The 225,915-nt window shown below is 63.6% G+C and carries 208 protein-coding genes and 3 pseudogenes (2 of these 211 cut by a window edge); 119 read left to right on the top strand and 92 right to left on the bottom strand.

What is annotated here, in order from left to right; genetic code table 11:
- The 5 genes from BMI91_RS05430 to BMI91_RS05410 all read left to right on the top strand — a co-directional run.
- A protein-coding gene (locus BMI91_RS05430) for a TRAP transporter large permease (RefSeq protein ID WP_078545521.1) crosses the window boundary here: on the top strand, positions 1-373 show its end. Its footprint begins 905 nt before the window's first position; the window shows 373 of its 1,278 coding nt (coding positions 906-1,278); the start codon falls outside the window, past its left edge; it ends in the stop codon at positions 371-373.
- Between the two features lie 50 nt (positions 374-423).
- Complete coding sequence (locus tag BMI91_RS05425) at positions 424-1,452, top strand: TRAP transporter substrate-binding protein (protein ID WP_078545523.1); 1,029 nt, start codon at positions 424-426, stop codon at positions 1,450-1,452.
- A gap of 119 nt (positions 1,453-1,571) precedes the next feature.
- Positions 1,572-2,333 (top strand): SDR family oxidoreductase, encoded by a 762-nt coding sequence (locus BMI91_RS05420; RefSeq protein ID WP_078604208.1) that lies wholly within the window; start codon positions 1,572-1,574, stop codon positions 2,331-2,333.
- A 77-nt stretch (positions 2,334-2,410) separates the two neighbouring features.
- Positions 2,411-3,925 (top strand): aldehyde dehydrogenase (NADP(+)), encoded by a 1,515-nt coding sequence (locus tag BMI91_RS05415; RefSeq protein WP_078604207.1) that lies wholly within the window; start codon positions 2,411-2,413, stop codon positions 3,923-3,925.
- Positions 3,926-4,277: 352 nt separating this feature from the next.
- Positions 4,278-5,525, top strand: a complete 1,248-nt coding sequence (locus BMI91_RS05410) for a plasmid recombination protein (protein WP_078604206.1) — start codon at positions 4,278-4,280, stop codon at positions 5,523-5,525.
- Between the two features lie 73 nt (positions 5,526-5,598).
- On the opposite strand, the gene BMI91_RS05405 is transcribed toward BMI91_RS05410, so the two are convergent.
- Positions 5,599-6,261, bottom strand: a complete 663-nt coding sequence (locus BMI91_RS05405) for a GntR family transcriptional regulator (protein ID WP_244176552.1) — start codon at positions 6,259-6,261, stop codon at positions 5,599-5,601.
- 143 nt (positions 6,262-6,404) lie between these two features.
- Between BMI91_RS05405 and uxaC the strand changes: the two genes are divergently transcribed.
- The 11 genes from uxaC to BMI91_RS05350 all read left to right on the top strand — a co-directional run bounded on the left by uxaC (position 6,405) and on the right by BMI91_RS05350 (position 17,609).
- On the top strand, positions 6,405-7,811 hold the full coding sequence (uxaC, locus tag BMI91_RS05400) for a glucuronate isomerase (protein WP_078604204.1): 1,407 nt from the start codon (positions 6,405-6,407) through the stop codon (positions 7,809-7,811).
- Positions 7,812-7,839: 28 nt separating this feature from the next.
- On the top strand, positions 7,840-8,820 hold the full coding sequence (locus BMI91_RS05395) for a TRAP transporter substrate-binding protein (protein WP_078572450.1): 981 nt from the start codon (positions 7,840-7,842) through the stop codon (positions 8,818-8,820).
- Positions 8,821-8,882: 62 nt separating this feature from the next.
- Positions 8,883-9,440 carry a TRAP transporter small permease gene (locus BMI91_RS05390; protein ID WP_078540066.1) on the top strand — a complete coding sequence of 186 codons (558 nt, stop codon included), beginning with the start codon at positions 8,883-8,885 and terminating at the stop codon, positions 9,438-9,440.
- A 4-nt stretch (positions 9,441-9,444) separates the two neighbouring features.
- Positions 9,445-10,725 (top strand): TRAP transporter large permease, encoded by a 1,281-nt coding sequence (locus tag BMI91_RS05385; RefSeq protein WP_078540065.1) that lies wholly within the window; start codon positions 9,445-9,447, stop codon positions 10,723-10,725.
- A gap of 13 nt (positions 10,726-10,738) precedes the next feature.
- Positions 10,739-11,044 carry a cupin domain-containing protein gene (locus tag BMI91_RS05380; RefSeq protein ID WP_078545539.1) on the top strand — a complete coding sequence of 102 codons (306 nt, stop codon included), beginning with the start codon at positions 10,739-10,741 and terminating at the stop codon, positions 11,042-11,044.
- A gap of 11 nt (positions 11,045-11,055) precedes the next feature.
- Positions 11,056-11,880, top strand: a complete 825-nt coding sequence (gene kduI, locus BMI91_RS05375) for a 5-dehydro-4-deoxy-D-glucuronate isomerase (protein WP_078604203.1) — start codon at positions 11,056-11,058, stop codon at positions 11,878-11,880.
- A complete protein-coding gene (gene kduD, locus BMI91_RS05370) occupies positions 11,877-12,620 on the top strand; it encodes a 2-dehydro-3-deoxy-D-gluconate 5-dehydrogenase KduD (RefSeq protein WP_078604202.1) in 744 nt (247 codons plus the stop codon). The genes kduI and kduD overlap by 4 nt, the downstream gene beginning before the upstream one ends.
- A complete protein-coding gene (locus BMI91_RS05365) occupies positions 12,598-14,037 on the top strand; it encodes a mannitol dehydrogenase family protein (RefSeq protein WP_078604474.1) in 1,440 nt (479 codons plus the stop codon). The genes kduD and BMI91_RS05365 overlap by 23 nt, the downstream gene beginning before the upstream one ends.
- Positions 14,034-15,218 carry a mannonate dehydratase gene (gene uxuA / locus BMI91_RS05360; protein WP_078604201.1) on the top strand — a complete coding sequence of 395 codons (1,185 nt, stop codon included), beginning with the start codon at positions 14,034-14,036 and terminating at the stop codon, positions 15,216-15,218. Before BMI91_RS05365 ends, uxuA begins: the two co-directional genes overlap by 4 nt.
- A complete protein-coding gene (locus tag BMI91_RS05355; protein WP_078604200.1) occupies positions 15,211-16,731 on the top strand; it encodes a UxaA family hydrolase in 1,521 nt (506 codons plus the stop codon). Before uxuA ends, BMI91_RS05355 begins: the two co-directional genes overlap by 8 nt.
- Positions 16,728-17,609, top strand: a complete 882-nt coding sequence (locus BMI91_RS05350; RefSeq protein WP_244176551.1) for a sugar kinase — start codon at positions 16,728-16,730, stop codon at positions 17,607-17,609. The genes BMI91_RS05355 and BMI91_RS05350 overlap by 4 nt, the downstream gene beginning before the upstream one ends.
- A 234-nt stretch (positions 17,610-17,843) precedes the next feature.
- On the opposite strand, the gene BMI91_RS05345 is transcribed toward BMI91_RS05350, so the two are convergent.
- Complete coding sequence (locus BMI91_RS05345) at positions 17,844-18,269, bottom strand: RrF2 family transcriptional regulator (protein WP_078540059.1); 426 nt, start codon at positions 18,267-18,269, stop codon at positions 17,844-17,846.
- A gap of 156 nt (positions 18,270-18,425) precedes the next feature.
- On the opposite strand from BMI91_RS05345, the gene hmpA reads away from it, so the two are divergent.
- A complete protein-coding gene (gene hmpA, locus BMI91_RS05340) occupies positions 18,426-19,607 on the top strand; it encodes an NO-inducible flavohemoprotein (RefSeq protein WP_078604199.1) in 1,182 nt (393 codons plus the stop codon).
- A 1,244-nt stretch (positions 19,608-20,851) separates the two neighbouring features.
- Here hmpA and BMI91_RS20165 read toward each other — a convergent pair.
- Positions 20,852-21,124, bottom strand: a pseudogene (locus tag BMI91_RS20165) (transposase); the annotation flags it as partial.
- Between the two features lie 337 nt (positions 21,125-21,461).
- Entirely contained in the window at positions 21,462-22,382 is a 921-nt protein-coding gene (locus BMI91_RS05330; RefSeq protein ID WP_078604197.1) for a LysR family transcriptional regulator, read from the bottom strand.
- Positions 22,383-22,665: 283 nt separating this feature from the next.
- Here BMI91_RS05330 and BMI91_RS05325 point away from each other — a divergent pair, with 283 nt between their 5' ends.
- From BMI91_RS05325 to benD, 4 genes are read left to right on the top strand one after another with little or no spacing between them, the layout of a single operon-like run.
- Positions 22,666-24,018, top strand: coding sequence for a Rieske 2Fe-2S domain-containing protein (locus BMI91_RS05325; RefSeq protein ID WP_078604196.1), 1,353 nt, complete (start codon positions 22,666-22,668; stop codon positions 24,016-24,018).
- The gene (gene benB, locus BMI91_RS05320) at positions 24,015-24,515 is read left to right on the top strand and encodes a benzoate 1,2-dioxygenase small subunit (protein WP_078604195.1); all 501 of its coding nucleotides are present in this window, start codon (positions 24,015-24,017) and stop codon (positions 24,513-24,515) included. Before BMI91_RS05325 ends, benB begins: the two co-directional genes overlap by 4 nt.
- A 12-nt stretch (positions 24,516-24,527) precedes the next feature.
- A complete protein-coding gene (gene benC, locus BMI91_RS05315; protein WP_078604194.1) occupies positions 24,528-25,559 on the top strand; it encodes a benzoate 1,2-dioxygenase electron transfer component BenC in 1,032 nt (343 codons plus the stop codon).
- On the top strand, positions 25,556-26,356 hold the full coding sequence (gene benD / locus BMI91_RS05310; RefSeq protein ID WP_078545559.1) for a benzoate diol dehydrogenase BenD: 801 nt from the start codon (positions 25,556-25,558) through the stop codon (positions 26,354-26,356). Before benC ends, benD begins: the two co-directional genes overlap by 4 nt.
- A 433-nt stretch (positions 26,357-26,789) precedes the next feature.
- Here benD and BMI91_RS05305 read toward each other — a convergent pair whose 3' ends face one another.
- The 6 genes from BMI91_RS05305 to BMI91_RS05285 form a co-directional block, all read right to left on the bottom strand.
- The gene (locus BMI91_RS05305; RefSeq protein WP_078545561.1) at positions 26,790-26,999 is read right to left on the bottom strand and encodes a hypothetical protein; all 210 of its coding nucleotides are present in this window, start codon (positions 26,997-26,999) and stop codon (positions 26,790-26,792) included.
- A gap of 152 nt (positions 27,000-27,151) precedes the next feature.
- Complete coding sequence (locus BMI91_RS05300) at positions 27,152-32,266, bottom strand: RecQ family ATP-dependent DNA helicase (RefSeq protein ID WP_078604192.1); 5,115 nt, start codon at positions 32,264-32,266, stop codon at positions 27,152-27,154.
- A 392-nt stretch (positions 32,267-32,658) separates the two neighbouring features.
- Positions 32,659-33,426 (bottom strand): GIY-YIG nuclease family protein, encoded by a 768-nt coding sequence (locus tag BMI91_RS19795; protein WP_146684013.1) that lies wholly within the window; start codon positions 33,424-33,426, stop codon positions 32,659-32,661.
- Entirely contained in the window at positions 33,423-34,160 is a 738-nt protein-coding gene (locus tag BMI91_RS05295) for a metallophosphoesterase (RefSeq protein ID WP_078604191.1), read from the bottom strand. The genes BMI91_RS19795 and BMI91_RS05295 overlap by 4 nt, the downstream gene beginning before the upstream one ends.
- Before the next feature lie 2 nt (positions 34,161-34,162).
- A complete protein-coding gene (locus BMI91_RS05290; RefSeq protein ID WP_078604190.1) occupies positions 34,163-34,720 on the bottom strand; it encodes a DUF6634 family protein in 558 nt (185 codons plus the stop codon).
- A 1,576-nt stretch (positions 34,721-36,296) separates the two neighbouring features.
- Complete coding sequence (locus BMI91_RS05285; protein ID WP_078599779.1) at positions 36,297-36,593, bottom strand: hypothetical protein; 297 nt, start codon at positions 36,591-36,593, stop codon at positions 36,297-36,299.
- A gap of 233 nt (positions 36,594-36,826) precedes the next feature.
- Here BMI91_RS05285 and BMI91_RS05280 point away from each other — a divergent pair, with 233 nt between their 5' ends.
- The gene (locus BMI91_RS05280) at positions 36,827-37,732 is read left to right on the top strand and encodes a helix-turn-helix domain-containing protein (RefSeq protein ID WP_078604189.1); all 906 of its coding nucleotides are present in this window, start codon (positions 36,827-36,829) and stop codon (positions 37,730-37,732) included.
- A 44-nt stretch (positions 37,733-37,776) separates the two neighbouring features.
- On the opposite strand, the gene BMI91_RS05275 is transcribed toward BMI91_RS05280, so the two are convergent.
- Positions 37,777-38,130 carry a hypothetical protein gene (locus BMI91_RS05275; RefSeq protein ID WP_078545575.1) on the bottom strand — a complete coding sequence of 118 codons (354 nt, stop codon included), beginning with the start codon at positions 38,128-38,130 and terminating at the stop codon, positions 37,777-37,779.
- Positions 38,131-38,137: 7 nt separating this feature from the next.
- Positions 38,138-38,332, bottom strand: a complete 195-nt coding sequence (locus tag BMI91_RS05270) for a hypothetical protein (protein WP_078604188.1) — start codon at positions 38,330-38,332, stop codon at positions 38,138-38,140.
- 301 nt (positions 38,333-38,633) lie between these two features.
- On the opposite strand from BMI91_RS05270, the gene BMI91_RS05265 reads away from it, so the two are divergent.
- The gene (locus tag BMI91_RS05265; protein ID WP_078604187.1) at positions 38,634-38,858 is read left to right on the top strand and encodes a hypothetical protein; all 225 of its coding nucleotides are present in this window, start codon (positions 38,634-38,636) and stop codon (positions 38,856-38,858) included.
- Positions 38,859-40,722: 1,864 nt separating this feature from the next.
- Here the strand turns inward: BMI91_RS05265 and BMI91_RS05255 are convergent.
- The 10 genes from BMI91_RS05255 to BMI91_RS05210 all read right to left on the bottom strand — a co-directional run bounded on the left by BMI91_RS05255 (position 40,723) and on the right by BMI91_RS05210 (position 52,857).
- Positions 40,723-42,138: a tyrosine-type recombinase/integrase gene (locus tag BMI91_RS05255; protein ID WP_078604185.1), complete on the bottom strand. Its 1,416-nt coding sequence runs from the start codon at positions 42,136-42,138 to the stop codon at positions 40,723-40,725.
- Between the two features lie 334 nt (positions 42,139-42,472).
- Positions 42,473-44,341 (bottom strand): SLC13 family permease, encoded by a 1,869-nt coding sequence (locus BMI91_RS05250; protein WP_078604184.1) that lies wholly within the window; start codon positions 44,339-44,341, stop codon positions 42,473-42,475.
- A gap of 67 nt (positions 44,342-44,408) precedes the next feature.
- Positions 44,409-45,563, bottom strand: coding sequence for a Gfo/Idh/MocA family protein (locus tag BMI91_RS05245; RefSeq protein ID WP_078604183.1), 1,155 nt, complete (start codon positions 45,561-45,563; stop codon positions 44,409-44,411).
- Complete coding sequence (locus tag BMI91_RS05240) at positions 45,560-46,624, bottom strand: sugar phosphate isomerase/epimerase family protein (protein ID WP_078604182.1); 1,065 nt, start codon at positions 46,622-46,624, stop codon at positions 45,560-45,562. Before BMI91_RS05240 ends, BMI91_RS05245 begins: the two co-directional genes overlap by 4 nt.
- A gap of 67 nt (positions 46,625-46,691) precedes the next feature.
- Complete coding sequence (locus BMI91_RS05235) at positions 46,692-47,834, bottom strand: Gfo/Idh/MocA family protein (protein ID WP_078604181.1); 1,143 nt, start codon at positions 47,832-47,834, stop codon at positions 46,692-46,694.
- 12 nt (positions 47,835-47,846) lie between these two features.
- Positions 47,847-48,608 carry a sugar phosphate isomerase/epimerase family protein gene (locus BMI91_RS05230; RefSeq protein ID WP_078540040.1) on the bottom strand — a complete coding sequence of 254 codons (762 nt, stop codon included), beginning with the start codon at positions 48,606-48,608 and terminating at the stop codon, positions 47,847-47,849.
- Between the two features lie 34 nt (positions 48,609-48,642).
- A complete protein-coding gene (locus tag BMI91_RS05225; protein WP_078604180.1) occupies positions 48,643-49,734 on the bottom strand; it encodes an ABC transporter ATP-binding protein in 1,092 nt (363 codons plus the stop codon).
- Between the two features lie 4 nt (positions 49,735-49,738).
- Entirely contained in the window at positions 49,739-50,626 is an 888-nt protein-coding gene (locus BMI91_RS05220; RefSeq protein ID WP_078604179.1) for a carbohydrate ABC transporter permease, read from the bottom strand.
- Entirely contained in the window at positions 50,623-51,507 is an 885-nt protein-coding gene (locus BMI91_RS05215; protein ID WP_078540037.1) for a carbohydrate ABC transporter permease, read from the bottom strand. The genes BMI91_RS05220 and BMI91_RS05215 overlap by 4 nt, the downstream gene beginning before the upstream one ends.
- Positions 51,508-51,612: 105 nt before the next feature.
- Complete coding sequence (locus tag BMI91_RS05210) at positions 51,613-52,857, bottom strand: ABC transporter substrate-binding protein (protein ID WP_078569742.1); 1,245 nt, start codon at positions 52,855-52,857, stop codon at positions 51,613-51,615.
- Between the two features lie 276 nt (positions 52,858-53,133).
- On the opposite strand from BMI91_RS05210, the gene BMI91_RS05205 reads away from it, so the two are divergent.
- Both BMI91_RS05205 and BMI91_RS05200 read left to right on the top strand, forming a co-directional pair.
- Positions 53,134-54,132: a LacI family DNA-binding transcriptional regulator gene (locus BMI91_RS05205; protein ID WP_158522103.1), complete on the top strand. Its 999-nt coding sequence runs from the start codon at positions 53,134-53,136 to the stop codon at positions 54,130-54,132.
- A 264-nt stretch (positions 54,133-54,396) separates the two neighbouring features.
- Positions 54,397-54,648 carry a UTRA domain-containing protein gene (locus BMI91_RS05200; RefSeq protein ID WP_158522102.1) on the top strand — a complete coding sequence of 84 codons (252 nt, stop codon included), beginning with the start codon at positions 54,397-54,399 and terminating at the stop codon, positions 54,646-54,648.
- A gap of 332 nt (positions 54,649-54,980) precedes the next feature.
- Here BMI91_RS05200 and BMI91_RS05195 read toward each other — a convergent pair whose 3' ends face one another.
- Together BMI91_RS05195 and BMI91_RS05190 are read right to left on the bottom strand one after the other, a co-directional pair.
- Positions 54,981-56,114: a Gfo/Idh/MocA family protein gene (locus BMI91_RS05195; RefSeq protein WP_078604176.1), complete on the bottom strand. Its 1,134-nt coding sequence runs from the start codon at positions 56,112-56,114 to the stop codon at positions 54,981-54,983.
- Positions 56,115-56,124: 10 nt separating this feature from the next.
- Positions 56,125-56,841, bottom strand: coding sequence for a GntR family transcriptional regulator (locus BMI91_RS05190; RefSeq protein WP_208607947.1), 717 nt, complete (start codon positions 56,839-56,841; stop codon positions 56,125-56,127).
- A gap of 92 nt (positions 56,842-56,933) precedes the next feature.
- On the opposite strand from BMI91_RS05190, the gene BMI91_RS05185 reads away from it, so the two are divergent.
- The 6 genes from BMI91_RS05185 (at position 56,934) to BMI91_RS05160 (ending at position 62,556) form a co-directional block, all read left to right on the top strand.
- Complete coding sequence (locus tag BMI91_RS05185) at positions 56,934-58,088, top strand: LLM class flavin-dependent oxidoreductase (protein ID WP_078540032.1); 1,155 nt, start codon at positions 56,934-56,936, stop codon at positions 58,086-58,088.
- The gene (locus BMI91_RS05180) at positions 58,088-58,978 is read left to right on the top strand and encodes an aldo/keto reductase (RefSeq protein WP_078604175.1); all 891 of its coding nucleotides are present in this window, start codon (positions 58,088-58,090) and stop codon (positions 58,976-58,978) included. The genes BMI91_RS05185 and BMI91_RS05180 overlap by 1 nt, the downstream gene beginning before the upstream one ends.
- On the top strand, positions 58,975-59,496 hold the full coding sequence (locus tag BMI91_RS05175) for a flavin reductase family protein (RefSeq protein WP_425274925.1): 522 nt from the start codon (positions 58,975-58,977) through the stop codon (positions 59,494-59,496). Before BMI91_RS05180 ends, BMI91_RS05175 begins: the two co-directional genes overlap by 4 nt.
- Before the next feature lie 82 nt (positions 59,497-59,578).
- Positions 59,579-60,166 carry a TRAP transporter small permease gene (locus tag BMI91_RS05170; RefSeq protein WP_078604174.1) on the top strand — a complete coding sequence of 196 codons (588 nt, stop codon included), beginning with the start codon at positions 59,579-59,581 and terminating at the stop codon, positions 60,164-60,166.
- Positions 60,166-61,455 carry a TRAP transporter large permease gene (locus BMI91_RS05165; RefSeq protein ID WP_078540029.1) on the top strand — a complete coding sequence of 430 codons (1,290 nt, stop codon included), beginning with the start codon at positions 60,166-60,168 and terminating at the stop codon, positions 61,453-61,455. Before BMI91_RS05170 ends, BMI91_RS05165 begins: the two co-directional genes overlap by 1 nt.
- Before the next feature lie 30 nt (positions 61,456-61,485).
- A complete protein-coding gene (locus tag BMI91_RS05160; protein ID WP_078604173.1) occupies positions 61,486-62,556 on the top strand; it encodes a TRAP transporter substrate-binding protein in 1,071 nt (356 codons plus the stop codon).
- 69 nt (positions 62,557-62,625) lie between these two features.
- Here BMI91_RS05160 and BMI91_RS05155 read toward each other — a convergent pair.
- The 9 genes and pseudogenes from BMI91_RS05155 to BMI91_RS05115 form a co-directional block, all read right to left on the bottom strand.
- Positions 62,626-63,152: pseudogene (locus BMI91_RS05155) on the bottom strand (IS5 family transposase); the annotation flags it as partial.
- Positions 63,153-63,337: 185 nt separating this feature from the next.
- Entirely contained in the window at positions 63,338-64,345 is a 1,008-nt protein-coding gene (locus tag BMI91_RS05150; protein WP_232621712.1) for an ABC transporter permease, read from the bottom strand.
- Positions 64,342-65,868 carry a sugar ABC transporter ATP-binding protein gene (locus BMI91_RS05145; protein ID WP_078604172.1) on the bottom strand — a complete coding sequence of 509 codons (1,527 nt, stop codon included), beginning with the start codon at positions 65,866-65,868 and terminating at the stop codon, positions 64,342-64,344. The genes BMI91_RS05150 and BMI91_RS05145 overlap by 4 nt, the downstream gene beginning before the upstream one ends.
- Positions 65,869-65,933: 65 nt before the next feature.
- Positions 65,934-67,004: a TMAO reductase system periplasmic protein TorT gene (torT, locus tag BMI91_RS05140; protein WP_078545607.1), complete on the bottom strand. Its 1,071-nt coding sequence runs from the start codon at positions 67,002-67,004 to the stop codon at positions 65,934-65,936.
- Positions 67,005-67,086: 82 nt separating this feature from the next.
- A complete protein-coding gene (locus tag BMI91_RS05135) occupies positions 67,087-68,055 on the bottom strand; it encodes a 5-oxoprolinase subunit C family protein (protein ID WP_078604171.1) in 969 nt (322 codons plus the stop codon).
- Positions 68,045-68,920: a 5-oxoprolinase subunit B family protein gene (locus BMI91_RS05130; protein ID WP_078604170.1), complete on the bottom strand. Its 876-nt coding sequence runs from the start codon at positions 68,918-68,920 to the stop codon at positions 68,045-68,047. Before BMI91_RS05130 ends, BMI91_RS05135 begins: the two co-directional genes overlap by 11 nt.
- Positions 68,921-68,929: 9 nt before the next feature.
- On the bottom strand, positions 68,930-70,303 hold the full coding sequence (locus tag BMI91_RS05125; protein WP_078604169.1) for an acetyl-CoA carboxylase biotin carboxylase subunit: 1,374 nt from the start codon (positions 70,301-70,303) through the stop codon (positions 68,930-68,932).
- 4 nt (positions 70,304-70,307) lie between these two features.
- Positions 70,308-70,541 carry an acetyl-CoA carboxylase gene (locus tag BMI91_RS05120; RefSeq protein ID WP_078540022.1) on the bottom strand — a complete coding sequence of 78 codons (234 nt, stop codon included), beginning with the start codon at positions 70,539-70,541 and terminating at the stop codon, positions 70,308-70,310.
- Positions 70,542-70,553: 12 nt separating this feature from the next.
- Positions 70,554-71,342, bottom strand: coding sequence for a 5-oxoprolinase subunit PxpA (locus BMI91_RS05115; RefSeq protein WP_078569730.1), 789 nt, complete (start codon positions 71,340-71,342; stop codon positions 70,554-70,556).
- Between the two features lie 225 nt (positions 71,343-71,567).
- Here BMI91_RS05115 and BMI91_RS05110 point away from each other — a divergent pair, with 225 nt between their 5' ends.
- Together BMI91_RS05110 and BMI91_RS05105 are read left to right on the top strand one after the other, a co-directional pair.
- A complete protein-coding gene (locus tag BMI91_RS05110; RefSeq protein ID WP_078545613.1) occupies positions 71,568-72,473 on the top strand; it encodes a LysR family transcriptional regulator in 906 nt (301 codons plus the stop codon).
- Positions 72,474-72,703: 230 nt separating this feature from the next.
- Complete coding sequence (locus BMI91_RS05105; RefSeq protein WP_208607946.1) at positions 72,704-74,011, top strand: Glu/Leu/Phe/Val family dehydrogenase; 1,308 nt, start codon at positions 72,704-72,706, stop codon at positions 74,009-74,011.
- A gap of 248 nt (positions 74,012-74,259) precedes the next feature.
- On the opposite strand, the gene BMI91_RS05100 is transcribed toward BMI91_RS05105, so the two are convergent.
- The 3 genes from BMI91_RS05100 to BMI91_RS05090 form a co-directional block, all read right to left on the bottom strand.
- On the bottom strand, positions 74,260-75,312 hold the full coding sequence (locus BMI91_RS05100) for a 2,3-butanediol dehydrogenase (protein ID WP_078604167.1): 1,053 nt from the start codon (positions 75,310-75,312) through the stop codon (positions 74,260-74,262).
- Positions 75,313-75,375: 63 nt separating this feature from the next.
- The gene (locus tag BMI91_RS05095) at positions 75,376-77,175 is read right to left on the bottom strand and encodes an NAD(P)/FAD-dependent oxidoreductase (protein ID WP_078604166.1); all 1,800 of its coding nucleotides are present in this window, start codon (positions 77,173-77,175) and stop codon (positions 75,376-75,378) included.
- A gap of 141 nt (positions 77,176-77,316) precedes the next feature.
- Entirely contained in the window at positions 77,317-79,068 is a 1,752-nt protein-coding gene (locus BMI91_RS05090) for a sigma-54-dependent Fis family transcriptional regulator (RefSeq protein WP_078604165.1), read from the bottom strand.
- Between the two features lie 438 nt (positions 79,069-79,506).
- Between BMI91_RS05090 and BMI91_RS05085 the strand changes: the two genes are divergently transcribed.
- The 3 genes from BMI91_RS05085 to BMI91_RS05075 all read left to right on the top strand — a co-directional run bounded on the left by BMI91_RS05085 (position 79,507) and on the right by BMI91_RS05075 (position 83,824).
- Entirely contained in the window at positions 79,507-81,483 is a 1,977-nt protein-coding gene (locus BMI91_RS05085) for an AsmA family protein (RefSeq protein WP_078604164.1), read from the top strand.
- A gap of 389 nt (positions 81,484-81,872) precedes the next feature.
- Positions 81,873-82,979, top strand: coding sequence for an AAA family ATPase (locus BMI91_RS05080; protein ID WP_158522101.1), 1,107 nt, complete (start codon positions 81,873-81,875; stop codon positions 82,977-82,979).
- 38 nt (positions 82,980-83,017) lie between these two features.
- On the top strand, positions 83,018-83,824 hold the full coding sequence (locus BMI91_RS05075) for a metallophosphoesterase (RefSeq protein WP_078604162.1): 807 nt from the start codon (positions 83,018-83,020) through the stop codon (positions 83,822-83,824).
- Between the two features lie 209 nt (positions 83,825-84,033).
- Here the strand turns inward: BMI91_RS05075 and BMI91_RS05070 are convergent, their stop codons facing one another.
- On the bottom strand, positions 84,034-84,498 hold the full coding sequence (locus BMI91_RS05070; RefSeq protein WP_078604471.1) for an MAPEG family protein: 465 nt from the start codon (positions 84,496-84,498) through the stop codon (positions 84,034-84,036).
- Between the two features lie 57 nt (positions 84,499-84,555).
- On the bottom strand, positions 84,556-84,891 hold the full coding sequence (locus BMI91_RS05065; RefSeq protein ID WP_078545629.1) for a YegP family protein: 336 nt from the start codon (positions 84,889-84,891) through the stop codon (positions 84,556-84,558).
- A 193-nt stretch (positions 84,892-85,084) separates the two neighbouring features.
- Here BMI91_RS05065 and BMI91_RS05060 point away from each other — a divergent pair, with 193 nt between their 5' ends.
- Entirely contained in the window at positions 85,085-85,615 is a 531-nt protein-coding gene (locus BMI91_RS05060) for a universal stress protein (RefSeq protein ID WP_078604161.1), read from the top strand.
- A 203-nt stretch (positions 85,616-85,818) separates the two neighbouring features.
- On the opposite strand, the gene BMI91_RS05055 is transcribed toward BMI91_RS05060, so the two are convergent.
- The 9 genes from BMI91_RS05055 to BMI91_RS05015 form a co-directional block, all read right to left on the bottom strand.
- Positions 85,819-89,028 (bottom strand): autotransporter domain-containing protein, encoded by a 3,210-nt coding sequence (locus BMI91_RS05055; RefSeq protein WP_158522100.1) that lies wholly within the window; start codon positions 89,026-89,028, stop codon positions 85,819-85,821.
- A 374-nt stretch (positions 89,029-89,402) separates the two neighbouring features.
- A complete protein-coding gene (locus BMI91_RS05050) occupies positions 89,403-90,287 on the bottom strand; it encodes a DMT family transporter (protein WP_078604159.1) in 885 nt (294 codons plus the stop codon).
- Between the two features lie 128 nt (positions 90,288-90,415).
- Entirely contained in the window at positions 90,416-90,880 is a 465-nt protein-coding gene (locus BMI91_RS05045) for a GNAT family N-acetyltransferase (RefSeq protein WP_078604158.1), read from the bottom strand.
- A 59-nt stretch (positions 90,881-90,939) separates the two neighbouring features.
- Positions 90,940-91,437, bottom strand: coding sequence for an anthrone oxygenase family protein (locus tag BMI91_RS05040; RefSeq protein WP_078604157.1), 498 nt, complete (start codon positions 91,435-91,437; stop codon positions 90,940-90,942).
- A 154-nt stretch (positions 91,438-91,591) separates the two neighbouring features.
- Positions 91,592-92,020, bottom strand: a complete 429-nt coding sequence (locus BMI91_RS05035) for a DUF4345 domain-containing protein (protein ID WP_078604156.1) — start codon at positions 92,018-92,020, stop codon at positions 91,592-91,594.
- A gap of 25 nt (positions 92,021-92,045) precedes the next feature.
- A complete protein-coding gene (locus tag BMI91_RS05030) occupies positions 92,046-92,873 on the bottom strand; it encodes an NAD(P)H-binding protein (protein WP_078604155.1) in 828 nt (275 codons plus the stop codon).
- 108 nt (positions 92,874-92,981) lie between these two features.
- On the bottom strand, positions 92,982-93,986 hold the full coding sequence (locus tag BMI91_RS05025; RefSeq protein WP_078604154.1) for an AraC family transcriptional regulator: 1,005 nt from the start codon (positions 93,984-93,986) through the stop codon (positions 92,982-92,984).
- A gap of 258 nt (positions 93,987-94,244) precedes the next feature.
- Positions 94,245-95,159: an AraC family transcriptional regulator gene (locus BMI91_RS05020; protein WP_093476934.1), complete on the bottom strand. Its 915-nt coding sequence runs from the start codon at positions 95,157-95,159 to the stop codon at positions 94,245-94,247.
- A 57-nt stretch (positions 95,160-95,216) separates the two neighbouring features.
- Positions 95,217-96,170 carry an alpha/beta hydrolase gene (locus BMI91_RS05015; protein WP_208607945.1) on the bottom strand — a complete coding sequence of 318 codons (954 nt, stop codon included), beginning with the start codon at positions 96,168-96,170 and terminating at the stop codon, positions 95,217-95,219.
- Between the two features lie 381 nt (positions 96,171-96,551).
- Between BMI91_RS05015 and BMI91_RS05010 the strand changes: the two genes are divergently transcribed.
- The 4 genes from BMI91_RS05010 to BMI91_RS04995 all read left to right on the top strand — a co-directional run bounded on the left by BMI91_RS05010 (position 96,552) and on the right by BMI91_RS04995 (position 100,199).
- A complete protein-coding gene (locus BMI91_RS05010) occupies positions 96,552-97,025 on the top strand; it encodes an autoinducer binding domain-containing protein (RefSeq protein ID WP_158522098.1) in 474 nt (157 codons plus the stop codon).
- A gap of 486 nt (positions 97,026-97,511) precedes the next feature.
- A complete protein-coding gene (locus BMI91_RS05005; protein ID WP_158522096.1) occupies positions 97,512-97,922 on the top strand; it encodes an FMN-binding protein in 411 nt (136 codons plus the stop codon).
- Positions 97,923-97,929: 7 nt separating this feature from the next.
- A complete protein-coding gene (locus BMI91_RS05000; RefSeq protein ID WP_078604152.1) occupies positions 97,930-98,676 on the top strand; it encodes an FAD:protein FMN transferase in 747 nt (248 codons plus the stop codon).
- Entirely contained in the window at positions 98,673-100,199 is a 1,527-nt protein-coding gene (locus tag BMI91_RS04995) for a ferredoxin--NADP reductase (protein WP_078604151.1), read from the top strand. Before BMI91_RS05000 ends, BMI91_RS04995 begins: the two co-directional genes overlap by 4 nt.
- A gap of 132 nt (positions 100,200-100,331) precedes the next feature.
- Here BMI91_RS04995 and BMI91_RS04990 read toward each other — a convergent pair whose 3' ends face one another.
- The gene (locus BMI91_RS04990) at positions 100,332-101,141 is read right to left on the bottom strand and encodes a M90 family metallopeptidase (RefSeq protein WP_078604150.1); all 810 of its coding nucleotides are present in this window, start codon (positions 101,139-101,141) and stop codon (positions 100,332-100,334) included.
- A gap of 381 nt (positions 101,142-101,522) precedes the next feature.
- Between BMI91_RS04990 and BMI91_RS04985 the strand changes: the two genes are divergently transcribed.
- From BMI91_RS04985 to BMI91_RS04975, 3 genes are all read left to right on the top strand, one after another.
- A complete protein-coding gene (locus tag BMI91_RS04985) occupies positions 101,523-101,780 on the top strand; it encodes a YjhX family toxin (protein WP_078519961.1) in 258 nt (85 codons plus the stop codon).
- A gap of 207 nt (positions 101,781-101,987) precedes the next feature.
- Complete coding sequence (locus BMI91_RS04980) at positions 101,988-102,176, top strand: hypothetical protein (RefSeq protein ID WP_078599710.1); 189 nt, start codon at positions 101,988-101,990, stop codon at positions 102,174-102,176.
- Entirely contained in the window at positions 102,173-103,129 is a 957-nt protein-coding gene (locus BMI91_RS04975) for an NAD(P)-dependent alcohol dehydrogenase (RefSeq protein ID WP_078604149.1), read from the top strand. The genes BMI91_RS04980 and BMI91_RS04975 overlap by 4 nt, the downstream gene beginning before the upstream one ends.
- A 16-nt stretch (positions 103,130-103,145) precedes the next feature.
- Here the strand turns inward: BMI91_RS04975 and BMI91_RS04970 are convergent, their stop codons facing one another.
- The 3 genes from BMI91_RS04970 to BMI91_RS04960 all read right to left on the bottom strand — a co-directional run bounded on the left by BMI91_RS04970 (position 103,146) and on the right by BMI91_RS04960 (position 106,190).
- On the bottom strand, positions 103,146-104,117 hold the full coding sequence (locus BMI91_RS04970) for an NAD(P)-dependent alcohol dehydrogenase (RefSeq protein ID WP_244176550.1): 972 nt from the start codon (positions 104,115-104,117) through the stop codon (positions 103,146-103,148).
- Positions 104,118-104,193: 76 nt separating this feature from the next.
- Positions 104,194-105,534, bottom strand: coding sequence for an ATP-binding protein (locus BMI91_RS04965; protein WP_078604148.1), 1,341 nt, complete (start codon positions 105,532-105,534; stop codon positions 104,194-104,196).
- Complete coding sequence (locus tag BMI91_RS04960) at positions 105,531-106,190, bottom strand: response regulator transcription factor (RefSeq protein WP_078604147.1); 660 nt, start codon at positions 106,188-106,190, stop codon at positions 105,531-105,533. Before BMI91_RS04960 ends, BMI91_RS04965 begins: the two co-directional genes overlap by 4 nt.
- A 144-nt stretch (positions 106,191-106,334) precedes the next feature.
- Between BMI91_RS04960 and BMI91_RS04955 the strand changes: the two genes are divergently transcribed.
- The 6 genes from BMI91_RS04955 (at position 106,335) to BMI91_RS04930 (ending at position 111,575) form a co-directional block, all read left to right on the top strand.
- Positions 106,335-106,652, top strand: coding sequence for a PepSY domain-containing protein (locus BMI91_RS04955; protein WP_078604146.1), 318 nt, complete (start codon positions 106,335-106,337; stop codon positions 106,650-106,652).
- Complete coding sequence (locus BMI91_RS04950) at positions 106,645-107,322, top strand: cytochrome b/b6 domain-containing protein (RefSeq protein WP_078604145.1); 678 nt, start codon at positions 106,645-106,647, stop codon at positions 107,320-107,322. The genes BMI91_RS04955 and BMI91_RS04950 overlap by 8 nt, the downstream gene beginning before the upstream one ends.
- A gap of 173 nt (positions 107,323-107,495) precedes the next feature.
- The gene (locus BMI91_RS04945; protein ID WP_078604144.1) at positions 107,496-107,900 is read left to right on the top strand and encodes a PepSY domain-containing protein; all 405 of its coding nucleotides are present in this window, start codon (positions 107,496-107,498) and stop codon (positions 107,898-107,900) included.
- 39 nt (positions 107,901-107,939) lie between these two features.
- The gene (locus BMI91_RS04940) at positions 107,940-108,410 is read left to right on the top strand and encodes a DUF2271 domain-containing protein (RefSeq protein WP_078604143.1); all 471 of its coding nucleotides are present in this window, start codon (positions 107,940-107,942) and stop codon (positions 108,408-108,410) included.
- Between the two features lie 11 nt (positions 108,411-108,421).
- A complete protein-coding gene (locus BMI91_RS04935) occupies positions 108,422-110,629 on the top strand; it encodes a PepSY domain-containing protein (protein ID WP_078604142.1) in 2,208 nt (735 codons plus the stop codon).
- Complete coding sequence (locus BMI91_RS04930; RefSeq protein ID WP_078604141.1) at positions 110,610-111,575, top strand: FAD:protein FMN transferase; 966 nt, start codon at positions 110,610-110,612, stop codon at positions 111,573-111,575. The genes BMI91_RS04935 and BMI91_RS04930 overlap by 20 nt, the downstream gene beginning before the upstream one ends.
- A 26-nt stretch (positions 111,576-111,601) precedes the next feature.
- Here BMI91_RS04930 and BMI91_RS04925 read toward each other — a convergent pair whose 3' ends face one another.
- Positions 111,602-112,531, bottom strand: coding sequence for a LysR family transcriptional regulator (locus BMI91_RS04925; RefSeq protein ID WP_078604467.1), 930 nt, complete (start codon positions 112,529-112,531; stop codon positions 111,602-111,604).
- A 146-nt stretch (positions 112,532-112,677) separates the two neighbouring features.
- On the opposite strand from BMI91_RS04925, the gene BMI91_RS04920 reads away from it, so the two are divergent.
- From BMI91_RS04920 to BMI91_RS04900, 6 genes are all read left to right on the top strand, one after another.
- The gene (locus BMI91_RS04920) at positions 112,678-113,439 is read left to right on the top strand and encodes an HAD-IIA family hydrolase (RefSeq protein WP_078545676.1); all 762 of its coding nucleotides are present in this window, start codon (positions 112,678-112,680) and stop codon (positions 113,437-113,439) included.
- The gene (locus tag BMI91_RS04915) at positions 113,433-114,362 is read left to right on the top strand and encodes an ABC transporter permease (protein ID WP_078604140.1); all 930 of its coding nucleotides are present in this window, start codon (positions 113,433-113,435) and stop codon (positions 114,360-114,362) included. The genes BMI91_RS04920 and BMI91_RS04915 overlap by 7 nt, the downstream gene beginning before the upstream one ends.
- Before the next feature lie 4 nt (positions 114,363-114,366).
- On the top strand, positions 114,367-115,248 hold the full coding sequence (locus BMI91_RS04910) for an ABC transporter permease (protein ID WP_078604139.1): 882 nt from the start codon (positions 114,367-114,369) through the stop codon (positions 115,246-115,248).
- 63 nt (positions 115,249-115,311) lie between these two features.
- Positions 115,312-116,877: an ABC transporter substrate-binding protein gene (locus BMI91_RS04905; protein WP_078604138.1), complete on the top strand. Its 1,566-nt coding sequence runs from the start codon at positions 115,312-115,314 to the stop codon at positions 116,875-116,877.
- Between the two features lie 69 nt (positions 116,878-116,946).
- Positions 116,947-117,822, top strand: coding sequence for a metallophosphoesterase family protein (locus tag BMI91_RS19670; protein WP_093476876.1), 876 nt, complete (start codon positions 116,947-116,949; stop codon positions 117,820-117,822).
- Positions 117,823-117,825: 3 nt separating this feature from the next.
- Positions 117,826-119,664, top strand: a complete 1,839-nt coding sequence (locus BMI91_RS04900) for an ABC transporter ATP-binding protein (RefSeq protein ID WP_093476873.1) — start codon at positions 117,826-117,828, stop codon at positions 119,662-119,664.
- Positions 119,665-119,696: 32 nt separating this feature from the next.
- On the opposite strand, the gene BMI91_RS04895 is transcribed toward BMI91_RS04900, so the two are convergent.
- Complete coding sequence (locus tag BMI91_RS04895; protein WP_158522094.1) at positions 119,697-120,512, bottom strand: helix-turn-helix transcriptional regulator; 816 nt, start codon at positions 120,510-120,512, stop codon at positions 119,697-119,699.
- Between the two features lie 127 nt (positions 120,513-120,639).
- Here BMI91_RS04895 and BMI91_RS04890 point away from each other — a divergent pair, with 127 nt between their 5' ends.
- The 13 genes and pseudogenes from BMI91_RS04890 (at position 120,640) to BMI91_RS04835 (ending at position 134,008) form a co-directional block, all read left to right on the top strand.
- On the top strand, positions 120,640-121,986 hold the full coding sequence (locus BMI91_RS04890; protein ID WP_078604136.1) for a glutamine synthetase family protein: 1,347 nt from the start codon (positions 120,640-120,642) through the stop codon (positions 121,984-121,986).
- A 50-nt stretch (positions 121,987-122,036) separates the two neighbouring features.
- A pseudogene (locus tag BMI91_RS20330) lies at positions 122,037-122,138 on the top strand (twin-arginine translocation signal domain-containing protein); the annotation flags it as partial.
- Positions 122,139-122,159: 21 nt separating this feature from the next.
- Positions 122,160-123,170 carry an ABC transporter substrate-binding protein gene (locus BMI91_RS04885; RefSeq protein ID WP_244176549.1) on the top strand — a complete coding sequence of 337 codons (1,011 nt, stop codon included), beginning with the start codon at positions 122,160-122,162 and terminating at the stop codon, positions 123,168-123,170.
- A gap of 62 nt (positions 123,171-123,232) precedes the next feature.
- Complete coding sequence (locus BMI91_RS04880) at positions 123,233-124,321, top strand: ABC transporter ATP-binding protein (RefSeq protein WP_078604135.1); 1,089 nt, start codon at positions 123,233-123,235, stop codon at positions 124,319-124,321.
- A gap of 3 nt (positions 124,322-124,324) precedes the next feature.
- Positions 124,325-125,197, top strand: coding sequence for an ABC transporter permease (locus tag BMI91_RS04875; protein ID WP_078545692.1), 873 nt, complete (start codon positions 124,325-124,327; stop codon positions 125,195-125,197).
- Positions 125,190-126,023 (top strand): ABC transporter permease, encoded by an 834-nt coding sequence (locus BMI91_RS04870; protein ID WP_078519941.1) that lies wholly within the window; start codon positions 125,190-125,192, stop codon positions 126,021-126,023. The genes BMI91_RS04875 and BMI91_RS04870 overlap by 8 nt, the downstream gene beginning before the upstream one ends.
- Positions 126,024-126,044: 21 nt before the next feature.
- Entirely contained in the window at positions 126,045-127,220 is a 1,176-nt protein-coding gene (locus BMI91_RS04865; RefSeq protein WP_078604134.1) for an iron-containing alcohol dehydrogenase, read from the top strand.
- Between the two features lie 365 nt (positions 127,221-127,585).
- Positions 127,586-128,656 carry a LacI family DNA-binding transcriptional regulator gene (locus BMI91_RS04860; protein ID WP_078545697.1) on the top strand — a complete coding sequence of 357 codons (1,071 nt, stop codon included), beginning with the start codon at positions 127,586-127,588 and terminating at the stop codon, positions 128,654-128,656.
- Between the two features lies 1 nt (position 128,657).
- Positions 128,658-129,920: an ABC transporter substrate-binding protein gene (locus BMI91_RS04855; RefSeq protein WP_078604133.1), complete on the top strand. Its 1,263-nt coding sequence runs from the start codon at positions 128,658-128,660 to the stop codon at positions 129,918-129,920.
- 69 nt (positions 129,921-129,989) lie between these two features.
- A complete protein-coding gene (locus BMI91_RS04850; RefSeq protein WP_078604132.1) occupies positions 129,990-131,057 on the top strand; it encodes a carbohydrate ABC transporter permease in 1,068 nt (355 codons plus the stop codon).
- Position 131,058: 1 nt separating this feature from the next.
- Positions 131,059-131,937, top strand: a complete 879-nt coding sequence (locus tag BMI91_RS04845) for a carbohydrate ABC transporter permease (protein ID WP_078519936.1) — start codon at positions 131,059-131,061, stop codon at positions 131,935-131,937.
- A 6-nt stretch (positions 131,938-131,943) separates the two neighbouring features.
- The gene (locus tag BMI91_RS04840; RefSeq protein WP_078604131.1) at positions 131,944-132,936 is read left to right on the top strand and encodes a glycoside hydrolase family protein; all 993 of its coding nucleotides are present in this window, start codon (positions 131,944-131,946) and stop codon (positions 132,934-132,936) included.
- A gap of 1 nt (position 132,937) precedes the next feature.
- Complete coding sequence (locus tag BMI91_RS04835; RefSeq protein WP_078604130.1) at positions 132,938-134,008, top strand: ABC transporter ATP-binding protein; 1,071 nt, start codon at positions 132,938-132,940, stop codon at positions 134,006-134,008.
- A gap of 156 nt (positions 134,009-134,164) precedes the next feature.
- Here the strand turns inward: BMI91_RS04835 and BMI91_RS04830 are convergent, their stop codons facing one another.
- The 3 genes from BMI91_RS04830 to otnK are packed head-to-tail and all read right to left on the bottom strand — an operon-like array spanning position 134,165 to position 137,006.
- On the bottom strand, positions 134,165-135,058 hold the full coding sequence (locus BMI91_RS04830; RefSeq protein ID WP_078604129.1) for an NAD(P)-dependent oxidoreductase: 894 nt from the start codon (positions 135,056-135,058) through the stop codon (positions 134,165-134,167).
- A gap of 39 nt (positions 135,059-135,097) precedes the next feature.
- Positions 135,098-135,736 carry a 3-oxo-tetronate 4-phosphate decarboxylase gene (otnC, locus tag BMI91_RS04825; RefSeq protein ID WP_078519932.1) on the bottom strand — a complete coding sequence of 213 codons (639 nt, stop codon included), beginning with the start codon at positions 135,734-135,736 and terminating at the stop codon, positions 135,098-135,100.
- The gene (otnK, locus tag BMI91_RS04820; RefSeq protein WP_078604128.1) at positions 135,729-137,006 is read right to left on the bottom strand and encodes a 3-oxo-tetronate kinase; all 1,278 of its coding nucleotides are present in this window, start codon (positions 137,004-137,006) and stop codon (positions 135,729-135,731) included. Before otnK ends, otnC begins: the two co-directional genes overlap by 8 nt.
- A 198-nt stretch (positions 137,007-137,204) precedes the next feature.
- On the opposite strand from otnK, the gene ltnD reads away from it, so the two are divergent.
- Positions 137,205-138,131: an L-threonate dehydrogenase gene (gene ltnD, locus BMI91_RS04815; protein ID WP_078604127.1), complete on the top strand. Its 927-nt coding sequence runs from the start codon at positions 137,205-137,207 to the stop codon at positions 138,129-138,131.
- Between the two features lie 3 nt (positions 138,132-138,134).
- Positions 138,135-138,905 carry a 2-oxo-tetronate isomerase gene (gene otnI, locus BMI91_RS04810; protein ID WP_078604126.1) on the top strand — a complete coding sequence of 257 codons (771 nt, stop codon included), beginning with the start codon at positions 138,135-138,137 and terminating at the stop codon, positions 138,903-138,905.
- A 19-nt stretch (positions 138,906-138,924) separates the two neighbouring features.
- On the opposite strand, the gene BMI91_RS04805 is transcribed toward otnI, so the two are convergent.
- Positions 138,925-139,980, bottom strand: a complete 1,056-nt coding sequence (locus BMI91_RS04805; RefSeq protein ID WP_078519928.1) for an aldo/keto reductase — start codon at positions 139,978-139,980, stop codon at positions 138,925-138,927.
- Positions 139,981-140,020: 40 nt separating this feature from the next.
- Positions 140,021-140,704: an aspartate/glutamate racemase family protein gene (locus BMI91_RS04800; protein ID WP_078604125.1), complete on the bottom strand. Its 684-nt coding sequence runs from the start codon at positions 140,702-140,704 to the stop codon at positions 140,021-140,023.
- Positions 140,705-141,171: 467 nt separating this feature from the next.
- Between BMI91_RS04800 and BMI91_RS04795 the strand changes: the two genes are divergently transcribed.
- The 7 genes from BMI91_RS04795 (at position 141,172) to BMI91_RS04765 (ending at position 148,836) form a co-directional block, all read left to right on the top strand.
- A complete protein-coding gene (locus BMI91_RS04795) occupies positions 141,172-142,098 on the top strand; it encodes an ABC transporter permease (protein WP_208607944.1) in 927 nt (308 codons plus the stop codon).
- A gap of 167 nt (positions 142,099-142,265) precedes the next feature.
- Entirely contained in the window at positions 142,266-143,198 is a 933-nt protein-coding gene (locus tag BMI91_RS04790; RefSeq protein ID WP_078519926.1) for a sugar-binding protein, read from the top strand.
- A 65-nt stretch (positions 143,199-143,263) separates the two neighbouring features.
- Positions 143,264-144,766, top strand: coding sequence for a sugar ABC transporter ATP-binding protein (locus BMI91_RS04785; RefSeq protein ID WP_078604124.1), 1,503 nt, complete (start codon positions 143,264-143,266; stop codon positions 144,764-144,766).
- Between the two features lie 46 nt (positions 144,767-144,812).
- Positions 144,813-145,706 carry an NAD-dependent epimerase/dehydratase family protein gene (locus BMI91_RS04780; RefSeq protein ID WP_078545721.1) on the top strand — a complete coding sequence of 298 codons (894 nt, stop codon included), beginning with the start codon at positions 144,813-144,815 and terminating at the stop codon, positions 145,704-145,706.
- Between the two features lie 122 nt (positions 145,707-145,828).
- Positions 145,829-146,854, top strand: a complete 1,026-nt coding sequence (locus BMI91_RS04775; RefSeq protein ID WP_078604123.1) for a LacI family DNA-binding transcriptional regulator — start codon at positions 145,829-145,831, stop codon at positions 146,852-146,854.
- 43 nt (positions 146,855-146,897) lie between these two features.
- Positions 146,898-147,740 carry an SDR family NAD(P)-dependent oxidoreductase gene (locus BMI91_RS04770; protein WP_078519922.1) on the top strand — a complete coding sequence of 281 codons (843 nt, stop codon included), beginning with the start codon at positions 146,898-146,900 and terminating at the stop codon, positions 147,738-147,740.
- A 7-nt stretch (positions 147,741-147,747) separates the two neighbouring features.
- Positions 147,748-148,836 carry a tartrate dehydrogenase gene (locus BMI91_RS04765; RefSeq protein WP_078604122.1) on the top strand — a complete coding sequence of 363 codons (1,089 nt, stop codon included), beginning with the start codon at positions 147,748-147,750 and terminating at the stop codon, positions 148,834-148,836.
- 137 nt (positions 148,837-148,973) lie between these two features.
- Here the strand turns inward: BMI91_RS04765 and BMI91_RS04760 are convergent, their stop codons facing one another.
- Positions 148,974-149,555: a nucleotidyltransferase family protein gene (locus BMI91_RS04760; RefSeq protein WP_158522090.1), complete on the bottom strand. Its 582-nt coding sequence runs from the start codon at positions 149,553-149,555 to the stop codon at positions 148,974-148,976.
- 17 nt (positions 149,556-149,572) lie between these two features.
- Entirely contained in the window at positions 149,573-149,884 is a 312-nt protein-coding gene (locus BMI91_RS04755) for an NIPSNAP family protein (protein WP_078519919.1), read from the bottom strand.
- A gap of 142 nt (positions 149,885-150,026) precedes the next feature.
- Here BMI91_RS04755 and BMI91_RS04750 point away from each other — a divergent pair, with 142 nt between their 5' ends.
- From BMI91_RS04750 to sigJ, 14 genes are all read left to right on the top strand, one after another.
- On the top strand, positions 150,027-150,788 hold the full coding sequence (locus BMI91_RS04750; protein ID WP_208607943.1) for a TetR/AcrR family transcriptional regulator: 762 nt from the start codon (positions 150,027-150,029) through the stop codon (positions 150,786-150,788).
- Between the two features lie 239 nt (positions 150,789-151,027).
- A complete protein-coding gene (locus BMI91_RS04745) occupies positions 151,028-152,359 on the top strand; it encodes an extracellular solute-binding protein (protein WP_078604120.1) in 1,332 nt (443 codons plus the stop codon).
- 131 nt (positions 152,360-152,490) lie between these two features.
- Positions 152,491-153,336: a carbohydrate ABC transporter permease gene (locus BMI91_RS04740; protein WP_208607942.1), complete on the top strand. Its 846-nt coding sequence runs from the start codon at positions 152,491-152,493 to the stop codon at positions 153,334-153,336.
- Between the two features lies 1 nt (position 153,337).
- The gene (locus BMI91_RS04735) at positions 153,338-154,303 is read left to right on the top strand and encodes a carbohydrate ABC transporter permease (RefSeq protein ID WP_208607941.1); all 966 of its coding nucleotides are present in this window, start codon (positions 153,338-153,340) and stop codon (positions 154,301-154,303) included.
- Between the two features lie 13 nt (positions 154,304-154,316).
- Positions 154,317-155,426 (top strand): ABC transporter ATP-binding protein, encoded by a 1,110-nt coding sequence (locus tag BMI91_RS04730; RefSeq protein ID WP_078604119.1) that lies wholly within the window; start codon positions 154,317-154,319, stop codon positions 155,424-155,426.
- A 4-nt stretch (positions 155,427-155,430) separates the two neighbouring features.
- On the top strand, positions 155,431-156,300 hold the full coding sequence (locus BMI91_RS04725) for an FAD binding domain-containing protein (protein ID WP_078545733.1): 870 nt from the start codon (positions 155,431-155,433) through the stop codon (positions 156,298-156,300).
- Positions 156,297-156,794: a (2Fe-2S)-binding protein gene (locus BMI91_RS04720; RefSeq protein WP_078604118.1), complete on the top strand. Its 498-nt coding sequence runs from the start codon at positions 156,297-156,299 to the stop codon at positions 156,792-156,794. Before BMI91_RS04725 ends, BMI91_RS04720 begins: the two co-directional genes overlap by 4 nt.
- Positions 156,791-159,169 carry a xanthine dehydrogenase family protein molybdopterin-binding subunit gene (locus tag BMI91_RS04715; RefSeq protein ID WP_078604117.1) on the top strand — a complete coding sequence of 793 codons (2,379 nt, stop codon included), beginning with the start codon at positions 156,791-156,793 and terminating at the stop codon, positions 159,167-159,169. The genes BMI91_RS04720 and BMI91_RS04715 overlap by 4 nt, the downstream gene beginning before the upstream one ends.
- A complete protein-coding gene (locus tag BMI91_RS04710; protein WP_078604116.1) occupies positions 159,166-160,059 on the top strand; it encodes an NAD(P)-dependent oxidoreductase in 894 nt (297 codons plus the stop codon). The genes BMI91_RS04715 and BMI91_RS04710 overlap by 4 nt, the downstream gene beginning before the upstream one ends.
- Positions 160,059-160,649 (top strand): SRPBCC family protein, encoded by a 591-nt coding sequence (locus tag BMI91_RS04705; RefSeq protein ID WP_078569669.1) that lies wholly within the window; start codon positions 160,059-160,061, stop codon positions 160,647-160,649. Before BMI91_RS04710 ends, BMI91_RS04705 begins: the two co-directional genes overlap by 1 nt.
- 11 nt (positions 160,650-160,660) lie before the next feature.
- The gene (locus tag BMI91_RS04700; RefSeq protein ID WP_078604115.1) at positions 160,661-161,833 is read left to right on the top strand and encodes a M20 aminoacylase family protein; all 1,173 of its coding nucleotides are present in this window, start codon (positions 160,661-160,663) and stop codon (positions 161,831-161,833) included.
- A 10-nt stretch (positions 161,834-161,843) separates the two neighbouring features.
- On the top strand, positions 161,844-162,764 hold the full coding sequence (locus BMI91_RS04695; protein ID WP_158522088.1) for an XdhC family protein: 921 nt from the start codon (positions 161,844-161,846) through the stop codon (positions 162,762-162,764).
- A 242-nt stretch (positions 162,765-163,006) separates the two neighbouring features.
- On the top strand, positions 163,007-163,459 hold the full coding sequence (locus BMI91_RS04690) for a carboxymuconolactone decarboxylase family protein (protein ID WP_198453254.1): 453 nt from the start codon (positions 163,007-163,009) through the stop codon (positions 163,457-163,459).
- Entirely contained in the window at positions 163,446-164,375 is a 930-nt protein-coding gene (gene sigJ, locus BMI91_RS04685) for an RNA polymerase sigma factor SigJ (RefSeq protein ID WP_078604112.1), read from the top strand. Before BMI91_RS04690 ends, sigJ begins: the two co-directional genes overlap by 14 nt.
- Before the next feature lie 350 nt (positions 164,376-164,725).
- Here the strand turns inward: sigJ and BMI91_RS04680 are convergent, their stop codons facing one another.
- Positions 164,726-165,124: a c-type cytochrome gene (locus tag BMI91_RS04680; RefSeq protein ID WP_244176548.1), complete on the bottom strand. Its 399-nt coding sequence runs from the start codon at positions 165,122-165,124 to the stop codon at positions 164,726-164,728.
- Positions 165,125-165,364: 240 nt separating this feature from the next.
- Here BMI91_RS04680 and BMI91_RS04675 point away from each other — a divergent pair, with 240 nt between their 5' ends.
- Positions 165,365-165,808, top strand: a complete 444-nt coding sequence (locus BMI91_RS04675) for a YtoQ family protein (RefSeq protein WP_078604465.1) — start codon at positions 165,365-165,367, stop codon at positions 165,806-165,808.
- A 318-nt stretch (positions 165,809-166,126) separates the two neighbouring features.
- Here BMI91_RS04675 and katG read toward each other — a convergent pair whose 3' ends face one another.
- The 6 genes from katG to BMI91_RS04645 form a co-directional block, all read right to left on the bottom strand.
- Entirely contained in the window at positions 166,127-168,301 is a 2,175-nt protein-coding gene (gene katG, locus BMI91_RS04670) for a catalase/peroxidase HPI (RefSeq protein WP_078604110.1), read from the bottom strand.
- 328 nt (positions 168,302-168,629) lie between these two features.
- On the bottom strand, positions 168,630-170,828 hold the full coding sequence (locus BMI91_RS04665) for a glycoside hydrolase family 2 protein (RefSeq protein WP_078604109.1): 2,199 nt from the start codon (positions 170,826-170,828) through the stop codon (positions 168,630-168,632).
- Positions 170,829-170,830: 2 nt separating this feature from the next.
- Positions 170,831-171,979 carry a galactonate dehydratase gene (gene dgoD, locus BMI91_RS04660; protein ID WP_078604108.1) on the bottom strand — a complete coding sequence of 383 codons (1,149 nt, stop codon included), beginning with the start codon at positions 171,977-171,979 and terminating at the stop codon, positions 170,831-170,833.
- A gap of 27 nt (positions 171,980-172,006) precedes the next feature.
- Entirely contained in the window at positions 172,007-172,927 is a 921-nt protein-coding gene (locus BMI91_RS04655; protein WP_078604107.1) for a Gfo/Idh/MocA family protein, read from the bottom strand.
- A complete protein-coding gene (locus tag BMI91_RS04650) occupies positions 172,924-173,985 on the bottom strand; it encodes an ABC transporter ATP-binding protein (RefSeq protein ID WP_078569658.1) in 1,062 nt (353 codons plus the stop codon). The genes BMI91_RS04655 and BMI91_RS04650 overlap by 4 nt, the downstream gene beginning before the upstream one ends.
- A gap of 32 nt (positions 173,986-174,017) precedes the next feature.
- Positions 174,018-174,821 carry an IclR family transcriptional regulator gene (locus tag BMI91_RS04645; protein WP_078604106.1) on the bottom strand — a complete coding sequence of 268 codons (804 nt, stop codon included), beginning with the start codon at positions 174,819-174,821 and terminating at the stop codon, positions 174,018-174,020.
- A gap of 127 nt (positions 174,822-174,948) precedes the next feature.
- Here BMI91_RS04645 and BMI91_RS04640 point away from each other — a divergent pair, with 127 nt between their 5' ends.
- The 7 genes from BMI91_RS04640 (at position 174,949) to BMI91_RS04610 (ending at position 182,451) form a co-directional block, all read left to right on the top strand.
- Positions 174,949-176,184: an ABC transporter substrate-binding protein gene (locus BMI91_RS04640; RefSeq protein ID WP_078604105.1), complete on the top strand. Its 1,236-nt coding sequence runs from the start codon at positions 174,949-174,951 to the stop codon at positions 176,182-176,184.
- Between the two features lie 117 nt (positions 176,185-176,301).
- The gene (locus BMI91_RS04635; RefSeq protein WP_208607958.1) at positions 176,302-177,192 is read left to right on the top strand and encodes a carbohydrate ABC transporter permease; all 891 of its coding nucleotides are present in this window, start codon (positions 176,302-176,304) and stop codon (positions 177,190-177,192) included.
- Between the two features lies 1 nt (position 177,193).
- A complete protein-coding gene (locus tag BMI91_RS04630) occupies positions 177,194-178,039 on the top strand; it encodes a carbohydrate ABC transporter permease (protein ID WP_078519897.1) in 846 nt (281 codons plus the stop codon).
- Positions 178,036-180,108, top strand: a complete 2,073-nt coding sequence (locus tag BMI91_RS04625) for an alpha-galactosidase (RefSeq protein WP_078604104.1) — start codon at positions 178,036-178,038, stop codon at positions 180,106-180,108. Before BMI91_RS04630 ends, BMI91_RS04625 begins: the two co-directional genes overlap by 4 nt.
- Entirely contained in the window at positions 180,105-180,995 is an 891-nt protein-coding gene (locus tag BMI91_RS04620; protein ID WP_078604103.1) for a 2-dehydro-3-deoxygalactonokinase, read from the top strand. The genes BMI91_RS04625 and BMI91_RS04620 overlap by 4 nt, the downstream gene beginning before the upstream one ends.
- Positions 180,992-181,600 carry a 2-dehydro-3-deoxy-6-phosphogalactonate aldolase gene (locus BMI91_RS04615; RefSeq protein ID WP_078604102.1) on the top strand — a complete coding sequence of 203 codons (609 nt, stop codon included), beginning with the start codon at positions 180,992-180,994 and terminating at the stop codon, positions 181,598-181,600. Before BMI91_RS04620 ends, BMI91_RS04615 begins: the two co-directional genes overlap by 4 nt.
- Complete coding sequence (locus tag BMI91_RS04610) at positions 181,597-182,451, top strand: SMP-30/gluconolactonase/LRE family protein (RefSeq protein WP_078604101.1); 855 nt, start codon at positions 181,597-181,599, stop codon at positions 182,449-182,451. The genes BMI91_RS04615 and BMI91_RS04610 overlap by 4 nt, the downstream gene beginning before the upstream one ends.
- An 84-nt stretch (positions 182,452-182,535) precedes the next feature.
- On the opposite strand, the gene BMI91_RS04605 is transcribed toward BMI91_RS04610, so the two are convergent.
- On the bottom strand, positions 182,536-183,006 hold the full coding sequence (locus BMI91_RS04605) for an autoinducer binding domain-containing protein (protein WP_078519892.1): 471 nt from the start codon (positions 183,004-183,006) through the stop codon (positions 182,536-182,538).
- A 108-nt stretch (positions 183,007-183,114) separates the two neighbouring features.
- Between BMI91_RS04605 and BMI91_RS04600 the strand changes: the two genes are divergently transcribed.
- Complete coding sequence (locus BMI91_RS04600) at positions 183,115-183,735, top strand: autoinducer binding domain-containing protein (protein WP_078539936.1); 621 nt, start codon at positions 183,115-183,117, stop codon at positions 183,733-183,735.
- A gap of 83 nt (positions 183,736-183,818) precedes the next feature.
- Here the strand turns inward: BMI91_RS04600 and BMI91_RS04595 are convergent, their stop codons facing one another.
- From BMI91_RS04595 to BMI91_RS04580, 4 genes are read right to left on the bottom strand one after another with little or no spacing between them, the layout of a single operon-like run.
- Complete coding sequence (locus tag BMI91_RS04595; RefSeq protein WP_078604100.1) at positions 183,819-184,940, bottom strand: ABC transporter ATP-binding protein; 1,122 nt, start codon at positions 184,938-184,940, stop codon at positions 183,819-183,821.
- Between the two features lie 2 nt (positions 184,941-184,942).
- On the bottom strand, positions 184,943-185,836 hold the full coding sequence (locus BMI91_RS04590; RefSeq protein ID WP_078569650.1) for a carbohydrate ABC transporter permease: 894 nt from the start codon (positions 185,834-185,836) through the stop codon (positions 184,943-184,945).
- Positions 185,833-186,714, bottom strand: coding sequence for a carbohydrate ABC transporter permease (locus BMI91_RS04585; protein WP_078519888.1), 882 nt, complete (start codon positions 186,712-186,714; stop codon positions 185,833-185,835). The genes BMI91_RS04590 and BMI91_RS04585 overlap by 4 nt, the downstream gene beginning before the upstream one ends.
- Positions 186,715-186,743: 29 nt before the next feature.
- Positions 186,744-188,003 carry an ABC transporter substrate-binding protein gene (locus BMI91_RS04580; protein WP_078604099.1) on the bottom strand — a complete coding sequence of 420 codons (1,260 nt, stop codon included), beginning with the start codon at positions 188,001-188,003 and terminating at the stop codon, positions 186,744-186,746.
- Positions 188,004-188,219: 216 nt separating this feature from the next.
- On the opposite strand from BMI91_RS04580, the gene BMI91_RS04575 reads away from it, so the two are divergent.
- The 16 genes from BMI91_RS04575 to BMI91_RS04500 all read left to right on the top strand — a co-directional run bounded on the left by BMI91_RS04575 (position 188,220) and on the right by BMI91_RS04500 (position 206,843).
- Positions 188,220-190,874 (top strand): cation-translocating P-type ATPase, encoded by a 2,655-nt coding sequence (locus tag BMI91_RS04575; protein ID WP_078604098.1) that lies wholly within the window; start codon positions 188,220-188,222, stop codon positions 190,872-190,874.
- Between the two features lie 120 nt (positions 190,875-190,994).
- Positions 190,995-192,734, top strand: a complete 1,740-nt coding sequence (gene acsA / locus BMI91_RS04570) for an acetate--CoA ligase (RefSeq protein ID WP_078604097.1) — start codon at positions 190,995-190,997, stop codon at positions 192,732-192,734.
- The gene (gene pdhA, locus BMI91_RS04565) at positions 192,731-194,728 is read left to right on the top strand and encodes a pyruvate dehydrogenase (acetyl-transferring) E1 component subunit alpha (protein ID WP_078604096.1); all 1,998 of its coding nucleotides are present in this window, start codon (positions 192,731-192,733) and stop codon (positions 194,726-194,728) included. The genes acsA and pdhA overlap by 4 nt, the downstream gene beginning before the upstream one ends.
- A 4-nt stretch (positions 194,729-194,732) precedes the next feature.
- Positions 194,733-195,914: a dihydrolipoamide acetyltransferase family protein gene (locus BMI91_RS04560; RefSeq protein WP_078604095.1), complete on the top strand. Its 1,182-nt coding sequence runs from the start codon at positions 194,733-194,735 to the stop codon at positions 195,912-195,914.
- The gene (locus BMI91_RS04555) at positions 195,911-196,165 is read left to right on the top strand and encodes an acyl carrier protein (protein WP_078519882.1); all 255 of its coding nucleotides are present in this window, start codon (positions 195,911-195,913) and stop codon (positions 196,163-196,165) included. Before BMI91_RS04560 ends, BMI91_RS04555 begins: the two co-directional genes overlap by 4 nt.
- A gap of 234 nt (positions 196,166-196,399) precedes the next feature.
- Positions 196,400-196,603 (top strand): hypothetical protein, encoded by a 204-nt coding sequence (locus tag BMI91_RS04550; protein ID WP_143593791.1) that lies wholly within the window; start codon positions 196,400-196,402, stop codon positions 196,601-196,603.
- Between the two features lie 145 nt (positions 196,604-196,748).
- Positions 196,749-197,522, top strand: a complete 774-nt coding sequence (locus tag BMI91_RS04545; RefSeq protein WP_078604094.1) for a carbon-nitrogen hydrolase family protein — start codon at positions 196,749-196,751, stop codon at positions 197,520-197,522.
- 124 nt (positions 197,523-197,646) lie between these two features.
- The gene (locus BMI91_RS04540) at positions 197,647-198,315 is read left to right on the top strand and encodes a cupin domain-containing protein (protein ID WP_078604093.1); all 669 of its coding nucleotides are present in this window, start codon (positions 197,647-197,649) and stop codon (positions 198,313-198,315) included.
- 33 nt (positions 198,316-198,348) lie between these two features.
- The gene (locus BMI91_RS04535) at positions 198,349-199,413 is read left to right on the top strand and encodes a flavin monoamine oxidase family protein (protein ID WP_078604092.1); all 1,065 of its coding nucleotides are present in this window, start codon (positions 198,349-198,351) and stop codon (positions 199,411-199,413) included.
- A 120-nt stretch (positions 199,414-199,533) separates the two neighbouring features.
- Positions 199,534-199,827 carry a ribbon-helix-helix domain-containing protein gene (locus BMI91_RS04530; protein ID WP_038079934.1) on the top strand — a complete coding sequence of 98 codons (294 nt, stop codon included), beginning with the start codon at positions 199,534-199,536 and terminating at the stop codon, positions 199,825-199,827.
- 114 nt (positions 199,828-199,941) lie between these two features.
- Positions 199,942-200,337: a VOC family protein gene (locus tag BMI91_RS04525; RefSeq protein WP_078545828.1), complete on the top strand. Its 396-nt coding sequence runs from the start codon at positions 199,942-199,944 to the stop codon at positions 200,335-200,337.
- A gap of 36 nt (positions 200,338-200,373) precedes the next feature.
- Complete coding sequence (locus BMI91_RS04520) at positions 200,374-200,898, top strand: Twin-arginine translocation pathway signal (protein ID WP_078599620.1); 525 nt, start codon at positions 200,374-200,376, stop codon at positions 200,896-200,898.
- Positions 200,899-200,909: 11 nt separating this feature from the next.
- The gene (locus BMI91_RS04515) at positions 200,910-202,481 is read left to right on the top strand and encodes a GMC family oxidoreductase (RefSeq protein ID WP_078604091.1); all 1,572 of its coding nucleotides are present in this window, start codon (positions 200,910-200,912) and stop codon (positions 202,479-202,481) included.
- A 173-nt stretch (positions 202,482-202,654) separates the two neighbouring features.
- Positions 202,655-203,563 (top strand): pirin family protein, encoded by a 909-nt coding sequence (locus BMI91_RS04510; protein WP_078539920.1) that lies wholly within the window; start codon positions 202,655-202,657, stop codon positions 203,561-203,563.
- A gap of 44 nt (positions 203,564-203,607) precedes the next feature.
- Complete coding sequence (gene wrbA / locus BMI91_RS04505) at positions 203,608-204,201, top strand: NAD(P)H:quinone oxidoreductase type IV (RefSeq protein ID WP_078604090.1); 594 nt, start codon at positions 203,608-203,610, stop codon at positions 204,199-204,201.
- 125 nt (positions 204,202-204,326) lie between these two features.
- Positions 204,327-206,843, top strand: coding sequence for a cation:proton antiporter (locus BMI91_RS04500; protein ID WP_078604089.1), 2,517 nt, complete (start codon positions 204,327-204,329; stop codon positions 206,841-206,843).
- A 37-nt stretch (positions 206,844-206,880) separates the two neighbouring features.
- Here the strand turns inward: BMI91_RS04500 and BMI91_RS20010 are convergent, their stop codons facing one another.
- Positions 206,881-207,027 (bottom strand): hypothetical protein, encoded by a 147-nt coding sequence (locus BMI91_RS20010; RefSeq protein ID WP_158522086.1) that lies wholly within the window; start codon positions 207,025-207,027, stop codon positions 206,881-206,883.
- A gap of 373 nt (positions 207,028-207,400) precedes the next feature.
- Between BMI91_RS20010 and BMI91_RS04495 the strand changes: the two genes are divergently transcribed.
- Entirely contained in the window at positions 207,401-207,817 is a 417-nt protein-coding gene (locus BMI91_RS04495; protein WP_078604088.1) for a hypothetical protein, read from the top strand.
- A 28-nt stretch (positions 207,818-207,845) separates the two neighbouring features.
- On the opposite strand, the gene BMI91_RS04490 is transcribed toward BMI91_RS04495, so the two are convergent.
- The 19 genes from BMI91_RS04490 to gndA all read right to left on the bottom strand — a co-directional run bounded on the left by BMI91_RS04490 (position 207,846) and on the right by gndA (position 224,937).
- Positions 207,846-208,760 carry an N-carbamoyl-D-amino-acid hydrolase gene (locus BMI91_RS04490; RefSeq protein ID WP_078604087.1) on the bottom strand — a complete coding sequence of 305 codons (915 nt, stop codon included), beginning with the start codon at positions 208,758-208,760 and terminating at the stop codon, positions 207,846-207,848.
- Positions 208,757-210,028: a Zn-dependent hydrolase gene (locus tag BMI91_RS04485; RefSeq protein ID WP_078604086.1), complete on the bottom strand. Its 1,272-nt coding sequence runs from the start codon at positions 210,026-210,028 to the stop codon at positions 208,757-208,759. Before BMI91_RS04485 ends, BMI91_RS04490 begins: the two co-directional genes overlap by 4 nt.
- A complete protein-coding gene (locus BMI91_RS04480) occupies positions 210,025-211,260 on the bottom strand; it encodes a diaminopropionate ammonia-lyase (RefSeq protein ID WP_078604463.1) in 1,236 nt (411 codons plus the stop codon). Before BMI91_RS04480 ends, BMI91_RS04485 begins: the two co-directional genes overlap by 4 nt.
- A gap of 29 nt (positions 211,261-211,289) precedes the next feature.
- The gene (locus BMI91_RS04475) at positions 211,290-212,066 is read right to left on the bottom strand and encodes an ABC transporter permease (RefSeq protein WP_078599613.1); all 777 of its coding nucleotides are present in this window, start codon (positions 212,064-212,066) and stop codon (positions 211,290-211,292) included.
- A 1-nt stretch (position 212,067) separates the two neighbouring features.
- Complete coding sequence (locus tag BMI91_RS04470) at positions 212,068-212,919, bottom strand: ABC transporter permease (protein ID WP_078569632.1); 852 nt, start codon at positions 212,917-212,919, stop codon at positions 212,068-212,070.
- On the bottom strand, positions 212,916-214,001 hold the full coding sequence (locus BMI91_RS04465) for an ABC transporter ATP-binding protein (RefSeq protein ID WP_078604462.1): 1,086 nt from the start codon (positions 213,999-214,001) through the stop codon (positions 212,916-212,918). Before BMI91_RS04465 ends, BMI91_RS04470 begins: the two co-directional genes overlap by 4 nt.
- A gap of 47 nt (positions 214,002-214,048) precedes the next feature.
- On the bottom strand, positions 214,049-215,116 hold the full coding sequence (locus BMI91_RS04460; RefSeq protein WP_078604085.1) for a substrate-binding domain-containing protein: 1,068 nt from the start codon (positions 215,114-215,116) through the stop codon (positions 214,049-214,051).
- 115 nt (positions 215,117-215,231) lie between these two features.
- Positions 215,232-216,194 carry a MurR/RpiR family transcriptional regulator gene (locus BMI91_RS04455; RefSeq protein ID WP_078604084.1) on the bottom strand — a complete coding sequence of 321 codons (963 nt, stop codon included), beginning with the start codon at positions 216,192-216,194 and terminating at the stop codon, positions 215,232-215,234.
- 55 nt (positions 216,195-216,249) lie between these two features.
- Positions 216,250-217,053 carry a F0F1 ATP synthase subunit gamma gene (locus BMI91_RS04450; protein ID WP_078604083.1) on the bottom strand — a complete coding sequence of 268 codons (804 nt, stop codon included), beginning with the start codon at positions 217,051-217,053 and terminating at the stop codon, positions 216,250-216,252.
- On the bottom strand, positions 217,050-218,552 hold the full coding sequence (locus tag BMI91_RS04445; RefSeq protein WP_078604082.1) for a F0F1 ATP synthase subunit alpha: 1,503 nt from the start codon (positions 218,550-218,552) through the stop codon (positions 217,050-217,052). Before BMI91_RS04445 ends, BMI91_RS04450 begins: the two co-directional genes overlap by 4 nt.
- Positions 218,539-219,273 (bottom strand): F0F1 ATP synthase subunit B family protein, encoded by a 735-nt coding sequence (locus BMI91_RS04440; protein WP_078604081.1) that lies wholly within the window; start codon positions 219,271-219,273, stop codon positions 218,539-218,541. Before BMI91_RS04440 ends, BMI91_RS04445 begins: the two co-directional genes overlap by 14 nt.
- A 2-nt stretch (positions 219,274-219,275) precedes the next feature.
- Positions 219,276-219,521, bottom strand: coding sequence for a F0F1 ATP synthase subunit C (locus BMI91_RS04435; RefSeq protein WP_078519861.1), 246 nt, complete (start codon positions 219,519-219,521; stop codon positions 219,276-219,278).
- Positions 219,522-219,523: 2 nt separating this feature from the next.
- Positions 219,524-220,210 carry a F0F1 ATP synthase subunit A gene (locus BMI91_RS04430; RefSeq protein ID WP_078604080.1) on the bottom strand — a complete coding sequence of 229 codons (687 nt, stop codon included), beginning with the start codon at positions 220,208-220,210 and terminating at the stop codon, positions 219,524-219,526.
- Complete coding sequence (locus BMI91_RS04425) at positions 220,207-220,467, bottom strand: hypothetical protein (RefSeq protein ID WP_078569627.1); 261 nt, start codon at positions 220,465-220,467, stop codon at positions 220,207-220,209. Before BMI91_RS04425 ends, BMI91_RS04430 begins: the two co-directional genes overlap by 4 nt.
- Positions 220,468-220,475: 8 nt before the next feature.
- Positions 220,476-220,772 (bottom strand): AtpZ/AtpI family protein, encoded by a 297-nt coding sequence (locus BMI91_RS04420; RefSeq protein ID WP_078604079.1) that lies wholly within the window; start codon positions 220,770-220,772, stop codon positions 220,476-220,478.
- Positions 220,769-221,179, bottom strand: coding sequence for a F0F1 ATP synthase subunit epsilon (locus BMI91_RS04415; RefSeq protein ID WP_078545861.1), 411 nt, complete (start codon positions 221,177-221,179; stop codon positions 220,769-220,771). The genes BMI91_RS04420 and BMI91_RS04415 overlap by 4 nt, the downstream gene beginning before the upstream one ends.
- On the bottom strand, positions 221,176-222,567 hold the full coding sequence (gene atpD / locus BMI91_RS04410; protein ID WP_078604078.1) for a F0F1 ATP synthase subunit beta: 1,392 nt from the start codon (positions 222,565-222,567) through the stop codon (positions 221,176-221,178). Before atpD ends, BMI91_RS04415 begins: the two co-directional genes overlap by 4 nt.
- Positions 222,564-223,316 carry an SDR family NAD(P)-dependent oxidoreductase gene (locus tag BMI91_RS04405; RefSeq protein WP_078604077.1) on the bottom strand — a complete coding sequence of 251 codons (753 nt, stop codon included), beginning with the start codon at positions 223,314-223,316 and terminating at the stop codon, positions 222,564-222,566. The genes atpD and BMI91_RS04405 overlap by 4 nt, the downstream gene beginning before the upstream one ends.
- 211 nt (positions 223,317-223,527) lie before the next feature.
- Positions 223,528-224,937 carry an NADP-dependent phosphogluconate dehydrogenase gene (gene gndA / locus BMI91_RS04400; protein ID WP_078604076.1) on the bottom strand — a complete coding sequence of 470 codons (1,410 nt, stop codon included), beginning with the start codon at positions 224,935-224,937 and terminating at the stop codon, positions 223,528-223,530.
- Positions 224,938-225,215: 278 nt separating this feature from the next.
- On the opposite strand from gndA, the gene efeU reads away from it, so the two are divergent.
- Positions 225,216-225,915, top strand: partial view of an iron uptake transporter permease EfeU gene (gene efeU / locus BMI91_RS04395; RefSeq protein ID WP_078604075.1) — the 5' portion only. The gene runs 845 nt beyond the window's last position; the window shows 700 of its 1,545 coding nt (coding positions 1-700); the start codon lies at positions 225,216-225,218; the stop codon falls past the right edge of the window.

Raw genomic sequence — 225,915 nt, 5'->3', positions numbered from 1 at the left:
CAGCATCATCGAACCGCTGATCGAGCATCCGAAGCTGCTCATGGCCTTCATCATGGTGCTGATTATTATGGTCGGCACCGCCCTCGATCTCACGCCGACGATCCTGATCCTGACCCCGGTGCTCTTGCCGCTGGTGCAGAAGGCGGGGATCGATCCGATCTACTTCGGTGTGATGTTCATCATGAACTGCTGCATCGGACTTCTGACGCCGCCTGTCGGTGTCGTCCTCAACGTGGTCAGCGGGGTCGGGAGGATCCCCCTTGGCCGTGTGATCATCGGTGTCTGGCCCTTCCTCGTGGCCGAGATCCTGGTGCTCTTCGTTCTCGTGGCCTTTCCGCAGATCGTGCTCGTTCCGGCACATTGGTTCTACTGACCGGTCACGGGTCAACATTTGCCAACGTTAATTTCCAAAGGGAGGAAACAATGAAAACCAAGGCAATTAAAGCAGCGCTTCTGCTTGGCACGATGGTAGCGGTCGCAAGCCCTGCCGCAGCCGAATTCCACGACCGCACGATCCGGATTTCCAACGGTGTCGCCGAAAACCACCCGGTGCATAATGGCGTCGATGCGATGCAGCAGTGTCTTGACGACAAGACCGGCGGCAAGATGAAGCTTCAGGCTTACTGGAGCGGTTCGCTTGGCGGCGACCTTCAGGCGACCCAGGCGCTTCGCTCGGGCACGCTCGACGCGGTGGTGACCTCGTCCTCGCCGCTTGTCGGGATCGAACCGGCGCTCGGTGTGTTCGATCTGCCGTTCCTGTTCCAGACCAATGAGGAAGCCTACGCCGTCATGGATGGCGATTTCGGCAAGTTCCTGAATGACAAGCTGGCCGACAAAGGGCTGGTCAACCTCGCCTATTGGGAGAACGGGTTCCGTAACGTGTCGAACTCGAAGCGTCCGATCACCAAGTGGGAAGACCTCAAGGGCATCAAGATCCGCGTGATGCAGAACAATATCTTCCTCGACACCTTCGACAATCTCGGTGCCAACGCGACGCCGATGGCCTTCGGTGAAGTGTTCTCTGCACTGGAGACCGGCGCGATCGATGCACAGGAAAACCCCTATGTCACGATCGACACTTCGAAGTTCTACGAAGTGCAGAAATATATCAGCGAGACGAAGCACGCTTATACGCCCTTCCTCTTCCTGTTCTCGAAGCCGATCTTTGATACGTTCGATCCCGACGAACAGGATGCGCTGCGCACCTGTGCAGTCAAGGGCGGCTCGGTCGAGCGCAACGTGATCCAGGATCTCAACAAGAAATCGCTCGAGAAGATGGAAAAGGCCGGGATCAAGTTCAACAAAGTCTCGCCTGAAGAGCTGGCTCGCATGCGTGAGAAGTCGCAGGTCGTCTACGACAAGCACCGCGACGAAATCGGTGGCGACGTCATCGATCGGGTGCAGAAGACGATCGACGGGCTTCGCTCCGAGAAGAAAGCGAGCAGCAACTGAGGCTGCGTAATGTAGTCTCAAGCTGATCCGCCCATTCCCTCGGGCGGATCAAGAGGCGGGCCATGTCCTCCGGCCCGCCTCTCCCTTTTTGGTCACGACACGGACACGAGGATAGGGCGATGAACACATTCGATCTCTCAGGCAAAACCGCACTGGTCACCGGCTCGTCTCGCGGTCTGGGCAGAACCTTCGCGGAGGCGCTGGCGGCCGCGGGCGCGCACGTGGTGCTCAACGGGTTTGATGCCGCACGGCTCGAGCAGACTCGAAAGGAAATGATCGAACAAGGCTACGACGTGAGCGCCGCGGCCTTCGACGTCTCCGACGAGGCCGCCGTGCGCGCGGCGTTCGAGAGGCTCGACGCGGAGGGGCGCACCCCGGACATTCTGGTGAACAATGCCGGTATCCAGTTGCGCCGTCCGATGTTGGAACTGAGCGCGGCGGACTGGCAGCGCGTGCTCGATACCAACCTGACCTCTGCATTCCTTTGTGGCCGCGAAGCAGCTTCGCGGATGATCGCGAAAGGGGGCGGCAAGATCATCAATATCGGCTCGCTGATGAGCGACCTCGCCCGCGTCACGGTCGCGCCCTACACGGTCGCCAAAGGGGGCGTCAAAATGCTGACGCGGTCGATGGCGGCGGAGTGGGCCGGCTCGAACATTCAAGCGAACGCCATCGGACCCGGCTACATGATGACCGACATGACGCGCCCGCTTCAGGAAGATCAGGATTTCGACAGCTGGGTCCGCGGGCGCACACCCGCCGGGCGCTGGGGAAAGCCCGAGGAATTGCAGGGCGCGGTGGTATTTCTCGCCTCGTCGGCCTCGGATTTCGTGAACGGACAAATCCTCTACATCGACGGCGGCATGACGGCGGTTCTTTGAAACCGCGCGCATTGAACGAAGGGTCTCTGCGACGCCGTTCTGCGTCGGGCCCGGTGACGAATTAACAAGGAGACATCATGACCTTCACCCCGCACGGACAACACCTGATCGCCGGCGACTGGATCGGCACCGACAAGACCTTCGCCTCCGATCCCGCGCATGGCCCGAGCCATGAGTTCTGCGTCGGCACGGTCGAGATGGTGGATGCGGCCTGCGAGGCAGCCGAAGAGGCGTTCTGGGACTACGGCTATTCGAGCCGTGAGACCCGCGCAAAGTTCCTCGAGACTATCGCCGACGAGATAGATGCACGCGGCGAGGCGATCACCGAGATCGGCACGCAGGAAACCGGCCTCCCCGAGGCGCGTCTGAATGGCGAGCGCGGGCGCACCGTGGGCCAGCTGCGTCTCTTTGCCAGCCACATCCGCAACGGCGACTATCTCGACCGCCGCCATGACGAGGCACTCCCCGATCGCCAGCCGCTGCCGCGCCCGGATCTGCGGATGATGCAGCGTCCGATCGGCCCCGTGGCCGTCTTCGGCGCGTCGAACTTCCCGTTGGCGTTTTCGACGGCCGGCGGTGACACCGCCGCCGCGCTGGCCGCGGGGTGCCCGGTCGTGGTGAAGGGCCACTCCGCCCATCCCGGCACCGGCGAAATCGTGGCCGAGGCGATCAAGGCCGCAGTCGAGAAATGCAACATGCCCAAAGGCGTCTTCAGTCTGATCCAGGGCGGACGCCGTGACGTGGGTCAAGGGCTCGTGCAGCATCCGCTGATCAAGGCCGTGGGCTTCACCGGTAGCTTGGGCGGGGGGCGTGCGCTGTTCGATCTGTGTGCGCAGCGCCCCGAGCCGATCCCGTTCTTTGGCGAGTTGGGCTCGGTCAACCCGATGTTCCTGCTGCCCGAGGCGGCGAAGGCGCGCGGCGCCGAGATCGGCACCGGCTGGGCAGGCTCGCTGACGATGGGCGCGGGCCAGTTCTGCACCAATCCGGGCATCGCCGTGGTCGAGGAAGGCCCGGCAGGCGACGCTTTTGTCGCCGCCGCAAAAGAGGCGCTGTCGGCCTCCGGCCCGCAGGTCATGCTGACGGACGGCATCGCGCAGGCCTATCGCGACGGCAAGGACCGGTTCGATACCCGCAACTCCGTGACTCCGGTGCTGACGACCGAGCAGGAAGGCCGCAACGCCTCCCCGAACCTCTACGAGACGAGCGCCGAGAACTACCTGCAGGACCATGCGCTTGGCGAGGAAGTCTTCGGGCCGCTGGGTCTGGTCGTGCGGGTCTCGGACCCGGCGCAGATGGTCGATCTTGCGAAGGGCTTCGAGGGTCAGCTGACCGCCACGATGCATCTCGATGACGGCGATGCGGAGCTTGCCCGCAAGCTGCTGCCGGTGCTCGAGCGCAAGGCGGGCCGCGTGATGGCCAACGGCTTCCCGACCGGCGTAGAAGTCGGCGATGCGATGGTCCATGGCGGGCCCTATCCGGCGTCCACGAACTTCGGCGCGACCTCGGTCGGCACCCTTTCGATCCGGCGCTTCCTGCGCCCGGTCTGCTACCAGAACATCCCCGAGGGCGTGCTGCCCGCGGACCTTGCGTGAGTTTCGTCGGCTTTCGTTTCAGGCAGAACGATGAACAGCCTGAAGTGGTCGCTTAAGCTACACGCTCTTGAGGATGTTGCTGCGTTTGGGAGGCCTTCGATTTTTGGTCGGGCGAAGTCCTTCCCGGGGGGGCGAACTATGGTGCCCCCCGCGTGCCGCCTTTTTTGAGCATAAGCCGAAGCTGCCGCGCCGGCCCGAAATCCAGCCGTTCAGGAAAGCTAGCTATAGTCTGTCATATAGCTAGCTTTTCCCGACAGACCCCCGGCGCCGTTTTTCGCACCGGTCTCCTGCCCGTTTTTTCAGGTCACCAACTTATCCTCGGAGGAGAGTCAAGGAAGAGAAGAGGTGATCCATGAGCTATCAGTTTGTCCATATCGAATGTTATTCGGCGGCCCCACGCAAGGTTAAGGGAGCGCCTGAGCAGGTGAACACGGCCGAGCAGGTCTTCGGCGAGGCGATGCGGGTGCCGCGCTATTCGCGTCATGTCGACGAACCGAAAGCGCCGATCAAGCTTGACGGCACGACGACGCTCAACAAGCTCGAGGCGCTCTGGACCGAGAAGGTGGGGGCGATCCGTGAGACCGTGAAAAGTGCGAAAGGCACGAGCTATCAGCGTCGGCTGCGCCGCGATGCGGCGACGCTTTACACAGAAATTCACTCGCACCCCCTTTCGGTGGAGACCTTCAAGAGTGATCGAAAGCGCTATCAGCCAGAGATTCTCAGCTGGGCGGAACGGGTGCTCACGCATTTCGAAGCACGCATGCCCAAGGGAATTCAATGGGTGGCCGTGCTGCATTTCGACGAGGCGCAGGTCCACCTCCATATCCTGGCGATCAACGTCGACGACCCGAAGCTCGATGCAAATAAGCTGCATGCGGGCAAGCGCGCAGCCGCGGAGGTGCGCGCCTCCTGCGAGACCCCTTCGGCCATTTGCTCGCTCCCGCGGCCTATCCCCAAGCCGCTTCCGCCGAGGCCGCGCAAGCGGGCTCTTGGCAAGCGACCGGAAACGATCACGCGCAACAAGGCGCATAATGCTGCGCGTCTCGAGGCGTGGCGCTCGGCCTGTCGCGCGGCGCGCGTTGAGAATGCCAAGGCGCTCGCGGCGTGGAAAGAAGAGAACCGTGCCCATCTGAAAGTGGCTCGAAAACTGCGGGGTGAGGTTCCGGAAATGGTCGCCTACCGTGCGGCCATGCGTCAGTTCCAGGACGATTACCACCGGGCGGTCGGAGAGCACTGCGGGCTCTTGCGCGACGGGCCGCGAAAAGCGCGGCTAACGACGAAGCAACATGCCGCGCGCAAAGCGATTGCGGCACAGATGCAGGGGGCGTCCGCGGAGCTCGACCGAAGAGTTCTGGATATTGCGCAAAAGCAGGCGGGTCTGCGCGATGTCATCGCGGCGCTTGCCGAGGGTCGTGCCGAAATCTCGGGAGGCGCCATCGTGATGGAAGATATGCCTGCCTCTCTCAAGGAACTCGGTGAGAATAAGGAGGACTGGATGATCCAAGCTGTTCTCGATCTTATCGTGCGGGCTGGAGAGGTCGGGGTTGGCGCGATGCAGCCGGCGCGCGCGGAAGAGATCGAAGGGCCGGGGATGGGGTAGATGCCCGATGCCGTCTCGTATGTCGACCTTGAGTTCCCAGGTCGAAGTATTCGGCGATCACACCATCCCGACCTCAGCTCTGGTGACGCGCGACCTCGAAAAGCTCGGTGTGATCGTCCTGGATGCGGTCGATCTGGTCGAGGATGCGCGACAGGTGATCGCGCATCGCCTGAGTCGCCCGATCAAGGTCGCGGCTTTCGAGCGCGCTCAGGATCTTCACGTGATCGTCGAACGCATCGCGCGAGGCGAAAGACAGCGACAGCATCCGCACGCGGTCCATGTGCCCCTTGTTCTCGGCGATCAGTTCCCATGTGAAGCCGAGCCCGGCACGGGTGCAGATCTCGCGATGAAACTGATCGTCCAGTTCGTGGAATTTGGTCTTCTCACCCTTTTCCATCGCGGCACGCTGTTGCTCAATCAGATCGCGCAACGCCGCGAGATCCTCATCGGTCAATGCAGCGACCGCGACGCGCACAGTTTCAACCTCGAGCGCGTTGCGAATGAAGCGCGCCTGCAGCACCGCTTCGCGGGAAATCAGCGAGACCGTCGTCGCACGCTGAGGTCGAATCACAAGAAACCCGAGCTTCGACAAACGGTAGAAGGCATCGCGCACCGGCTGGCGCGAAACCCCCATCTGCTTGGCGACCTCCACTTCTGAGAGCTTGGTGCCCGGCGGCAGGGATAGCCCCAGAACTTGTTGGCGTAAATGTTCGAAAACGACATCGGAAACCGACATGCGTGCGTTCTGATCAAGCTGGGTCAAAGGCAGGGGCGCGGGCATCGGAACTCCTCGTTGACGGTCCGGGTATTCTAGCATATTAGTTTATTAGTTCGGTGGTAGTCCACCTAAGAAAATAGCTATAGGGGGAGCGATAGACCATGGCGCTGTTGAATAAAGATCGCCTGCTACCAGCGGATCCGGGGGTTCGTGCCCTCGCGCGCGATCTCTATGACACGATCAAGGACGCCCCGATCATCTCGCCCCACGGCCATACAGATCCGCGCTGGTATGCGCAGAACGAAGCCTTTCCCGATCCCGCCCAGCTTTTCGTGACGCCCGATCACTACGTGTTTCGGATGTTGCATAGCCAGGGCGTGCCGCTGGAGGCGCTTGGGGTGCCGCGCGTCGATGGCGGTGAGACGGAAGCCGATGGCCGCAAGATCTGGCGGCTGTTCGCGGAGCATTACCACCTGTTCCGCGCCACGCCCTCGCGGATCTGGCTGGACCATGCGTTCGAGACGATCTTCGGCTTCACCGAGCGGCTCAGCGCCGACACCGCGGACATGTATTACGATCGCATCTCGGAGGCGCTTCAGCGCCCGGAGATGCGCCCGCGCGCTTTGTTCGAGAAGTTCAATATCGAGGTGATCGCGACGACGGAAAGCCCGCTCGACGATCTGAAATGGCATCGGATGATCCGCGAAAGCGGATGGGGCGGGCGCGTGATCACCGCCTATCGCCCCGATCCGGTGGTGGATCCAGATTTCGAAGGCTTCGCGCAGAATGTCGAGACGTTCTGTCAGCTTGGCGGGCAGTCGGGCACATCCTTCGCGGCCTATCTGGACGCCCATCGCGACCGGCGCGCCTATTTCGCCTCTTTCGGGGCGACCTCGACCGACCACGGTCACCCGAGTGCCGCGACGCTCAATCTGGATCGCGCCGCGGTAGAGGCGCTCTATGACAAGGTGCTCGCGGGGAAAGCGGACGCGGCGGAGCGCGAGGCATTCCGCGCCCAGATGCTGACCGAGATGGCGAAGCTGTCCTGCGAGGACGGTCTGGTGATGCAGATCCATCCCGGCTCGTCGCGCAACCATTCCGACCCTATCCTAGCCCGCTTCGGGCGCGACAAGGGCTGCGATATCCCGACGCGCACCGATTATGTCGCAGCCCTCAAACCGCTTCTCGATGCGGTGGGGCAGGACCCCGAGCTGCGCGTCATTCTGTTCACGCTCGACGAGACGACTTATGCGCGCGAACTGGCGCCGCTGGCGGGTGTCTATCCCTGTCTGCGCCTTGGTCCCGCGTGGTGGTTCCATGACAGTTTCGAGGGCATGTGGCGCTACCGCGAGATGACCACCGAAACCGCGGGTTTCTACAACACGGTCGGCTTCAACGACGACACCCGTGCCTATTTGTCGATCCCCGCGCGCCATGACGTCGCGCGCCGGGTCGATGCCGGATTCCTTGCCAACTTGGTCGCCACCGGGCGGCTGACGGAGGAGGAAGCTTCTGAGGTCATCCACGACCTCACACACAGGCTTGCACGCCAAGCCTACAAGCTCTGATTGAGCACTTTCTGGGAGGAGAGAAGTAATGAAGAAGACACTGACACCTATCGCTGCGCTGCTGATTTCGGCCGCCAGCGTCACGACCGCGTCGGCCTGCGACATGACCCTGCGCTCGTCGGACACCCACCCCGACGGCTACCCGACCGTCGAGGCGGTGAAATCGATGGCCAAGGAGGTCGAGGCGAAGACCGATGGCCGGATCTGCATCGAGGTCTACCCGTCCGCGCAGCTGGGCGAGGAGAAGGATACGATCGAGCAGACCCAGCTGGGCGTGATCGACATGGTGCGCGCCTCGTTCGGCACGTTCAACGACATCGTTCCGGAAACGCAGCTGTTCTCGCTGCCCTACCTGTTCCGTTCGGTCGAACATCAGCACCACGTTCTCGACGGCCCGATCGGCGCCGAAGTCGGCAAGGCGTTCGAGGCACATGATCTGGTGCAGCTGGCCAATTACGACGCCGGTTCGCGTAGCTTCTACAACTCCGAGCATCCGATCAAATCGATCGACGATCTTCAGGGCATGAAGTTCCGGGTCATGCAGAACGACGTGTTCGTCGACATGATGAAGGCGATCGGGGCCAATGCTACGCCGATGCCCTATGGCGAGGTCTACTCCTCGATCCAGACCGGCGTCATCGACGGTGCGGAGAACAACTGGCCCTCCTATGACAGCTCGGGCCATTACGAGGTCGCGCCCTATTACACGCAGGACCAGCACCTCATGGTTCCGGAACTGGTGGCGATGTCGCTCACGACCTGGAACAAGCTGAGCCCCGAAGACCAGAAGGTCATCAAGGCTGCTGCGAAGAACTCGGAAACGCTCGAGCGCAAGCTCTGGGCCGAGCAGGAAAAGAAATCCGAGGACAAGGTCGAAGCGGCTGGCGTCAAAGTCGTGAAGGACATCGACAAGCAGCCCTTCATCGACGCGATGAAGCCGGTCTACGACAAATACGTGACCACGCCCGAGGCGAAGGATCTGGTGGCACGCATTCAAGCGACGAAGTGATCTGAGCCCTCGACCCCCGCCCGCAGGGGCGGGGGCACATTCTTTCCGTGGAGTTCCCACCGATGCGCAACGTTGTGGAAAAACTGGCCGTCTGGACCGGCTGGTTGGGCCGCGCTGCCCTATGGCTATCAGGGATCGGGCTGGTGCTGATGACGGCTTTCGTCTTCGCCCAGGTCTTTTACCGCTACGTCCTCGGCTCAAGCCTGTTCTGGGCCGAACCGGCCAGTGTGATCCTGATGGGTTGGTTCATCTTTCTCGGCGCGGCTGTCGGCATCCGGGAGGGCTACCACCTCAGCTTCGACGTGCTGCTTTTCGTGCTGCCCGAAAAGGTGCGCCTGACCTTCTTCTCGATCTCGGACCTCGTTGTCGCGGCTTTCGGTTTCGGGATGCTCAAATACGGTTGGGAGCTGGCTGACAAGATGGCCGCCACGACGATTTCGGGGCTCGGCGTTTCCGGGGCCTTCCGCTTCGTGCCGGTCGCGGCGGGCGGAGCGCTGCTGATGATCTTCTGCGCCGAGCGCATCCTGCGCCGGCTCGCGGGCCTCTCGACGTCGCGGTTCGGCGACGATCACGACGCGGCGGAGCTCGAGGGCGAAGCTGTAACTGGCGAAGGGAACTGAGCTCATGGAACTCTGGATCTTGTTCGGGACCTTTACCGTCCTTCTGCTGATCGGAACGCCGGTCGCATTCTGTCTCGGCGTGGCCTCCTTTGCGACAGTCACCTATCTCGGGCTTCCCCCGGTGGTGGTGTTCCAGCGTCTGAATTCCGGCGTCTCGGTCTTTGCGCTGATGGCGATCCCGTTCTTCATCTATGCCGGTGACCTGATGGTGCGCGGCGATATCGCGCGGCGGTTGGTCGCGCTGGCGGGCGCCTTGGTGGGGCATATGCGCGGCGGGCTGGGGCAGGTGAACATCCTCGCCTCGGTGATGTTCGGCGGCGTGTCGGGCTCGGCTGCGGCGGATGCCTCGGCAGTGGGCGGCCTGATGGTGCCGCAGATGCGCGAACGAGGTTACGGCGCGGATTACGGCGTGAACATCACCGTCACGGCGGCGATCATCGCGCTGATGCTGCCGCCCAGCCATAACATGATCATCTATTCGATCTCGGCAGGCGGGAAGATCTCGATCGCCGACCTGTTCACCGCCGGGATCATTCCGGGTCTGGTGCTTGCGCTGTCGCTGATGACCGCCGCCTATTTCGTCGCCAAACGCCGCGGCTACCCGACCGAACCGTTTCCCGGTCGCAGGGCCCTCGGGCGGTTGTTCTGGAATGCGATGCCCGGTCTGATCATGATCCTGATCATCTTCGGCGGCGTGCGCTCGGGCATTTTCACCGCCTCTGAAAGCTCCAATATCGCGGTGGTCTACGCGCTTCTGGTGACCGTCTTCCTGTATCGCACGATGAAGCTGTCGGATTTCATCGAAGCGACCAAGGGCGCGGTGCGCACGACGGCTATGGTGCTGATGGTGATCGGCTGCGCGGCCTCCTTCGGCTGGCTGCTGGCCTATCTGCAAGTGCCGGCCAAGCTGATCAATCTGCTCGAGAATTTCTCGCATAATCCGATCGTCATCCTGCTGCTGATCAACCTGTTGCTGCTGGTGCTGGGCACGTTCATGGACATGTCGCCGCTGATCGTGATCACCACGCCGATCTTCCTGCCCGTGGCTCAGGCCTTCGGCGTCGATCCGGTGCAGTTCGGGGTGATCCTCGTGCTCAACCTCGGGATCGGGCTCTGCACGCCGCCGGTTGGTGCGGTGCTGTTCGTCGGCTGCGCAGTCGGCCGGGTGCCGATCACGACGGTGATGAAATCAATCTGGCCGTTCTATTTCGCCACCTTCGCGACGCTGATGCTGGTGACCTATATCCCCGCGCTTTCGCTCTGGCTGCCGTCGGTCTTCCACTGAAAGGAGTCTCCCTATGAGCTATCCGATCGCCTATCCCGATGAAGGCATCGCCCGTCAGGTGCTGACCGAAAACGAGCAGATGATGCTGGTCTCGGTTCGCTTCGAGGCCGGGGCAGAGGGCGCGCTCCACTCGCATCCCCATGTGCAGGCCACCTACTGCAATTCCGGGGAATTTCGATTTGTCCTGGACGGCGCGGAGCACGTGCTGCGCGCCGGGGACAGCCTGATGATACCGTCTGGCGCCGAACACGGCTGTGTCTGTGTCGAAGCGGGGGAATTGCTCGACTGCTTCACCCCGCGCCGCGACGACTTTTTGTGAAAGGACATTCAATGCTCAGCGTAGAAACCCGCCACGCCATCCATCCCGACCACGCCCGCACGATGGGCACACAGGAACTGCGGGAGCATTTTCTGGGCACCGGGCTGTTCGCGCCTGGCGAGATCCGCTTGATCTACACGCATTACGACCGCTTCACCCTCGGGGGCGCGGTGCCGAACGGTGCGCCGCTTACGCTCGACGTGGTGGACGAGACGCGGACCGCCACTTTCCTCGAGCGGCGCGAACTGGGCATCGTCAATATCGGCGGCACGGGACGCGTCTCTGCCGCTGGCGAGACTTGGGAGATGGGCCGCGGCGACGTGCTGTATCTCGGCATGGGCGCAGGCCCGGTGACGTTTGAGGGCGACGGTCGGTTCTATTTGGTCTCCGCTCCCGCGCATCGCGCATGTTCGCATCGCCTGATCAAACTGGCTGAGGCGAACCGCGTCGAGCTGGGCGAAGCGGCGACCTCCAACAAGCGCGTCATCAACCAGTTCATCCATCCCACCGTGATGGAAAGCTGCCAACTGGTGCTGGGCTACACGCAACTGGTCGAAGGGTCGGTCTGGAACACGATGCCCGCGCATGTCCATGACCGCCGAATGGAGGCCTACCTCTACTGGGGCATGACGCCCGAGGCGCGCGTGCTGCACCTGATGGGCGAGCCGACCGAGACCCGCCACATGGTGATCGCCGACGAAGAGGCTGTGATCTCGCCGCCGTGGTCGATCCACTCCGGGGCCGGGATCGGGGAATACACCTTCATCTGGGCGATGGCGGGCGACAATGTCGATTACACCGACATGGACTTCGTGCAGCCGGCGGATCTGAAATGAGCCCGTTTTCGCTAGAGAACCGCCGCGCCCTCGTCACCGGCGCGAATACCGGCATCGGTCAAGCGATCGCCGTGTCGCTGGCCGCGCAAGGGGCACATGTCACCTGCGCGGGGCGGCGCGAATGCACCGAGACGCTGGCGATGATCGCGGAGGCGGGCGGGCAGGGCGAGGCGCTGCTTCTCGATTTCGCCGACCCTATGGCCGCGCAGAACACCTTCGCGGATGCGGGCTATTCGATCCTTGTGAACAACGCGGGCATCATCCGCCGCGAGGACAGTCTGGACTTCACCGAGGCCGATTGGGACGCGGTGATGGACGTGAACCTCAAGGCGCTGTTCTTCACCACGCAAGCCTTCGCCCGCGCCGCGCTGGAGAAGGGGAATACCCCGGCGGCGGTCGTCAATATCGCGTCGCTGCTGTCCTTTCAGGGCGGCATCCGCGTGCCGTCCTACACCGCGTCCAAGCATGGTGTGGCGGGGCTGACCAAGATCCTCGCCAACGAATGGGCGGCCAAAGGGATCAATGTGAACGCCATCGCGCCCGGCTATATCGCAACCAACAACACCGAGGCCCTGCGTGCCGATCCGGACCGCAGCGAGGCGATCCTCGCGCGCATCCCAGCCGGACGCTGGGGCGACCCTTCCGATATCGGCGGCACGGCCGCCTTCCTGTGTTCCCCCGCCGCGCGCTACATCCACGGCGCGGTGCTGAATGTCGATGGAGGCTGGCTTGCCCGCTGAACGTCTCACCCGCGAGAGCGCGAAGCTCAAAACCGGTATCGTCCATCTCGGCCTCGGCGCGTTCTTCCGTGCCCATGGGGCGATCTACACGGCTGAGGCTGCTGCGAAAAGCGGCGGCGACTGGGGGATCACCGGCGTGTCGCTGCAATCCTCGCGGATGCGCGACGCGCTGGCGCCGCAGGATTTCGCCTATAGCGGGCTGGAGTTTGGCCCCGAGGGCGAAACGCCCGAACGCATCGAGATCGTCAGCAACATTCTGGTGGCCCGCGAAGACCCGCAAGCAGTGCTCGACGTGATGGCCGATCCGGATGTGCGCATTGTCTCGCTCACGATCACCGAGAAGGGCTATTGCCATTCGCCCGCGACCGGCGCGCTTGACCCCGATCATCCCGATATCGTGCATGACATGGCCAACGACCTGCCCGTCTCTGCGCCCGGCTATCTTGTGCGTGCGCTGCAGCTGCGCCACGCGCGCGGCCTGCGTCCCTTCACCGCGATGAGCTGTGACAACCTGCCCGAAAACGGCCGGCTGCTGCGCGGCGTGGTGCTGGATCTGGCGCGTCGCATCGACCCGGAGCTGGCGGACTGGATCGCGGCTGAGGGACGGTTCCCGTCGACCATGGTGGACCGCATCGTGCCCGCGACGAAGCCCGAGGACATCGCGCGGCTCGAAGAGCTCGCCGGCTGGCACGACGCCTTGCCGGTGATGCACGAGCCGTTCCGCCAATGGGTGATTGAGGATGATTTCGTCGATGACGAACGTCCCGATTGGGGCGCGGTCGGTGTCGAGATGGTCAGCGACGTCACTCCGTTCGAACATATGAAACTGCGGATGCTGAACGGCACCCACAGCTCTCTGGCCTATCTTGGCTATCTGGCGGGGCATGAGACGATTTCCGACACGATGAACGACAAGGCGATGGCCGGTTTCGTGCGCTATCTGTGGCGCTCCGAAATCATTCCTTCGCTGACCCCGCCGCCGGGCGTTTCACTTGAGGATTACGCCGACGCACTTGCCGAGCGTTACGCCAATCCCGCGATCCGTCACCGGACATGGCAGATCGCGATGGATGGCAGCCAGAAGCTACCCCAGCGCATTCTGGCCACTGTTATGGACTCGTTGAAGGCCGGGCGGAGCTGTCCGGGCCTGATGCTCGCGATCGCGGCTTGGATGCGCTACGTCGGCGGCATCGACGAGAGAGGGCAGCCGATTGAAGTGAAAGACCCGCTGGCCGCCGAGCTGCGCGCGCTCTCCGACAGCGCAGCCGATGCCGAGGGCAAGGTCGCGGCGCTTTTGTCGCAGCGCTCGGTCTTTCCGCCCGAGCTCGCGCAATCCCTGCAGGCCCCGGTCTCTGCGGCCTATCGCGCGCTCGTCGAAAAAGGCGCGCGCGCTGCGGTGCAGGAGGTTCTCCGATGATCGAGAGCTGGCGTTGGTATGGCCCCGAGCTGGACACGATTTCCTTGCCGCAGATCACGCAAACGGGCGCATCCGGCGTTGTCACGGCACTGCACGAGATTGCCTATGGCGAGGTCTGGTCGCGTGAGGCGATCTCGGAACGACGGGCACTGATCGAGGCGGCGGGGCTGCATTGGCATGTGGTCGAAAGCCTGCCGATCCATGAGCGGATCAAGCGCGGCGAAGGCGATCTGAGCGCGCTTTTCGCCAACTATCGCCAATCCATGGCCAATCTCGCGGCCGAGGGCATCACGACGATCTGCTACAATTTCATGCCGGTGCTGGACTGGACCCGCACCGATCTGACTGCGCCACTTACGACAGGCGGTAGCTGCCTGCGCTTCGAGGCCTATCGCATGGCGGCTTTTGAGATTCACATGCTGAAGCGCGAAGGGGCCGAGGACGATTACACGCCCGACGTTTGCGCCCGCGCCAAGACCTGGTTCGAGGGCTCGACGCAGTCGGAGCGCGATGCACTGTTGCACGCGATCATGTCGGGGCTGCCGGGCGCCTATGACCGCTACGACATCGCCGGTCTGCGGGACCAGCTTGGCCTCTATGAGGGTATCGACCGCGACGAGATCCGGCGCAACTTCAAACGCTTCCTCGATGAGGTGATCCCCACGGCAGAAGAGCTGGGCCTACGGTTCTGCGTCCATCCCGACGATCCGCCGCGCGACATTCTCGGTCTGCCGCGGATCGTCTCCAATGCCGAGGATATCGACTGGATCCTGCAGGCGCATGATAGTCCCGCGAACGGGCTGACGCTTTGCACCGGCTCGCTCGGGGCGAACCCGGCCAATGATCCACCTGCGATCGCCGAGCACTTTGCGTCGCGTATCCATTTTGCCCACCTGCGCAACGTGCGCAAAGACCCCGATGGCAGTTTCGAGGAAGCCGCGCATCTGGGCGGCGATACCGATATGGTCGCGGTTGCCGAGACGCTGCTCGCGGAGGAAACGCTCCGGACCTCCGAGGGGCGCGCGGACGCACAGATCCCGTTCCGGCCTGATCACGGTCATGTTCTGCTCGATGACGCCGCCCGCGGCTCTTTCCCTGGCTATCCGCTGATCGGGCGGATGCGCGGGCTGGCCGAAATGCGCGGCGTGATTGCCGGGTTGAAAGGGCGTCGCGATGGCTGAAGCGATTACACTTCATCCGCGCGATACCGTAGCCGTGCTGGCCGCGCGCGCCGATGCGGGCAGCATCCCGCTTGGCTCCGGCGAGCCGCTCGCACATCCGGTTTCCGCCGGGCACAAGCTGGCGCGCGTGGCGATGGCCGAGGGTGATCCGGTGATCAAGTTCGGCCAGATCATCGGCCGGGCCAGCGCTCCGATTTCGGTGGGCGAACATGTTCATAGCCACAATGTCAGCTATTCCGAGCATGACGAGACCCACCAGATCGGCGCGGATCTCGCAAACGCCGAGGCCGCGATCCCGAAGGTCGCGCCCCGCAGCTTCATGGGCTACGCGCGGGACGATGGTCGGGTTGGCACGCGTAATTACATCGCACTCTGCGCCACGGTGAACTGCTCGGCCACGGTGATCAAATGCGCAGCCTCCGAGATTACGGCTGAGGGCGCGCTCGATCCTTATGACAATGTCGACGGCGTCGTCGCCTTCGCCCATGGCACCGGCTGCGGTATGGCGGCGAGCGGGCGCGGGGCGGACAGCCTCGAGCGTGTCCTCTGGGGCCATGCGACCCACCCGAATGTCGGCGCGGCGATCTTCGTGGGCTTGGGCTGCGAGGTGATGCAGATCGCGCGCATGGAGGCGCATTTCGGGTCGGCCGGGACCGAACGGTTCCACGCGCTGACCATTCAGGAGACCGGCGGCACCCGCGCCACGATCGAGGCGATCAAGACGAAGCTCCGTGAAATACTGCCGGAGGTGAACAAGGCCAGCCGCAGCTCCTGCCCGGTTTCCGCGCTGCGGATCGGATTGCAATGCGGCGGCTCGGACGGGTTCTCCGCGATCACCGCGAACCCGGCGCTGGGTGTGGCCTCGGACCTGATCGTGGGGCAGGGCGGGGGCGTGATCCTCTCCGAGACCCCCGAAATCCATGGCGCCGAAGATCTGCTGCTGCGCCGCACTATGCCCGAGGTGGCCGAAAAGCTCCTTGGCTGTCTCGACTGGTGGGAGGGCTATGCCGCGCAGAGCGGCGGCTCGATGGACAACAACCCGAGCCCCGGCAACAAGCAGGGCGGGATCACCACAATCCTCGAGAAATCCCTCGGCGCGGTCGCGAAGGCCGGGGCGACGCCGCTGCGGGCCTTCTATGACTATGCCGAACAGGTTCGCACGCCAGGGCTGAGCTTCATGGACAGCCCGGGTTACGATCCGGTCTCGGCCACGGGCCAGATCGCGGCAGGCGCGCAGATCGTGGTGTTTACCACCGGGCGTGGCTCTGCTTTCGGCTCGAAACCCGCGCCGACGATCAAGCTGGCGACCTCGGACCGGCTGATGGCGGCCATGCCCGACGATATGGATATCGGCTGTGGTGACATCCTGAGCCAAGGCGTGTCGATCGCTGACAAGGGCGCGGAAATCTTCGAGGCGATCCTGCGTGTCGCATCGGGAGAGAAAACCAAATCGGAAGACCTCGGGCTGGGCGATAACGAATTCCAGCCGTGGCAAATCGGAGCGGTGATGTGACGAAGAAACCCGTGATCGCCTGCGTCGGGGAAGCGATGGTCGAGCTGTCTTTCGACCGCCCTGAGCAACAGATCGGCTTTGCCGGAGATACGCTCAACACTGCGGTTTATCTTGTGCGCGCGACTGGGGCGGCAGCGCAGGTCGAATTCGTGACCGTGCTGGGGCGCGATGCCGTCTCCGATCGCATGAGCGCCTTCATCGCCGACCAAGGTGTGGGCTGCGCGCGCATCCGCCGCCACCCCGGGCGCCTGCCCGGCATCTACGCGATCGCGCTCGATTCAAAGGGCGAGCGCAGCTTTTCCTACTGGCGCGACCAATCCGCGGCGCGCTGCCTGTTCGAGGATGGATTCGCGCAGCTTGAAGGGGTCGATCTGATCTATCTCAGCGCGATCACGCTGGCGATCCTGCCCCATTCGGTGCGCCTGTCGCTCTTGGCACATCTGGAGGCACATCCCGCCCGGGTGGCTTTCGATTCCAACTACCGCCCGCGGCTCTGGGAAGATATCGAGACCGCCCGCGCCGTGACCGAGGCGGCGTGGCGCATCGCCGATATCGCGCTGCCTTCGCTGGATGACGAGATGGCTCTCTTCGGTGATCGCGATGCGCAAGCGGTGCGCGCGCGGCTCAACGGCTGGGGCGCGCGCAAAGGCGCGTTGAAGATGGGCGCGGGAGGGGCGATATCGCTCGATCCCACCGCCAAGCCGCTCGACCTGCCTGCCGCGCAAAAGGTGGTCGATACCACCGCGGCCGGCGACAGTTTCAACGGTGCATGGCTCGCCGCGCATTTTCGGGGCGCTTCAGACGAGGACTGCCTTGTTCAGGCTCATGCCTGCGCGCTCGAGGTGATCGCGCAGCCGGGGGCGATCATAGCTGCGTAGCTACCAAAGAGGGGGCTCGTCTTGCAACTTGCGATGCCGCGATCCCCCGAGTGGCCAAGATTGCCGGTTCCAGCGGCACGCGGCGCGACCCGAGAGGGGATCGGGCTTCAATCTCCATTCTTCACCCCAGTCGTCGGCTCAGCTCTTCGGTCTTATGGATTGATTATTGTTAGTTGCTCAGAGTGATACGGCCTCGGTCAAGATTTTTGATCTTAAGTCCTCAGGATCGCCGCCTCATGATGCTGCCAGCCCGAAATCGCGCGGCGAGATCGCGATATCGGCAATCGTGTAGTTGTCGAGCGTCGCCAAGAAAGCCGCCCGGGCTTCCGCCAAGGGAGAAATCAAACGGCAGGATGCTGTGATCGTGCAATCTCCGTCGCTGCGCATACATTCGACGAGATCGAAATCCGTCTCCATGTGGCGCACAATTGTTCCCACGCCGATCTCTTGGGCGGCACGTGCAAGCCCCAGGCCGCCGGACCGGCCGCGTTGGGCAGTCAGAAATTCGCCTCGGGTCAGCGCGTTGACGACCTTCATGACCGTGCTTCGAGGCGCGTGATAGGCCGCGACGAGATGATCGATCGTGAAGCGGCGGTCTTTCATCGACGCCGCATAGATCATGACGCGCAAGGCAAGGTCCGTAGTGTCGTTCAAGCGCATTCGCAGATCTCTCCTGATCGGGCTCCCAAGCGACGCGTCTCGTATCACGAGGCCGGACAGAATGTCGCACAAGAAAAACATACCTGTGATTGGCATCTTAATTCCCGAGAGAATAGATGCGGTTCATTGGTATGTTTTATAACCCAGGAGACAATGATGGCCAAGCCGCTCTCGGAAAACACACTCGCGATCATCGAAGCCACTGCACCCGTCGTCGCCGAGCACGTCGATCAGATCGTGCCGGTCATGTATCGCAGGCTGCTCGCCGCTCCCGAAATCCGGGCGCTGTTCAACATGTCGCATCAACATGGCAACTCGCCGCAGCACAAAGCGCTCGCGGGGGCGCTGGTGGCCTATGCGACCCATATCCGGAATCCCGGGGTCTTGGCCGATGCGCTGGAACGGATCGCACAGAAACATGTCGGTTTGCAGATCCTCCCCGAGCATTACCCCCATGTCGGCGAAGCGCTGCTGGGCGCTGTCGCCGAGGTGTTGGGCGAGGCCGCGACCCCCGAGATCCTGAATGCCTGGGGCGAGGCCTACTGGTTCCTTGCCAATACGCTCATCGAGCGAGAAGAAGAGATCTACGCCGGTGCGGAAGAACAGGACGGCGGCTGGCGCGGGTGGCGGCGCTTCAAGGTTGGCGCGAAGGACAGCGAAACCTCCGAGATCGCGTCCTTCACGCTCTATCCCGTGGATGGGTTGCCTGTTCTCAAGCATCGCCCCGGTCAGTATCTGAGCTTCCGCTTTGCACCTGCGGAAGGCGAGGAGTATCGGCGCAACTACTCGATCTCCTCGGCGCCGGATGGTCAGTCCTACCGCATCACCGTCAAGCGCGAGCCCGGCGGGCGGATCTCCAACTGGCTGCATGATGCGGTCGAGGTCGGCGCCGAGTTCGACGTGGCCGCGCCCGCTGGCGAGTTCTTCCTCGATCCCGCAGACAAGCGAGAGGTGGTTCTGCTGTCAGGCGGCGTTGGCCTCACCCCGATGATCTCGATGCTGGAGAGCTATGGCGGCGGCGATCTGCGGATGGTCTATGTCCACGCGACGCGGAACGGCCAGTCCCATGCGCTTGCCGCGACCTCCCGTGCGAAGGCGCATGAGAGCCACGTCTTCTATGAGGTGCCGGAAGAGAATGATGTCGCGAATGGTGTCCATACCGGCCGCGTCGATCCGAACTGGCTCGTGCAGATCAGCGATCCGGCCAGGGCGGACTATTTCATCTGCGGCCCGACGGGCTTCATGCAGGAGATGGTTTCCGGTCTGAAGGTAGCAAACGTTCCGGACGCTCGCATTCACTATGAGTTCTTCGGCCCCGCATCCGCGCAGATCGGTTGATACCTCGTCCCAGCGCTCTATCCGTCGAGCGCCGGGCCGCCGCTCTATGTGACCAGAGCTGCTTTGAAGAGATGCCGGTGACTTGAAAAGGGGAGGGGACGATACACGACGGGCCGCACCTAGAACCGCACCCTCTTGCTGTTGAACGAGCTCCTGCGAGCCCGGAGCTTCACCCGCATGTCGATATACGTTCTGAGCATGATGTGTCGTCGATCGAACGTCCTAGCTGCCTAAGCTTCATGGCAATCTCTTCCGGCTTGTGCCGCTTATTCGATGTCTCTCGTCCTCCGTTTTCTGAATAGAACGGTGGGGTCGTGCGACCGGGAGGCTCAAAGCGACGTAATCGCTCTTTGCTTTGGCATGCCACCGAAAAGATTAGACAATTTGAGCTTCAGAAGCTGACATAGAAGAAGGCCGGGGAAGGCTCAGATGAACGCGAAGCAGCCGGGCGATCGCCCGGCTGCTCCCGCCACCAACCTGACAGCTTGAGGGGCTAACTGCGTCAGGTCACTCGACGATGTGCTTGAAAGGGTGTGGGTGGTTCACGCCGTCGATAGCGGTAGGGTGGAAAAGCCTGGATGGCCTTGAGGGTCTCAAGGCGGGCTGAGAAAACGGGATCACATCTCGGGCAAAGCAGAGATATAAGGTAAGAAAAAGACCAAAAAATATGCATTTTAGGCTCCAAGATAACTATTTGGAGAAAGTGTCGTTCCTTAAATTGAAATGACGACCACTCAACCTTTGAGCGAGAAGGTGGCGAGAGGACGGTGGGAAAGTGACGGATTTGTGTCTGACGTTTTTCTTTCTTGTGCCGACCATGATTTCGGTCCGATTGCGGCGTTTATAATTGCGTTCGCCGAATTCTACGAGGATCTGCGCGTCTTTGCAGCGAGAGATGTATGCCCTCAGAGCCCCGCAATCAGATAGGGCGGACTATGAGAGATAGTGGCGCCCCCCATGGCAACTCACGCCTTCAAAGTCCGGTCGAGGTTGCCTCATACGCACCCCGGCTCCCCGCGTCACTCGCCCGTTTGGTCGCCTCTCCGAAGATCGCCGATCCGCCACTTGATCGCGTCGAGCCGCAGGAGAACTTCATCCCGGTAGGCACCGGTGCGCGTGGTCTCCTCTTCTGAATGAGCGTCCTGCATAGAATCCACGATCAGGCCCACCAGGAGGTTCACCACTGCGAAGGTCGTGACCATTATGAAGGGCAAGAAGAAGGTCCAGGCCAGAGGGTGGGTTTCCATCACTGGGCGCACGAAGCCCATCTCGCTCCAACGCTTCCAGCGGTTGTAGAGTGTTTTGGGTGGACCGTATTCCTGCGGTGCATCGCGCCAGTGCAACCCATTGCGGTTTATGAAGATTATCCCGCTCAGAATATGACGATCATCAACCCGTGGGCGGCCATGGCTCTTCGGAAGTGAGGAAGATCAGAAAACAGTCCATTGGACTGTTTTTCTGACGAACGGCTCGAGCAGTGCCATCTTCTCGTCGCTCAGCCAGAGAAGACTGCTCACCACACGCGCCTATATCTAGTCAAGCGGACGATCGAGAGCGGTCTTCCCTGCTTTTGAGCTGAATTGGTCGTCTCGGCAAAGAAGCTTTCCTCCAGGGGTATGGCTTGCGTCCTTTTGCCGACCCACTCGGTTCGATTTTTGGTAAATCCGGCCCCCCCATCTTTCCCACAGCGCGTATCCTTCGGCGGGGATGTTTTCGATCCGGCAGATCGCTCAGGCACGAAGAGCGTATCGCGAGAAAGGTCATGCCCCGACGGTCGTGTTCCTTCCTCTGACACGTGCTTCATAGGGCCACGCAGTGCGTGGCTCGCTTAGAATGAAACTGCTCCGCAAGGGGTCAGGGCTCGCGCAGGCCCTCCGGCACGGCGTAACCCCAGTCGGGATACATTTCGCAGATGACTTCCTTCATCAGGCAGATGGGCGGCGAGGTGTCTCCTTGCCGGTAATTCATGAAGATTGGCGAAGTGGGGTGTTCCTCGATGGGACGATAGCAGATGCCTTCCATCCGGAGCCTGTCCAGAGAAGCAGGCACGACCGCGATACCCTCCTCGGCCGCGACGAGGCCGAGGGCGATGTGCAATTCGCGGGCCTCATGGGCGATCATCGGCGTCAATCCGTGGTCGTGGAAGACGGTCAGAACCTGATCGGCGTAGCTCGGGCGCGGCTTGCTCGGGTAAAGGATCTGCGGCTCTTCGGCGACCCGCGACAGGGGCAGCGGCGCGTCGGTTCCGGCCAGGTTATGCGTGATCGGAAGGGCGACGATCATTTGTTCTTCACGCAGCAGAACGCGCCGGATGTCAGTGTCCTCGAACCGCTGGGTGCCAAAACCCGCGTCGATCCTTCCTTCCTTCAAGGCGTTGATTTGTTCAAGGCTGCTCATCTCGACGAGATGCACTTCGATATCGCTGGCTTTCTTGCGAAAACCTCGGATCAGTGCTGGAAATCGACCATACATCGTCGAGGCGACGAAGCCGAAGACCACGCTGCGCTTGGCGCTCTTGATCGTTCGCGTCATCATCACCTTCGTCGCTTCGGCATGGCCGAGTATCTGTTCGGCCTGCTTCAGGAACAGACGCCCAGCCGGGCTCAGGCGCAACGGACGCACCGAGCGGTCGATCAGCTCCGCGCCCATCTCCGCCTCGAGCATCTGAATCTGCCGGCTCAGAGGAGGCTGTGCCATGTTGAGTGTGTTCGCCGCACGCGAGAAGCTCCTCTCCCGCGCCACCGCCACGAAATAGCGGAGCTGCCGCATTTCCATACTATACCCTCCCGGCATAAAGGCAGACTTACTTGGTCTTGGCCAAACGCCTCTCACTTTGTCAGTTTAGCCGAAGCTTGATTGAGCCGGGTAGAGGAGGACGCTACCCGTCGGGAGGTATCGCTCGATACCTATTAGGTCTGAAGAGCCGCGAGATGGCTCCGAAACCCGGTTTTTCGGGAACTACCTTTTGCACCCTGACGGTCGGTCTCCCAGCCGCTCGGCCCGACGATCCAGCCAAGACCCTGCCGTTGCAGGAACGCGCCAGATTGGAGGAGGACCTATGGCAAACGACCTGAAATCCCGTATCGAGAACGCGGTGATCGAGAACCCAGAGACCGGTATTCACCGCTGTCGCCGCGACATCTTCACCGATGAAGAGATGTTCGAACTCGAGATGAAGCATATCTTCGAGGGTAACTGGGTTTATCTCGCTCATGAGAGCCAGATTCCGCAGAACAACGACTACTTTACCACCTGGATCGGGCGGGTGCCGATCATCATCACCCGCGACAAGGAAGGTGAGTTGCACGCCGTGGTCAACGCCTGCGCGCATCGCGGCGCCACGCTCTGCCGTCGCAAGCATGGCAACAAGTCGAGTTTCACCTGCCAGTTTCATGGCTGGACCTTCAACAACGCGGGCAAGCTGCTGAAGGTGAAAGACGGGAAGACCGGCGCCTATCCCGAAGCCTTCAACCGGGATGGCTCGCATAACCTCAAGAAGGTTGCGAAATTCGCCAGCTACAAGGGCTTCCTCTTCGGGTCGCTGAACCCCGACGTGGCGGACTTGGAAAAGCATCTTGGCGAAACCCGCGTCATCATCGATCAGATCGTCGATCAGGCACCTGAGGGGCTCGAGGTTCTGCGCGGAAATTCCAGCTACACGTTCGACGGGAACTGGAAGCTGCAGATGGAGAACGGCGCAGACGGCTATCACGTCAGCTCGGTTCACTGGAACTATTCCGCCACGATGGGGCACCGCAAGGAAGAGGGCACCAAGGCCGTCGATGCCAATGGTTGGTCGAAATCCACGGGTGGTGTCTACGGCTTCGAGCAGGGGCATATCCTTTTGTGGACCCGGACACTGAATCCGGAAGTGCGCCCGATCTGGAATCACAAGGACGCGCTGGCCGCACGCCTGGGCGAGGAGAAGACGAGCTTCATCGTCAACCAGACGCGAAATCTCGGCCTCTATCCCAATGTCTACCTTATGGATCAGTTCTCGACCCAGATCCGGGTGGTGCGTCCGATCTCCGTCGATAAGACCGAGATCACGATCTACTGCTTCGCCCCCGTCGGCGAGCCGCCGGAAGAGCGCGCGCTGCGCCTGCGGCAATACGAGGACTTCTTCAACGTTTCAGGAATGGGCACGCCCGACGATCTGGAAGAATTCCGCGCGTGCCAAGAGGCCTACGCCGCCGCGGATGGCGTTTGGAACGACCTGAGCCGCGGAGCCACCCGCTGGGAGAATGGCCCAGATGAAAACGCCAAGGCGATGGGAATGAACCCGATCCTCAGCGCAGAGCGTGCCGAAGATGAAGGGCTTTTCGTTCGTCAGCACGAATTCTGGGCCGAGACTCTTCTGAAGGCGCTTGAGGCAGAAAAGGCACAGAGCCGCGTGGAGGAACTGGCATGAACGCGCCTTTGGCAAATGATCTGACCGCACTTACGCAGTTTCTCTATCGCGAAGCGCGCTTGCTCGATGATCGGGAATGGGATCGCTGGCTCGAATGTTACGCGCCCGAGGCGAGCTTCTGGATGCCGTCCTGGGACGATGACGATCAGCTGATCGAGGACCCGCAAAGCCAAGTCTCCCTGATCTATTACCCCGATCGGGCCGGGCTCGAGGACCGGGTTTTTCGGATCAAGACCGAACGCTCCGGCGCGACGATGCCTGAGCCGCGCACCAATCATATGATCAGCAATGTCGAAATTCTCGAGCGGCGCGAAACGGAGATCGATCTGCGGTTCAACTGGCACACGCTGAGCCACCGCTACAAGACGACGACGAGCTTTTTCGGAACGTCTTTCTATACGGTGGATCTGTCGGGCGACACGCCGCTGATTGCCGCCAAGAAAGTGATCCTGAAGGACGATTACATCCATCAGGTCATCGACGTCTATCATGTGTGATCGGAGGCAATCATGAGCTATCGCGTAGCGCTCAATTTCGAAGATGGCGTGACCCGTGTCATCGAGGTCAAGCCGATGGAAACGGTGATGGACGCAGCCTATCGCCAGAAGGTGAATCTGCCGGTCGACTGTTCGGACGGGGTTTGCGGCACCTGCAAGTGCCGTTGCGAGCAGGGAGTTTTCGATCTCGGGGATGATTTCCTCGAGGAAGCCTTGTCGGAAGACGAGGCGCAGGAGGGGTATGTTCTCTCCTGCCAGATGGTGCCCTCGGGGGATTGCATCGTCTCGGTCCCGGTGCCCTCGTCGAGCTGCAAGCTGACCCCTGCGGAGTTCGCGGTCGAGGTGAGCACGCTCGACCGTGTATCGCCGACGACGATCCGGCTGGGGTTGACGCTGCCTGACCCAGGGACACTCGACTTCCTGCCGGGGCAATACGTGAATATCGCTCTCCCGGATGGGCAAACCCGCTCCTATTCCTTCAGCTCGGCACCCGGTGCGTCCGAGGCGTCGTTCCTCATTCGCAACGTGCCCGGCGGGGCGATGAGCACGCATCTGACAGAGACAGTGACACTCGGAGAGAAGATGTCGTTCACAGGCCCTTATGGGAGCTTCTTCCTGCGGCAGGTTCAGCGCCCGGTGCTGATGCTGGCCGGTGGGACCGGCCTTGCGCCACTTTTGTCGATGCTCGAAGTTATGGCCGAGACCGGGGAAGTCTCGCAACCGGTTCACCTCGTCTACGGTGTGACGACGGATGACGATCTGGTGGAAGTTGCGCGGCTCGAGGCGCTGTCTCAGCGTTTGCCGAACCTGACATTCGCCTGCTGTGTGGCCGATGAGTCCAGTGTCCATCCGCAGAAAGGTTATGTCACCCATCACCTAAGCGATGCGGATCTGCGTGACGGCGATTTGGACGTCTATCTTTGCGGGCCACCTGCGATGGTGGAGGCGGTGCGCAACTTCCTCGCGGAGAAGGACATCGTGCCGGCGAGCTTCCATTACGAGAAGTTTACGCCCGCGGATATCAGCACCTCGGAGGCCGCATGAGCGCAACGGATCATTTCCCGGGGCGCTTTGCGGGGCAGGTCATGGTCGTGACCGGAGCGGCGCAAGGCATCGGTCTTGGCGTGGCCGCCCGAGCCTGTGCGGAAGGGGCGGATGTGCTTCTTGCGGACCGGGCGGAGTTTGTCTCCGAGGTTGCGGCTGAAATCAACGCTGCGGGTCCAGGCCGGGCAAAAGCGGTGGTGGCCGATCTTGAAACCTATGCGGGCGCCGAGGCGGTCATGGAGGGAGCGATAGATGCGTTCGGCGGGATCGACATCCTCGTGACGGGTGTCGGGGGCGCAATCCGGATGCGGCCTTACGCAGAGTTCGAGCCTGCGCAGATCAAGGCCGAGATTCAGCGGTCCTTGATGCCAACGCTTTGGTCCTGCCATGCGGTCCTGCCGTATCTGCGCGCGCGGGGTGGGGGCGTCATCGTGAATGTCTCCAGCAACGCCACGCGCGGCATCCATCGCGTGCCTTATTCGGCGGCCAAGGGAGGGGTGAATGCGCTGACGGCCAGCCTCGCGATGGAAGTCGCGGGCGAAAATATCCGGGTCGTGGCCTCCGCTCCGGGGGGCACGGAAGCGCCGCCTCGCCGTATCCCGCGTAATGCCAAAGGCGATACCGAGGCTGAGCAAGGCTGGATGGCGGAGGCGGTCGAGCAGGTTAAAAGCTCGACCATGATGGGGCGCTACGGTTCACTCGATGAGCAGGTTGCGCCGATTCTCTTCCTTGCGTCACGAGAGGCGTCCTACATCACCGGCAGCACTCTGGTGGTTGCAGGTGGTGATACCGGGTGATTCATCGTTTCTCTCGAGGCTGCGGGCTCCTGCTCGCGGCCTTCCTGCGGCGATACGACGACAATGCCGTTCGGCCACATTGTTCTTTGAGTAACCAACCAGCTGATCACCTTGCCGGTGACTAGACTGCGCCAAACCCGGGCTGCTCGTTTTGCTGTATTTCATAAACCCCGCTTTCAAAACATATCAATGACTTACGGCGGAGTGGGGGTGCTCGATAAATGGTATCCACAGCGCGAACCGCGCACCTCTATGCGGTTTATCGAGCACCTGCACGCGCTGTGCTTTGCCTGCTCGATAATATGCATTTCGGGTGTCATGTGTCGTTTATCGAGCACCGAAGCCGACTGACAGCAGCTATTGCGACGGCTCGCGACTTCGGGCAACTGAGGTGTCAGATGCCCGTCCATCTCTGACCTTGCCGCGCGAAACTTTACTCGCCGGCGTCGTCATCACCGACTTCGAAGTAGGCATCGTCGGAGATCGGTTGGCTCTTGAGCCATTGCACTTCTTCCTCGGTGAGGCCACCAAAATCAGCCGCGAGACGCTTGTAGTCGCGAGCGCGTTCAATCAAAACAGGAATGATCGCCGCCGCGCCAAAAGCGAGGAACCCGAGCATTCCGACGATTTCATGTGCGCCCATGGCGACCTCCATTGAAGGCGTCAATCTCATAGAGAAAGTCCGGAAAAGTCAAATTTTCCGGACTTTGGCTCTGGCGAGAGAGCGTCCGGAAATAGCCTCTCGGCAGCATGGCCTCCCTGTCTGCTGAGGGGCAGTATAGCCGTTGCGGTGAATTAATTCGCCTCAAACACCAGTTCCGGTATCACCACCTCCCAAGCATCGCGCTTCAGCATATGGTGAAAGGCCTCGTCACCGTGTTCCTTCCGCCAGCGTAGAATTGCGGCGATTTCGCCTCGGGCAAAACGGGTATTCGGCGGCGGAACAAAACTCTTCGACATTCGACCGAGGCTGCGGCCCTGAGCATCCTTTAGATACCAGCGATCATTCTCCAGCGTCAGGGAGATCGCGTTTCCAACATTCGCTTCAAGGATTGCACGCAGGGCGGGGTGACCTGCGCGTTGTCGGCCCGCGAAGGATAGATCGACCATCCGCATCTCTGCCGACTGATAGTAGCGCCGCGGGCCCGGGAAAGCTGTTAAATCCGGATTTGCTGTCCGGCTGACGATAGAGATCGACTGGGCGGGTAGATATTCATGATTGTCGTTGCTCATGACGATCAGGTTGCGGCGGGCTCGCGTCATGGCGACGTAGAACAGGCGGCGCGGCGCATCCTGATCTTCGTTGCGCGAGGGGCGTTCCCACCCACCATCGAGAATGACAACATCGTCGAATTCGAGCCCCTTGGCCCGATGCGCTGTCAGGAGCTTGAGACCGCGTTGTTCGCCCCAGGCCTCGCGTGACCATTCGGCGAACCACTCGATCACATCCGGTGCCGGTAGGTTTCGGCCATCCACTTCTCGCGCGAGCAGGCCAAGACCCTCGCCGATGCGATCGGTCCAGCGCGAGGACGGGATCGCATTGAGAATTTCGGTGAGATCGCCCAGCGAGACGACGCGCCCATGGTCCGCGCGAAGCGCCTCTATGAAGCTCTGCATCTCGCGCATGCGCCACAGTCCGGGCAGCTTTTCGTTCGCGAACTCGACCGGAATGCCGAGCGCTTCCGCAAAGTCGCGCACTGGCGCGAGTTTGCGCCAGTCTCGCGAGATGATTGCGGCCCGCGACCATGTCCAGTCCGGGATCAATTGCGACAGGCGCACCATTTCCTCGAGCGCCGCCATCGCCTGTGCGTCATTTCCTGCCGGGCAACTCAGGATCTGCACACGTCCCTGTGCCACGGGATCCAGGCTCTCCATAACACCGCCGGGTGGGGCTTTGATCCGGTCTTTGTCGACCGTGATGTCGTGGCCGAGCTTCATTCGCTCGGAGGCCGCTTCGATCACGGCATTCGCGGCCGTGATGATATGTTGGCTCGAGCGATAGTTCTCGGTCAGGAAGAATGGCTTGGCGCTGTAGTCTTGCTCGAATTGTCGGATATGACGGATGGACGCACCGGCGAAGGAATAGATGTTCTGGTCGTCATCGCCGACGGCAAAAAGGCTGATCCGCAGATCCGGGTCCTCTAAGCTCCGCCCGGCCACGGCTGAGATCAGTGCATATTCTTCCGGGCCGACATCCTGATACTCATCGACGAGTATCCAGCGGTAGCCTTGAATGAGCGTGTCGCGCAGCGCCTCTGCTTCGACCTTGTCCAGTCCGTCACCGCGAAGCAAGCGCACCGCATCCATCAGGAGCGTGTCGAAGTCTTGGCCCTCCGCACTGGCGCGGCCGGCAAAGCTTGCGCCGACGAGCCGCATTGCGAGCGCATGAATGGTGGAGACGGTCACGAAACGCGCATCGTCGCCTATGAGGCGACGAAGCCGTTCACGGATTTCCGCAGCGGCGTGTCGGTTATAGGCGAGAACGAGAATTCCACTTGGATCCTCGCGTTTGATTTTCACTAGATACGCGATGCGATGAACGAGCACGCGGGTCTTGCCCGAACCTGGTCCGGCAAGAACCAGCACATTCGTCTGTTCGCGTTCGTCCTGAACGATTTTTTCCTGCGTGCTGTTGCCCAGGTCTTCAACGATCTGCTTCCAGACCTCGCCGGTGGCTTGCCGCCGAAATTCGGTCCCGCGCCCGGGCATCCAGCGGCGCATGAACGCGTCGCGATCGAGCACGAAGTAATCGGCCGCCAACCGTTCTGCATCATTGATGCCATTGAGACCTTTCTCGCCATAGGCAGCCATCACATGCGTCTGGATAGTCTGTTCGGTGTAATGATCCTCCAGTGGGGCGAAGTGCTGCGTCGTGAATTGACCGCCCTTCGGATTGAGATGCAGGGATATGGCGGGACGGAAGACGGATAGCCCTTTGCCCAAAGCCACGACCTGCTGCTCGTGCAACCAGAGCAAGGCGCGATCCATCAGCTTGTTCGGATCGTTGACGGAGCTGCGCAGCATCGCATCTCCGGTGATGGCGCTGAGCAACGCGCCCAAGGTGGTTTCGACGGCGATGTCTTTCCCGCGCAACCCCTTCTGAACGCGACCGACGAGATGCTCGAGAAGGCGTTCCGCACCGAGTCTGCGTAATTCTGCAGTCTTCTCGATCACGGACCATGAGCGCTGCAGCCGCACGAACAGACTCGAACGCGAGGCTTTGCGCAAATGAAGGTTGCCCCGCCCGCCTTCCATGTCGCGCCCGTCTTGCGCCATCCCGCGCAACAGGCTTTCGACAACGTCCGGCCGCACCGTGCCGTGGCCCTTCTCCCGCAGTGCCTGACTCGTCGCGGCAAGATTGAATGCCGATGGTTCGCCATTATCGGCATCGGGTGCGTCTTCGCGCATCTGCGCGATCAGGTCGCGCTCCAACCGCGCTGCAGCTTCGAAGCGTGCGCGTGAAGACGATGCGCCGCCAATATGTATATGGATCGTGATGTTCGTATCGTTGTTGGCGATCCCGAGCGCTTCGAGATCTGTCATCGCCTTTCGCAGTGCCGGCCCTGTGAGGCCGCTTGCACCGCTTAGCTGATCGGTCGAGATACCCTCATCCGCTGGCGCGTTGATGATATGCTGAACGATGCTCAGAAGTTGCTTCTTGCGATTTCCGGTTATCTCCGCAGCATCGAGGATCCTGCGCACCTGATCGACGCTTCGCACGAGAAGCGAAGCAGGGAAGACCTGAACGCGGTTTTCTTCCCGCCGGAGAAGTGTCGCCTCTTCTAGCCAGGCCACGGCCGTTTTTACGCGGGTATCTTCGGTTGCGCTGTCCCGCTGGAATTCCCGGTCCTTTTCCTCGTGGACGATCTCGCCTGGGGTGGCGATGACTTCGCCCTTTTTACCCGATCGGACATCGAGCCTTCGGACAGCTTTCAGGATCGCTCCGATTTCGTGACGGGCGAGGCGAGAGCGAGCGCTCAGATTGAACTGCCGGTCGACATCTTCCGAATTGAATAGGAGGACACATTTCGCAGGATCCCGATCTCGTCCCGCACGCCCGGCTTCTTGCAGGTAATTCTCCAGAGAACCCGGCACATCGCCATGCACGACGAGTCGGATGTCGGGTTTGTCGATGCCCATTCCGAAGGCGTTGGTGGCGGCGATCACACGCAACTCACCCACTCGGAACGCTTCCTGGATTTCACGCTTCTCATCGGCGGTAAGCCCCGCATGATAGCGTTCCGCCGCAAGCCCCTGCTGTCGCAGAAATTCCGCCACACGTTCGGTGGAGTTTCGAGTGGCACAATAAACAACAGCCCCTGAAACCCCGCTTGCCGGTAAATCTTCTTCGAGCGCAGTAAGGATATCGGCCAGCTTCGTCTGCCTCTGAGTTGGCAACACGCTGAAGCTCAGGTTCGTCCGTGATGCGCCACCGTCCAGCAGAGTGAGCTTGCACCCGAGGCGCGTGCTGAAATGCTCGCGAATGTCATGGACGACGTCGGGTTTCGCCGTGGCGGTCAGGCAGAGAACGGGGGCTATGTCTTCGCCCGAACTTTCCTTGATGAAGCGACTGACATAGCGGTAGTCCGGCCGGAAATCATGCCCCCATTTGGATACGCAATGTGCCTCGTCGAGAACCCAGAGGCCGACCTCGCGCTGGGCGAGCACGGAGCGGACCGAGGTGCTGCGCAACTGCTCGGGCGAAATCAGCAAGATCGCAGCCTCGCCGAGACGCACCTTGTCCAAGGCGTCTTGCCGTTCGGGAAGCGAAAGCAGGCCGTTTATAGTGACCGCCGTGGAAATTCCGGCGCGTGCAAGGCCCTGGACCTGATCCGCCATGAGCGCGACCAGAGGGGAGATGACGACGGTCAGCGCCCCGGTCTTGTCGAAGCGCGAAAGGGCAGGGATCTGATAGCAGATGGATTTTCCCGTGCCGGTCGGAAGTATCCCAAGAAGGCTTTCGCGTCGCATTGCAGTTTCGACGATGCGTTCCTGAAGGGGGCGCCCGAATTCGTCGACAGGCTCCGGACGAAAACTCTCAAAGCCGAACCAGCGGCTCAGTGCTTGCTTGGGGTCGTTGTGAGCCGCGCAATATTGGCAGGCAGTGTCGCCGCATCTCGTGTCGCGCAAGGTGCGAACGATCCGCGCGGCGTCGCGGAACTGCGCGCGGACCCAAGGGGGCATCACGGAGTCACCGCCGGCAACCGAGATCCAGGACAGTGCATAAGCCAGGGGCCAGCTGAGCGCGCTATCGTCGAGATCGTTCAGGACTTCCTTCCGCTGCGCTGCGCAGGATGACGCCTCAAGCAGGCGTTCGATCGCGTTGCGGGCCGTTGCTATATCGGGCATCGGCGCGCCTCGAATTGCTGTGAAGAGCCGATCGAACCCATCGCTCCGGGGCATCCGGCTACAGAGATAGTGGTAGGCGACCAAGGCGTCTGGAGATCGCCGCCCGATCTCCGCGAAGGCGCCGATTTGATTGCTCAAGACTTCTAAGACGAGCCTCGCGTCGAACTCGGGATCATTCACATGACCGCTCTGCAATCGTCCGTCCTGATAATGCTTCACTAGGTGGTGGTAGGGATTACGTGGAAAAGCGAGCGGGTTAAGCCAAAGCGTGTCTATTGGAGCTTGGGCGAGACGCGCGAGGCGAGGCGATGCCGCCATCAAATGGGGCAGGTCGTGGCGCAGGATATTATGTCCGATCACGTGGTCGAAGTCGGCGCAGAATTCCTCGAGTCTGGGTAAACCGGACTCAAGTCGGGACCCCAAGATGAGAGCCTCGCTACCGATGACGGCGCTGGCCGCTGCAAGCGAAAATATGCGAGCCGTCGATGGGTCGACCTCTAGGTCGATTGCCACACATCGTTCCAGAAATACTGAACCTGTCTTGTCGGTGCCCCAATGCATGCCCGGATGGGATCCGTCTTTTACACATTAATGTGACGACCCTATCCTCTTTAGGAGGAAAGGAAAGATGTTCGCACTTTTTTCGTGGTGTCTCACAATTGAAGGTTCACTCATCTGCGTGGGAGCCCGGTTGGCGGCAAGACACCGACGCTAGTGTCTGGGCAGAGAAGCGACCTCAACCAACCCGATCAGAAGGTGCAACGAGTAGGCTATATTGTGCCAGATTCTGTTCAACCGATCGGAGAGCAGCTCAGCACGAAGCCGATCGAACGACGGAGGAAGCTTGTCCAGCGGCCCGGAGAGCCGCCGCACTGATGGCTAAAAGACAGCTGTGCGCCGACAATCAAACTGAAAAGACTCAGCAGGTTTTTCGAGTGCCAGTTCCATCTGATTTATCGTGCGCTCGATCGTTGTCGGGCAAGTTGATCTAGGAAGTATTGGCGATATGCGGAAGGTTCATCGAATGGTTCCAGATAATTTTCTGTTAAGGCGCTAACGATGCTTGGTGCCCAAATGCTTCTTTTATCTTTGGTGATGTCCGGAATTTCACCCCTATTGATTGTCCATAGACGGTAGGTGTATTCAAACCGGCTTATTTTGTGAGGTTCTGGTTGCAGAGTCATGAATTTGGAAAGAACATGTTGGGCAAAGGAAATCGGAAGTTTGTAGGATGAGTTTTTCGGGTCTTTCCATGCAAAATAAGGTAAAGGGTCTCGGTGTTTCTGATTTGAGAGCTTGATTGGTAGGTTGTTGTAGGCGCATATTGTACTTAATGCGCGTATGCACAGCTTTTCTGCCAATATGCAAAGTTGGTAATATTGTCCTTCTTCTCGAATTGAAACGTTATCCTCATTTAAAAAAATCACCTCCGTTCCAAATCCTTGTTCTCTAATGCTTTGCGGTACTCTTTGCTTTAGATTTCTTGCTCTGCCACAGTAAATTGACCCCCTTCCAAATGGTTCTACTTCACGTATGGCATAAACTCCGGGTTTGGGGGGGATAAGATGCTTATTTTTTGCGTCAACTGCGTAGACCCTTCCCGTGGAATTGAAATGGATGCCTCCCGGAAAAAGTAAGGGGTAGTCGCTCTCTGGTAGAAAGCCGCTGAACGGTTCTGAGTCGGAGAAAGTGCCCCAATCGAATACGTGTGTTCCTGTCATTTTGGATATCCTTTCGAAACATTCTTCAGCTGCGTGCGCCCAACCTGAAATTCCGCAGCATGGTGGGTATGGCCGAAAAGCCATTTCTCGGGCTGGTATTCCTCGATGAGCGCAGTCAGGTCTGAAGCGTAGCACCAAGGCAGCGGCGCGCCCGGAGGGAGTGCAGCCGGGTGCGGGGCATGATGCGTGACGACGACGGTTTCGCCATCGAAGGGGGTCGCCAATTGCCCTCGCAGCCAATCGAGATGTTCATGGTGCTTCGCGATGGTGTCGGCTGGCCGCGCCTTGCGGTAGCCGCTTCCTGCGACGCGAATATAGCGATAGTCATTCATCACCCAGTCGCTGCGGGACGACTTTTCCGCAACGCTTCCCGGTCCGAGCGCGAAGTCAGTCCAGAGCGTGGCGCAGAGAAATCGTGTGCGCTCATGGATAAGCACACGTTTTTGCGCGAGATGCGCGCCGGCTTCATGCGCGAGATCCGCGAGGCGGTCGTCGCCATCGAGCCGAAAATCGTAGTAGTCATGATTGCCCGGGATGATATGAACCCGATCGAGGTCGACGTGTTGGCTGATCAGCGCCAGGGCTCGTTTCCAACGGATCTTAGGCTTGTTGGCGAGGTCGCCAGCTATGATGAGAAGCTCAGCGTGCTCGAGCTCAAGGTCGTCGAATGGGTTGCGGTTTTTCTGCATCCAGAGATCGAGATGCAAGTCTCCTAGAATTAGCACGTCGGGCATGATCAGGAGCTCCGATCAGCGCGCAGGAGCTTTGCGCTCGCAGAAAGGCGTCCATCTTTTTGCAGGGTTTTCAGGAAACTTGGATCGTATAAGCCCAAGCGATAGAAGCGGTTACAACTTCGAGCCCAGCCCGCCTTCGGCTGGAGATTCATGAGAGGCGAAGTTCGAACCCGCGCACCCTCACGCAGGTGCGGGTGGCCGGAGACCCGCCCGACAAGCAGGGGCACGTCGTCTTCGACTATCGGGCACCACGACTCTAAGAGAGGCGCGGCTGATTGCTCCCCGTTCGCTAGGTTATCCCCGATTGCGGGTGCCAGGTTACTGAGCGCGATCACCCATTTTATAAAGAGTGTGGCGTCGAAGGTTTCGTCTGCGCTCGATCCGCCTTGTCCGCCAAGGGCGCGATCGGCGAGATAGGTCTGCAGGAGCGGAGCAAGCGCGGGATGTTCTCGAATGCGTTGTTGCGCGCTGCCGAGATCGATCATTGCAATCGGCGTGACCGGGAGAATACCTTCAATGATCTCAAGATAAGGTTGGAGCGGGCTTGTTTCGTGAACCATTTGCTTCTTTCCTTTGCTTCGAGCCAAGCGCCCAACTGGACCATGGGCATGCGTCAGCCGTGCCCGGACAGGCGTTTGTCCGAGTGAGTTTCAATAACGAAGGGCGCAGGCCGACAGCGTGTCGACCCGGGTGCCGGGTGTGAATATTCAATATCTAGTTCGGAGCGCGTCCTTCGAGGAGGACGCGGGCCGCTAAAGCGGCGTGGTTAGGCCTGTTTGCATCGGGCTGCCTCTAACGACTAGGGAGTGAATCTTTCCCGTTCAAGCATATCCCATGACGTGGAGGAAGGCTAGGAGGATTTCGATTAAGCGCCTGTTTTCGCACGGATTTTTTAGGCTTTTTTTCGCACCGCACGTCGTTGGCCGTGGGGTGGGCATTGTTCCTTGAAAAATAGGAATATCTTCGCGCTGGGCCGGGATTTGGCCGATGATTTTCGCATCGCCTGCACTCGAGCCGCATGCTGGGGCGCGGGGTCTGATACCACGAGCCAAACTCTAAATCCGGACATTGCGTGTCATCAAACGTGGGAAATGCACGATCGCTTCTCTCCGATCGATCCTTGATTCGCGCTGGCAAATAGCAGGCGATTTCCGAACGAGTTCTAGGCCCTCGCGAGCGGAAATGGGCGCACTAAGGCCGAGATGCATAGGCGCTCAGAGGTCTGCCCTGGACTGCTATCAGATCCCGGTGGTTCGGCTCAAAAAAATATACATGACATGCGCCGGTGCCGAAACAGGAGGCCTATGCCCAAGATGGCTTGCCCAAGTAGACCGCCCGCCTCCGGCGGCCACCGATCTCCGCGCTGTTGTCGCGATCGTTTTTCGCACCGGGCCTCAAGCCAGCCAATCATCTCGCAGCGCAAGACCTTAAGTAGATTCCGTCCGCTTGGCCGGCAGCTGAAAAGCCGGGTTGAGCCTGGGATGTTATCAATTGATCTCCATCGATTGCCGGGCTCTCGCCTGCCATTACGCCTTGCAACTTCCAAAGACGCTCGGCGCGGAGCCTGAACCGTGACAAGGGGGGGATAGCAAACTGTGGCGCCGGCGAGGGCGAGAAAGATAGCCCGCGCAAGGGGGCAAGCCGCGCCCGTTCGCCGCCCGTTTTTCGCATGAGTATAGTGGGCAGGCTTTTTCGCACGGTGCGAGCGTGAATTTTCGGGCGGGTCACGGAGCCGACCGCCTCGATACGCACCGCCCGCCTTCGATATTTGCGTCCGGAGCGCGGTTGCTGAGTGTCATTGCACCTCTCGTCGCTTTGGGGCGATCGCTTGCGCCTGTCGAAGGCTCGCATTGTTTCTGGGGACGCCGGTCCCATTCTGTCGAGAGCATCGCCATGTTGCCTTCGCAAATCTTTTTCGCACGCGTTCGCGGATGTTCTCGATTTTCTGCATGCTTGGCGCTGCCGCCGGGGAATCAGACGATGCTTGTTTTGAATTTTTGGATTTTTGTGCATTTTCGCTTCATGTTTCTTAGCTAGAAGGCTTTTGGGGATTTTTGCCTTTCGCTTTTCGCATGACGGCTGAGCTGTTCGCTGCGTTCGGGATTCTTGCTGCATCGACAGGTGAGATAGTTAAACCTACCAAGGCTCTGGCGTATCGTCTTGATCGTCTGACGGGGAGGTCGCGTCACTTGGCTGTCCACGCAGGATCGCCCTTGCGCGGGCCAGAGGATCTTCGATCCGGCGCGCCTCGACGGCCGCGATCTCGTGTTCCAGTCTCTCGAAGATCGGTGCGTAGACTAGTTTTTCGAGCATCAGCTCGGCGACGCGCTGTCGGGCTTTCACGAGCCGCTCGAGAAGCTCTTCATCGGATTTGGTGAACCCAGTTGCGCGATGAGATTTTCGCCTATTTGGCGCAAAAGGACGCTGGGCCATGGCATGCATCTCCTGAGACCGCGCGAGCGAGGCTCGGCGGGAACGGGTAGGGTGATCCGGCGCGGATCTGGCGATGCGTTCAGTCTAAGTGCCGAGGCTGAAAAAAACGGGTTTTCGATTTTTTGTGAGGCAGAGAAAATTACGCGGACCCGTTTCTCGCTGCGTTTCGGGCGGGTTGCGCTTGGTCAGCTTTTCTTTCTATCTGTGTGCTTTGGATAGAAAGATTTTCGCACATGTCATTTTCCGAGCTCCTGAGAGCCGAACGCGCGGAGCGCAGGCTCACACAGGCCGAACTCGCCTCCCGCGCCAATATCAGCATCCCGACGGTGCGCGCTCTCGAGAGCGGGGCGGGCACGATCCTTTCGCTCGAGGCCATCTTGCCGATCCTTGGCTTGCGCTGGCGTGTTGCCAAGGCGGGTGAGCATATGGGACGCGCGCTCGCGGAGCGGCGGCGTGCGCGCGGTTTTTCGCAGCAGGCTCTCGCCCGCAAGATCGGCTGCAGCCGCGTAACGGTCATTGCCTTGGAAACGGAGTTTTCCGGACGGGTTGCGACGCTTGCCGCGGCCTTGCGGCTACTCCGCCTCCGCAACCCACTGGAACGGAGCGATCTCGCGAAAGGACGAGGGTTGGTGCCGCCTAAGAATGAGGCGGAACAGGACCGTGTCATGACCCCGCCTGATCTGGCCAAGGCAATCATCGATCATTTTTCGCATGCGATGGCCGGGCGAGTCCTCGATCCGTCGCGCGGGGAAGGGGCGTTCTTTGATCAGTTCCCGGATCACGTGGAGCGCCACTGGTGCGAGATCAGTGAGGGGCGCGACTTTCTGTCTTGGTCCGATCGCGTTGAGTGGGTGGTCACAAACCCACCCTGGTCCGAGCTTCGGACATTCACGCGACACGCGATGCGAGTCTCGGAAAATATCGTCTGGCTTGCGCCGCTTACGAACCTGACGACAAAGGCGCGGTTGCGGGATCTCGAAGAGGCCGGATTCGGAATTGCGGAATTGCTCTTCGTCGACACACCGAAGAGCTGGCCACAGAGCGGCTTTCAGATCGTCGCGGCCCATTTGAAGAAAGGGTATACCGGGCATTGGAAGGTAGCCCAGCTTCGAGAGGGAGGGGGCGCACAAGTTTCCTAGTGTCACCCGCAGTTTCTCTTCTGCCGACCTAGGTTCGAGCGCTTTCAGATCTCGTCCAGCTCGTCCAGCTCGTCCAGAGATCCCATATCTTGAGATCTGCCCCCCTGGGCCTCGCGCCATGGACGAATGTCGTAGACGTCGTGTCCTTCCTGAAGCTCGATCGATATGCCGCGTTCCAGAAGCCACGCTGTCGCAAATTTCATCAGCCGGGATTTACGTTCGCGGTCGCCCTCGACCCCATAGAGATGGAGATGGGCCAAGCCAGCCTCGCCATAATGGGCGCGGGCCGAGACGAAGAGGTTGAGGTCTGGATTGCCTGCTCGCAGCAGTGCCTCCAGCTCGCCGAGGATCCTTGAGCGTTGATCTCTCGCTCCCGCCAGTTCCTGATCGATAGACATAGTAGGCTCAAAGGCTGAGGAACTTGATGGATTTTGGCTCGCGGCTCTTCACGAAGCCGACCCGGTCGGCTCGGACTTTCTTGAATACTAAATTCTGATGCTGCAACTCGCTGGGGCTGACCTCGCCTCTCGCCAGGCGCTCTTCATCCTTCGCGCGGCTTCGCGCCTTCTCTTCTTGTCGTTTCCTGAAAAGATCTTCCATGCGGTGCCCTCCTTAACGCTTTATTATAGCCTGAAAGCCCGTGCTTTGTCTCGTTTGATTGGAGGCGCTGGCTGCGCGTATTTGAGATGCGCACCGGCGCGCTCCTCGTGAGCGGCTATCGCGGTTGTCGCAGACGTGCCGACACGGGGAGGTGATCTGCCCTCAGCGCTGCGGCGACAACTGCGACAAGCATCGGCCTCCCTACGCTTCTTCTCAGAGGCGGTTCTGGTGAAGGAATGATTTCGGGCCAGTTTGACTTATTTAGCCCTATCCGGTCTAATTTCGACGGAAGGAGCGCGGTATGGACTGGAATGTGACAGCCGGTATGATCCTGATGGGCGTGTTCGCTGTGGCGGCCTTCTGGATTGTGATGCGTGAGCGCCGGTATATTACCGATGTGGCGAGCCTGAGTGCTGAAGATATTCGGTGGTTCAACGAGCAGCCTCTGTCCGGCGACGCCTATTTTGGCGAAAAGGCAGATGAAGATGGCGACGAGTGGGATGATCCTTCGAGTGGCGCGACCTGAAAGCGATGCTGATCACATTAAAAGCGGGGCATTTCGACCTCTAAGGAGGGCCCCTCTCGCAGGTATCCAGCGGGCCGCAGTCGTTTCGATGCTCTCCCGAACTGCTTCGATCACCCGACGAGTATTCGCGATACGCGCGAGCCGCGTGTTCCTTGTCGATCTAGAGCTCGGCGCCATGTGGAAGCCGCAGGCGCCTCCGCCGGGCGCGATGAGCTTGAGCGTGCCGGCAGGCTCCCCAGTCATGTAGCCGGTGAACCCGACGCCTGCTCGGATTTTCTGCAAGATACGGGAGGCTTCCGGCCTTGGAGAGAACGGGGATCCTCGCAGTCGGTCCTGTGAGCGATTAGAGCAACGATGCCTACAGGTGGAAGGCCGGGGCTCTACGACGCGCGCTGCTTCGCAATGTCTCTTTGAGGCGGCCAAGCTCTTCCGCAAACATGTCACAGACGAATCGATTTATGTGACGTAATTGCAATTTGCGATAATCAGACACCGAGCACCCAAGTTCCGAAAATTTTATGCACGCAATAATTGCGCGGCGATGTGTGGCTTATTGAAATGCAACTCAAGGTGGTGAGGTCGCGTTGCTGGGTGTGAAAATTTAAATTACTTTTGCTATTTCTTAGAAAGCCTGCATTAACCTCTCGGGAAGTGACCTTCGACTGCTTCGGCGCCTCTCGCACAGCGAAAGTTTCTGCGTTTCGAGGCGTTCAACGTTCATAAAATCTACTAACAACACCTCGTTCGTACATTTCAGATATATCAATGCGTGAATTTCAAAAAGCCAAAGGCCGGTCGCTGCGAATTTTTACATGCGAGTCTTGTTCGCATCGGATGCGTTTCGGAGCAAGCCGATGTGGGGCTTGCGGTCGGAGCGCGCCTCTCCTGAACCGGTCCGGCGTGTGGGGCTTCCTGCTGATCTTTGCGATTTTCGTAGGGGTTGTGCTGATCACGCGGTGAGTTGGTCTCAAGAACGGCGCTGCGTTAGCGAAGCTTAGAGGGTGAAAACTTGAATGGTTTAGGTCTTACAAGCCCGCCCATGGTCGGTTTAGAAGCTGTTCTTCTCGTCGTAACTCTTTCCCTCTTGGCGCTCGCGTTGCGGCGAAAGTTGACCATAGCCGCTGCGTGTTTAGTTATTTTTTGTTTTTCGATGTTGGGCGCTCTACTCACCTGGGGGCTCATTCATGCCCCCGATGGATCTTCTTTTCGGGAATTTGTCTGCTATCTGATCGGTGTCTGTGGTGGTTTTCTCGGGCTCTCGCTGTTCATGCTTGTCGTGTCGCCTCACGGATATTTTGTGATGTCTGGCGTCCTCGTCGTTGCGGCAACACTTATGTATTTTGAGGATCTTTCCTACGTTTGGGAGAGCGCGGTGCAACGCGAGACAGCGTTGATCGCCTCGTTGCTTGTCTTTGGGCTGGCAGTTTATCTGGAGGCTACCGAGGGCGTGCTTCGACCGAGGGTGCGACGATTTCGACGAGGTGTTATCTCTCGTTTCGCGTCGAGAGAGCCTCAGCGATAGCGCGGGGGGGCGAAATTTACGCAAGGGGTAACGGTGGTCGCGTGCCTCAGCGTCTCTAGCGCAATCGCGACACAGCGTTTGCCGCGCATTCGGTCCTCGGCGCAGCGACCATGCGGGATTGATGCCCAATTGCTGAAATAGAACGCAGGTCTGCTCACTCTCGCGAACAGAACTTTCGAGTAGGTATAACTTCTGGTCGCGGCGGGTTTCGGATGTCGTTTCCCATTCTAAATTCGGTCCGAGCTGTGATCTAAGTGAGGCTTTAATGCATGTGTCACGTTTTCCAGAAAATGGCGGCTGAGTATTTTAGCAAGCGTTCTCCGCACTAAGACCGCGAATGCTTCAGGCTCCTCTGCGGCTGACAAACTGAAGTTCGTCACCTCGGCACAGTGCGAAATTGCTCCGCGGCCACGAAGAGGCGGGGATCACGGGGGGCAGGGCTTGCAAAGATTTCCTCAAAGAGCGCATTCGCACGTCATATTCGCGAGGCTGATCTTCTAACGCGGCAAATCGTAGAGCGAGTTCACGCTCGATGCTTTCGCAGGAAAGATGGCCGTAAGTCCGGCTCACCGTGTCCGTGTTCGCGTGGCCGAGTTGGCGCGCAACTATGGCAAGCGGCGCGCCGGCTTGCACAAGCTGGCTGGCATAAGTGTGCCGCAACCCGTGGAACACGAATTCATGTGGTAGCCCGGCCTTCTCGACAGCTGCTTTGAAGAGATGCTTGTGACGGGTTTTCCAGATCTGGCCTGCGCCGGTGCGAAAGACGATGTCATCGTCTGCTTTCCCGGCGCATTTGGCCAAGAAAAATCGCATCCCTTCCTCGGGCAGATACACATAGCGTGGTCGCCAGCCCTTGGGGGAGGAGACGTAAATACCAAAGATGTCTTTGCCGACATCGCACACACGAAGCGCTGAAAGCTCGGACACGCGACAGCCCGTGTAAAGGGCTGCGCGCACCAAGTCCGCGAGATCCGGGCGGCATGCGGCGATCAGCTCGCGACACTGTGCGCGGGTAAGGAAAATCTGGCGAGGCACTTCCAAATTCGGGACGCGGTGGATGCAGCGCCAAGAGCGTTCTGAGGCGGTGTGGCCGTTCTCCCATGCCATCTGCATGGCAATTCGCAAGATCCCCAGCAGTGTGTTCAGTGTTCCTTTCCGGCGGCGCAATGCATCCGGGTCGAGGCTTTCAATCTTTACCCTTGCCTTGAGCGCCTGGTTCCCCCGCTTGGGTGGCGTCTCAAGGATGGCACGACAGAAATTGGTGATTGTGTTGCCGGTCAGTTCATCGAGCTGAACTGATCCGAGGCGCGGTAGGATATGAAAGTTGATCAATGCGACCAGTGTCTCAAAGGTGGTTTGGGTCGCAGCGATCCGTTTCCACTCCACGTAGTCGATCAGGGCGTCGCCAACTGTGAAGCCAGTTTCGCTCTTCGAATATCGCAGATGCTGTGTGGTTCCCACCGGATAGCTCGCAGAGGCGATGCCCTGCAATTCCTGCTCGGCGAACCAGGCGCGCGCGAGCGCAATCGCCGCTTCGTAGGAAAGGCCCTGTGAGTTTTCCGAAACTGCGGGTCCGAGCCGCCGCTGCCTATAGCGGCCATCCTTCTTGCGGATCCGAGCGACCCAATGAAGGGGCTTGGCTGGTTTTTTCTCGAGGCCAATGTGACGGCAATATTCGAGAATGTTCCAATAGGGCTCCCGTCTTTCAGGAAGAGCTTTGATCGTCTCGAGGGTGTCGAGCTTCGGGGCGTGATCCATGGGTTACTTCCTCTTGGTCAAGGTTGAGGAAGTATCTTCGTGCCCTGTCCGTTAAGCCATATCGCTCGACATAGTCGAGCAGAACGGCTTCTGCCGTGTCTGCTTGGGTCGGGTCTTTCATTGCATTCTCCTAGCAACTGCACGAGTGGGCACGCTAACAAGTTGAGAGTAAATAGCCCGTTAACACAACGAAGACACTGTTGCGGCCACCCGTGTAAAAGCCAGAAGTGTGCCCGCCGGGCGCAATGAGCCTGAGTGTGTCGGCTGGCCGACAGTGTCGGGCCGATGGCGATGTTCTGGAGGCCTGCCGGTCAGGGCGTGCCTTCGCTGGAGCCTAAAGCGGCCAAACGATCAGCAGCAGCGGCAAGCTTACGGCAACGACGATCACCTCGAGCGGCAGCCCAAGCTTCCAGTAGTCGCCGAAGCGAAAACCGCCCGACCCGAGGATGAGTGTGTTGTTCTGATGCCCGATTGGCGTGAGGAAAGCACAAGACGCGCCGATCGCCACGGCCATCAGGAAACTGTCAGGGTTCACTTGTAGCGACGCTGCAATGCCAAGGGCAATTGGACTGAGAACTGCTGCCGTGGCCGCATTATTCATCAAATCGGAGAGGAACATCGTAGTGATCAGGATTGCCGCCAGAGCCGCGATGGCGTTCCCGCGCGCAACAGTTTCGACCAAGAAACGCGCCAGAACATCTGCCGCACCGGTGGTCTGCATCGCGCCAGCCACCGGGATCAGCGATCCCAGCAGGACGATGACAGGCCAGTCGATGGCTGTGTAGACCTGCCTGGGCGGCACGGTTCGCAGCAGCATCGAGCCCAGAACTCCCAAGGTAAAGGCCACGGATGCCGGCAGCAGGCCGAAGGTGGCAATTCCGATAGAGCCAAGCAAGAGCGCGCTGGCGATGATCGCCATCCGCGCGTTGGGAAGATGCAATTCGCGCTCTCCCAGGGGCACGCATCCGGTCTCATTCATGAAATCTGCCATGATCTCAGCGGGGCCCTGCATCATCAGCAGATCGCCGGATTTCAGTTTCAATGTGCGCAGCCGCACGCGCGGCGAACGTCCTTCGCGTGACACAGCCAGAAGGTTGAGCCCGTAGCGAGTCCGCAGCCGCAGGTCTGTCGCGGACTGCCCGACGATCGTTGAGCCCGGCAGCACCGCGAATTCGCGTAACACGATATCCTCGTCGCGGTCCGAAGGCTTCGTCGCTGCATCGGTGTCCTCGGCGGACTTGTTGCTCTCGGCTTCGTCGTTTTCAGTCTGCGGTGTTGTCTCTCCGGCTTTCCTTTCCGCTCGCGCCGATCCGCTCTCCTCCTCTTCAAGCGTGATGCCGAAGGCCGACAACACTTCGGCCAGCTCTTGAGCCTCGGCCTCCAGGATCAGAATGTCATCCGCCTGTATGCGCCGCCCGCCATGTGGCGCGGTCATCCGCACCTCGTTGCGGATTAGTCCGATGATCTGCGCGCCGCTTTTTTCAATCCCGCGTTCGAACTTGCGCAGGGTCAGTCCCACGGCCTTACTTTTATCCGGCACGCGAACCTCGGTCAGATAGCTGCCAGTGTCGAAACCCGCCGTGCTCATCGGTTTGCGCGCAGGCACGATGCGCCATCCCAGAAGCGCGATGAAAGCCACGCCGACGAAGGCGACCGCCACACCTACGGGGGCATAATCGAACATACCGAACTGCCCCAATCCGGCTTCGGCGCGAAAACCCGAGACGATCAGGTTAGGCGGTGTGCCGACCAGCGTGGTCATGCCGCCGAGGATCGTGCCAAAGGCCAGGGGCATCAGCATCTGCCCAGGTGTCAGGTCCAGCCGCCCGGCGAGCCGGATCGCGATCGGCATGAGAAGCGCCAGCGCTCCGACGTTGTTCATGAAGCCAGAAAGAACAGCCGAAAGAGCCACAAGCGCCGTCATGCTGGTCAGACGGTTCGCCTCGGATGGTAGGACTGCCCGCGCCAGCCAGTCCACCGCCCCGGTATTTTGTAAACCCTGACTTAGTATGAGCACGCAGACCACGGTAATCACGGCGGGATGACCAAACCCCGCAAACGCCGCATCCGCCGGAACCAATCCGGTCAAGACGCAGGCCATCAGCGAGGCCAAGGCAACCAGGTCGTGGCGAAACCTCCCCCACAAGAACAACGAAAGGGTTCCGCCGAGAATCGCGAACAAGGTGATTTGTGGCGCTGTCATCACGGCCTCCTTGCCTCAAAATTAGCGAAGAAGGCGTCCATGATACACGGGGCTATTCATTCATACCTCAAAGCGCTGTCCAGACCCCGCCTGCCTGCGAAGATCGCAACGCCGCCGAGATGAAGCGCATCCCGGCTAGGCCATCCGCCACACCCGGCAGCAATCCAAGCGGCCTGGGCTCGCCGCGCTCATGGGCCAGGATCGCGTCAGCCGCCGCGCTATAGAGGTTGCCGAAGGCCTCGAGGAACCCCTCCGGGTGGCCGGCCGGAACACGGCCCATCTCGGCAACCTCGGGCGTGAGGCCCGGTCCGCCCCGAGACAGGAGATATGGGGGCTCTCCGAAGGGGGACACGCGCAAACTGTCAGGCGCGGTTTGCAGCCATTCGAGCCCCGCCGTCTCGCCATAGATTCGCAGCTTCAGACCATTCTCGTTGCCCGGGGAGACCTGGCTGGCCCAGAGCATACCCTTCGCCCCGCTCGCATAACGGATCAACATCTGCACGTCGTCATCGACCGCGCGCCCTGCCACGAAACTGGTGAGTTCGGCGCAGATCTCGCGCGGCTCGAGCCCCGAGACAAAGCTCGCGAGGTTCATTGCGTGGGTGCCGATATCGCCAAGCGAACCCGCTGCACCGGCCCGCGCGGGATCGGTCCGCCAGACGGCCTGTTTCACGCCATCCGTTCCCACCGGCTCGGTGAGCCAGTCCTGCGGATACTCGACCTGAACGACCCGGATGCGCCCGAGCTGGCCGGCTTCCACCATCGCGCGGGCCTGCCGCACCATCGCGTAGCCGGTGTAGTTGTGGGTGAGCACGAAGAGCGCGTTTGAGGCGCGCACCTCTTCGGCCAGCGCCTCCGCCTCTTCGAGCGTGCGCGTCATCGGCTTGTCACAGATCACGTGAATGCCCGCGCGCAGGAAGGCGGTCGCGACAGGCGCATGCATATGATTGGGGGTCACGATCGACACCACCTCGATCCCGTCGGGCCGCGCCGCTTCTTCTCGCGCCATCACCTCGAAATCCGCGTAGCTGCGCGTGGGGTCCAACTCCAGTGCCGCCGCAGAGCGATGCGCGCGCGCAGGCTCGGAAGCAAGCGCCCCCGCGACCAGCTCGAACCGGTCGTCGAGCCGCGCCGCAATGCGGTGAACGCCACCGATGAAGGCGCCTTCGCCGCCGCCGACCATGCCGAGGCGCAGTTTGCGATGTCCGTCCGTCTCGTTCATGTCTCGCCCTCCAGCCCGAGAATACGGCGATTGGCACCTTCGTCGGTGCCCGCGCCTGCGAAATCGTCGAACGCGTGATCGGTCACGCGGATGATGTGGCGGGCGATGAACTCCGCCCCCTCGCGCGCGCCGTCCTCGGGATGCTTGAGCGCGCATTCCCATTCAAGCACGGCCCAGCCGTCGAAGTCATGCGCCGCCATCTGCGAGAAGATCCGCCGGAAATCCACCTGCCCGTCGCCAAGCGACCGGAACCGCCCCGCGCGGTCCACCCAGGACTGGTAGCCACCATAGACGCCCTGGCGCCCCGACGGCACGAATTCCGCGTCCTTGACGTGGAAGGCCCGGATACGGTCGCGGTAGATCTCGAGATGCTCGAGATAATCGAGCTGCTGCAGAACGAAATGCGAGGGATCGTAGAGCAGGTTGGCGCGGGTGTGATTGTCCACTCGGTCGAGGAACATCTCGTAGCTGACCCCGTCATGCAGATCCTCACCGGGATGCAGCTCGAAACAGGCATCGACGCCGTTTTCTTCGCAGGCATCGAGCAGGGGGCGCCAGCGCGCGGCCAACTCGTCGAAGGCGCTCTCGATCAGCCCTGGCGGACGTTGCGGGAACGGATAGAGGAACGGCCAGGCCAGCGCCCCCGAGAAGGTGGGCATCGCCGAGAGCCCCATCCGGCGAGACGCGCGCGCGGCAAGCCGGACCTGCTCGCAGGCCCATGCCTGCCGGGCCGCGGGCTTGCCGTGCAGCTCGGGTGGGGCGAAGCCGTCGAGCAGCTCGTCATAGACCGAGTGTGCAGCTACGAGCTGGCCGTGCAGATGCGTCGAAAGCTCCGTCACCTCCATTCCGTGGGCGGCGACCGTGCCGATGATCTCATCGCAGTAATCCTGCGAGCTGGCGGCGCGCTCGAGATCGATCAGGCGGCGGTCCCATGTCGGGATCTGCACGCCCTTGTAGCCGAGCCCGGCCGCCCAGCCGCAGATCGCGTCGAGACTGTTGAAGGGCGCATCATCGCCCACGAATTGCGCGAGAAAGAGGGCAGGCCCCTTGATCGTCTTCATCTGGGAATACTCCTGTCGGGTCCTTGCAGGCCAAGCGCGAGGGGACGTCCCCCGCGCTTGGCCGGGTTCAGTCTGGTTTGCGCAAGAGCGCCCGCGCGCCCTCTGGGTCGAGCGCCGGGGCGCGAGTGCAGGTCGTGGTCATCTCCACGAAGCCACCTTCCTCGCCCGAGCGCAGGATCGCCTTCATGATCTCGATCCCGTGCAGCGCGCGGTCGATGGAACACCGCGCCTCGCGGCCCTCGATCACAGAGAGCGCCATATCGGCAAGGCCCGCCGCGCGGTAGTTGGCGACCATGCCATGCGGGTGCTCCTGGTTGGGCTTGCCGAACGGGTGGGCCCAGGGCTCCACGGGCGCGATCTTCCCGTCGCGCCCCGCGATCTCCACCGGGCCGCCGAAGAAGTTCGGATCCGGCAGAAAGAGCGAGCCCTCGGTCCCGTAGAGCTCCATCGGGCCGTGACGGTGCGCCCAGACATCCCAGCTCGTGGACAGGGTGACGGTGGCCCCTTGCGCAAATTCGAGCAACGCATGGATGTTGGTGGGCGTCTCGACATCGATCGTCTCGCCATTGCGCGGCTCAGACGTAATCCTGCGCGTGGGCGTCGCAGTGGAGGTCAGTGCCGCCACCCGTTTCACCGGGCCGATCAGGTTGATAAGGTTCGCAAGGTAATAGGGCCCGAGATCGAGCATCGGACCGCCGCCCGGCTTGAAGAAGAAATCCGGGTTCGGGTGCCAATGCTCCATGCCGTGGCTCATCACATGGGCCGTGCCCGCCGTGATCGTGCCGAGGCGACCCTCGTCGATCAGCGCGCGTGCCTGCTGATGCGCGCCGCCAAGGAAGGTGTCGGGCGAACTGCCCACCGAGAGCCCCTTGGCCTGCGCAAGCTCGCGCAGCGCCTTTCCGTCTTCGGCCGAGAGAACGAAGGGCTTTTCGCTGTAGACATGCTTGCCTGCCTCAAGCGCCGCTTTCGCGACCTCGAAATGCGCCGCAGGGACGGTGAGGTTGATGATGACATCAATCGCAGGGTTCGCGAGGAGGGCCTCCACGCTTTGCGTCTCGACGCCGTATTCCTCCGCGCGAGCCTTGGCAGCTGCCGGGTTCAGGTCAGCGCAGGCGATGAGTTTGATGCCGCGAAAGAGCGGCGCGAAGCCGAGATAGGTGGTCGAGATATTGCCGCAGCCGATGATGCCGATGCCGAGTTCAGTGCTCATGCTACCCTCCCTTCAGAGCTTGCGCGCGTTGTCGATCGAGCCGCGAGCGAAGCGCGCATCGTCGGACGGGTTGTCATGCTCCATCACGAAATGGGCGGCCTTGCTGTCGCGGCGCAGGGCCTCGAGCAGCCGGGCCCAGTCCATGACGCCGGTGCCCACGTCGGCCCAGCCGTCCTCCTCGGCTTTCTCGCCTTCGGGGGCGATATCCTTCACATGGGCGGCGGTGATCCGGTTGCCATGCCGCGCGATCCAGTCGAGCGGGTCGGCCCCTCCGCGCGTGATCCAGGCGATATCGGCCTCCCAGTCGAGGTCGCCCGCAGCGAGGATATGCTCCATCGGCAGCGTGCCGTCGGCGAGCGGCTTGAACTCGAAGTCGTGGTTGTGCCAGCCGAACCCGAACCCGGCGGCGCGGATCGGGGCGCCAGCGCGGGCGAGCCGAATGCCGAACGCCTCCCAGCCTTTCGCATCGGTGGGCCGGTCCTCGGGCATTAGGAAGGGCACGTAGAGCGCCTCCATTCCCAGTGCGCGGGCGATGGCGACGGCGCGGTCCGGGTCGGTCTCCACGACATCGAGGCTGAAATGCCCCGTCGGCATCTTCAGCCCCGCCGCGTCGAGCTGTGCGCGGAACGCCGCGAGCCCATCCGCATCAAGCCCCTCATAGAGCCCGCCGAACCCCTCGACGCTTGCATAGCCTGCCTGTGCCAGCATCCCGAGCGTCTGGTCGAGTGGACCCGCATTGCGCGAACTGTAAAGCTGGTAACTGAAATCGGTCATGTTTCTCTCCTCCTAGGAAAAATCAGGTGCGCACCTAGAGGCGCTTTTCGCTTTGCGTGTCGAAGATCGACGCGCGCGTAATGTCGAAGGCGATGGGGACACGGTCACCGGGGCGGTAGCGTTTGCCGGAGGCGCAGCGCACCGAGAGCTTGGCCTCGCCATAGGTCAGCCAGACGAGGCTGTCCGCGCCCATCGGCTCTTCCAGTTCCACGACGGCCTCGACCTCTGCCGGTTGGCCTGCCGCATCCCGGTCGAACAGCACGTGTTCCGGGCGCACGCCAAGGATCACGTCGCGATTAACCGGCAGGGGGCCGTTGCCGTCATAGCCCGCGAGACCCGTGGCAAAGCCTTGCCCTTCGAAGATCGGGCCGTCTTGTCCGGCGACCAGACGCCCATCGAAAAAGTTCATGGCTGGTGACCCGATGAAGCCCGCAACGAACATGTTGCATGGTCGGTTGTAGATCGTGAGAGGCTCGTCGAGCTGCTGGATCTCGCCGCCATGCATCACCGCGATCCGGTCAGCCAGCGTGAGCGCCTCGATCTGATCGTGGGTGACGTAGATCATCGTCGAGCGTAGTCGTTGGTGGAGCCGCTTGATTTCCACCCGCAGGTCGACGCGCAGCTTGGCGTCGAGGTTGGACAGCGGCTCGTCGAACAGGAAGACATCTGCGTCGCGCACCAGCGCCCGCCCGATCGCGACCCGCTGGCGCTGCCCGCCCGACAGGTTCGAGGGGCGACGCTTCAAAAGTGGCTCGATCTGCAGGATCTCGGCTGCGCGCGAGACGCGCTCCGCGATGTCCTTCTTGGAATGCCGCGCGACGCGCAGCCCGAAGCTTAGATTCTTCTCCACCGACATCTGCGGATAGAGCGCGTAGGATTGGAACACCATGCCGATCCCGCGATCCTTGGGTTCGTCCCATGTGACGTTCTTGCCCGAAATCCAGACCTCGCCGTCGGAGATGTCGATCAGGCCTGCGATCGCGTTGAGAAGGGTGGACTTGCCACAGCCTGAGGGCCCCAGCAGCACGAGGAATTCCCCCGGCGTGATGTCCAGTTGCAGATTGTCGATGACGTCCAGCGCGCCGTAGCTGATGCGCAGGTCGCGGACACTTACGGAAGGTTCCATTGCATTATCCTTTCACGGCGCCGGCGGCGATGCCGCGGACGAACCAGCGGCCCGAGACGAAGTAGACGATCAGCGGCACCAGCGCCGTCAGGATCGTCGCGGCCATGTTGACGTTGTAGGCCTTGGTGCCGGTGGTTGTGTTGACGATGTTGTTGAGCTCGACGGTCATCGGCAGGTGATCGCGCCCGGCGAAGATCAGGCCGAAGAGGAAGTCGTTCCAGATGCCTGTGACCTGCAGGATCGCGGCGACGACGAGGATCGGACCGGACATCGGGATCATCAGTTGGAAGAAGATCGTCCAGAAGCCGCCCCCGTCGATCCGCGCAGCCTTAAACAGGTCCACGGGCACGGCGACGTAGTAATTGCGAAACAGCAGCGTCATTACCGGCAGGCCGAAGATCACATGCACGGTGATGATGCCCGGCAGCGTGTTGTAGAGCGACACTTTCGAGAGCATCCGCACCAACGGGTAAAGGTAGACCTGGTAAGGAATGAACGCACCCAGCAGCAGCACCGCAAAGATCAGGTTGCCCCCGCGCGGGCGCCAGAATGACAGCGCGTAGCCGTTGATCGCGCCCAGCAGGATCGAGAGCGTCGCAGCCGGGATCATGATCTCGAAGGAGTTCAGCACACCCACCCGGATGCCCTCGCAGTTCACGCCCGTGCAGGCATGGGCCCAGGCCGTGGACCAGGGCTTGAGGGTGAAGTCCGTGGGCAGGCCGAAGATATTGCCCTGCTGGATCTCGGGCATCGTTTTGAACGATGTCACGATCATCACGTAGAAGGGCAGCAGGAAGAACGCGGCTGCGAACACGAGAAAGGCATAGATGCCGATCCGGCTGGCGGTGAGCCGCCGGGGCTTGCGCCCGCGCGGTTGGGTCTCAGCGGTCATGACGCCCTCCGGTCCTGGCGGAAATACTGGTTGTAGAGCCACGGCCCCAGCACCACGAGCACGGCCACGAACATCACTGAGGCGGCCGCGGTCGCGAGCGCGATGTTCTGTCGGTTGAAGAGGTAATCGATGACGAATTTGGCGGGCACCTCCGTCGAGATGCCGGGACCGCCTCCGGTCATCGCGACCACGATGTCGTAGACTTTGACCACCGCGATCGCGAGCAGCACCACCGCGGTGACGAACATGCTCGAGAGCATCGGGATCACAATCGAGAGGTAGACGCGCCACGGCGGGATGCCGTCGACACGGGCGGCCTTCCAGATGTCTTCATCCACGCCACGCAAACCGGCCAGCAGGATCGCCATCACAAGACCCGCCGATTGCCACATGCCGGCAAATCCCACGAGATAGATCGCCCGGTCACCGCGTGACAGCCAGTCGAAGGTGAAGCCGTGCCAACCCCAGTTCTGAACCGCCTGCTGGATGCCCAGCGTCGGGTTCAGAATCCAGGCCCAGACGAGGCCTGTGACGATGAAGGACATCGCGTAGGGGTAGAGGAAGATCGTGCGGAAAATCCCTTCCCCCTTGATCCTCTGATCGAGGAACACCGCCATCAGGAAGCCGAGCACGAGACAGCCGATGACGAAGATCAGGCCGAAGATGGCGAGGTTCTCGACTGAGATCGTCCAGCGGGAAGATTGGAATAGCCGGTCATATTGCTTGAATCCGACGAAGTCGTATTTGGGCAGGATGCCGGAACTGGTGAAGGAGATGCGGATCGTCCAGAGGATCGTGCCGATATAGGCGAAGATGACGATGATCCATGTCGGGACGAGCGCAACTTGTGCGCTCAGGCGGCGCAGTCGAAGCGGCTTCATGTCGTGATGTCCTGTCTCGTGACGGTCTCGGGAGGGGGCGCGCGCCCGGGGAGGCTGGGCGCGCCGGGGCCGCGACCCCAAGGGACGGATCGCGGCCCCGTCCGCTTAGCCGCCGATGATCTGGGCGAAGCGGTTCACGAAGTTCTCGGGCGTCTGGCTCTTGTCGGTGAAGAACGAAGCCACGAGATCGGTTATGGAGCCGCTCATGTCGGGCGAGATCAGGATGTCCGAACTGGGCACGTAGTCGCCCTTCTTGAGCAGCGCGAGCCCTTGCTGCGCGCATTGGTCCATATCCTGACTCGGCACGTCCTTGAGCACGGGCACCGCGCCTTTCTTCTCATTGAAGGCCAGCTGCACCTTGGGTTCGAGCAGCACCTTGGCAAGCAGGTCCTGTGCCTTGATCTCGGCCTTGTCGTTCAGCTTGGGGAAGACGAAGACATCGCCGCCGACCCAGTAGGTATTGTGCCCCAGTGCCGGAATGCAGCCTACGTCCTTGCCGGGCACTTTGTTCTGGAGTTCCATCTCGCCCTTGGCCCAGTCGCCCATGAAGTTGAAGCCGGCCTTGTCGTTGATCACCAGCGCGGTCGCCTGGTTCCACTGCCGACCCTGCATCCCGCTATCCACGTAGTCACGCAGTTTGCCGAACGTCTGAGCGACCTTGAGGAACTCCGGGGATTTCACCGCCGCGACGTCGCGATCCTTGAGCACCTTCATGTAAAGGTCCTTGCCTCCCTCGCCGATCATGACGTTGAAGAACGTCAGGGCTTGCGTCCAGGCGCTGCCCGCCTGCGCGAGCGGGATCACGCCCTGCTTCTTGAGCGCGTCGAGATCGGTGAACAGGTCGTCCCAGGTCTTGGGTGGCTCGACGCCCGCTTTCTTCAGCAGTTCGGGCGAATACCAGAGCCAGATGTTGGAGTGGATATCGACCGGCACGGCATACATGTGCCCATCTTGGCTCACCGCGTTCAGCAGCACCGGGTTGATCTTGTCCTTCCAGCCATATTCCTTCGCCAGCGGATCTAGGTTGCGTAACAGCCCGTTCGAGACCAGCTCGTCGAACTGCTTGCCGGTGTTGAACTGCATGGCGGCAGGCGGATTGCCCCCGATGATGCGGTTGATCCCGTCGGCGCGCGCGGAATCGCCGCCGCCCCCGGCAACCGCGGCATCGACCCATTTGCCGCCCTGCGCGTCGAACGCCTTCTCGAATTCCTTGACCGCGGCATGTTCGCCGCCCGAGGTCCACCAGTGGATCACCTCTGCCTTTTCGGCCGCCTGCGCCTGTGCTGCGGCGAGACCGAGTGCCAGAGATGCGGCGATGCCGAGGGCGTGCCGTCCTTTATGAGCTTGCATGAATTCCTCCCAGAATTGATCGCGACTCCTCAATCGCGCGTCTCGACGTCATCGGGGATCTATCCCGTATGCAATCGATTACATTTTACGCTAATCGCGCATGTAATCGATTGCAATCATGAAATTTCCGAGTAAATACAGGAGGTGTAGCGCTCTGCCACTGGTGAACGCGGACCGGCAGGGCCTATAGAGAATGAAGCGAAAGGGACGAATGTGAGCGGTGAGTCGGGTGAGGGCGGAATGGCGGGGGCAGGGGCGAGTGGCCCGCGCCACACGATGGCCGACGTGGCGCGCCGCGCCGGCGTCTCGACCGCTACGGTGTCGCGAGCGCTCACCCGTCCCGACCAAGTCAGCCCCAAGACTCGCGAACTGGTGCATGAGATCGCCGAGGAGCTCGGTTTCCGCCCCAACCTGATCGGGCGTCAATTGCGCGCCCAGGCGGCCAATTCGCTACTGATCCTCGTTCAGGACCTTGAAAACCCGTTCTACGCCGAGCTGATCAAGGGCGCGGAGTATGTCGCGCGGGAGCGTCAGTTTTCGGTGGTGGTGGGCGGAACGGATGGGCTCGAAGACGTCGAACGTCTCTACGCCGAACAGTATCTGGGGCGGCGCGTGGACGGCCTGATCCTGCTGACCGGCCATCTGCCCGCGGGCCTCTCGCGCAAGATGGCCGAGCAGGGCCCGGTCGTGCTGGTGTCAGAGGATAATCCCGAACTCGCGCTCTGCGCGGTGCTGGTGGACAATGTCGGTTGGGCCGCGCAGGCGGTGGCCCATCTTCATGCGCTGGGACATCGCCGGATCGCGCATCTGTGCGGCCCGATGGCGCGGATCATCAGCCGCGAACGACGCGAGGGGTATCGGCGCGCCCTCTCGCAGGCAGGACTGCCAGCGGATCCCGCCCTCGAAGCGCCGGGGGATTTCAGCTTCGAGACCGGACGGCGCGCAACCCGCGCCCTGCTTGCCTTGCCGGATCCGCCAACCGCAATCTTCTGCGCCAATGACGAATCCGCCCTGGGTGCGATCCGTGCTGCACAGCAAGTCGGTCTGGACGTGCCGCGCGACCTCTCCGTCATCGGCTTCGATGACACGATGCTGGCCGAGATCTCCGACCCGCCGCTCACTACAATTCGCCAGCCGCGGCAGCAAATGGGAGCAGTCGCGGCCGAGATGGTGATCGACATGCTCGAAAACGGGCCGGGGCAGTGCGCCCGTCGGATCCTCGACTGCGAACTTGTCGAGCGCAGCACTGTTGCCGCCCCGGCCGCGAAAAGCTGAGGCGCGATCCGAGTGTCCTCAAAGCACAGCGATGTCGCTGTCGAATATCTTCAGGCCCAGGCACCAGCTCGCTTGAATGGCCCCGTGTATCGTAGACGTCTTCTTCGCTAATTTTGAGGCAAGGAGGCCGTGCGTTAATCGGTTGGCGCGGGGTCCGCGGATCTAAGCCATTGAAGTCAAATGTTTTATTGCCTCTGCGACCGGTGGCTTTGCTGTGGGCGCAACAAATGTATTAAATTCAAACGCTCGCAAAAATTCGGGCCCTTGAGCCCCAAGATCGAAGAAGTGGACCTATCGAAGAAGCACCCGAATGGCTGGCTCGTCCGGCAGACACCCTATACTCCCGGCAGGATGGAATTCCTGGCGGAATCTGCCGGGGCGGCTGCAAAACCTCTTGTCTGCGCGCCCGACGATCCGGTGCTCACGATGCTCCGGGTGACCTGGCTCGATGCGCAACCGATTACCTATGCGCGGCAAGCCTTCTCGCCGTCTCATCGGATGCGCCTGGAGCCGTGAAGGGGGGCGGATCAAACGTTAACTTGTCTTCAATCGCGACTGGGTGAACCGCCAGTGGCTGGTCAGATTCACGAGATGAATCCCTCACAGGATTTGTTCAGCAGAGCCCCACCAATCGGCCCCCCGCTTCGAACGGGCAAGTTTCCGGTGATCAGATCGGGTCTATTCCGCGCTTGCCGATGTTGTGGCGCGGCCTGAGCTCGCAGTGCGGCTAACCAAATGACCGCGAGCTCGAGGGGTGGCCTCGGTCCGATGTAGCAAGACTTCTCCGCTGTGCCTTCTCGAGGGAGGGCACAGCGGTTTTCGTCTTCGGGGAGCGTCGCTTGTGGCGTTCAGGCGTCTTGGCTCACGCGCTGCCAAGGCTGGTCGGCGAGGCGCACCACCTCGCTGGTCTCGATCGAGCGCTGCACCGCTTGGCCGATAGCGACGGCAGCCCAGCCATCTTCCAGCGTGACCTCAGGCGCGCTGCGCTCCCCGCGCACGAGGGCGATGAAGCCTACATGCTGGTGATAGGTGGACCCGTTGTGATCGCCCGCGGCGAGCAGTTCCTCGGGCACCGGCAGCTCGCGCTCCACCGGGCCTTTCGGATCGCGCGGCGAGATCACCAGTTTCGGCACCGGCGGCGCGCCCAGATGCGCGGGCCAGAACCGGGTCGGGCCGGGCACCAGCGCCTCGATCTTGCCCTTGGGTCCGACGGCGGTGACCTCCTCCTGATAGCGCGCGCCCTCGGCATACATGCACAGCTCCAACATCGCCCGTGCGCCGCTTGCGAATTCGATGATGGCATATCCCGCATCGAGGATATCGGGCGCGTCGGCCTCGGTGACGTGGTTCACCGGGGGCGGGGCGGAGGCCATGACGCGCACCGGCTCGGATTTCAGGGCAAGCCGCATCAGGTCGAAGAAATGGCAGCATTTCTCGACGAAGGTGCCGCCCGTGTAGCGGTTGAAGCGATTCCAGTTGCCGACCTTGAACAGGAAGGGGAAACGGTGTTCGCGCACGGTGAGCATGGTGATCCCGCCCGTCGCAGCCTCGGCCTCGTCGAGGAAGGCCGCGATCGGCGGCATGTAGCGATATTCCATCGCCACCCAGACCGGGGCGGGGTAGTTGTCGCGGAAGGCTTGCAGCCGCTCGGCATGGGTCGGATCGGTAAAAAGCGGCTTTTCCACGAGCACCGGCAGCGGGCGGGTCGCGGCGATTTCTTCAAGCTGTTCGAGATGTCGGAAATTTGGACTGGTGATCACGAGGCAGTCGAGCGCCTCCACCGCCAGTAAATCGGCCATCGATCCCACCATCTGCGCCCCTGGGGCGAGCGTCTGCGCCGCCTGCGCCATCTTCGCGTCAGGCTCGAAGATCGCCGCGACCTCCGCCCCGTCCAGCAGCGCAATATTGCGCAGGTGTTCCTGTCCCATCATGCCGCAGCCGATCATGCCGTAGCGAACGGGTCCCGTCTTGGTGACGCTCATCCGAGCCTCCTCATCTCATGCGTTGAACGTAATGTGCGCGGCTGGTGTCGAACCATGTGCGCGAAAATTCGACCGGGGCAGGGCCGTCGGCCCAGCTGAAGCGCTCGATATAGCCAGCGGTCTCACCGGGGCGGCAGGCCAGTTCCGACGGCCCCCAGTCCGGCATCGGTGCGAAGCTCACACGATCCTCGGCGCTCGCGATCCAGAAGCCGAGCGCGCGTTGGTAATAGGCGTAAAGCGAGTCTTCGAGATCCTCGGCCTTCACCTCGCCTTTCGAGGCGTCGAGCCAGATTTCCTCCGCCGCGACCGGCGTCTCGTCGAGGAAGCGGAGGCGGCGCACCCGGCTCGCGCGCTTGGACGTGCCAAACTCCGGCAGGTCGGGGGGCTTGTCCATCACATCGACCGAGAGGATGCGCGCATTCGGAAAGCCGCCGCCCGACAGGAGCTCGATCCGCAGCATGGAGTAGAAATGGTCGCGCAGGTTGCGGGTGCGGATGTAATTGCCGGAGCCCTGCACGCGCTCCAGCAGGCCTTTTTCTTCCAGATCCTCCAGCGCGCGGCGCAGCGTGCCCACTGCGATCTTCAGCTGCGCGGCCATCGTCCGTTCGGGGGGCAGGCGCTCCCCGTCGGTCAGCCGGCCCGCCGCGATATCTCGAATCAGCACTTCGGAAACCTGCTTGTAGATCGGCAGTCCGGTGCGCTCTGATCCTTGATTTGCCTGTGTCACTTGGTCGCCTCAAAAATTGATACAGTATTGATCTATATCAAGGCGGCTGCTAAGTGAAGGGAAATCGAACGGGAATCGCGAGGGAGGAACGCATGACTGTTGTGCCGGTGAGATCGGGTGATCTCGATGCCGCGGAGGTGTCCTGGTTTTCTGCCCTGTGTTCGGATGATTACCGCTATCTCGGCCAGCCCGAGGGCGATCTCCGCTCCAGCTGGGCGCATTGTTCCGACATCGTGCGAGAGGCCGAGCGGCAGGGCTTCCGCAACATTCTGTGCCCGTCGAGCTATCAGGTGGGCCAAGACACGCTGAGCTTTGTGGCCGGCGCCAGCCAGATCACCAACCGGATGAATTTCCTCGCCGCCGTGCGCTGCGGCGAGATGCAGCCGATCATGCTGGCGCGCACCATCGCGACGCTCGACCATATGCTCGAAGGGCGTCTGACGGTGAATATCATCTCGTCGGATTTCCCGGGCGAGAAGGAAGAGAGCGAATTCCGCTACCAGCGCTCGCGTGAAGTGGTCGAGATCCTCAAGCAGGCCTGGACCCAAGACGAGATCAATTACGAAGGTCAGGTCTACAATTTCAAAGGCCTCACGACCGACCCGGCGAAGCCCTATCAGCAGGGCGGCCCGCTTCTCTATTTCGGCGGCTATTCCCCGGCGGCGGTCGAGCTGTGCGCAGAGCATTGCGACGTCTACCTGATGTGGCCCGAGACGAAGGAAGAGCTGGAAGGCCGGATGAAGGTGGTCAACGAGGCCGCCGAGCGGCACGGGCGCGTTCTCGACTACGGGCTGCGAGTCCATGTGATCGTGCGCGACACCGAGGCCGAGGCGAAGGAATACGCGCAGGAACTTGTCTCGAAGCTCGATGACGAGGAAGGCCGGAAAATCCGCGAGCGGGCGCATGATGCGGGCTCGCTCGGCGTGTCGAAGCAGGCGCGCAACCGCGAGATCGCGGATGAGAGCGGCTATGTCGAGCCGAACCTCTGGACCGGGGTGGGGCGCGCGCGTTCGGGCTGCGGCGCGGCGCTGGTGGGCTCGGCCGATCAGGTGCTCACGAAGCTCGAGGAATATCGCAAGATGGGCATTCGCGCCTTCATCCTGTCGGGCTATCCGCATATCGACGAGGCTCGCCAGTTCGGCCGTCTTGTGATGCCGCATCTCGACACGGTCTCGCTGCCCGAAATCTATGGTCGCGTCCCGATGGGGCCGCCGGCAACACCGCTCGCAGAAGGGGAACGCCGCTAATGGAAAAGATCGACCTTACCTCGGATGTCGCGCTCAGCCGGATCGTCTATGGCATGTGGCGGCTCGCCGACGATGCCGATACCTCGCCCGCCCATGTGCGCGCCAAGATCGACGCCTGTCTGGCGCAGGGGATCACCACGTTCGACCATGCCGATATCTATGGCGGCTACACGGCGGAGGGGGTCTTCGGCGCGGCGATGCGCGAGGATCCGTCGCTGCGCGATCAGATGGAGATCGTCACGAAATGCGACATCATCGTCGCGGCGGGCCGTCATTCGCATCGCAAGGTGAAGCATTACGACACCTCGCGCGCGCATATCGAAGCCTCGGTCGAGGCCTCGCTGCGGGAGCTGGCCACCGACCGGATCGACCTGCTGCTGATCCACCGCCCCGATCCGCTGATTGATCACCACGAGACTGGGGCTGTGCTGGATGATCTGGTCGCCTCGGGCAAGGTGCGCGCGGTCGGCGTGTCGAACTTCCGCCCGTGGGACTGGGAGTTGCTGCAATCGGGGATGAAGACGCCGCTGGTGACCAACCAGATCGAGATTAGCCTCGGTTGCCTGCAGCCCTTCACCAATGGCGATCTGGCCTTCCACCAGCGTCAGTCCCAACCCCCGATGGCGTGGTCGCCACTGGGCGGCGGCGCGCTGATGACGGGAGAGGGTCGCGTGCAAAGCGTTCTTGATGAGATCGCGCAGGCGCAAGGCGTAGATCGTGCAGCTGTCGCGACCGCTTTCCTGCTGGCGCATCCGGCGCGGATCATCCCGGTGATGGGGACGAACAATCTCGAGCGGATCGCGAAGCTTTCCGATGCGATGAAGGTGCAGATCGACAGGGAGACGTGGTTCCGCCTCTACGAGGCCGGGCTCGGTCAGGAGGTCCCATGATGAACGCAACCCGCCAGTTCACCCCGCGCACTTTCGTGCCGGGCCCAGAGAATACCCGCTTGCTGCGCGACGCCTTCGGGCGGTTTGCCACGGGCATCACCATCGTGACCGCCGCCAGCGAGAACGGCCCTGTCGCGATCACGGCGAACAGTTTCTCTTCGGTCTCGCTCGATCCGCCGCTGGTGATCTGGGCCCCGGATCGCAACTCGCGCCGCTTCGTGCATTTCGAGAACGCGGAGCATTACGCGATCCACGTGCTCGCCGCCGATCAGGACGATCTGTGCTTTGCCACGACAAAGAATGCCCATGCGCTGCTCGATCACGCCTATCACCTCAACGATCATGGCGTGCCGCTGATCGACGGCTGTCTCGCGCGCTTCGAATGTCATCGCGTAGCCTGCCACGAGGGCGGCGATCACCTGCTGGTGCTGGGTCAAGTCGAGCGCGCGGTGATGCGCGACGATGGTGACGCGCTGGCCTTCTACCGTGGGCAGGTGCGGCGGATCGAGATGAACTGAGGCGCTGACATATCCGGCCCGGACCGCGCAGGAGGAGCGTGGCGCCGGGCCTCCAAGGGATCGCGAGGGAGGAAACGCGCGCATGACCCTGCTGACAATTCTGGTGAGACCGCTCGTCCGGCTGAACGACATCCTGCTCGCCATCGGACGGTGGGCGGGTGTCTTTGCCGTGGCGGCGATGGTCATCGCGATCCTGATCCAGATTTGGTTCCGCTATGTGCTCAATAGCGCGCTACCCTGGCCCGATGAGGCGGCGCGGTTCTGCATGTTGTGGATGGCGGGGCTGATGGCGCCCTCGGCGTTTCGCTCTGGCGGCTTCGTGGCGATCGACATGCTGGCGGTGATGCTGCCCAAGCTGGTGGGGCGCACGCTGACACTGGTGCTGCTGATGTTCTCGCTGCTGGTCTCGGTCGCGGCTTTGAAACTCGGCTGGGCCGGGATCACCGGCTTTGGCGGGAAATTCGCAACCGCCTCGCTCTGGGTGCCGGAAAATCTGGCCTTCGACGCTTGGATTCGCGTGCCGCGGAGCTGGATGATGGCCTCGCTAGTGGTGGGCTTCGCGCTTCTCGTGCTGGTCAATATCGAGCTGATCCTGCGCAATCTGCTCGCCTTCCGCACCGGAGACGATCCGCTGCCGCCGGTCTGGTCCGTCGCCGGAGGGGCCGAGTGATGCTGGTCTGGTTCCTGCCCCTTTTCCTCGTCCTGATCCTGATCGGCTTCCCGATCTTCTTCGCGCTTCTGGCAGCGCCCGGCGCGATGCTGCTCCTGAACGGGCAAGAGCGCGATTTCGCGCTGCTTTACCGCAACCTTTACAACGGGATGGACAGCTTCCCGCTGCTCGCGATCCCGTTCTTCATGCTGGCGGGCGAGATGATGAATTCGGGCGGCATCACGCGCCGTCTGGTGGAGTTCTCGGAAGCGATGATGGGCCATCTGCGCGGCGGGCTCGCGCATGTGAATGTCCTGTCCTCGATGCTGTTCGCGGGGCTTTCGGGCTCGGCGGTGGCCGACACTTCGGCACTGGGTTCGATGCTGATCCCGGCGATGGAACAGCAGGGCTACACCCGCAAATTCGCCGCCGCCATCACCGCGGCCAGCTCGGTGATTGGCCCGATCATCCCGCCTTCGGGCATCATGATCATCTACGCCTATGTCATGGGCCAGTCGGTCGCGGCGCTGTTCCTCGCGGGGATCGTGCCAGGGGCGCTCGTCGGTATCGGGCTGATGCTGATGGTCAAGTTCATGGCCAACAAACACGGGTTTCCCCCCGCCTCGAAGAAACACACCTGGCCCGAGCGCGGGCAGGCATCCTTGCGCGCGTTTTTCCCGCTGATGACGCCGGTGATCATTCTAGGCGGTATCTTGGGCGGTGTCTTCACGCCGACCGAGGCGGCGGCAATCGCCGTGGCCTATGCGCTGATCGTCGGTCTCTTCATCCTGCGCACGCTGCGCTGGGGCGACCTGCCGCATATCCTGATGCGGGCGGGGCTGACCTCTTCGGTGGTGCTTTTGCTGGTGGGCGCGGCGATGGCGTTCAAGACCGTCGTCAGCCTTGCGCACGCCCCCGAGGCGCTGGCGGAATTCATCCTCGGCCTGTCGCAGAACCCGCTGATCCTGCTGTTCTTGATCAATATCCTGCTGTTCATCGTGGGCATGTTCCTCGACGCGGGCCCGGCGATCATCGTGCTGGGACCGATCCTCGCGCCGATCTTCACCGGGCTCGGCGTCGATCCGATCCATTTCGCGATCATCATGAGCGTGAACCTGACCGTGGGCCTCGCGACGCCGCCGATGGGGCTGGTGCTGTTCGTCGCCGCCGCCGTCTCGAAAGAGCGGGTCGAGACCATCGCCCGCGCGATCCTGCCGTTCCTCGCGGTCGAAGTGGCCGTGATCTTCCTGATTACCTATTTTCCCGCGATTTCGATGACCATCCCCCGCCTGACGGGGTTCGCCAACTAAGACAAGACTGAAGCATATAGGGAGGAAACGATGCTCAGAACTTTTGTGAAATCGCTTGCGCTGGGGGCCGTGCTGGCCTCGGGGCTCGGCATGGCCGCGCAGGCTCAGGACGATACGATCACGCTGCGCGCGGTCGCCAACTCCAACACCAATGACGAGGATTACGACGGTCTCGTCGTGTTCAAGAACTATGTCGAGAATGCCTCGAACGGGAAGATCAAGGTCGACCTCTTCATCGGCACGCAGCTCTGCTCGAACGGGGCGGAGTGCCTGCAGGGCATCGCGGATGGCTCGCTCGATATCTACATCTCGACCTCGGGCGGCGCCGCGGGGATCTTTCCTTACGTGCAGGTCCTCGACCTGCCGTATCTGATGCCGAACGACCGGGTGGCCGAGGAAGCGCTGACCCATACCGACTTCACCTCGGAGCTGCGCAAGATGGCGCTGGCGGATAGCGACGACATGATCCGCCTGATGACGATCGGGAATACCGGCGGCTGGCGCAACTTCGCCAACACCAAGAAGACGGTGAAGACGCCCGCAGATCTGAAGGGGATGAAGATCCGCACCATCGTCGCCGACCTGCCGCAAGAGTTGGTGAAGGCGATGGGTGCTTCGCCGACCCCGATCCCGTGGCCGGAGCTGTTCACCGCGATGCAGACCGGCGTTGTGGACGGCACCAAGAACGGCATCACCGACATCATGAACATGAAATTCCCCGAGGCCGGGCTGAAGCATCTGACGCTCGACGGGCATGCCTACATGGCGGCGCTGTGGTGGATGAACAACCAAAAGTTCAAGGAGATGTCGCCCGACATGCAGCGTGTGATCGTGGACGGGTTCGCGGCGCTCCAGCAGGCGACGTTCGCCTCGCCGAAGCGCAAGTCGATCGCGGCTTACGAGGAGTTCAAGAAGGACGGCGGCGAGATATACGTGCCGACGCCCGAGGAAAAGCAGCAGTTCCAGGACGCGGCGAAGCCGGTCTATGGCTGGTTCAAGGACAACGTCCAGAACGGTGGCGAAGTATTCGATGATCTGCAATCAGCCGTCGATCAGGCATCGAAGACCGTCGATGCAGAGCGTGCGACCGAGCTGAACTGAGCCTTTGCTCCCGATGAAGAGCGAACCCGCGCCTCGTGGCGCGGGTCTGTCATTTTCTAGGCTTAGAATTCATAACCAGTAGATGACGAGAGCCGCCAGGGCGATGGCGGAGAGGAAGACCTTCGGAGATCGGTCATAGCGAGTCGCCACACGCCTCCGGTCTTTGAGACTGCCGAACATTATCTCAATCCGGTTACGGCGTTTGTCATATTTGATGGGCGTCTTGCGTTGCTTCCGGCCCGGGATGCAGGCGCGTATCCCTTTGTCCTGAAACGCGTCTCGGAACCAGTCGGCATAAGCCGCGGTCCCCGAGGAACCAGTCGACCTTGGGTAGGCTGCTCAGCAGCGCCCGCGCACCGATGTAGTCGCCGACCTGCCCAGCGGTGACGAACAGGCTGAGCGGTCGCCCTTGGCTGTCGCAGATGGCATCCAGTTTGGTATTCCGTTTTCGGGCGAAACTGTCCCCCGGACAGTTTCTTTTTCCCTCAAACTCCTTGGTTCGCCCGATCAGGCGACCGCGCCCCCTTTTTCGCGGCCAGGCTGGTCGCGGTGCGGTATGCCTTCAGGTAGGTTGCGTCGATCATCACGGTCTTTTTTCTCTCCGTTTTCGGAGCCGTGAATCACGCGACGCAACACAAATCAATGAATCCTGACCCTAGGCCTCGGTCGTGTTCGACCGGCAGCGCGCAACGAATGTCGGCTTCGTTCCATATCGCTTCGACCGAACGAAAAGACAAAAGCCGGGTGGCGCAAGACGCGCGCACCCGGCCAGGTTGGTCTCTTAGCCCTTCACGATCATCCGGTAGCGCAGCTGGTCGAAGATCACGGCGCAGATGAGCAACAGACCGATGAGCACCATCTGCATGTAGGAGCTGACCTGCGCGAGGTTCATCCCGTTTTGCATCAGGATGATGAAGAACGCGCCGAGCACGACATTCTCCACCCGGCCGATCCCGCCGCGCAGCGAGACCCCGGCGATGACGCAGGCTGCGATGCTCTCCATTGCGATCGTGCCGCCAAGGTTCGCATCGCCGCTCTCGACGCGCGCGGTCAGCAACAGACCGGTCAGGGCCGCGATCACGGCGCAAAGCCCATAGACGAGGATCAGCGTGCCGCGGGTGTTGATCGCCGACAAATGGGCCGCCTTGATGTTGCCGCCGACGGCATAGATGCGGGCGCCGACGCGGGTGCGGGCCATCAGCACCCACATCACGATGATGGCGATCACGGCGATCACCACGGGCACGGGAACTCCGAACACCCGGCCGAAGCCGAAGGTGTCGCCAAAGGCGAAGGGCAGGCCCGAAACCGGCACGCCCCCGGTCAGGAACAGCGCAAGCCCGGTCCCGACAGACGAGACACCCAGCGTCATGATGAAGGGCGAGACGTCGAACAGCGCGACGCCGATCCCGTTCACCGCGCCCACGATCAGCGCGACCGCGAAGCCTGCAAAGGCGCCGATCAGGATCACGAGCCAGATCGCATCGGGGAAAATCTGTGCGGCCCATGTCATCGCCAGCGCCGAGACGACGGAGCTGAGCGCGATCACCGTGCCCACCGAGAGGTCGAAGCCCCCCGAGATCAGCACCAGCATCTGGCCCAGCGAAACCAGCACCAGATAGACCGATTGTCGCGCCACGTTGATCAGGTTCTGCGGCGACAGGAAGTTCGGCGCGGCGAGGGTGAAGATCACGACGGCCGCGATGAGGAAGAACGGCAGCACGCCGAGCTTGATGAAGATACGCAGCGGCAGCGCCGCCAGCGAAGGCTTGGAATTGGCCTGCATCATGCGGGGCTTCCTTCTGTGTCTTTTTGTGTCTGTTGGGAGGCGCCGGGCTGGTCGAAGAAATAGCGCAGGACGATGTCCTCGCGCAGATCCTCGCGCGGCAGCTCGGCGGTGATCTTGCCATTGGCGAGCACGATGGCGCGGTGGGCGAGGTTCATCACCTCTGGCAGATCCGACGAGATCACCACCACGGCCTTTCCGGCCTCGGCCAGTTCCGCGATCAGCCGGTAGAGCGCCGCGCGGGTGCCCATGTCGACGCCCACGGTCGGCTCGTCGAAGATGTAGAGATCGGCCTTATGCCCGAAGGCCTTGCCGAACAGCACCTTCTGCTGATTGCCGCCCGAGAGCTTGCCGACGACGCGGCTGCGGTAGCTCTCATGCAGTTCGACATGGCCGAAGATTTCCGCCGCGCGGGTGCTCAGCTGACGCGAGCGCAGCAGCGGGCCGCCCTCGGCCATCAGATCCATCACCAGATTGCCGCGCGGCGTCTCGGCGAGGATCAGGCCCTCATGCTTGCGGTCGGGCGAGAGATACCACGCGCCCGCCTTCACCAGCTTGCGGGTCTGCGCGCCGGTGACGTCCCGGCCCTTGAAGCGGACCTGCCCGGCATGGGTCGGGTTGAGCCCCATCACCGAGCGGAACAGCCGCGACTTGCCCGAGCCCACGAGGCCCGCGACGCCCAGCACCTCGCCCCGGCGCACCTCGAAGGAGGCATGATCGATACCGGGAGCGCTGAGGTTTTGCACGTCGAGGACGACTTCGCCGGGCGTATGGGCGATGCTCGGGTAGATGTCGCGGATCTCGCGCCCGGCCATCATGTCCACGAGCGACTGCTCGGTCATCTCGGCCATCGGCGCGGTGCCGATATGCGCGCCGTCGCGCAGCACGGTCACGCGCTCTCCGATGCGCTCGAATTCATGCACGCGGTGCGAGATATAGATGATCCCCACACCCTCGGATTTGAGCCGCCCGATCACCTCGAAGAGCTGATCGACCTCGCGATCGGTCAGCGAGGCGGTGGGCTCGTCGAGGATCAGGACCGACAGATCGCCCTGCATCGCCTTCGCGATCTCGACCATCTGCTGTTGCGCCCGCGACAGGCGCGCCACGGTCAGGTCCGGGTCGATGTCGAAGTTCAGATCGGTCAGGATCTGCTTTGCCCGTTGGCGCATCGCGCGCGGCGACAGGAAGGGGCCGACACCCGGCTCGTGGCCCAGAAACATGTTCTGCGCCACGCTCATCGTCGGGATCAGCGAGAATTCTTGAAAAACGGTATGGATGCCTTTGGCCTGCGCATCGGCCACCGAGGCGAACTGGACTGGCTCGCCGCGCATCTCGATCGTGCCGGAAGTCGGAGTATTCGCGCCCGCCAGCAGCGAGATCATCGTCGATTTCCCCGCGCCGTTCTCACCGAACAGCACATGCAGCTCACCCGCATAGAGGTCGAAATCGACGGCATCGAGGGCGAGGACACCCGGATAGGCCTTGCTCAGCCCATGCGCCTGTAGAAGCGGTTTGCTCGTCATTTGCTGTCTCCCAGGGCAGGAATTGGCGGCGCCGGCGGAAGGGGGAGGGCCGGCGCCGCGGGTCGTCAGTTCACCGAGAAGACCGGCTGGAAGCCGTCCGGGGGCAGCACCGCGGAACGCGGCGTGTCTTCGATATTGTCCTTGGTGATGACGAAAATCTTCGGACCGACATGTTTGACATAGTCCTTGCCTTCGAGGATCCGCACCGCCTGATCGACCGCGATCCGGCCCTGGATGACCATCGAGTCCGCCGGGGCTGCCTCGATGAAGCCGCGCTGGATGCCGCTATAGACACCGGGCGTCAGGTAGAAGGCGAGGTTGCCGACCTTGTCGGTCAGGCCGCGCTCGCGCAGCAGGCCCTGTGCTACTTCCGCAGTCACCGCGGTGCCCGCGATGTAGCTCACTTCCGGGTTCGCCTGCAGCACGTCTTCGACGAGCTTGAGCTGGGCTTCCTTGCCGGTATCGCCGTAGCGCGGCTCGAGCACTTTCACGGCCGAGCCTTTCACGGCTTCCATGAAGCCCTTGTTCGCGGCTTCGACCCAACCGGCGCCTGCCGGGCCCGGGAACCAGCCGACGGTCACTTCGTCGCTGCCCTCGGGGTGCTTCTGCGCGAGGTAGGAGCCGATTTCTTTGCCCATCGTCTCGAAGGAGACGAGCGACTTGGCCGCGAGGTCGGGCGAGGACATGCCGTTGACGAGGTCGATGACCGGGATGTCCTTGTCGGCCAGTTCCTTCACGACCGAGTTCAGACCGTCATAGGAGATCGCCCCGATGATGACCGCCTGCGCGCCACCGGCGGCACAGTCCTCGATCTGGCTGATCTGCTTGGCGAGGTTGGTGTAGCCACCGGCCTCGACCACGTTCAGGCTGACGCCTTCGCGCTTGGCCTCTTCGGTCACACCGTAATCGACGCCGAGCCAATAGGCGTCTTTCATATGCGGGAAGGAGACGCAGATCTTGTAATCCTTGTCGGCCTTGGCCAGCGCCTCATATTCGATGGGCTGGGCGGTGCCATCGGCGGAGAAGGCCGGGACGACCTCTTCGGCGGGGTAGGGGAACCACGCATCCTCGGCCATGGCCGGGAGCGCGGCACACGTAGCGCCCAGAAGCGCGACGGATGTCAGGACATGTTTCATTGTTCAGAGACCTCTCTGTTGCTTGGTTTGATCGCGGGTTGTCCCCGCTTGTGGAATAGCGTCGGCGCGGGGCGCCCGGGATTTACCCGAGCGCGGCGCGGATCTTGTCGAGCCGTTCGCGGCGTGCGGTGCGCGCGGCCAGTGCCTGTTCCATGGTCACTTCGACGAAGCGCACCTTGGTGTTGGGTTGCAGCTGCCCGATCAGGTCCATATCGGCCGAGATCACCGCGCCGAGGGTGAAGTAGCCCCCGCCCGAGACCGCATCGCGATGGAGCACGATGGGCTCCTGTCCGCCCGGCACCTGGATCGAGCCGTAGGAATAGCAGCCATCGACGATGTTGGACGGGTCGGAGCCCGCGCCGAAGGGCTGTTCACGCTCGACGAATTCCATCGGCGCGCCACCGCGGAAGCGATAGCCCATCCGGTCCGCCTCGGGGGCGACGGTCCATTCATCGGCGAAGAACTGCGCCTGCGAGGCCGGGGTCAGCCGGTGCCAGTAGAGGCCCGGGAGGACCCGCAGGCTGACCGGGGTATCGACCGGGGCGAGCAGCGCCTTGTCGAGCGTGCGCTCGGTCATGCCCTTGGACTTGCCGACCGGGATCACGTCATCCGCCGCAATGGCGCGGCCCTCGACCCCGCCAAGCGCGCCGATCGGATAGGTCGAGCGCGAGCCGAGCGCGCTCGGCGTGTCGATCCCGCCGCCGAAGGCGATGTAGATGCGTGCGCCGGATTTCAGGAACCCGAAGCTCAGCGTCTGACCGGCCTTCACGACGAAGGAGGACCAGCTCTCGCGCGGCTCGCCATCTACCATGATCGGCATCTCGCCCCCGGTGACGGCCACGAGCGTGTCATCCTCGAACGTCAGTTCCGGGCCCATGAAGACGGCTTCCAGACCGGCCTCGGCCTCGTCATTGCCGACCAGCATGTTGGCGACCCGCATCGCGAAGCGATCCATAGCGCCGCCTTCGGGAATGCCGAGATGGAAATAGCCCGGACGACCAAGATCCTGGATCGTCGTCGACAGGCCGGGTTTGACAACCTTAAACGCCATTGAGGGCCTCCATCAGTTTCGCATTGGTGCCCGCCATATCGGCGTTGAACGCTTCGAGATCGAAGGTCACTTCGGCAATGCGGGGGGTATAGGTGCCGTCTTTCACGGCAGCCTCGATCCGGTCGAACTCGGCGCGGTCGATCGGTTTCCACTTCACGATGTCGCCGGGTTTGAAGAAGACCATGAAGTCTTGCAGATAGGAGACGGTCTGGGTCGGATCGAAGATCGTCATCGGGGTGATGCCGAACATCTGGTAGCCGCCCGCGCCGCGCACCGAGTAGATGCAGCCGAAGCAGCCGCCGATACCGACCGTGTGCTTGGGCGTATCGGTCCGGGGGCGCAGGTATTTCGGTACCTCGATCTGCTTCTCGCGCTCGACGAGTTGGTAAAGGAAGGGCAAACCCGCCACGAAACCCACCATCGAGACGAACCACGGCTGCGAGTGATAGGCCTCGATGAAAGCCTCCACGCTGTCATAGCCGTTGATCCGCGCGGCATATTCGAGATCGGACGCCTCCGGATCCTGATGGCGTTCGCGGAACCGCATCAGGGTCTCGTGGGTCCAGGGGTCCTGGAAATAGACCGGGACCTCGACGATCCGTGTATCAAGGCGCTTCTCGCCAGCCTCGGCCTTGTGCTCGAGCTCCTTGATCCGCGCCATCATCTCGTCGGGCGAGATCACGTCGGGGTTGAAGCGCACTTCAAAGCTGGCATTGGCGGGGCAAATCTCGGTCACGCCGGGAATGTTCGCCTCGGCCACGGCGTTGCGCAGCGACAGTGCTACGAAGAAGGCTTCGAGCGACATCTCCTCGTCGACCTCGACATAGACGTGCTCGTCGCCGCCAAAGGAATACCTTGTCTTCATGGGGATCTCCTATGCTGCGTCGGTTGAGGTGAGGTTGCCGGCATCGAGCCACGGCTCGAGCCATTGCGTATGGAAGTCGCCGGCGCGCACGCCCGGATCGGCGGCGAGCGCCAGATGCAGGGGCGTGGTGGTCTTCAGACCGCCGATTTCCAGGTCTTTCAGCGTCTCGGCCATCAGGTCGATCGCGGCCTCGCGGGTCGGCGCATGAACGATCATCTTGCCCAGAAGCGAGTCATAGAAGGGCGGGATCTGATAGCCCTCATAGAGGAAGTGATCGAAGCGCAGACCGTTGCCTTCGGGGATCGACAGCGAGGCCACCTTGCCGGGGAAGGGCAGGAACTGCATCAGCGGATCCTCGGCATTGAGGCGCACCTCGATCGCGTGGCCCGTGCAGGTGATCTGATCTTGCGTGACGGGCAGCGTCTCGCCGCCCGCGATGCGCAGCATCATGGCGACCAGATCGAGCCCGGTGATCATCTCGGTCACGGGATGTTCGACCTGAATACGGGTGTTCATCTCGATGAAGTAGAACTCATCGGCGACCGCATCGTAGAGATATTCGATCGTGCCCGCGCCGCGGTAGTTCACGGCCTCGGCCAGAGCGACCGCCGCGTTGCACATCGCCTCGCGGGTGGCGTCCGGCAGGCCGAAGGCCGGGGCTTCTTCCCAGACCTTCTGGCGGCGGCGCTGCAGCGAGCATTCGCGCTCGTAGCAATGGACCGCGGCCCCCGTGCCGTCGCCGAGGATCTGCACCTCGATATGGCGCGGATTGACGATCACCTTTTCCAGATAGAGGCCACCGTCGCCGAAAGCCGCTTCGGCCTCGGCGCGGGCTTGCGGGGCGAGACGGGCCAGCTCGGCCGCGTCCTGCGCGATCCGGATGCCGCGCCCACCGCCACCGGCGGCGGCCTTGATCATCACCGGGTAGCCGATCTCGTCCGCCACGCTCAGCGCCTCGTCTGCCGTGATACGCCCGTCAGAACCGGGCACCGTCGGCACGCCAGCCTCTTTCGCGGCGATCCGGGCAGCGACCTTGTCGCCCATCCGCTCGATCGTCTCGGGTTTGGGGCCGACGAAGATCATCCCGGCATCTTCCACGGCGCGGGCGAAATCGGCGTTCTCGGCCAGAAACCCGTAGCCCGGATGGACCGCATCGGCGCCCGCGTCTTTCGCGGCCGCCACGACGGCAGAGATGTTCAGGTAGGATTTCGCGGCAGGCGCTGGCCCGACACAGACCGCCTCGTCGGCGAGCCGGACCGCCAGCATCTCGGCATCGGCCTCGGAATAGGCCTGCACCGTCTTGATGCCGAGCGATTGCGCGGCGCGGATGATCCGCACGGCGATCTCGCCCCGGTTTGCAATGAAGAGAGTTTCGATCGCCATCGGATCAGCCCATCTTCGCGAGTACATCGCCTGCCGAAACCGGCGTCGCATCCGCCGCGACATAGTCCGAGAAGGTGCCCGCGGCCTCGGCTTTCACCTCGATGAAGGTTTTCATCACCTCGATCAGCCCGATCGTGTCGCCGACCGCGACCGCGTCGCCCGCGGATTTGAACGGGGCCGAATTCGGGTCGGGCTTGTGGTAGAAAGTTCCGGGAAGCGGGGAAACGATATCCGTCATGGCTCTCTCCTGTCAGGTCTTTTCATTTTCAGCGAGAACCATCGCCGCGGGGGCAATGGTGACGCCGTTTTCTTGCAGTGCAGTCTTGATCGCGTGGCCGATTTCCAGCGCACCGGGCGTGTCCGAGTGGAAGCAGATCGACTCGAACTCCACCGTAATCGTCTTTCCGGTGACCGTCTCGACGGTGTTCTCGAGGCAGGCGCGCACGCATTTCGCCGCGAGCTTCTTGGGGTCGGGCGCGGAGACGTGGCGGGCGAAGACGATCGAGCCGCTGTCGTCATAATCACGGTCGGCATAGAACTCGCGCACGACCGGCTGACCGAGGCGCTTGGCGACCGCGTATGTCTTCGAGATATCCATGCAGAACAGGATCAGCCCCGGCGCGTAGCGTTGCAGCGTCTCGACCAGATGGCGCGAGAGGTCCTCGTTGCGCGCGGCCTCCATGTAGAGCGCGCCGTGCGGTTTGACGTGCTGCAGCGGCACCCCGTAGCGGCGGCCGAATTCGCGCATCGCCCCCACCTGGTAGATGATGTCGTTCACCAGCTCCTCGGAGCTCGCGTTGATATGGCGGCGCCCGAAGCCGACGAGATCGCGATAGCCGGGATGCGCGCCGAGACCGACGGAATGCTGATGGCAGAGCTTCGCGACCCGGTTCATCTGCATCGGGTCGCCGGCGTGAAAACCGTTCGCGACATTGGCCGAGGAGATCAGCGGCATCAGCTGATCATCCGGCGCGCCAGCCATGGCCCAATGGCCGAAGCCTTCTCCGAGGTCACAGTTCAGGTCGATGAGTTTCGGCATGTCTCTTCCCAGATCTCTGTTGCAAGATCAGCTTTCGACAATGTGAACGACATGTAAAATTCTAATGTCAGTGAGGGCATTATCGTGATAATCGATAATGTGATTAGACACTGTCCGGTGCAAATCGCTGAAAAATATGGATATGACTTCGATCTGTGCAGATTGCGAACCTATGATATCTGAATCCCGTTGTCGGCATTATCGGAAAATCCGAAAGGAGGCGGCATGAACTTCCGTCAGCTCAAGTATTTCGTGGCTACCGCCGAGACCGGTCAGGTCAGCCGGGCGGCCAACGAACTCTCGATTTCCCAGTCCTCGGTGACGACCGCGATCCGCGAGCTTGAGGCCGAGATGGATACCGAGCTTTTCACCCGGACCTCGCACGGGATGGAGCTGACCCAGTCGGGGCGCGAGTTGCTGGGCCTGTCCTACGATATCCTCACCAAGCTCGACGAGGCGGTGAATATCCGCGAGCGCAGCAGCGGCGTGACCGGGCGGGTTCTCGTCGCGACCACCTACACGGTGATCGGGTATTTCCTGCCCTATCATCTGGGGCGGCTGGCGCGGCTGCACCCCAATCTCGATATTCAGCTCCACGAGCTGAACCGCGAGGCGGTGGAGGAAGGACTGCTGTCGAACCGCTTCGACATCGCGATCGTGCTGACCTCGAACGTGATGAACCCGGAACTGGAAAGCGAGACGCTGATGCGCTCGCCGCGGAGGCTCTGGCTGCCGCAGGGCCATCGGCTGGCGAACCTGCGCAGCGTCGATTTCAAGGAGATCGCCGACGAGGACTATATCATGCTCACCGTCGACGAGGCGGCGAACACGACGATGAAATACTGGAACTTCGGTTCGACCCAGCCGCGCGTGAAGCTGCGCACCTCCTCGATCGAGGCCGTGCGCTCGATCGTGGCAAACGGGCAGGGGGTGACCGTGCTCTCCGACATGGTCTATCGGCCCTGGTCTCTCGAGGGCAAACGGATCGTGACGGTCGAAACCGATCCGCCGGTTCCGACGATGGATGTCGGTCTGGCCTGGCGCCGAGGGGCCGAGCTGTCTCCGGGCGCGGTCGCGCTCTACGACTACTTCCGGCTGACCTTCGACAGCTCGCTGACGTTGAATAGCTGAGCCAAGTCGATCGAAATTTCCCATCGTCAACGATGCCGGCCGCAAATCTGGGGCGTCAGTCTGCAGTCAGGCTGTGCCTCCAAGCCGCGACTTGGAGCGCAGTCGAAGCCTTGGACGCCGGCTCGCATATTTTGAGACAAATCAATGACGCCGCCCGCCCTGTCGGCTGACTGTCAGAAATAGTCCTGAAGAAACCGTCCTTGAAGACCTCGCCACGGAGTATCGAGCTCATGCCGACTAAGAAAAAAGACGTCGAGGAGAATACGCCCCCGACGACGGGAATGCTGGCGAAGTCTCGCGAGACGCTGCGGGCAGCCTGCGAGCGGCTCAACATTCATCCCGACGTTTTCGAAGAGCTCAAAGGGCCCCGTGAAACTCTGGCCGCCACGCTCTTGATCCGGATGGATGACGGGAGCCGACGCGCGTTCCAGTCGTGGCGGTGCCGTTATAACGACCGGCGAGGTCCGACCAAGGGTGGCGTTCGTTTCCATCCGAACGTCTCGCTCGACGAGATCGAGACGCTTTCCTTCTGGATGACGTTCAAATGCGCCGTGGCCAACCTACCGTTCGGCGGCGGGAAGGGCGGGGTCTGCGTGGACACGAAGACGCTCTCTGCCAACGAATTGGAGCGCTTGAGCCGGGCCTATGTCGAAGCCTTCGCGCCGTTCATCGGCCCCGATCGCGATATTCTGGCGCCGGACATGTATACGAACGGGATCGTCATCGCGTGGATGGCGGACCAATATAGCTGGATATCAGGGCAGGCCTCCCCGAGCGCGATCACCGGAAAACCTCTTGCTTTCGGGGGCACGAACGGGCGGGTCGATGCCACGGCGCGCGGCGGATACTATGCGCTGCGCTATCTGGAAACCGCGCTCGCCCTCGACCCGAACACCGCCACGGTGGCGATCCAGGGGTTCGGGAATGTCGGCTTCCACTGCGCCAAGCTTCTGCATGCGGACGGGTATAAAATTGTCGCCATTTCGGATTCCGCCGGCGGCATCTACGACCCAAGCGGATTGGATCCGCTCGCCGTCATGCAACACAAGCATGAAACCGGCGGCGTGAAAGGCGCGAAGGGACAAGGCAAGACGAAAGAGATTTCAAACGCCGAGCTGTTGGAGCTTGATTGCGACGTGCTGGTGCCTGCCGCGCTGGAGCGGCAGATCACGCTCGAAAATTGCGACAGGATCAACGCCCGCATCATTCTGGAAATGGCGAACGGGCCGGTCTCGCCCGAGGCCGACAAGAAGCTGACGGAAGCCGGGCAGATCATCGTGCCCGATATCCTAGCGAATTCCGGCGGGGTTACGGTGTCCCATCTGGAATGGGTCCAGAACAGATCGGGTTTTTATTGGGACAGCTCGCGCGTCCGGGATCATCTGAAGACGACGATGGAGACCGAGACGCAATCGATCTGGACCTTGCACAACGAAATGGAGCTGTCGATGCGCGATGCCGCCTATATCCACGGCCTGCGGCGGATCGCTGAATCCGTGGAAGCCCGGGGCACGCCCGCTTATTTTGAGGGATCATAGCGGCCGATCCCGGCTCCGATCGGCACATCGAAAAGCACGATCTCGGGGTCAGCGACCGTCCAAGGTGGCCCGTATCCTCGCAAGGATAAGCTTTCACAGAAGCGTTGCTCGAGAATATGCATTCACAGTGTGAAGCGTTATCTGTCGACCCCAAAGGTTCCGCGGACGAATAGAGCAATCTCCCGCTCTGGGGCGCTGCGCGCGCGTTAGGGGTTTTGCGCGCGCAGCGCGAAGAGGTTCTGGCTTCTTCAGTCTGGCGCTTCGACCAGGATCTTCACCTGGGATTTCTCCGCGACAAGGGCCTCGAAGCCTTGCTCCACGATCTGATCGATCTTGATCCGCTTGGTAACCAGCTTGTCGGCGCTGAAATAGCCCTGCACCATCAGCTCCATCACTGCCGGGTAGACATTGCGGTATGCGATGGTGCCCTGCAGTTGGCGCTCTTTCAGAACGGCCGTATTGGGTTGGAAGGAAGCGTCTCCCTCCCAGATCGACACGATCAGCGTCTGACCTTCGTGGCGGGTGCTGTCGATGCATTGCGGCAGAACGCGCGGCACGCCTGTCACCTCGAAAGCAACGTGAACACCGCCGGTGGCCGCACGAATTTTCGCGACGGGGTCTTCCGCCATCGGGTCTATGGCGCTGGTGGCGCCGAGTTCGAGCGCTTTCTCGCGGCGTTCAACTGAGGGTTCTACGACATGGATCTGGGCCGCGCCCGCGACGCGCAGCGCCTCGACGACCAAAAGCCCGATCGGCCCCGCGCCGAAGACAGCAGCCGTGTCCCCGGCCTTGATCTTCGACATGCGCACCGCATGCAGCGCGACAGCGGCGGGCTCGACTAACGCACCCTGTTCCATCGACAGCGCGTCGGGCATCTTGTGAACCATCCGGGCAGGCACAACCGAGGTTGCAGCAAATCCGCCATGTCCCCCGGAGAGCCCGACAAAACCGAGGCTGTCACAGAGATTGTATTTGCCCTCAAGGCAGGCGGGGCAGGTGCCGCAGGCGAAGATCGGCTCGATTGCGACACGGTCGCCGATGCTCAGTCCCGTGACGCCTTCTCCCAACTCCGCCACGGTCCCACAATATTCGTGGCCCATGGTGATCGGCGCCTTGTCGTGGCTGAGCGGATGATCCTGCTCGACCGGGACGAAGATCGGTCCCGCCAGATATTCGTGCAGATCGGAACCGCAGATCCCGGTCCATGCGACCTTGATCGCGACCTCGCCGGGGCCGGGGGTAGGGGTATCTATTTCCTCGACGCGAATGTCTTTCACGCCATGCCAACGTGCAGCTTTCATGGAATGTCTCCGTTCAATGGGGGAAGTTCTCCCGGCCCGTGTGGGGCCGGGAGAGGGATGGGATCAGGAGAGGTGGTGGACTTCCTGGAGCCCGTAGACCGGGGTCTCCAGCCCCTCCAGTCGCGCTTTCAGTTGCAGCGCGAGATAGAGCGAGTAATGCCGCGATTGGTGCAGGTTGCCGCCCATGAACCACAGATGCTCCTGTTGGGTCGGCTTCCACATATTGCGCTGCTCGCCTTCCCACGGGCCGGGGTCTTTTGTGGTGTCCGAGCCAAGCCCCCAGACCTTGCCAACCTTGTCGGCGACCTCCTGGCTGATCAGATCGGCGGCCCAGCCGTTCATCGAGCCGTAGCCGGTTGCGAAGACCACCAGATCGGCGGGCAAGCGCGTGCCGTCGGCGAGCACCACAGCGTCCTCCTCGAAATGGTCGACCTGACCCTTGGCCAGCTTCACCTCGCGATCGATGATCAGCTGGCTGGCGCCCACGTCGATGTAATAGCCCGAGCCGCGGCGCAGGTATTTCATGAACAGCCCAGAGCCGTCATCGCCCCAGTCCAGATCGAAGCCCGCCTTTTCCAGCCCTGCGTAGAACTCCGCATCGCGCTCGCGCATCTGGTCATAAAGCGGGATCTGGAACTCGTGCATGATCTTGTAGGGCAGGGAGGCGAAGATCATGTCCGCCTTCTCGGTTGTGACCCCGTTCGCGAGCGCCTCTTCCGAATAGAGCGCGCCGAGCCCGATCTCCATCAGCGAGTCCGAGCGCACGATATGGGTGGAGGATCGCTGCACCATGGTGACATCCGCATCGCCTTCCCAGAGTGCCGCGCAAATGTCGTGCGCGGAGTTGTTCGAACCGATCACGACCACTTTCTTGCCAATCCACGGATCGGGGCCCTCATGCTGCGACGAGTGCTGGATCGTGCCCTTGAAGTCTTCCATGCCCGGGAAACGCGGCATGTTCGGCTTGCCCGACATTCCGGTCGCGAGCACAAGCTGCGTCGGCTCAAGTGTCACCGTCTCTCCGTCACGATTGACCTCGACCGTCCATTTTCCGGAGGCGTCATCGTAGCTGGCACCGGTCACTTCGGACCGCGTCCAGTAATTGATCTCCATCACCTTGGTATACATCTCGAGCCAATCGCCGACTTTGTCCTTGGGCGTGAAGACCGGCCAATTGTCGGGGAACTTGATGTAGGGCAGATGGTCATACCAGATCGGGTCATGCAGGCAGAGCGACTTGTAACGGCTCCGCCACTGGTCGCCGGGCCGGTCATGCTTATCCAGAACGATCGCAGGCACACCAAGCTGGCGCAGCCGCGCTCCCAGCGCGATGCCCCCTTGGCCGCCGCCGACGATCAGCACATAGGGCTGCGTGCCATAGCCCAGATCCGCCTCTTCCGCCTCGCGGTGCTCCTTCCACGAGGTCCGGTTCTTGCGCGCGCCATGTTCAGCGCCCATCGGACGGCGCGTGCCGCGGTTTTCCTCGAAACCCTTGAGCTCCTGAAGCGCGGTCAGCAGCGTCCAGATGCGGCCATCTCGGATCCGCATCAGGCCCCAGCCGCGGCCCGACTTCGTCTCGAAAGTGACCCAGGCGGTGATCACGCCGCCCTCCTCGGCAGGGATCTCGCCCGACTGGATCTCGAACTTGCCGGGGCGGGTGTGCTCGAGCTGGTTTCTCAGCATGTCGGCGACGCCGTCCGGCCCTTCCACGGTTTTCAGGTTCCAGCTGACCGCAACGAGGTCGCGCCAGTAGCTGTCGGTCGCAAACAGCGCGGCCGCGCGGTCGATATCGCCGCTCTCCAGCGCGGCGTTCAGGCTGTCCAGCATGTCCTGGGTCTGTGTGTTAATGGTGGTATCAAGCATCGCGTCTCCTCCTCTGCGCGTGTCTCTAGGAGGAGTATCGGCGCGTGATCGCTGAGCGATCCATGGTCGCGACGCGTGCAAAGGGAGGAAAAGCGACTGCTGCGGCGCGGCATGTTGCGTGCGCAACAAGGGCGCAACATATCACTCGGGCGGACGCAACCCGGCCTTGCGAATCCGGCGCAGGATAGTCGAGCGGTTGACCCCGAGCCGCCGGGCGGCGCGCGCCATGTTCCACTCGCAGGCGTCCAGAATCTCCTCGAGCATGTCCCAAGGGTCGCTCGGTGCAGGCAGGGCCTTTTCGATATGTGGAGTGATTTCGACGGGGCTGGGCAGATCGAGGAGGTCGATCACCGAGCCGACACAGAGCGCCGCCGCCACGTCGAGAACCTGTTCGAGCTCGCGGATATTGCCGGGCCAGCTACGTCCCAGCAATTCGGCCCGTGCCGAGGGCGACAGCCGGACCGCGTCGCCCGCGTGGCGGCGCAGATGACGCGACATCAGCCAATCGAGATCACGCCGCATCCGCAGGGGCGGGACGCTGAGCGCGCACCCCGCGAGCCGATGGAAAAGCGGACGCGGCAGCGCGATCTGGCTGGGCTCAAAGCAACTCGTCGCCAGCGTGCGCAATTCGGGGCGCCGGTCGAGTAGCCCGCCGAGCGCGATCGCCGTCTCCGGAGCGATCTCTTCGATCCGGCGCAGCAGGAGTGTCGTCGGCCCGATCGCCTCGGCGCAGTTTTGCATCAGCGTCTGCGGGTCGAGCCCCGCGCATTCGAGGCTGATGAACCCTTGCGCCTTGCTGCTCATGTGGATCGCACGGGCGAGTTTCGTCTTTCCGGTGCCGGTCTCACCACAGATCAACAGGGGCACATTGCCCGGGGCCAGCCGCTCAGCCTGTCCGATCAAACGGTTCATCTCCGGATCGCCCCCGGTCAGCCCCGCGAGCGGCCCGCCACGACGCATTCCCTGATGAGGGTGACGTGGCGCTTTGGGTGCGATCGCATGGCCAAACAACGCCCCGCCATCGCGCATCTCGATCACCCGCTCCTCGGTCGGGCGGTCACGCATCAGGTCGGGCAGGTCATCGACGTCGATGCTGAGCACCTCATCGATCCCGCGCCCGAGGATCGGGGCGCCTTCGGGAAACAATCGCCGCGCGGCGCGGGTATAGCCCAGCACGCGACCGGAGCCATCGAGCCGCACCGCCGCTTCGGGATCGACATCGAGGAATTCCGGGCTGGAGGACAGGCGCAGCACCCAGTCGCGCGGGCTCTCGGCCATCAGGTTGGCCATCTCGACCCGTCGTGCCGCTGACGTCACGAGATTCATCGCGAGGTTCTGGCTGCTCTTGGGCGTGGGCGAGCGCAAAAGCGAAATGTCGAGCACCGCTGCCAGTTGTCCGAGACTGTCGAAGATCGGCGCGGCGGTGCAGGACAAAACAGTATGGGCGTTTCCGAAATGATCGTCCTGATGCACGGTCACAGGCTCTTGCGTCACGATGCAAGCCCCGACACCACAGGTTCCGGCCAGGTCCTCGGACCAGTTCGATCCTAGATAGAGCCCCGCGCTGCGCAGGTCTTCGGTGAAGAGATCGTCGCCGAAGAAATCGACACAGACCCCTTTGGCGTCGGTGAGCAGCAAGACGTAATTTTGTCCTGCCACCTGCCGGAAAAGCGACTGCAACCCGGAACGCGCCGCCGCGATCATCCATTCCGCCTGCTTGCGGTGATCGCGCAGCTCTGCCTCGGTCACGATATAGGCCGGGTCGGAGCGCGTCGGATCCATGCCGTAAAGCTCGACACAACGCCGCCACGAGGCCGAAACGAAACTGTCTCGCCCGGTCTGGCTGCCGTCCAGCACCCGTCCGATCTCCTCGACATGCCCTGCATCTCTCATGGCGCGTCGCCTCCCAGAAGGGACGATAGCACAGACTGCGCTTCAGACCGGAATAGAAATTGATCTTAGAGAATGGTGTGCCGATGCGGAGCTTTTTACTTCTAACTCCAACAAGGTCGCGCCAAGCTGCAATCGTTTTGCGATTGCCTTTGAAAATTTGAATGCACGAGAAGTGAGAGCTGCGGTGCGATATCCCGACCGACCACGCGGGCCGTCCGGCTTGGTGGCCCTCTCGGTGATTTTGGCTCGGCCGATGTCGATGTTGGCGGCTCCTGTGCGAACGTCGGCGAACACACCCGCGATATGATCCGGCGCGACAAGTAGGGGGCGGAGCAGGAGGCAACTCGATCACGTTGTCCGCGGCGCAGCTGTTCCGACTTGAAAGGCCTTCAGACGGGCGCGTAGCTTGAGAGCCAACACATAACCTCCGGAGGCCCCATGCGCTGGCTCTTTCGCGCTCTCGCTCTCGTCGTTCTGATCGCCCTGAGCCTCGGGGGGGCGCTCCTGCTGATCCCGTCGAAGAAGATCGCCCAGATCGCGGAGGCACGGTTCGAGGCCGCAACCGGGCGCAAGATGACGCTGAGCGGGTCGGTCCATGCGACGATCTGGCCACAGCTTGGCGTGCGCACGGGGCCGGTCGAGATCGCGAATGCGGATTGGTCCAAGGACGGGCCGATGCTCTCGGCCAAGGGGCTCCAGATCGGTGTCGATCCAAGCGCGCTGATCGGCGGTGAGGTTCGCGTCTCCAAGGTCGACGTGCTCTCGCCGAACATCCTTCTCGAGCGGCGCAAGGACGGGACCGGGAACTGGGAGGTCACGCCACCGGACGCGGCCACCAGCACCCAGACCGCGCGCCCGGGCCCGGGCGAGGGCGGCGGGATGACGGCTTTCAGTCTCGACAAGGCGGAGATCAGCGACGGATCGGTGAGGTGGATCGATCATGCGAGTGGCCAGCGCCTTGCGCTCAGCCACCTCGATGCGAGCCTCGCGCTTCCGTCCTTCGACGGTCCAGCGCGCCTTGACCTGACAGGGCAGGTCGAGGGCAAGGCGCTGAAGGTCAATGGCACGCTCGAAAGTTTCGCGTCCTTCCTTGCGGGCGATCCGGCCCCCACCGATCTTGCGCTGACCCTCGACGCGTCGTCGATCGGCTTCAAAGGCACGTTTGGGACGGCACCCTTGGCGGCAAAAGGGGCGCTCACCGCAAGCGTCAAGGATCCAACCGCGCTGGCTGCGATCTTCGGACAGACCGCGCGAGATCTGCCGAAGGGGCTGGGGAGTGACACGATTACCGCGAAGGGCGATGTGACACTGGGCGCGGATGGCGCGATGCAACTGCGCGGTGGCAAACTCACGCTCGACGGCAATGCGCTGAGCGTGGCGGGCGATCTGTCCTTCGCGAAAGGCAAGCCGCGGATCGATGCCCAGATCGACGCGGGCGCGCTTGATCTCTCGGCGCTGACCGGGGCGTCGGGCAAGGCTGGCGCAGGCGGGTCCTCCTCCGGCTCAGGCTCTGGTGCCAGTGGCTGGTCGACCACGCCCATCGACGCCTCGGGCCTGAGAGCGCTGGATGGAAAGATCGCCCTCGATGCGAGTTCCATCGATTTCGGCACTGCCAAGCTGGGCCCGACCAAAGCGCAGATCACGATCGACAACGGCCGGGCGGTTGCGGATCTGCGTCAGGTCTCGGCCTATGGCGGCAGCGTCACCGGGCAGGTGGTGGCCAATGCGCGCAGCGGGTTCTCGGCGTCGGCCGATCTGGTGGCAAAGGGCGTCTCGATGCAGCCGCTTCTGAGCGATCTGGCTGATTACACGCGTCTCGATGCGAAGGCGGATCTGGCGGTGAAGCTCCTGGCCTCGGGCAACAGCGAGGCCGCGCTGGCGCGCTCGCTTTCGGGCTCGGGCAATGTCGCCTTCGGCAAGGGGGCGCTGGAGGGGCTCGATCTGGTGGGGATGCTGCGCACGCTCGATCTGAACTACGTGGGTGAGGGGGCGAAGACGATTTTCGATCAGATCACCGCGAGCTTCACCATCGCCAAAGGGGTGCTGTCGAATGACGACCTTGCGCTGAAAGCACCGCTTCTGAGTGCTGCGGGCAAGGGGCGGGTCGACATCGGGGCGCAGAGCCTCGATTACACCGTCACGCCGACCGCGCTCAGCAAGGCCGATGGCACGGGTGGGGTGAAGGTGCCGCTCTCGATCACGGGGCCCTGGGCGAAGCCGAAATTCGGCCTCGATATGAAGGCGCTCTCGGGCGACAAGGTCGATGCCGCGAAGCAAGACCTGAAGGCGAAAGCGGAGGCCGAGATCGCCAAGAAGCTCGGGATCACGCCGCAGGAGGGCCAGAGCACCGAGGATGCCGCAAAGCAGAAGCTCAAGGAGGAGGCCGCGAAAGGTCTGCTGAAGCTCTTCAAGTAGGGGGCTTCTATGTTCGTGGCAGTGCTTCGTTCATGACAAGGGGTCTCGAGAGGTTCACCCCGCATGTCTGCTGGATGGGATCGTCTCATCCAGACCGTCGATCGCTCGCAGTTTCGGCAGGGGGCTGGAGCGATTTGCTTTGAGAAATGCGCAAAATGCCTCCACGCCCCCCTTATCGTTCGCTATCCGAGCCCCATCCCCGACAGGTTTGACCTCTCCGGATGTGGCGCGCTTGACGCATTCCCCCTATCCCGGACTACCGTCTCACCATGAACACGAAAACCACCACGTTGGAGATTACCTGCTCGATATCGTGAGCTGCGCCCGTAACCGGGTGCCTATCGGTGTCGAGATTTCAATCAGGTCATTTTCAAGCGATGGTGGTCGCCATGACGCAGAAGCGCGTTCAAGTTCTCCATAAAAAGCCCCTTTCAGCAAGCCTGGCCCGGTCGACGGTCACGGGCAAAACAAATACCGCTTTCGTAAAGCGGTGGGGTCGCATGTTCCCGAGCGACGAGTCTCGAGATGATTGCGGTGACATTTTCGACGGTCCGTCGAAAGAGTGGCGTGAGCGAAATAAGCGTGAAAATCATCGGATTTTTCGCGCTGTAGAGCGACTTGTCGATCAGAAATTCAGGAGCACTTTCGAGGTCGACAAGAATATCAGCGACACGTCCGTCAAACGGATGCATCACCTTTATACGCTTGGCGCTAGACTTGCGGGGCCGGAAGCCGCGGAGTCCGTTTATGATCTCGCGGCGGTGTTGCATGCGCAGGCGCCTTGGCTTGCAGAGGTGTCGACCTCGATCATGAACCAGGGGCTCGCGCATATTGTGGCTGGAGGCGTCGGGTTGCGCTTCGACCCGATGATCCTCGTCGGATCGCCAGGATGCGGGAAGACCCATTTCGCGCGGCTTGTTGCTGAATTTGCGCGCACGCCGCGCGCAATCATCGACGTGGGGGCCGGGGGTGCCGGGTTCCGGATCGCAGGCGTTGAACATGGCTGGTCCTCTGCCAGGTCAGGAGTCCCGGTCGAGTTGATCTCGGAAACCGCGGTTGCGAACCCGGTGATCGTTGTAGACGAGGTCTGCAAGGCGGGCGGCGCCATGCACTCTGCAGACAGGTCGGCAACGTCTCTGACAACATCGCTGCTACAGGTCCTTGAGCGGTCGAGCGCAGAGCACTTCGTCTGCCCGTTCTTGCGCACGCGCTTCGACCTTAGCCATGTGAACTGGATCCTGACCGCTAATTACGAGCACCAGATTCCCGCGCCGCTTCTCGACCGGTGTCAGGTGTTTCGTGTCGATGTGAGCAAGCCTGAGCACCTCGTGGCGTTCTTCAACCGTGCGGCCGGAGACGATGCCGAGCCGGGAGAGCTGGAACGCGTGGGCGCATTCATCGAGGAGATGTGCGATGCCGGGCGTCCTCCGAGCCTGCGGCAGATCGGGCGTCTTGCGAAAACTCTGCGCGCAACCAGACGCGACATGTTGATGTGATTGCCGCCAATTTCATCGGGAAGCGAGGAGCGGAAAGAATGACGAAAGCTCTGATCGTGGCGGATCTTCACTTGGATATGTGGTCAGAAGCCGGTCGAGATGCGCTTGCGGATCTCGATTTCCGCAAAGTGGACCTGATGATTGTCGCCGGGGATCTCACGAACAAGCCGAAGGTCAGATGGAAGCAGGCGTTCGAGAGGATCGGGCAGCAGGTCGATCTCGAGCGCGTGTATGTCGTGCCTGGAAACCACGACTATTATCATCACGCGCTTGACGGTGATGACCGGCTCGAGCAGATCGCGCGCGACGCTGGGGCAAACTTCGCGCAGAAGCGAGAGATCATCCTAGGGAGCAAGCGATACCTTTGCTGCACGCTCTGGACGGACTTCCAAAAGGGACCTGGAACTCTCGAGAGTCGGGATCATGATGCCCGGGCGAAGATGAACGATTACCGCTACATTCGCGTGGCGTCAGCCGCATACAGAAAGGCTCGGTCGGCGGATACGATCGCGAAACACCGCGAGCATCTCTCATGGCTGCGCTCAAAGCTGGCCGAGGGTTTTGATGGGGAAACCGCGGTGGTTACCCATCACGCGCCGACCTTTGATGTTCTCCCAGGAGGACAGAAGCTCAGCTGGTGTTATGCGAGTGACCTGACGGATCTCATTCACGAATATCAGCCAGCCGAGTGGTATTTCGGGCATACGCATCACCGAACTGAGCTCCTTGTCGGGAAGACGCGGGTCGTGAATGTTTCGATCGGATATCCGATGCAGAACATGGGTGGCGCTGTCGAAGGTAAGAAGCCTCGGGTCCGACTGTATCCGAAGGGGCGTCGAGTGTGAGTTCAGCTTTTTCGTGGGAAAGAATGGGGCTGGCGGTTTGATGCCTATGCCGTTGAAGCTGCGGTTGCGGCGGTAACGCTGGTCGCTGTGACTACGGAGCGCATGCGTCTAGACCAGCGAGCCGGCCGTCCCGGCGTCTAGACCGGCGAGCCGACCGTCCCGGCGCCTAGCTGTGCTGAAAGGCGCGGGCCCCTCCCTTTTGCTCGGGCCTACGCAATCGCCACCCAGAGAACATGAACGGCCATGTAGATCACGACCAAAGAACCGATCGTGTAGAAGGTCGCCCGGACTTCGTGGGTTTGGCGCGTGGCATAAGCCAAGAAATGCGCAAGCCGTGTGGCAACGAACCCATACATCAGAGCCTGCGCGAGCCAAAGTGCGGGGTCGACCATGACGAACAGGAAACCCGCGACCCAGAAGGCTGGAATGTTCTCCAGGTCGTTTCGATGCATGCGCCGAGACCGATCAACATAGTCGTTGATCTCAAGCTGCGCCGGGTCGGGCGCCTTATTGAGAAGGCCAGTTTGAACGTCCTCCGGGCTCGCAAGCCCGGAGTTGGTTTTCTGCATCCGGTAGACCGTCATCCAGCCCTGGCCCATCACTTTGAGCACCATCAGAGCGGCTGAAATCACGTAAGTCGCAAAGACCGGATTTTCCAAGCTCAGTAGGGCCATCGCATCCTCCATGGACCGCTCATTCGGGGCGCGTCACGCCGACGGAACGGCGCCTCTTCAAGCTGTCAGATCGTCGAGCTTGGCATCTGGTGCATTATTTTTCACCGATGTGATGCCATTCTCGCGGGCGGCTTCGCTGCTATAGGCTTCGCTGGTCCCGATAACCTGGCCGTTGGTGGCCTTGAGGTTGAACATCGGTTTGCCCGACGTCGTGGCCTTGCGCTCATAGCGCTCGTCCTGCGGCGCGTTCTTGCGCACGGATGCGATGCCCTGTTCGGCGCTTGCCTTTTGCTTATAACCCTCGCTGGCAAGGATGGTCTCACCGTTCCCGGCTTTCAGTCGAAAGCGGTATTCGCCCGCCTTGTCCTTATAGAGTTCGAATTTTCCAGCCACCTGTCTGTATCCTTTTGAAAACTGCTTACGCGATCAATTTGAAGCGAGCAGTCCTTCGTTGGCAATGCCTTTCGGATGCCCCCAATCGCCCACACGGCCAGATTGCAGGGCCATTCGTTCGGCGTTGAGCGCAATCAATGTCGCGATGCGCTATCGCTGTGATGCTGAAGCGTGAGCACCGAGGGAGTATGACATGGTCAACAAAATTCTCATCGCAACCGACGGTTCGGACGCGTCAAATCGCGCGGTGGAGCTCGGAGCGGATATCGCCGCGCGCTTCAGCGTGCCGGTCGTGCTGCTCCATGTTCTTTTGCGCGATCACCTCTCGGAGGGGCTGCGGCACATGGCCGAAGTGGAATACGAACCCGCGGAGGGTGGTCGGACCCTCTTCGAAGCGGTTTCGGCGCTGCCCCATGCCCGCTTCCCCCTCGCAGATCTCATACCGAGGAACGCCCGGACCGAGGACGAGTTGCTGCGCGCCGTGGCAAAGCGCATCCTCGACGTCGCCGAACGCACGTTGCAAGATAATGGCGTGGAGCGCGTGGAAAGTCTGACCGCGGATGGCGATGCCGCCCGCCGGATCGTTGAAGCTGCCGAGGACACCGGCGCAGATATGATCGTGATGGGCGCGCGGGGGCTATCGGACCTCAAGGCGCTGATTGTTGGAAGCGTTTCTCAAAAGGTCCAGCATCTGTCTCCCGTGACCGTCGTGAGCGTCCGCTGATCTCGAGACTTGACCCGAGCGGAGGCAGCGGCCCTGATGGGCGTCCGAGCAGAGCTACTATCGCGGGCGTAATCGTCAACTGCTGATTATGCGCTCTGACCCATGCCCATGGGCCGACATCAAAATCAGCCCATGGTTGTCGTGTTTCGAGGTCGCAAAAGTTCAGAGGACTTTCTGATTTTGTGCCGATCTGAGCTTCTAGGTCAGAAGGAGATATGCATCGACGCTCTCACTTGTTGGCTATGTGCGGAGGCGAGGTCGGAAGTGAACTGATAGCCCAGCTCGAAGTCCATGTTCTGATCGACCGTGCCGCGCAGCGACAGCCCGAGGGTCAGGGCATCCTGCGATTGCGTGTCCCCGGCCAAGGAGTAATCCATCGTTCCGAGATCGGCGTAACCGAGAGTTTGCGTGAAGCCACCATTGAAAGCATGCCGGTATTCCAGCTGCGCGCCGGGTGTCAGGGTCCCCCAGTCGCGACGCATGTCATATTCGGCCGTGATCCCGATGACGCTCGAAGCTGTCGTGTTTTCGAGCTTTCCGTAGTCTAGCGCCCAAACCGACGAGCCGGTTTCCGAGTAGCTGTCCAGCGACAGTTTCACCACGTCGAGGCGGCCATAGCTCGACGTGCTCCATCGTCCCAATTGCCCGAGTTGCGATAGGCCGAGCGAGCCGAAGAGCATATGGCCGCCGCGCTCGCCCGAAAGCATCACGCCGCCGTCGGTCGAGTAACGGTTTTCCCGGAAGTCCAGCTTGCCATAACCGCCTGTCGCATCGAGGAAGAGATCGGGCTTCATCTGCCATGTGGCGTAGAGCGAGACGGTTTTCGCCCGCGAGCGCGACTTGCTTCCATCCGGCCCGAAGGTCGTCCGGTTATACCCGAACCCAAGCGCGGCCCCCGCGGCCATGTCGCTGCCGAAGACCCGGTCGACCCCGAGCGTGATCCCTTGCGTCGAGAGCTTGTTGGTATAGCCGCCATCGACCTGATCCCTGCCGAAATCGAGCGTGCCTGTCGCCCAAATGCGGTAGGGCAGATCAGAGCCGTTCTGAGCGGGCTGCAAAGCGCGGGAGACGAGATCGATGACCTGCTCCGGCTCCGAGGAGCTCTCCGAATTGGTGGCGGCCGGATCGAGCAGGTAGTTCGTGCTCGGCGTGGTCGCCCCTTGGGCTGCCGACGCCTCCGGCGCACCGCCTGTCCCCGCAAAGGCTTGGGATGTCGTTCCCCAACCGGTGCGGTTCCCGCCCGAGCGCAGCATGCCATGAAGCGTGTCGAGACGCCGATGCGTGTTGTCGATCTGGGTTTGCGCGAAACGATGCGATGTCGAAACCTGCGAGACGATCATGCTCCGCACGGTCGGATCGAGCTCAGGGGCAGGGCGACCGTTGACGGCCAGAGGCTGTGCCGCCGAGCTTGCGGGCGCATTGGCGGCATCCCCGGAGTAATCCGCGGTGATCGAATGCGAACCCGTCGAGAGCGTGCGCGTGGTATAGCTCGCCGTCGAGCCGGATAGCGCGACCGTCGCAATCGCGGTGCCACCGTCGCGGAAGATGATGTTGCCGGTCGGCGAGGCACCGCTCGTCACACTCGCCGTCATCGTGACCGGAACGCCTTGCAGTGCGCTGCTCGACGAAAGGGTCAGCGATACTCCGGTCGCGGCTTTCGAGACGGTAAAGCCCGCGTAGCTTTGCTGATCGGTATTCCCCGCGCCATCCTTCACCTGCACCGTGAAATCATAGGACCCGGCCGTTGTCGGCGTTCCGCTCAGGACACCACCACTGCTCAGGCTGATATTGGACGGAAGGGTGCCCGAGGCGATCGAGAACGTGTAAGGCGCGTTGCCGCTCGTGGCGGTGATCGTCTGGTTGTAGGGCGTGCCGACCATTGCGCCGGGCAGGCTCGTGGTGGAGATCACCGGCGCGGCAGCCGTCACGTTGAACGCGTAGTTTTGCGTTCCGGTATAGGGTCCCGTGCCGGTCGAGCTGTCAGTGGCGGTGATGGAAAAGTTGAAGCTGCCATAGCCCGTCGGCGTTCCGGAAAGCACGCCGCCTGACGAGAGGGTCATGCCAGTGGGCAAGGTGCCAGAAACGGAATAGGTGTAGGGGGAGGTGCCGCCACTCGCTGTGATCGTCTGGCTGTATGCCGTATTCTGCGCCGCATCGGGCAAGGTCGTTGGCGCCACGGAGATCGTCGGTTGGTTTACGGTCAGCGTGTAGGTTTTCGTGGCGCTCGCCGGTGATCCTGTGCCGGTGCTGCTATCGATTGCCTTCACTGTGAAGGAAAAAGTGCCGCCCGCAGTCGGTGTGCCCTTGAGGGTCCCGGAGGTCGTGAGGTTCACCCCCGCAGGTAGGGATCCCGATTGAACTGTAAACGTGTAGGGTGCGATGCCGCCACCGGCCTTGATCACCTGACTATAGGGGCTCCCCACCGTCGCATTGGTAAGAGAGGCTGGCGAGGTAATGCTTATCGTCGCTGAGGCGATCGTCAGCGTGAAGGACTTCGTCACCTTGAAGGGTCCGTTCCCGGTGCTGGAATCGGTGCCTGCGACAGTTAATTGGAAAGTGCCGCTGACCGTGGGTGTGCCGGAAATCGTGATGGATGTGCTGTTGAAGGCTGTGACGCTAAGACCAGCGGGGATGCCGAGGATCGAATAGCCGATATAGGGGGCCGTGCCACCCGAGAAGGTGAAGGTCTGGCTGTAGCTCTGTCCGACGGTTGCGCTGAACGACCCGCTGGCGGCGATGCTCAGGGTGGGATTGCTCACGGTGATCGAGGCGGTCGCCGCGTTCGAAGTTCCGGTGGAATTGGTGCCGGTATAGGAAAAGCTGTCCGCCCCGGCATAGCCGGCGGTGGGCGTGTAGGTGATCGAGGTCCCGCTGACGCTGGTCGTCCCGTGGGAGGGCTGCGAGGTCACCGCAACCGATGTCGGGGTGCCGCCGCCGGAAAAGTCGAGCGGAATGCTGTTTGCGCTGCTGCCATAGGCAACCGTCTGCGAGACCGCACCGGCCACCGGGGCTGCGGGCCCCGAGCCGTTGTAGGCCACGGTGATAATGCCGCCGTTATAGGTTGCCGTATCGAGCCCATTGACCGTGACGATCGGGATGATCTCCAAATTCGACGTGTCGCTCGACGTCGTTACATAGCGCGCCGTGCAGGTGACCGTTGCGTTCGTCTGGTTCGTGCCTGCCGGGCAAATTGTCTGAACCGAGCCGGCGGGAAACGCCTGAAAGGTGATCGAAGCGGAATTGTAGGCGTAAGAGTCCGTGTTGAAGGTGACGCTCAGATCGATGGTCTGGCCCGCGCCGGAGAAGGTCGTCGGAGATGCGGTCGGCGTGCCCACGAAGGTGACGGCGGCGGCGGCCTGCCCGAAGAAGATCAACGCCGTTGCGATCCCGAGGGCACGCAGCGCCGTGCGCATTTTTTGATCCAAGCGGCTGGCTGGATTGTCGCTCTGAGTGGATTTGGAGGTTGCCGTAGCGGCAGGTTCACGACATGCGACAAGACGCGCGAACAGGCGCGCAAGCTTGTTGAAAGCTTCCATTTGAAATTGTCCCCGTTTGGCCCCCACAGGCCTGAATTTATTGATTTTCGGCGCGTTGACGTAACGTGCGTCTCATCCCTGTTTTCAATCAGGTGGATAAGTTCGTGGCTGTCAAATCACTAACGTTATTATCACCGATACGTGATACGGGCATTTCTCGCCAAGGCGGTATCTTCCCGGTCGGATCGCAGGGTTTCGCTGCGGTTAGCCCGGATGGCCCGATATCCTCTTTCTCGGTGACAAAACTCGCTTCAGTCGCTGGCCTGTTTATGCTCGCGGAAGATCGTGAAAACGCCGCTCGCGATGATGATCGCCGCGCCCACGACCGTCATCGCATCGGGGCTCTCACGCCAGATGAGCCAGCCAAAGAGCGTCGCCCAGAGCAAACCGGTGTAGTCCAGAGGCGCCACGACGACCGCAGGCGCGAAACGGAAGGCCTGCGTGATCATCGTCATCCCGGCGGTACCGAATATCGCGAGCCCCGCGAAAAGCCAGAGATCCTCGGACCGCACCGGCACCCAGACGAATGGCACGATCAGCGCACTCAGCAGCGCGCCTGCGCCCGTCAGATAAACAAGCAACGTCCACACGCTCTCGCGGCTGTCCACCCAACGGGCACTGAGCATCAGCAGGGCATAGACAAGTGCCGTCGCGACTGGCAGCAGTGACACCAGCTGAAACGTCGCGCCGCCCGGGCGGATGATCACGAGAACCCCGAGAAACCCGACCAGCACGGCGAGCCAGCGCCGCCAACCGACCTCTTCCCCGAGGAAAGCGGCTGAAATCACGGTGATGAAGAAGGGGGCGACGAAGATAAGCGCGGTCGCCTCTGCCAGACCGAGATGGATGAAGCTGGTGAAGAACATCATTGCGGCCCCAACCCAGAGCGCACCGCGCAGCAAATGCGCAAGCGGCCGGTGCGACCGCAAGGCTTTGGGGCCACCGAAGAGCAGCGCGATCACGATGGTGGCCGGCAGGGCGATCACGTTGCGCAGGAATAGGATCTGCAGGGGGGAATAGCCGGCGGTCAGTGCTTTCGCGAAGGCGTCATTGGCGCTCAGACAGGCCACGCCCACGCACATCAGGAAGATGCCCTGCGTGTAAGGTCTCGGCGCGTTGGAAACCGCAGAGCTCATCGTTGCCTCCCTGATTGGACCAGCCCTACGAGGAGGGGTCAAACGAGCCAGACCTACACTGTCGGAGGGAGCGCGGAAAGCGCGACATGGTTCTTTGGAGTTCGCCTGCGAGATTAGTCGCCCCTTTCTCAGAGCTTCAGCTTGTATCCGACATGGGTCGGTTCAAATCCCAAACGGTCATAGAAGCGATGCGCGTCCGGACGGGCCTTGTCCGTGGTGAGCTGAACCAGCGAACACCCGCGCGCCCGGCATTCGCTGATCGCCCGGGCAAACATCGCTTCCCCAAGCTTGCCGCCCCGATAATCGCGCGCGATCCGCACCGCCTCGATCTGTCCGCGCCAGGCGCCCTGTCTGGCGAGGCCGGGCAGGAAGCTGAGCTGCAATGTTCCGACGACCGCTCCCTTGCGCTCGGCAACGACCAGCAGCTGGTTCGGGTCGCTTTCGATTGCGGAAAAGGCCGCGCGGTAGGGCTCTGGCAGGGGCGCGCGCAAATCCTCGCGCATGGCCCCCAGCGGATCGTCAGCGAGCATCTCGACGATCACGAGCAGATCGGTCTCGCGAGCCGGGCGAATGGTCAGAGGTATATCGATCATGGTCTTGTCCTCTCTAATGCGCGGCAGATCCGAGCGCGTCGGCTCCAGCCCGAACCCCGTCACACCTGTCCGGCCACCGTGACGGTCGCGCCGAGGTAGCCGATCGAGGCGGCCAGTGCGGCCACCCAGCGCAGATGGTTCCGGCGGGTCCAGTCGCGCGTGTAACTGGCCCAATAGGCATATGCGTCGGGGCTCTGGTGCTCCATGCGGTCAAGACGCTGATTCATCGGCACGTTCTTGCGGGCGGTGACCGCCACGACGCCGAGGATGTAGAACCCGGCGGCCGCGGCGAGCCAGAGCGCCACGTCAGGTCCCGCAAGGTATATCCCGACGACCGCGAGCAGGATCGAGACGAAGGCCAGCCCGAGCAGGAGCGTGGCGAATAGCGATCGATAGACCTCACGGTTTATCATCTGCATCGCTTCGATCCCGGCTGCGGGTTCGGCCCGTCCAAGCGCGCGCATCACGAAATCGGAGAAGGAGAGAAACACACCTGCGACGAGGCCCGTGGCAAGCGTTGCGGCGACGAGGCTGATTTCGAAGAGTTGTTGTATCATCGGGGTGTCTCCTTTTGGAGCGTTCGGTTGGAGGTGCCGGCGGCGCTGTGAATGTGGCAGCGAGCGATGAAAATCAGCCTTTTGGATGCCCTGCACGGCAGACTTTCCCGGTCATATCGATCACGCCCGGAAGGGCCCCACCGCCGCGGCAGGTTCAGCGCGCGGGCTGCGCCGCCGAGAGGCCGGGTGCCCGCTGCCAAAGGCGGCGGCGGAACGCGGCGAGGCAGAGCGCGGCAAGGATCAGTTCCACGACGAGGGCACCGATCACCTTGCCCGAGGGCATCCCGTCCGCGATCAGTCCGACCAGCCGTCCGACCGGAAAGGCGATGAAGACCGTCAGGGCCGCAGCCATGGAGACGGGCAGGGCTGCCTGCCGCCAGATGCCGAGGAGCATCAGAAGACCGAACCCCGCGAGACCTGCGCCGGGTGCGCGCAGTTCGCTCAGCAGATTGGCGTCGTCGCCCAACGTGATGCCGTAGGTGGCGTAGAAGGCGTGCGGCACGAACAGGATGGACGCGCCGATGGTGAGCGCGGTGATGCCGGAGAGGCCGAGCGCGATCTTCTCGAACAGGGTGGGTCTCATGTCACGTTCCTTTCGTGGGGCGGTATCAGGCAGCGCTTGTCCAGGCGCCGGTGCGGGCAGCGGCCCGGGCGAAATCTGCAAAGTCGCGGGGCGCACGGCCGAGCGCGCGCATAACGCCGTCCGCGGTGTGGGCGTTGCGCCCGTCCAGCGTTTCGCGCGCGATGGCCGTGAAGACGTCGGCGACGAAATCGCCGCCAGCCTGCGCGACGGCCTCGTGGAATGCCTCGAAGCTGATCGGGATGTGCCGGATCTCGCGCCCGGTGGCCCGCGATAGCTCGCCCGCCATGTCGGCAAATGTCATCAGCCGCGGTCCCGTCAGCTCGTAGAGTTCGCCCTTATGGCCGTCTTCGGTCAGCGCGGCGACGACGACCTCGGCAATGTCGTCGATGTCGATGATGGGCTCGACGACATCGCCGCCGGGCATCGGAAGAACGCCGGAGAGGACCGGGTCGCGAAGGTAGCCCTCGGAGAAGTTCTGCGCGAACCAGGCGGCCCGGACGATCGTGAAGTCGATGCCGGACTTGCGCACCACCTCTTCGCCCAGCCGGGCGTGGTGTTCGCCGCGACCGGAGAGCAGCACGAGGTGTTCGACGCCAACGTCGCGGGCCGTCTCGCAGAGGGACTCCAGCTTTTCCACCGCTCCGGGGAAAGCAAGGTCAGGAAAGTAGGTGACGTAGGCTGCGCGCGCCCCGCGCAGGGCTGGTGCCCAGGTTTCGGGGGCGTCCCAATCGAAGGGCGTTGCAGAACTGCGCGAGCCGCGGCGCACGGGAAGGCCCCGCGCCTCGAGGCGGTTGGCGACACGGCGGCCGGTCTTGCCGGTTGCGCCGATGACGAGAATCTCCCGGTCTTGCATGGGCTGTCTCCCTGGCTTCGGTTTCGATAACCAAGGGATAAGCGCGGGGAGGCTGCGCGGTCTTGACCGGTGAGGCCAGCCTTTTGACCGCCGTCGCCAACGCGCCCGTCAGCGGTGGGTCATATCCTTGCGGTAGCTCGCCGGCGTCGTGCCGACCCAGCGCTTGAACGCGCGGGTAAAGGCGCTCTGCTCGGAGAAGCCGGTGAGGAACGCGATCTCGGCCAGGGAATGGCTCTCGTCGCGCAAAAGCCCTTCGGCAAGGTCGCGGCGGGTTTCTTCGGTGAGGCTCTGAAAGTTCACCCCATGCTCGGAGAGGCGCCGGTGAAAGGACCGCGCACTGAGCCCGAGACTACGAGCGATCTCGGCCATCTTGGGTGCGCCCTCGCTGAGGGCTTGGGCGATTGCGGTTTTCGCCTGCGAGACGAGCGCGGGCTCTTGCGTGATCTCGGCCATTTCCGCGTCGAGATGCTTTGTTAGATATTTCGAAATACCCTCGTCGCCGAGAATATTGGGCCGGGCCAGCGTCTCGTTGTCATAGAAGATCGCGTCGAGATCGGCCCCGAAGCGCACCGGACAGCCGAACCAGTCCTCGTGTGCGGTAATCGAGCGCGGAGCGGGATGCCGGACAAGCACCTCCACGGGTGCGAGGGGCACTGGTGCGACCTGCCTTGCGATGGACACGGCGCTCGCAAGGGTCGCCTCGTTCGACAGTCGCATCCCGAGGCGCCGCTCGCCTTCACGGTGCAGGATGAAGAGGGTGCCCCCGGCCTCCGGCCGCAGCTCGTATTCGACGACGCTGGTCCAGAGGCGCGCATAGCGTTCAACCCGCGCGTAGGACGCTCGGAGCGTCGTTGCGGCCTTGAAGGCCAGTCCAAGCGCACCGTATTCATCAAGCCGCATCGAGGCGCCCGTGCGCAGCGGAAGATCCGTCACGTCGATCTGATCGGCAATTTCCTCGAGCATGTCGTAATAACGCTCGGCGGAAACCATCCGCCCGGCGTTCCAGGGATCGTCAGGAGCAATCCCGACGCTGGCCAGCATCGCGGCAGCGTCAACGCCACCGCCCGCTGCGGCGACGATCTTGCGTGCGAAGAGAGACGTCACATACCCCATGCCCCGTATCCTACGGTGCGCGTGGTGAGCCGCCAAGCTCACGTTGGCCCCGAGCGCGCGGCGGGCAGGGTGGCCTCTTTTCGCCGGCCCTTCCATCCAAAATGAGAGTGCGGAAGAAAGATCCCGGCCCAATCCGGACCTTCGTTGCTGAAGCTGATGTCGCGACGCGGCTTCGCCTGAGACGACATTCCCGCCTGTGGCTTTGAAGCTCGAATTCATGCAGCGCAAGACGCCCCACCTTGGAGAGACGTGAGCGTCTTATATCGCTACATCGAGCCGCAGCTGGTCGATATCCTTCTTGGGAGGATTTCCGAACAGCCGGGAGTATTCCCGGCTGAACTGCGAGGGGCTTTCATAGCCAACTTGGAAGGCCGCGCTGGCTGCATCGAGATGGTCGTTGAGCATCAATTGGCGCGCCTCGTTCAGACGGAGCCATTTCTGGTATTTGAGCGGGCTCATCGTGGTGAGCTCGCGGAAATGCTGGTGAAAGGTCGAGGCGCTCATCTGTGCGCGGGCCGCGAGGTCGTCCACCCGGAGGGGTTCGGCATAGTTGAGCTTTATCCAGTTGAGCAGGGCGAGAATGCGTTGGTTCGGGCTACCGGCGGCGACGAAGGACCACAGGCGGTCTCCCTGATCGCTGCGCAGGAGCCGGAAGTGGATTTCCTGCCGGATCAGTGGCGCAAGAACGGGGAGGGCCTCGGGGTCGTCCAGAAGCGCCACGAGCCGCTCCAGCGGGGCGAGAAGGTCAGAGGTCATGGTGCCCACCGCGACACTGCTGCGCTCCTTTGCGTGAGAGGGCGGTGGCGTCACGTTGCGCGCGACCATCTCGGCCAGCATCCGCTGATCGAGCTTCAGGACCAGCCCGAGGCAGGGCCGTTCTTCGCTCGCCTCGATGATCTGCGTCTGCCCGGGGATTTCCAGCGAAGTGATCAGAAAGCCGGACGGGTCGTATCGATGCGGTGCGCCGCCCACGAACATCTGTTTGGCCCCTTGCGCCACGACCAGAAGCGCGGGTTCGACCAGGCAGACATCCGGCTCGGTCGGGCGCGTGCGCCGGAAGAAGCTCAGATCGGGGAGAGGGGTCGAGACATCTTCCGAACCCTCGGCCCATTTCGCGATCATCGCGGCGAGGGCTTCGTGCGAATGTCCATATCGGATGGTCTGCTCATTCATCGGCATCATGCCCCGTCTGCAGGTCGGAGCCGCCCGCAGGCAACACCGAGCGTTTTATCACAGGTTCTCGGTGAAGAAGCTGGTGAATTTGTCGAAGGGGATCTTGTCGACCTGATCGTAGAGATCGGTGTGGTTCGCATCTTCGACGATGAACAGCTCTTTCGGTTCGGCCGCGGCGGCGTAAGCCGTCTCGCTAAAATAGAGCGAATGCGCCTTGTCGCCGTGAACGAACAGGCTCGGACGCGGCGAAATCTCGTCGATATAGGTCAGGAGCGGCATGTTCATGAACGACAGGGGCGTCGTCAGCGTCCAGGACGCGTTCGAGTTGACCGACCGGGGGTGGAAGCCGCGCTCTTCGGACTTGTAGTAGCCGGCGTATTCCACGACGAATTGCGGCTCGCCGCCCTGAAGTTCGAGCGAGACCGGGCCATAGGCCGGAGCGCCGTTTTCCGCGTCGACCCAGCGCTGCTGACCGAGCGCCTCGAGAGTTTCCGCGCGCTGCTCGGGCGTGTTGCTGTCGAAGTAGCCTTTGGCCATCATGCGGCTGATGTCATACATCGTGGTGACCGCCACGGCCTTGACCCGCTTGTCCACCGCGGCTGCGTTCAGGCCCATACCGCCGAAGCCGCAAATCCCGAGGATGCCGATGCGCTCGCGATCGACCGACGCCAGCAGGCCGAGATAGTCGACCGCGGCGCTGAAATCCTCGGTGTTGATGTCGGGCGAGGCGACATTGCGCGGGCTGCCGCCGCTTTCCCCGGTGAAGGACGGGTCGAATGCCAGGGTCACGAAGCCACGCTCGGCGAGCGTCTGCGCGTGGAAGCCGGAGGATTGCTCTTTCACGGCGCCGAACGGGCCGCTGATCGCGATTGCGGCGAAGGGGCCGTCGCCCTTGGGAGCGTAGAGATCGCCCGCCAGCGTGATGCCGTAGCGGTTGGTGAAGGTGACCTTGCTGTGGTCGACCTTGTCGCTTTTCGGGAAGGTTTTGTCCCAGTCTTGCGTGAGTTCCATCATGTGTCCTTTCGAGATCGACGCGCCAATCTGCGTAGCGGCGTTGCACTCGAAATAAGTCCCGAAGGCCGGAGACAGGTATATCATTCCGGGGGTATTCTTGCCTGATCCTCCGAAAGCGCACATTCTTTCGCTTCTCTGGTTGCGAGGTGTCGTTTCAGGATGCCGGTCTCATCGGAACGGCGCTATCGCGCTTTCTCCCCAAAGGCACTCTCGACCCGAAAACTCCCGCTGCGGATGGTCCAGAGTCCTCAGGCACAGCACGGGTTTCATCGGTCTCAGCTTGTTTCCCGAATTTACAAATCGAAGTTTTCAAGAAACTGCCCTAAATACGCCAAAAGCATCGGCGAAGAGTTGCAAGATGTGGTCAGGAGGCGAGACATGGATAATCTGCATAAGATCGAGGACCTATTGCAACGTCTGAACCGGGTCTGCGATTGGACATTCGCGTTGGGCCTGCATGTTCGCTTTGCTAGTCCGACCCTTAGCTATCTCACCTACCCAAAAGAGTGGGTCGATTACTACACTGAAAAAGAGCTCGTTTTTGTGGATCCGACCGTCCGCTGGGCGATCTCCAATCAGGGCATTTGTGACTGGGAAGATCTCGCCGACGGTGACCAGAGTGACGTGTTCGGCGCCGCCGCGCGTTTCGGATTGCGCTTCGGAAAAGTCATTGCGCTTGGGGAGCTGGACCGCTCGCTCGGCTTCTTTGCCCATCCGTCTCGTCCGATCACGCAGGAGGAGATCGAGCAGGCTCAAACATTGATGCAGGAGCTTCACGATGTGACCCGCGATGCGCTGGACATGTCCGAGGAGGAGCTTGAGAAATTGCGTCAAATTATCGTGCCAGCGTAGCTGGTCGTTTGAAGGCCGGGCGCAATACGGTCGGGGCGCGTCGCCCGTCTCGAGCCCGGCGCGGCTATCGTTCTCGTGTCGGTCTGGGCCAGGCAGCGAACGAACCGTCCGCGCGTTGCCAATAGCTTCCGTGCCCGACCTCTCGTCGGCTTTCGCCCCGCATATGGGCTGACAATCCTCGCAGAGACTGCGTTCTCCCTCAGGTTGCTGTTCCGGCGGCGGTGAGGCTGACGGAGCGCAAGTGCTGGCAAGGTGAAAGATCCGCGAAGGAAAGGCGACACCTCAAGCTGATATGGGGTTGGGCGCGACTGCGTTCTTGATAGGGTCGCTCCCTTCGCTCGCAATTGCTTCACGCAAAGGGGAACGGGCGCGACTTCAATGTCGATGCGGAACACGTATCTTTATAAGTGGTCTGGGGGCAGGCGAGCGACCGTCAAATCGAAGTCACTGGGCCGGGAGCCCGCAAGGAATATCAGGAGGTCCCCAATGACGAGCAGGAAGTTTACAAGCGCACTTTCAGGCACCGTTCTCGCTGTGCTGCTCAGTTCGACCGCGGCATCGGCAGGCTTTTTCTCGAGCTTTTCGCAGCCTCGCCAAATTCCCGCGAACGCTCAATTTCAGGATGGCACTTGGACCGGGTCTCCGGTCCGCCAGTATTACGGCTATGTGCAGGTGCAAGCCCATGTGAAAAATGGGAAAATCGCCTCCATCGACATCCTGAGATCGCCGACGGATCGCAGGACGAGCCGCTATATCAACAGCAAGGCGCTGCCGATGCTCGAGCGCGAGATCGTCATGGCGCAGAATACCAACGTCTCTTACATTTCCGGCGCAACGCTCACCAGCCAGGCGTTCCTGAATTCGGCAAATGATGCGCTGCTGAAATCGCTGAAATAGTCCGGCCATGACCGTCGAGACGCGGATCATCATGGGAATGCCGATCACGCTCGACATCCCGAATTCCGAGGGCGCAGACATTCACGAAAGGGTGTTCGACGTCTTCAATGACGCGGATAAACGCTTCAGCCCCTTCCGCCCTGACAGCGAAGTTTCGCGCTTCAATTCGGGCGAGATCGATGAGCCCGCACTCAGTTCCCAGATGCGCGACGTCCTGAAGATCGCCCATGACATGCAAGAGATCACGGACGGGTATTTCGACATTCGGCGCGAGGATGGAACCATCGATCCTTCCGGTGTCGTGAAAGGATGGGCGATCCTCGGTGCGGCCCGACTGCTCGAGAGAGACGGGTTCGAGAATTTCTGCATCGACGCGGGCGGAGACATTCAAGTCGGCGGGCGCGATGCGCGCGACCGCGAGTGGTCGATCGGTATTCGCAATCCCTTCGATCCGCGCCAGATCGTCAAGGCGATCGCGCCAAGAGGGCAGGGCGTGGCGACGTCGGGCAACTACGTCCGTGGCGACCATATCTATGACCCGCATGACCGAACCAGCCGCATCGAAGGCCCCGTCAGCATCACCGTGATCGGGCATGACGTTCTCGTCGCGGACCTACACGCCACGGCGGCCTTCGCGATGGGCGACAAGGGCATCTACTACATCGAAGCCCTTGATGGCCTCGAAGCCTACCAAATCCACCAGGATGGAACGGCCGTGCAAACGACCGGTTTCAAGGAGTTTGTCTTCTCATGATGAAACTGATCAGGCGTTCGCTGAATGGCGTCACGATGTATCGATTGATGGTCTATTATCTCGGGATCCTGTTTCTGGGCGGGATTGCGGTCGGCATGATGGGTGCGGCCTTCCTCGACCCTGTCGGGCTTGTCGTGTCGCTCGTGCTCTCTGTCGCGAGCGCCTGGGTGACGAACCGGCTTTTCAGCTTTTTTCTGAAGCTGCCGACGAACGCGGAGTCCGTCTATATCACGGCCCTGATCCTCGCACTCATCATGCCGCCGGCGGATTTCGCCGATCCGATGACACTGGCCGCGATCGTGCTCGCATCGGTCGTCGCGATCGCGTCGAAATTCATCCTGACGATCGGGCACAAACACATCTTCAACCCGGTGGCGATCGGCGCCGTCGCCGCGGGGATCGGGCTCAATACCCCGGCCCTGTGGTGGGTCGGCGGCACGCCACAGCTCTTGCCTCTGGTGATCCTCGGCGGGCTGCTCGTCGTCTACAAGATCGAACGCATCGGCATGATCGCTGTCTACATCCTGTCCAACCTCGCCGCCGTTCTGGTAACGACGCCTCCGGGCATGATGGGAATGGCGCTGCAACAGACGCTCCTCTATTCGCCGCTGTTCTTTGCGGGTTTCGCGATGCTGACGGAGCCGCTGACGGCCGCGCATGGTCGCTGGTCGCGGCATGTCTACGCCGCCATTGTCGGGGTTCTGTCCTCCTCGAATATCCATATCGGGACGATGTACTTCTCCCCCGAAATGGCCTTCCTCGTGGCGAATATCTACGCCTGGGCCGCCAGCCCCAAAGGTCGGTTCAAGATGAAGCTGATCGGTGTCGAGGAGATCGCCGCGAATTGCTACGAATTCGTCTTTCAGTCGGATCGCGCCCTGAAATTCCGGGCGGGTCAGTATCTCGACTGGACGCTGGGGCTGTCGGGGTCTGACAAGCGCGGCAACCGCAGGCCCTTCACCATCGCCTCCGCGCCCGGGGCCTCAGCCGTGCGGGTCGGCGTCAAGTTCAACCCTCAGGGCAGCGCGTTCAAGCGGGGGCTTTTGCGGATGCAGGAAGGCGACACGATCTATGGCTCGCAGATCGCGGGCACATTCGTCCTGCCGCGGCAGCGCGAGAAGAAGCTTCTGTTCATCGCGGGCGGGATCGGCATTACCCCGTTTCGCAGCATGATCGCCGACCTCCTCGAGCGCGGCGAGAAACGCGATATTGTTCTGGTCTATGCGAACAGGTCAGCAGACGAGATCGCCTATCGAGAGCTTCTGACACGCGCGCGCAACGAGTTGGGGATGAAGGTGGTCTATGCGGTGTCCGGAGAACTCGGCTCCGCCATATATGACGATGTGACGCTGGTGCAGGGCCGGATGGACGAGACGAACTTGCGCGAATGCGTTCCCGATCTGGACGAACGGCGCGTCTATGTTTCCGGCGCGAGCACCATGGTCTCCGGGTTTCTGAAGATGTTGCGCAAATGTGGGGTCCGTCGCAGATGGATTCACACCGACGCCTGTGCCGGGCTGTGATGACGGCGGCCTCGTTCTGGAGTGTATGCCGCGCTGTGCTGAAAGCCTCGATGAGAGCGGGATGAGCCGGTGGATGCCGGATCTTCTGGTGCAGGCCGGAAGGTCACGGGGACGAGCCTGCGCCCCGGTCCATCAGCCCCATGTCGATGGCTCAAGCTGGAAGAGTATCGACAGCTGTTCATAGACCGCAGGTTCGGCGTGTTTCAGCTCTGCCGGTCGCTCGAAGAAGGCCTCGACAAGGACCGCGAAGAACTCCTCCGGCCCCTCGGCGCCATAGGCGTCGATCACGGTGCGCCGCCCGTGTCTGACGTGCTGAACATGACGCTCGTAGGCCTCGGCGAATGGCATTGCCCAGCCCGCGAAGCTCTGCTCTTTGCTCAGCACCGGAATGCCGTCCGTGTGACCTGAAAGATCGTCGAGTTGGTGGGCGAACTCATGCAGGACGACGTTGTGGCCGTCATGATCGTTGGAGGCGCCCCACCGGGTGTGCTTCCAAGACAGAACGACCGGGCCGCGCGCCCAGCTCTCCCCGGTCCGGATGGTTTCGCGTTCTGTCAGAACATAGCCGCTGCGCTGAGCTTGTCTGGACTTGAAGGCCCCGGGATAGATCAGGATGGTGCGAAGGTGATCGTACCAGCTGTCCGAATTCACGACGAGAAGACAGGCTTGGGCGGCGATGGAGAGCCGCATTTCCTCGGTCACTTCCAAGCCATTGCAGCCGAGGAATTCGACCTGATCCAGAAACAGGCTGATCTTGCCGTCGAGCCGGGCTTGCAGGTCGCTCGGCAGTCTTCGGATCAGCGGAACCTGTTGCTTCACGATGCGACGCTGACGCTCCGGCAGCGCGGTCGTCAGGAGTTGGGCTCGCTTGTGCCGCTTGAGCCAGAAGAACGCTCCAACGGCGCCTGCGACAATGACCATGAGGATCAGGAATATCGGCATTACCGCTGTCCAATCTGGGCTGGTGTATGTGATGGCGTAGATAGTCGCTGAGGACAATGCAACTGGCGCCGTCGTGGCCTCTCTTTCTCAGAACGCTGGGTGCCAGAGCTTTCGCGAAGGGACATGAACGCCCGCTTTTCTGCAACGCCACTCCTTTGATCGCGCAGATATGTCGCAGGGGACTTGTTGTGCTCTTTGTCCGTGCCTACCTATCCAACAGGTATGAGGCAGAGACCTCATGCGATGGAGATTTTATGCAAGAGCCCCGGGCATAAGCCCGTTCCCGATCAAGTGATGCGGGAACGCCAGAACCAAAAGAACACTCACGCGCAACGCTGAGTGCCTCTGTTTCTGCACTCTCATAAAATCGAGACCAATCCCTTGAATATCTCAAAGCACGAACAGCGTGTTTTGCATGAACTCGCCCTTGGCGGAGCAATCCACCACGAAAGAGGCGAGGGCGGCAAGATACGCGCCATCACCTGTTACACGCGCGACGGTTACGTCCTTTCGGACTGCACGCTCGACGTGTTTATGCGCCTGAGAAAACGGCGCTTCATCCGCTCGCAGAACGGCCAGCCTTATCGCGTATCGCGGCAAGGCATCAAAGCCGTGCGCGCGCAGCTCAATCAACGATGACAAACCGGGGGAGCATGATCATGCAAACGACAATCCGCTATGACGGTCGACGTGCCCATGAAAGGGATCAGGGCGCTCTACGGGCGCATCGGCGACTGGCTCGGCTGATTGTCGGTCGGGCTTGTCGGGCCGTTCGGCTTGGGTGCCGTGATCTTTGGGCGTCGCGCGCGAATCGACTAGGATTTGCATGAAGAGGGGGAGAGACCGATGGGCTTGCGACAAAAGAGAAAAGAACTGGTCGGACTGGTCGGCGCAATCGGCGTGGTGATCGCGATTGCCGGATTTGTCGGCGGCTACCTGAGCCCCGGCGCCACCATCGTCTGGACCTTGGGGGTCTGGATCGTCGGCACGATGCTGGTCCGTGTATTCACCGATCCCCCCGGGCCCGGCAAATGAAAGCCATGACCTATCACCGCTACGGCGGGGCCGAGCAGCTGCGGCTTGCGGACCTGCCGGTGCCCGAACCGGGCAAAGGCCAGCTTCGGCTCCGGGTAAGCGCCTGCGCTGTGAACCTGTCGGATTGGGAATATCTCACGGGCGCGCCGTTCTATGCGCGAATGGTCGGCGGGTACTGGCGGCCGAAGCAACCGGTGCTTGGCTCGGATGTCGTGGGGATCGTCGACAAGCTCGGTCCCGACACTCCCGGCTTCGCGATCGGCGACCGGGTCATGGGGGACGTCGTCATGACCCGCGGCGGCTTCGCCGAATATGTCTGCGTGCCCTCCGAGCTGATGGTGAAGGTGCCCGAGGGCCTGTCCGACGCGGTCGCCGCCTGTCTGCCGCAGGCGGGCGGCATCGCCGTCGCCGGAACCGAAAATGTCACGGCAGGGGACAGGCTGCTGATCAACGGGGCCGGGGGTGGTTCGGGCACCATGGCGCTGCAACTGGCGAAGCAGGCAGGGGCTTTCGTGTGTGCGGTCGACAATGGCGGCAAGGTCGACTGGCTGCGCGCGCTCGGCGCCGACGAGGTGATCGACTATCGCGCGCAGGACTTCGCCGAGACCGGGGCCACCTGGGATCGCATCCTCGACATGGTGGCGACGCGCGGGCCTCGCCGCATCGCGAAGGCGCTCGCGCCGGGTGGCATCTACCGGGCGGTCGGCGGCGAGGTGCGCGTGCTCTTGTCGCTCCTGCTCGGTGGGGCGATCTACCGGGGGCGGCACAAGTCGATCGGAATGCTGATGGTGCCCTCTGGGCGCGAACTGACCGCGCGCGTGGCGGCGCTGGCACAGGCGGGGCGGATCGCGCCGCATCTCGAGGCGGAGCTGCCGCTGGCCGAGCTGCCGGAGGCACTCGCGCGCACCGGTCATGGCGAGGTCAGGGGCAAGATCGTGATCCGCCCGTCCTGAGCCGCCCGTCCTGATCCTAGGGAATGTCGATCCTCACGATCCCGGTCTTCTGCCCGGTCTCGACATAGCGGAAGGCCTCGACGATCTCGTCCAGCCGATAGCGCCGGTCGAAGACGCCCCGGAAGCGCCCCTCGGCCATCAGCCCGGCGAGGCGTCGCACGAAGCCGGGGGCATTCTCGGGAAAGGGGAGCCGCACGCGTTTGCTGCCGGTGAGCGCGCACCAGCCGGAGAGGAAAAGGTGCGACCAGCCGGGGCCCAGATCGGTCGCCGTGAAGATGCCGTCGGGCGTCAGCAGCGGGCGGCAGGCGCGCCACGAGGTCTTGCCCACCGCGTCCATGACGAGGTCGAAGTGCTCGCCGATCGCGGTGAAATCCTCGGTCTCGTAATTCACCACCCTGTCGGCCCCGAGGCTCTGGGCCAATTCGAAGTGACGGGTTCCGACGACCGCCGTGACATGCGCCCCGCGCACCTTGGCAAGCTGAACCGCCGCCGAGCCGATGGCGCCGGAGGCACCGTAGATCAGGCAGCGGGCGCCCTCGGACAGCAGGCTGGTGGTCGCGTCGGCATACCAGGCGCCTTCGCCCACCACAGCTTCGTCGAAGGCGAGATCGCCCGGGATCCGCGCCAACGGTCCATCGGCGGGCAGGCAGAGATATTGGGCATGGGCGCCGAACCGCTCGGGCGACAGGCCGAAGACCCGGTCTCCGGGCCGGAAGGCGCTCACGCCATCGCCCAGGGCGTCGACCACGCCGGCGAAATCCATCCCGAGCGTGGGCATCTTCGGCCGCAAGAGCCCCGTCATCGCCCGCGCGAAGAAGGGATGGCCGCGCAGCGTGGCCGTATCGGTCCGGTTCACCGTTCCGGCATGCACGCGCACCCGGATTTCACCCGGTGCGGGCGCCGGGATGGGGACCTCGTCGAGCCAAAGCGTGTCAGGCGCCCCATAGCGGTCGCAAAGCACCGCAGTCATCGTTTCCGCGTCGGTCATTTTCCCAGACTATCAGCCGAACGAGGTCCGGCAAGTGACGCTGAACAAGACGGGTTTCGGAACCGCGCGCGGCTCGTCACGAGGTCGCTGCACTCAGCGGCAGCTGCAAGCTGACCTCAAGGCCAGAGTCGCGACCGCTCGGCGGCGATGTCAGCGAGAGCGAGCTTCCGATCCGCTCTGCGATGACGGCGACGATGGCGAGGCCCAATCCGCTGCCGTCATTCGTGCTGCCGGCGCGCTCGAACCGCGCGGTCAGCCGCGCGAGCGTCTCCTGCGGAATGACCGGTCCGGCATTCGTAACGGTGAAAACGCCTTTCGCAGTCAGGCGCACCGTGACCGGTTCGTCCTGCGCCCCATGCTTCAGCGCGTTCTCGATCAGGTTTCGGCACAGGATACCGAAAGCATCGGGGTCGAGATCCGAGATGACAGGCGTCTCCGGCAGCTCCAGAGCGATACGCCCGGGATCGAAGCCGCGCGCGAGGTCTTCGACGATCAGGCGGGCGGCGACGCGCAGATCCGAGCTGCGCTCAAGCCGCAAAGGCCCGCCTTCCGCGCGGGCGAGTTGCAGCAGCCGTTCCGAGAGCCGCGTGAGACGTTTCAGCGTCGCCTCGATATCGGCGGCGCGTGTCTTCGCGACAGGATCGCTGGTTTCCGCGCTCAGCCGCTGTGTCTGCGCGATGGCGCCCGCAAGGGGCGTGCGCAATTCATGCGCGGCGTTGGAGGCGAAGCTTCGCTCGGCCTCGAACCCTTCGCGCAACCGCCCCAGAAGATTGTTGAGCGTGGCGGCGACCGGAGAAATCTCGGACTGCAGGTCGTCGGTCGGAATGGGGGTGAGATCGCGAGCGTTGCGCGCCTCGAGACTGGTTCGGAACCGCCGCAGCGGCCCGAGATTGGTCCGCACCGCCAGAACGACCGCCGCGAAGGCGAGCGGGATCACGATCAGCAGAGGCAGACCAAGGCCAAGCTCTACCTCTCGCGCGACCTTCGCACGATGCGCGAGCGGTTCCGCGACGGTGATCCGGATCGTGTCCTGAAGGGCGGCATCGCTATAGAGCCGGTGGGTGGCCGTCTGGCTGAACCCCCGGCCGTCATAGGCGGGGAAGACGGACGGATCGGCCGCGTGAGACTGCAGAAGTATATGCCCCTCCGCGTCCCGCACGATATAGGTGAAGAATTCCTCGTGGTTGCGCAGCCTTGCAAGGCGCTGCGTCGTGTTGTTGCCGTCGCGGTTCACGATGTCCATGACCGCGAGGGGCAGGATCCTCTGCGCCGTTTCCTGAAGCGTGGAGTCGAAGACCTCGCTCATCTCCTTGCGCACGATCAGCGCGGTGACGGTCGCCGCCGCGATCCACATCAGCGCCAGAACGACCCCGAGCGAAAGCCCCAGACGGGCCTGAAGGCTTCTTGGCAATCTCATGCCTTGCCCAACCTGTAGCCGAGGCCGCGTTCGGTCTCGATCACATGGGCGCCGAGTTTCTTGCGCAGGCGGCTGACATGGACCTCGATCGTGTTGCTCTCCACCTCCGCATCGAAGGCGTAGAGCTTCTCTTCGAGCTGGGCTTTGGACAGCAATTGGCCGGGGCGCGATAGGAACGCCTCGAACAGGGCCCATTCGCGCGCGGTCAGCTGCACGGGCTTGCCGTCGCGCAGGATGCTGCGTGCGGCGAGGTCGATCTCGAGTCCGGCATGGGTCACGATGGGGTTCGGATTGCCGCTGTAGCGCCGCGCGACCGACCCGATGCGCGCGGAGAGCTCCGCGAGGTCGAAGGGCTTCACCAGATAGTCGTCGGCGCCCGCGTTCAGCCCCTCGATCCGGTCCGAGACCTGATCGAGCGCGGTCATGATAATCACGGGGGTCACATCGCCCCGGCTGCGCAGCGACTTCAGAAAGCCGATGCCGCGGCCGTCGGGAAGCATGAGATCGAGCAGGACAAGATCATAGCCGGTGCTGCGGACCGACGCGCCCGCCTCGTCGAGACGCGTGACCCAGTCCACCGGGTGGCCATCGCTCGCGATCTGGTCGCGCACGGCGGTGCCCAGAATAGTGTCGTCCTCGATCAGCAGGATGCGCATGTTGGTCCCATCTCTTCTCCGATGCCCAGTCTTTACCTGCCCGGCTGACACCAAGCTGACGCTGCGCGCCATGCGGCTTCAGGTTCCCGTCAGATTGATCGCCCATGAAAGGTGCAGAGTTGGCCGCGAACAGGAGTTTGGCCCATGAAGAAGACAGTGACAATTCTCGCCTTTCTCGCGGTGCTTCCGGCTGGAATGGCTCTGGCCGATGACGACTGTTTCGTGCCGATGGCGGATTGGCAGCCGCGCGATGCCGTGGCCCAACTCGCCGAAGAGAACGGTTGGACGGTGCGCCGCATCAAGATCGATGACGGCTGCTACGAGATCGACGGCACCGACGCGCAGGGTCGCCAGCTCGAAGTGACGGTTCATCCGTCGACGCTCCAGATTCTCGAAGTCGAATATGACGGCGATGAACATGGTCGGTCCCGCGAAGATCGTGAAGGAGACAAACATGACTGACGCAGCATTTCACGACACGACGAATTCCGGCGGTAGCTCCGGGGGCAGAGTGCGGGTCTGGGATCCGCTGGTGCGGATTTTCCACTGGGGCCTCGTTGCGGCTTTTGCCACGGCTTGGTTCACGGCCGACGAATTGCAGCCGGTGCATGAGATCGCAGGCTACACCGTCGCCGGGCTGGTCGCGTTCCGGCTGTTCTGGGGGCTCGTGGGCGGGCGCTATGCCCGGTTCACCCAGTTCCTCAGAGGGCCGGGGCAGACGCTGTCCTATCTTGGCGACATGCTGCGCGGCAAAGAGCGTCGCTATCTCGGCCACAACCCTGCCGGGGCGCTGATGATCGTGGCGCTGCTGATCTCGCTGTCGGGCACCGCCTTTACCGGCTGGCTGATGGCGGAACCCACGCGCGTGGCGATGCTTCCCGCGCTGCCGCAGATCGTGACACCGGCCTTCGCGGACGAGGATGGCGAATACGGTGAATATGGCGAGGGCGCGGAAGGCGAAGGCAGCGAGGCGCTGGAAGAACTGCACGAGGTTCTCGCCAATCTGGTCCTGCTGCTCGTGGCGCTTCATGTCGCCGGTGTGGTTCTGGCCTCCTTCCGGCATCGCGAAAACCTCGCGCGGTCGATGCTGACCGGCGACAAGCGTGGGCCTGAGCCCGGCGATATCGCCTGACCGTTCCCGATCACATCGCCAAGGCCGTTTGTCCCGCGGCCTCACCTGGCCCCGCCCTCAAAGGCGGGGCCTTTTTCCTGACGCGAAGCTGAAGCGGAAACTGTCCGCCCGTCAGGAAGCGCTCAGGTCCCCTGCCCAGATTGTCGCTAGCAGATGAAAAAGGAGACCCTGCCATGCGAAAGATCCTGATCGCACTTCCCCTCATCGCCCTGCTGCCTGCGGGGATGGCTCTGGCCGACGACGACTACAGAAAGTCTTCGCGCGGCGAAGGAATGTCCCGCGACGCGGTGATGCAGATCGCGCGCGAGAACGGCTGGACTGTCCACGAAATCGAGATGGAAGACGGCCGATACGAGATCGAGGGCCGCGACCGCGACGGGCGGAAAATCGAAGCCAAGATCGATCCGGCGACGCAGCGCCTCGTCACGTCGGACTATGACGACGATGACGAGGACGACGATGATGATGATGACGACTACGGCGCATCGGCGCGCAACCCGGCCCCCGCCGGCACGGTCGCCCCGCCGAAAAACGGCCTCTTCGGTGACGGCGCTCCGCCCAAGGTTCAGGTGAACTGAGCCGCCGCCGCTTTCCTCCCCAAAACAAGGATTCCCGAAATGAAGTCTCTTCTTGCAACTTTGGCGCTGAGCACGGCTCTGACCATTCCCGCGCTCGCCTCCGCGCAGCCCGTTTCGCTCAAGACCACGCTGAACAACTATGGCGGCGACGGCGCTTATCTCGCGCTCTATGTCACCGACCCGTCGGGCGCCTATGCGGGCAGCCTCTGGATGGCGGGCGGCAAGTCCAAATATTACGAGCATCTCAACGACTGGTATCGCGCGACCGGCGGCGACCCGGCGCAGATCAACGGTATCACCGGCGCAAGCGTCGGCGCGGGCCGGACGCTCGAGATCACGCTCGATCTTGCGGATGCGCTTTTTGATGCGGGCTACACGCTGCATATCGACGCCGCGGTCGAGGACATGCGCGACAGCCCCAACGAGGTCGCCGTGCCGCTGACGACCGAGGGCGCAGGCACGCCGGTTCCGGGGCGTCGCTACGTCGCCGATTTCACCTACGATATGTGAGGTGACAGGCCATGATCCGCGCGTTTCATCGCTGGCCGGGGCTGATTGCCCTGGCGCTTGTCACGGTGCTGGCGCTCAGCGGCGCGGTGCTCGCGGTCTTTCCGGTTGCGGAGCGGGTCGCAGCACCGCAGGCGGGGGCGGAGCTCAGCGTCGCGACCCTCGCCGAGCGCATCCAGACGATCTATCCGGGTCTCGAACAGATCCGGCGCGCACCGTCGGGGCAGATCACGGCCTATTGGTTCGAAGCCGGACAGCCCGGCGCGGCGGTGATCGATCCCACCACGGGCCGCGGCGTCGCATCGGCTGATCCGAATGCCTTTCAGCGTTGGTTGACCAACCTTCACCGCTCCCTCTTCCTCGGCGATCCCGGCCGCGTCGCGAGCGCGCTGGGCTCCGTCGCGATGCTGGTGCTCTCGGTCTCCGGCGTCCTGCTCGTCGCACGGCGTGTCGGCGGCTGGCGGAACTGGTTCTCGCGTTTGCGCGGGCCGCTCGCCGGTCGGCTCCACGTCGAGATCGCGCGCATCGCGGTGGTCGGCCTGCTTCTATCCTCCGCCACGTCTTTGTGGATGACGGCCTCGACCTTCGAGCTTATCCCCGATGGTGGGCCTTCGCTCGGCATCCCCGCCGAGGTGAGCGGTCAAACAGACGCGCCGCTTGCCGGTCTTGCGATGCTCGGCGACACGCCCGTCACGCAACTGCGGAGCCTGAGCTTCCCCTATGACGGCGATGCCACCGATGTTTTCACCCTGAAGACCGATCGCGGCACCGGCTATCTCGATCAGGGTACCGGCGCGGTGCTTGCCTGGGCGGACCTGACCGCATGGCAACGCATTACTGAGACCATCTACATGCTGCACACGGGGCAGGGCGCTGCGCTGCTTGGCGCGGTGCTGGGTCTCATGGCGCTGGGCGTGCCGGTGATGGGTCTCACTGGCCTGACGATCTGGCTCGCGGGTCGGCGCGGCCGCCCGCGCATCCGGGCTAACCAACCAGCCGCGCGCGCGGAGACGATCCTCCTTGTCGGCAGTGAAAGCGGCAGCACCTGGGGTTTTGCCGCGACCCTGCACGCGGCGCTGCGTGCGGCGGGCCAGAGTGTTCACATCGCGCCGATGTCCTCCTTCGTCCCCGAGCGCTACGCCCATGCCGATCGGATCATCGTGCTCGCGGCCACTTATGGCGACGGGGCGGAGCCCAGTTCCGCGAAAGGCTTCCTGACCAAACTCGACGCCTGCTCCGATGCGCTGGATATTCCGATTGCCGTGCTTGGTTTCGGGGACCGGAGTTTCCCTGCCTATTGCGCCTACGCCCAGACGATCGCCGACACCGTGGACGCGAAGGGTTGGCCGGTTCTTCTGCCCTATGACACGATCGACCGGCAGTCGCCGCAGGCGTTTGCGCGCTGGGGGCAGGCGCTGGGTGCGGCGCTCGGGATCGCGCTCGAACTGCACCACCAACCGACGCCCCCTGCCACGACCGAACTCACGCTCCAGTCGCGGCGCGATTATGGGGCCGACGTGCAGGCTCCGACGTCGATCCTGCGCTTTTCCCTGCCGCGCGCTACGTTCTGGCAGCGGCTGACGGGGGCGGGCATTACGCGGTTTGCCGCAGGAGATCTGATCGGGATCCTGCCCGAAGGGGCGCCCACACCGCGCCTCTATTCGCTCGCGTCGTCGCGCCGCGACGGCTTTCTGGAGATCGTGGTCAAGAAACACCCTGGCGGGTTGTGTTCCGGCCAACTGACGGCGCTCGAGCCGGGAGAGAGCGTCCGCGCCTTCGTCCGACGCAATCCCGCCTTCCGTCCGGACCGCTCGCGCGCGCCGTTGATCCTGATCGGTGCGGGCACGGGGATCGGCCCTCTCGTGGGCTTCGTGCGCGAAAACGAGCAACGGCGCCCAATCCACCTCTTCTTCGGGATGCGCGATCCGCAAAGCGATTTCCTCTATGCGCAGGAGTTGGGCGGCTGGAAGAACGAAGGGCGTCTGTCGCGGCTCGTGACCTCGGTCTCGCGCGGCCAGCGACCGCGCTACGTTCAGGATGCGATGCGCGCCGATGCTCCCGAACTGGTCCGGTTGGTGCAGAGCGGCGCGCGGATCATGGTGTGCGGCGGGCGGGACATGGCGGCGGGTGTCGCCGATGCCCTGCATGACATCCTCGCGGCTTCGGGCCTGAGTGCGACCAAACTGAAAACGGAGGGACGGTATGTCGAAGACATCTTCTGATCTGCTGCGCCACGCTCTGCACGGCGCGACCATGGGCACCCGCTGGACCGCCCTGTTCTTCGCGCCGCCCGAGCGCGATCCCGCGCCGATCCAAGCCGCGCTTCAGGCGGCGGTTGCCGAAGTCGATGCGCAGATGTCCACGTGGAAACCGGACAGCGACCTGATGCGGCTCAACGCGGCTGCGGAAGGCGAATGGGTGAAGGTGCCCGGGCGTTTGGCCGAAGTGCTTCGTCTCGGGCTCGAGATCGGCAAAGCCTCGGGCGGCGCGTTTGATATCGGGCTCGGAGATGCGGTCACGGCTTGGGGCTTCGGTCCCGACGATGCGACACCCGAGGCGATCCGCGCCGCGATGAGCGTGCCGCGGGAGCCCGCATATCAATGGCTCGAGCTCGACCATGACCGGGTACGCAAGAGCGGACCCGTGGTGCTGGACCTGAACGGGATCGCGAAAGGCTATGGCGTGGATCGCCTCGCCGAGACGCTGGCCGCGCAGGGGATCGAGGCCAGCCTCGTCGGGATCGACGGCGAAATGCGGGCCACGGGGCTCAGGCCCGATGGTACCCCGTGGACGATCGCGGTCGAGAGCCCCGATCCGCTGCGCCGCACGCCGCATTCGATCCTCGCGCTCGAGAATGCGTCCGTCGCGACCTCCGGCGATTATCGTCATTGGATCGACCTCGGCGCGCGCAGGCTCTCGCATACGATGGATCGCGCGCGTGGCGCGCCCTTGCTGGCGTCGCCCGCCTCCGTGACGGTGGTTGCGCGCAGTTGCGCCGAGGCCGACGGCTGGGCCACCGCGCTTATGGTGCTTGGCCCGGAGAAGGGATTGGAGGTTGCGAGAAAACGCGGGCTCGACGCCCTGTTCCTGATGCGCGAGGACGACGGGTGCGTGAAAAGCTTCGGGACAGGCGATCTGTTTCCCGAGAGCGTCGTGGCGACGGTCTAGGCCACGTCGCTTGGGCGTCGGCGCACTTAGTCTCGAATGATCTCCGCGCCAGCGGCCCCGGCCGGATCGATCTGGCTGGCGGCGTTGAAGAACAGTTCGATCAACTCGTTCCGTTCGTCCTTCAGGGCGAACACGACCTCGTCCACCGTCGACCGGATGTCGCGGATCAACAGCCTGCGCACCGTATCGGTTCGGTAAGTGCCAAAGCGCCACATGAAGCCGACACCGATCCCCAAGGCCACCGCCTCATAGACAGCGTCGCGGGTGTCGGCGATCAGCTGCGGCTCGGGGGACAGGCCGATCGCACGAAAGGCGCGGTCGACGACCTTCTGGGTCGAGGACCCCTGCGAGCGGAAGATCAGCGGCAGCCGTGCCAGGTCTTCCAGACTGACCTCGTCGCGCAATCCGGTTGGGCTGTCGGCGGAGACGATCCCCACCACCTCCTGCGACAGCACGCGCGCGGTGCGGAACCGGCGATCGTTCGGCAGATCGGGCAGCACCGCGACATCGACCTCGCGCCGCAGCAGGGCCGCGAGAATGTCCTGATGCGAGCCGCTTTCCACCGAGACCGTCAGCGAGGGGTGTTGGCGCAGAAGCTGGTGGACGATCGCGATGCCCGGCATGGAATTGCCCAGACCGACGCGCAGTCTGCGCCTGCCGGTCGGGCCCCGGCGTTCGAGAATACGCAGCGCGTCATGCTCGGCCTCGCGCATCCGGGCGGCGATGTCGCAAAGCTGCTCGCATAGTGGCGTGGCACTGAGGGTTCCGTTGAGCTTGTCGAACAGCCGCACGCCGAAGGCGGTCTCGAGATCGCGAATCTGCTGCGCGACTGCGGAATGCGACACCCCCAATCGGCGCGCAGCAGCCGAAAAAGAGCCCTCCTCGGCGACCGCAGTCACCGAGCGCAGGCGGGAAAGCGACAGGGCGCTCGCCAAAGATCCAACCGAAGCTTTCATCATCTGACGGCTTAGCTTGCAGATGTAACATCCACGTCACAGAAACTCGTCAAACCGTGAGCAGTCCGGGGCGACGCCCCATCACCGCATGAACAGACGCGCATCGCGCGAACGGGGCCGAGGCCCCGAACGGAGAGGATTTGCCCATGACCCAGCCTGTCGGATTGTCCGAGTTCCTGTCAGGGCCGCTCCCCGAACGTGCAGCGGTTCTGGCCGATCTCGATGGCTGTCTGATCGCTGGGGACCGCGTGCTGCCCGGCGTGCCCGAGCTGATCGAGCGCTGCGGCGAGCGGCTTTGGGTCGTCTCGAACAATTCCACCGACACCGCCGAGCACCTCTCGGCCCGGCTCGGCATGATGGGGCTCGCGGTAGCTGCCGAGCGCATGGTGCTGGCGGGGGAGGAAACGCTCCGCAATCTGCAGCGCCGTCGCCCCGGTGCGCGGGTTGCACTTTTCGCCGCGCCGCCGCTTGTCACGCTGGCGCGCAAGCTGGGGCTGGTGCCCGACCGGGCGCAGCCCGAACTGGTGCTTCTGGCGCGCGACACCGGTTTCAACTTCGCCGACCTGACGGAACTCACCGCGATGGCCGCGCGGGGCCTGCCCGTGCTGCTGAGCAATCCCGACACGTTTCATCCCGGCCCTGACGGCACGCCCCGACCCGAGACCGGCGCACTCTGGGCCGCGGCGCGCGCCGCAGTGCCCGCCGCCACCGCATCGAGCCTCGCCAAGCCCGCCCCCGATCTGGTCCACGCCGCGCTGTCGCGCGCCGGGGTCGCGCCGGGTGCGGCGGTCTTCCTTGGCGACACGCCCGAAACGGATGGCCGCGCGGCCGCCGCCGCCGGGGTCGAGTTCGTCCTGCTCGCCCGGCCGGGCGGCGTGACCCTCGCCCAGGAGATCGTGACATGCTGAGCTACACCCTGCGCACCCTCGTCCGGATGGCGCTGACCTTCTTCGTCATCGTCACGCTTGTGTTCTTCGCCACGCGCCTGTCGGGGAACGCCATAGATTTCCTCGCGGGCGAGGGCATGACCCAAGAGGACCGCGAGATCCTGATCCGCTACTACGAGCTCGACCGGTCGCTCTGGGATCAATACTTCGCCTTCCTGCGCGCCTTCCTCGACGGGAATTTCGGCCTGTCCTTCATCGAGCGCCGACCGGTCATCCAGATCGTGACGGAGCGGTTGTGGCCCTCGGCGCAGCTTCTCCTGTCGGCGATCGGGCTCACGCTCGTCGTGTCGCTCCCGCTGGGCATGATCGCCGCGATCTGGCGCAAGCACTGGCTGGGCAGCGCGGCGATGGTCGTGGCCTTCCTCGGCTATGCGGTGCCCAACTTCATCCTCGCCGTGGTGATGGTCCTGGTCTTCGCCTACTGGCTGAACTGGTTGCCGGTGGTGGGCAACGGAACGCCGCTGCATTTCATCATGCCGACGCTGGCGATGTCGGGCGTGCTGATCGCCGCGCTCACGCGCTTCACCCGCAACGCCATGCTCGACGTGCTGGGGCAAGACTTCATGCGCACCGCCCGCGCCAAGGGCCTGCCCGAGCGCGCGGTGATCCTGCGCCACGGATTGCGCAACGCCTCGATCACGCTGCTGTCGGTGATCGGTCTTCAGATCGCGGGGCTCGCCGCCTCCGGCTCGGTGGTGGTGGAATCGATCTTCGCCTGGCCCGGCATCGGCGACCTGCTCGTCTCCTCGGCAATCCGGCGCGACTACCCGGTGCTCCAGTTCGGGGTCATCACCGTCGCCATCGCCGTCATCCTCATCAACGCCGCCATCGACCTTGCCTACGCATGGGCCGATCCGCGCCTGCGCCATCAACTCAAAGGGTGATCCGATGACCATGGCCCTCAACACTCCCGCGCCTTCGGCTTTGAGCCGCCTTTGGACCGGCACCAACGTGATCCAGAAAGTCGCCTTCGCGGTCGGGCTGGCCCTCTTGCTCATGGCTTTCCTCGGCCCACTGATCGCACCGCACGATCCCAATGCGCAAAGCCTGCTCTCGCGGCTGCGCCCGCCGATCGGCTTCGACCGGGCGAAGGTCGCCTATCCGCTGGGCACGGACGAGCTGGGCCGCGATGTCCTCTCGCGCAGCCTGCACGGTCTGCGCCTGACGCTGATGCTGGCGATCCTCGGCGCGCTGCTGGGGCTTCTCGTGGGCGGGCTTCTCGGGCTGTTGGCAGGCGTGGTCGGCGGACGCACCGATGCCGCGATCATGTCGGCGGTCGACACCCAGATCGCGGTGCCCTTCACGCTGATCGCGCTGTTTACGCTCGCGATCTTCGGCAGCTCGCTTCAGGTGATGGTCATCGTCCTCGGCCTCGCCGGCTGGGAGCAATATGCCCGGATCGTGCGCGGCGATGTGCGCCGCCTGATGCATCTGCCCTTCATCGAGGCCGCCCGTGCCGCAGGTGCCAGTCCGCGGCGCATCGCCTTCACCCACCTGCTGCCCAATATCGTCTCGCCGCTGGTGGTCCAGTTCACGCTGTCGCTGTCGAATATCGTGCTGCTCGAAAGCACGCTGTCCTTCCTCGGCCTCGGCGTGCAGCCGCCCACCGCGACGCTTGGTTCGATGGTCGGTATCGGTCGCGACTACATGCCGACCGCCCCCTGGATCGTCATCGTCCCCGCCGCGCTGATCGTGTTGCTGACCTTCGCCGTCCAGGTGGTCGGTGACTGGTTACGCGACAGCGTCGACGTGCGCCTGCGCGCACGCTGACACCCCGCAACAAGAACAGAAGGCCGCAAGCGCCCGTCGTCAAACCCTGCAATGGAGATACCAATGCTCAGACTGCTCGTTTCCACCGCTCTTGCCGCCGGCATCGCTGCCGCTGGCATCACGGGGGCTCAGGCCCGCGAACTGAAAGTCGGCGCTGCCAACGTCGCCAAATATCTCGATCCCGGCCGCGACCACTCGAATGTCGGCTCGCAGTTCTACTACAACACTTTCGACACGCTGATCGACAAGGATCACGAGAAGATCGGCGGCGAATGGCGCCCCGGTCTGGCGACCGAATGGAACCTCGTTTCGCCCAAGGTCATGGAGTTCAAGCTCCGCCAGGGCGTGACCTTCCAGAACGGCGAAGCGATGACCGCCGATGACGTGGTCTTCTCGCTCAACCGCATGTATCAGGCCACGTTCCCGCCCTACATGGTGCGCTCGAAGGACCGTCTGAACAACTTCGAGAAAGCCGAGAAGGTCGACGATTATACCGTCCGCATCACGGTGAAGCGCGAAGAGCCGCTTTGGGAAACGCTCGTGAACCTGCAGCAGGTCATGATCATCCCCGAAGACTACACCAAGGGCCTGACCGGCGATCCGAACGTGGCCGAGGACAGCGATTACGAAGCCTTCTCGATGGCTCCGGTCGGCACCGGCCCCTATGCGATCAGCGAGTTCAGCCCCGGCGAGCGCGTGGTCTATACCCGCTTCGACAATTTCTGGGGCGACAAGGCGCCGCTGGAAAAGGTCTCCGTGATCCATATCCCGGAAACCGCCTCGCGCATTACCGCGCTCAAGACCGGCGAAGTGGATATGATCACCAATGTCGCGCCCGACCAGCTGTCGCTGATCGAGGCCGACCCGAGCATCAAGGCCGCGGGCAGCGTCACGCCGCTGTTCCACGTCATGATCATGAACACCAACCATCCCAAGCTGCGCGATCCGCGCATCCGTCAGGCGCTCAGCCTCGCGATCGACCGCGACGCGCTGAACGAGGCGCTCTGGCTCGGCAAGGCCGTCGTTCCCTCGACCCACACGATGAAGGAATACGGCGATCTCTACATGCCGGAGCTGAAGACCTTCGAATACAATCCCGAGAAGGCCCGCGAACTGCTGAAGGAAGCTGGCTATGACGGGTTCGAGATCACCTATGACACCGACCCGGTCTATTACACCAACGGCCTTCTGGCCGCGCAGGCCATCGTCGAGATGTGGGCGCAGGTCGGCATCAAGGGCAAGGTGAACGTCGCCGAGAAATGGACCGGCAACAGCAAGGACATGATGACCCGAAACTGGTCGAACCCGATGTATTTCGCGGACCCCTTCGGCTCGTTCGGCGTCATGTGGGCCCCGGATGCGGCCTCGGAATCGGAAGGCCGTTTCACCACCGACGAAGCCTATCGCAAGACCTGGGACAAGTTCCGCTTCTCCAAGGATGTCGCGGATCGTCGCGCCGCCTATGCCGAGCTGATGGATCGCATCAAGCAGGACCCGCCGGTGCTGCCGCTCTATCGCCCCTATGAGAGCTGGGCGATGCGCAAGGATATCGCCTGGGCGCCGAAGCCCGGCCACATCCCCTATGTGCTCGACTTCCGCGCCGGGGCGATCTCCTTCGCCTCCAACTAACGCTCCCCGCCCGTCGCCGCTTATGCGCGGCGGCGGGCACCTTCCCCCAACTCTTTGGAAAGTTTCAGCATGTCCACCCGTATCGCCATCGTCACTGATATCCACCATGGCAAGCCCTCGACCGCGAAGCGCGGCGACATGGCGCTGCCCCTGATGGAAGACTTCGCCCGTTACGTTCGCGACGGCGGCGCCGATCTGGTGCTCGATCTCGGGGACCGGATCTCGGATGAGAACCGCGACACCGACCTGCGTCTGGAAGCCGAAGTGGCCGAGGCGTTCCGCGCCGTCGAGGCCCCGATCCTGCATCTCAACGGCAACCATGACCGCGATCATCTGGAGGTCTCGGATAACGAAGGGATCCTCGGCGAGACGCTCGATCACGGGGTCGTCGATATCGGCGGCTGGCGCATCGTCCTGTGGCGCGCCGATACGCGTATCCGCCGGATGCCCGACTATTCCGGCTTCGTGCTGACCGAGCCCGATGTGGTCTGGCTCTCGCGCACCATGCAGGCGAGCGACCGTCCGACGCTCGTGGTCAGCCACGTGCCGATCTCGGGCCATTCGCAGCTGGGCAACTACTATTTCGAGAACAACCCGGCCAGTTCGACCTATCCGATGGCCGAGCGCGCCCGTGCCGCCCTGTCTCGCGCGAAGGTGCCGGTCGTCTGTCTTGCCGGTCACGTGCATTGGAACACCGTCACCACGGTCGACGGCATCACCCATCTGACCCAGCAATCGCTGACCGAGAGCTTCACCACCGAGGGCGAGCCCGCCGGCGCGATGGGGATGATCGAACTGGGCGACAGTTTCCGCTGGGAGGTCGTGGGCGACGATCCCTTCTCCTTCGAGACCACCCCCCGCCATCGCCGCTGGACGCCCCCGCTGCCGTCCTTCGCCGACCACCCCGAGGCACGCGTCCGCCGCGCTGCCGCAGCCGCGAGTTGATCCATGAGCCGCGCACCGCTTCTGTCAGTCCAGAACCTGAGCCTCGCTTTCGGCTCCCACACCGCGTTGTCGGGGCTCAGCTTCGACATCGCACGCGGCGAGACCGTCGCGCTGGTGGGGGAGTCCGGCTCGGGCAAATCCGCCACCGCGCTGGCGCTGATGCGCCTGATCGAACGCGAGGGTGGGCGCCTGACCGGCGGGCGCATCGATCTGGATGGCGACACGCCGGTTGAGATCACCGCGCTCGAGGAACGCGAGATGCAGCAGGTGCGCGGCAACCGGATCTCGATGATCTTTCAGGAGCCGATGACCGCGCTCAACCCGGTTATGCCGCTTGGCGAACAGGTGGCAGAAGTCTTGTGCCTGCATCAGGGGCTGGACCGCAAGGCAGCGCTGGCGGCGGCCCGTGCCGCATTCGCGCGGGTCAAGATCCCCGAACCCGAACGGCGGCTGGTGCAATATCCGCACGAGCTGTCGGGCGGGTTGCGGCAGCGCGTCATGATCGCGATGGCGCTGGCCTGCCAGCCCGATCTGCTGATCGCCGATGAACCGACGACCGCGCTCGACGTGACGACGCAGGCGGAAATCCTGTCGCTGATCAAAGAGCTGCAGGAAGAGAGCGGAATGGCCGTGCTGTTCATCACGCACGACATGGGGGTGGTGGCCGAGATCGCCGACCGCGTCGTCGTGCTGTGTCGGGGCGAACAGGTCGAAACCGGTCCGGTCGGGCAGATCTTCGCGGCACCGCAGGCCGAATATACCCGCAACCTGATGGCGGCGACGCCGATGCTGGGCGCGGGGGCTCCGAAACGACCGCTCAGCGCCGATGCGCCGCTCCTCGACGTCGAGCGGCTGTCTGTGCGTTTCCCGGTGCGCCGCGCTGCTCCGGGACGGCCTGCGCTCGATTATCACGCGGTCAACGAGGTCTCGCTGACCCTCGGGCGCGGAGAAACGCTCGGGCTGGTGGGGGAATCCGGTTGCGGCAAATCCACTCTGGCGCGGACCTTGCTAGGTCTTGAGGCAGCCTCCGGCGGGCGTGTCCGGCTGAGCGGGCAGACCCTGACCGGCCTGACGGCGCAAGAGCTGCGCCCGCTGCGCGGAAAGATGCAGATGGTCTTTCAGGACCCCTATGCCAGCCTCAATCCGCGGCTTCCGGTCTATGATCTGATCACCGAGCCAGCCCATATCCGCAACCCGATGACGCGCGCCGCGCGGCGGGTGATGGCGGGTGACCTTCTGGAGCGGGTCGGGCTGGAAGCCGCCGCGATGGATCGCTACCCGCACCAGTTCTCCGGCGGGCAGCGTCAGCGGCTTTGCATCTGCCGCGCGCTCTCGGTCAAACCGGCGATCATCGTCGCGGATGAGGCGGTTTCGGCCCTCGACGTATCGGTCGCGCGCCAGATTACCGATCTGATCGCCAAGCTGCAGCGGGAGGAGGGCGTCTCGTTCCTCTTCATCTCCCATGACATTGCAGTCGTCGAACGCGTCAGCCACCGCATCGCCGTGATGTGGGCGGGGCAGGTCGTCGAAACCGGGCCGACCGACACCGTGCTGAAGAACCCGTTGCATCCCTATACCCGACGACTGCTGTCGGCGGTGCCGCATCCGGACCCGCAGCGCAGACCGCTCCAGCGCGAGCGCGCAGCCGACCTGAAAACGCAGAAGCTTCTTCTGCCGCGCGCCACAGACCCCGAGCGCATCGCGCTGCGTGAAGTCGGGGAGGGGCATTTCGTGGCCATTCGCGACACGGTCGAACTGATGGCCTACCAGTCGATGGCGCGCGCCGCGCCAGAGGCGGCGCGCGAAGCGAAGCGCGCAGACCTCGGGAGCATGGTTTTCTAGCCGTCTCGGAGACGTCGGCGCTGGGCGCAGGGCTACCCGGATCGACGCTGCTGCAACTGACCTGCCACCGAACTTTCGTCCAAAGCCTTCAGGAACAGCGAGAAAAGCTGCGCCTGGGACGAGATCGACAGCTTCCGGTAGGCGTTCTTGCGATGGACTTTCACCGTTTCGTCGCTGATCTCGAGATTTGCGCCGATCGCGGTCGTCGAATACCCACGCAGCACCATCGCGATCACCTCTGTCTCGCGTGGGGTCAGCACCCCTCCGGCAATTCGGTCGAGCAGGACCTGCAGAGGGGGCAGGGCGGTCTCCGCCGCATCGTCGCGCGCCTCGCGCGCTGCCGTGACGCCCCAATGGCCGCGCATCAGGGCTTCGATGACGGGGCCCACCTCAGCGAGCCGTGTCCGCTCGCGCGCACTGAAAACCGGCTGGCCGCGTTCCCGGGCGAAGCTGATCACCGCGACCCGCTCCGGCCCGATCGCGGCGAAGATGCCGATCTCGTCGCGAATGCCGGTGCGGCTGTAATGCTTGGCGTAATATTCCGACTGGAAAAACTTGTCCGGTGCCATCTGTCGAAGACCGGCCATCCCCGAGCGCCGCCGTTCGGTCTCGGCGTAGAACGGGTCGAGCAGATACGGACCGGTGCAGTAATCCCAGATCACGATCCGCGCCGCATCCGGCGGCAGATTGTGGTAGAGAGATTGCGGCGTCGCGTTGCCCTCATAGGCAAAGACCATGCAAATCTTGTAGGGAAACAGCGTCTCCGTCGCCCGGTCGAGCGTTCGGGCGAACTCTTCGGTTCCCATCGCAGTGATCGCATCCGCGATGCGCTCATTCCATCCTGACATCGTTCCCGGTCTCGCTTTGATCCGCGGCGCCCGTTGCGGGGAACGCGGCATACCCCTCGGGGGGTATTGGTAGGCTCAGCCAAGGCTCTAAGCTGAACCGGATCAGGAAAAAATGGAATGCTGCGGAATGCAAGCTGATACCCCCCATCATGTCGATATGCACGAAATGCTCGATCGGATCGGCGCACAACATGTGCATATCGGGATTTTCGATCAGGACGGGATGTTCCGCGTCAAACGGGTCGCGCGTGCCAAGGCGGAGAAGCTGGCCAAGGGCGGCTACCCGTTCTGCGATGTGCTCTACAATTGGGACAGCGCCGAGGAAACCTATGGGAGCGGCGACTATACCGACGTGCCAGCGCAGCTTTTCCCCGAGACGGTGCGCGCGTGGCCCTTCGAGGGCGATCAGGCGATCTGCATCGCCGATTACGCGATGCCCTTCGGAGAGCGGTCGGGGCGAAATCAGTTGATCCGCCAGCTCGAGAAAGCGCGGGACATGGGCTTCTCGGTCCATTCGGCTTTTGAGTTCGAGTTCAACCTGCTGGACGAGGACGCGGCGAGCCTGCGCGAAGGCGGGTTTGCCGAGCCCAAGCATTACGCGCTGGGCAACAAGACCTACTCGCTCGAGACGCTGGCGAATGAGCACGGTCTGCTCGATGGGCTCGTGGCGATGATGGAGAGCCTCGGGATCGGTCTCGACGCGCTGCATACGGAGCTTGGTCCCGGCTGTCTCGAAGTGCCGCTGACCCATGCGCCCGGTGTGAAAGCCGCCGACGATGCGGCCTTGTTCAAGAACTTCGCGAAAACCTATTTCCGCCGCCACGGGCTCACCGCCTGTTTCATGTCGAAGCTGAGTGAGAACCTCTCGGGGCAGTCCGGGCACCTGCATGTCTCGCTGCGCAACCTGACCGACAACAGCCCCGCCTTCGTCGATCCCGGCGATGCAGATGGATTGAGCCAGACCGCCCGGCATTTCATCGCCGGGCTGGTCGCTCTGATGCCGGAGATGCTCGCGCTGTGCAGCCAGACGGTGAATGCCTATCGCCGGATGGTTCCGGGCATGTGGGCGCCCACGGCGGCCTCATGGGCGATCCAGAACCGCACGGTCGCGGCGCGGGTCATGAATGACAGCCCCGACGCGACCCGTGTGGAGTTCCGTGTGCCGTCAGCAGATACGAACCCGCATCTGGCCCTGGCGATGTGCCTCGGGGCCGGCTTGTGGGGGATCGAGAACGAGCTCGACCCGGGCCCGCCTGCCTCGGGCGATCAGTATCTTCTGGAACCGTCGCCCGACACCCGTTTCCCGAGCGATCTTGGCATGGCCGCCGAGCGGCTGAACGAAAGCAAAGTCGCTCGGGCGATTTTCGGCGACGTGTTCATCGACAGTTTCGTGCGCGCGCGGCGCCACGAATACGCTTCTTTCCTTCGCCATGTGAGCACTTGGGAACGCGAAAGATACCTAGAGGTCGTCTGAAACAAGAAAACAAAGCTGGCCTTGATCCAACCAACCGGGAGTAAAGAGAGATGACAAAGTCCAAGGGAATACCGATGTTTTCACCCAATCGCCGCACGTTCCTGCAAGGCATGGGCGCGGCAGGGCTCGCGGGGGCAGGGTTGATGCCGCGAAAGGCTCATGCTGCCACTTCCATGAAATTCATGTGCTGGGAGGGCTATGACAGCCCCGACATCATCAAGCCCTTCGAGGAGGCGAACGACGTTTCGATCTCGATCGACCTCATCACCGACAGCCCCGGCGGTTTCGCCAAGCTCGCAGCCGGCGCATGGCGCGATTTCGACGTCGTGGCCACCGACAGCCCGTGGGTGCAGCGCATGGGGCCGGCCGATATCGGGGAATTCCTCGACGATGCCGAGTTCGCCGATGTCTACGAGAGCTTCTATCCGCAGTTCCGCGCCCCCTTCGCGCCGCTGGATTTCGACGGGAAGACGACGGGCCTGCCGACGCGCTGGGGCTGGGTCGGGCCGACCGTCAATACGAAGTATGACAAGCTCGAGAACTGGAGCAGCTACGCGCCCTGTTTCGATCCGGCCTACAAGGACAAGATCTGTGTGCTCGACTGGGGCGACTGGCCGATCATGCCGATGGCGCTCTATGCCGGGATCGATCCCTACAAAGAGCTCGACGACGCCGAGCTCAACGAAATCCGCCTCGTGCTGCGCGCGCTCTTTAAGAACACGCGGGCGATCGTCGGTGACCTGTCGGTCGCGCAGAAAGGCCTGATGGACGGCTCGTTCAGAACCTTGATCGGCGGCGGCACATACTGCACCTCGGCGCTGCGCAAGGATGGTCAGAAAGAGATCATGTCGATCGTGCCCGAGCCGAAAGACGGCCTGAACCAGGGTATCATCTGGATGGAAGCGGGCGGGGTCGTGAAAGACCCGGTGGACGACGCCAAGGCCAAGGCGCTTCTTCGCGACCTGACCTCGCCGGAAGTGGCCGTCAAGCTCGCCTGGACGGAAGCGACCTGCAACCTCGTGCCCTCGCAGGAAGCCGAAGCTCTGTTCACCGACGAGCAGAAGGACGTGCTGCAGATGGATTACATGTGGGAGGCCTGGGACAAATCCCACTTCCACAACGTGGCGCCGAATATCGACCAGATGCTTGAGATCTGGTCTCAGGAACTGGCCGCCGCGCGTTGATCTCCCGATTTGCAAGGGCGGTTTCGCCGCCCTTGCTCCCTTTCTGAGACAGGAAGTCCCCCTTGGTTTCTCCCATCATCAAAGCCACCGGAATCGATAAATACTACGGCACCTATCGCGCGCTGACCGATATCTCATTGGAAGTCGCCAACGGGGAGTTTCTGGCCCTCGTCGGGCCTTCGGGCTGCGGCAAAACCACGTTGCTCAAGATCTTGGCCGGTTTCGAGGACCTGTCGGCAGGCAGCCTCGTGATCGACGGGGAGGATATGACGGAGATCCCCGCCTCGGCCCGACCGACGCGGATGGTGTTCCAGAAGCTCGCGCTTTTCCCGCACAAAACCGTCGCGCAGAATATCGGCTTCCCGCTTCATCTGGCCAAACGCCCGAAGCCCGAGATCGACGCCGCCGTGCGCCGGATGCTGGAGCTGATGCATCTCAAGGAGAGCTATCTCAACCGCTATCCGCATGAGCTGTCGGGCGGGGAGCAACAGCGCGTGGCGCTCGCGCGGTCGATGGTGTCGCAGCCGCCGGTGCTGCTGCTGGACGAACCGATGAGCGCGCTCGATGCAAAGCTGAAGAAATCCCTGCAGGCTGAACTCAAGCACCTGCATCGCCATGTCGGGACGAGCTTCGTCCACGTCACGCATGACCTCGAAGAGGCAATGATGCTCGCCGACCGGATTTGTGTCATGCGCGCGGGGAAGATCGTGCAACTGGGCGAGCCGTCCGAGATTTATTACCGCCCCGCGAATGCCTTCGTGGCCGGGTTCATCGGGGATACCAACCTGCTGCCCGCCAAGGTCACGCGAGAGGGCGATGCATTCCGGTTCGCCTGCGACGTCCTCGACTGCGCAAACCCGATCATTGCCGCCGATCAGGTCGCGCCCGGTGTCGCGGCGGGGGCCGATGCGGCGCTGATGATCCGTCCGGAAATGCTGCGCCTGCTTGCGCAGGGCGAAAGCGCCGACTGCACCATCAGCGGGACGGTGAACGAGTTCTTCATCCGCGGCGCATCAATCCAGTATCGGATCGCGGCGGCAGAAACCGAGATCGTGATGGATATTCCTGGCACCTCCACATTGCCGGCGAAGCAGGGCGATCCGGTGAAGCTCGGTCTCGCGCTGGGCGACCTGTTCGCCGTGGAGGCGTAAGCGATGGCCGAGATACAGAAATCCTGGCGGGACGGGGCATTGCGCCTGTCGACCTTGCCTCTCTTGCTGCTGATGGGGCTGTTCTTCGTGATCCCGCTGATCATGACGGCGCTCCTGAGCTTTCAGGGCACGCAATACTACCGGCTTGTCTGGACATGGGATCTGAAGGTCTGGACCGACGTGTTCAGCCAAGTCCATTACTGGACGATCATGTGGCGCACCTTGATGATGGCGCTGGTCTGCACGGTGCTCTGCACCATCCTCGCGATCCCGATCGCCTATGGCATGCTGCATCGACTGTCGCGCTGGTCCGACCATATCACGCTGCTGATGGTCTTCGCCTTTCTCACCGATGCAGTCCTGAAGACCTTCGGCTGGGTGTTGTTTCTCGACCGTTCCGGCGTGCTGAATGGCACGCTCGAGGCGATCGGGTTCCCACCGGCCGCGGTGAACGTGCTCTTCACGCCGAACGCGACGATGATCGGCATGGTCTACAACCTGCTGCCCTACACGATCTTCACCATCGCGCTCTCCATGGCGCGGATCGACGGAGATCTGGTGCTCGCGGCACGTGACGCGGGTGCGTCCCGGCTGCGCGCCTTCATCGAGGTGACCTTGCCGCTTGCCAAGCCCGGTATCTGGGCGGGGGCGGTTCTGGTGTTCGTCCTCAGCCTCGGCGTCTTTCTCGAGCCGAAGGTGATGGGGGGCGGGACCTCTCCGCTCGCGGCGGAACTGATCCGACAGAGTTTCGAGACCCGCGTGAACTGGCCCCTGGGCGCGGCGCTGACGCTCGTGCTGATCGTGATCGGGGCGGCGGCTTTGACGGTGGCCGGAGCGGTCGCGCTCTGGCAGGCGCGGAGGGTGGTAAATGACTGATCGCATGGAAAAGCGAATTGCGGATGTCCTGCTTTACGGCTCCGTGTTCGCCGCGCTGATTTTCTTCTACATCCCGATTGCTACGCTGGTGCTGTTCTCCTTCACCAAGAGCCGCTTCCTGTCCTGGCCGATCCCCGAATTCTCGACCCGCTGGTATGGCGAGTTGCTGGCGGATCGCGATTTCTGGTCCGCGCTTGGCAATTCGGCGCTTCTCGCGGTGCTCGCGACGGTCTTCGCGACGCTTCTCGGCATCGGGGGCGCCTTCGCCTGGAGCCGCTACAAGTTCCGCTTCCAATGGGGCTTTCGCATCCTGACCTTCGCGCCGCTTCTGTTCCCGCAGCTTCTGCTGGGCGTCGTGATGCTCTTGTGGTTCTCGGTGCTGGCCGGCTGGCTGAACATGTCGCCCGGGCTTTGGTCTGCGGTGATCGGGCATGTCATCTACATCACGCCGTTCTGCATCGTGATCATCTCGGTGCAGATGCAGGGCTATGACAACACGCTCGACTATGCCGCCGAGGATGCAGGGGCGACCCGCTGGCAGATCCTGCGGGAGATCACGCTTCCCCTGATCTGGCCGGGGATCTTCTCGGCCGCGATCTTCGCCTTCCTGCTGTCGTGGGGGAATTTCTACATCACCTACAGCCTCTCGGGCTCGACGCGCACGCTCCCGACCTTCGTCTTCTCGGGGATCGCTGTGGGGTCGTCCCCGATCTACCCGGCCCTCGCAACGCTGACCTTCATCCCCGCCTTGGTATTGATCTTCGCCGTCGACAGGTTGCGCAAACGCGCCGCCCGTCGCCGCCTGAGCGCGATTGCCGAGAGCTGATCACTTCGACAGGACCTTCCCATGAGTGAATTCGATTTTGCGAGCCTCCACGCGCGCTGGAGCTTCCCGACGCAAGTCTGGTTCGGAGCCTGGCGCCTGTCCGATCTTCCCGCAGGCTTGACAGAGATCGGCGCAAAGGCACCGCTGCTGATCACCGACAGAGGTCTCGCCACGTCTTCGATCGCAACGCAGGCGCTGGAGATCGTGAAAGCTGCCGGCATGGAGCCCGGATTCTTCCGCGATGTGCAGCCGAACCCCACCGTGGAAAATGTCATGGCGGGACGGGAGGTCTTGCGCAAAGGCGGCCATGATTGCGTCATTGCGCTTGGCGGGGGCTCCGCGATGGATGCTGCCAAGGCGGTCGCGATGATGGCGGGGCAGTCGCGCCCGCTGATGGATTTCGAGGATGTCGGTGACAACTTCCGGCGCGTTCAGACCGAGGGAATGGTGCCTGTCATCGCGATCCCGACAACGGCAGGGACGGGCTCCGAATTCGGCAGATCGTCGGTGATCACCGATACCCAGACCCATCGCAAGGTCATCATCTTCCACCCCGAGATGCTGCCGGAGCTGGTCATCCTCGATCCCGAGCTGACCGTTGGCCTGCCGCCGACTTTGACGGCCGCAACCGGTATGGATGCGCTTTCGCATGCGCTCGAGGCGCTCTGTGCGCCGGGCTGGCACCCGATGGCCGATGGCTTGGCCCTGACGGCATTGAAGATGATCGACGGAGCCCTCGCGACAGCCTATTGGGAGCCCGAAAATCTGGAGGCGCGCTCGAACATGATCGTCGCCTCCGCGATGGCCTGCACGGCCCTGCAAAAGGGGCTCGGCGCGGTGCATGCCTTGGCGCATCCGTTGGGCGCGCGTTACGATGCGCATCACGGAATGCTCAATGCGGTGCTGATGCCCCATGTGCTTCGCTTCAACCTGCCTGCCGTGAGAGAGCAGATGGCGACGCTCGCGCATGAATTGCGGCTCGAGGGCGACGATCCCGGCGCGGCGGTTCTTGCGTGGTTGGAGGCGTTGCAGGCGCGCATCGACATGCCTTCGACGCTGAGCGAGATGGGCGTCAAGGTTGATGACGGTGATATTCCCGCTCTGATCGCCGATGCGTTGCGCGATCCCTGTGCCGGAGGCAATCCGATCCGTTTGGACGCGGAAGGGGTCGAGCAGATCTTGCGGGCCGCCCGCTGACTGCCGGGCTGCGGCGCATGTGATCCTCAAGGCATGGGGGAGCGGCCTGTCGTCGCTCGGCGTCGATCTTGTCGTGCTGCGCGGCTACAATCGGCCCGAGAACATCGCGTGCGTGCGGGCCCTGCGCTTCACTTGCGCGGAATATGCATTCCGAAGATATTGAACCGCTTATCGATCACCCGGACTTCGTGGTGGTGCTGAGGGCTCTGGGAGAGCTCCAGTTCGGGAGATCGCACTTCCAAGGCGCACGGGGCAGGGCCTAAGGGTCGCCTTCCAACTCAATTTGACATCGATGACATTTCTGATTATGACATCGATGTCTTTTGGGAGTCGCGGAGTTTTCTCTGCGTTGGAGGGGGGCCGTCGTGTCGACGATTTACGATGTAGCAAAGCTGGCTGGCGTTTCGCCGAAAACGGTCTCTCGCGTCGTGAACGGGGATGCGCCGGTCGGCAAAAAGACCCGCGAGAAGGTGGAAACCGCCATTCGCGAGTTGAAATATGTCCCCTCGAGCGCGGCACGCATGATGCGCTCGAACCGGTCGGGGCTGATCGGCGTCGTGACGGGGGCGATTTCGCGCACGGCCGAGCTGTCCGACCCCAAGGGTCTGCCCGATCTGTTCATCCTTCAGGGCATTCAGCAGGTCGTCGCCGAGCGCGATCTGACCTTGATGATCGCGGATACGGCCGGACAGATCGACAAGGTTCCCGCACTCCTGCGCACGTTTCAGGAGCATCGGGTCGAGGGGCTGATCTATGTCGCCGACTATCACAAGCGGGTGGCCTTCGAGACCGCGACACCGGCTTGCCCGCTGGTGCTCGCAAACTGCTACGACGCCCATGGCACCCCGGCGATCGTGCCCGACGACAAGGCCTGTGAGAAACGGCTCGTCGAGCGTCTGACCGCGCATGGCCACAGGCGCATTGCCTATCTGACATTCGATCCCGCGATGGATGCGGTGCCGCTTCGCATCGAGGGGTATCGCGAAGCGCTTGAGGCTGCGGGGATCGCCTACGACCCCGCGCTCGTATCGACAGGCTACCCGATCAACACCGAATTTCTGCACCGGTGGCTCGACGAGGCGCTCGACCGGATCCTCGCGCTGCCGGAACCGCCAACCGTGATCTGCTGCGGCAATGACGAGATGGCGATGCAGCTTTACGGATTGCTGCGCACCCGCGGCATCCGTGTCCCGGAGGATATCTCCATCGCCGGTTTCGATAATTACCGCGCGATTGCAGAGACCCTCTACCCGCCGCTGAGCACGGTCGAACTGCCCTATGCCGAGATGGGCAGGCAGGCGGCCGAGCTTTTGCTTTCCTTGATCTCGGAGGAGGCATCCCGTCCGCACGACCCTGTGCGGGTGGCGGGACGCGTATTCTGGCGCTCCTCCGTGACCGACCTCGAACTCGAAAGCCAGACATCCAAGGGAGGATGACATGAAACTATTGAATGTGACGGCCGGGGCGGTCATTGCCGCCACCGGGTTCTGCAGTGCTGCCTTCGCGACCACCGATCTGACGATGTGGTATCACGGCGCAGGCAACAAGGTGGAGAGCAAGATCGTCAACCAGATCATCGACGACTTCAACAAGAGCCAGTCGGACTACAAGGTCGCGCTGCAGAGCTTCCCGCAGAACAGCTACAATGACTCGGTGACGGCAGCAGCCCTCGCAGGCAACCTGCCCGACATTCTCGACATGGACGGGCCGATCATGCCGAACTGGACGTGGTCGGGCTATCTGCAGCCGCTGCCGATCCCGGAAGATCACTTCAAGGATTTCCTGCCCGGTACCAAAGGCGTCTATGACGGCAAGCTCTACTCGATCGGGCTGTGGGACGCGGCGGTCGCGCTTTATGCGCGCAAGTCCACGATGAAAGAGCTCGGGCTGCGCACGCCCACGCTCGACAAACCCTGGACCAAAGACGAGTTCATGAGCGCGCTCGAGGCCGCGAAGAAGAGCGGCAAGTTCGACTACGCAATCGATCTAGGCATGTCGGACAAGGGCGAGTGGTATCCCTATGCGTTCCTGCCCTTCCTGCAGAGCTTCGGCGGCGGGCTGGTCAACCGCGAGACCTATGACACCGCAGAGGGCGTGCTCAACGGCGATGCTGCGATCGCCTGGGGCAACTGGTGGCAGTCGCTGTTTGCCGACAAGCTGGCGCCCGGCACGAGCCAGGACCCGGCAGCCCATGAAACCGGCTTCATCGACGGCAAATATGCCTTCTCGTGGAACGGCAACTGGAATGCGGTCAAGACGATGGACAAGGTCGACGATGTCGAGTTCCTGCCCGCGCCTGATTTCGGCAACGGTTCCAAGATCGGCGGCGCGTCCTGGCAGTTCGGCATCTCGGCCAGCTCCACGGCTCCCGAGGGTGCGGCGGAGTTCATCAAGTTCGCGACGCAGGACAAGTACCTGGCGGAGTTCTCGGATGCGCTCGGCCTGATCCCGGCCACCAAGTCGGCCGCGCAGATGACCAAGAACTACAAGACGGGCGGTCCGCTTGCAGTGTTCTACGGCCTGTCCGAGGCGCAAGCCGAGAAACGTCCGGTGACGCCCGGCTACGTCGTCGACTCCAAGGTGTTCCAGAAGGCCGCCGCGGATATCGCGGACGGGGCTGACGTGATCGACACGCTCGATTCCGCCACCGACCAGATCAACGCCGATATCAAGCGCAACGACGGCTACAAGAAGAACTGAGGCGCTGTGCCGCGGGGGCGCGCGATTGCCGCGCCCCCCACCTCCAACTTCAGACCGGGAGACCGCGCCATGCGCTCGTCACTGACTTCCGCCAATCGGGCGGGATGGGCCTTTGCCCTGCCGGGCATCGTGCTGATCCTCGCCTTCATCATCACACCTTTCTTTCTGGGCGTCGGCTTCTCGCTGACCAACCAGCGGCTGATCTCGCCCAATGCCACGCGTTTTGTCGGTCTCGAGAACTACCGGGAAATGCTCAACATCGCGGTGGTCGACCTTCAGGCAAAGACCGATAGCGCGGGCAAGACCGTCACCGATGCCGATGGACAGGCCGAATTTCCCCGCCTGCGCTCCATCACGCGCAACCCTGACACGCCGCAATATCACGGTATGCAGGAATGGTTCCGCTGGGTCTCGGGCGACACGGCGCATGTGGTGATCGCAAGCGACGTCGTCTTCTGGAAAGCGCTGCTCAACACCTGCATCTTCGTGCTGATGGTCGCACCGATCCAGGCCGCGATCGCGCTGGGTCTCGCGCTACTGATCAATCAGAAACTGCGCGGGATCACGATCTTCCGCACCATCTATTTCATGCCCGTCGTCGTCTCGATCGTCGTCGTCTCGCTGCTCTGGCGTTTCATCTATTCGGGACAGAACGGGCTCTTGAACAACATGCTGTCCTTCCTGAGTTTCGCGCATTTCCAGCCCGTCGACTGGCTGGGCAACCCACATACCGCGCTTGGCGCGATCATCACGATGTCGATCTGGCAGGCGGTGGGCTTCCACATGGTGATCTGGCTCTCCGGGCTGCAGACGATCCCGCCCACGCTTTACGAGGCCGCAGCGATCGAAGGCTCGTCGAAATGGCAGACCTTCCGCTATGTCACCTGGCCGGGGCTGCGCCACACCGCGGTGCTGGTGCTGATCGTGATCACCATGCAGGCCTTCGCGATCTTCGCCCAGATCGACGTCATGACGAAGGGCGGCCCGCTCGACTCCACCCAGACGCTTGTCTTCCAGGCCGTGCAACGCGGCTACGGGATGCAGAACATCGCGGGTGGCTCGGCGATCTCGGTGATCCTGTTCCTGATCGTTCTGGTGATTTCGATGATCCAACGCTGGCTGACGAGGGAGCGCTGAAATGAGTGTCATTGGTTCCGATAACCGCAATCTGCGGCTGGGTGTGCGCTATCTCGTGCTGATCCTGATCGCGCTGATCTTCGTCCTGCCGCTGCTGTTCATGGTGATGTCCAGCTTCAAGCCCAGCGACGAGCTGCTGCGCGACACGTCGAGCCTGCGCGCCTTCCTGCCGGTGGGCCAGCTCAGCCTCGACAATTACACCGGCGCCTTCGAGCGCGCCCCGGTCGGGCTCTTCGTCTTCAACTCGATCTTCGTGACCGGGACGACGGTGCTACTGTCGCTGGTGATCTGTTCGCTCGCCGGGTTCTCCTTCGTCTTCCTGCAATGGCGCGGGCGCGACGTGATGCTCTCGATCATTCTCGCGACCTTCATCGTGCCCTTCGAGACGATCGCGATCCCGCTTCTGCTGGAAGTGTCGAAACTGCCGTGGCTGGGGCTCGACGGGCTCAGTTGGGGCTGGCTCGACAGCTACCGCGTGCAGATCATCCCGTGGATCGCGGACGGGCTGACGATCTTCCTCTTCGTGCAGTATTTCAAAGGCCTGCCCGGTGAGCTGATCGAAGCGGCCCGCGTCGAGGGCGCAAGCTGGTTCCAGATCTATCGCCGCGTGGTGATCCCGCTCTCGGGGCCTGTCATCGCGACCGCCGCGATCCTGAAATTCCTGATCATGTACAACCAGTATCTCTGGCCGCTGATCGTGGTCCAGCAAGAGCAGTATCGCCCGGTGATGGTCGGCCTGCAGTATTTCTTCCAACTCAACCCCGCTTGGGGGGAGATCATGGCTTACCTGACGCTGATCACGGTGCCAGTTCTCGCCTTCTATCTCGTGCTTCAAAAGGCGTTCATCGCCTCCATCGCCTCTACCGGCGTGAAAGGATAATCCGACATGGTTCTCGCACTCGATAAGCAATGGGTCTGGGACAGCTGGTATGCCCATGATGGCGAACGCTGGCATGCCTGGTTCCTCAAGGCCGACAAGTCGCTCGGCGATCCGGACCTGCGCCACTTCAACGTGAGCCAGGGCCACGCGGTCTCGGACGACCTGATAAGCTGGCAGCATCTGGGAACGTCGCTCGCCCCGGCGCCGGCCCCGGCCTGGGACGATCTGGTCACCTGGACCGGGTCGGTGCTGTGCGACGATGACGGGCTGTGGCACCTGTTCTACACGGGCGGTCGGCAGTCCGAAGACGGGCTCTATCAGCGCATCGGTCACGCGACCTCGCACGACATGCACAATTGGGACCGCGTGGGCGACGGGCTCTGCCTCGACCTGACCGGCCCCAATGCCGCGCAGTACGAGGCCGAACACATGGTCGGTCACTGGCACGACCGGGCGATGCGCGACCCTTGGGTGATGCGCGACCCCGCAGGCGATGGCTGGCTGATGTATTTCACCGCCCGCGCCCCCGGCATCGAAGAGGCGAACGCGGCCGGGGCCATCGGCTTCGCCACCTCGCCCGACCTGATCCACTGGGACCTCCAGCCGCCGGTCTTCGTCGGCGGGTTCGGTCAGCTCGAAGTGCCGCAGGTCTTCGAGGAGAACGGGCGCTGGTATTGCCTGTTCTGCACCGCCGCCGAGCACTGGAGCCGCGCGCGGATCGCGGAAACCGGCATGACCCCGGTGACCGGCAACCACTACCTGATCGCAGACGACCCGCGCGGGCCGTGGCGGATCGCCCCCGGCTTCCTCGATGGCGCGAACCCGTGCCGGCGCTATGCCGCACGCATCCTCGAGACCGCCGAGGGGCTGGTGATCATGGGGTTCGACGACAACGGCCACGACCATTTCGTCGGCCAGATCCGCGACCCGGAGCCCGTTCTCGTGGACGCAGAGGGTTATCTGCACATCGACGCGGATGCCGAGCAGGGAGGGAAATGACATGGCAGACATCAAGCTGCGCGGCCTGCGAAAGAGCTATGGCGCCCATGAGGTCATCCGCGGAGTCGATATCGACATCGCCGATGGCGAGTTCTGCGTCTTCGTAGGCCCCTCGGGCTGCGGGAAATCCACGCTGCTGCGGATGATTGCAGGGCTCGAGGACATCTCGGGCGGCACGCTGGAGATCGACGGCGAGCGCGTCAATGACGTTCAGCCCCGCGAACGCGGCGTGGCGATGGTGTTCCAGAGCTACGCGATCTTCCCGCATATGAGCGTGCGCGAAAACATGGCCTTCGGCCTCACCATCTCGGGCGCGTCGAAAGCCGAGAAGGCGGAGAAAGTGCAGCGCGCCGCCGAGATCCTGCAGATGGAGCATCTGCTCGACCGCCGCCCCAGCCAGCTCTCGGGCGGCCAGCGCCAGCGCGTCGCGATCGGGCGCGCGATCACCCGCAACCCCTCGGTCTTCCTCTTCGACGAGCCGCTCTCGAACCTCGATGCGGCGCTTCGGATGGACATGCGCATGCAGATCGGCAAGCTCCACAAGCAGCTGGGCGCGACGATGATCTACGTCACCCACGATCAGGTCGAGGCGATGACGCTCGCCGACAAGATCGTGGTGCTGCGCGACGGGCTGGTGATGCAGTCGGGCTCGCCGATGGAGCTCTATCACAACCCAGCCAACCGCTTCGTCGCAGGCTTCCTCGGCGCGCCGTCGATGAATTTCCTCGAGGTCGAAGTCCTGGAAGCCGATAGCGAAAACGCCAAGGTCGCGCGCCACTCCATGGACCCGATCGTCGTGCCCGTGCGCGGTCGCAAATTCGCCCCCGGCGACACCGCCCTGCTGGGCCTGCGCCCGCAATACGTCACCCCCAGTACGCCCGATGAGGGTGTCCTGCACGGTCAGGTGTCTCTGGTCGAACGGCTGGGCAGTGAAACGGTCGTCGATCTGGCGATGGAGGATGGCACGAGCCTGATCGCCGCCTTCAGCGAGGACAAGCAATTCGAACGTGGCGAACGGATCGATCTGGCTTTCGACCCCGCCCGGACGCATCTGTTCCACCCCGACGAGTGAGGGGTGGCGCTCATCAGCCCCGAAAATATCCTCCCGAAGGACCTGAGGCCGGCCATGCACGAACACGCAAAACGGCCGCCTCAGGTGGAGCCGGTAAATGCTCAGCCCGACCATTTCTGGCCGGGCTGAGACGTCGCTTTCGGGAGGTGCGTGGGCTTAGTCGAGCCCGTTCGCGCGTGCAACGAAATCCGCGAGATGCGGCACGTAATCTTCAGAGCCGTCGCCACCGGTTGCCATCGCCATCGCGAAGGCATTCTTGGCGGTGCTGGCGAGCGGGGTCGCGACCGTGACGGCATTGGCCATCGTCTCGACGTAGCGCAGGTCCTTGTAGGCATTGGCGAGCGTGAACTTGTGCGCCTCGCGGTTACCCTCGAGCGCGTAGCCCATGAAGGTCTGGTAGAAGCCGCAATCCATCCGGCCGCCCCGGATCACCTTGTCGAACTGCTCGACCGGAATGCCGACCTTGCGCGACAGCGCGAGGGCTTCGGAATAAAGCGCGGCATAGCCGAGAGAGATGAAGTTGTTGAGCAGCTTCATTCGGTGGCCGTCGCCCAGACTGCCCACGCGCACGATCTTGCCCGCCCAGGTGTCGATGACCGGTTCGATGCGTGCGAACAGCTCTTCATCCGCGCCGACCATGCAATCGAGCGTACCTTCCCAGGCCTCTTTCGGGGTGCGGCTGAGCGGTGCATCGGCATAGGCGACGCCGATTGCCTCCATGTCCTGTGCGAGCTTCATCGTCATGGTCGGTTCGCCGGTCGAGCAATCAATGATCACGCTGCCTTCTTTCAGGCCCGGGGTCAGCTTCGCGACCGCCTCGGCGGCCTCGGGCGCGCCGGTGAGGCACAGGAAGATGATTGAGGAGCGTGACGCGAGGTCTTCGTAGGACGATGCCTCGGTCGCCCCGCGCGAGACCAGGTCCTCGATCGGCTTGCGGTTGCGGTGGGCGATCACGGTCAGCGGATAGCCTTTCTCGACGATGTTCTTGGCCATGCCGTGGCCCATCAGGCCGGTGCCGATGAAGCCGATGGTTTCCTGGGTTTTAGTCATTGGGTACTCCGCTTGGGTCGGTAGGTCGTGAAATTCGGGTCAGAGATTGAAACGCTTGCGCAGGTCCGCGACCTGCGACTGGGTGAGCGGGCGGATCGCGTGCCCTTGCAGCGCGAGGAACAGCTTGGAGGTCTCCTCCAGCTCTTCGGCGGCGTATTGCGCGTTCGACAGACTGGTGCCTGCGACGACGGGGCCGTGATTGGCGAGCAGCACCGAATGATGCGCGCTGGCCAGCGAGCGCACGGCCTCGGCCAGTTCGGGATCGCCCGGCGCGTAGTAGGGGACAAGCGGCAGCTTGCCCACGCGCATCACGTGATAGGCGGTCAGCGGCGGCAGCACGTCCTCGGGGTCGATATCGCGCAGGATCGAGACGGCCGTCGAATGGGTCGAGTGCAGGTGGATCACCGCGCCCGCCTCCTGACGCTCGTCATACATCGCGAAATGCAGGAAGGATTCCTTGGTCGGCTTGTCGCCCGAGACGAAATTTCCATCCCGGTCGAAGAGCGATATCCGGGCCGGGTCGAGCGTGCCGAGCGAGGCGTTGGTGGGCGTCATCAACCAACCGCCATCGGGCAGCCGCGCCGAGATATTGCCCGAAGACCCTGCGGTCAGGCCGCGATCGAAGAGCGAGCGCCCGATGGTGCAGATCTGGTCGCGCAGACGCGTTTCGTCAGACATGTTCGACCTCCGACTCCAGCAGGTCCCACGCCTTGAGGAAGAAATCCTCGGCGCCGAAATTGCCCGATTTGAGCGCGAGCGCGAGGCGCGGGCCGGACAGGCTCATCGTCCACGGCACGCCGGGGTCGATCTCGGGACCGATGTCGAGCAGGCGCACGCCGAGCGCCGTCGTCACCGCGCCCGACGTCTCGCCGCCCGCGATCAGCATCCGGGTGAACCCGGCGTCGCGCAGGCGTTCGGCGACCGCCGCCAGCGTGTCTTCGACCAGCGCGCCGGAGGCGTCTCGGCCCAGACGGGACTGGATCTTGCTGAGCTGCGCGGGATCGGCGCTGGAATAGATCAGGGGCGTGCTGTCGGCGGGCTGCGCGATGGCCCAGTCGGCGATCTCATCCGCGCTCTGTCTGCCTTCGGTCAGCGCTTCCACGTCGAGCGCGCGGCTCGGCAGGCCCGCCGCTTGCGCCGCCGCGATCTGGCCACGGGTCGCGACCGAGCAGGAGCCCGCGAGGATCGCGCAGCGGCCCTCCGGGGCTGCCATCCGATCCGGGGCGCTGTACGCGTCGCTCTGGTCGCGAAGTGCTGCGGCCAGACCCAGACCGATGCCCGAGCCGCCGGTGATCAGCGGCATCTCCGCGCAGGCCGCGCCGAGCGTCATCAGATCCGATTCGTCGATCGTGTCGGTGACGACGATGCGGGTGCCTGCGGCACGTGCGACCTCGAGCGCCTCGCGCAGCGCGGCCTCTCCCTGCCGGATCGTCGTGACGTCGATGGAGCCCACTTTCAGCGCCGTCTGTCGTCCCAGAACCCGCACCAGATCGGGGTCGCGCATCGGGGTGAGAGGGTGATCTTTCAGGGGGCTTTCCGACAGCAGGCGGTCGCCTACGAAGAGGTGGCCCTTGTAGACCGTGCGCCCGGTCGCCGGGAAGGCGGGGCAGGCGATGGTCAGGGTCGCGCCGGTGAACTCCATAAGGGCTTCGGTGACGGGCCCGATATTGCCTTCGTCGGTGGAGTCGAAGGTCGAGCAATACTTGAACATCAGGCGCTGCGCCCCGGCTGTGCGCAGGGCTTTCGCGGCCTGCAGCGACATCTCGACCGCTTCGTCCGCCGGAACGGTGCGCGACTTCAGCGCGACCACCACCGCATCGGCGCCCGACAGGTCCATTTGCGGCCCCGGCAGGCCGATGACCTGCCGCGTCTTCAACCCGCTGCGTGACAGCATCAGGCACAGGTCAGTGGCGCCGGTAATATCGTCGGCGACCGCTCCGATCAGCATGGAAATTCCTCCCTCGGTCCACAGATCGCCGATCGCCCCGACGGCTCGGGACGGCGATTTCACATAGCCCTTGCCAAGCCGTTGCGGCTCGGGCTAACGATGTAATGACAACGCTATCATTCCAGCAATGCAAGCGCAAGATGGACGCTGGGAGGGGGCGGAGTGAGACTAGAAATCGGCGATTGAGAGGTATTCCGCATGAAGTCACCCCAAGAGACGAAGGTCTGTGTCATCGGTCTGGGATCGATGGGCTTCGGCATGGCCGAGAGCTTGCTGCGAGACGGGTTCGCGGTGACGGGCGTCGATGTGAATGCCGAGGCGATGGCGCGCTTCTCCGCACTTGGCGGCGCGGTTGCGGCCGACCCTGCGACGGGTGCGCAAGATGCGGATCTGGTGATCGCCGTGGTCGTCAATGCCGATCAGACAGGGCAGGTGCTTTTCGGACCGGGCGGCGCCGTTGCGACCATGTCCAAAGGCGGCGTCGTGATGTCCTGCGCCACGATGGCGCCCGATCTGGCGCGCGTCTTCGCCAAGCGCTGCGCCGAGGTGGGCGTGGAATATCTCGACACGCCGATCAGCGGGGGCGCCGTGCGTGCGGCCAGCGGTGAATTGACGATCATGGGCTCGGGGCCGTCCGCTACCTTTGCGCGCATCCGTCCGGCGCTCGATAGCGTCGCGGCCAAGGTCTACGAGCTGGGCGAGGAAGCGGGCACGGGCGCGGCCTTCAAGGTGGTCAATCAGCTTCTGGCCGGGGTGCATATCGCGGCGGCCTGCGAGGCGATCACCTTCGCCAAGGCGATGGATCTGGATCTGGAGAAGGTCTACGAGGTGATCACCGCCTCGGCGGGCAATTCCTGGATGTTCGAGAACCGGGTGCCGCATGTGCTCGAGGGCGATTACAGCCCGCGCAGTGCGGTGGATATCTTCACCAAGGACCTGGGGATCGTGGCGGATATCGGGCGGGACATGAAATTCCCGACCCCGATTGCAAGCACAGCGATGCAGATGTTCGTCATGACGGCAGCCGCCGGGATGGGGCGCGACGATGACGCCTCGGTGGCGCGGATGCTGGCAGATATCGCAGGTCTCGAATTGCCGTCCGCCACGCCTGCAAGTGAGGGCTGAACGATGCCCAGATTTGCCGCCAACCTGACGATGATGTTCACCGAGCACGATTTTCTCGACCGCTTCGCTGCGGCGAAAAAGGCAGGCTTCGATGCGGTCGAATATCTCTTTCCCTATGATCATCCGCCCGAGGCGATCGCGGAGCGGCTGCATGAGCACGGGCTGACGCAGGCGCTCTTCAATCTGCCGCCCGGCAACTGGGAGGCAGGCGATCGCGGGCTGGCGGCTCTGCCGGAGCGCGGAGAGGAATTCCGGGCCTCGATCGATACCGCGCTGCGCTACGCAGAGGCGACCGGGGTAGGGCGGGTCCATGTGATGAGCGGGCTGGCTTCACGCAAAGACGCGGCGGCGTTGAGCGCCTACCGCGACTCGCTGCGGCGGGTCTGCGAGGCGGCCGGGGCGCAGGGGCGCGACGTGGTGATCGAGCCGATCAACACACGCGACATGCCGGGCTATTTTCTGGATGATTTCAGCTTCGCCGCCGATCTGATCGCGGCGTTGGGGCTGCCCAATCTCAAGCTGCAATTCGACATCTATCACCGCCAGATCCTGCACGGTGACGTGCTGATGGGGCTGCGGGAGATGGCGCCGATCATCGGGCATGTGCAGATCGCTGCGGTACCGGATCGGCATGAGCCCGGAACCGGCGAGCTCGACGATACGCGCATCCTGCGTGAGCTGGACGCGCTGGGCTATGAGGGGTTCGTGGGCTGCGAATATCGCCCGGCGGGTCGGACCGAGGGCGGCCTCGGCTGGATGCGCGCCTTCGCCTGAGACGAAGGCGCGCCCCTGATCAGCTTTCGATGTAATCGCGATGCAGCGCCCAGTCGCCCGGGCTGAACCGGTCCGAGGCGAATTGCTGCTGGTGCCAGTAGGGGTAGATCACGGGCAGCTTGCTGACCTCGTGCAGGCGCTTCAGCTCGTCCTCGCTCAGCTCCAGATCCACGGCGCGGAAATTGTCGCGGAACTGCTGTTCGTTGCGTCCGCCGATGACGAGCGAGCTGACTGCAGGACGCGTCAGCAGCCATGCCAGCGCGACCTGCGCGGCAGAGACCCCATGCGCGTCGCCGATCTCGACCAGCGTGTCGACGATGTTCCACAGCTTCTCTTCGTCGCGGATCGGCGGCTCGGTCCAGCCTGCGAACTGACGCGAGCCTTCCGGAGTGTCCTTGCCGCGGCGATGCTTGCCCGACAGGAGGCCGGCGGCGAGCGGGCTCCAGACCAACACGCCCAGCCCCTGATCGACCGAGATCGGGAGCAATTCGTATTCTGCCTCGCGGGCCTCGAGCGTGTAGTGGATCTGCTGGGCCACGAAACGCTCGCGCAGGCTCCGGTCGCTGACGCCGAGCGCCTTCATGATGTGCCAGCCCGAGAAGTTCGAGCAGGCGATGTAGCGGACCTTGCCCTGTTGCACGAGCGTGTCGAGCGCCGAGACCATCTCCTCCATCGGGGTCACGCCGTCCCATTCATGCATGTGGTAGATGTCGATGTGGTCGGTGCGCAGCCGCTTGAGCGAGCGTTCGCATTCGCGGATCAGGTGATAGCGCGAGAAACCCTCGTCGTTGGGGCCGTCGGCGATCCGCATCCGCGCCTTGGAGGAGATCAGCACGTCGTCGCGCCGACCGTCGAGCACTTCGCCAAGGATCTCTTCCGAGAGGCCGGTCGAGTACATGTTCGCGGTGTCGTAAAGGTTGATACCGGCGTCGATGCAGGTGTCGACCAGCTTGCGCGCTTCGCTGACGCCTTGGGCGCCGACGGCCTTGAAAGCGCCTGCACCGCCGAAGGTGAACGTGCCCATCGTGAGCACCGAGACCTTGAGCCCCGATCGTCCTAGGGTTCTGTATTTCATGGATATCTCCTCCTCTTGAGTATCGTTTCCTCAGGCGCGATCAGCGCGCCAGACGTCTTGCGGCATGGGCGATGCCCAGCGTCGGGCTGGTCAGAACCGGCGGGTCATCCTCGCTCGGTTCGAGCCGTTCGAGCGCGCGTGCCATCGAGGCCTGTGCCAGAACCACCACGTCGTTTTCGCGGGCGAGCCGGGCGATGCCTTCGGCCACCCGCGCGTCATGTCCTTCCCGGTCGCCCGATTGCAGCGTCTCGAAGGCGCCCTCGACGACCTCGCTCGTGATGGTGCTGTCCGCCCCGGCCTCGCGGCTGACGCGTTCGACCAGCTCGACGGTGGGTGTCAGGGTCGATTGCAGGGTTGCGAGCACGCCGATGCGGCGGCCTTTTGCGACGGCCTCCTGCGCCATTCCCTCGTCGATACGGATGAGCGGGACGGGGCAGAGCGGTGCGATACGTTCGACTGCGCCGCCGAGGCTGGAGCAGGTCACGAGCACGGCTTCGGCCCCCGCATCGACCGCCGACCAGATCATGCCCGTCAGGCGTCGCGCCGTCATCGGGCTGACCGATCCCTCGCGGATCGTGAGGCGCAGAAGGCTCTCGTCGAGCATGTTGAACACTTTCCAGTCGGGCAGGTGCTCCTGCGCCAGACCTTCGAGTTCCGGGATCAGCCCGGCGACGGTGTGGATCATCGCCAGGGGGCGGGGTGATTCGTAGCTTTCGTCGGTCATCGGCGGGCTCCTTTGTTGCGGTCGGGGTGCTCTCGCCCCGGTGGCTATGACAGCGCTGTCATGTTTTGCGAGTATCACCACGGACCCGGCTCGATGACAAGCCGGAATGTCTCAAGACCCTTGTTTGAAACGCTTTGGCGGGGCTCGGAACTACGTTCCGCCGGGGAGGGCGCGTCGTTCCGACACCTGTCCTGAGACAAGTTTTTGTTATTTGCTGATTGACAAGTCGTCTTTGCAGTTCGCAATATGACAGCGCTGTCACCGGAGAAATGGCAGCGCTAGCATTTTCGGGCGTATCCCCGTTCGACCCGCCAGCCCCTCACCGACGAGATCGGTTCCGGGATGAGCGAGTGGAACGTCGGGGATGCGGAGAAGGGAGGGGCGTTTTGGCACTGTCGGAAAATTCGGTCACGCCATCGGAAAGGAAATCCATGCGAGTCCTGCATCAATTGCTTCAACTGCGTCACATGCGTGAATTCAACGTTCTGATCGCGTTGATCCTGATGGGGCTGCTGATCAGCCTGTTCACACCGTATTTCCTGACCGTGTCGAACCTGATGGGCGTGTCGCGGGCATTCTCGCTGACGGCGATCATGAGCATCGGCATGGTGATGGTCATCATCACGGGCGGGATCGACCTGTCGGTTGGCTCCGCGATGGGGCTTGCCGGTCTGATCACGGCGCTCTGTTTCGACGCGGGCTATTCGCAATATGCGGCGGTGGCTGCGGGGCTCGGTGTCGGGCTTGCCTTCGGGCTGACCAACGGGCTGCTGATCACTGCGATCGGCCTGCCGCCGTTCATCGCCACGCTCGGCACGCTGAGCATCGGTCGCGGCCTTATGTACATGATCACCCACGGCGTGCCGCTGACCCCGGAGACGCCCGAGAGCTTCAGCTTTCTGGGGCAGGGCTATGTCGGCCCGGTGCCGGTGCCGGTGGTCATCCTGCTCGTGCTGACGCTCATCTTCACGGTCATCATGACCCGGACCCGCTTCGGTCGGCACGTCTACGCCACGGGCGGCAACGAGAACGCGGCGCGTCTGAGCGGGGTGAAGGTTCAGCGCGTCAAGCTCGCGGTCTACGTCCTGTCTTCGACGATTTCCGCGCTGGCCGGCGTCATCGCCTTCTCGCGTTATCTTTCGGCGGAACCGGCGTCCGGCTTTGGCTCGGAACTTGAAGTGATCGCCGCGGCCGCAATCGGCGGGGCGAGCCTCGCGGGCGGTATCGGCTCGGTGCTCGGTGCGGTCATCGGGGCTGCCCTGATCGGTGAGATCGCCAACGGCGTCGTGCTGCTCAACATCAACACCTATGCCCAGCAGGCCATTACCGGCGGCGTGATCCTGATCGCGGTCAGCCTCGACGTGCTGCGCAATCGGATGGGCGGGCGCGGCTGAGCCGCGCCGTCCGGGAAGGAACAAGATCAAGAAGCCGGACCGCGTCTCGAAGAGGAGAGAGCGGCGCGAGATCCGGACGAAGAATGCCCCGGTGCGGGGCGTGAAACCGAAACTGCATCAACAACAGGGGCCCGCCGCGGTTGGTTGGGTCCGGAGGAGGAGACAAGATGCGTATTGCAATGAAAGCCGCCGCTGCGGTTCTGGCCCTGGCAACCGGTATGGGGACCGCAGCGTCCTATGCTCAGGACATCACCGTGGCGCTCGTGCCGAAAGTGGCCGTTCCGTTCTTCGACGACTGCAACACCGGTGGCGCGGAAGCGGCCAATGAACTGGGCGTGAAGTATCAGTGGGTTGTGCCCGCGAACACGCAGGGTTCGACGCAGGTCAAGATCATCGAGGACCTGATGGCGCGCCATGTCGACGGGATCGGGATCTCGGTCAACGAGCCGAAATCGGTCGAAGGGATCATCAAGCAGGCCACCGATGCGGGCATCAAGGTCGTCACCTTCGACAGTGACAGCGCCAACAGCTCGCGCAGCATGTATATCGGCACGATCAACAAGCAGGCTGGCGTGACCATGGGCAAATCCATGGCGGAAGCGCTCGGCGGCAAGGGTGAAGTGGCGATCGTCACCGGTCAGCTCGGCGCCTCGAACCTGAACGAGCGGATCGACGGCGTGAAGGAAGCGCTGGCGGACTATCCCGACATCAAGCTGGTCGCGACCGAAGGCACCGAGGATGACCTCGCCCGCGCCGTGTCGGTGACCGAGGCGCTCCTGCGCGCCAACCCGAACCTCTCGGGCATCTTCGGCATCAGCCAGGTCGGTGGCCCGGCCGTGGCGAAGGTTCTCGCACAGCAGGAATTCGCGGATAAGAAAGGCCAGCTGAAGGTCTTTGCCTTCGACGATCTGCCCGACACGATCAAAGGCGTGAAGGAAGGCTTCATCGACGGCATCATGGTGCAGCGCCCGATCACGATGGGCAAGCTGGCGGTCGAGCATCTCGTGGCCCAGATCAAGGGTGAAGAGACCGACCCGCAGAACATCGACACCGGTGTGACCGTTGTGACTGCCGACAACCTCGACAGCTACACCAAGTAATCTCCGACAAGACCTGGGCGGGGCCAAACGCGGCCCCGCCCGACATTCTTCAGCCAGAGGCCGCGATGAAACCGTTTCTCGAAATGATCGGCATTTCCAAGACCTTTCCCGGGGTGAAGGCGCTGGACCACGTCGACCTGCATCTCAATTCCGGAGAGGTGCATGTGCTGGCGGGCGAGAACGGCGCCGGCAAGAGCACCCTGATGAAGATCATGACCGGCGTGCTGCGCGCGGATCCGGGCGGCGAGATCCGGGTCGAGGGCGAACCCGTCGTCATCAAGAACCCGGTCCATGCCCGGTCGCTCGGCATCTCGATCATCTACCAGGAACTCGCGGTGGTGAATAATCTCACCGTCGCCGAGAACGTCTTTCTCGCGCGCGAGCCGCTATTGCCCACGGGCCTGATCGACCGCGCCAAGATGAATGCGGACACCCGCGCGGTGCTGCACGAGCTTGGCGTGGAAATCGATCCCGAAGCGATGGTCGGCACGCTTTCGATCGGCCAGAGACAGCTGATCGAGATCGCCCGCGCCATCTCCTACAATTCCAAACTCATCATCATGGACGAGCCGACCGCGTCGCTCAGCCACCACGAGGCATCGACGCTGTTGCGCATGTCGCGCAAGCTGGCCGCGCAGGGTGTCGGCATCGTCTTCATCTCGCACAAGCTCGAGGAAATCTTCGAGATCGCCGACCGCGTCACCGTGCTGCGCGACGGGCGCACCGTGGATACCCGGCCCGTGTCCGAGATGACGAGCGACCTGCTGGTGCGCCTGATGGTGGATCGCGAACTCGACCAGCTGTTCGGCCATCACATCTCCCACGCGACCGACGAGGTTCTGATGTCGGTCCGCAATCTCACCGAGAAGCGCGTGAAGGACGAAGGCGTCTTCGTGCGCGACGTCGATTTCGACCTGCGTCGCGGCGAGGTGCTGGGCTTCTTCGGTCTGGTCGGCGCCGGGCGGACCGAAGTGATGGAGATGATCTTCGGCAGCCGCCCCCATAGCGGCGAGATTTCGATCAATGGCAAACCGACGCGGATTTCCTCTCCCTCGGACGCGATCGAGCATGGGCTCGGATTTGTGACCGAGGATCGGCAGTCGCGCGGGCTTGTTCTCGGCATGTCGGTGCGCGAGAATTTCTCGCTGACGCATCTGAGTGACTATTGCAGCCTCGACTTCGTGAACCGTCGCAAGGAAACCGCGGCCTGTGCGGATTACATCCGCGCGCTGGGCATCAAGACACCGTCGCCCGAGCAGAAGGTGCTCAACCTGTCGGGCGGCAACCAGCAGAAGGTCGTCTTGGCGAAATGGGCTGCGCGCCGCCCGCAGATCCTGATCGTCGACGAACCGACGCGCGGGATCGACATTGGCGCGAAGGCCGAGGTCCACACGTTGCTGGGCAAGATGGCCGAGGAGGGCATGTCGATCATCGTGGTCTCTTCGGACCTGCCGGAGATCCTTGCGATCAGCGACCGTGTGATCGTGCTGAAGGAGGGGAAGATCAGCGGTGAACTGACCCGAGAGAACGCCACGCAGGAGAGCGTGATGCTGGCGGCGACCGGCTGAGGCCGTCCCGTCGAACCAAATGTGAATGAACGAAACGGAGACTGAAATGACCAAGCGCGTAGTATTTACAGGCGGAACCGGCAAGGCTGGGCGTCATGCGGTGCCGCATCTGCTAAGCAAGGGCTACGATGTGCTCAACGTCGACCTCAAGCCGCTCGACCTGCCCGGCGTCAACACGCTGATCACCGATGTGACCGACAGCGGCGCCGTGTTCAACGCGCTCACCACCCACCACGATTTCGGCGGGTTCGAGAAAGGCGCGCCGCCGTCGCCGCCCGATGCGATCGTGCATTTCGCCGCGATCCCGCGCGTGCTGATCGAGCCCGACAACGTGACCTATCAGGCCAATGTCATGAGCACCTACAATGTGCTCGAGGCGGCAATGAAGCTCGGCGTGCGCAAGGTGATCATCGCTTCGTCCGAGACGACCTACGGCGTGTGCTTCGCCGAGGGCGACAAGGATTTCCACTCCTTCCCGCTCGAGGAAGATTACGACAGCGATCCGATGGACAGCTACGGCCTCTCCAAGGTCTGCAACGAAAAGACCGCCCGCGCTTTCGCCGCCCGCTACGGCGCGGATATCTATGCGCTGCGCATCGGTAACGTGATCGAGCCGGATGAATACGGCATGTTCAAAGGCTTCCTTAAGGACCCGATGAGCCGCAAGCGCAACGCCTGGAGCTATATCGACGCCCGCGATCTGGGTGAGATCGTGCATCTGTGCATCGAGAAGGACGGGCTGGGCTATCAGGTGTTCAACGCGGTCAACGACACGATCACCGCCGATATGCCGACCACCGAGTTCTTGAAAAAATATTGCCCGAACACGCCGATCACCCGCGAGATGGGCGCCGACGAGGCGCCGATTTCGAACCGCAAGGCGCGCGAGGTTCTGGGCTTCAAGGAAGCGCATCCGTGGCGCAAATACGTGGAGGTATGATCGCCACGGTCCCCGCGATGTTTTTAGCGCCCATGCACGTATGGCCTATGAAAACGCTGCCGCTAGGTGCATTTCTGGGTCATTGACTCGGGCTTGCCCGAAAGGAATTGGAGGAAAGCGTCATGGGGACCAAGCAGCGATTGCCTGACCGCAAAAGCAAGATCACGGTGCGCGAGGTCGCGCGCCGTGCCAATGTCAGCGAGTCGACGGTATCGCGGATCATGCGCAACAAGGGGCTCGTCGCCGAGTCCACCCGCGAGAAGGTGATGGAGACGGTCCGCGCGATGGGCTACGTCCCCAACCGCATCGCGGGCTCGCTGGCCTCGCTCGACTCCTTCCTCGTGGGCGTCGTCATCCCCTCGCTCTCCAACATCGTGTTCCCGGAGGTTCTGCAGGGCGTCCATGCCGGGCTCGACGGAAGCGACCTGCAGCCGGTGATCTCGACCACGGATTACAATGTCGACCGCGAAGAGGCCGTCGTGCGCGGCATTCTCAGCTGGAAACCCGCCGCGATCCTGCTCGCCGGGTTCGACCACACCGACGCCACCCGCAAGATGCTCGAGCAAAGCGACATCCGCGTCGTCGAGATGATGGATATCGACAGCACGCCGATCGACATCGCGGTGGGTACCTCGCATCGCCGCGCGGGCCACGCGATCGGTCGCCACCTGATCTCGCGCGGCTACCGCCATTTCGGCTATGTCGGCCATGACTGGAACGCCGACCGCCGGGCGCGGCTGCGCTATGACGGGTTGTGCGAGGCGCTGTCCGAAGCGGGACTCTCGATCGAAGCGCATGCGATCGACGACGGACCCAGCTCGGTCGGGACGGGCCGGGAGCAGACCGCGCGCCTGCGTGCGTCGGCCCCGAAGATCGACGTCGCGGTCTATTCCAACGACGACATGGCCGTGGGCGGCGTCTTCCACTGCCTTGCCGAAGGTATCAGCCTGCCTGACCAATTCGCCATATTCGGCTTCAACGGTCTCGATATCGGCAAGGAGCTGCCCCAGCCGCTCTCGACCGTCCGCTCGAACCGTTATCTCATCGGCAAGAAGGCGATCGAGGAGGTTCTGGCCTCGCCCGAGCGCCCGTCGACACCCACCATCATCGACACTGATTTCGAGGTCTTCGCCGGCGCAACCGCCTGAGGCGCGCCGATCTCGGACACCGAACGAAAAAAGGAGAAATCCCATGCATCCCGCTCTCGCCAAAGGCAATGTCGCAGTCGTCACCGGAGGGGCCTCGGGTATCGGCCTCGCCGCCGCCCGCCACCTCGCCGGGCTGGGGATGCGTGTCTGCATCGCCGATCTGCCGGGGGCTGCGCTCGAAGCCGCCTACGACGCCCTGATCGCTGCGGGCGCGGCGGCGGCCGACGTGATGACGCAGGCCACCGATGTCTCGGACCGGGCGCAGCTCACGGCGCTCGCCGACGAGGTCTGGGCGCATTTCGGGCCGGTCAATCTGCTGATGAACAATGCGGGCATGCAGCCCGGCAGCTCGATCTTCGATGCGGAAGGCAACTGGGACCGCATCCTCGACGTGAACATGGGCGGGATCATCCGTGGCAGCCAGATCTTCGCGCCGCGCATGATCGCCTCGGGCGCGCCGGGCCTGATCGTCAATACCGGCTCCAAGCAGGGCATCACCACGCCTCCGGGCGATCCGGCCTATAACGTGTCGAAGGCTGGCGTGAAGGCCTTCACCGAGGCCTTGCAGCACGAGCTGCGCAATCGTGAGGACTGCAAGGTCGAGGCGCGGCTGTTCATCCCGGGCTTCGTCTACACGCCGCTCACCGCAGGCGGGCGCACCGAGAAACCCGCCGATGCATGGACGCCCGAGCAGGTCGTGGAGTTTCTCTTCGACTCGATCGAGCGCGGCGATTTCTACATTCTGTGCCCCGATAACGACGTGGATCGCGCTACCGACGTGAAGCGCATCCTCTGGGCGGCGGGCGACATCACCGAGAACCGCCCGCCCTTGTCGCGCTGGCATCCCGATTACGGTGACGCCTTCAAGGCGTGGTTGAAGAAGTGATGCGGCCATGACGACCCGGGTTCATCGTATCGCGGCCATCCCCGGCGACGGGATCGGGCCGGAGGTGGTCGACGCGGCATTGACGGCGCTTGACCACCTGAGCCGCCAGACCAACGCGTTCCGGCTCGAGGTCGACCGCTTCGACTGGGGCTCGAAACGCTTTCAGCGCGAGGGCACATTCATGCCCGCAGATGGGGTCGATGCACTGCGAGCCTATGACTCGATCCTATTCGGCGCGGTCGGCGCTCCGGACGTGCCCGATCACCTGACGCTCTGGGGGCTGCGCCTCGCGATCTGTCAGGGGCTCGATCAATATGCGAACCTGCGGCCCACCCGTATCCTGCCGGGCCTGTCGAGCCCGCTTGCGGGTGTCGGTCCGGAAGATCTGGACTGGCTGATCGTGCGCGAGAACTCCGAGGGCGAATATGCGGGGCAGGGCGGGCGCAGCCATCGCGGCCAGCCGCATGAGGTCGCTACCGAGACCGCCATCTTCACCCGCACCGGCGTCGAGCGCATCATGCGCGTGGCCTTCTCGCAGGCTCAGGCGCGCCCGCGTAAGCGTCTGACGGTGGTGACGAAATCCAACGCGCAGCGCTACGGGTTGGTGCTGTGGGACGAGATCGCCGCCGAGGTCGCGACCGAGTTTCCCGACGTGACATGGGACCGGATGCTGGTCGACGCGATGACCGTGCGCATGACGCTCGGCCCGCGTTCGCTCGACACGATCGTCGCCACGAACCTCCACGCCGACATCCTCTCGGATCTGGCAGCGGCGCTCGCGGGCTCCATCGGCATCGCCCCCACGGCCAATCTCAACCCCGAACGCGCCGCGCCGTCGATGTTCGAGCCGATCCACGGCTCGGCCTTCGATATCACCGGCAAGGGCGTCGCCAATCCCATCGGCACCTTCTGGAGTGCTGCAATGATGCTGGGGCATCTGGGAGAGACCGAGGCCGAGGCGCAAATGATGCGCGCGATCGAGGTCGTGACAGCCGATCCCGAGAGTCGCCCGCGCGACCTCGGCGGCACAGCCAGCACCGAGCAGGTTACGGAACGGCTCTGCCGCGCACTCGATGAGATCGGGACGAAAAGCTGAAAATTACGGACGGGCGTTGGACGCTGTCGTCTCTTGTCGGTCTTGAGAGCCGAGCGCATGGGGAGTGGGCTCACGCAAGCCGAACTCGCGTCCGCGCCAGGATCAGTTTCCCGACAATACGCGCCCTGGAGAACGTGTCAGGCACGATCCTCACGCCTGACGTTAACCCGATGATGGCGGAGGTCTTCGGGCGTGTCGATGTCACTCGCCTCTTCGGCTGAAAGGGGGATGAGCGACTTGGGCGGCAGGGCGCGCAACAGCTCCCGGGCGCCGTGATCTCCGTCCTGATCGGGTGCGTGTCTCGAGTCCTGCGCGGTCAGAAGCGCCGGCGGCATCGGGATACCGTCGAAGGTGCAGGCGCGGCTGCCGCCATCGCTATTTACCAAGGCGCGGAGCGTGTCGGTTGAAACGAAAGGCATGTCGCCCAGCACGAACAGCGCACGTTCTGCCCGGCGGCTCGTTGCGACGCCGCGCGCCGCTCGCCAGCTCTCGGAGAGCGGCAGGCCCGGTGCCACGTGATGCACCTTGAACGACGGCGGGAGAGAAACGGCGACCCTCTCGGAAGAGACGATCGCCACGAGCGCATCGCATCCCGACGCCTCGAGCGCGCGCGCCGCTGCCAGCACCAAAGGGGCGCCGTTCCAATCTGCAAGAAGCTTGTCCCGAGCGCCGAACCGACGCGAGGCGCCGGCGGCGAGGAGGATGCCAAGCGTGCGCATGGTGGCCCGGGCCCGGATCAGTCGAGCGGCGAGAAGGCCGCGGGCTGCAGGAAGATGCTCTCTTGATGCACGAGATAGGGCAGGATCTTGGGCACGAAAGCCTGCCATTCCGGGTCAGCGCCCAGCTTGGCGCGTTGCGCGCTGCGGTGGCCGTAATCTTCATAGGCCCAGAGGAAGGTGACCGCGTTGAGTACGCCGCTGTCGCTGACCCAGCATCCGGCAAGCTTCGCGTATTGGGTGATGATGTGCAGGCCCTCGGCTTCATAGAGCTTGAGGAACTCGGGCGCCTTCCCGGGGGTGATGCGGTAGGTTCTTTGTTCGTAGATCATGTTGGACTCCGGCGTGAATGGCAGAAAATCGCGGGCACTGACGTCCCGTCACGCGCCGAAGCTACGACCAAACTTTGGGTTTTCGCAACACATAAGTCGTCAAGTGACGAAAAGATACTTTGCCTTCGCGCGGAATGGGCTAATGTATGAACCTGAAGTCGTTGCGTCCGGCGTCGGAATGAACAACAAAGGATGCCAAGAGGAAAACGTGCAGACCAAGCCCAAAATGACTGAAGGTTCGTCCAAAACGAACGGCGCCGGAAATAAGCCCGGCTCGCCGCAAGGCGCTGTGCGCATGCCGTTCAATGAGCGTCGCGCTCAGATCTTGGACGTCGCCACCGAGTTCTTTGCGGAGAACGGGCTTGCGGGGCAGACGCGCCAATTGGCGGAGAAATGCGGCATCTCCCAGCGTCTTCTCTATCGCTTCTTCCCGACCAAGGAAGACCTGCTCAAAGAGGTCTATAACCGAGAGATTCTTGGTGCTTTCAAGGCCGTCTGGTTCGTTGAGCTTCAGGATCGTTCGCAGCCCATGGCCGTGCGCCTCGACGCATTCTATCGCGACTATCTTCAGTCTACCTTGACCCGGAAGTGGTTGCGACTGTTCCTTTATGCCTCGCTGGCCGAGGCGAATATGGCGCCTGACTACATCGCGGCGATTGTCATGCAGTTGCTGGAGACTGTGATGCGCGAAGTTGCGCATGAGCGGGGCGTAGAGCTGCCGGAAGATCCCGCATTGCTCCGCGAAATGGCGTGGACGTTGCACGGTGCGATCTCTCACTACGCGATTCGACGCCATATCTATCAAAGCAGCCTGTCGCTCTCCGAAGACCAGGTGGTAACGATGCATGTTCGCGTGTTCCTCGCGGGATTCGAGGACATGGTCGAGGTGTGCAGCGGCCGCTGAGCGCTGCAATCCACTACATTTTCCCTGATTTCGCCTGCGGAGGCTTCCGCGGGCGCTGAAATTTTGTGCGATTTCCGTTGCGGAAGGGAAATCCTCACTTTTTCGTTTGTCGTCAGTTGACGAATAAATAAATCGCCAATAGCGTCGGTTCCCATAAACAAGATCAACAGGGACGGCTTGCTGCAGGTTGGGCTTTGAACGGGCTCGGGCTGAGGCGGCCATGCAAAAGGAATCGAAAGATGCTCAAGGATAAGACGCGCCGTCTCGGGCGCCGGGATTTCCTCCGCTACTCGGCGGCGGGCGCAGGGGCGCTGATGGCGCCGGGTCTGGTTCGTCCGGCCAAGGCCGAAACGGCCGCGCTGACGATGCACACCTGGTCGGCCGCGGTCGACACCGTGCAGAGCCACCTCAGCGCCTTCACCAAGGAAACCGGGATTCCGGTCAATTACGGTAACTCGCCCTGGGCCCAATACCGCGAGGGCATGGTCGCGAAATTCGTGGGCGGTGCGCCGCTCGACGCGATGTGGGTGTCGGATTCCTGGCTGCCCGAATGGGCCGAAGCCGGCTGGATCGCCCCGGTCGACGAGTTCGACAGCCTGATGAAATACAACGCCGAGGCCGAGGATTTCTGCACCGACTCCATGACCTATGGCGGTCGTCAGTACGGCCTGACTTATTACACCGACTACATGGCCTTCTTCTATGACGAGGCGAAGCTCAAGGAAGCCGGCTTCGACGCGCCGCCGGAAACCTGGGATGAGCTGGTCGAGCAGTCGCTCGTCATGAAAGAGAAGGGCATTGCCGACTATCCGATGATGCTCGCGATGGCGCAGGAAAGCTGGCTGATCGAGTTCATCTCGACGCTGGTCTACTCGCATGGTGGCCGTCTGGTCGACGACAACGGCATGGCCGTGATGCAGGACCCCAAAGAGGGGGCCGTCGAGGCGCTGAGCTGGGTCGTCGATGCGGTCAACAAGCACGAGATCGTCTCGCCCGCCTGTGTCGAGACCGGCGAACTGGCTGGCCTGAAATCCTTCGCAGCGGGCAACCACGCCTTCGCGATGGTCGCGAAATACCGTCTGCGGATGCTCAACGATCCCGAGCAGTCGCAGATCGCGGGCAATGTGAAGCAGGCGATGATGCCGCAAGGCCCGAACGGCTCTCACGCGACGGTCGGCTGGATGCGTTTCCACGGCATGTCGGCGCAGGCTGCACAAGACAAAGAACGCGCCGAGAATGCCGCGAAGCTGATCGAATGGTTCGGCGGCAAGGCGGATGGCGCCTACACGTTCCAGAAACTCCTGTTCCTCGATATCGGCGCCGGGTTCGGCGTGAAGCCGCTGTTCGAGGATCCCGAGATCCGCGCGGCCTACGACTCCTATGGCGATGTCGACATGATCCAGGCTCAGCAGGCGCTCGCTCGCAAGAAGGACACGGTGACCCCTTGGTTCGGCGAGTGGAACGACACCAATGGGTCGGCCTGGCAATCGGCGATCCTCGGCAATGTCGATCCCGCCGGAGCGGTCAAGAAATCTGCCGATCTGTGGAACGAGCTGAAGGACAGCTACTGAGCAGGTGCGGCGGGCCTTTCTAAAAGGCCCGCCGACTGTCGGGCAGGGCAACGGGAGAGCATGACGTGGCGAATGCAATGACACGGGCGACACGCCCGAAATGGCGAGTGGGATACGAGGAGCGCAGCGCCATGCTGTTTCTTGCTCCTGTCATGGCCGTTCTGGGCGCGGTTGCGGTCTTCCCGATCGCCTATTCGCTTTATATCAGCTTCTTCAGCATCAAACTGACGCGTCCGAACCGGACCCCCTTCGTCGGGCTGAAGAACTATACCGATCTTCTCGGCGATGAGGCGTTCTGGGGCGCGGTCTGGCGCACGGTGAGTTTCTCGCTCGTCTCGGTCACCGCGATTGCTTTCATAGCCTTGCTTGTCTCGCTGCTGCTGAACCAAGAATTCCGCGGGCGTCGTATCCTGTCGACGATCCTTCTGGTGCCGTGGGCGATCCCCTATGTCGCGAACGCGCTGATGTGGAAATGGATCTACGATTCCAGCTATGGCGCGCTGAACGGCCTGCTCTACCAGCTCGATTTCATCGACAAATACATGGTCTGGCTGGGGGATCAGGACAAAACGCTGTTCCTGATTGCCAATGCCTTCGTCTGGAAGGAAGTGCCGCTGGCGACGATCCTTCTGCTGGTCTCGCTCAAGTCGATCCCGTCCGATCTCTATGCGGCGGCGCGCGTCGATGGAGCGACGGTCTGGCAGCGCTTCGTGCATGTCACCCTGCCGGCGATGAAGCCCGGTTTCATGCTGGTGATGATCTACGAGACGATGATGGCGATCCGCCATTTCGACCTGTTCTTCATCCTGACCGAGGGCGGGCCCGGCAGCGCGTCGCATGTGCTTTCGTGGCACATCTATGTCGAGACCTTCCGCAACCTGTCCTTCGGGAGCGGTGCTGCGATGTCCTACCTCCTCGCAATCGCGACTTTCGCACTCTCCTACCTCTTCATCCGAACGCTGGGGCGCAAGATCTGACATGAGCGATATGCCTATCACCCCGCCTGTCGACACGATCGACTACCGCCGCCGCCAGAAAATCGGGCGCATCGTGCAGCGCTTGGTGATCGTGGTTTCCGCGATCGTCCTTGCGGCCTACATTCTCGCCCCGGTGTCCTGGCTCGTCTCCTCGGCGTTCCAGACCGAGACCGAGATCGTCTCGATCCCGCCGCACTGGATTCCCGAAGAACCGACCCTGCGCAATTTCGAGGCGATCTTCTCCGCCGGGAACGACGAGCCCGTCACCTACGAGACGCGCTCGGGCGCCGATCCGGCTGCCGGTGACTTCATCCCCTCCACCGCAGAGAATCTCCTGCCGTCGATGGCCAACAGCCTGATCGTCTCGATCCTGGTGGTGATCCTGAACCTGCTCGTCGGGGTGCCGGCCGCCTATGCGATCGCGAAAATCCGGTTCTGGGGACGCAACGCGTCGGTCTATTTCATCCTGATCACGCGGGTGATCCCCGATATCGCGCTGGTCGTGCCGTTCTTCCTGGTGATCCGCAAACTCGGGATGCTCGATACGCTCGGATCGCTGGTGATCACCTATCTCGCGATCACGGTGCCCTTCACGGTCTTCATCCTGATCCAGTATTTCGAGGGCCTCCCGGACGAGCTGGACAAGGCCGCGCGGGTCGATGGCTGTTCGCGGCTCCAGGCGCTGATCAAGGTGTTCCTGCCGCTCTCGCTGCCCTCGCTCGTCGCCGTGGTCCTCTTTACCTTCCTTACCAGCTGGAACGAATTCCTGCTCGCGCTGATGTTCACGCAGACCTCCGCGTCGCAGACCCTGCCGATCCTGCTGGCCTCGTTCACCTCCGATTTCACGGTGAGCTTCTCCTTCCTCAACGCCGCTGGCGTCCTGGCGGTCGTGCCGCCGGTGATCGTCGCCATCGTCTTCGAACGCTACATCGTTTCCGGTCTGACCGCCGGGGCTGTCAAAGGTTAGAAAGGACAAAGTCTTGGCCCGGATCCGCTTCACCAACGTAAACAAGAAATACGCCAACGGCTTCCATGCCGTGCGCGATCTCAACCTCGATATCGAGGATCGCGAGTTCATCGTCCTGCTCGGCCCCTCGGGCTGCGGCAAATCCACGACCCTCAACATGATTGCAGGGCTCGAGGAGGTCTCGGACGGCGATCTGATCTTCGACGAGCAGGTCGTGAACTACGTCCCCCCGCACAAGCGCGACGTCGCGATGGTGTTCCAGAGCTACGCGCTCTACCCGCACAAGACCGTCTACGACAATATCGGCTTCGGGCTGAAAATGCGCAACGCGTCGAAGGAAGAGATCGACGAGCGCGTGCAAGACGCCGCGAAGAAGCTCGAGATTTCGCACCTGCTCGACCGCCGTCCGTCGCAGCTGTCGGGCGGCCAGCGTCAGCGTGTGGCGCTGGGGCGGGCGATGGTCCGTGACCCGTCGGTCTTCCTGATGGATGAGCCGCTGTCGAACCTCGACGCGGCGCTGCGGATCTCGATGCGGGCAGAGATCAAGGAACTCCACCGCGCGATGGAGACCACCTTCGTCTACGTGACCCACGATCAGGCCGAGGCGCTCACGCTCGCGGATCGTATCGTCGTGATGAATGACGGGGTCGTGCAGCAGATCGGCACGCCCGACGACATCTACGAGCGCCCGGCGAACACCTTCGTGGCGTCGTTCCTCGGCAGCCCGCCGATCAACTATTTCGACGGCGTGCTCGAGGCCGGGCCGGATGACGAGATGGCCTTCGTTCGCGATGGGTTGCGTCTCGTGCTGCCGGCAGATCACGCGGCGCGCCTGAAAGGGCAGGAGGGGCGCGCGGTGCGACTGGGTATCCGGGCCGAGGATGTCGCAGAAGGCACTGCCGAGCCGGGATACAATGCCCTCAGCGGCACCGTGAACTCAGTGCTTCCGGTTGGCTCGGATCAGTATCTCGGCATGGATTTCGGCGGCGAGGAGCTGTTCTTCCGCGTCGGCAAGGATCTGCGCCATGCGTTCGGCGAGAGCATCACCCTCGCGGTGGACCTCAACCGCCTGCATGTCTTCGACCGCGAAACCGGTCAGTCGCTGATCTGGAACGCGGCCTGACACGATGAAACCCGCCCCTTTCACCTACCACCGGCCTGCGAGCCTTGCCGAGGCATTGGCGCTGTTGCGCACGCATGGGCCGGCGGCCAAGCCGATCGCCGGAGGGCAAAGCCTAGGGCCGATGCTGAATATGCGGCTGGCGCGCCCGGGCCATCTGATCGATCTCAACGATCTGATCGAGTTGGACCGCGTGCGGGTGAAGGAGGACATGCTGGAGATCGGCGCGCTGACGCGCCATCACCGGCTGGCCAATGCGCCGGAAGTGCAGCGGAGCTTGCCGCTCCTCGGTGCCGCTGCCGCCTCGATCGGGCATTACGCGATCCGTCAGCGCGGTACGATCGGCGGCAGCCTCGCCCATGCGGACCCCGCTGCCCAGTTGCCGCTGATCGCGGTCACGCTGGGTGCGACGCTGGTGATTTCGGGACCGGCAGGCACGCGCGAAGTCGCCGCCGCCGATTTCCTGCAATCGATCATGACGGTAGATCTGCGCGATGGCGAACTCATCACCGCGCTGCGCTTTCCGCTCCCCGTCGGCGATCGGTGGGCCTTCGAGGCTTTCTCGCGCCGTCACGGCGATTTCGCGCTGGTCAGCGTCGCGCTCAGTTTCGCGCGCGACGCGGAGGGCAAGATCGATGCGCTGCGGCTCGGGCTCGGCGGCGTCGACACCGTCCCGCTGCGCCTGCCCGAGATCGAGGCGCGCGCGCAGGGCAGGCTGGCCGACGAAGACACCATTCGCGACCTCGCTGCCGCGACTGCTGCGGCGATCGCGCCCGAAGACAGCGAACAGGTGCCCGCGGTCTATCGCCGGGAACTTGCCGAAACGCTTGTCATTCGCGCGTTCCAGTCCGCTCTGACCCGGGAGGAGGGTGCATGACCGCTCCGACACACGACCCCCTGACGCTTTCGCTGAGCGTGAACGGCGAAACCCACGACGTTCGGGTGCCCGCGCGCAAGCTGCTCTCGGATGTGCTGCGCGACGACCTCGGCCTGACCGGTACCCATGTCGGCTGCGAACACGGCGTCTGCGGCGCCTGCACCGTGCTGATCGACGGCCGCCCCGCGCGCGCCTGCCTGACCTTCGCCGCCCAGATGGAGGGCCACGAGGTCACGACGGTCGAGGCCACGGGACGGCCTGATGCGCTCTCGGCGCTTCAGCAGGCGCTGCACGAGGAACATGGGCTGCAATGCGGTTTCTGCACGCCCGGTATTGTGGTGACCTTCGAGCATTACCTGCGCGAGAACCCGGACCCCACCGCAGAAGAGGTGCGCGATGTCCTGTCGGGCAATCTGTGCCGCTGCACGGGCTATCAGAATATCGTCGCCGCCGTGCTAAAAGCTGCGGCCCGGATGCGTGGAGAGGCGGCATGAGCGGCGATTTCACCGAGATCGGTCGCGCCCTGCCGCGCAAGGAAGATCGGCGCCTCGTCTCCGGTCGCGGGCGTTATCTCGACGACCTCGCCTTTCCCGGCGCGCTGCATGTGAGCTTCGTGCGTTCGCCCCACGCCCATGCGCGCATCCTCGACATCGACAGCGCCGAAGCCGCTGAAATGCCGGGGGTCGTGGGGATTTTCACCGGGCGCGATCTCGATCAGATGACGACGCGGCTGCGCCTCGCACCGCCGATCGAGGGGCTGCAGCCGACCGAACTGACGACGCTTCCGATCGACAAGGTCCGCTTCCACGGCGATCCGGTGGTCTGCGTCGTCGCGACCGATCGTTACCTCGCCGAGGATGCCGCGGAATGTGTCAGTGTCGAATATGACCAGCTTCCGGCGGTGACCTCGATCACCGAGGCCTTCGCACCCGATGCCGCTCTGGTCGACGACAGCCTGACCAGCAACATGGTCTCGCATCAAAGCCTGTGCGTAGGCGATCCTGCCGCGCGCCGGGCCGAGGCGCATCGCGTCGTCGAGGCCCGTTTCTCGCTCCATCGCCACACCCATGTCCCGCTGGAGACGCGCGGCTGCGTCGCCGATTGGGATGACGGGCGCGCGCATCTGAACATGCATATCGGCAATCAGGTCCCGCACCCGTTGCGCAGCCAGCTTGCTGCGCGGCTGGGTCTGTCGGAAAGCCAGGTTACGGTGATGAGCCCCGATGTGGGCGGCGCCTTCGGTCAGAAGATCGCGCTCTATCGCGAGGAACTCACGGTCGCGGCTCTGTCTCGACACCTGCGCCGCCCGGTTCGGTGGCGCGAGGATCGGATGGAAAACCTGATGTCCGCCGCCCATGCGCGGGAATACGAGTGTCGCACCCGAGCCTCGGTCAGCGAAACCGGACGGATTCTCGGTCTCGAGTTGGAGATCGACGAGGATTTCGGCGGCTACTGCTTCTACCCGGCCAACTATATGGCCCGCGTCATCGCCCTGATCATGACCGGTCCCTACCGGATTCAGGACTACGCCTATGAGGTCCGCGTCGCGCTGACCAATAAATGCGGCGCAGGCCCGATGCGCGCGCCCATGGCGATCACGAGCTGGGTGATGGAGGGCACGATCGACGCCATCGCCCGCGACCTCGGTCTCGACCCGGTCGAGGTGCGCCGTATCAACGCGCTCGGCCCGGAGGATCTGCCCTACAAGATGCCCACGGGCGAACTTCTCGAAGATGTCAGCCCACGGGAAACGCTCGAGATCGCCGTGGATGTGATTGATGTCGCGGCTTTCCGCGCGCGGCAGGCGCAGGCGCGCGCTGAGGGGCGCTATCTGGGGCTCGGGCTGTGCACGGTGATCGAGAGCACGACCTATGGCTCGGAATTCTACAAATCCGCCGGCATCCCAGGATCGGGCCATGAATCGGCTTGGGTGCGGATCGAACCGAGCGGGGCGGTCAACGCCTCCGTCGGGCTGATGGGCACTGGGCAGGGCTACGAGAGCCCGCTTTCGCAGGCGGTGGCCGAAGGGCTCGGCGTGCGCTCGGAAGATGTCACGGTCCATATGGGCAACACCGATATCGCACCCTACGGCATGGGCAGCCGCGGCGGACGCGGCGCGACTGCCGGGGGCGGGACGCTTTATCTCTGTGCGCTCAAGGCGCGCGAGCGGGTGCTCGCGATTGCTGCCTCGATGCTCGATCTCAACGATGCTGGCGGGCTGCGCATGCGCGCAGGCCAGATCGAACGGATGATCGGCGACGACTGGCAGGGCACTGGCCTGGCGCTGGTCGATATCGCGCGGCGTGCCTATCTCGATCCGCTGGCGCTTCCCGAAGGGATCGCGCCGGGGCTCGATTTCTCGCATAGCTACGACCCGCCCGCGATGACCTATTCCAACTCGACCCATGCCTGCGAGGTCGAGGTCGACCCGCAGACCGGGGCTATCACCATCGACCGCTATCTCGTTGCCGAGGATTCCGGCACCGTTCTCAACCCGATCGTCGTGCGCGGCCAGCAGCAGGGCGCGATCGCGATGGGGCTGAGCGGCGCGCTGCTCGAACAGGTGATCTACGACGGCACGGGGCAGAACCTCTCCGCGACGCTCGCCGATTACCTCGTGGCCTCCCCGAACGAACTGCCGAAATTCGAAATCCTGCATCACAACACGCCGAACCGCCGGACCCCCGCGGGGATCAAGGGCATGGCCGAAGGCGGCGTGATGGGCGCGATCGGCGTGCTCGCCAACGCGGTGAGCGATGCGCTCGCGCCGCGCGGCGTGACGATCGAGCGTCTTCCGCTGACCCCCCAATCCATTCGCGCGCTCCTGCGGGAGGCCGCGCCCAGCTCAACGAAAAGGACCCAGCCGTGACAGAAGAGAAACTCAGCGTCGGCTTCATCGGACTCGGAATCATGGGCCAGCACATGGCGGGGCATATCCTCGCCGCGGGGCATCCGCTCAACATCTACAACCGCACCCGCGCCAAGGGCGACGCCCTCGTCGCGAAGGGGGCGACGTGGTGTGACAGCCCGGGCGCCGTGGCCGAGGCCAGCGATATCACGATCACCATCGTGGGCTACCCCGCCGATGTCGAACAGGTCTACCTCGGTGAGGAGGGGATCATCGGCAAGGCGCGCCCGGGCTCGGTGCTGATCGACATGACCACCTCGAGCCCCGCCCTGGCCGGGAAAATCGCGCAGGCGGCTCTCGCGCGCGGCCTCTCTGCGCTCGACGCCCCGGTCTCCGGCGGCGATGTCGGCGCGAAGGCGGGCAAGCTCGCGATCATGCTGGGCGGCGATGCGCGGGCGTTCGAACGGGTCCTGCCGGTGCTGGAGCTGATGGGCGGGAATATCGCGCTGATGGGCAAGGCGGGCGCTGGGCAGCACACCAAGATGGCCAACCAGATCGCCATCGCCTCGACCATGCTCGCGGTCGCGGAAAGCATCAGCTACGCGCGCGCCGCCGGTCTGGATCCGATGCAGGTTCTCAAAGTCATCGGAACCGGAGCCGCGTCGAGCTTCCTGCTCAACGGGCTTGGACCGAAGATGGTGGACGAGGATTTCGCGCCCGGCTTCTTCGTCCACCACTTCGTCAAGGACATGTCCATCGCGCTGAGCGAAGCCGAAAGACTGGGCCTCGAACTGCCGGGCCTGTCGCTGGCGCGCAGCCTCTATGGCAAGCTGGTGGATGACGGCTTCGGCGAAGAGGGCACGCAGGCGCTCTACCGTGCCTATAACGCGATCCATGCGGAGGCCGGGTGATGCGGTTCGAAGGCGATCACCTGATCCCGGCCGATCCCGAAACGGTCTGGCGCGGGCTCAACGACCCCGAGGTGCTGCGCCGCGCGATCCCGGGTTGCGAAGCGATGGAGCAGACGGGTGAGGCCGAATATACCGCCACGGTCGTGGCGCGGGTCGGCCCCGTCTCGGCCAGCTTTCGCGGCAAGGTGGAGCTGAGCGATCTGGTTCCGCCCGTGTCCTACCGGATCACCGGGCGCGGGCAGGGCGGGCCTGCGGGCTTCGCCAAGGGCGGCGCGGAAATCAAGCTCGCGCCCGAAGGCGAGGGCACGCGTTTGTCCTATGTCGCCGATGTCGAGGTTGGCGGTAAACTGGCCGCGGTCGGCGGGCGGTTGATCCAGGGCGTGGCGCGCAAGAATGCCGAGGATTTCTTCAACGCCTTCTCGCGGGTCGTGACCGGCGAGGCTGAAGAGACCGCTCCGTCAAGCGAAGGCGCCGCCCCGACGGGCGCGGTGGCCACTGCGGCGGCTGGACATATCCCGCTGATCGATCGCGTGGCGTGGCTTCTGGTCGGTCTTGGCCTCGGGCTTGGGATCTGCTGGCTCTTTGGTTGAAAGGACGCGCGATGAATATCACCCCGGCGATCAAGGCGATGGAAGACCAGTTGGTCGAATGGCGGCACGCGCTGCATCGCCGCCCCGAACTGGCCTTCGAAGAACACGAGACCGCCGCCTTCATCGCGGCTGAGTTGCGCGCGTTCGGACTTGAGGTCCACGAGGGGCTGGCCGGGACCGGGGTGATCGGCGTTCTGCGAAATGGCGAGGGGCCGACCGTCGGCCTGCGCGCCGATATCGATGCGCTGCCGATCTCCGAACTGACCGGGGCGGACTATGCCTCCGAGATCCCCGGCAAGATGCATGCCTGCGGTCATGACGGTCACACCACGATGCTGCTGGGCGCCGCGCAGGCAATGGCGGCCGATCCACCGGGGCCCGGCACGGTGGTGTTCATCTTCCAGCCCGCCGAGGAAAACGAAGGCGGCGCGCGGGTGATGATCGAGGATGGGTTGCTTGACCAGTTCCCGCTCGACAGCACCTTTGCGCTGCATAACTGGCCGGGCCTCGAGGCGGGCAAGATCGCGATGCGCGCGGGCCCCGTCATGGCCGCATTCGACACGTTCGAGCTGAAGGTGATGGGCAAGGGCTCGCACGGCGCGATGCCGCATGAGGGGATCGACCCGATCACGCTGGCCGCGCAATTGCAGATGGCCTGGCAGACCATCGTCAGCCGCGCGGTGGATCCGACCGATGCGACGGTGATCTCGGTCACGCAGATCCATGCGGGCCACACGCTCAATGTGATCCCCGACGAAGTGACCCTGCACGGCACTGTGCGCACCCTGCGCCCCGCGACGCGCGATTTCGTTCAGGCCGAGATGACGCGCCGCGCCGAAATGATCGCCGAGGCATTTCATGCCAAGGCCGAGCTGATCTATCAGCGTCGCTACCCGGCCACGATCAACGATGCCGAGGCCGCCGAAACCGCACGCCGCGCCGCCGAGGCCATCGTGGGACGCGACGCGGTGCAGGTCGATTACGCACCCAGCATGGCGAGCGAGGATTTCGCCTTCCTGCTGGAGAAGGTGCCCGGCGCTTACGGCTGGATCGGCAATGGATCGGCCGAGGGCGGGCGCAACCTGCATAGCCCACATTACGATTTCAACGATGCGATCCTGCCGCTGGGCGTGCAGTTCTTCGTCGAGGTCGCGCATCGCGCGCTGGCTGGGTCGAACGATTGAGGGGCCAGCCGTGACCCATCCCGCCGCGCAAGATCCGTGGTTCGAACTGGCAAGGTCCGACGTACCCGGCGCGATCGCGGTGATCTCTGCCATCGAAGGTCCGGCCTATCGCAATGTCGGCACCGCGATGGCGATCTTGCCGGATGGTCGGCGCTTCGGAGCGCTCAGCTCAGGTTGTATCGAAGAAGATGTGGTCGAACATGCGCGCGCGGCGCTGGCCGACGGGCAGGTGCGCAAGCTGCGCTATGGGGCCGGTTCGCCCTTTTTCGATCTGAAGCTGCCCTGCGGCGGCGCGCTCGAGGTTACGGTGATCCCCGCGCCGGACCGTTCTTTGCTTCGCGAGCTTGCGGCAAGGCGGGCGCGCCGCGCGGAGGCGGCCTTGGGACTGAGCGCCTCGGGTGGCTTGCGTTTGATGCAGGAAGACGAGACCCCCGACGCGCCGGGAGAACTGCGTATCGCCTTTCGCCCCGAGCCGCGCTTCGTGATCTTCGGCGCCGGCGCTGAGGCGGTGTTCTTCGCCGATCTGGTGCGGGCCACCGGCGCGCCGCATCTTTTGCTCACGCCCGAAGATGCCACTTTCGCCAATGCCGAAGGTGCAGGCTGCACGGTGCGCAGGTTGGACCGAAGCGCGATCCCCTCAGACGTGGCCATCGACGCGCGCACGGCGGTGATCCTTCTGTTTCACGACCACGATTGGGAGCTGGATATTCTCGAGGCGGCGCTCGCAACCCCCGCATTCTACATCGGGGCACAAGGCAGCGTGCGCACGCAAAGCCGGCGGCAGGAAGGTTTGCAAGCTCGCGGTATCGACGCGGCGACGCGCGCGCGGGTTCATGGGCCGATCGGGCTGATCCAATCCGCGCGCGATCCGCGGCTGCTGGCCGTGTCGGTGCTGGCCGAGGTGCTTGAAGACGTGCAGCGCGACGTTTGAAATTCGCGGGTGCTGGCCCGAACAAGCCGCCGCGAATTGCATCTACGTTAAAATGCCCCGCGCGACCAAAGCTTCGACCGAGTTCGTCCTTTCCGGCGCATGGCTTTGGCGAAAAGGCGTAGGTCCCCTTAGGCTCCAGACCCGGCGACCTGAACAGAGAGATTTTCTTTCCGCCTGTCACAAAGCGGGGGGCTGTCTCGTCTTCTGGTATATAACCCAAGGAGATGCCGATGACGCCCCGAATGAACTACTACGAAGCAGCCCCCGAGACGATGAAGGCCATGAGGGCGGCCGAGGAGGCGACGAAGGAGCTTTCGATTTCGCTTATGCTGCGGGAGCTTATCAAGATGCGCGTGTCGCAAATCAACGGATGCGCTTATTGCCTCGATATGCATGCGCCTGCAGCGCGGGAGGCGGGTGTGTCGCAGCAAAAGCTCGATGTGCTGGCGGCCTGGCGGGAAAGCCCTGCGTTTGACGAACGCGAATGCGCCGCACTCGATTGGGCCGAAGCCCTGACAAGGATCGAGCAACAGGGCGCCTCGGAGGAAGTCTTCCAGCGCCTCAGAAATGTTTTCACGGAGCGCGAATGCGTGGACCTGACTTTCGCTGTTACGTTGATTAACGCGTGGAACCGTTTCGCGATCGGGTTCCGGTCGACCCACAAGATCAGAGAGCGCGATCATGCCGTTGCCTGAGACACAGCAGGTTTTCGAAAGGGAGCGCCGCCGCTTGGCGGGGCTCGCCTATCGAATGACCGGCTCAGTCTCGGAGACGGAAGACATCCTCCAGGATGCGGCGCTGAAACTGCAAACCGTCGGACTCTCCGGCATCGAACGTCCGGCGCAATGGCTGTCGACCGTCGTCACGCGCCTTTGCCTCGACCATCTGCGATCGGCGCAGAAGAGGCGGGAAACCTATGTGGGGGCGTGGCTGCCCGAGCCGATTGTCACCGACCATGCGGCGGATGCCGAAAGCGATTGGATCCTGACCGAAGATGTGGGGATCGCACTCCTGCTCACGCTCGATCGACTATCGCCCGAGATGCGCGCAGCGTTCATTCTTCGCGACGGGTTCGATTACAGTTTCGACGAGATCTCGGCGGTCGTCGGCCAGTCTTCCGCAAATTGTCGGCAGCTGGTCTCGCGGGCAAGACGCAAGCTTGCCGGTGCCGATCAGAGCACGCCGGAACGGGCAGAGGAGACCCACCCGCTTGTCGCGGCATTCTGGGCCGCAAGCCGCGAGGGCGACATGGATCGGCTGCTGGAAATCTTCGCTGAAGATATCGAGGTGCATACGGATGGCGGCGGCAAGGTTCCGGCGGCGATCAACGTGCTGAGAGGGAGCCGGAACGCCGCGCGCTTCTTCGAAGGCTTGGCCCGGAAGGGCAAGCTGACGTCTGGGCCTGTACCGAGACCGCAGTTGATCAACGGAGCAACAGGATATGTGGTGCGGGAAAATGGCGTCCTGCAAACCACGGCCTTCGCGGTTCATTCCGGCAAGATCAAAGCAATATGGATTGTCCGAAACCCCGAGAAGCTGCGGCATGTTCACCGTGCGGCGGAAGGATTTCCACTCGAAGGGTCGCGCCCTCCATGCTGTTCGGCCGATTGATGTGGACTAAGCCACATCGTGGGTTTCGTCTGGCATGACCGCGGACATCAAGAAGCCGGACGCGCGGCCCGGCTTCCTGCCTCGTGTGTGATCAGGCCAGCTGGCCTTCGAAGACGCTCTGCAGCTTGTCGACGGGAATGATGCCCGTCTGGCCGTAGAGGTCGACGTGATCGGCGCCGTCGATGATCATCAACCCCTTCCGCCCGCCCGCCCGTCGCCGCGCCGAGGGCATTGGCGAGTTTGAAGGCCGCCATCTTCATCGCGCCAAAGCGGTAGCGACAGGCCGCGCGCCCGCCGATCAAAGTGCCGGCACAGATGCCGAGGCCCAACACCATCTGTGCGCGAGGGCGCTACTGCTGTATCGAGGCCAGATAATAGATGAGAGACAGGATGCGCCCCCGGGCCACCATGTCCGCCGTTTCTCCGCGCTCGCTGGTCGCCGAGGCCGCGTAACGGTCCCCCCAGACCGGCATCTTGCTGCCATGCGCCCGCATCTCGTTTCGCCCATCTATCATGCGAAGCGCGTAGTCGAACGGGAATTCGCCGTTGCCCTTCTTCGCCGCAAGGCTTGTGAGGTCGGGTGTCTGAATATCCAGCAGCCCTGCCAGCGGGCCATTCCCTTTCGCTGACTCGCCATGACATCCAGCGCAGGCGACCATGTATTCCTCGCGACCGGCATCCTCCTGCGCCAGAGCGTTTGTTGTCAGCAGCAGGAGCGCTGCCATGCTTGAAATCACCACACCGTTCATTGCTTTCTCCTCCTCCCAGGATTTCGAACACTTCCCAGCAAATCAGGTGATCGAATTCGCGCACTGACCGGCGTCAATGACATGTCGCTATGCCTGCTGGCGGATCAAGCGCCTCGGAAGCGGATCGGAGGGGGCTGGACGACCGGAGAGGTTGCCAAGCTGGTCCCGATCCTCAAGGATCGCGCCGGAAAAGCGAAGCGGCCCGAAGCGGGGCCCACGCGACAGCGAAAAGAGGATGCGATGAAACTGAATGTCTATCTGGCCGGCGAAATTCACACCGATTGGCGCGAGGCGGTGAAATCGGCCTGCGAAGGGCTGGATATCGAATGGTCGGGGCCGGTGACGGATCACGGGGCCTCGGATGATTGTGGGGTCGAGATATTCGGCGCGGAAGAGGACAAGTTCTGGCATGACCGCAAGGGCGCGTCGCTCAACGCGATCCGTATCCGCACCGGGATCGAGCGCTGCGACGTGCTCGTTGTCTGCTTCGGCGAGAAATACAAGCAGTGGAACGCGGCTTTTGATGCGGGCTATGCGGCGGCGCTCGGCAAGCCGATCATCGTGCTTCAGCCACCCGAGCACGATCATGCGCTCAAGGAGGTCGACGCGGCGGCCAATGCGGTCGCGCGCACGCCCGAACAGGTGGCCCGCGCGCTGCGCTACGTGACGACGGCGGCGCTGTAAGGCGGAACGGTGCCCCGCCCGGATCAGCCGCGTCAGCGGCCCGGGCAGCACGAGCGGCTTTGAAAGAAGGGCGGCGCCCGACCTCGGGCGGGCGCAGGCACGAGGTGGGTGGTCTGCGCTGAATCGGGCCACATCCGACCAACTGTTGAGCGCGCGGTGCCGCTGCAAAAGCGCCCTCCCGGGGGGAGGTCGGGCGCTGCCCGGGGCTGGTCGCCCCGGGCGTCGGTCTGAACTTGGAGTGGGCTCTCTCCTGTCCCAAACGAAAACGCCCCCCGCAGGTCATCCTGCGAAGGGCGCGGTTTTCTGTAAGACAGGTGATCAGGCCAGATCGAAGCGATCGGCGTTCATCACTTTGGTCCAGGCGGCTACGAAGTCCTCCACGAACTTCTCGCTTGCGTCGTCCTGAGCATAGACCTCGGCATAGGCGCGCAGGATCGCGTTCGAGCCGAAGACCAGATCGACGCGGCTCGCGGTCCACTTAACCGCGCCGGTCTTGCGGTCGCGGATCTCGTAGGCGCCGTCGCCCACCGGATGCCAGCTGTAGCCCATATCGGTTAGGTTGACGAAGAAGTCGGTCGTCAGCTGGCCTTCGCGGTCGGTGAAGACACCGTGCTTGGTGCCGCCATAGTTGGTGCCGATCGTCCGCATGCCGCCGATCAGGACGGTCATTTCATGCGCGGTCAGCCCCATTAGCTGGGCGCGATCCAGAAGCATCTCCTCGGGCGAGACGACGTAGTCCTTCTTGAGCCAGTTGCGGAACCCGTCGGCGAGCGGTTCGAGCACGTCGAAGCTGTCGGCATCGGTCATCTCGTCACTCGCGTCGCCACGACCCGGCGCGAAGGGCACCGTCGCGCCATGACCGGCCGCCTTGATCGCCTTCTCGACGCCGACATTGCCCGCCAGCACGATCACATCGGCCACCGAGGCACCGGCTTCTGCCGCGATCGGCTCGAGCACCGAGAGCACCTTCTGCAGACGGGCGGGCTCGTTGCCCTCCCAGTCCTTCTGCGGGGCGAGACGGATGCGCGCGCCATTGGCGCCGCCGCGCATGTCCGAGCCGCGATAGGTGCGCGCGCTGTCCCAGGCGGTCGAGACCAGCTCGGCCACCGACAGGTCCGAGGCCGCGATCTTCGCCTTCACAGCCTCCACGTCCCAATCGGTCGACCCAGCGGGGACCGGGTCTTGCCAGACCAGATCTTCCGAGGGTACCCACGGGCCCTTGTAGCGAACCTTCGGGCCCATATCGCGGTGGGTCAGCTTGAACCAGGCGCGGGCGAAGGTCTCCTTGAAATACTCCGGATCGGCCATGAATTTCTGGCAGATCTCGTTGTAGATCGGGTCGACCTTCATCGCCATGTCGGCATCGGTCATCATCGGCATCCGGCGCTGGCTCGGGTCCGAAGTGTCGAGCGGCATGTCCTCTTCTGCGATGTCCACCGGCTTCCACTGTTTCGCGCCAGCGGGGCTCTGGGTGACTTCCCATTCATGGCCGAAGAGCATCTCGAAATAGCCCATGTCGAATTCGAGCGGGTTCGTCGTCCAGGCACCTTCAGGCCCGCCAGTGATCGAGTTGCTCGCTTGCCCCTTCAGGTTCGGGTTGAACCAGCCGAGACCCTGCTGCTCGACATCGGCCGCTTCGGGCTCCGCGCCGAGCGCGGATGCGTCGCCATTGCCGTGGCATTTGCCGACGGTGTGGCCGCCCGCGGTCAGCGCGGCGGTTTCCTCGTCATTCATCGCCATACGCGCGAAGGTCTCACGGACCTGCGCCGCGGTCTTCATCGGGTCGGGCTGGCCGTTGACGCCCTCGGGATTCACGTAGATCAGGCCCATCTGCACGGCGGCAAGCGGGTTTTCCATCGTGTCGGGCTTGTCGACATTGGCGTAACGCTCGTCCGACGGCGCGAGCCATTCCTTCTCGGCGCCCCAATAGGTGTCTTTCTCGGGATGCCAAATGTCCTCGCGGCCAAAGGCGAAGCCGAAGGTCTTCAGACCCATGCTTTCATAGGCGACGGTGCCAGCGAGGATGATCAGATCCGCCCAGCTGAGCCGGTTGCCGTATTTCTTCTTCAGCGGCCAGAGCAGACGACGGGCCTTGTCGAGGCTCGCATTGTCGGGCCACGAGTTGAGCGGGGCGAAGCGGATATTGCCGGTGCCCGCGCCGCCGCGCCCATCCGCAAGACGGTAGGAGCCCGCCGAGTGCCAGGCGAGGCGGATCATCAAACCGCCGTAATGGCCCCAGTCAGCCGGCCACCACTCTTGGCTTTCGGTCAGCAGCGCATGCAGATCGGCTTTCAGCGCGTCGTAGTCGAGCTTCTCGACCTCTTCGGCATAGTCGAAGCTGCGTCCCAGCGGGTCCGTCTTGGTGTCATGCTGGTGCAGGATGTCGAGATTGAGCGCCTGCGGCCACCAATTCATCACGTTCGAGCCAAGCTCGGTATTGCCGCCATGCATCACCGGGCACTTGCCGCCCGTGTTCACGTCATTTCCGTCCATCTGTGCTTCCTCCTGCTGAGCACGGGGTTGATCGGGGAGACCGGTTAAAGTCTGACATGCCGCAGCTTGTCCGAATAGGGGCTACGGCACGTGGGTCCCTACCTTGCCCAATGCTCATAGCAGGCAGTGTGATAAATAAAAATTTGGAAATTGTAATAAGACATATAATGTAAAATTATGCATCGGCATTTTGTCAGCGGAATCCGAGCACTGGCGTCATGCGACCCCGACAGGTTCGAACCGGCCAAAGCGGGCGCCCGTTCAACGACATGTAATGTCGCGAACGGGGCGCCCCATGGCCTTGATCGAGAGTCGTTGCCTTTGCCGCTTATTCCACCGCGATCTCGATTGTCTCGACCGTCTCACGAAGCCGCGCGGTCACCTTGATCGTGCCGCGCGTCCCCGTCAGGCGAATCCAGCAACCGGTCGCACCGTCGGCGAGCACCGGACAGTCGGAGCCGATCAGCTTCGCCGGGCCTTCGACGGTCAGGTGAACGGGCTCGTTGAGGAAATGCAGCTTGTTGCCCGCCTGATCGCGGGCGCGGATCATCACGCGGATTTCCTCGCTCGGATCGGCCTCGGCCTCGGTGACATCGGGCGCTACTTCGAGCCGGTCGAACATCGCATCGGCGGGGAAGTCGCGCTCGATCACCAGCTCGCCGTTGCGATAGCCGCGCAGGCGACCCGCATGCCAGCTCTCGCCCCAGGCGGTCACCTCGTCGGAGGTGAAATGGTCGTAATCGATGATCACCGGCGCATGGGGCAGATGCGGGAAGCGGGTGCGGTCGGGACCGACGCGTTTGACCACATCGGCGTAGGACAGCTCCACCTCGTCGCAATTGGTCAGCACGATCAGCGGGATCACCCCGCCGATATTGCGCTCGCCGCGTGACCAGACGGTGACCGGCTCCATCACGATCGCCTCGTCGGGTTCGCGCTGGCTGGCATAGGCGTAGGCTGCGAATTTCGGCTCGCGGAAGATCGACATCACACCGTGATGGCAGATCCGGTCGCCCGCGCCGAAATCCTTGTGCGTGTTGTAGTCGAACATGCACCAGCCGATACAGCCCGCAAGCCCGGCATCGGGATCGTGAGCTGCGTTGAGCACGTCGAGATGACGCAGCACATGCTCGTGCTGGCGATGCTCGGGGTCGCCCGCCTTGGTGGGATACATGTGCCCGTTATATTCGGTCACCAGATAAGGCACGCGCTTGGGCAGCCCCGTCACCTCCTGCTGGTCACGCAAACTCGTACGCGGGCGGTTCGAGAAGGGCAGTTCGAAGTCGCCGAGGATGAAATCGTTCATCGTGTAGACGTCTTCGAGCAGTTGGCTGTCGGTGATGCAGCGCACGCCGCCGGTGGGGCGCGTCGCATCCAGCTCATGCGCCAAGGCATTGGTGCGCTTGTAGAACGCTTCCGCATCAGGGCTCTCGTTGATCCGCACGCCCCAGATGATGATCGAGGGGTGGTTCCAGTCGCGCCGGATCATCCGCTCGACATTGGCGACGGACTCGTCCTGCCAGACATCGCCGCCGATATGCTGCCAACCGGGAATTTCCTCGAAGACCATGAGGCCGATCTCGTCGCAGCGGTCGAGGAAATAGGGGCTTTGCGGGTAATGCGAGGTGCGCGCGATGTTGCAGCCCAGATCGTAACGCAGGATTTCCGCGTCGCGCTCCTGACTGCGCTTTCCCTGAGCGTAACCCGAATAGGGGAAGCTCTGGTGTCGGTTGAGGCCGCGCAGGACCACGCGCTTGCCATTGAGGAAGAACCCCTCGGGCGTGAATTCGGCGTGACGGAAACCGAAGCGCTGGGTGAGGCGGTCGCCGCTCTCAGTTAGGATCAGGGTGAGGGTGTAGAGCGCGGGCGTCTCGACCGACCAGAGCGTGATGCCGCTGAGGCCCTCGAACGTGATCTCGCCGGTGCCCTCGCCGCGCGCGATCTCGTGGCCGTCGGCGTCCGACAGAACCGCCTCCACCGTGCCCGGCGCGTCGAGCTTGATCAGAACGCGCTTGGTCTCGGCCAGCACGTCGGGCGTCTCGATCTTCACGCTTGCGATATGGGCCTCGGGCAGCACTTCCAGCCACGCGTCGCGATAGATCCCGGCATAGGTGAGGTAGTCGATCCGGCCACCGAAGGGCGGAATCTCGGGGTTTTCCGAGCCGTCGATATGCACCGTCACCAGCGCCGTGCCGCCTTCGAACCGGTCCGTCAGATCGACGGTGAAGGGTGTGTAACCGTCGCGGTGGCGCAGCATTTCCGAGCCGTTCACATAGACCACGGCATCGGCCATCGCTCCGTCGAACCGCAGACGCATCAGCTTGCCCGCCCACGCATCGTCCCACGCAATCTCGCGCTGATAGGTGAAGGGGCGCTGGAAGTCGCCTTCGTCGAAATAGCTCATCGGCAGGTCGGCGGCGTTATGGGGCAGGGTGACAGTCTCGCCCTGCAGCGGCTCCGCGACCTTCGCCGCGTCGAAGCCGTCCGCGAAACTCCAGCCTTCGTTCAGTTTGCTGATCTCTCTCATGCTTACCACTCCGCGAAGCTGCCATCTGCATGGCGCCAGATCGGGTTGCGCCAGCGGTGGCCCTCGGCAGCCGCCTGACGGACTTTCTCCTCGTTGACCTCGACGCCGAGACCGGGGCCCTGCGGGATCGCAACGAAGCCGTCGTCATATTCGAAGACCGACGGGTTGCTCAGATAGTCGAGCAGGTCCGAGCCCTTGTTGTAATGGATGCCCAGCGACTGTTCCTGAATGAAGGCGTTGTAGCAGACCGCATCGAGCTGCAGGTTCGCCGCCAGCGCGATCGGCCCCAGCGGGCAATGCAGCGCCAGCGCCACGTCATGCGCTTCGGCCATCGCCGCGATGCGGTAGGTCTCGGTGATGCCGCCAGAATGCGAGGGGTCGGGCTGGACGATATCGACGTAACCGCCCTGCAGGATCGATTTGAAATCCCAGCGGGTATAGAGCCGCTCGCCTAGTGCGATCGGGGTGGAGCAATGGTTCGCGATCTCGCGCAGCGCCTCGGCATTCTCGCTCAGCACCGGCTCCTCGATGAACATCAGGTTGAAGGGCTCGAGTTCCTTCGCGAGCTGCTTGGCCATCGGGCGATGGACGCGACCGTGGAAATCGACGCCGATGCCGAAATCGGGGCCCATCTCCTCGCGGATCGCCTGCACGCGCGCCAGCACGGCGTCGATCTTGTCGTGGGAGTCGATGAATTGCAGCTCCTCGGTGCCGTTCATCTTCACCGCCGTGAAACCCCGGTCGCCGCACTCGCGCGCCATCCGCGCCGTGTCGCCGGGCCGGTCGCCGCCGATCCAGCTATAGACCCGGATGCGGTCGCGTTGCTGGCCGCCCAGAAGCGCATGGACCGGCACGCCAAGCGCCTTGCCCTTGATGTCCCACAGCGCCTGATCGAGCCCGGCGATCGCCGACATGTGGATGCCGCCGCCGCGATAGAACCCGCCGCGATACATCACCGTCCAGTGGTCCTGAATATGGCCGGGGTCCCTGCCGATCAGGTAGTCCGACAGTTCCTCGACGCAGGCGGCGACAGAGGCCGCACGGCCCTCCAGCACCGGTTCGCCCCAGCCGGAGATGCCCTCGTCGGTGGAGATTTTCACGAAACACCAGCGCGGCGGCACGATGAAGGTTTCGATGGCGGTAATTTTCATGACGGTCCTCAGGGTTAGTGGGCGCGATCAGGCGTCGAAAGGATCGGTGATCGCGAAACGTGCGTTGATGAAGGCGTCTGCGACGAGGCGCATCGGCGCGAGGTCGAGATCGCTTTGGCCGGCGCGCACCAGATCGCGCATCCGGGCGTAGAGATTGGCGTATTCGCGGTTCTCGCCCGTGGCGATCACCTCGCCATCGACGCTGAACTCCGCGCCGCCCTTGTCGAGCATGGCCGTGCCGCGTTCGGTCTGAAGGGTGATGCGCCACAGCTCGTCACCCGTTTCCCGCCAGTCGAACGCGGCAGTGATCGGGGTCGCGCCCGCGCACATCTCCAGATCAGCGGCGATCGGGGTCTGGCGGCCCTGCGGGATGCTAAGCGCGGCTGCTGTTAGCCGCACCGGCTGGCGCAGGATGCGGGTCAGGATCGAGAGCGCGTTGATGCCGGGATCGAAGACCCCGAGCCCGCCCGGCTGCCAGATCCACTCCTGCCCGGGATGCCATTTGCGCACATCCTCGCGCCAGTCGATCCGGATTTCGGAAATCTCGCGCCCGGCGAGCCATTGGCGCGCCGCGTCCACGGCTGCCGCCTCGCGCGAATGCCAGGTCGCGAAGATCGTCAGCCCCGCCTTGGCTGCGGTCTCGCGCAGCGCCTCGACCTCGCTCAGCGTCATGCCGGGCGGCTTTTCGAGCATCAGGTGACGACCCGCGCGCAGCACTGCCATCGCCTGATCGAACCGCCCCTGCGGCGGTGTGCAGAGTGAGACGGCGCCGATCTCGGGTTCGGCGTCCAGCATGGCGCGCAGGTCGGGATAGCTTGGCAGGTCGGGCAGGGTGGCATTGCGGCTCGCGATGGCGGCGAGATGCACGCCGTCCGTCTCCGCAATCGCGGGAAGGTGCTGGGCGCGGGCGATCGCTCCCAGCCCCACGAGGCCGATAGCAAGGCTCATCCGCGCACCCGTGCGCCCGTGCTGGTGTCGAACACATAGACCGAAGCCGGATCGAAGCTGAGCCCGGTCTTGCCGCCCACCGCGCCGTGGAGGCGCTGATCGGTCTCGACCACGACGCGCTCGCCGGAGGCCGCGTCGAGATGCGCATAGCTGACGCCGCCAAGGTTCTCGGCCATCTCGATGGTGAAGTTGCCGTCCGAGCCGCTCAGGCGCAGCGCGTTGGGGCGGATGCCGATTTCCAGCTTCGTGCCGTCCGCGGGCAAGGCGACGGGACTGTCGACGCGCTGCCCCAAAGCGGGCACGTCGAGCTGGCCCTCCACCACGGTCGCGGCGAGGAAGTTCATCGAAGGCGAGCCCATGAAGCCCGCAACGAAGCGATTGTCGGGATCGTCGTAAAGCTCCATCGGGCTTCCGACCTGTTCGATATTTCCCGCGCGCAGCACGACGATCTTGTCGGCCATCGTCATCGCTTCGACCTGATCGTGGGTAACGTAGATCATCGTTGCCCCGATCTCACGGTGCAGACGCGCGATCTCGGCGCGCATCTCGACGCGCAATTCGGCATCGAGGTTCGAGAGCGGTTCGTCGAAGAGGAACACCTCCGGGCCACGGGTGATCGCGCGGCCGATGGCCACACGCTGGCGCTGACCGCCCGAGAGTGCGGCAGGCTTTCGGTCCAGAAGCGGTTCCAGCTTCAGGATTCGCGCGGCTTCCTGCACCTTGTCGCTAATCTGGGCCTTCGGATGGCCGTTCATCTTCAGCCCGAAGCCCATATTCTCGCCCACCGTCATATGCGGGTAGAGCGCGTAGGTCTGAAACACCATCGCGATGCCGCGCTCGGCGGGTTCGGCCTTCGTGACTTCGCGCCCACCGATGCGGATCGCACCGTCCGAGGTCTCCTCCAACCCCGCGATCATCCGCAAAAGCGTCGACTTGCCACAGCCGGACGGCCCGACGAAAACACAGAATTCCCCCGGGTCGACCGTCAGATCGACGCCGTGGATCACCTCCGCATCGCCAAACCGTTTGACGATCTTCTCCAATGCGACTCCGCTCACGGGGTCTCCTCCCTGTTTTTACGCGCCGGGGTTCAGTCGGCGCGTTTCTGTTCCGGAAAGCGCCAGTCACTGGCCGCTTTCGCGATCTTCTCCGCCGTCTCGAGGATCAGCGGGGCATAGGTTTCGAGTTGTTTTTGACCGTCGGGCTGACCCGAGGTGATCGAGAGCGCGCCCAGAACGCGGCCCTGCGGCGACAGGATCGGAGCGGCGATGCAGCGGATGCCGGGCTCGTGCTCCTCGTCGTCCCAGGCAAAACCGCGCTTGCGGATGTTTTCAAGCTCGGCGCGCAGGCTCGTCGCGTCGGTCAGGGTGTGTTCCGTGAAGCGATGAAAGCTCTGCCGCGTCAGCGCATTCTGCAGCGCGTCCTCCGGCAGATAGGCGAGCATCGCCTTGCCCACGCCCGTGCAATAGGCCGGACCGACCTTGCCCGATTGCGAGAACATCTCGACCGGGCGCGAGGCGTTGCGCTTGTCGACATAGAGCACCATGCCCTGATCGAGCTGCGCGAGGTGCAACGTCTGGCCGGTCTCCTTCGACAGTTGGTCGAGGTAGGGCGCCGCAATCGGCGCAAGCGAACTTTGCGCCCAAGCTGCATGGGCGAGGCGCACGAGGCGCAGGCCCGGCCTATAGGTCTGACGATCCTCGTCGAAGGCGAGCATGCCCTGGTTCGTGAGCGTCTGCAGGAAGCGATACAGGGTCGCCTTGGGCAGATCGCAGACCGGCAGCAACTCGGCGAAACGCACGGGGCGGCCGAATTCGGCAACGCGGTCGAGCACGGCCAGCGTGCGTCCAACCGTGCCGTCGGATTTCTCCGGCTTTGGCGTGGCGTCGTTCATAGGCTCCTCCTCAGGGCTGTTGACAGGATGAGAGATTCGCGGCAGCATTTCAATATGTAAAACATGGTTCCAATATTTGAAACTAAAATCTTTGAGCCATGTGCTACTGAAACGGGAGGAGAACCGAATGAATTTCCTGAAAACCACCGCGCTTGTGGCGCTGATGGGCTCTATCGCCATTCCGGCGATGGCCGAGCAGCGTGTGCTCAAGCTCTTCACCGACGCGTCCGATCCGGCGCCGAAAGCCGCGTTCGAACAGCTCGTGAAAGGCTTCGAGGCCGAAAATCCGGATGTGAAAGTCGAGGTGAACACCTTCGATCACGAGGGCTACAAGACCGCGATCCGCAACTTCCTGACCGCCGACAGCCCCGATCTGGCGAACTGGTATGCGGGCAACCGCATGGCACCCTTCGTCAATGCCGGGCAGTTCACCGATGTGTCCGATGTCTGGGAGGAGAACGGGCTCAAGGACAGCCTCGGCTCCGCGCTCAAGTCGATGACCATCGACGGCAAGCAATGGGGCGTGCCCTATACCTACTACCAGTGGGGCATCTACTATAACAAAGACGTCTACAAGAAGGCCGGGGTGGAGGTGCCCAAGACTTGGGACGAGTTCATCTCGAACTGCAAGAAGTTCAAGGAGATGGGCGTCGACTGCCTGACCACGGGCACCAAGGCGCTGTGGCCGGCGGCAGGGATTTTCGACTATCTCGACCTGCGCACCAACGGCTACGACTTCCACATGAAGCTCACCAGCGGCGAGATTCCGTGGACCGATGACCGGGTGAAGGCCGTCTTCGCGGAGTGGAAGAAGGTTCTGCCCTACACCACCAAGAACGTCGCCGCGATCGACTGGCAGGATGCGGTGTCGAATATCGTGCAGGGCAAGGCCGCGAACTACGTCATGGGCAACTTCGCCGTCGCCACCTTCAAGGATGGCGGGATGACCAATGACACGCTGGGCTTCATGGACTTCCCGACGATCAACCCGGATATCCCGCGCGCCGAAGAAGCGCCGACCGATACGATCCACATCCCGGCAGGCGCGAAGAACAAGGCGGACGCCAAGAAGTTCCTCGCCTATGTCGCAAAGGCCGATGTGCAGACCAAGATGAACGAAGAACTCGGTCAGCTGCCGATCAACAAGAACTCTTCGGTGGGCGACGATCCCTATTTGCAGGCGGGCTTCAAGATCCTGTCCACGGCCGATGGCGGCATCGCGCAGTTCTTCGATCGTGACGCACCGGCGCAGATGGCGAAGGCGGGCATGGAAGGCTTCCAGGAATTCATGGCCTATCCCGACCATCTCGACGCAATCCTCGAGCGTCTCGAGAAGGTGCGTCAGCGCGTCTACAAGAACTGATCCTCCCCGAGGGGCGGTGCCTGTTGCAGGGTGCCGCCCCTTCCTGTTTTTCCAGATCCGAGGAGTGCGACGATGACCGTCTCACCCGCTATGTCCGAGCCGCGCGCGGAGACCGGCATGCCCGCACCGCGCCGCCGCCGGTTGAACCGCAAACTTGCGCCCTGGCTGTTTCTCGCCCCCGGCGTGCTGATGTTCCTGATCTACGTGCTGATCCCGATCGGAGAGTCGATGTGGATCTCGTTCTTCCAATGGGACGGGCTGAGCGCGAAGCACTGGATCGGGATCGAGAACTATCTCGAGCTGCTCGATGACGATGCTTTCTACACCAGCCTCAAGAACAACCTGATCTGGCTGGTGCTCTATATGCTGGCGATCCCGTTCGGGCTGTTCATCGCGCTTTTCCTGAACCAGACCGTGCGCGGCATCCGGATCTACAAATCGCTGTTCTTCTTCCCCTTCGTGATCTCTCAGGTCGTGGTCGGCCTGATCTTCTCGTGGTTCTACGCACCCGGCTTCGGGCTGTTCTTCGAGCTGACGAAATGGCTCGACGGGACCGGGATCGCGATCCTCGCCAACCCGAACACGGTGACCTACGGGATCATCGCCGCCGGTCTGTGGCCGCAGATCGCCTATTGCATGATCCTCTATCTGACCGGTCTGAACGCGGTCGCGCCCGACCAGATCGAGGCGGCGCGTCTCGACGGGGCTAAGGGCATCAAGATGCTCTGGTATGTCGTGCTGCCGCAATTGCGCCCGGCCACCTTCATCGCGGTCGTCGTCACCGTGATCGGTGCGCTGCGCAGCTTCGATCTCGTCTCGATCATGACCGATGGCGGGCCGTTCGGCTCTTCGCGGGTGCTGTCCTACTACATGTATGAGCAGGCGCTCTCGGAATACGGCTATCGCATGGGCTACGGCGCGGCGATCGCGGTGGTGCTGTTCGCGATCATGATGATCTTCATTTCGGGCTTCATCTGGAAGATGTGGCGCGACGAAAGGGGCCTGTGAGATGTTTCCCAAACCCATTCAATCCATGAGCCCCGCCGCCCGGCTGACCTATCAGATAGCCCTTCCGGTGATGCTGGTGGTCTGGCTGCTGCCGCTTCTGGGCGTCGCCGTTACCTCGATCCGGCCCTCCAGCGATCTCGCGCAGGGCAACTACTTCGGCATACCGTCCTATCTGGCGTTTTCGAACTATCTCGACGTGTTCAAGAACTCGCCCTTTGCCAGCTACATGCTGAACTCGTTCAAGGTGACGATCCCGACGGTGATCGGGGCGGTCGCACTGTCCTGCCTCACGGGCTTTGCGCTCGCCGTCTACAAGTTCAAGGGCAACCTGCTGATCTTCTTCATCTTCGTGGCGGGGAACTTCGTGCCCTTCCAGATCCTGATGGTGCCGGTGCGCGACCTGACGGTGAAGATGGGGCTTTACGACACGATCACGGGGCTCGCGCTGTTCCATGTCGCCTTCCAGACCGGCTTCTGCACGCTCTTCATGCGCAACTTCATCAAGGCACTGCCGAAAGAGCTGATCGAGGCCGCCCGGGTCGAGGGCGTTGGCGAATGGCAGATCTTCTGGCATATCGTGCTGCCCTTGGTTCGGCCCGCAATCGCGGCGCTGTCGGTGCTGATCTTCACCTTCATCTGGAACGACTATTTCTGGGCGACGGTGCTGACCACGGGGGCGGATACCCAGCCGATCACAGCCGGGCTGCAATCGCTCAACGGCCAATGGGTCGCGGCGTGGCAACTGGTGTCGGCAGGCTCGATCCTCGCCGCGCTGCCGCCGGTGGCGATGTTCTTCCTGATGCAGAAACACTTCATCGCAGGGCTGACGCTCGGGGCGGTGAAATGATCCGCACGTGGCATTTGCAAGACGCCCGCCAGAGCCTCGTTCTGGCGGGTCACGACGACCGGCTTCCCGAGATCGTCTATTGGGGCGCGGCGCTGCCCGAGGGGGAAGACCTCGCAAGCTTGGCCGCGGCGAGCGTGCCGGATGTTACCGGCGGGATGCTCGACCGCGCGCCGGAGGTCTCGATCTGCCCCGAAGCGAGCCAGAGCTTCCCGGGCGAGCCGGGTCTGATTGCGCGCGACGGGGCAGGGCGGCCTCTGCGGCCCGCCTTCCGCTTCGAGAGCGAGACGCAGACCGGCAGCGAATTGACGCTTACCTATCGCGATGCGGCGCTCGGGCTGCGCTATAGTGCGCATTTCACGCTCGACCCCGACACCGGTCTGATCTCGGCCCGCGCCGAGCTGGAGAGCGATGCGCCGATCACGCTCCATTGGCTCGCCGCGCCTGTCTTTCCCGGCCCGCAACTGGCCGACGAGATGCATGAGTTCTCCGGTCGCTGGATCGGGGAATTCCAGATCGAGCCGACCCCGTGGCGCCCCGGCCAGCGCGTGCGCGACAACCATACGGGCCGTACCGGGCACGAGCATTTCCCCGGGTTGATCCTGCCCGCGCGCGGGGCGACCAAGACCCAAGGCGAAACCCGCGCCTTCCATTACGGCTGGTCCGGCGGGCATCGGATGGTCGCCGAAGAACTGCCCGACGGGCGCAGGCAAATCCAGTTCGGCCATGCCAGCGGCTCCGAGCCGGAACCGGCGACGCGGTTCGAGACCGCGACGCTGTATGCCGCTTTCTCAGAAGCGGGGTCGAATGGCTGCGCGGTCGCCTTCCAGCGCCACCTGCGCAAACGCGCCCCTTGGGCCAAGGCGCGCCCGGTGCATTACAACTGCTGGGAAGCGGTCTATTTCAAACATGATCTGGCCGAGCTGAAAGCCATCGCAGAGCGCGCCGCCGCACTTGGCGCAGAGCGTTTCGTGCTCGACGATGGCTGGTTCGGCAAGCGCGACGACGACACCACGTCGCTGGGCGACTGGACGGTCGATCCGCGCAAATATCCCGACGGGCTGACGCCGCTGGTCGATCATGTGCAAAGCCTCGGGATGGAGTTCGGCCTCTGGTTCGAGCCCGAGATGGTCAACCGCGACAGCGATCTGGCCCGCGCCCATCCCGACTGGCTGCTGGGCCCGCACGATCAGATCGAAGGCCGCCAGCAGCGCGTGCTCGACATGGCGAACCCGGCGGTGCGCGATCATCTTTTCGCGGCGATCGACGCGGTGCTCTCGGCCTATGCGATCTCTTACGTCAAATGGGACCATAACCGGGTGCTGCCGCATCCAGACGCCGCGCAGGCGCGCGGCCTTTACGATCTGCTCGACCGGCTCCGCGCGGCCCATCCAGACGTGGAGTTCGAAAGCTGTGCTTCGGGCGGCGGGCGGATTGATTTCGGCATCCTCGAACGCACGGGCCGGGTCTGGCTCTCGGACAGCAACGACGCGCTCGAACGTCTGCGCATCCAGCATGATGCAGCGCTGTTCCTGCCGAGCTGCGTCACCGGCTCTCATGTCGGCCCGCGCCATTGCCACACATCGGGGAGGGTGATCGACATTCGCACCCGGGCCTGGGTCGCGGCGCAACGACACATGGGTTTCGAGATGGACCCGCGCGAGTTGACCGCGGAGGAGGCAGAGGTTCTGACCTCCGTCACCCGCTGGTGGAAGGGCAACCGCGACTGGCGGATGCGCGCGGATATCCTGCGGCTCGACAGCGCCGACCCGGCCGTGATCGCCGAGTTGCAGCTGGCCGAGGATGGCAGCCGTTTCGTGGCCTTCGCAGGTCAGGCGGCAACCTCTGCGCAGATCCTGCCGCGCCCGCTGCGGCTGACCGGGTTGGACCGGGCAGCGCGCTACCGGTTGCGGCTGATCACCGCGGAAGATCTGCCCCGGTTGTCGCGTGGGACACCCGCGCTTAAGACCGGACCGATTACGCTCAGCGGGCAAGCGCTGATGGGGCAGGGGCTTACCCTGCCCTGGACCTTCCCCGAGCGCATTCACGTGATTGAAGGAGAAAGACTATGAGTGACGCGGCTCCCGACTGGATCGCCGCCGATTGGGGCACGACGCATCTGCGCGTCTGGGCGATGCGCGGGCGCGAGGTGCTCGACCGACGGAGCTCGGAGCAGGGGATGGGCAAGCTTACCCCCCCCGAGTTCGGCCCGGTGCTGGAAGACGCCGTTGCGGGCTGGGGCGCGGCCCCGGTCGTGACCTGCGGCATGGTCGGTTCGCGTCAGGGCTGGGCCGAGGCGCCCTATGCGCCGGTGCCCTGCGCCGCCCAACCGCGCCTCGTGCGGGTGCCGGATCACGCGGCGCGCCCGGTCTATATCGCCTGCGGCCTGCGTCAGGACAGCCCGCCCGACGTGATGCGCGGCGAAGAGACCCAGATAGCGGGCTTTCTGCTGCGCAATCCCGGCTTCGAGGGCACGATCTGTCTGCCGGGAACCCATACAAAATGGGTGGCGCTGCGCGCGGGCCGGATCGAGCGGTTCCGGAGCTGCATGACTGGCGAGATTTACGACCTGCTCGCGCATCGCTCGGTGCTGCGCCACACGATCGGGGAAGGCTGTCACGACATGGCAGCTTTCGACGCGGCGGTGGCGGAGGCGCTAGCCGATCCGGCGGCAGCCTATGGCGCGCTGTTCGCGCTGCGCGCCGGGGCGCTACTGGGTGCGCAATCGCCCGAAACCGCCGCCTGCCGCCTCTCCGGGCTGCTGATCGGCTGGGAGTTGTCCGCCACGCGCGATCTCTGGCAGGGCCAGCCCGTCGCGCTGATCGGAAGCCCTGTTCTCAGCCCGCTTTATACCCGGGCGCTGGCCGGTTGCGGCATCCAAGCTGCCAGCCATGACGCCGAAGACGTGACCCTCGCGGGGCTCTATGCCGCGCGCCAGACCATCGGAGCTGACACATGAGCCGACCCATCATCGCCATCCTGCGCGGGATCACCCCCGCTGAAGCCCTTCCCGTCTGCGAGGCGCTGATCGCCGCGGGCGTGACCCGGATCGAGGTGCCGCTGAACTCGCCCGATCCGCTCGACAGTATCGCCGCGATGGCGGAGCGCTTCGGCTCCGACGCGCTGATCGGGGCGGGAACGGTCCTGACCACGGATCAGGTCGCCGCCGTTGCTGCGACCGGCGCGAAGCTGATCGTCTCGCCCAATTGCAACACCGAGGTGATCGCTGCCTCCAAAGCCGCAGGGCTGCAGAGCTTCCCGGGTGTGATGACCCCGACTGAGGCCTTCGCGGCGCTTGCCGCTGGGGCGGATGGGCTCAAGCTGTTTCCGGGCGAGCTGATCGGGCCGATTGGTCTCAAGGCGATGCGCGCTGTGCTGCCGCCCGAGGTGCCGCTTTATGCGGTGGGCGGTGTTTCGGCCGCGAATATGGCCGAGTGGCACAAGGCGGGCGCGGCAGGCTACGGCATCGGCTCGTCGATCTACAAACCCGGCGACAGCGTGGAGACCGTTACCGAGAAAGCCCGCGCGCTGGTCGCCAGCTATGACGAGGCCTGCACGGCATGAGCTTCGAGATTTACGACGACCGCGCCTGTTTCCTTGGCGAGGGGCCGTTCTGGCATCCCGAACGTAGCCAGTTGTTCTGGTTCGATATCCTCGCGGGCCGGATTCTCAGTCGCGACGCGACCGGGCCGCGCGAATGGGCGCTCGGTCAGATGGCGTCCGCCGCGGGCTGGGTCGATGCCGAGACGCTGGTGATCTCGACCGAGACCGGACTGCGCCGTTTCGACATTGCCTCGGGTGCGCATGAGCCGCTCGCCGCGATCGAGGCCGACCGCACCGACACACGTTGCAACGATGGCCGGGCCGATCCGATGGGGGGCTTCTGGGCCTCTACGATGGGCAAAAACGCGGAGACCGGCGCGGGGGCGATCTACCGCTATTTCGAGGGCACGGTGGAGCGGCTTTTTCCTGAGATCACGATCCCCAACTCGATCTGCTTCGCTCTCGATGGGCGACGCGCCTATTTCGCCGACACCCCGACCGGAAAGATCATGACCGTCGCGCTCGATGCGCAGGGCTGGCCTGAGGGAGCGCCGGAGATATTCGTCGATCTGAGTGCGGAAGGCCTGAACCCTGATGGCGCGCAGACCGATGCCGAGGGCGCACTCTGGAGCGCGCAATGGGGGGCAGGGCGCGTGGCGCGCTACCTGCCCGACGGGCGCTTCGACCGGGCGATCGCGGTGGGCGGACGGCACAGTTCCTGTCCCGCTTTCGGCGGGCCGGAGTTCACGACGCTTTTCGTGACCACCGCGCAGGAAGGGATCGAGGCGCCCGACGTCGCGCAGGGCCGGGTCTATTGCGCCCCCGCCGGGATTGCAGGGCGACCCGAGCCCGCGGTGCGACTGAACGGCTGATCGCAATGCGTGCAGCGAAGCTCGGGCGAACACAGCACGGGCTTGCTGCGCTTTCTCAGGGACGATCCGGCTATTCGGATCGTCTCAGAAACGGAGTTCAGACCGGAGCCGCTCTAACTCGCCCTCGGGCAACGACTCGACACCCTTCGTCATCTCGTGAAGCTCTTCCAGGAGCGCTCGGGCTTCCTCGGCCTCAGCGTCTTCGATCTTCCGCGAAGGGTGTGTAAAAAATCCAGCGGACCGGGAGGTCTCCCCGATCGCGATGGCCTTCCCGAAGCGCAGTCCGAATTCGGCGGCCTGACCGAACACATTGCTCTCGTCTTGATCCGCGAGCTCGGACCAATCGCAAATACCTGTGTGGGTCATCGCCCATTTGACCGTCGGATCGACGAATACGAGGCCGTTTGCGGTGTAGAAATTCATCCATTCTTGTGGATATGTCTGGTAGAGCAGCGTAGGGTTGGCAAAGCGAATGTGCAGCCCTAGGGCGAATTTCCAATCAGATACTTCACCCAGACGTTGCAAGCTCTGGCGCATTTCATGCACGTCGATCATGCAGCTATCCTTGTATAAACTTGACAGAATTTCTTGACCAAAACGCCGCGGCACTAGCTTGGCCTAATTGAGCTCTCCTCTTTGGTGACTATAAATCCCTCGGAGGGAATGGAAGATCGAAACGACACGATGCTAAGTGATTTTCAAAGTCTTTTCGCCGAACGCGCGCCAGCCGGTTGCTACATCGCTTTGCGGGCGGGTTTCTTCGCGCCTGAGGCCGAGTTGAATCTGTTTCCGGCTGACTGGATCAATCATTATACCTTTTCTGGACTGGCGCTGGCCGACCCGCTGTTGCGTTGGTGTCAGGAAAATTCGGGCTATGCGCGATGGAAGGACATCGACAGCTTCGTCGGCACGGACTTCATGCGCGACTATCGGAAATTTGGCTTCGAATTCGGAAGTGTCGTGTCGATCCATGGGACGGAGGAGATGCCGAAGCGGAGCCTTGGGATCTTCGCGCGCGCTGACCGGGAGCTGCACGTCTCCGAGATGGAAGAGATCGAGACGGTGCTGTCGCGCATCCATGCAGCCGAGCCCGAGATGCCGACAGAGGCGCAGATGCAGGCCCTTCAACTCTATTCCAAGGGCTATCTGCACAAGCAGGTCGCTCACGAATTGCAGCTCTCCGTCGGCGGGGTAAAGGCCCGTCTAAGGGGCGCTGCGGACCGCCTCGGTGCCAAGACATTGAGAGAAGCTGCGAGCATCGCCGCAAGTCGCGGCCTGCTCTAAGCTTTGACGCTCCACCGGGTTTCCTCTTGCGAAGACGATAGCCGAACGCCGCGTTGCGCCAATCGGCGAGAGGAAGGCCCGCCTTATAGCCGCAGGCCGGTCTCGGCATCGAAGACCTTGGCCTTGCCCATATCGACCTCGAAGCTGAAGGGCGCGCCCGGGGGCAGGGCATCCTCCGGGCGGACCCGGGCGATCACCTCGATCTCGCCAAGGGCGAAGACGATCATCGTGTCGGGGCCTGTCGGCTCGACCAGATCGACCGGGCGTTCGAAGACGAAACGGTCGGGGCCGGGCAGTTCGGTCCCGGCCATGAAGATCGCCTCCGGCCGGAGCCCCAGAACGACCTTGTGTCCATCGGGTGCGGTGACCCGCTCGGTGAACCTCGCAGGCAGGGGAAAGCGAAGCGCCCCCGCCGTGCCCTCGACCACCTCGACCGACAGCGCGCCGGTCTGCCCATCGCGCCGCAGGGCACCGGGCAGCATGTTCATCGACGGCGAGCCCATGAAGCTCGCGACGAAGAGGTCCACCGGATCGTCGTAGATCTCTCCTGGTTCGGCTACCTGACGGATATGGCCGTTGTCCATCACCGCGATCCGGGTCGCCAGCGTCATCGCCTCGATCTGGTCGTGGGTGACATAGACGACGGTCTTGCCCAACCGCTGGTGCAGCTTCTTGATCTCGGTGCGCATCTCGATCCGAAGCTTGGCGTCAAGGTTCGACAAGGGTTCGTCGAACAGGAAGACCTCGGGCTTGCGCACTAGCGCGCGGCCCATCGCGACGCGCTGGCGCTGGCCGCCCGAAAGCTGACCGGGCTTGCGGTCCAGATAGGGATGGATCTGCAAAAGCGTGCTGAACTCTTCGACCGCGGTGGCCTGTTCGGCGCGCGGGACGTGGCGGGTCTGCATCCCGAAGGTGATGTTCTCGCGCACCGTCTTGGTCGGGTAGAGCGCGTAGGACTGGAACACCATCGCGATATCGCGGTCGCGCGGCGGGGTGTCGTCGACCAGCCGCCCGGCGATCTCGATATGGCCGTCGCTCAGCGTCTCGAGCCCGGCGATCAGGTTGAGCAGGGTGGACTTGCCGCAGCCCGAGGGCCCGACGAGGACGATGAATTCGCCCGCTTCGATCTCAAGGTCGATACCCTTGATCACCTCGTTCGTTCCGAAGCGTTTGCGCACGCCCTGAAGGGAAATTCCCGCTGCCATTGCTACCCTTTCACCGCTCCGGCCGAGAGCCCGCGCACGAACCAGGCTCCGGCGACGACATAGACCGCCAGCGTCGGCAGCGCCGCGATGATCGCCGCGGCCATGTCGACATTGTATTCCTTCACCCCCGTCGAGGTGTTCACCACGTTGTTCAGCGCCACCGTCACCGGGTTGCTGTCGCCGATGGTGAAGGCCACGCCGAACAGGAAATCGTTCCAGATCTGGGTGAACTGCCAGATCACGGTGACCACGATGGCGGGCAGCGACATTGGCAGCACGAGCCGGAAGAAGATGCCGAAGAAGCCCGCCCCGTCGACCTTCGCCGCCTGAATGATGCCGCTGGAAACCCCGATGAAGAAGTTGCGGAAGAACAGCGTGGTGAAGGCGAGGCCATAGACCGTGTGTACGAGGATCAGCCCCGGGATCGTGCCCGCAAGGCCGAGCTGGCCCAGCACCCGCGCCATCGGCAGCAAGATCACCTGAAACGGGATGAAGGCGCCGAACAACATCAGCGCGAAGATCGTGTCGGCGCCGCGAAAGCGCCACTTGGTCAGCGCATAGCCGTTGAGCGCGCCGAGTATCGTCGAGATCGCCACCGCCGGCACGGTCATCATCACCGAGTTCCACATATAGGGTGCCAGTCCGTTGCAGCGCACGCCCACGCAGGCGCTGTTCCAGGCTTTCTCCCAGGCGCTGAAGTCGAACTCTTTCGGCAGGCTGATCAGCGAGCCCTCCCGGATCTCGGTCAGCGATTTCAGAGAGGTCGAGATCATCACCAGAAGCGGGATCAGGTAGTAGATGCAGAACACCCCGAGCACGGCGAACAGCACGGCGCGCATCAGGCTGTGATGCAGCCCCCGGCGCTGGACGATCCCGCTTGTGTTGCGCCCGCTCATCCGCTTGTCTTCCTCAGTTCCGAGTAGAGATAGGGCACGATGATCGCGATGACCGTCATCAGCATCATCGTGGCGCTCGCCGCCGCTACACCCAGCTCGCTGCGCTGGAAGGCGAAGGAATACATGAAGGTGGCGGGCATGTCGGTGGCATAGCCCGGCCCCCCGCCGGTCAGCGCGATCACCAGATCGAAGCTCTTGATCGCGAGATGGGCGAGGATGATGACGGTGGACAGGAACACCGGCCGCAGCATCGGCAGCACGATGCCGGTATAGGTGCGCCACAGCCCCGCGCCGTCGATCGCCGCCGCTTTCAGGACCTCGTCATCGACCGAGCGGAGCCCCGCCAGAAACAGCGCCATCGCGTAGCCGGAGCTTTGCCAGACGGCTGCGATCACCACCGTGTAGATCGCGTAATGAGAGTTCACCAGCCAGTCGAAGCTGAAATTCTCGAACCCGGCCTGATGCATCAGCCGCTCCAGCCCGAGGCCGGGGTTCAGCATCCATTTCCAGACCGTGCCGGTGACGATGAAGCTCAGCGCCATCGGGTAGAGGTAGATCGTGCGGATCACCCCCTCGATGCGCACTTTTTGGTCGAGCAGGATCGCCAGAAGGATGCCGATCGCCATCGAGATCGAGATGAACAGGCCCGAGAAGACGAAGAGGTTACGGATCGCCACATACCAGCGTGGCGTCTCCCAGAGCCGGACATATTGGCTCAACCCGTCGAACTCGTAGTTGGGCATCACTCCCGACCGGGTCAGAGAGATATAGGCCGTCCAGAGGATGAAGCCGTAAACGAAGAACAGGCTCGCCGCGAAAAGCGGCGAGACCACGATCGCGGGCAGGCGCCGTTCCAGCGCCCGCCCGAACCTTGCCATGGGCCCCGTGCCTCCGGGCATTGCAGGCCCTAGTTTTCCTGCGCGCGCTTGATCGCGGCCGCAAGTTGCTTGACCGCGTCCTCGGAACTCATGTCAGAGTTGAAGAAAGCGGTCACGAGATCGAGGAACTCACCCCGCACCGAGCGCGGCACCGCCATCTCATGCGCCATCGAAGGCACCAGCGTGTCGTTCTCGATCGCCGCCAGCAGATCGGCATGCGAGCGCTTGGCACAGGCGTCGAAATCGTCGAGCGGCACGTCCGTGCGCGCCGGGATCGACCCCTTGGCGAGGTTGAACACCTTCTGGAACTCGGGCGACATGATCAACCGTGCGAGCACTTTCTGGCCTTCGATGCGGTCCTCGCCCTCCACCTTGAAGAAGGTGAAGCTGTCCGAATTCAGCACGAAGCCCTTGCCCGGCGTGGGCCAGCACAGGAAATCCTGTTCCGGCACTTTGCCGGCGGCAAGGAATTCGCCCTTCGCCCAGTCGCCCATGATCTGGAAACCGGCCTCGCCACGCATCACCATCGCGGTCGCGAGGTTCCAGTCGCGCCCCGAGAAGTTCGGATCGACATAGCCGCGCAGCTTGCGCAGTTGGTCGAAGGACTTGACCATCATGTCCGAGGTCAAAGCCTCGGGATCGAGCTCCACCAGCGCCTTGCGGAAGAAATCGGCGCCGCCGATCCCCAGCACCACGTCTTCGAACAGTGTCGCGTCCTGCCACGGCTGACCGCCATGGGCGAGCGGTACGATGCCCGCCGCCTGCAGCTTGTCGGCGGCCGCGTTGAACTCGTCCCATGTCGTGGGCATCTCCTCGACGCCTGCCTTTTTCAGCGCCTCGGGGTTGGCCCACATCCAGTCGACGCGGTGGATGTTGACTGGCGCGGCGACGTATTTGCCCTGATATTTCATGATCTCGGCCAGCGCCGGCGGCAGGACCGCATCCCAGTTGCCTTCGTCCGCGACGGATTGGACGTCGTTCAGCGCGCCTTGCTCGGCCCATTCCTGAATGCCCGGCCCCTTGAGCTGCACGGCCGTCGGCGGATTGCCGGCCACGACGCGGGCGCGCAGCGCCGTCATCGCGGCATCGCCGCCACCGCCTGCGATCGGCGAGTCGATCCATTCGCCGCCCTCGGCCTCGAAGGCTTTCTTCAGTTCTCCGACGGCCTTGGCCTCGCCGCCCGAAGTCCACCAGTGCAGGACCTCGACCGTGCCATCCGCCCGTGCCGCGCTCGCTGAGAGCGCGCCGGCGACACTCACGGCCGCCATCATGGCTTTACAAATGTGCATGTTTTCCTCCTCCTCCCGGTCGAGTTTGCGGTCCATGATCGCAGCCCGACACGAGATTTAGGCTGAGACGACAGGCGCAGAACGTCATTGATCTCGATCAACGATTTGTGAATCACGGGTGAGGCGGACGGGGGCAGAGGCGAGTGTGACCCGTGGCACCCCTACCCAAGTCCGGGCGATTGCGCTGCCTGCCGAAAGGCTTACCATCGCCGCGGGATGACTGAAGGCCTCGTGATGCAGGATACCGACGCCGCGCCAGCTTTTGCCGAAACCGCCGAGGCGGTGATCGCGCGTCTGTCCGTCCCTTTTCCGAACGGGCTGAGCGCTAACGAAGCCGCCACGCGCCTCGCGCGCCACGGCCCGAACGCTCTGCGTCGTCCCAAACCCCGAAGCGCATTGCGCATCCTGCTGCATCAGTTTCAGGGGGTGATCGTCGCGCTTCTCGTTATGGCAACGGTGTTCTCGCTGGTCATTAACGATATCGTCGAGGCGCTGGCGATCCTCGTCGTGCTGCTCTTGAACGGCGCGATCGGGTTTTTCACCGAGTTGCGCGCCACCCGCTCGATGGAGGCGCTGTTCAGCGTCGCCGAGGTTCGCACCCGCGTCCGTCGGGATGGGATGCTGGTCGAGGTGGATGCCCGCGATCTCGTGCCGGGCGATCTCGTGATGCTCGAAGCGGGCGATGTGGTGACCGCCGATTTGCGGCTCGTCGAGGCGTCGGGGCTTCATTGCGATGAATCCGTGCTGACCGGCGAGTCCCTTCCGGTGCTCAAGACCACCAAACCGCTGCCATCCGACGTCGTGCTGGGGGATCGCACCAATATGGGGTTCAAGGGAGCGGCCGTCACGCGGGGGGCCGGAACCGGCGTGGTGGTGCGGACCGGCATGGAGACCGAGATCGGCAAGATCAGCCAGCTCGCGATGGCGGCCAGCACGGAACCCACACCGCTCGAACATCAATTGACGCGGCTCGGGCAGCGACTGGTCTGGCTGACGATCGTTCTTGCCGTCGCGATCATCGTCACGGGGCTCGCGCAGGGCCACCCGCTCACCAGTATGATCCAGACCGGGGTCGCCCTTGCCGTGGCCGCGATCCCCGAAGGCATCCCCGTCGTGGCCACCTTGTCGCTTGCGCGCGGGATGTGGCGCATGGTGCAGCGCAATGCCCTGATCAGTCGCCTGTCCTCGGTCGAGACGCTCGGGGCGACGACGCTGATCCTGACGGACAAGACCGGGACACTGACCGAGAACCGGATGAGCGTGGTGCAGGTCTTGCTCGATGGGGGGAGTGTGGATCTGGACGGGCCGGAGACCGGTGTCGCGGAGGACCGTCTGCGCGCCGCGTTGAAGATCGGTATGCTGTGCAACAATGCCGAGTTGGGCGATGGCGATGAGGGCCGGATCGGCGATCCGACCGAACTGGCTTTGCTGAGTGCGGCGCGACAGGCGGGGGTGACAGAGGACGAAGCGGAGCCACGCCTGCTCCAACATGCGTTCGAGAGCGACAGCCTGATGATGGCGACCGTCCATGCGTTGCCGGACGGGGGCGCGCTCTATGCGGTAAAGGGCGCGCCCGAGGCGGTGATCGCCTCTTGCTCCGAGGTTCTGGGACCGGTAGGCGCGCGCCCTCTGAGCGCCGAAGACAAGGCCGACTGGATCGCGCGGAGCGCGGATGCCGCGAGCGAGGGGCTGCGTGGGATCGGCCTCGCGATGAAGCGGACGGACGGGGCGGAGGACGCGCCCTATGAGGGGCTGACGCTTGTCGCGATTGCCTGCCTTGCCGATCCGTTGCGCAAGGACGTGCCCCCCGCGATCGCGGCCTGCCAGAGCGCGGGGGTCCGGGTGATCATGCTGACGGGCGATCATGCCGAGACCGCCGCGCGCATTGCGAAGGATGCCGGGATCAGCGGAAACGGTGCGGTCGCGATCGAGGGGCGAGACCTCACGGGGCTCGATCTGGAAAACGCCCCGGAGGAAACGCTCGACCGCCTGCGCAAAGCCAGCGTCTTCGCCCGCGTGGCTCCGGCGACGAAGCTCGACCTCGTCAGCTTCTATCAGCGCGAGGGCGAGACTGTCGCGATGACGGGCGACGGGGTGAATGACGCGCCGGCGCTGAAGAAAGCCGATATCGGCATCGCGATGGGACAGCGCGGCACGCAGGTCGCCCGCGAGGCCGCGCATATGGTGCTCAAGGACGACGATTTCGCGACCATCGTCGAGGCAGTGCGCCAGGGCAGGGTGATCTTCGGCAATATCCGCAAATTCATCGTCTACCTGATGTCGTGCAATCTCTCGGAGATCCTTGTGGTCGGGATTGCCGTGGGAGTGGGGCTTCCTTCACCGCTCCTGCCGCTGCAGATCCTGTTTCTCAATCTCGTCACCGATGTCTTCCCCGCGCTGGCGCTCGGCTTGGGGCATGGGGACGGTCATGAGATGCGCCGTCCGCCCCGTGACCGCACCGAGCCGATCCTCGCGCGCAGGGAATGGGGGCGCATCATTGCGCTCGGGGTCATCGTGACGCTGGCGACGATGCTGGCTTTCGGAGGCGCGCTCTATGGTTTGCAGCTTGCGCCCGCCGCCGCCGTCACCGTGGCCTTCGTCACGCTGGCGCTGGGCCAGCTGTGGAACGTGTTCAACATGCGCGAGGCCGACACCCACGCCCTGCGCAACGATGTGACGCGCAACCCCTATGTCTGGGGGGCGCTTGTCCTGTGTCTCGTGCTGATCGCCGGGGCGTTGTGGCTGCCGGGGCTATCGGATGTGCTGCAGCTTCCGTCGCCCGGTATCGCGGGGCTGACGCTCGCCGGGGCGATGAGCCTGCTGCCGCCGCTGCTGGGGCATCTGGTCGTATCGCGCGCAACCCGCAGATAATTTCCACATTCGCGTTGAGCCACATCAATGAAACTGCCTCCTGTCTTCGCCTAAGGAAGATCATGGCCGTTCGTGACAGGGGGCGGCCCATCGACTGGCATCACCTTGGGAGGAGGCGTGATGACTTGGGCGATTATCCAGAAGTCGGATGCCGAACGGGCAGCCGCCACGCTGACCGATGAGGTCCGCGAGGCGTTCACATGGGACACCGCGCGGGCGATGCTCGACGGCTTTCCCGACGGCGGGTTGAACATCGCCTACGAGGCGGTGGATCGCCATGTCGCATCGGGCCATGGGACGGATGAGGCGATCCTGTGGCTGGGCAAGGACGGCGCGCGAGAAAGCCTGAGCTATGGCGACCTCGCCGCCCGGACCGCGCGCTTCGCCAATGTGCTGACAAGCCACGGGCTGGAACCGGGCGACCGGCTTTTCGGTCTCGCGGGGCGCGTGCCCGATCTCTACGTCGCGGCGCTGGGCACGCTGAAAGCGGGGATGATCTTCTCGCCGCTCTTTTCCGCCTTCGGGCCTGAACCCCTGCGCACGCGGCTCGAGATCGGCGAGGCCAATGCGCTGATCACGACCGCCTCGATCTATCGCCGCAAGATTGCCGCCTGGCGTGACGAGATTGCCTCCCTGAAACTGGTGCTTATCATCGGCGACGAGGCGCCCGACGATTGCGTCGCGCTCGGCCCCGCGATGGCGGCGGCGTCCGAAGAATTCGAGACGGTCCGCACGGCCCCCGAGGATCCCGCGCTGATCCATTTCACCTCCGGCACCACGGGCCGCCCGAAAGGCGCGGTTCATGTGCACAACGCGGTGGTGATGCATGCCGCCGCAGGCCGCTACGCGCTCGAGCTGACGCCGGGCACGCGCTACTGGTGCACCGCCGATCCGGGCTGGGTGACCGGCACCTCCTTCGGGATCATCTCGCCTCTGGTGAACCGGGTGCGGATGGTCGTCGACGAGGCCGATTTCGATCTCGATCGCTGGTACGGCATCCTTGAGCGCGAGCAGATCGAGGTCTGGTACACCGCGCCGACCGCGATCCGCATGATGATGCGCGCGGGCAAGGAGGCAGCCGCGCCTTACGATTTCTCGACGCTGCGGTTCATGGCTTCGGTGGGCGAGCCGCTCAACCCCGAGGCCGTGGTCTGGGGCAACGAGGTCTTCGGCAAACCTTTCCACGACAATTGGTGGCAGACCGAGACCGGCGGCATCATGATCGCCAATACCCGCGCGATGGATGTGAATCCCGGCTCGATGGGCAAGCCGCTGCCCGGAATCGAAGCGGGGATCGTGGAGCGTGTCGATGATGGGCTGCGCGACTGCAAGCCCGGCGAGATCGGCGAACTGGCGCTGCGCCCCGGCTGGCCCTCGATGATGCGCGCCTATCTGCACGAAGAGGCGCGCTACAAGAAGTGTTTCGTGGATGGCTGGTATCTTTCGGGCGATCTCGCGATGCGCGACGCGGAGGGCTATTTCTGGTTCGTCGGCCGTGCCGACGACCTCATTAAATCTTCCGGTCACCTGATCGGCCCCTTCGAGGTCGAGAGCGCGCTGATCGAGCATCCGGCAGTGGCCGAGGCTGCCGTGATCGGCCTGCCGGACGAGACCGCGGGCGAGGTCGTGAAGGCCTATGTCGCGCTCAATCCGGGCTTCGAGCCGTCCGAAGACCTCGAACGCGATATCCGGGGCCTTGCGCGCAAGAAGCTCGGCGCGGCGGTCGCCCCGCGCGAGGTTGTGTTCCGCAAAACCCTGCCGAAGACCCGTTCGGGCAAGATCATGCGCCGTCTGCTGAAAGCGCGCGAGCTGGGCCTGCCGGAAGGCGATATTTCGACGCTGGAGAGTGACGAGACATGACTGCCGACAAACCGCATCTGACCCATGACCACATCCGCGAATTGCTCACGGCGATGATCCGTGTGCGCCATTTCGAGGATAAATGCGCCGAGCTTTACACGCAGGAAAAGATCCGTGGCTTCCTCCATCTCTACGATGGTGAGGAGGCGGTGGCCTCTGGCGTGATCCCGCGGCTTGGCCCCGAGGATCGCGTCGTGGCCACCTATCGCGAGCACGGCCATGCGCTGGTGCGTGGCGTTCCGATGGAGCGCGTGATGGCCGAGATGTATGGCAAGGCCACCGGCGCCTCGGGCGGGCGGGGCGGCTCGATGCATATCTTCGACGCCGAGCGGAATTTCTACGGCGGCAACGCGATCGTGGGGGGCGGGCTGCCGCTGGCCGTGGGGCTCGCGCTGCGCGACCGGATGATGGGCGCGCCCAATGTCACCGCCTGTTTCTTCGGCGAAGGCGCCGTGGCCGAGGGCGAATTCCACGAGTCGATGAACCTCGCGCAGCTCTGGTCGCTGCCGGTGCTGTTTGTCTGCGAGAATAACGGCTACGCGATGGGCTCGGCCCTGGCGCGGACCGAGGCCGAGACCGACATCCGGCGCAAGGCGGCGGCCTACGGCACGGTGACGGAACAGGTGGACGGGATGGATGTGGTCGCGGTCGAGGCGGCCACCCGCCGCGCGCTCGCCGCGATCCGCGAGACTGGCAAGCCTTATTTCCTCGAATGTCTGACCTATCGCTTCCGCGCGCATTCGATGTTCGACGCCCAGCTCTATCGCGACAAGGACGAGGTGGCCGCGTGGCGCGAGAAGGGGCCGATCGTGCGGTTCCAGTCATGGCTCTACAAGAGCGGGCTGATGCATCCCGAGGAGGTCGCGCAGATCGAGGCGGACGTCGAGGATGAGATCGCAGCCGCCGTGGCCTATGCCGAGGCGAGCGAGTGGGAGCCACTCGAGACGCTCACCCGGCACGTCATGGCCGAGGACCGCCCCGCGCCGCCCGCGCCGCCCGAACCCAGCGCCGAGACCGTCGAGATGACCTATCGAGAGGCGGTCAAGCAGGGCATCCGCGACGCGATGAGCCGCGACGAGCGGGTCTTCCTGATGGGCGAGGATGTGGGCGCATACGGCGGCTGCTACGCGGTCTCCAAAGGGTTGATGGACGAATTCGGCGAGGATCGCATCCGCGACACGCCACTGTCGGAGTCCGGCTTCACCGGGGCCGGAATTGGCGCGGCAGCGGCAGGGATGCGCCCCATCGTCGAGGTGATGACGGTGAATTTCTCGCTGCTCGCGCTCGACCAGATCATGAACACCGCCGCCACGATCCGGCACATGTCGGGTGGGCAGTTCGGCGCGCCCGTGGTGATCCGTCTCGCGACCGGCGCGGGCAAGCAGCTGGCGGCGCAGCATTCCCATTCGCTCGAAGGGTGGTACGCGCATATTCCGGGGTTGCGCATTCTCGCGCCCGCCACGTTGGAGGACGCGCGCGGGATGCTGTGGACCGCGATTGAGGATCCCGATCCGGTGCTGATTTTCGAGAACGTCATGCTCTACAACATGACCGGGCAGATCGCGGTGAATGCGGGGCCGGTCGATATCGACAAAGCCGCGATCCGGCGCGCGGGCAAGGATGTCAGCCTCATCACCTATGGTGGGTCGCTCTGGAAGACGCTGGAGGCGGCCGAAGCGCTGACAGGCGAGGGGATCGAGGCCGAGGTGATCGACCTGCGCTCCCTGCGGCCGCTCGATGACGAGACGATCATGGCCTCGCTGGCGCGCACGCGCCGTGCGGTGATCGTGGATGAGGGCTGGCGGTCCGGTTCGCTCTCGGCCGAGATTGCGGCCCGGATCGGCGAGAAATCCTTCTGGCATCTCGATGCGCCGGTGGGGCGGGTTTGCTCGGCCGAGGTGCCGATCCCCTATCCCAAACATCTCGAGGACGCCGCCATTCCGCAGGTGCCCGCCATCGTGGCCGCCGTGAAATCGACGCTCGGGAAAGGGTGACGCGATGGCCGTTTTCAAGATGCCCTCGCTCGGCGCGGATATGGAGGCGGGCAAGCTGGTCGAATGGCTGGTGAAGCCCGGCGATAAGGTCAAGCACGGCGATATCGTCGCGGTGGTCGAGACCCAGAAGGGTGCGATCGAGATCGAGGTCTTCGAGGACGGCGTGGTCGAGAAGCTGGTGGCAGAGCTTGGGCAAGACTTGCCCGTCGGCGCGCCGCTCGCCGTTATTCAGGCACCGGGGGAGGCGCTGGCGGAACCCACGGAGGAAGCGCCGCCAGTTGCACCGAAGACTGCGACCGAACCCGTCGCGCCCGTTGCGGAAGCGGCGCCGCCAAGTGCTCCGCCTGCCGCCACAGCAGCAGGCATCGCCGCATCACCCGCCGCCAAAGCACGCGCGGCGGAACTCGGGATCGCGCTGGAGAGCCTCACCGGGAGCGGGCCGGGGGGCGCAATCGTCCTCGCCGATGTCGAGACGACGAAACCCGCCGCGACACCGAGCCCGGCGCAAGATCGCGGCGCTTATCTCGCCGAGATGCGCAAGGCGATCGCCGCCGCGATGGCCCGGTCCAAACGCGAGATCCCGCATTACTACGTCACTCACACGGTCGACGTCACTGCTGCGAGCGATTGGCTGAGCGCCGCCAATGCGGACCGCCCGCCCGAAGAGCGCATCCTGATGGGCGCGCTCTTGATGAAGGCGATGGCGCTGGCGGCACACGAGGAAAAGGCGGTGAACGGGCATTATGGCGAGGATGGGTTTACGCCCTCCGCGGCGATCCATCTCGGGCTGGCCATCGCGCTCAGAGGCGGCGGGCTCGTGGCCCCCGCAATCCTCGATGCCGACAAGAAGAGCCTGCAGGATTTGATGGAGGCGATGCGCGACCTCACGATGCGCGCCCGTGCCGGGCGGCTCAAAAGCTCGGAGATGAGCATGGCGACGCTGACCTTCTCGGCGCTTGGCGAAAGCGGGGTCGAGGCGATGGCCGGGATCATCGTGCCGCCGCAGGTCGCCATCGTGACCGCCGGTGCGCCCGGCCCGCAACCGCTGGTGCGCGACGGCAAGGTGATCGCCGCGCAGGCCGTCACGCTGACCCTCGCCGCGGATCACCGCGTGAGCGACGGGCGGCTGGGCTCGAAATTCCTGACCGCGATCGACGCGAAGCTGCAAACCCCGGAGGAGCTATGACCGAAGACGAAATCCGCAGCGCCTATATCGAGGAGCTTGTGCGTGTCGCCCCCGATCTCGACCCTGCCGAAATCGCGGGATCGGACCATCTTCAGGACGATCTCGAGCTCGACTCGATGGATATCCTGAACCTCGTGATCGCGCTCAACCAGCGCTTCGGCGTCGCGATTGCCGAGGCGGATTACCCCCAGATCGCCACACCGGATCTTGCTGCGGCGTTTCTCGCTCGGAGGCTAGGCACTCCGAATTGACCCAGCCGGACCACCCGCTGAGCATTCAACTCAGGGGGTATTTCGGCACGCCGTGAGTCAATTCACTGTTACCGCGGAAAAAACTGAGGAATTCCGCAATGCGCGGGTTCCCATTCCTTTGTTACCAGTGGGTTATTCGCAGCAATTGTCTATTCGCAAAAAGTAATTTTCCAGAGGGCCCCGGCTGTATCGTGAGCCTCTTGCGCCCTTGACGAGTTAGAGATGGAGATCGTTATGATCGAACCGCGTATCGAAGTGGAGTGCTTGGAAGACGGGGCCATCCGGGTGCGCCGAGGTGCGTGGTCGGACCGGGTGCCGCGTGCGCGGATCGACCACTGGGCAGACCACTATGAGCTGATGCATCTCAATAACGGCAATGCAGGCTATCTCGAACTGGCGCGTGCCCTGCGGGAGGCCAAGGCGAAACTCCTGTCTTGATTGAACTGGACAGGCTGTCGGGGCTGTTTTCGTTCTGACCCGCTCTCCAGACGTCTATCGCCCCTAGGCAGAGTTTTCCGGCTTTGCTCAGGGTGACGGGCTGCGACGCAAGCGATACGCTTGTTTGTCGAGAATGGAGACAAACATGAGAATCGCGCTCGTCCAGCCGCTGCCGCTTTCTTCTGACCCGGCGCAGATTTTTGCGCATATCGAGACTTGGGTGAGCGGTCTGTCGAGGCTCGGCGTCGATTTTGTCGTGCTGCCCGAGCTGATCTTGCCCGGCTACAACCGGCCCGAGGATCATCGCGCGCAGGCGCAGCCGCTCGGGGGAGAGTGGTGCGCTACGATGGGCGATATCGCGCGCAAATACGACTGCGCGATCTGTTATGGCTGGGCCGAACGGCTGGGCGATGACGTGTTCAACGCGGCGTCTGTGCTCGACAAGACCGGCGAGCGGGTCGGGCACTATCGCAAGATTCAGCTTTTTGGCGAGATGGAGCGGGCGAGCTTCGCCTTCGGGACGGAGGCGCCGCCCGTCTTCGAGCTGAATGGGATCCGGACCGGCCTGCTGATCTGCTACGACATCGAGTTCCCGGAACACGCACGTACCTTGGCGAGAGCGAAGGCCGCGTTGATCCTCGTGCCGACGGCGAACCCGGTTGGCTACGATCACGTCCCCGACCTGCTCGTGCGGGCGCGCGCGAATGAGAACGCGGCCGTCGTGGTCTATGCGAATTACGCCGGTCCCGATCGGGACATCGATTTCGGTGGCAAGTCCATCATCGCGGGCCCAGACGGGCAGGCGGTGGCGCAGGCAGGAAGCGGGCCGACGACGTTGATTGCCGAGCTGCCGAAATCCGCGGAATATCCAAGCGAGGTCATCTCGGTACAGCTCGATGATCTGCGCAGCGTCGAATAACCGAGGGGCTTCGCGGCTCCGCAGCATTTGAAATTCTGCCTTCCGAGCATAGCTCGGAATTACGCGCCGCTTAGGGGCGGCGCGACAGTCCAACCCGGGTTGGGGCAGATATTTCGGAGGACAGATGGAAATCAACGCGGAATTCTCGGAGCGCGTGCTCGTTCATTCCGACACGCTCGACTGGCACGGCTCGCCGTCGGCGGGTGTCGAGCGGCGGATGCTCGACCGGATCGGCGACGAGGTGGCGCGGGCGACGAGCATCGTGCGCTTCGCCCCGGGGCACAGTTTCTCGGCGCATACGCATGGCGGCGGCGAGGAATATCTCGTGCTCGAAGGCGTGTTCCAGGATGAGGGCGGCGATTATCCGGCGGGGACTTACGTGCGCAATCCGCCGCAGACCCGGCACCGGCCGGGATCGGAAGGTGGCTGCACGATCTTCGTGAAGCTCTGGCAGTTCGACCCGGACGACCGCAATCAGTTTCACAAGGATATGCGGGCCGATCTGACCCAGACCGGCGAGGGCGTCGAGTGCGCTGAACTTCATCGCGACGCACGTGAGATCGTCCGCTATTTCCGGCTCGCGCCGGATGCGAGCCTGTCGCTCGATGATCCGGGTGGGATGGAGTTGCTCATGCTGGGCGGGACGCTGTCCGAGGGTGGCGATGACCTGCGCGAGGGATCGTGGCTGCGCTTGCCTGACGGGCAGCCACTGCAGGTTCAGGCCGGGCCGGGCGGCGCCGAGTTCTGGATCAAGACGGGGCACCTGCGCTTCGTTGCTGCGCCGGATCAGTGACGGGAAACGATTTCTCAACATGACGGGTGTTCGATGAAAACGCAGGTCGCGATCGTGGGCGGCGGGCTCGCGGGCTTGGCGCTCGCGCGGCATCTGCACGCGCGCGGGGTTTCTTTCGAGCTGTTCGAGGCGCGACCGCGCTTTGGCGGTCGGATCAAGGCGCTTGAGACCGCAACGGGCAGGGTCGATCTCGGCCCGTCATGGTTCTGGCCCGGCCAGCCCCGGATCGCCGCGCTCACCGAGGCGCTGAACCTGCGCAAGTTCGAGCAGTTCGCGCGCGGCGCGGTGTCGCTGGAAGATGCGAGCGGCGAGGTTCACCGCAATATGGGCTTTGCCAGCATGGCGGGGTCGTGGCGTCTCGAAGGCGGCATGGTCGCGCTGACGAATGCGCTTGCCGCCGCCCTTCCCGCCGCGCAGCTTCATCCCGGATCGCGCGTTGTCGAAATCGGGGCAGGGCCCTCGGTCACGCTTGAGGACGGTCGGGCCTGCGAGGCGGAGCATGTCGTGCTGGCCGTGCCGCCCCGCGTTGCGGCGCAGATGTCTTTCGCGCCGCAGCTGAGCGAGGCGCAGATGCAGGCGCTCCGCGCGATCCCGACATGGATGGCGGGGCACGCGAAATTCGTCGCTCTCTACGAGCGACCGTTCTGGCGCGAGGCCGGGCTGTCGGGCGATGCGATGAGCCAGCGCGGCCCTCTGGCGGAAATCCATGATGCGTCCGGGCCAGACGGCGCGCCCGCTGCGCTGTTCGGCTTTCTGGGCGTGCCGGCGCGGGCGCGGATCGGGCAGGAAGAAGTGGTCAAAGCTGCCGCCCTTGAGCAGCTTGGCCGGATATTCGGGCCGGAGGCGGCCAAGCCGCTGACCTATGCGCTCGAAGATTGGGCCGTCGCGCCCGAAACGGCGACGGAGGCCGATCTCGAACCGCTCAGGTTCCACCCCGATTACGGCCTGCCGTCGGTGCTGCGCGGGCTCCGTGAGGGCCGTGTGCATTTCGCGTCTTCGGAAACCGCGCCCGAGATGGGCGGCTACATGGAAGGCGCGCTGGCGGCGGCGGAGCGCGTGGTGCGTGACCTCGTGGGAGGGTTCGGGGCGACCCGATAGCCCGACGCGCCCAGCCCCCCTGTCACAACACGATTGACCCGCCCCGGATTGACCATATTCTTGAGTCTCGGGTGAATCTTGGTTCGCCTCGGCAATCGGATCTGAGGGAGGAGAGACGATATGTGCCATGTTTTTGCGGGTCAGGACCCGGAGCGCTATTCCAGCGAGACGCGCAGGCTGCGGCTCAACGGCCAGAGCACGAGCATCCGGCTCGAGAACGCATTCTGGGACATTCTCGACGAGATCGCCGCGCGCGATGGGGTGTCCACGCCGACCTTTATCTCGACGCTGCATGCGGAAGTGCTGGAGCTGCGCGGGGAGCCGTCGAACTTCACGTCGCTGCTGCGCTGTGCGTGCCTGAAATTCATGGAAATCTCGAACGATCGCGCCCCGCTCGCGGTCGCGGCAGAGTAAGCGCAAGCCTGACGTCAAACATTCTTCAGGGGTAGTATAGACCTACTACCCGCCCCACCGCGGCCCGCTGCTAGGCTCTCAGGACAACTGACAGCACTACAGCGGGAGCAACCGGTGGCAAAATCCATTCATTCCATGATCCGTGTCCTCGACGAGGACCGCTCGGTCGCGTTTTACGACAAGGCTTTCGGCCTCAAGGTCGCCGACCGTCTCGACTTTCCGGATTTCACGCTCGTCTATCTGAGCAATCCCGAAAGCGAGTTCGAACTGGAACTCACCGTCAACAAGGGCCGGACCGAGCCCTATGACCTCGGCGATGGCTACGGCCATTTCGCGGTCTCGGTCGATGATCTCGAAGCCGAACACAAACGCTTCGAGGCGGAGGGCCTCGCGCCCCGCAAACTCGTGGAATTCGCGCCGGCAGGGGAGGTCGTCGCGAAGTTCTTTTTCGTGGCCGATCCGGACGGATACCAGATCGAGGTGCTCGCGCGCGAAGGCCGCTTCAAGTGAGATTTTCCTAAGGGAGACATCAGGGAGGAGACGACAATGGCAACCAAGGCAAGCTCGAAAGGGCTGACCAGACGGCAGCTGCTGGCGCGGGCAACCGTGGCGGGGGCGAGCTTCGTCGTGGGTTCGGGGTTCATGGCGGCGCGCAATGCCGCCTGGGCCACCGAGCTCTCGGCGCTCAAGCCCACGACCTTCGCGACGCTCGTGCAGATGGCGCGCGATATCTACCCGCACGACAAGATCGACGACCAGTATTATGTCATCGCGGTGAAGGGCTACGACACTGCCGATACGGCCGATGAGATCGAGGCGGGGATTGCCGCGCTCGATGCGGCGGCACGTGGCAAAGGCTTCGCGAATTACCTCGAGACGGGCTGGGAGAAGGATCGCGTCGCGATCCTGCGGGGCATGGAGGAGAGCCCCTTCTTCCAGAAGATCCGGGGCGGACTGGTGACAGGTCTCTACAACCAGAAAGCGGTCTGGCCGATCTTCGGCTACGAGGGCGAGTCCTATTCCAAGGGCGGCTACATCAACCGCGGTTTTGACGACATCGACTGGCTGTAAGGGAGGCAGACATGGTTGCGAAATTTGATCTGAGCGACGACAGCGTCGTTGTCATCATCGGCACCGGCGCAGGCGGCGGCGTGCTGGCAAACGAGCTAGCGCAGAAGGGCGTCAAGGTCGTGGCGCTCGAGGCGGGCGGTCGCTATCTGCCCGAGGATTACATCAACGACGAGTGGGAAAGCTTCGGCCAGCTCGCCTGGACCGAGCCGCGCACCACGAGCGGCGACTGGCGGGTGGCGAAGGACTTCTCGGGGCTGCCCGCATGGATCGTGAAAGCGGTCGGCGGCACCTCGATCCACTGGGCGGGCGCGAGCCTTCGCTTTCAGGACCACGAGTTCAAGACGAAGACCCATTACGGCAATGTCGACGGGGCGAACCTGCTCGACTGGCCGATCGATCCGGCCGAGCTTGCGCCCTATTACGACAAGGCGGAGGCCAAGCTCGGTGTGACCCGCACCGGCGACCGTCCGGGCCTGCCGGGCAACAATAACTTCAAAGTGTTGGAGAAAGGCGCGAAGGCGCTTGGCTACGAGGAAGTGAATACCGGTCATATGGCGATCAACTCGATCGACTATGACGACCGGATGTCGTGCCAGCAGACGGGCTTCTGTTTCCAGGGCTGCAAATGGGGCGCCAAGTGGTCCTCGGCCTATACGGATATTCCGCGCGGCGAGGCGACCGGCAATCTGGAGGTGCGCGATCACTGCCACGTCGCCCGCATCCTGCATGACGATCAGGGCATGGCCTCCGGCGTCGAGTATTTCGACAAGGAGGGCAATCTGCAGATGCAGAAGGCCAAGATCGTCTGCGTCGCGGGCAACTCCATCGAGAGCCCGCGCGTGCTCCTGAATTCGCATTCGGCGATGTTCCCCGACGGGCTTGCGAATTCCTCGGGGCAGGTGGGGCGCAACTACATGCGTCACACCACGGGCTCGGTCTATGGCGTCTTCGACAAGCCGGTGAAGATGTGGCGCGGCACGACGATGGCGGGCATTGTCCGCGATGAGGCGCGTCACGATCCCTCGCGCGGCTTCGTCGGCGGGTATGAGCTGGAGACGCTCAGCCTCGGTCTGCCCTTCATGGCGGCCTTCCTCGATCCGGGCGGCTGGGGGCGCGAGTTCACCTCGGCGCTCGACAGCTACGAGAACATGGCCGGGATGTGGATCGTGGGCGAGGACATGCCGCAGGAGACCAACCGCATCACCCTCAACCACGAGGTCGAGGATGCCTACGGGCTGCCGGTCGCGAATGTGAACTACACCGATCACCCGAACGACCGGGCGATGCGCGATCACGCCTATGCCCGTGGCGCTGCGATCTACGATGCGGTGGGGGCGACCCGGACCTTCCCGACGCCGCCCTATCCCTCGACGCATAACCTCGGCACCAACCGGATGTCCGAGAACCCGCGCGACGGGGTGGTGAACAAGCACGGCCAGACCCATGACGTGCCGAACCTGTTCATCTCGGACGGCTCGCAATTCACGACGGGGGCTGCGGAGAACCCGACGCTGACCATCGTGGCCCTCGCGATCCGGCAGGCGGATTTCATCGCCGGGGAGCTGTCCAAGGGTAACATCTGATCTCGAGAGGATCAGCTAAGGTAAAAGACGACCGGGCTGCCCTAGGGTGGCCCGGTTCTTTTTGCGGAACCTTTGCCCGTCTGCGCGCTTGCGCACAGGACATGCGGGACCTTCGCTAATTCAAATTTTCCGAGGAAGCCCCACACTATCACCAACGATATTTGGAGGCTCCCATGACCTTTCGACCTGTCTCGGCCACCAGCCAAGCGCAACCCGCGCTCGAAGGCGCTGGCGTTCATCTGCATCGCGTGTTCGGCTTCGGCGACCCGTCGCTGACCGATCCGTTCCTGATGATGGACGATTTCCGCAACGACGATCCGCGCCTTTATTCCAAGGGCTTCCCGTGGCACCCGCATCGGGGCATCGAGACGATCACCTATGTGCTCGACGGCCAGGTGGAGCACGCGGATTCGCTCGGCAATCGCGGGCTTCTCGGCGCGGGCAGCGTGCAATGGATGACGGCTGGCTCCGGCATCGTCCATCAGGAGATGCCCTCGGGCAATGCGAAGGGGCAGATGCACGGGTTCCAGCTTTGGGCGAACCTGCCCGGCGCGCTCAAGATGACGGCGCCGCGCTATCAGGACATCACCGGCAGCGACATCCCGATCGAAGGCGACGATGACGGCACGACCGTCAAGGTCATCATCGGCTCGTTCTGGGGCAAGACCGGTCCGGTCGACGGAATCGCCGCCAATCCGATGCTGCTCGACGTGTCGATCCCCGCAGGACGCCGCAAGGTGCTGCCGGTCGACACGCACTCCAATGCGCTCGCCTATGTGTTTGCAGGTTCCGGCACCTTCCGCGACGCCAGCGATCCCGTCGGCATCAAGGTCGAGAAGGAGTATCGCGGGCAGGAGCTGAATATCCGCGACATGACCGGCAACCGCACGCTGGTCCGCTTCGGCGCGGGCGACGAGATCACGGTGCAGGCCGGGGACGAAGGTCTCCGCTTCCTGCTGATGACCGGTCGCCCGATCCAGGAGCCTGTCGCATGGCACGGCCCCATCGTCATGAACACGCAAGACGAACTGCGTCAGGCGCTCACTGAACTCAACAACGGCACGTTCATCAAACACGGGTGAGGGCGCCGTTGCCCCTCAGACCCTTCCCAACACAGGAGTTAGAAATGGCACAACCGAAGATCGCAATCGTCTTTTATTCCACCTATGGCACCAACCATGCCGTCGCGCTGGCGGCAGCGGAAGCCGCTGAGGCTGCCGGGGCCGAAGTGCGCCTGCGTCGTATTCCCGAGACGGCCCCGAAAGCCGTCGTCGAAGGGCAGGACGCCTGGAAGAACCAGCTCGAGAAGATGAGCGATATTCCGGAAGTGACCGCCGACGACATGGAATGGGCCGAGGGCTATTTCTTCTCCGGGCCGACCCGCTACGGCGTCTCCGCAAGCCAGATGCGCGCCTTCATCGACACGCTGGGCGGTCTCTGGGGCGCGGGCAAGCTCGCCAACAAGACCTTCACCGCGACGACCAGCGCGCAGAACGCGCATGGCGGGCAGGAGGCGACCATCCTCGGCCTCTACACCACGGCCATGCATTGGGGCTGCGTCATCGTTCCGCCGGGCTATACCGACGAGGCGATCTTCAACGCGGGCGGCAACCCCTATGGCTTCTCGACCAATGCCGGGAGCGTCGACGAGGCTGGCAAGGCCGCGATCGCCCATCAGGCGAAACGCCTCGTCGAGATGACGGCGAAACTCGTCGCCTGATCTGACTTAACGTCCATTAAGCGCCCCCACCTCTCTCGGCGGGGGCGTGCTTGTCTCCCGATCGCAAAGTGTCCAAACCTTTCAATTCCCCGTGCGTCCGCCGATCAGCGTGGTATTTCGACTGAATGGATATCGTCGTCATCACCACGATTGTCGCGTCGCTTTTCCTCGTCATCGGGGTGGCGGAGCCATTGGCTGCGCGGCTGCGTCTGCCCTTCAGCGTGATCCTTGCGGGCATCGGTATCCTCATCGGTGTGGCGGCTGTGTTCTTCCTCCGGACCGAGCTGACCGACGCGCTCAATCCGGTCGCGGAAGCGATCCTGAACCTTCCGATCCGCTCGAACGTGTTTCTCTACGTGTTCCTGCCCACGCTGCTGTTTCAGGCGACGTTGGGGATGGACCTGCGCAGGATGCTGGACGACTGGGTTCCCATCCTGATGCTTGCGGTGGTGGCGGTCGTCGCGGCCACCCTCAGCGTCGGTTACGCTCTGTCCTGGGTCTCTTCGATCCCGCTCACCGCGTGCCTGCTCATCGGCGCGATCGTGTCCACGACCGACCCGTCCGCCGTCGTCTCGATCTTCCGCTCGATCTCTGCCCCGCGCCGGCTGTCGCGGATCATCGAAGGGGAAAGCCTGCTCAACGATGCCGCGGCCATCGCGCTGTTCGGGCTGTTCATGGGCTTCGTGATGATGGGCGTGCCCGATCCGAAGCTCGGCGATGCGCTCGCCCGGTTTCCGTATCTCATCCTCGGCGGCGCGTTCACGGGCTGGCTGGTCGCGCGGATCGCCGTCGGGATGATGTCGTTCTTCCGGCGCCATGAGCTTGCCCAGCTCTCGATCTCGGTGGCACTGCCTTACCTGGCCTATATCGGCGCGGAGCAAAGCATCGGCGCCTCGGGTGTCATCGCGGTGGTCGCCGCCGGTCTGACGCTGAACCTGACGGGGCCCGGACGTCTGCAACCGCAGACATGGATCAATCTGCGCGAGCTCTGGGGTGTTCTGGCGCATTGGGCGGGGGCGCTCATCTTCGTTCTGGCGGCGCTGTTGATCCCGCGACTTCTGGAGGAGATCCGGATCGGGGATATCGCCCTCGTCGGTGTCGTGGTCCTCGCGTCCATTTTCGCGCGCGCGGTGATCCTCTTCGGGCTGCTGCCTCTTCTCACGGCGCTGCGGGTCTCGCCCACGGTCGAGCGGCCCTACCGGGTCGCCATCCTCTGGGGCGGGTTGCGCGGGGCGGTGACGCTCGCGCTGGCGCTGGCGGTGACCGAGAGTTTCCGCGTCCCCGACGAGGTTCAGCGCATGGTCGGCATCCTCGCCACCGGCTTCACGCTGTTCACACTGATCGGGCAGGGCACCACGCTGCGCTGGATCATCGGTCGGCTGGGGCTGGACCGGCTGTCGCCGATCGACGATGCGCTATCGCGCCAGGTCGTCGCCGTCTCGCTGCAGAAAGTGCGCGAAGACCTCGCACGAACCACCGAGAATTACGAACTCAGCCGAGACGTCGTCCGCTCCGAAGCCAAGCGGTTCGGGGAGCGGCTGGAGGGCGCGGTCAAGGCCGCCGACGACAGTCAGGACATCCACGACCGCGACCGCATTACCTTGGGGCTCATCGCGCTCGCCGGCCATGAACGCGACACCATCCTGATGCGGGTGCGGGAGCGGACGATCGCCTCTCGCATCGCCGAACAGGTACTGTCGAACGCCGACCGCCTCATCGAGGGCGCGCGCGCGGACGGGCGGCACGGCTATAACCGGATCGCGCGGCGCAGCGTCAAATATGGCTTCGGGTTCCGCGTCGCGAATATCCTGCATCGCCGCCTCCACCTGTCGCGCCCCCTCGCGCGGATGACGGCGGACCGGTTCGAGATGCTCCTGTCGCAGCGTCTGGTGCTGCGCGATCTCGGCGGCTTCATCAGCGGCCGCATCCGCCGCATTCATGGCAAGCGCGTGAGCGACCTGCTCTCTGACCTGCTGTCGCGCCGCATCGAAATCGTCGAAACCGCGCTGCAGGGGCTGCGTCTGCAATATCCCGGCTACGCCGAAGAGCTCGAACGACGCATCATTCGTCGGACCGCGCTGCGGCTGGAGGAGCGTGAATACGAGACGATGCGCGAAGACGGCCTGATCGGCGATGAGGTCTACACCAAGCTCCGGGCAGGCCTCGCGCAGAAGCGGTCGCGCGCGGAGGATCGCCCCAAGCTCGATATCGCGCTGCGGCGCATCGAGCTCGTGCGGCAATTTCCGCTGTTCTCCGGTCTCGATGCCCGGGACCAGAAACGCTTGAGCCGTTTGCTCAAGGCGCGGCACGCCAATGCGGGGGAGGTCATTCTCGGCCGCGACAGCGTCGCGAAAAGCGTGTTCTTCATCGCCTCCGGGGCCGTCGAGGTCGAGGCGGCCAACCAGACGTGGCGGCTGGGTCGCGGCGAGATGTTCGGTCAGCTGTCGATCCTGATGAGACGGACGCGCAGGACCGAAGTGCGCGCGATCACCCCGTCGACCCTTCTGGAATTGGACGAAGCCCGCTTCCGTCGTCTGCTGAGCCGTAGCAAATCACTGCAGCAAGCCGTCCGCGCCAGTGCGGAGAAACGCGGGATCGCTCCTGACGCGCTCCTCGCGGATGTCGAGAGGGCGCGTCAGTAGCGGGTCGGCTTTGGTGCCGTAAGACAGCTCCGCTCGCTTACATCGGGTTTTCGATGTTCGCCTTCATGTTCGGAACGTTTGCAGCGGTCGCCGTGCCCTCGGTTTGGGCGCAGGCGGCCAGAATGCCCATGGCGCAGCATGCGACCAGAGCGAGTACGGCCTTTTTCTTCATCGGGCTTTGCATGTCGGGTTCCTTTCAAAACGACTCGGGTCCTCAAAGTGAACGGACCAGTTCAATTATTTGAGGCGCACCGTGGGGCGCGACAATATTTTTCTTTTGCTGTGGATGTATTTAGTGCCACTGACGCAGCGGCGCCACGCAGAGGATTTCCCGGCGCACATGAGCGGGAGATTGCCGCAAGGGTATTTCTCGATGGCAGGCCCCGCAGATGGAGGCCTAATCGTCAGCTCGAAAGATCACGCAGCGTCAGAAACTAACTTTGACATAGTTGCCCAATTCAAGTCACAACATCGCCGCTCTTGCATGTGATCCAGCCCTCGTCGGCGAGCCGCACAGGTCCATTCGGAGCCACTCGCGTCCAACGGAGGTATTGATTATGAATGTTAAACACGTGTCGCTTGAATTGTTGGTTAAGCTTGATGAGCGCGGTGTGGCTGAAGTGGGCAAATTCTCCCTTAATTTCCAGGACGGCACCCGTGACGCTCTCGGCGACTCGATCAACTTGAAAGGTCTGGCGACGCTGGCGCAGCCGGAAAAGGTGTTCACCCCGGCCTTGCGCTCCGAATTGCTCGACCAACGCGCGACTTTCGATCCGCAGAAATTCTCGGTCTCCGTCAACGTGAGTTCTTTCGCCACCTCCGATCCCTATATCGAGATCGAACGCCGGTGGCGCATCGCCCTCGTCACCTTCCTCGAGGGATACATCATGCAGTCCCAGCCGATGCTCTCGTCGCTCAAGGTTCGGGGCGCCTATGCAGAACAGCTCGCGGCCTCGAATGCGCCGCTGCACTGATCGGTAGTCTTCACCCTCATCGACTTTCTTATCCCGCGCAGATGTCGCGGTAGTCGTCCGGCTCGCGGTGAAGCGCGAAGTTGAAGACGTTCTCACGCAGCTCGCGGCAGCGGTCGAGGTCGATTTCGGCCATCGCCAGCTCATCGCCGAAGCCTTGGGTCTTGGCGATGATCTCGCCGGTGGGTGCGATGATGCATGTGCCGCCGATCAGATCGCAGCCCTCTTCGCGCCCCGCTTTCGCGGTGCCGATCACCCAGCACCCGTTCGCATAGGCACCCGCCTGCATCGACAGGTGGTTGTGGAAGTCCTGCAGATGGTCATGCTCGGGCGCGAGCGGATAATGCACCGGCGTATTGTAACCCAGCATCACCAGTTCCGCCCCGCGCAGACCCAGCACGCGGAAGGTCTCGGGCCAGCGGCGGTCGTTGCACAGGCACATGCCCAGCTTGCCGCCGAACCCGTCGAAGACGCCAAAGCCCAGATTGCCGTGCTCGAAATAGCGCTTCTCCAGATGCTGGAAGGGGCGCCAGTCCTCGTATTCAGGATGGCCGGGCAGGTGGATCTTGCGATATTTGCCGATGATCTGGCCGGTCTTGTCGACGGTGATCGACGTGTTGAACCGGCGCTTCTGGCCGTGCTCGTAGGCGATCTCCGCATAGCCGAGATAGAAGCCGACACCGAGGTCACGGGCAGTGTCGAACAGCGGCTGCACCTCCGCATTCGGCATCTCGGTCTCGTAGAATGCGTCGAGCTCGGCCTCGTCCTCGATCAGCCAGCGCGGAAAGAAGGTGGTCAACGCGAGTTCGGGAAAGACGACCAGTTCCGCGCCGCGCCGATGGGCGTCGATCAAGAGCTTCTGCATCCGAGCCACGGCAGAGGCACGCGGCTCGTCACGCGCAATCGGTCCAAGCTGGGCTGCGGCGGCAATGAATTTGCGGGTCATGGCAATTGTCCTGTCTCGGTCGTTTGAAATTCGGGCGCGTCCTGAAGCTCCGCCTGCTGGCAGACGACATCCATCAGCACCTGTGCCCCGCCCGCGATGTCCGAGGGGGCGGTATATTCGTGAATGTTGTGGCTGACCCCGTCCTGCGAGGGCACGAAGATCATGGCCGAAGGGCAATTGGGCGCGAACATCTGCGCGTCATGGCCCGCGCCCGAGGGCATCCGGCGATGGCCCAGCCCGCGCGCATGGGCGGCTGCTTCCACGCTGTCCACCAGCGCGGGGTCGAACTCCACCGGCTCGAAGCGGGCCAGCGTTCGGCGCGTGATCGCGCAGCCCCCCGTGCGTGCGAAATCCTGCGCGGCGCGCCAGAGCCGGGTCTCGGCCTTTTGCAGCGTGGCCTCGTCGGTATGGCGCAGATCGACGGTCATCACCGCTTCCTGCGGCACCACGTTCACCAGATCGGGCGAGACGCGTAGGCGCCCCACGGTCGCGACCTGCGGCGGGCCGTGATCGGCGGCGATCTGCTGCGCTTCGACCGCGATCCGGGCCGCCACGGCGCCTGCATCATGGCGCAGCGCCATCGGCGTCGTGCCCGCATGGGCGGAGGCGCCTGTGACGGTGATCTCGGTCCAGGAAATGCCCTGCACGCCGGTGACGACGCCAATCTGCAGCTCTTCGGTCTCCAGCACCGGGCCCTGTTCGATATGAAGCTCCAGATAGCTATGCGGTTTCAGCGCGCCGACCGGGGCAGGGCCTGCGGCATCGATGGCGGCGAGCGCATCGCGCAGGCGCACCCCGTCGATGCCTTCCACCTCCAGCATCTCTTCGAGCGGCAGCGCGCCTTGCGCCACGCCCGAGCCCATCATGTCCGGGGCGAAGCGCGCGCCTTCCTCATTGGTGAAAAACGCGACCGCAACGGGGCGGCGGGTGCGCGCGTCAGCCGCATTGAGCGCCTCGATCACCTCCAGCCCGGCCAACACGCCGAGGCTGCCGTCATAGAGACCGCCCGTCGCAACCGTATCGATATGCGAGCCCATCAGAACCGGTGGGCCGTCTTCCTCGCCCGCGCGGATACCCCAGCAATTGCCGATGACATCCGTGGTGATCTCGAGCCCGAGGTCGCACATCCAGCGCATCACGAGTGCGCGGCCTTCGGCGTCTTCAGGGGAAAGTGCGAGGCGCTTCACGCCGCCACCGGGCAGGGCGCCGATCTGTCCCAGCCGTTCCAATCGCGCCATCAGGCGCTCGATGTCGATCGCGATACTCATGCCGCGCCCCGAACTTCAGCGGCGCTGCGACCGACGAGGGTTTTGAACAGCGCGGCGTCGGTGTCGCCTTCCGTGCCGAAACACAGGATGCGGGAATTCGCGTCGATCCCGAGGGCTGCGCGCGCCTCATCGTTCTCGGCGGCGGCGAGGAAGGCGGCGAGCCCCGCCACGGCGGATTCTCCGGCGGCCACCGGCGGATCGCCCCCCTCGGGGTTGGCCAGCGCGCGCATCACCGCAACGGCATCGGGGTCGGTCACGGACATTACCGCGAAGGTCAGCGGCTCGAGCACGTCCCACGCCAGCAGCGAGACCTCGCCACAGGCCAGACCTGCCATCAGCGTGTCCAGATCGCCCTCGACGGCGGTGGGCTTGCTTTCGCGGATCGTCTCGAGCCAGCAGGCCGATTGGTCGGGATCGGCAAGGATCACGCGCGGAGCATCGGGGCCGTAACGGCGCGCGAATTGTGCCGCGACCGCCGCCGCCAGCCCGCCGACGCCGGTCTGGATGAAGATATGGGTGGGCGGGGTGCCAAGCGTATCGGCCGCTTCCGCCGCCATCAGTTCGTAGCCCTGCATCACGTCTTTCGGGATCTCGGTATAGCCCGGATAGGAGGTGTCGGAGACGACGAACCAGCCTTCGCGGGTTGCGGTCTCCTGCGCCTCGCGGACGCTGTCGTCGTAATTGCCTGCGCAGCGGCGGACCTCGGCGCCGTAAGCCTCGATGGCCTCCTTGCGGCCCTCCGAGACCGTGGCGTGGATAAAGATCACACAGCGGCAGCCGAAGCGTTGCGCGCCCCACGCGACCGAGCGCCCGTGATTGCCGTCCGTGGCGCAGCAGACGGTCAGTTGCGAAACGATATCGGCATATTTGCCCGCGACGATGTCTTCGGCGCTGGGTTCGGGGATGTCTTTCGCCTTCGCGATCTCGCGGGCCAGAAGCCGCAGCACCGCATAGGCGCCGCCCAAGGCCTTGAAGCTGCCGAGGCCGAAGCGCCCGCCCTCATCCTTGAACTGAATCTCGGCCACACCCGTCTTTGCCGCCATTGCGGGCAGCAAGACGAGGGGCGTCGGCGCGTAGCCCTCCCACGAAGAAATCGTGCGCTTGGCCAGATCGAAAGCCGCGTCGTTCAGAACGGCCTCTTGCTTGGGCCCGTAGCCTTTCGCGGTGTCGTAATGGGGGTTCAGAATGAGCTCGTTGGATTGCCCCTCTCCGAGGGCATTTTCGAAAATCATGGTGGGGTCCTTGTGGTTGGTCATCGCGCTCAGGCCCCCGTCTTGGAGGCGCGGCGGCGGATCAGCTCGGCCAGCGCCACGAGGGCAATGTTGCCGAACACGATCATCACGGCGAGCGCGTTGAGTGAGGGAGAGAGCGCGAAGCGGAAGTCGGAGGCGACGAGCACCGAAAGCGGTTGCGCGCGGCCGGAGACGAAAGCGGTCAGGACGTATTCGGCCGAGGACAGCACGAAGGCCACGACCCACGACGCCATCAGCCCGTTCGCCATCAGCGGCAGCACCACCCGGCGGAAGGCGGAGAGGCCGGAAGCGCCCAGATCGGCGGCGGCTTCCAGCAGTCCACGGTCGATCCGGATCAGCACCGAGGCGATCACCAGCGTCGAGAAGGGCAGCACGATCACCGTCTGCGCGGCGATCACCGTCAGCAGGCTGCGCTCCACCCCGGTCTCGTTGAACATGATCAGCTGCGCCACGGCGAGGATCAGCTTCGGGATCAGGAAGGGCGCGAGCAGCAGGACCGCGAAGATGCCGCGTCCGCGCATCGGGTAGAAGCTGATCGCCAAAGCGGCGAGCCCGCCCAGAAGCGTCGCGCAGATCGCGACGGGGAAGGCGACGCTCAGCGTGGTCAGGAAGCCCCCGCCCAGACGTCCGTCGCCCATCACCTCGGCATACCATTTCAGGGTGAAGCCCGAAAACGGCAGCGACATGATCTTGGAATCATTGACCGAAAACAGCGCGATCATCGCGATCGGCAAATACATGAAGGCGAAGACCGCCCAGACCCAAAGCGTGGAGAGTCGCGACATGTCAGGACCCTCCCACAAGGCTCGAGCGGCGGATCAGCATCGCGCCCATGGCAAAGAAAGCCATCAGGATCGCGAGCATCGTCCAGGCGATGGCCGAGCCCAGCGGCCAGTCGAAGGCGGTGCCGAAGAGGTCGTTGATCGCCGAGATCACGGTGATCCCCGAGGCCCCGCCCAGCAGCTGCGGTGTGAGGTAATCGCCGACCACCATCACGAAGACCATCAGCCCACCGGCGACAAGGCCGGGGAAGGTCAGCGGCAGGGTCACGCGGGCGAACCGGCTGGGGCTGCGCGCGCCCAGATCGGCGGCGGCTTCAAGCCACGCGTCGTCGAGGCTCTCGAAGGCGAGCCACAGCCCGATCACCATGAAGGGCAGGTAGTTGTAGGTCAGCGCGATATGGGTCGCGAGCGGCGAGAACAGCAGCCCCTGAATGGGCGCGTCGGTGACACCTGCCCAGATCAGCGAGCGGTTGATGACGCCCTCGGCGCCCAGAAGCACGCGCCACGCGAACACCCGCACCAGATCGCCGGAATAAAGCGGCACCAGCAGCAGCGTTAGCAGCGCGGATTTCATCGCGCCCGCGCGTTTGGCGAGGAACCACGCGACCGGGTAGCCGATCACGGCGGTGATCGCGACCACGAGCGCGCCCGAGCCGAAGGCCTTCAGGATCAGCCCGCGATAGGTCGCAGAGCCTGCGATCTTTGCGTAATTGGCGAAAGACGGATCGTAGGAGATCGCGACGAAATCGACGCGGAAGAAGCTGTAGGCGAAGAGGATCAGCAGCGGCGCCACGCAAAGCGCCAGCAGGAAGGCCGTCACCGGGGCGGCGAGGAGCGTGCCGACGCGCAGGCTCATGGCTTGGCCTCCGTGGCCCGGTCCGCCCTCCGTTCGGCCTCGGTCCGCGCGATCCAGACCTGTGCCGGATCGAAACCGATGCGGATCTCCGCGCCGATCTCGGGCACGTCGTCATGGCCGACGGTCAGCGCCAGCGTGATGCCCGCGGCCTCGGCTTCCACCAGCCACTCCGCGCCGCGATAGACGGCATGGGTCACGCGGGCGGAAATCCGGCCCTGCGGGTCGAGGAACAGTTGCTCGGGGCGCAGGCAGAGCACGGCGGGAGATCCGGCTTTGAGACCGCGCACGCCGGGTGTCGCGAACTGGCCCAAGGGGGTCTCGATCTCATAGGCGCCGATGGCGGTGTCGGTGATCTTGCCCGGCACGCAGGCCGCGCCGCCGATGAAATCGGCCACATAAGCGGTCTCGGGGCGGCGATAGATCGTATCCGGCGCGCCTTGTTGTTCGATGATCCCGTCACGCATCACGATGATCCAATCCGAGAGCGCGAAGGCCTCTTCCTGATCGTGGGTGACATGGAGAAAGGTCATTTTCAGTCGCCGCTGCAGGTCTTTCAGTTCGATCTGCATGTCCTTGCGCATCCGCCGGTCGAGCGCGGAGAGCGGCTCGTCCAGCAGCAGAAGGCGCGGCTCGTTGGCAATCGCGCGGGCCAGCGCCACGCGCTGTTGCTGTCCGCCCGAAAGCTGGCGCGGGCGGCGGTCGGCCATCGCGGACATCTGGACGGTTTCCAGCGCCGCGCGGGCCTTTTCGCGTTCTTCCTTGCGGCTCAGCCCCTTGTAGCGCAGGCCGAAGCCCACGTTTTCCAGCACGCTCAGATGCGGGAAGAGGGCATAGCTCTGGAAGACGGTGTTGATCGGGCGGGCGCTTGCGGACACGTCGTTGATCTTCTTGCCGTCAAGCTCAAGCATCCCCTCGCTCACCTCCTCGAACCCGCCGATCATGCGCAGGATCGAGGTCTTGCCGCAGCCCGAAGGCCCCAGCAGCGTGACGTAGGAATTCTCGTCGAGCCGGAAATTCACACCGCGCACGGCCTGCACGGTGCCATAAGTCTTACAAAGGGCACGCGCGCGGAGCAGGGGCATTGTCTGCCCCTGCCCACCCGTCGGCCCGGAACCTGCCTCGGTCATTCTTAGCTGGCCTTCACTTCGTTCCAGAGTGCGACCCAGTCGTTGTAGCGCGGCGGATTTTGCTTCCAGACGAAGTTATCCATCACCGACAGGTCCTTGATGAAGATCTTCTCCTGCTGCTCGGGATCGATCTCGTCGCGCGCAGCCGAAGTCGATTGCGCATAGGGGCCGCCATAGGCGAGCATTTTGCCGTAGGTCGGGCCGAGCAGGTAGTTCACCAGCTCGAAGACCGAGTCCCGACGCGCGCCCTCAACGCCCTTGGGTACGGCGATCGTGTCGCACCAGCCGATGACGCCCTGCTTGGGTTTGGCCATGCCCATCTCGAGACCCTTTTCCTTCAGGTCGTAATAGGGCGGCACCCAGGAGAAGGCGCAGACCACTTCGCCGGTCGCGAAGAGGTTGGTCAGGTCGCCGATGGAGTTCCAGTAGGTGCGCAGCTTGCTCTTCTGGATCATCAGCACCTTTTTCACTTCGGCGAGCTGCTTGTCGTCCATCGTGAACATCTCGTCGCGCGGAATGCCCAGATACATCGCGGCGATCATGATCCCTTCGAGCGCGTAGTCGCGCATCGCGAGCTTGCCGTTGTATTTGTCGCCCTCGAAGAAGACCGACCAGTCGGGCTCTTCATCCATCAGGTCGGCGCGATAGACGATCGGGTTGATGCCCCAATAGAAGGGGATGCCGTAGGTCTGGCCGTCCGTCTTGCCCAGATCGGTCTTCTTGAACGTGTCGTAGAGGAGCTTCGCGTTCGGCACCTTGTCGAAGTCGATCGGCTGCAGAAGGTCCGAGGCGGTGTAGTAGGACACCTTGTCGAGGCCGGGCGTGATCAGGTCGACCGAGGAGGCCCCGCCCGCGCGCAGTTTCGCGAATTGCTCGTCATCGGTACCGATGAAGGTTTTGGTCAGGTCGACGTCATGGCTGTCGAGGAAGGGCGCGAGATAGTCGTCTTTCGCGAGGTTCTCCCAGGTCATCCAAAGAAGATCGGTCGCGGCCAGCGCTCGTCCCGCCGGGCCGAACGCCCCGAGAGCGGTGCCCGCAAGCGCAGATTTCAGGAATAGTCGGCGATCCATGGCATATCCTTTCGCTGCATGAGATGGCGAGGTCACCTTCGCAGGAAAGAATTATTTCACAAAATGCTAAAAATGAAAATACGCTTTCATTCGGGCCATGCGCAGTTTTTAGGCGCTATTTGTCCTGTTTTGCAGCCTTGGTGAGCGCCTCAAGGCTCTCCGGGGGCGGTCCGAGGTCGTCGAAACGCGCATGAAGGTCCTCGATCCGGGCGAGTCGGGCGCGCGCTTCGGGGCCCAGCGAGTCCACCAGGCTCGAGCAGAGGAAGTTGATCAGGCTCATCGCGACGACCGTGCTGTCGAAGATGCCTTGCCCGCGATTGTGGCAGCGCAGGGTGATCGTCGCGTGGCGCGCGGTCTGCGCCACGGTGGGGTCGCCGATCAGGATCGTCGGGATGCCCGCTTCGCGCGCGACGGTCATCACTTCGCCGAGCGCGCGCGGCCTGCGCCGCAGCCCGATCGCCAGCAGCACATCGCCCGGCGCGAACCCCGCGACATCCTCGGCGAGCGACGCGCCCTCATAAGGCAGAAGCTGCACGTCCGATTTCAGATTGAGCAGCAAGGCGCGGGCATAGATCGCGAGCGCCCGCGAATTCCGATAGCCCAGCACCCAGATCCGGCGGGCCGAGGCGAGATGCTCGACCGCATCGGCGACCGCCTCTTCGGACAGGATCTCGGTGCTGCGGGTCAGGTTCTGCATATCCTGCGCGAAGTGATCGGCCAGTTGCCCCGGCGTGGTGCCGTCGCTCAACTCGCTCAGCGGCGAGCCCCAGCTCCCGTTGCGCCGCGAATGCAGCCGCGCCTCGTTGTAATTGCGATAGCCCAGCCGCTTGAAGAAGCGCGCCGCCGTGGCCGAGGAAATCCCCGCGCTCTCGGCGAGTTCCGCAGCGGTGTAGCTCGACAGCGTCGACTGCGCTTCGAGCACGACTTCGGCAAGGCGTTTCTCGCTGGGGGTCAGTTCGGGAAAGATCGCCATGATCCGCATGTCGATCGGGTCATCTCCCGACCCGGGTTGCGCCTCGGGGGACATCTCTTGCGTCACATCGGCCTCGTTTCTGCTCGAGCCCAAGTCTTGTTGCATGCGGGCGCGCTTTTCAAGCGATGCGTGTGCGTAGCGGGGTTGTGGGGGGCTCAGCTCAGCTGGACGTGACGCCTGCCGAAAGCTCCAGAATTTCCGTCGTCACCGACTCCTGGCGCGAAATCCGCGCGGTCTGTTGCAGCGCGTCGAGCTTGCGTTCGGTCATTCCCTGGGCGGACGCCATGGCGAGCATCCGGGCGGTGTTTTCCGCCGCCGTGGCATGCAACGCCACGCGGCACAGCTCCGCATGCAGCAGCTCGGCAAAGAGCGACGCGCAAAGCTGCGCGGGCGGTAGCGTCAGCAGCGGCGGCTGGCTTGGCGGCGGAGTCGACCGGGTCGGGCGGGGGAAGATACGGCGGCGGCGGGCTTTCCAGCTGCCATCCTCCGTCTGGGCGTAGAATGCGTCGATCGGGGCGCGGCCCGCCAGTTGCAGCAGCGTCTCGGCCAGCCGGTCGGCGAAGGGCGGAACCGCCGGGCCGTGCGAGGGCAGGGCGAACTGCGCAAGCGCGTTCAGCCCCTGTTCGGCGGCCAGCGCCGCGCCCCGCGTGCCGATCACGACGAGACCGCCGGGCGGCGTGCCCAGCTCGCTCAGAAGCCGGGCGTTGAACGAGCCCGCAAAGCCCTGCTCGGCCAGAAACAGAACGGTGAGCGGCGGCCCTTCGGGTTTGGGCGGCGTCGGTGCGAGCGACAGAACCCGGTCGAGCGCACGGCTCACCGTCGCCGCATGCAGATCTACCGAGGCAAGCTCTCCCTCTGTCTGACGCACGCGCGCGCCCGCGATGGCGCGCATCGCCCGGATCACCGAGGCGAGCGTGCGGATACTGCCGATCCGCGCTTCGATCTCGGCAAGCTGCTCGCTCATTTTGAAGGCTCCGGCAAAAGCCCTTTCAGGCACTCCACGATCTGGTCATGCAGGCTCTCGCTCAGCGTGGCGGAGAAATCCGCCCCCGACAGCCCCGCCGCATCGAGCGCATCGGGCAGCGCCGCGCGCAGCGCGTCGATCTGCGCGGGCTCCAACCCGTCGAGAAGCCCCGTCTGCACGGCCAGAACCAGCGCCACCTCATCCGCGAGGCGCAGCGGCGCGTGCTGGATCTGCGCCAGCACCGCGCGCACCGCCCGCCCGCGTGCAAGCTGTGCCTTCACCCGCGTATCGGGCATCCCCGCGAAACGCGTGAAAATCTCCAGTTCAAGGAACTGCGCATAATCGAGCCGCATCGACTCCGCCGCGTCGCGCAGGCTGCGCGCCTGCGTCTTGCCGCCGACCCGGCTGACCGACGTGCCGACATCCACGGCGGGTTTCTGGCCGCGGTTGAACAGCTTGGCGTCCAGCGCGATCTGCCCATCGGTGATCGAGATCAGGTTGGTCGGGATGAAGGCAGCGAGATTGCCTGCATCGGTCTCCGCAATCGGCAGCGCGGTCAGCGTGCCGCTGCCCAATGCGTCCGACAGCCGCGCGGCGCGTTCCAGAAGCCGGGCGTGAAGATAGAAGATATCGCCTGGATAGGCCTCGCGCCCTGGTGTCTGCCGGGTCAGCAGCGCAAGCTCGCGATGCGAGGCGGCGTGGCGTGTGAGGTCGTCGAGCACGATCAGCGCGTGGCCGCCGGTGTCGCGCAGCTCCTCGGCCATGGTCATGCCTGCGAAGGGGGCGAGCCATTGCATCCCCGGCGGTGTCGACGGCCCGGCGACCACGACAATGGTGCGCGCCAGCGCGCCGTTGCGCCGAAGCGTCTCGATCACGCGCTCCACCGAGGAGGTTTTCTGCCCGATCGCGACATAGACCGAGGTCACGTCGCCGTCCTTCTGGTTCAGGATCGTGTCGAGCGCGATGGTCGTCTTGCCGGTCGCGCGGTCGCCTACGATCAATTCGCGCTGGCCCCGGCCAAGCGCGAAGAGTGCATCCACCACGAGCGTGCCGGTCTGCATCGGCTCCACCACCGCCGCGCGGTCGATGATCGCCGGGGCGGGGCGTTCGACCGGATGCTTGGCCGTGGTGGTGATGGGCCCGAGCCCGTCGAGGGGTCGCCCGAGCGGATCGACGATCCGGCCGAGCAGTTCGGGCCCGACCGGCACCCGCATCACATCGCCCGTGCCGGTGACCGCATCGCCCTGCGCGACACCCGCGATATCGTCGAGCAGCACCGCCGCGAGGGTCTCTTCGTCGAGCACATGCACGAAGCCCGATTGTCCGCCCTCGAAGACCAACCGCTCCCCGGCGCGGGCCTCGGGCAGGCCCGACACCATCGCGACGCCGTCGGACACGCGCTCCACCCGCCCGCTGCGGCGCACGACGGGGCCGAGCGGCGCGCGCGCGATGGCCTCGAGGCTGCGGTCCAGCCACTCGTCGGGATCATTGGGTGTCATTGGCCACCTCCTTGCGCATCCGGGCGAGATCGGCGGCCCATGAACTTTCGAGATGCAGGTGCTTGGTCTCCAGCGCGAGGCCGCAGATCAGCTCCGCATCCGTTTTGATCGCTGGGCTGATCTCTTCGCCCAAGGTCTTCCCGAGGCGGTCGGCGAAAGCCTCTCCGTAACCGGCCTCTGTCGCCTCGCTGATCCGCAGCATGAGTTTCTCCGAGCCGAGCGCGGCGCGATCCTCGGTGTCGAGGGCCGCGACCTGCGCCAGAAGATCCGTCGCATAGGCTTCGAGCAGTGCGGGCCTCGAAAGGCGCGCGCCGATCCGCTCGGCCATGCGCTGCGCCAGATCGGCGGCGCGCGCGGCATAGCGTTTCTCGGCCTCCTCCGCGCGGGCAGCGCGTTCGGCCTCTGCGGTGCGGGCCATATCAGCGGCCTCTGCGCGGGCATGGTCCAGAAGCGCCTTGCGCGCGGCTTCGGCCTCGGTCTGGGCCTGCGCCAGCATCTCGGACTTGCGCGTGCCGACCTGATCGAGCGCCGCCTCGGCCTGCGCCTTCGCGTCATCGGCTTTGCGCGCGGTCTCGCTCGCGTCGCTCAATTGCTTGTCCGCCTCGGCCTGACGGGCCTGGATAGCAGTCACGATCGGGCGCCAAAGCACCCGGCTCAGAAGCCAGATCAGCACCGCCGCGTTGAGTGTCTGCAGCCCGAGCGTCCACCAGTCCAGTGTCATGATCAGCCGATGAACGGGTTGGCGAACAGCAGCAGAAGCGCGATCACGAGGCAGTAGATCGCCGTCGTCTCGATCATCGCGAGCCCGACGAAGAGCGTGCGCGAGATCGCGTTCGCGGCCTCCGGCTGGCGGGCGATCGCGTCCATCGCAGCCGCGACCGAGCGCCCTTCGCCAAGCGCGGGGCCGAGCGCCCCGAAGGCCACCGCCGCGGCGGCCGAGATGACGCTCGCCACTTCAATATATTCCATGATCAGTCCTTTCCGGATCCGTGGGAGGTTTGGGATTCCGCCACTGCCGCCGCGATGAAGACCATGGCGAGGACGGTAAAGATGTAGGCTTGAACAAGACCGGTCAGCAGGTCGAGCGCCATGAAGGGGATCGGCACGAACAGCCCCGCAAGCGAGAGCACGATCCCGATCACGAAGACCCCGCTCATGATATTGCCGAACAGGCGGATCAGCAGAGAGAAGCTGCGCGTCAGCGTCTCGACGAGGTTCAGCGGGATCATCAGCGGCGTCGGCATCGCGAAGCTGCGCAGGTAGCCGCGCACGCCGCCCGCGCGGATGCCGTAGACGATCACCGCAACGAAGACGAGCAGCGCCAGTGCTGCGTCGGTTTCGAGGTTGGCGGTCGGGGGTTCAACGCCCGGGATCAGCGAGGACCAGTTCGCGATCAGGATGAACAGGAACAGCCCGCCGAGGAAGGTTCGGTAGCGGCCGGGCTCTACGCTCATCGTCTCGCGGATCTGAGTGTCGAGCACCGTCACCAGCAGCTCCAGCGCCGCTTGGCGCCGTCCGGGCTTGAGGCTCAGGTTTCGGGTCAGCGCGTAGCATCCTGCCACGATCACCACCATCATCACCCATGTCGTGACGACGGGTTGCGTGATCGGCACGGGGCCGATCCAGAACAGGACGGTGGTCTCGAGCGGCGAATTCATGCGGACCTCGCGCGTCGCAGGGTGAGCATCCGCCCGATGCCGATCCCGAGCGCCGCCGCCAGCAGCGGCACCGCGCCCAGAAGCGCGCAGCCCACGAGAGCCCCGATCGTCAGCCCAAAGCGCAGCGCGGTCAGCGCGATCGCCTTCAGCGCCTTGCTTTCGAGCAGCATCGCATCCGTGCCCGCCCGCAGCAGGGTGAAATGCAAGAGGCCCACGCCGATGCCGAGGGCGAGGCTCGCCAGACCGAGAAGAACCATCGTCCCGCTCATTGCTGTTGCACCCAGCGCCAGCCCAGCCAGCACCCCACGACAAGCCCCACCATCATCAGCGCGGCGGTCCAGAAGATTCCCGACTGGGCGCTCCGGTCGATCCATCTGCCACCCGCGGCCCCCGCGAGCATCGGCAGCACGACGATCCACCCGAGCACACCGATCTGGCCCAGCCGTCTTGCCAGCGGGATGTCACCCTCCTCTCGGGCTTTCTCGATCCGAGCGGCGTGGCGGCGCGCGGCGCTCTCCATCGGCTCCTCCGTCTGTTCCGGGTCTTCCGGCGGCTGGGTCATGTCCAATCCTTCCGAGCCTGCGCGCCGTCGAGGCTCGCCACCAGCTGTCGGATCGCGAGCAGATGCAGCCGGGTGGAGTCGGCCTGTTTGGTCTTCGCGGCGTCATCTTCGGCCTGAAACCGTTTCAGGATCGTGTCGCCCAGCTCGGACAGATCGCCGGTCACCGCGGCGCGGGTCGAGACCGAGACATCGCTTCCATTCTCGACCATAAGAACACCGCCCTTCACCGCGCAATAGTGCCGTTGGCCCTCGACCACCCAGGAGATGACCGAGATGCTGAGGCTGGTGAGGAACTCGGCATGGCCGGGCAGGATGCCGAAGCCGCCGCTCTCGTCCTCGGCGCGGATCGCGGTGACGTCCTTGGCATCGACGACGATTTCGAGGGGCGTGGCGATGGTGAGCCTCATGCCGCGGCCTCCTCTCGCTGGCGGGCCTCGTCGATCCCGCCGATCATGTAGAGCGACTGATCCGACCAGTCGTCCGCCTCGCCCGCGAGGATCGCGCGGCAGCCCTCTAGCGTATCGGCCAGCGGCACCGAGCGCCCGGTCTGGCCGGTAAAGGCCTCGGTCACGACAAAGGGCTGGGTGAGGAAGCGTTGCAGCTTGCGCGCGCGGCGCACCGCCAGCCGGTCGGCCGCGCCGAGCTCCTCGACGCCGAGAAGCGCGATGATGTCCTGCAATTCGCGGAACCGCGCCAACAGCGCCCGCGCTTCGCCCGCCAGCTGGAAATGGTCCGCCCCGACGATCTCGGGGTCGAGCAGTTGCGAGGACGAGGCGAGCGGGTCGATCGCGGGGTAGATCCCCTCCGAGGCCAACTGACGCGACAGCACGATGGAGCTGTCCATATGCCCCGAAATCGCGGTCACCGCCGGATCGGTGAAATCGTCAGCCGGCACGTAGACCGCCTGAATTGCCGTGACCGACGCCCCGGCGGCGGAGGCGATGCGCTCCTCCAGTTCCGCGACCTCAGACGCGAGGGTGGGCTGGTAGCCCACGCGCGAGGGCAGGCGGCCCAGAAGCCCCGAGACCTCGCTGCCCGCCTGCACGAAGCGGAAGACGTTATCCATCATCAGAAGGACGTTGCGGTGATCGCGGTCGCGGAAATCCTCGGCGATGGAGACTGCGGTCAGCGGCACCCGCCAACGCGCGCCGGGCGGCTCGTTCATCTGGCCATAGACCAGCGCCGTGCGGGCCAGAACGCCCGACTCGGTCATGTCGGCGAGCATCTCGTGACCCTCGCGCGAGCGCTCCCCCACGCCCGCGAAGATCGCGATGCCCTGATATTTCTCGACCATCGTGTTGATGAGTTCCATCACCAGCACCGTCTTGCCCACGCCCGCGCCGCCGAACATCGCAGCCTTGCCGCCGCGAGCCAGCGGCAGCATCAGGTCGATCACCTTGATGCCGGTCTCGAAGGCGGTGACCGCGCCGCTGCCCGACAGGCGCGGCGGCGTGCCGTGGATCGGGCGGCGTGGTGTGCCCTTGGGCAGCGGATCGCCGCCGTCGCGCATCGCCCCCGTCACATCCATCAGCCGCCCCAGAACGGCCTCGCCGACGGGCACTTCAAGTGGTTTGCCCGTGGCGCGCAGCTTGCGCCCGCGTGACAGGCCGAGCGTCGATTGCAGCGCGATGGCGCGCACCCGATGCGCGTCGAGATGGCCATGCACCTCGAAGCTGCCCGGCATGTCGTCATCCGTCAGTGTCAGGATCGAATGGATCGGCGGCAGCGGGCCATCGAAACTTGCGTCGATGACCGGCCCGCGCACCGCGATGATCCGCCCTTCCGTCGTGCTCATCGCGAGGTATATCCGCCGTCGACGAGGTGATAGCTGCCGTTCACGAAGCTCGCGGCATCCGACAGCAGGAAGCAGGTCAGCGCCGCGACCTCCTCGGGCGTGCCGAGCCGTCCTGCCGGATGCAGCGCGACCAGCGAGTCCTTCACCTCGGGCGCCAGCCCCGACAGAAGCGGCGTCTCGATGAAGGCGGGACCGACCGCATTGACCCGGATGCCCTGTGCTGCGTGATCGATCGCCGCCGCCCGGGTCAGCCCCAGAAGCGCGTGTTTCGCCGCGACATAGGCGCAGGCGCTCGGGAACGCGACCGAGCCGAGGATCGAGGACATGTTCACGATCGCGCCGCCGCCCGATTTCAGCATCGCGGCGATCGCGAAGCGCATCCCGTAGAAAACCCCGTTCAGGTTGACGTCGATCACCTGCTTCCAGCCGTCGAGCGGATACTCCCCGAACGGCACTTGCGGTCCGCCGATACCCGCATTGTTCACGGCCAGATCCAGCTTGCCGAAGGTCGCGACGGCCTTCTCGACCATCGCTTCGACCTCTGTGGCGGAGGTGACGTCGACCGCCATCGGCTCGGCGGTGCCGCCCGCCTTGCGAATTTCCTCGGCCACGGACTTGGCCGCGTCCGCATTCTGATCGGCCAGCAGGACCGAGGCGCCGCGTGCCGCCAATTCCGTGGCGATTGCCGCGCCGATCCCTGATCCCGCGCCCGTAACGATAGCTGATTTACCTTCGAAATCCCGTGTCATAGCAGTCCCGGCCTCCGTTTTGGATGCGCAGAGGGTAACGATCTCGGTGCTTTAGGACTTTGATGGGGATCAAGCGGGGCGGACGCGGTTGGGGCGTACACGAACTCGTGATTGCGGTGCATGGTTCGTGGCGTCTGACGCCCCGCGAAACGGAAACCGCCCGCGACTCTGCGCGAGCCGCGGGCGGTGATCTTTCAGCAAACGGGCGCGCTTACATCGCCCAGGGGCCGTGGAAGTCGCCACCCTCGCGGTCGGTGCGCTCGAACCCATGCGCGCCGAAGAAATCGCGCTGGCCCTGGATCATGTTCGCGGTGCCGCGCGCGGTGCGCATCGTGTCGAAATAGCTCAGCGCCATCGACAGGGCCGGAACCGCCAGGCCGTGGGCCGCGGCAATGCTGACGACCTTGCGCAGCGCGCCGTGATGCGCCTTCAGCAGATCCGCGAAATAGGGCGCATACATCAGGTTGCGATCGGGCGACTCGCTGAGCGCGCTCGCCATATCGTCGAGCATCGCCGAGCGGATGATGCAGCCGTCGCGCCAGACCAGCGCGATGTCGGGCAGCGGCAGGTCCCAGTCGAAAGGCGCATTGGCCGAGCGCAGCAGCTCGAAGCCTTGCGCGTAGCACAGGATCTTGCCCGCGATCAGTGCGTTCTCCAGATCCTCCGCGCTCAGCGCGCCCTCGGGCAGCGCCTCGGGAGCGGCGCCGAACATGTCCTCGCCCTGCTTGCGCGCATCGAGCCGCGACGACAGGTTGCGCGCCATCACGGCCGCTTCGATCACCGGCACGGGGGCCGCCAGATGCTGCGCCTCGATCACGGTCCAGCGGCCGGTGCCTTTCTGGCCCGCGCGGTCGAGGATGATGTCGAGCATCGGCTCGCCGCTTTCGGGATCGGTGGCGCGGGCGACCTTGCCGGAAATCTCGATCAGGTAGGATTTCAGCGCGCCTTCGTCCCATTTCGCGAAGATCTCGCCGCAGGCCTGCGAGTTCAGCCCCATGCCGTCGCGCATCACGCCATAGGTCTCGGCGATCATCTGCATGTCGGCATATTCGATCCCGTTATGCACGGCTTTGACGAAATGGCCCGAGCCACCCTTGCCCATGAAGCCGGCGCAGGGCGTGCCGTCGAACTTGGCCGCGATCGCGTTGAGGATCGGGGCCACGCGGTCCCAGTCCTGTTGCTCGCCGCCGCCCATGATCGCGGGCCCGTGGCGCGCGCCTTCTTCGCCGCCCGAAACCCCGATGCCGAGGAAACGCGGCCCCGCCTTTGCCGCTTCTTCCGCGCGGCGCTCGGTGTCGTGGAAATTCGCATTGCCCGCGTCGATGATCAGATCGTCAGCGTCGAGATGGGCGCGCAGCGCCGCGATCTGCTGATCGACCGGGTCGCCTGCGGGGACCATCAGGATGATCGCGCGCGGTTTCGCGATCGAGGCCACGAGGTCTTCGAGATTTTCGCAGGGCGTGATCTTCGATGCCAGCTCGCCCGCGTTTTCATGGAAGGACTTGGTGACGCTGGTGGTGCGGTTGAACACCGAAATGTCGAAGCCTTTTTCCGCGATATTGAGGGCGAGCATCCCGCCCATGGTGCCAAGGCCGATCAGCCCGATTTGCGATTGTGCCAAGATACGGCCTCCGAAATTGTTGCATGCGGGCCACTTCAGGCGCCCGGATCGTGTCTCTTTCGCTGCGCCGGACCGCCTGATTGCGCGGCGCTGCGAGGGCGACCCGCACGAATTGCCCCAAGATGGCGGAAGTTGCAAATCGCCCGCAACGGTAGGGGCGAAGAAATGCGACTTCAAGAATCCGAGCAATTTACTCGGAAAAGGGGTTGCGCCCGCCGATCTGCGCCACTAACGAATACCCAATCAATTTACTCGGGAATCGACGGGGTGCCCACAGCATGTTGGCAACATTCATCATCGGCCTGCGCGAAGGGCTCGAGGCGGCGCTGATCGTCGGGATCATTGCGGCCTTCCTGCGCGCCCGGGGCGAGCGTTTGACCGAGATGTGGCTGGGCGTCGCTGCCGCCGTGGCGCTGGCCGTCGGCGTTGGCGCGGGGCTCGCGCTGGTCGAGGCCGCTTTGCCGCATAGCGCGCAGGAAAAGCTCGAATGCGTGATCGCGGCCGTTGCGGTCGTCTTCGTGACGCTGATGGTGCTCTGGATGACGCGCCACGCCGCAGGTCTGAAGGGCCAGATCGAGCGCGACGCCGATGCGGCGCTGGGGCAGGGGAGCCGGGTCGCGCTGGCGGCGATGGCCTTCCTCGCCGTGCTGCGCGAAGGCTTCGAGACCGCCGTCTTTCTGCTCGCCACGATCTCGGGGGCGCAGACCGGACATTGGGCGGGCCTCGGCGCGGCGCTTGGCCTCGCGGCATCGGTCGCGCTTGGCTGGGCGATTGCGCAGGGCGGGATGCGGCTCAATCTGGGGCGTTTCTTCCGTTGGACCGGCGTGTTCCTGATCCTCGTCGCGGCGGGGCTGGTGCTGCAGACGCTGCGCTCGGCCCATGAGGCGGGCTGGTTGCTGGCGGGTCAGCAGCGCATCGCCGATCTGAGCTGGCTCGTGGCCCCCGGCACGGTGCGCTCGGCTCTGATCACCGGCGTTC

This window comes from Thioclava sediminum (assembly GCF_002020355.1).
GTDB classification, from domain to species: Bacteria; Pseudomonadota; Alphaproteobacteria; order Rhodobacterales; family Rhodobacteraceae; genus Thioclava; species Thioclava sediminum.
The sequence above is the reverse complement of the archived record's forward strand: the minus strand, read 5'-3'. Positions and strand labels throughout refer to the sequence as shown.

What these genes read in the sequence shown, in the direction of transcription:
- BMI91_RS04970 (WP_244176550.1), bottom strand. Translation starts at nt 104,117, where the DNA reads ATGACCGACGCGGAAACGATGACTGCGGTGCTTTGCGACCGCTATGGG.
- BMI91_RS05045 (WP_078604158.1), bottom strand. Translation starts at nt 90,880, where the DNA reads ATGATCGATATACCTCTGACCATTCGCCCGGCTCGCGAGACCGATCTG.
- BMI91_RS04740 (WP_208607942.1), top strand. Translation starts at nt 152,491, where the DNA reads ATGCTGTTTCTTGCTCCTGTCATGGCCGTTCTGGGCGCGGTTGCGGTC.
- BMI91_RS04965 (WP_078604148.1), bottom strand. Translation starts at nt 105,534, where the DNA reads ATGAGATTGCCAAGAAGCCTTCAGGCCCGTCTGGGGCTTTCGCTCGGG.
- BMI91_RS05390 (WP_078540066.1), top strand. Translation starts at nt 8,883, where the DNA reads ATGCGCAACGTTGTGGAAAAACTGGCCGTCTGGACCGGCTGGTTGGGC.
- BMI91_RS04805 (WP_078519928.1), bottom strand. Translation starts at nt 139,980, where the DNA reads ATGAAATACAGAACCCTAGGACGATCGGGGCTCAAGGTCTCGGTGCTC.
- BMI91_RS04785 (WP_078604124.1), top strand. Translation starts at nt 143,264, where the DNA reads ATGAAACCGTTTCTCGAAATGATCGGCATTTCCAAGACCTTTCCCGGG.
- BMI91_RS04690 (WP_198453254.1), top strand. Translation starts at nt 163,007, where the DNA reads ATGAACTACTACGAAGCAGCCCCCGAGACGATGAAGGCCATGAGGGCG.
- BMI91_RS04555 (WP_078519882.1), top strand. Translation starts at nt 195,911, where the DNA reads ATGACCGAAGACGAAATCCGCAGCGCCTATATCGAGGAGCTTGTGCGT.
- BMI91_RS05210 (WP_078569742.1), bottom strand. Translation starts at nt 52,857, where the DNA reads ATGCAAGCTCATAAAGGACGGCACGCCCTCGGCATCGCCGCATCTCTG.
- BMI91_RS05010 (WP_158522098.1), top strand. Translation starts at nt 96,552, where the DNA reads ATGGATAATCTGCATAAGATCGAGGACCTATTGCAACGTCTGAACCGG.
- BMI91_RS04450 (WP_078604083.1), bottom strand. Translation starts at nt 217,053, where the DNA reads ATGAGCGAGCAGCTTGCCGAGATCGAAGCGCGGATCGGCAGTATCCGC.
- wrbA (WP_078604090.1), top strand. Translation starts at nt 203,608, where the DNA reads ATGGCACAACCGAAGATCGCAATCGTCTTTTATTCCACCTATGGCACC.
- BMI91_RS04575 (WP_078604098.1), top strand. Translation starts at nt 188,220, where the DNA reads ATGACTGAAGGCCTCGTGATGCAGGATACCGACGCCGCGCCAGCTTTT.
- BMI91_RS05405 (WP_244176552.1), bottom strand. Translation starts at nt 6,261, where the DNA reads ATGTCGGTTTCCGATGTCGTTTTCGAACATTTACGCCAACAAGTTCTG.
- kduI (WP_078604203.1), top strand. Translation starts at nt 11,056, where the DNA reads ATGCTCAGCGTAGAAACCCGCCACGCCATCCATCCCGACCACGCCCGC.
- BMI91_RS04800 (WP_078604125.1), bottom strand. Translation starts at nt 140,704, where the DNA reads ATGACCGACGAAAGCTACGAATCACCCCGCCCCCTGGCGATGATCCAC.
- BMI91_RS04850 (WP_078604132.1), top strand. Translation starts at nt 129,990, where the DNA reads ATGCGCTCGTCACTGACTTCCGCCAATCGGGCGGGATGGGCCTTTGCC.
- BMI91_RS05365 (WP_078604474.1), top strand. Translation starts at nt 12,598, where the DNA reads ATGGAGGCTGGCTTGCCCGCTGAACGTCTCACCCGCGAGAGCGCGAAG.
- BMI91_RS05080 (WP_158522101.1), top strand. Translation starts at nt 81,873, where the DNA reads ATGACGCAGAAGCGCGTTCAAGTTCTCCATAAAAAGCCCCTTTCAGCA.
- BMI91_RS05280 (WP_078604189.1), top strand. Translation starts at nt 36,827, where the DNA reads ATGTCATTTTCCGAGCTCCTGAGAGCCGAACGCGCGGAGCGCAGGCTC.
- BMI91_RS04485 (WP_078604086.1), bottom strand. Translation starts at nt 210,028, where the DNA reads ATGAGTATCGCGATCGACATCGAGCGCCTGATGGCGCGATTGGAACGG.
- BMI91_RS19795 (WP_146684013.1), bottom strand. Translation starts at nt 33,426, where the DNA reads ATGACAGGAACACACGTATTCGATTGGGGCACTTTCTCCGACTCAGAA.
- BMI91_RS04835 (WP_078604130.1), top strand. Translation starts at nt 132,938, where the DNA reads ATGGCAGACATCAAGCTGCGCGGCCTGCGAAAGAGCTATGGCGCCCAT.
- BMI91_RS04720 (WP_078604118.1), top strand. Translation starts at nt 156,297, where the DNA reads ATGACCGCTCCGACACACGACCCCCTGACGCTTTCGCTGAGCGTGAAC.
- BMI91_RS04430 (WP_078604080.1), bottom strand. Translation starts at nt 220,210, where the DNA reads ATGAATTCGCCGCTCGAGACCACCGTCCTGTTCTGGATCGGCCCCGTG.
- BMI91_RS05000 (WP_078604152.1), top strand. Translation starts at nt 97,930, where the DNA reads ATGACCGTCGAGACGCGGATCATCATGGGAATGCCGATCACGCTCGAC.
- BMI91_RS04600 (WP_078539936.1), top strand. Translation starts at nt 183,115, where the DNA reads ATGGAAGATCGAAACGACACGATGCTAAGTGATTTTCAAAGTCTTTTC.
- BMI91_RS04830 (WP_078604129.1), bottom strand. Translation starts at nt 135,058, where the DNA reads ATGACTAAAACCCAGGAAACCATCGGCTTCATCGGCACCGGCCTGATG.
- BMI91_RS05215 (WP_078540037.1), bottom strand. Translation starts at nt 51,507, where the DNA reads ATGAAGCCGCTTCGACTGCGCCGCCTGAGCGCACAAGTTGCGCTCGTC.
- BMI91_RS04675 (WP_078604465.1), top strand. Translation starts at nt 165,365, where the DNA reads ATGAAACTGAATGTCTATCTGGCCGGCGAAATTCACACCGATTGGCGC.
- BMI91_RS05170 (WP_078604174.1), top strand. Translation starts at nt 59,579, where the DNA reads ATGACCCTGCTGACAATTCTGGTGAGACCGCTCGTCCGGCTGAACGAC.
- otnK (WP_078604128.1), bottom strand. Translation starts at nt 137,006, where the DNA reads ATGCTGATCGGAGCGGTCGCCGACGATATTACCGGCGCCACTGACCTG.
- BMI91_RS05395 (WP_078572450.1), top strand. Translation starts at nt 7,840, where the DNA reads ATGAAGAAGACACTGACACCTATCGCTGCGCTGCTGATTTCGGCCGCC.
- BMI91_RS05330 (WP_078604197.1), bottom strand. Translation starts at nt 22,382, where the DNA reads ATGGAAATGCGGCAGCTCCGCTATTTCGTGGCGGTGGCGCGGGAGAGG.
- BMI91_RS04545 (WP_078604094.1), top strand. Translation starts at nt 196,749, where the DNA reads ATGAGAATCGCGCTCGTCCAGCCGCTGCCGCTTTCTTCTGACCCGGCG.
- BMI91_RS04615 (WP_078604102.1), top strand. Translation starts at nt 180,992, where the DNA reads ATGAGCCGACCCATCATCGCCATCCTGCGCGGGATCACCCCCGCTGAA.
- BMI91_RS05380 (WP_078545539.1), top strand. Translation starts at nt 10,739, where the DNA reads ATGAGCTATCCGATCGCCTATCCCGATGAAGGCATCGCCCGTCAGGTG.
- BMI91_RS04885 (WP_244176549.1), top strand. Translation starts at nt 122,160, where the DNA reads ATGAAATTCATGTGCTGGGAGGGCTATGACAGCCCCGACATCATCAAG.
- BMI91_RS04870 (WP_078519941.1), top strand. Translation starts at nt 125,190, where the DNA reads ATGACTGATCGCATGGAAAAGCGAATTGCGGATGTCCTGCTTTACGGC.
- BMI91_RS04490 (WP_078604087.1), bottom strand. Translation starts at nt 208,760, where the DNA reads ATGACCCGCAAATTCATTGCCGCCGCAGCCCAGCTTGGACCGATTGCG.
- BMI91_RS04795 (WP_208607944.1), top strand. Translation starts at nt 141,172, where the DNA reads ATGCGTGAATTCAACGTTCTGATCGCGTTGATCCTGATGGGGCTGCTG.
- benC (WP_078604194.1), top strand. Translation starts at nt 24,528, where the DNA reads ATGAGCTATCGCGTAGCGCTCAATTTCGAAGATGGCGTGACCCGTGTC.
- BMI91_RS04630 (WP_078519897.1), top strand. Translation starts at nt 177,194, where the DNA reads ATGTTTCCCAAACCCATTCAATCCATGAGCCCCGCCGCCCGGCTGACC.
- BMI91_RS04535 (WP_078604092.1), top strand. Translation starts at nt 198,349, where the DNA reads ATGAAAACGCAGGTCGCGATCGTGGGCGGCGGGCTCGCGGGCTTGGCG.
- BMI91_RS05070 (WP_078604471.1), bottom strand. Translation starts at nt 84,498, where the DNA reads ATGGCCCTACTGAGCTTGGAAAATCCGGTCTTTGCGACTTACGTGATT.
- BMI91_RS04445 (WP_078604082.1), bottom strand. Translation starts at nt 218,552, where the DNA reads ATGACACCCAATGATCCCGACGAGTGGCTGGACCGCAGCCTCGAGGCC.
- BMI91_RS04705 (WP_078569669.1), top strand. Translation starts at nt 160,059, where the DNA reads ATGCGGTTCGAAGGCGATCACCTGATCCCGGCCGATCCCGAAACGGTC.
- BMI91_RS04945 (WP_078604144.1), top strand. Translation starts at nt 107,496, where the DNA reads ATGCGAAAGATCCTGATCGCACTTCCCCTCATCGCCCTGCTGCCTGCG.
- BMI91_RS05185 (WP_078540032.1), top strand. Translation starts at nt 56,934, where the DNA reads ATGACTGTTGTGCCGGTGAGATCGGGTGATCTCGATGCCGCGGAGGTG.
- BMI91_RS04585 (WP_078519888.1), bottom strand. Translation starts at nt 186,714, where the DNA reads ATGGCAAGGTTCGGGCGGGCGCTGGAACGGCGCCTGCCCGCGATCGTG.
- uxaC (WP_078604204.1), top strand. Translation starts at nt 6,405, where the DNA reads ATGGCGCTGTTGAATAAAGATCGCCTGCTACCAGCGGATCCGGGGGTT.
- BMI91_RS04475 (WP_078599613.1), bottom strand. Translation starts at nt 212,066, where the DNA reads ATGTCGCGACTCTCCACGCTTTGGGTCTGGGCGGTCTTCGCCTTCATG.
- BMI91_RS05015 (WP_208607945.1), bottom strand. Translation starts at nt 96,170, where the DNA reads ATGGAACTCACGCAAGACTGGGACAAAACCTTCCCGAAAAGCGACAAG.
- BMI91_RS05240 (WP_078604182.1), bottom strand. Translation starts at nt 46,624, where the DNA reads ATGAAGACGATCAAGGGGCCTGCCCTCTTTCTCGCGCAATTCGTGGGC.
- BMI91_RS04840 (WP_078604131.1), top strand. Translation starts at nt 131,944, where the DNA reads ATGGTTCTCGCACTCGATAAGCAATGGGTCTGGGACAGCTGGTATGCC.
- BMI91_RS05300 (WP_078604192.1), bottom strand. Translation starts at nt 32,266, where the DNA reads ATGCATTGGGGCACCGACAAGACAGGTTCAGTATTTCTGGAACGATGT.
- BMI91_RS04745 (WP_078604120.1), top strand. Translation starts at nt 151,028, where the DNA reads ATGCTCAAGGATAAGACGCGCCGTCTCGGGCGCCGGGATTTCCTCCGC.
- BMI91_RS04760 (WP_158522090.1), bottom strand. Translation starts at nt 149,555, where the DNA reads ATGCGCACGCTTGGCATCCTCCTCGCCGCCGGCGCCTCGCGTCGGTTC.
- dgoD (WP_078604108.1), bottom strand. Translation starts at nt 171,979, where the DNA reads ATGAAAATTACCGCCATCGAAACCTTCATCGTGCCGCCGCGCTGGTGT.
- BMI91_RS05420 (WP_078604208.1), top strand. Translation starts at nt 1,572, where the DNA reads ATGAACACATTCGATCTCTCAGGCAAAACCGCACTGGTCACCGGCTCG.
- BMI91_RS05030 (WP_078604155.1), bottom strand. Translation starts at nt 92,873, where the DNA reads ATGCAAGACCGGGAGATTCTCGTCATCGGCGCAACCGGCAAGACCGGC.
- BMI91_RS04780 (WP_078545721.1), top strand. Translation starts at nt 144,813, where the DNA reads ATGACCAAGCGCGTAGTATTTACAGGCGGAACCGGCAAGGCTGGGCGT.
- BMI91_RS05050 (WP_078604159.1), bottom strand. Translation starts at nt 90,287, where the DNA reads ATGAGCTCTGCGGTTTCCAACGCGCCGAGACCTTACACGCAGGGCATC.
- pdhA (WP_078604096.1), top strand. Translation starts at nt 192,731, where the DNA reads ATGACTGCCGACAAACCGCATCTGACCCATGACCACATCCGCGAATTG.
- BMI91_RS04515 (WP_078604091.1), top strand. Translation starts at nt 200,910, where the DNA reads ATGGTTGCGAAATTTGATCTGAGCGACGACAGCGTCGTTGTCATCATC.
- otnI (WP_078604126.1), top strand. Translation starts at nt 138,135, where the DNA reads ATGCCCAGATTTGCCGCCAACCTGACGATGATGTTCACCGAGCACGAT.
- BMI91_RS04925 (WP_078604467.1), bottom strand. Translation starts at nt 112,531, where the DNA reads ATGAAAGCTTCGGTTGGATCTTTGGCGAGCGCCCTGTCGCTTTCCCGC.
- BMI91_RS04855 (WP_078604133.1), top strand. Translation starts at nt 128,658, where the DNA reads ATGAAACTATTGAATGTGACGGCCGGGGCGGTCATTGCCGCCACCGGG.
- BMI91_RS04590 (WP_078569650.1), bottom strand. Translation starts at nt 185,836, where the DNA reads ATGAGCGGGCGCAACACAAGCGGGATCGTCCAGCGCCGGGGGCTGCAT.
- BMI91_RS05270 (WP_078604188.1), bottom strand. Translation starts at nt 38,332, where the DNA reads ATGGAAGATCTTTTCAGGAAACGACAAGAAGAGAAGGCGCGAAGCCGC.
- BMI91_RS04455 (WP_078604084.1), bottom strand. Translation starts at nt 216,194, where the DNA reads ATGCAACAAGACTTGGGCTCGAGCAGAAACGAGGCCGATGTGACGCAA.
- BMI91_RS04755 (WP_078519919.1), bottom strand. Translation starts at nt 149,884, where the DNA reads ATGATCTACGAACAAAGAACCTACCGCATCACCCCCGGGAAGGCGCCC.
- benD (WP_078545559.1), top strand. Translation starts at nt 25,556, where the DNA reads ATGAGCGCAACGGATCATTTCCCGGGGCGCTTTGCGGGGCAGGTCATG.
- BMI91_RS04770 (WP_078519922.1), top strand. Translation starts at nt 146,898, where the DNA reads ATGCATCCCGCTCTCGCCAAAGGCAATGTCGCAGTCGTCACCGGAGGG.
- BMI91_RS05075 (WP_078604162.1), top strand. Translation starts at nt 83,018, where the DNA reads ATGACGAAAGCTCTGATCGTGGCGGATCTTCACTTGGATATGTGGTCA.
- BMI91_RS04605 (WP_078519892.1), bottom strand. Translation starts at nt 183,006, where the DNA reads ATGATCGACGTGCATGAAATGCGCCAGAGCTTGCAACGTCTGGGTGAA.
- BMI91_RS04725 (WP_078545733.1), top strand. Translation starts at nt 155,431, where the DNA reads ATGAAACCCGCCCCTTTCACCTACCACCGGCCTGCGAGCCTTGCCGAG.
- BMI91_RS04865 (WP_078604134.1), top strand. Translation starts at nt 126,045, where the DNA reads ATGAGTGAATTCGATTTTGCGAGCCTCCACGCGCGCTGGAGCTTCCCG.
- atpD (WP_078604078.1), bottom strand. Translation starts at nt 222,567, where the DNA reads ATGAGCACGACGGAAGGGCGGATCATCGCGGTGCGCGGGCCGGTCATC.
- kduD (WP_078604202.1), top strand. Translation starts at nt 11,877, where the DNA reads ATGAGCCCGTTTTCGCTAGAGAACCGCCGCGCCCTCGTCACCGGCGCG.
- BMI91_RS04655 (WP_078604107.1), bottom strand. Translation starts at nt 172,927, where the DNA reads ATGAGCCTTGCTATCGGCCTCGTGGGGCTGGGAGCGATCGCCCGCGCC.
- BMI91_RS04530 (WP_038079934.1), top strand. Translation starts at nt 199,534, where the DNA reads ATGTGCCATGTTTTTGCGGGTCAGGACCCGGAGCGCTATTCCAGCGAG.
- BMI91_RS04920 (WP_078545676.1), top strand. Translation starts at nt 112,678, where the DNA reads ATGACCCAGCCTGTCGGATTGTCCGAGTTCCTGTCAGGGCCGCTCCCC.
- BMI91_RS05245 (WP_078604183.1), bottom strand. Translation starts at nt 45,563, where the DNA reads ATGAACGAGACGGACGGACATCGCAAACTGCGCCTCGGCATGGTCGGC.
- BMI91_RS05285 (WP_078599779.1), bottom strand. Translation starts at nt 36,593, where the DNA reads ATGGCCCAGCGTCCTTTTGCGCCAAATAGGCGAAAATCTCATCGCGCA.
- BMI91_RS04940 (WP_078604143.1), top strand. Translation starts at nt 107,940, where the DNA reads ATGAAGTCTCTTCTTGCAACTTTGGCGCTGAGCACGGCTCTGACCATT.
- BMI91_RS04510 (WP_078539920.1), top strand. Translation starts at nt 202,655, where the DNA reads ATGACCTTTCGACCTGTCTCGGCCACCAGCCAAGCGCAACCCGCGCTC.
- BMI91_RS04790 (WP_078519926.1), top strand. Translation starts at nt 142,266, where the DNA reads ATGCGTATTGCAATGAAAGCCGCCGCTGCGGTTCTGGCCCTGGCAACC.
- BMI91_RS04990 (WP_078604150.1), bottom strand. Translation starts at nt 101,141, where the DNA reads ATGCCGATATTCCTGATCCTCATGGTCATTGTCGCAGGCGCCGTTGGA.
- BMI91_RS05195 (WP_078604176.1), bottom strand. Translation starts at nt 56,114, where the DNA reads ATGAGCGTCACCAAGACGGGACCCGTTCGCTACGGCATGATCGGCTGC.
- sigJ (WP_078604112.1), top strand. Translation starts at nt 163,446, where the DNA reads ATGCCGTTGCCTGAGACACAGCAGGTTTTCGAAAGGGAGCGCCGCCGC.
- BMI91_RS04735 (WP_208607941.1), top strand. Translation starts at nt 153,338, where the DNA reads ATGAGCGATATGCCTATCACCCCGCCTGTCGACACGATCGACTACCGC.
- BMI91_RS04930 (WP_078604141.1), top strand. Translation starts at nt 110,610, where the DNA reads ATGTCGAAGACATCTTCTGATCTGCTGCGCCACGCTCTGCACGGCGCG.
- BMI91_RS04765 (WP_078604122.1), top strand. Translation starts at nt 147,748, where the DNA reads ATGACGACCCGGGTTCATCGTATCGCGGCCATCCCCGGCGACGGGATC.
- BMI91_RS05100 (WP_078604167.1), bottom strand. Translation starts at nt 75,312, where the DNA reads ATGAAAGCTGCACGTTGGCATGGCGTGAAAGACATTCGCGTCGAGGAA.
- BMI91_RS04845 (WP_078519936.1), top strand. Translation starts at nt 131,059, where the DNA reads ATGAGTGTCATTGGTTCCGATAACCGCAATCTGCGGCTGGGTGTGCGC.
- BMI91_RS04905 (WP_078604138.1), top strand. Translation starts at nt 115,312, where the DNA reads ATGCTCAGACTGCTCGTTTCCACCGCTCTTGCCGCCGGCATCGCTGCC.
- BMI91_RS05220 (WP_078604179.1), bottom strand. Translation starts at nt 50,626, where the DNA reads ATGACCGCTGAGACCCAACCGCGCGGGCGCAAGCCCCGGCGGCTCACC.
- BMI91_RS04995 (WP_078604151.1), top strand. Translation starts at nt 98,673, where the DNA reads ATGATGAAACTGATCAGGCGTTCGCTGAATGGCGTCACGATGTATCGA.
- BMI91_RS05290 (WP_078604190.1), bottom strand. Translation starts at nt 34,720, where the DNA reads ATGGTTCACGAAACAAGCCCGCTCCAACCTTATCTTGAGATCATTGAA.
- BMI91_RS04680 (WP_244176548.1), bottom strand. Translation starts at nt 165,124, where the DNA reads ATGAACGGTGTGGTGATTTCAAGCATGGCAGCGCTCCTGCTGCTGACA.
- BMI91_RS04420 (WP_078604079.1), bottom strand. Translation starts at nt 220,772, where the DNA reads ATGACCCAGCCGCCGGAAGACCCGGAACAGACGGAGGAGCCGATGGAG.
- BMI91_RS04580 (WP_078604099.1), bottom strand. Translation starts at nt 188,003, where the DNA reads ATGCACATTTGTAAAGCCATGATGGCGGCCGTGAGTGTCGCCGGCGCG.
- BMI91_RS05110 (WP_078545613.1), top strand. Translation starts at nt 71,568, where the DNA reads ATGAACTTCCGTCAGCTCAAGTATTTCGTGGCTACCGCCGAGACCGGT.
- BMI91_RS05090 (WP_078604165.1), bottom strand. Translation starts at nt 79,068, where the DNA reads ATGAGAGATGCAGGGCATGTCGAGGAGATCGGACGGGTGCTGGACGGC.
- BMI91_RS04715 (WP_078604117.1), top strand. Translation starts at nt 156,791, where the DNA reads ATGAGCGGCGATTTCACCGAGATCGGTCGCGCCCTGCCGCGCAAGGAA.
- BMI91_RS04935 (WP_078604142.1), top strand. Translation starts at nt 108,422, where the DNA reads ATGATCCGCGCGTTTCATCGCTGGCCGGGGCTGATTGCCCTGGCGCTT.
- BMI91_RS05150 (WP_232621712.1), bottom strand. Translation starts at nt 64,345, where the DNA reads ATGATGCAGGCCAATTCCAAGCCTTCGCTGGCGGCGCTGCCGCTGCGT.
- BMI91_RS04665 (WP_078604109.1), bottom strand. Translation starts at nt 170,828, where the DNA reads ATGAGAGAGATCAGCAAACTGAACGAAGGCTGGAGTTTCGCGGACGGC.
- BMI91_RS04425 (WP_078569627.1), bottom strand. Translation starts at nt 220,467, where the DNA reads ATGGTTCTTCTCGGTCTGGCGAGCCTCGCCCTCGGCATCGGCGTGGGC.
- BMI91_RS04460 (WP_078604085.1), bottom strand. Translation starts at nt 215,116, where the DNA reads ATGGATCGCCGACTATTCCTGAAATCTGCGCTTGCGGGCACCGCTCTC.
- BMI91_RS04980 (WP_078599710.1), top strand. Translation starts at nt 101,988, where the DNA reads ATGGGCTTGCGACAAAAGAGAAAAGAACTGGTCGGACTGGTCGGCGCA.
- BMI91_RS04890 (WP_078604136.1), top strand. Translation starts at nt 120,640, where the DNA reads ATGCAAGCTGATACCCCCCATCATGTCGATATGCACGAAATGCTCGAT.
- BMI91_RS05175 (WP_425274925.1), top strand. Translation starts at nt 58,975, where the DNA reads ATGATGAACGCAACCCGCCAGTTCACCCCGCGCACTTTCGTGCCGGGC.
- BMI91_RS05265 (WP_078604187.1), top strand. Translation starts at nt 38,634, where the DNA reads ATGGACTGGAATGTGACAGCCGGTATGATCCTGATGGGCGTGTTCGCT.
- BMI91_RS05180 (WP_078604175.1), top strand. Translation starts at nt 58,088, where the DNA reads ATGGAAAAGATCGACCTTACCTCGGATGTCGCGCTCAGCCGGATCGTC.
- hmpA (WP_078604199.1), top strand. Translation starts at nt 18,426, where the DNA reads ATGGCCAAGCCGCTCTCGGAAAACACACTCGCGATCATCGAAGCCACT.
- BMI91_RS04620 (WP_078604103.1), top strand. Translation starts at nt 180,105, where the DNA reads ATGAGTGACGCGGCTCCCGACTGGATCGCCGCCGATTGGGGCACGACG.
- BMI91_RS04415 (WP_078545861.1), bottom strand. Translation starts at nt 221,179, where the DNA reads ATGAGGCTCACCATCGCCACGCCCCTCGAAATCGTCGTCGATGCCAAG.
- BMI91_RS05085 (WP_078604164.1), top strand. Translation starts at nt 79,507, where the DNA reads ATGCGCTGGCTCTTTCGCGCTCTCGCTCTCGTCGTTCTGATCGCCCTG.
- BMI91_RS05005 (WP_158522096.1), top strand. Translation starts at nt 97,512, where the DNA reads ATGACGAGCAGGAAGTTTACAAGCGCACTTTCAGGCACCGTTCTCGCT.
- BMI91_RS04640 (WP_078604105.1), top strand. Translation starts at nt 174,949, where the DNA reads ATGAATTTCCTGAAAACCACCGCGCTTGTGGCGCTGATGGGCTCTATC.
- benB (WP_078604195.1), top strand. Translation starts at nt 24,015, where the DNA reads ATGAACGCGCCTTTGGCAAATGATCTGACCGCACTTACGCAGTTTCTC.
- BMI91_RS04405 (WP_078604077.1), bottom strand. Translation starts at nt 223,316, where the DNA reads ATGACACGGGATTTCGAAGGTAAATCAGCTATCGTTACGGGCGCGGGA.
- BMI91_RS05235 (WP_078604181.1), bottom strand. Translation starts at nt 47,834, where the DNA reads ATGAGCACTGAACTCGGCATCGGCATCATCGGCTGCGGCAATATCTCG.
- BMI91_RS04915 (WP_078604140.1), top strand. Translation starts at nt 113,433, where the DNA reads ATGCTGAGCTACACCCTGCGCACCCTCGTCCGGATGGCGCTGACCTTC.
- BMI91_RS04470 (WP_078569632.1), bottom strand. Translation starts at nt 212,919, where the DNA reads ATGAGCCTGCGCGTCGGCACGCTCCTCGCCGCCCCGGTGACGGCCTTC.
- BMI91_RS05165 (WP_078540029.1), top strand. Translation starts at nt 60,166, where the DNA reads ATGCTGGTCTGGTTCCTGCCCCTTTTCCTCGTCCTGATCCTGATCGGC.
- BMI91_RS05415 (WP_078604207.1), top strand. Translation starts at nt 2,411, where the DNA reads ATGACCTTCACCCCGCACGGACAACACCTGATCGCCGGCGACTGGATC.
- BMI91_RS05250 (WP_078604184.1), bottom strand. Translation starts at nt 44,341, where the DNA reads ATGACAGCGCCACAAATCACCTTGTTCGCGATTCTCGGCGGAACCCTT.
- BMI91_RS05130 (WP_078604170.1), bottom strand. Translation starts at nt 68,920, where the DNA reads ATGAAGACAAGGTATTCCTTTGGCGGCGACGAGCACGTCTATGTCGAG.
- BMI91_RS05035 (WP_078604156.1), bottom strand. Translation starts at nt 92,020, where the DNA reads ATGAGACCCACCCTGTTCGAGAAGATCGCGCTCGGCCTCTCCGGCATC.
- BMI91_RS04550 (WP_143593791.1), top strand. Translation starts at nt 196,400, where the DNA reads ATGATCGAACCGCGTATCGAAGTGGAGTGCTTGGAAGACGGGGCCATC.
- BMI91_RS04750 (WP_208607943.1), top strand. Translation starts at nt 150,027, where the DNA reads ATGTATGAACCTGAAGTCGTTGCGTCCGGCGTCGGAATGAACAACAAA.
- BMI91_RS05345 (WP_078540059.1), bottom strand. Translation starts at nt 18,269, where the DNA reads ATGCGCTTGAACGACACTACGGACCTTGCCTTGCGCGTCATGATCTAT.
- uxuA (WP_078604201.1), top strand. Translation starts at nt 14,034, where the DNA reads ATGATCGAGAGCTGGCGTTGGTATGGCCCCGAGCTGGACACGATTTCC.
- BMI91_RS05095 (WP_078604166.1), bottom strand. Translation starts at nt 77,175, where the DNA reads ATGCTTGATACCACCATTAACACACAGACCCAGGACATGCTGGACAGC.
- BMI91_RS05325 (WP_078604196.1), top strand. Translation starts at nt 22,666, where the DNA reads ATGGCAAACGACCTGAAATCCCGTATCGAGAACGCGGTGATCGAGAAC.
- BMI91_RS04495 (WP_078604088.1), top strand. Translation starts at nt 207,401, where the DNA reads ATGAATGTTAAACACGTGTCGCTTGAATTGTTGGTTAAGCTTGATGAG.
- BMI91_RS04500 (WP_078604089.1), top strand. Translation starts at nt 204,327, where the DNA reads ATGGATATCGTCGTCATCACCACGATTGTCGCGTCGCTTTTCCTCGTC.
- BMI91_RS04960 (WP_078604147.1), bottom strand. Translation starts at nt 106,190, where the DNA reads ATGCGCATCCTGCTGATCGAGGACGACACTATTCTGGGCACCGCCGTG.
- BMI91_RS05145 (WP_078604172.1), bottom strand. Translation starts at nt 65,868, where the DNA reads ATGACGAGCAAACCGCTTCTACAGGCGCATGGGCTGAGCAAGGCCTAT.
- BMI91_RS05040 (WP_078604157.1), bottom strand. Translation starts at nt 91,437, where the DNA reads ATGATACAACAACTCTTCGAAATCAGCCTCGTCGCCGCAACGCTTGCC.
- BMI91_RS04465 (WP_078604462.1), bottom strand. Translation starts at nt 214,001, where the DNA reads ATGCCCCTGCTCCGCGCGCGTGCCCTTTGTAAGACTTATGGCACCGTG.
- BMI91_RS04900 (WP_093476873.1), top strand. Translation starts at nt 117,826, where the DNA reads ATGAGCCGCGCACCGCTTCTGTCAGTCCAGAACCTGAGCCTCGCTTTC.
- BMI91_RS04910 (WP_078604139.1), top strand. Translation starts at nt 114,367, where the DNA reads ATGACCATGGCCCTCAACACTCCCGCGCCTTCGGCTTTGAGCCGCCTT.
- BMI91_RS20010 (WP_158522086.1), bottom strand. Translation starts at nt 207,027, where the DNA reads ATGCAAAGCCCGATGAAGAAAAAGGCCGTACTCGCTCTGGTCGCATGC.
- BMI91_RS04440 (WP_078604081.1), bottom strand. Translation starts at nt 219,273, where the DNA reads ATGACACTGGACTGGTGGACGCTCGGGCTGCAGACACTCAACGCGGCG.
- acsA (WP_078604097.1), top strand. Translation starts at nt 190,995, where the DNA reads ATGACTTGGGCGATTATCCAGAAGTCGGATGCCGAACGGGCAGCCGCC.
- BMI91_RS05125 (WP_078604169.1), bottom strand. Translation starts at nt 70,303, where the DNA reads ATGGCGATCGAAACTCTCTTCATTGCAAACCGGGGCGAGATCGCCGTG.
- BMI91_RS05305 (WP_078545561.1), bottom strand. Translation starts at nt 26,999, where the DNA reads ATGGGCGCACATGAAATCGTCGGAATGCTCGGGTTCCTCGCTTTTGGC.
- BMI91_RS05225 (WP_078604180.1), bottom strand. Translation starts at nt 49,734, where the DNA reads ATGGAACCTTCCGTAAGTGTCCGCGACCTGCGCATCAGCTACGGCGCG.
- BMI91_RS04955 (WP_078604146.1), top strand. Translation starts at nt 106,335, where the DNA reads ATGAAGAAGACAGTGACAATTCTCGCCTTTCTCGCGGTGCTTCCGGCT.
- BMI91_RS05385 (WP_078540065.1), top strand. Translation starts at nt 9,445, where the DNA reads ATGGAACTCTGGATCTTGTTCGGGACCTTTACCGTCCTTCTGCTGATC.
- BMI91_RS04435 (WP_078519861.1), bottom strand. Translation starts at nt 219,521, where the DNA reads ATGGAATATATTGAAGTGGCGAGCGTCATCTCGGCCGCCGCGGCGGTG.
- BMI91_RS05135 (WP_078604171.1), bottom strand. Translation starts at nt 68,055, where the DNA reads ATGGCGTTTAAGGTTGTCAAACCCGGCCTGTCGACGACGATCCAGGAT.
- BMI91_RS04480 (WP_078604463.1), bottom strand. Translation starts at nt 211,260, where the DNA reads ATGATTTTCGAAAATGCCCTCGGAGAGGGGCAATCCAACGAGCTCATT.
- ltnD (WP_078604127.1), top strand. Translation starts at nt 137,205, where the DNA reads ATGAAGTCACCCCAAGAGACGAAGGTCTGTGTCATCGGTCTGGGATCG.
- BMI91_RS05425 (WP_078545523.1), top strand. Translation starts at nt 424, where the DNA reads ATGAAAACCAAGGCAATTAAAGCAGCGCTTCTGCTTGGCACGATGGTA.
- BMI91_RS05120 (WP_078540022.1), bottom strand. Translation starts at nt 70,541, where the DNA reads ATGACGGATATCGTTTCCCCGCTTCCCGGAACTTTCTACCACAAGCCC.
- BMI91_RS04950 (WP_078604145.1), top strand. Translation starts at nt 106,645, where the DNA reads ATGACTGACGCAGCATTTCACGACACGACGAATTCCGGCGGTAGCTCC.
- BMI91_RS04635 (WP_208607958.1), top strand. Translation starts at nt 176,302, where the DNA reads ATGCCCGCACCGCGCCGCCGCCGGTTGAACCGCAAACTTGCGCCCTGG.
- BMI91_RS05055 (WP_158522100.1), bottom strand. Translation starts at nt 89,028, where the DNA reads ATGCGCACGGCGCTGCGTGCCCTCGGGATCGCAACGGCGTTGATCTTC.
- BMI91_RS05105 (WP_208607946.1), top strand. Translation starts at nt 72,704, where the DNA reads ATGCCGACTAAGAAAAAAGACGTCGAGGAGAATACGCCCCCGACGACG.
- BMI91_RS04700 (WP_078604115.1), top strand. Translation starts at nt 160,661, where the DNA reads ATGAATATCACCCCGGCGATCAAGGCGATGGAAGACCAGTTGGTCGAA.
- BMI91_RS04895 (WP_158522094.1), bottom strand. Translation starts at nt 120,512, where the DNA reads ATGTCAGGATGGAATGAGCGCATCGCGGATGCGATCACTGCGATGGGA.
- otnC (WP_078519932.1), bottom strand. Translation starts at nt 135,736, where the DNA reads ATGTCTGACGAAACGCGTCTGCGCGACCAGATCTGCACCATCGGGCGC.
- BMI91_RS04775 (WP_078604123.1), top strand. Translation starts at nt 145,829, where the DNA reads ATGGGGACCAAGCAGCGATTGCCTGACCGCAAAAGCAAGATCACGGTG.
- BMI91_RS05115 (WP_078569730.1), bottom strand. Translation starts at nt 71,342, where the DNA reads ATGCCGAAACTCATCGACCTGAACTGTGACCTCGGAGAAGGCTTCGGC.
- BMI91_RS05410 (WP_078604206.1), top strand. Translation starts at nt 4,278, where the DNA reads ATGAGCTATCAGTTTGTCCATATCGAATGTTATTCGGCGGCCCCACGC.
- BMI91_RS04560 (WP_078604095.1), top strand. Translation starts at nt 194,733, where the DNA reads ATGGCCGTTTTCAAGATGCCCTCGCTCGGCGCGGATATGGAGGCGGGC.
- BMI91_RS05295 (WP_078604191.1), bottom strand. Translation starts at nt 34,160, where the DNA reads ATGCCCGACGTGCTAATTCTAGGAGACTTGCATCTCGATCTCTGGATG.
- BMI91_RS05275 (WP_078545575.1), bottom strand. Translation starts at nt 38,130, where the DNA reads ATGTCTATCGATCAGGAACTGGCGGGAGCGAGAGATCAACGCTCAAGG.
- BMI91_RS05205 (WP_158522103.1), top strand. Translation starts at nt 53,134, where the DNA reads ATGGCCGACGTGGCGCGCCGCGCCGGCGTCTCGACCGCTACGGTGTCG.
- BMI91_RS05255 (WP_078604185.1), bottom strand. Translation starts at nt 42,138, where the DNA reads ATGGATCACGCCCCGAAGCTCGACACCCTCGAGACGATCAAAGCTCTT.
- BMI91_RS04595 (WP_078604100.1), bottom strand. Translation starts at nt 184,940, where the DNA reads ATGGCAGCGGGAATTTCCCTTCAGGGCGTGCGCAAACGCTTCGGAACG.
- BMI91_RS04975 (WP_078604149.1), top strand. Translation starts at nt 102,173, where the DNA reads ATGAAAGCCATGACCTATCACCGCTACGGCGGGGCCGAGCAGCTGCGG.
- BMI91_RS04875 (WP_078545692.1), top strand. Translation starts at nt 124,325, where the DNA reads ATGGCCGAGATACAGAAATCCTGGCGGGACGGGGCATTGCGCCTGTCG.
- BMI91_RS04540 (WP_078604093.1), top strand. Translation starts at nt 197,647, where the DNA reads ATGGAAATCAACGCGGAATTCTCGGAGCGCGTGCTCGTTCATTCCGAC.
- katG (WP_078604110.1), bottom strand. Translation starts at nt 168,301, where the DNA reads ATGGACGGAAATGACGTGAACACGGGCGGCAAGTGCCCGGTGATGCAT.
- BMI91_RS19670 (WP_093476876.1), top strand. Translation starts at nt 116,947, where the DNA reads ATGTCCACCCGTATCGCCATCGTCACTGATATCCACCATGGCAAGCCC.
- BMI91_RS05025 (WP_078604154.1), bottom strand. Translation starts at nt 93,986, where the DNA reads ATGGGGTATGTGACGTCTCTCTTCGCACGCAAGATCGTCGCCGCAGCG.
- BMI91_RS04625 (WP_078604104.1), top strand. Translation starts at nt 178,036, where the DNA reads ATGATCCGCACGTGGCATTTGCAAGACGCCCGCCAGAGCCTCGTTCTG.
- BMI91_RS04520 (WP_078599620.1), top strand. Translation starts at nt 200,374, where the DNA reads ATGGCAACCAAGGCAAGCTCGAAAGGGCTGACCAGACGGCAGCTGCTG.
- BMI91_RS05160 (WP_078604173.1), top strand. Translation starts at nt 61,486, where the DNA reads ATGCTCAGAACTTTTGTGAAATCGCTTGCGCTGGGGGCCGTGCTGGCC.
- BMI91_RS05060 (WP_078604161.1), top strand. Translation starts at nt 85,085, where the DNA reads ATGGTCAACAAAATTCTCATCGCAACCGACGGTTCGGACGCGTCAAAT.
- BMI91_RS05020 (WP_093476934.1), bottom strand. Translation starts at nt 95,159, where the DNA reads ATGAATGAGCAGACCATCCGATATGGACATTCGCACGAAGCCCTCGCC.
- BMI91_RS04610 (WP_078604101.1), top strand. Translation starts at nt 181,597, where the DNA reads ATGAGCTTCGAGATTTACGACGACCGCGCCTGTTTCCTTGGCGAGGGG.
- torT (WP_078545607.1), bottom strand. Translation starts at nt 67,004, where the DNA reads ATGAAACATGTCCTGACATCCGTCGCGCTTCTGGGCGCTACGTGTGCC.
- BMI91_RS05355 (WP_078604200.1), top strand. Translation starts at nt 15,211, where the DNA reads ATGGCTGAAGCGATTACACTTCATCCGCGCGATACCGTAGCCGTGCTG.
- BMI91_RS05230 (WP_078540040.1), bottom strand. Translation starts at nt 48,608, where the DNA reads ATGACCGATTTCAGTTACCAGCTTTACAGTTCGCGCAATGCGGGTCCA.
- BMI91_RS04645 (WP_078604106.1), bottom strand. Translation starts at nt 174,821, where the DNA reads ATGAACGACGCCACGCCAAAGCCGGAGAAATCCGACGGCACGGTTGGA.